This window comes from Pantoea sp. X-Soil-ISGK-355 (genome assembly GCF_059730805.1).
Genome location: NZ_AP035971.1, coordinates 56910 through 287595 on the forward strand (window position 1 = coordinate 56910; position 230686 = coordinate 287595).

A 230686-nucleotide genomic window follows, 5' to 3' on the forward strand; every position below is an offset into this window, starting at 1 on the left:
TCAGCAAAGGTGATCTGTTTTTCTGACATGATGAAACCCAGGGAGAAAGCGTTGCCCGACAACGTACGCGATTCCGTTTTGCGGTACCGCTTTTTTGCCGGATTAAGGGTGCCGGGCCGCAGCGGCCCGGCAGAGAACAGCGGTGTTACAGCACTAACTCTTCAATGGCATGGGCGACGCCATCTTCCATATTGGTTTTAGTAATGAACTGCGCGATTTTTTTAACAGAATCAATGGCATTACCCATGGCGACACCCGTACCAGCGTATTCAATCATCGCCAGGTCATTCTCCTGGTCGCCAATCGCCATCACTTCTTCCTGCTTCAGGCCGAGCTTCTCCGCCAGCATTCTGACGCCCTGACCTTTGTTCACCCGACGATCGAGGATTTCGAGGTAATACGGCGCACTCTTCAGGATGGTGTAAGTCTGATGGGCCTGTTCCGGCAGGCGGGCAATTGCCGCGTCGAGCAGTGCAGGCCGGTCGATCATCATCAGTTTCGGGAAGCGCATGGCACGATCCATCTCCTCCACAGCGCGATAGCGCACCGGAATGCCGGTCAGGCTCGCTTCATGGATGGTGTATTCGCTGATGTCTTTGTTCGGCGTGTAGAGATGAGATTTGTCGAATGCCTGGAAATGGACGCCAAGCTCACGCGCCAGGTTCTCAATGTAGAGGTAGTCGTCAAAGGTCAGCGTCACTTCCGCCACGCACTCACCATCTTCGGCCTGATGAACCAGCGCACCGTTGTTGCTGATCGCGTACTGGCCGGGTGCCTGCATATCCAGTTCCATCAGATAGCGCTGGATACCCACAAACGGTCGGCCGGTGGTCAGCACAATCGACACGCCCTGCTTACGGGCGCGATCCAGGGCGGATTTCACCCCCGGTGTGACCTCATGTTGCGGATTGAGCAGGGTGCCATCCATGTCGATAGCGATCAATTTAATAGCCATAGAGTCCTCGTAGCGTCGGGGTTTTATTCAATGCTAGCGCGATTCAGCGCACATTGACCAGTTTCATGGCAGACGGGAATGGCTGGCTGATCGCCAGCTTCAGGCGGTAAAGAGATCACGGTGGATTTTAATCACGGCTTTTCGGATTGTTGCGGGCTCCCCAGGCGCGCAGCAGGGGCGATGAATATCGTGCGGGAAAAAGAGCGCGAACATGCCGGGCAGCAGCGTAATCACCGACTCATTCAAAATCGTCTGATAAAACACGACGTCGCGCTGCCCGGCAAAATCTTCGGTAATTTTCTGGTCGGCATGGGCGCGTGCCACGCCGATATTCTCGGTGCCTGCCAGCAGATACTGAATATCGATGTAGTTAAAGTGGGACTCTGCACGACGCGCGCTGGCGGGTTCGGTCATCATCTCCTGCACCAGACAGAACATTTTGTTGTCAGGCAGGATCTCATATTTGCCGGTGTCCAGCTGGCTGAAATCGGTTCCCGCAATCCAGCTTATCGCCTGATCGATGACCGGATGAAAGGCGTGACGTTCTCTGTCCCAGTCGTGACGATCGCAAACAATCATGGTGTAACTCCCTGTAAAAATGAGTGCGCCGGAATAGCGCAAAGAGAGGCAAGAGTAAGGGAGCTGACCGGGTTAAAACGTGATCGGGGTCGCAGCATGCAGGCAGGAAGGCACCGCCTGGCGGGTTTTCCGCTCGGACGGCACAAAAAAAGGCCATCACCTGGGTGATGGCCTTTCATCTCTGATGCCGGTTAAATATCGATATTGGCGGCTTTCAGCGCATTTTCTTCAATGAAGGCGCGGCGCGGTTCAACCGCATCGCCCATCAGGGTAGTGAACAACTGATCAGCGCCAATCGCATCTTTAATGGTGACGCGCAGCATACGACGGCTGTCTGGATCCATGGTGGTTTCCCACAGCTGATCCGGGTTCATCTCGCCCAGACCTTTATAGCGCTGGACCGAGAGGCCGCGACGCGACTCTTTAATCAGCCACTCAATCGCCTGTTCGAAGCTTGCCACTGGCTGACGACGCTCGCCACGCTCGATGTAAGCATCCTCTTCCAGCAGACCACGCAGTTTGCCGCCCAGGGCGCAGATTTTGCGGTACTCAGGACCCTGAATGAAATCAGCATCCAGCGGATAGTCAGTATCCACACCGTGGGTACGGACACGCAGTACCGGCTCGAACAGGTTTGATTCGCGGTTTTCACGCACCTGTGCCAGATAGGTGCTGCCATGCGCTTCGCGTTCAGTCAGATAGCTTACCAGGCCGTTCAGCCAGGTTGTAACCTCCGCTTCATTGCTCAGGTCGCTCAGCGTGTCGTGATAAATCATCGCACGCAGCATGGCCATCGGATAACGGCGCTCCATACGCTTGATCATCTTCTGGGTGCTGTTGAAATCAGTGACCAGCGTCTCCAGCGGCTCACCGCCCAGCGCCGGGGCGCTGGCATTGGTGTGCAGCGTCGCACCATCAAGGGCGATAGCGATCTGGTATTGATCCATCGCCTCGTCATCTTTGATGTACTGCTCCTGCTTGCCTTTCTTCACTTTGTAGAGTGGCGGCTGGGCGATATAGACGTGGCCGCGCTCAATAATTTCAGGCATCTGGCGATAGAAGAAGGTCAGCAGCAGGGTACGGATGTGTGAACCATCGACGTCGGCATCGGTCATGATGATGATGCTGTGATAGCGCAGCTTGTCCGGGTTGTATTCATCGCGACCAATGCCGCAACCCAGTGCGGTGATCAGCGTGGCCACTTCCTGCGAGGCGAGCATCTTGTCGAAACGCGCTTTCTCAACGTTCAGGATTTTACCTTTCAGCGGCAGAATCGCCTGGTTTTTACGGTTACGGCCCTGTTTTGCCGAGCCGCCTGCGGAGTCACCCTCCACCAGGTAGATTTCAGAGAGCGCCGGGTCGCGCTCCTGGCAATCCGCCAGCTTGCCTGGCAGACCCGCCAGATCCAGCGCGCCTTTACGGCGGGTCATTTCACGGGCGCGGCGTGCTGCTTCACGGGCACGCGCGGCGTCGATAATTTTACCGACCACGATTTTAGCGTCAGATGGATTTTCCAGCAGGTACTCGGCCAGCAGTTCGTTCATCTGCTGCTCAACCGCCGATTTCACCTCTGACGAGACCAGCTTATCTTTGGTCTGTGAGGAGAATTTTGGATCCGGCACTTTCACCGAAACCACGGCGATCAGACCTTCACGCGCATCATCACCGGTGGCGCTGACTTTGGCTTTCTTGCTGTAACCCTCTTTATCCATGTAGGCATTCAGGGTACGCGTCATCGCTGCGCGGAAACCGGCAAGGTGCGTGCCGCCATCGCGCTGCGGAATGTTGTTGGTAAAGCAGTAAATATTTTCCTGGAAGCCGTCGTTCCACTGCAGTGCTACTTCCACGCCAATGCCATCTTTCTCGGTAGAGAAATAGAACACGGTAGGGTGAATCGGGGTTTTGTTTTTGTTGAGGTACTCAACAAACGCCTTGATGCCGCCTTCGTAATGGAAGTGATCGGTTTTGCCATCACGCTTGTCTTCCAGACGAATCGACACGCCCGAGTTCAGGAACGACAGTTCGCGCAGGCGTTTTGCCAGAATGTCATACTCGAAATCGCGCACGTTGGTAAAGGTTTCATAGCTTGGCCAGAAACGCACGCGGGTACCAGTGATATCGGTATCACCAGTGACTGCCAGCGGTGCCTCAGGTACGCCATGGACGTAAATCTGCTGATGCACTTTGCCTTCGCGACGAATGGTCAGCTCCAGCTTCTGCGACAGGGCGTTAACGACAGAGACGCCCACGCCGTGCAGGCCGCCGGAGACTTTATAGGAGTTATCGTCGAACTTACCGCCCGCATGCAGCACGGTCATGATCACTTCAGCGGCGGAAACGCCTTCTTCTTCATGAATACCGGTTGGAATGCCGCGTCCATCATCCTGCACCGAAACGGAGTTATCCGCATGGATAGTGACTACGATGTCACTACAGTGACCAGCGAGCGCTTCGTCGATTGCGTTATCCACGACCTCGAATACCATGTGATGCAGACCGGTACCATCATCGGTATCGCCGATATACATGCCCGGGCGTTTGCGTACCGCATCAAGTCCTTTCAGGACTTTAATACTTGAGGAGTCATAAGAATTCGACATCAACGTTTCTCGCTCATTTTAATCTTCAGGTTGAACCGCTATTTTACCCTGTTCCACGCGGAACATCTTGCCCTTTTCGTCGGTCATGTCGATTACATGTCCGGCAGAAATAGCGCTGACAAACACCTGAGCCTGAGTGGCTTTTAACCGGTCCGCCAGCAGGCGTCGGCGACTCTCATCCAGCTCAGAAGCAAAGTCATCAATGAGGTAAATACAGCGGCGTCCGCTCTGGCTTGTCAGGAACTCGCCCTGTGCCAGACGCAATGCACACATCAGCAGTTTTAACTGCCCGCGTGAGAGTAAATCTTCGACCGGCGTTCCTTCAGCGCGAATACGAAAATCGGCTTTATGGGGACCGCTGGCGGTATAGGTCAGTGCGCGATCGCGCTCAAAATTACGTTCCAGCAGTTCGGCGTAGTCGCTCTCTTTGTCCCAGCCACGCTGGAAGGAGAAGCGCAGCTCAAACTCCGGCAGAAACTGGGCGCAGGTGGCGGTGATCTCCGCTGAAATCGCCGCACTGTATTCCGCCCGCCACTGGCTGATCTGTTCCGCCAGCGGGACCAGTTCCTGATCCCAGGGACGAATCTGGCTGTAACGTGAAACCTGGCGCAGCGCCGCGTTTCGCTGCTTAAGCAGGCGGCGCATGTTGTTCCAGGCGATAAAGAAGCCGGGCGTATTATGGAAACAGCCCCAGTCGACATAGGCCCTGCGGTATTTGGGGCCGCCATTCAATAAACTAAAGCCTTCCGGCGTAATTAACTGCATCGGCAGCAGCTGTGCCAGCTCCGCGACCTTGTGACCATCGCTGCCGTCAATGCGCACTTTGCTGTCACCAGCCCGGTTTTTGGTCAGCCCGACGGAGATTTCCCGCTCTTTGCTTTCCAGCCGCCCGTGCAGCACAAACGCCGCCTCGTCGTGACGGATCACGCGGCCCGCCTGCAGACTGCGAAACGAACGGCCATGCCCCAGCGTATGGATCGCCTCTAAAACGCTGGTTTTCCCGCTGCCGTTGACACCGACCAGGAAATTAAAGCCGGGTGCCAGCTGCAGGTCAGCCTGCTCAATATTACGAAAATCTTTGATAAGAAGGCGGGTTAAAGCCATGAATCAGTCCAGCGTGAAGGGCAATGATCGGGATGAAATGGTTTTGCCTTGTAAAAATTCAGGTCTTACCTTTAACAATCCAGGGCGTCGACGGCGAAGCAAGTTTGCGCACGGCCAGCGCACAGGCCCTGGGAGCATACTGAAGTATGTGACCAGGGACGAGCACTGCCCGGGCGCAAAATGGCGAGTAAGTTAGCCCGGCACAGACTATAGACGCATGGGCATCACGACGTAGGCCGCTGCCGGACTCGCTACATCTTCAATCTGCACGCTCGACACCGAATCCGTCAGCAGCAGGCGGACGTTTTCGCACTTCAGCGCGTTCAGCACATCCAGCACGTAACTGACGTTGAAGCCAATTTCCAGCTCGGTGCCGTTGTAGCTGACATCCAGCATCTCTTCTGCTTCTTCCTGTTCAGGGTTATTAGCGGTGATCTTCAGCTGATTTTCGGTGATATAAAGGCGAACGCCGCGGAACTTCTCATTCGAGAGGATGGCTGCACGGGCAAACGCCTGTTTGAGCAGATCGCAGCCCGCTTCCAGCGCTTTATCAGGATTCTTTGGCAATACGCGGCGATAGTCAGGGAAACGGCCATCAACCAGCTTAGACGTGAAGATGTAGTCACCGACATGTGCGCGGATGTTGCTGCCGCCAATCTGTACCTGCAGCGGGTTCTCGCCGCCATCCAGCAGACGCAGCAGTTCAATCACGCCTTTACGCGGCACAATCACCGAATGACTCGGCAGCGCCTGACCAACCGGCATGGAGCAGACGGCCAGACGGTGACCGTCAGTGGCCACGGTGCGCAGCTCTTCGCCTTCGGTTTCAAACATCATGCCGTTGAGGTAGTAACGCACATCCTGATGCGCCATCGAGAACTGGGTCGCTTCGATCAGCCGTTTCAGGGTCGCCTGCGGCAGGGTGAATTCAACTTCACTCTGCCAGTCGTCCAGGTTCGGGAAGTCACTAGCGGGCAGGGTCGACAGCGAAAAACGGCTGCGGCCAGAGCGAACCAGCATGCGATCGCCTTCCAGCGCCAGCGTAATTTCTGCGCCATCGGGCAATCCGCGACAGATATCGAGGAATTTGCGCGCTGGCACGGTGGTGGAGCCAGGCTCATGCGCCTGCGTCAGCGCTACACGCGCGACCATCTCCATTTCCAGATCGGTACCGGTCAGTAACAGCGACCCTTCCGTTACCTGCAGCAGCAGGTTTCCAAGGATCGGCAGTGTCGGACGACCGCCCAGGGGGCCACTTACTTGCTGCAGCGGCTTCAGCAGCTGCTCACGTTCAACAATAAATTTCATAGCGTCAGGAAGATAATGTTCTGATGAGATTAGAGAAATCTTCTTTGATATCGTGGCTCTCTTCACGCAGCTGCTCGATCTTGCGGCAGGCATGAAGCACCGTTGTGTGGTCGCGACCCCCAAAAGCATCGCCAATTTCTGGCAAGCTGTGGTTCGTCAACTCTTTTGCCATCGCCATCGCCATCTGGCGCGGACGCGCTACCGAGCGCGAACGGCGCTTGGAAAGCAGATCCGCCACCTTAATCTTGTAGTACTCAGCCACGGTCTTCTGAATATTATCGATGGTGACCAGCTTTTCCTGTAGCGCCAGCAGATCGCGCAGCGCTTCGCGCACGAAGTCGATCGTGATTGCCCGGCCGGTAAAGTTGGCGTTGGCGATAACGCGATTCAGCGCGCCTTCCAGCTCACGCACGTTAGAGCGTAAACGCTTGGCAATAAAGAAGGCGACTTCACCTGGCAGACGGATGTCATTTTCATCCGCTTTTTTCATCAGGATCGCCACGCGCGTTTCCAGCTCAGGCGGCTCGATCGCCACCGTTAAACCCCAGCCGAAACGTGATTTAAGACGATCTTCCACCCCGTTGATCTCTTTTGGATAGCGATCCGAGGTCAGGATGATCTGCTGGTTGCCCTCTAATAAGGCATTAAAGGTGTGGAAGAACTCTTCCTGCGATCGCTCTTTATTCGCAAAGAACTGAATGTCATCGATCAGCAGCGCATCGACAGAACGGTAGTAGCGTTTGAACTCTTCAATCGCATTGTTCTGCAGCGCTTTAACCATATCCTGCACAAAGCGCTCGGAGTGCATGTAAACCACTTTTGCATTGGGTTTACGGGCAATGATGCCGTTGCCTACCGCGTGCAACAGGTGCGTTTTACCGAGACCCGTACCGCCATACAGAAACAGCGGGTTGTAAGCGCCGCCTGGATTATCCGCCACCTGACGTGCCGCCGCGCGCGCCAGCTGGTTGGACTTACCCTCGACGAAGTTATCGAAGTTATGACGGTTATTCACATTCGAGCGATAGGTGACGTCGGCCGGTGCCGGGACATTATCCCAGCTGGGACGCAGAATCTGCGTCGGGGCCGGACGGATATGACTCTGCACGGGCATGACGGGCGCGCTGACGCTCGCCATTACCGGCTGGCTGACCGCGGCCGCCTGCTGCTGAACCGGGCGCGTCCCCACTTCAAAACGTAGTGCAGGCACATTCGGACCACAGAATTCATTCAGCAGTGCATTGATACTATTGAGGTATTTGTCCCGGACCCAGTCGAGTACGAAGCGATTTGGAGCATACAAGGCAAGCGTATTGTCGTTTAACTCAGCCTGCAGTGGACGGATCCACATGCTGAATTCGGTGGCAGGAAGCTCATCCTGCAAACGGGCAAGACACTGTTGCCAAAGCGTAAGTGACACGGCGGACTCCACTCGTACAAATTCGATAAGAATAGTAGGCGTTACTCTAAGAAACGTTCATTTTTGACACAGACGCTAAGAAAGCGCCTGCGACCGCTATCAGCGGTTTCCCGTCCTGCAATCATTGGAGGATCGTCAGCGGAAGGGCGGATCATAGCGCAAAGCGAGGCAGAGATCTTCCCTTTCTACACAGTTTTGATCCTTTTTATCCACAGGCCTGAGACGCGCAAAGAAGTTTACGCCAGTTGCGGGAAAAACCAGCAGGGATCTGGTGGAATGCGCTAAATTTTCGGGCGACATCTCATTTTATCCCCAGGATCCGCCAGGCCGATCGCAATAAGATCCCGCGCGATCCTTGCGCTTTAGTGCGGAGCCCGTATAATTCTCCACCCGAGATTGAGCCATCAGGCGCAAAGTCGGGACTCAGCGGGCTGTAAGCGGGTTTTCAGGTACCGTTGCACGCGAAGTAAATTGACTCGGGACTGTACAATTATTACAATCCCGCCTCTTTATTAAAGACACATTGAGGCGTAGGTCGATTTACTGGCCCGAAACGCGTCACCCAGTGAAAATTTTCAAGTTTAGGTAGAAACCGCCATGAAACGCACTTTTCAACCGTCCGTACTGAAGCGCAACCGTTCACACGGTTTCCGTGCTCGTATGGCAACAAAAAATGGTCGTCAGGTTCTGGCACGTCGTCGTGCTAAAGGCCGTTCTCGTCTGACCGTTTCTAAGTAATAAAGCAAGCCCTGATGGGTAAGCTCGCATTTCCCAGGGAGTTACGTTTGTTAACTCCCACTCATTTCACTTTCGTCTTCCAGCAGCCACAACGGGCTGGCACGCCGCAAATCACTATTCTCGGCCGCCTTAACGCGCTGGGGCATCCCCGCATCGGTCTCACGGTCGCTAAAAAACATGTGAAACGCGCTCATGAACGCAACCGGATCAAGCGATTGACCCGCGAAAGCTTTCGTCTGCGTCAACATGAACTGCCGTCGATGGACTTCGTGGTGGTTGCGAAGAAGGGGGTTGCCGATCTGGATAACCGTATGCTGGCGGAAGCGTTGGAGAAATTATGGCGTCGTCACTGTCGCCTGGCGCGCGGCTCCTGATCGTCCTGATACGCGTCTATCAACGCGGTATCAGTCCATTACTGGGACCACACTGTCGGTTTCACCCGACCTGCTCTCATTACGGAATTGAGGCGTTACGCAGGTTTGGCCTGATAAAAGGCAGTTGGTTGACATTAAAACGCGTATTAAAATGCCACCCTTTGAACCCGGGTGGTGACGATCCTGTGCCGCCAAAAACCTTTGATACCAGAGAACATTAACGATGGATTCGCAACGCAATCTCTTTCTCATCGCTTTTCTGTTCGTGACCTTTATGATCTGGCAAGCCTGGCAGACGGACCACGCTCCGCAGCCACAGCAGACGCAGACCACACAGGGCACCAACAGCGTAGCGGGTGATACCGCCAGTCAGGGTGTACCGGCCAGCGGTCAGGGCCAGACGATCACCGTTAAGACTGATGTCCTGTCATTGAATATCAACACCCGAGGCGGTGATGTTGAACAGGCACAGCTGCTGACTTTCCCGGACAAACTGGGTTCAGACCAGCCGTTCCAGCTGCTTGAAACAACGCCAGCGTTCCTTTATCAGGCTCAGAGTGGTTTAACCGGTCGTAATGGCCCGGATAACCCGAACAACGGCGCGCGTCCGCTGTTCACCACCGCGCAGGATCACTTCGAGATGGCTGATGGCCAGTCCGAACTGCGTGTGCCGATGACCTATACCGCTGAAAATGGCGTGGTTTACACTAAAACCTTCATCTTTAAGCGTGGCGAATATGCCGTTAATGTCGATTATCATGTCAACAACACTACCCAGCAGCCGCTGGAAGTATCGCTGTTTGGCCAGCTGAAGCAGACAATTGATCTGCCTAAGCATCGTGATACCGGCAGCAACAACTTTGCTCTGCACACCTTCCGTGGCGCGGCCTACTCCACCAGCGAGTCGAAATATGAGAAGTATAAATTCGACACCATCGCGGATAACGAGAACCTGAACGCGACGACCAGTAATGGCTGGGTTGCGATGCTGCAGCAGTACTTTGCCACTGCATGGGTTCCGCGTACTGAAGGCACCAACACCCTTTACACCAGCAACCTGGGTAACGGCGTGGCAGCGATTGGCTATAAATCTGCACCGGTCACCATCGCCGCGGGCGCACAGCAGAATCTGGGTGCAACGCTGTGGGTCGGCCCGGAAATTCAGGACAAGATGGCCGCGATTGCGCCGCACCTTGATCTGACCGTGGATTACGGCTGGTTGTGGTTTATCTCTCAGCCGCTGTTCAAGCTGCTGAAATTTATTCACAGCTTCATCGGTAACTGGGGCTTCTCCATTATCGTGATCACCTTCATCGTGCGCGGCATCATGTACCCGCTGACTAAAGCGCAGTACACCTCGATGGCCAAGATGCGTATGCTGCAGCCGAAGATTCAGGCAATGCGTGAGCGTCTGGGTGATGACAAGCAGAAGCAGAGCCAGGAGATGATGGCGCTGTATAAAGCAGAGAAAGTGAATCCGCTGGGTGGCTGTCTGCCGCTGGTGATTCAGATGCCAATCTTCCTGGCGCTCTACTATATGCTGTCAGGCTCGGTTGAACTGCGTCATGCGCCATTCATTCTGTGGATCCATGACCTGTCAGCGCAGGACCCGTACTACATTCTGCCGATTCTGATGGGCATCACCATGTTCTTCATTCAGAAGATGTCACCGACCACCGTGACCGATCCGATGCAGCAGAAGATCATGACTTACATGCCGGTGATCTTCACCGTGTTCTTCCTGTGGTTCCCGTCAGGTCTGGTGCTGTACTACATCGTCAGCAACCTGGTGACCATTCTCCAGCAGCAGCTGATTTATCGCGGCCTGGAAAAACGTGGTCTGCATAGCCGCGACAAGAAGAAAGCGTAAGCGATCCAGCGCGGGAGCCATCCCGCCCTAAAATAGTCTATTCTCAGGCGGTCAAAGCGACCGCCTGTGTTTTTTGTAGCGAGAGAAAATTTATGAGCCACAGCGATACCATTGTTGCCCAGGCGACGCCACCCGGACGCGGCGGCGTCGGCATTCTGCGCGTCTCTGGCGCGCAGGCGGCAGAGGTTGCCCGCCAGTTGCTGGGTAAACTGCCTAAGCCCAGATATGCCGATTACCTGCCGTTTACTGATAGCGACGGCAGCGTGCTGGATCAGGGCATTGCGCTGTGGTTTCCCGGTCCTAACTCCTTTACCGGCGAAGATGTGCTGGAGCTGCAGGGTCACGGCGGCCCGGTGATCCTCGATCTGCTGCTGAAGCGCATTGTGGCGCTGCCGGGCGTGCGTATCGCTCAGCCGGGTGAGTTCTCTGAGCGTGCATTTCTGAATGACAAGCTCGATCTGGCGCAGGCCGAAGCGATTGCCGACCTGATTGATGCCAGCTCTGAGCAGGCGGCGCGTTCGGCCGTGAACTCGCTGCAGGGCGCCTTCTCCACCCGGGTCAATCATCTTGTGGAAGCACTGACTCACCTGCGCATCTATGTCGAAGCGGCTATCGACTTCCCGGATGAAGAGATCGATTTCCTCTCTGATGGCCGAATTGAAGCGCAGCTGAATACGGTGATCGGTGATCTGGATGCGGTCCGTGCCGAAGCGCGTCAGGGCAGCCTGCTGCGTGAAGGAATGAAAGTGGTGATTGCGGGCCGCCCCAATGCGGGCAAATCGAGCCTGCTGAATGCGCTGGCAGGCCGTGACGCCGCTATCGTTACGGACATTGCGGGCACCACCCGTGACGTACTGCGTGAACATATTCATATAGATGGCATGCCGCTGCATATCATCGACACCGCTGGACTGCGTGAGGCCAGTGACGAAGTCGAACGTATCGGGATTGAGCGTGCCTGGCAGGAGATTGAACAGGCTGACCGCGTGCTGTTTATGGTGGACGGCACTACCACCGATGCCACCGAAGCGGCGGCTATCTGGCCCGATTTTGTCTCCCGCCTGCCGCCGGAACTGCCGATTACCGTGGTCCGCAACAAGGCGGATGTCACCGGTGAGCCTTTAGGCCTGACAGAAGTGAACGGTCACTCACTGATTCGCCTGTCGGCACGCACCAGCGAGGGCGTCGATGCACTGCGGGATCACCTGAAGCAGAGCATGGGCTTCTCCGGCAATATGGAAGGCGGCTTCCTGGCGCGTCGTCGTCATCTGCAGGCGCTGGAGCAGGCGGCAACGCACTTACAGCAGGGAAAAGCGCAACTGCTCGGTGCCCGGGCCGGTGAGTTACTGGCGGAGGAGCTGCGTGTTGCTCAGCAGGCGTTAAGTGAGATTACCGGTGAATTCACCTCTGACGATCTGCTGGGCCGTATCTTCTCCAGCTTCTGTATCGGTAAATAGCTTTCCTGGCCTGGCGGCAGCGCTGTCAGGCCTGCGTGTCCACACGTCTCCTTCGTCATGACCCTCCTTATGCGTGCCACCGGGGCTGATTCTTGCTGATATGGCGAGCCAAAGATCGACAGATGTAAAGCGTATGGTAAGACGGTAATTTACTATTACTATATAAGTATCTAACTTTATAATACTATCAGTAGTAACTATGCGTGACGATAAATCAACTATCTGGTTTTTCCGGGAGACCCATTTCGATCGTTTCAAGAGATTTGAGCATGTAGGGGGTGAAATCGACATCTTTTCCGTCGACGAGCATTGATCTTGAACCGCAGAAAGCAGAATAGCTCTGGTTTTGTATCAGGCAGAATGACAGTTTTTTCTTTATCCCTTTCTTTTTTTCCTCCAGGGGAATATTGCGGTTTACTATCGCATAGCCACGGGCATTGACGGACCGGATATTATACAGCTCCAGAGGCTGCAGCTCGCTCAGGCTTTTGATGCCATAAACTTCAAGGGAACGCTGTGTATTTTCCCTGCCTGGGGCGTACTTTTCCTTTTTCCAAATCCCTGTTTTTTTATCAAGGTAGACTCTTTCAGGCAGGACCTGTCCCGGTCCGTATCCGTTGCTGATGATATCTACTGCATATAGACAAAGCCACGGGTTGGGACCTGATGGCGGATATTTATTATGTTCAGGTGGGTAGAATAATTTCAATGAAACAATTCCACAGCCCGTATCCGCCAGATAGTCATATCGATGTAATATTTTTTGGTAAAAAGGCAGAACACTTAATTTGTCTGGAGCGGTAATTTCCGGAAATATTTCTCCCGAGGAAAAAAACGGGATTGCCATCAGCAGCAGCAATTTTTTCATCAGCCTCTCCTTAGCTGGTCTGATTCGGGTTTTTCGTTGACCGGGTTGTTATGGCTGTCCGGGAATTTCTGCTCGGTAAGGACGGCTATCGCGCTGCCGTAGACGCAGCAGCGGCTATCAAACCCGTTCAGCCCCTGATAATGTTCGTTATCGATCTGACCCGGCAGGTTAACGGCGGCGCTGGCCCGCCAGAAGGCCGGGCTGCGGTAGTAAATCTTTCTCCCGCTCCGCCGGGGAGTGACGCTGCACCGCTCCAGCACATGTTCGGCATCCGCGTAGGGGGCCATATCCCTTGCTACCCAGTAAAATCCGGCGCTGCTGGCCGCCTCATGCAGGTCGCTGCTGACGTTATTCCGCCAGCGGATAATATTTTCCGGGACGTGGTTTTCGGTATCAGACAGGTGATTGTCGGTATAGCGAATGCCGCGGTGTAAATACAGACGACTGTATTCATTTATCAGGATGTTCCTGATATTTTCCGGGCAGGTCCGTCCCCGGAAGCTGAAATAATCTAAGTAGTTTTCAGGATTAGTCAGCTGTAGCAGGCCGCGCCCGTACCACGGGTAATACCAGATGTTGTAGCGCCGGATGACCTGATGGGTGCGCGGGTCTGTTTCCGTATAGCGGTACTCTTCCTCCATCGATCCCAGCCAGCCCGTTTCCTGAATGCCGTTTCCCAGGAAGCAGGCGATGCGCAGCGGGGTGGTTATCAGGTATTTCTGCATCGTCCTGTTTATGTGCGTACGGATAGTGTCCGGGATGCTACCATCAGCATCCCGGTAACTTATGGCCTCCCAGCGGTAATCATTCCGCCCGGCCGCTCTTAATGCGTTCCGTGGAACAAGCTGCTTCAGCTCTGATTTGCTCAGCCAGCAGCATTTGCGAAAGTGGGTAATGAAGGCCACTGGATGGAAATGCCACAGCCTGCCGGTGCCGTGTTCACCGGTCTCAAAGCACAGCGCTGAGGCATGACTTTTCAGCCGTTCATAGTCTTCTTCTGACATGGCAGGAACATCGTCAGAGCCGGTTCTGAGCCAGGCATAGCGCTGGTCAAAGGTGGCAAAATTCCACTCCAGCGGAAAATGGCAGACCAGACGGCTGCTCAGGTCACCGAAATGCCCGCAGTCCTGCAATCCGGCGATAAGGGGAGAATTACACTGACTGTTGTTGTCCGTGTCATCGTCCACCATCCGCCAACCCGTCCAGTGCGGAAAGTCGGCATCGCTGAATTTTTTGATGTCAGGGGAAGCCAGGTTAACCATGCCCGTTCCGCCGGGGAAGCTGACGGTACGCCATAACGGCGCATCAGCAGGCGTCAGGGTTTCATGTTCAGTGCTGATGACCCGCCCGAAACGGAGCAATTCGAGCCCGGCAGACGGATTCTGCGGGTACAGACGGCACGCTGTCCGATACAGGTTATATTCATACGGAATTTCATCATCAGTATCCTGTACAGCATCTGCATTCACCAGCGGATCCCCCACCGTGTCGAAACGTGCCGCCGTGGTGGTGTTCTGCCTGCGGGTTACCATCGTGCAGTCGCCTTTTTCGAAGGTCATGCTGACGAATAACGGTTCCGTGGTGGTATGAACTGAATTCAGGCGGTACGTGTCCGGTGAGGCAGCGTCAGTCACCGATTCATAAAAGTGTGTACCGGGCGACAGATAAAAATGGATATCGCCATAAAGGGTGTCGGTTCTGCCGTCACGGGTGATATCGAGTTCAGGAGTGATGCGTCCGGTCAGCTTCAGCATGTTCTCGTTGTCACAGAATACCTCAAAGTGAAAGGCATTGGTTTCGCTGACCATACCACTTTGCCCGATACGGTCCTTGCGCCAGACTTTTGCTCCGGCTCTGATTGCCGGGTCCAGCCGGTCCATGAGATGCATGTACAGGGAGTAATAAACGACACGACAGTTTTCACCGATATCGGTCTGATGCTTTAACAGCACATACCCATCATCGGTTCTGCCATCATAATTCAGCGGAAAAGTATCACGTTTGTGTGTGGAAGACGGAGACCGAAAAGAAACAACTTCCCCATCAGCAATAGCGCGGACAAACTCAATACGTTCGTAGCCTTCCTCAGTGCGGTCGGTGTGGAGGACGTGCACGCCCCCGTGCCATGATGCGTGCCGGTTGAGCGGGAAATCCCGGTTTATATCCACGGGCATCATTCTGCTGACCCATGACGGGTCATTTTCTCCGGTGTTCCGGGGGCGGACAAACGGCGGGCTGATTATCATACTGACGTCATGTCGTGTCTCAGTTTTTAAAACAGCAGGGTAACGTACTCTTTTTTACAAACGTTGAGGGTGGATAATAAAAGATCAGATCTGTCACGTTGCACTGAGGATTGTACAGATCCTAAGATGTGCGACGACTGGTTGTTGAGCTATTGAGTTGTTATCTGTGCCTTTATGATGAAGATTACTATCGCTGCCTTTTAATCCAGTTTGCTATTTTGCGGCGGCAACACGTTGTCGTATAACGGTAGACGCGCCGATCTGACGTGCGGCTATGATCGCGGTGAGTGAACCCCGCCTCATCCAGCCGTGTCGGGCCGGAAGCAAACCCACTACGTGAATACCTTCAGGCGAACTTTTTGCCTGAAAAAGGAGAGTTGCATGAGTACACCGCTCGACACTGCTGCACTGGATACCCTGTTTAATGACGCCCGCACCCACAGTTACTGGCAGGATAAGCCGGTCGATAATGCCCTGCTGGAACAGCTTTATACCTTAACGGCGCTGGGTCCGACCTCGGCGAACTGTTCGCCTGCGCGATTTGTTTTCGTGACCTCGGCGGAAGGCAAAGAGAAGCTGAAACCGGCACTCTCTTCCGGCAATCTGGAAAAAACCATGAGCGCGCCGGTCACGGTGATTGTGGCCTGGGACCGCGAGTTCTATGAGCAGCTGCCCGCGCTGTTCCCGCATGCTGATGCGCGCAGCTGGTTTACCGGCAGCCCGGAAGTGGCAAAAGAGACCGCTTTCCGTAACAGCAGCCTGCAGGCGGGCTACCTGATTCTGGCGGCTCGTTCGCTGGGTCTGGATGCCGGTCCGATGTCCGGGTTTGATCCGGCCAAAGTCAACGACGCCTTTTTCCCCGACGGTCAGTATCAGGTTAATCTGCTGATTAACCTCGGCTATGGTGACGCGTCAAAATTGCATCCGCGCCTGCCGCGACTAAGCTTTGAGCAGGCGAGCCGTTTCGCCTGATGCTGCCCGCGTCGCGAGTCGAATCGCGACGCGTAACGCTGATCCATTCCCGCTAATCTGCGCTGTATGCTCATCCTATTCCGAATTTACCCCAATCTGTGCGTTGTCAGGTGCATTAAGGTAAGAAAATTCCTACAATGCGTCTGATGATTATCTGACCATTTTCACGGAGCGACAGATGGCTGGTCATTTTGTACGCTGGACGGGCGATCCCGGCTTCCCGGCTAATGATTTACGCATTCCCCAGGTTATCACCGACACGGCACAGCAGTTTGCTGACAAACGCCGTGGACGATTTCTTGCCGCCCGTACCCTGCTGGCACAACTGATGCTGCGGGTTTATGGCATTAGTGAGCTGCCGCGCCTGCTTATCCAGGGTAACGGACGTCCCGTGTTTGCTGACAGCGATCTGCCCGATTTCAGCATCGCCTATGCGGGCAATACGGTGGGGGTGCTGCTGGCTGAAGAGGGTGGACGTGCGGGTCTGGATATGGAGATTGTGCATGCGCGGAGCCGTCAGACGCAGGAGCAGCTGATTCAGGGATTAACGTCGGGCGAAATCGCCTGGATTAATGCCCAGCAGGATGCCATGGAAGCGGTGACGCAAATCTGGACGTTACGCCAGAGCATTCTCAAGCTGACGGGAGAAGGCGATCGCGGACTGGATTCGCTGCGCCTGTTGCCGGGTGCCGGTCGGCTGCGATCGTCACTCTATCCCGAGATTCAGGTGGTATGTGATGCGGAACCCATGCTGGTCTGGTCGTGCGCGCTGTCGTCTGCGACCCAGCGGCTGTACCTGTGGGAGATGGATAACGCTTTTGAATGGCGTGCATTACGCGAAATCGAGATGGGTAAACCCAACATCGGGCCTCATGCCCTGCGGCTGACCAGTCTGCCCGGCGAGCGCAATCTGCATCCTCAAATGTAAAAAGCCGCAACCGGTGGGTTGCGGCTCTGACTGTGCTTAGTGCGCGTCGATAAAGACAATCTTCAGCACAAACAGCAGCGCAACAATTACCACGCAGGGGCTGATTTCACGCCAGCGGCCGGTGCCCAGTTTCATCACGCAGTAAGCGATAAAACCCAGCGCAATGCCTTCGGTGATGGAAAAGCTGAAGGGCATCATGGCGGCGGTGACAAACGCCGGAACGGCTTCGGTCAGATCATCCCAGCGCACGCGCGACAGGCTGGCGGTCATTAACACGCCAACGTAAATCAGCGCGCCTGCGGCGGCATAGGATGGCACCATTGCGGCCAGCGGTGACAGGAAGGTCACCAGCAGGAAAAGCAGGCCGGTTACCACGGCCATCAGACCGGTACGGCCACCAATCGCCACGCCCGAGGTGCTCTCGATATAGGCGGTCACGGAAGACGTGCCCGCCAGCGCGCCACTCACCGAACTGATGCTGTCGACATAAAGCGCCTGCTGCATCCGCGGAAAGGTGCCGGTTTCATCGGTCAGTCCCGCTTTGTCGGTAACGCCAATCAGCGTGCCGGAGGAGTCGAACAGATTGACCAGCATAAAGGAGAAGATGACGCCCGCCATGCCAATGTTAAACGCACCTTTGATATCGACCTGACCCACCACCGAAGTAATCGAAGGCGGCGCAGAAAACAGGCCGACAAACTTCACGTCGCCCAGCATCCAGCCAATAGCGGTGGTGATCACCATTGAGATCAGCACCGCCGCGTGGATATTGCGTGATGCCAGAATGGCGATAATAAAGAAGCCGAGTGCGCCCAGCAGCACGCTGTGCGAAGTCAGATTACCCACGGCCACGAGCGTATCGGGATTCGGCACGATAATACCGGCATTCTTCAGCCCCATCATGGCGATAAACAGGCCGATACCGGCAGTGATGCCAACGCGCAGGCTCAGTGGGATATTGGCAATCATCCAGTAGCGAACCCGCAGCAGGGTCAGTATCAGCAGGCCGACCGCACCCCAGAAAATCGCGCCCATACCGACCTGCCACGAATAGCCCATCGCCCCGACCACCACAAAAGCGAAGAAGGCATTCAGCCCCATTGCGGGGGCCAGCGCCACCGGCAGATTGGCAAACAGTCCCATCAGAATGCTGCCAAACGCGGCAATCAGACAGGTGGTCACAAACACCGCCTGGGTATCCATACCGGCGACGCCGAGGATCTGCGGGTTGACGAAGACGATATAGACCATCGTCAGAAAGGTGGTGATACCTGCGATCACTTCGGTGCGCACCGTGGTGCCATGTTCCTGCAGCCTGAAGATGCGCTGCAAAACGCCTTGCTTGCTCATGCCATCCATCCAGAAGAAAAAATCATCGGCGCGTATCCTGGCGATTTTACCGGGGCAATACAATGATTTTTCGCAACCGATTGCCAGTCTCGCAATCTGCGCTGAGTGCGGTAGAGTGTGGAGCACACCCCTGAATCGAAGGATAGAGTCTGATGTCAGTTGAATGCGTCTTTTTTGATTGCGATGGCACGCTGGTGGACAGTGAGTTGCTCTGCACCCAGGCCTACGTCAACACGTTTGCCCGTTACGGTCTGGCGCTGTCGCTGCAGCAGATGTTTGAAAAGTATAAGGGCGTCAAACTCTACGACATCATTCGTGACGTGGGCGACGCGCATCAGGTGTCGCTGCCGATGGAAGAGGTGGAGACAGCTTATCGCGCGGAAGTCGCGCGACTGTTCGATCAGCAACTGCAGCCAATTCCGGGTGCGAAAGCGCTAGTGGAGCAGATCAAAGTGCCGATGTGCGTGGTCTCAAACGGGACGGTAAAAAAGATGCAGCACTCGCTGGGCTTAACCGGCATGCTGCCGCTGTTTGCCGAACACCTCTATAGCGGTTATGACATTCTGCACTGGAAGCCCGATCCGGAGCTGATGTACCACGCGGCGGAACAGATGCAGGTGCCGATTGAGCGCTGCATTCTGGTGGATGACTCCGAAGCGGGCGCCCGCGCCGGTATTGCCGCCGGGATCCCGGTCTACTACTACTGTGCTGATCCGCACAATCCTGAACTGGATCATCCGCTGGTGACGCGCTTCGACGACATGGCGCAGCTGCCTGCGTTGTGGCGCGCCCGTGGCTGGGATCTGGTGTAGCGCAGGCCAGCATGACACATACCGTCTGGTTTTTAACCCTGCCTGGCGTCATGGTACTGGATCTGACCGGCCCGGCCGAAACGCTGAAGCTGGCGGGGGATCGCTTTTCGCTGCGCTACATTGGCCCGCAGCCGGAGGTGGTCTGTTCCACCGGTATGACCATTGGCGGCATCGAACCCTTGCCAGAACAGTTGCCCGCCGGGAGCCTGCTGGTGGTGCCGGGCGTCTATGACTCGCAGATCTGTTATTCCACACCCCAGGCCACAGAAGCACGCGACTGGCTGATGCGGCAGCACGCCGCGCTGCGCGCGCAGACCTTTATGCTGGTCTGCGTCTGCTCAGGTGCGTTGCTGGCAGCGCAAGCGGGCATGCTCGATGACGTGCCCTGCACCACCCATCATGATGTCATTGCCCGTCTGAAAGCGGTCGCCCCGCGCGCTCAGGTGCAGGAGAACCGGGTATTTGTCGGGCATGAGAATATCTGGACCAGCGCGGGCATCACGGCGGGGATCGACCTGGCGCTGCATCTGGTGAATCAGCTCTGCGATACGCCAACAGCGCTGGCCGTGGCGCGGGAAATGGTGGTCTGGTTCCGCCGCGCCGGTGACGACCCGCAGCTTTCACCCTGGCTGCGTTACCGCAATCACCTGCATCCGGCCATTCATCGGGCGCAGGACCTGATGATTGCGCATCCTGAGCATGGCTGGACGCTGACCGAGCTGGCCGGGCGCGCCCACGTCAGCAGCCGTCATCTGGCGCGGCTGTTTCGTCAGCATCTGGGGATCAGCGTGCGGGAATACCATGAGCAGCTGCGGGTTGGCGTGGCGCGCCAGCGTCAGCAGCAGGGTGAATCCGCTGAGAAAGCGGCGCTGGCGGCGGGATTTTCATCGGCGCGCCAGCTGCGACGCGCCCGCCAGCGGGAAACCGATCAGCTGACAAAGTGACGGGTATCGACCCGTTTCAGCGCCATCCCCAGCAGCAGACTGCCACCCAGCGTCAGTCCGAACACCCAGGGCAGATCGAGCCACGGACGCGACATATCATCGTAGTGATGCGTGCGCAGATAGTGAATGAACAGCGCATGAAAGCCGTAGATTGGCAGTGAATAGCGCGCAATCACGGTAAAACCGGGCAGCGTGCGCTGATTCAGGCTGTTTTTAAACACGATGAGCAGGCTGATCGCCGCGATAAATACCAGCGGTCCGCAGTAGAGATACCAGGTATCGTTAAACGCCCCGTTGACGATCAGCGCCTTTTTCGTCCCTAACGTAATGCCAATCACACAGGCGATAAACAGCCCGGCGGCCAGCGGGGTCAGGCCGCGCCGGGTCGTGTCCATGGTGCCGATCGCCCGTCCCAGCAGCGCATAGAGCAGGTAGTAAATGCTGTCACCGCTGACATAGAGGTTAACCGGCAGAAAATGGAACGGGCCCAGCGACTGGCTGACCGTATTCGGGTTGGCGAGTACCGCCAGCACCAGCACCAGCAGCGCTACATAGCGTGCCTGCACGGTTTTCACCTGGATCAGCGGCGACATCAGATAGATGCCAATCAGCGCAAAGAAGAACCACAGGTGATAGAACACGGGCTTCTGCAGCATCTTCAGGATCGAACGTCCTTCGCTGATCGGCGTCAGCCAGGTGATATAGGCCAGCGAGACCGCGCTGTAGAACAGCAGACAGAGCACCAGCCGGAGCATATGACGCGGCTGGGCGCTACGTTCGCCGAAAAACAGATAGCCGGAGATCATAAAGAACAGTGGAACACAGACGCGTGATGCCGAGTTCAGCAGATTCGCCACATCCCAGGTCGTGCCGGTTACCGCCATCGGCCCGGTGATATACCAGGTGGTGGTGTGAATCACGATCACCATCAGGCAGGCAACCGCGCGTAAATTATCGATCCAGTAAATCTTCTGCGACATGGCGTCCTCTTGCGCATAGCTCCGTGCGCAAAAGGGTAGTCAAATGCGACCAGAGCAACAACTGCCGCCAGCAGGATTCGGAGCCATCTGTATGCCAGCGCCCGTAATTACCGCGAAAACGCGCCGGTAGTGCCTGGGATTTACGGCTGCACATCGCGCGGTCAAAGGGTATACTGTCGGCCTCTTTTTTTAATCTAACCGAAGCGCGTGCACACTCAACATGCAAAAGTTTGATACCAAAACCTTTCAGGGGCTGATCCTGACCTTGCAGGATTACTGGGCGCGTCAGGGCTGCACCATTGTCCAACCGCTGGACATGGAAGTGGGCGCTGGCACTTCACACCCGATGACCTGCCTGCGTGCACTCGGCCCGGAGCCGATCGCCGCCGCCTACGTGCAGCCATCCCGTCGTCCTACCGATGGCCGCTACGGTGAAAACCCGAACCGTCTTCAGCACTATTACCAGTTCCAGGTCATCATCAAACCGTCACCCGACAACATTCAGGAGCTGTATCTTGGTTCGTTAAAAGAGCTGGGAATGGATCCGACGGTGCATGACATTCGCTTTGTAGAAGATAACTGGGAAAACCCGACGCTGGGCGCCTGGGGACTCGGCTGGGAAGTCTGGCTCAACGGCATGGAAGTGACGCAGTTCACCTACTTCCAGCAGGTTGGCGGCCTGGAGTGTAAGCCGGTAACCGGTGAGATCACCTACGGCCTGGAACGTCTGGCGATGTATATCCAGGGCGTCGACAGCGTTTACGATCTGGTCTGGAGCGATGGCCCGCTGGGCAAAACCACCTACGGCGACGTGTTCCATCAGAACGAAGTGGAGCAATCCACCTATAACTTCGAATACGCCGACGTCGACTTCCTCTTTACCTGCTTCGAGCAGTACGAGAAAGAGGCACAGCATCTGCTGGCGCTGGAAAAACCGCTGCCACTGCCCGCCTACGAACGCATTCTGAAAGCGGCACACAGCTTCAACCTGCTGGATGCCCGCAAAGCGATCTCGGTAACAGAGCGTCAGCGCTATATTCTGCGCATTCGTACCCTGACCAAAGCCGTGGCTGAAGCTTACTACGCCTCTCGCGAGGCAATGGGCTTCCCGATGTGCAATAACAAAAAGTAAGAGGCAGCCATGACTGAACAAACCTTCCTGGTGGAGATCGGCACCGAAGAGCTGCCACCAAAAGCCCTGCGCAGCCTGGCAGAAGCCTTTGCCGCGCAGGTCACTGCTGAACTGGATGCCGCTAACCTGAGCCACGGCGAGGTCAGCTGGTTTGCTGCGCCGCGTCGTCTGGCGCTGAAAGTCGCCAACCTGAGCGCCTCACAACCCGATCGGGAAGTAGAGAAGCGCGGACCGGCGGTCGCAGCGGCATTTGATGCTGACGGCAACGCGACCAAAGCCGCTGAAGGCTGGGCGCGTGGCAACGGCATTACTGTCGATCAGGCTGAACGCCTCGCCACCGATAAAGGCGAATGGCTGGTTTATCGCGCCCAGGTCAAAGGCGAAGCGGCCCAGGCACTGCTGCCAGCGATGATTGCGACTGCACTCAGCAAGCTGCCGGTGCCAAAACTGATGCGCTGGGGCGACAGCGATGTGCAGTTCGTTCGGCCGGTGCACACCGTGACGATGCTGCTGGGCGATGAGCTGATCCCGGGCACCATTCTGGGCATCGCGTCAGACCGGATTATTCGTGGTCACCGCTTTATGGGTGAAAGCGAAATCACGCTCGAAAGCGCCGATCACTATCCTGATGTGCTGGAAAAACGCGGCCAGGTCATTGCCGACTATCAGGTCCGCAAAGCGATGATCAAAGCCGATGCAGAAGCGGCCGCACGCCGCTTAGGCGGCAACGCCGATATCAGCGACAGCCTGCTGGAAGAGGTGACGTCGCTGGTGGAGTGGCCGGTCGTCCTGACCGCGACCTTTGAAGAGAAATTCCTCAAGGTGCCAGCGGAAGCGCTGGTCTACACCATGAAAGGCGATCAGAAGTATTTCCCGGTGTATGACAATGACGGTAACCTGATGCCGAACTTCATTTTCGTCACCAACATCGAATCCAGCGATCCGCGCCAGATTATCTCCGGCAACGAGAAAGTGGTACGTCCGCGCCTGGCCGATGCGGAGTTCTTCTTTAACACCGACCGCAAAAAACGTCTGGAAGACAATCTGCCGCGTCTGGAGACCGTCCTGTTCCAGAAAGAGCTGGGCACGCTGCGCGATAAAACCGATCGCATTCAGGCCCTGGCGGGTTGGATTGCCGGTAAAATCGGCGCCGATGTGAATCACGCTACCCGCGCGGGCCTGCTGTCGAAGTGTGACCTGATGACCAACATGGTCTTCGAGTTCACCGATACCCAGGGCGTGATGGGCATGCATTACGCGCGTCACGACGGCGAAGCCGAAGATGTGGCGGTTGCGCTGAACGAGCAGTATCAGCCGCGCTTTGCCGGTGACGATCTGCCATCCAGCCCGGTCGCCTGTGCGCTGGCGATTGCCGATAAAATGGATACGCTGGCCGGTATTTTCGGCATTGGTCAGCATCCAAAAGGCGACAAAGATCCGTTCGCACTGCGTCGTGCGGCGCTGGGCGTGCTGCGTATCATCGTTGAGAAAAACCTGCCACTCGACCTGCAGACGCTGACTGAAGAAGCAGTACGTCTGTACGGCAGCAAGCTGAGCAACGCCCGCGTGGTGGATGATGTGATCGACTTTATGCTGGGTCGCTTCCGCACCTGGTATCAGGAAGAGGGTCACAGCATTGATACGCTGCAGGCAGTTCTGGCGCGTCGTCCGACCCGTCCGGCTGACTTTGATGCACGCATGAAAGCGGTGTCGCACTTCCGTACGCTGGAGGCCGCCGCAGCACTGGCGGCGGCGAACAAGCGCGTCTCTAACATTCTGGCAAAATCGACCGAAACGCTGAATGAGAGCGTGCAGGCGTCGCTGCTGAAAGAGAACGAAGAGATCCAGCTGGCGACCTTTGTCACCGCGCTGAGCAGCAAGCTGCAGCCTTACTTCGCTGAAGGCCGCTATCAGGATGCGCTGGTCGAACTGGCCCAGCTGCGCACCGCGGTAGACAACTTCTTCGATAAAGTGATGGTGAACGCCGACGATCAGGCGGTGCGGGTCAATCGCCTGACGCTGCTGTCAAAACTGCGTGAGCTGTTCCTGCAGGTCGCGGATATCTCGCTGCTGCAGTAATCCTCTTAGCGTAGTACGAAAAAGGGACGAGCAATCGTCCCTTTTTTTATGGGATTTTTCAGGCCTGATGTCTTCAACTCATATCTGAGTGTGACCGCTATAGCGGCCATTTTTTAGGATGCAAATGAATACGCTAAAGTGCTCAAACTGCCATTGCCGGTCATCAGAAATCGGCTGTCGTGATACTCCAGCTGATAAATATTATTATATATCAAAAGGTTAATTGTTAATTTTTCTCCTGTAATACTCTAAGGTTTTTCATCAATCCGCAGGTTAAGAAACCGCCTCAAAAATAGCCCTCCCCCTTGTTTTTGTCCCTTTCTGATGGATAATTCGCCAAAATTTACACCCGGTTACAGTTAGTGAAATGGAATTTTCATGAAAAGGATTTGTTTATCGCTCTGGCATCCGCCAAAGCCTCTGCTCGCCATAGTCGCGGGCGCGCTGTTCTGCTTCTCTTTACCGCTGATGGCAGCGCCGCCAGCCAATAATCCCCGCGAAGAAGGCCAGGTGATTGATGCCCGCGAGCAACTGCGTCAGCAGACGCGCGAGCGCGTGCTGCAACAGCAGAATGCGCCGCAGGCGAATGAACATCTTCCCCGTCCTGATAGTCGTCTGCCCGGTTATCCTGCCAGTGAGCAGCCCTGCTTTACCATCAATCAGATCGCCCTGACTGGCGACGAAGCCAGCCGTTTTCAGTGGGCGCTTGATGCTGCTTCAGACGCCACCGGCCGTTGCCTGGGCGGACAGGGCATCGTGCTGGTCATTAACAAAGTGCAGAATGCAATTCTCGCCAAAGGCTATGTCACCACCCGCGTCATGGCACAGGAGCAGGATCTGACTAAAGGCGTATTAACGCTGACGCTGCAGCCTGGCCGTATCAGCCAGATCCGCTTCGAAGAACCTGTTTCCTGGCGTGGACGGCTGTGGAATACCGTTCCGGCGTCATCGGGCGATATTTTGAATCTGCGGGATATTGAGCAGGGCCTGGAGAACTTTAAGCGGGTGCCCAGCGCCAGAGCTGACATTAAAATCGTGCCGGGCGAGCAGGAAGCCACCAGCGATCTGCAGGTCAACTGGCACGAAGGCAGACCGGTACGGCTCAGTCTGGGACTGGATGACAGCGGCTCCAGAAGTACCGGGCGCTATCTCGGTTCCGCCACCCTCGCAGTGGATGCGCCCTTTGCGCAGAACGATCTGTTTTACGCCAATATTGGCAAAAATCTGTTTGAGCATGGGCCGTTCGGTAACCGCTCGCACACCCTGAATTACTTTTTCCCGATAGGCTACTGGGCCGTTTCCGCCAACTACAACGACTACACCTATCACCAGAACATCCCCAATGCCAATGAGGTGCTGCGCTACAGCGGCAAGAGCGATAATTTCCAGCTCACGGTCTCCCGATTGCTCTACCGCGATCAGTCGAACAAAACCACGCTTAATCTGCGTGGCTACCGCAAACACTCCACCAACGCCGTCAACGATATCGACATTGAGCAGCAAAAGCGGCGCACTGCGGGCTGGGAACTGGGCCTGAATCAGCATAGCTATCTGAGTAGCAGCACGCTGGACGCCAGTATCGCCTGGCGGCGCGGTACCGGGGCGTTTAATGCGCTTCCTGCACCAGAAGAGTCGCGTCATCAGGGCAGTGCGCGTACCGGCATACTGCTGGGCGACCTCGGCATCAACCATCCTTTCGCCCTGGGCGAGCAACCCTGGCGGGTCTATAGCAGCGTGCGCGGACAATGGAGTCCGAATGCGCTGACGCCGCAGGAGCGCATGGCGATTGCCGGGCGTTACACGGTACGCGGCTTTGACGGTGAACAGATGTTGTCGGGGGAAAAAGGTCTGCTGTGGCGCAACGAAATCGGCTGGAACCTTTTCTCACGCGGGCATGAGCTCTATCTGGCTGCCGATTATGGCCGGGTAAGCGGACCCGCGACGCGGGACCTGGTCGGGCATCAGCTGGCAGGCAGTGCCATCGGCGTACGCGGCTCACTCTGGGGTCGCTTCAGCTATGACCTGTTTGCGGGCGTGCCGCTCTGTAAACCCGAGGGTTTTCATACCTCAGGCGCGACGGCGGGTTTCAGCGTTAACCTGGAAATCTGACCAACAAAGCGGGTGATCACCGCTATCTGAAACAGTGACTTTCACACGGATGTGACCCATGAATAAACATTGCTATCGCATTATCTTCAGCCGCACCCATGGTGAACTCCGGGTGGTGTCAGAACTTGCCCGCAGTTGCAGCACGGAACCCGGCCAGAGCCGAGGCAACGGCGCGCCCCGGCTCTGGGTTACTTTACGCCGCACGGCGTGGCTGCTGGGACTGGCGCTGTTTGCCGGGCCAGCACTGGCGAACGGCATTGTGGCGGATGGCAACGCTACGCCAGGTCAGCGGCCGGACGTCATCGTGACTCAGAACGGGCTGCCGCAGGTCAATATTACTGCGCCCAATCAGGCAGGAATCTCACACAACCAGTATCAGCAGTTCGACGTCGCGCAGAACGGTGCCATCCTGAATAACTCCGCAGTGATGACCTCCACGCAACTGGCCGGAATGATTCAGGGCAACCCGAACCTCAAGCCCGGCGCTGCACCGGCGCGGGTGATCCTCAACGAAGTGAACAGCAACAATCCCAGCCAGCTTCGCGGTTATATGGAAGTGGCGGGCGGACGGGCGCAGGTGATCGTTGCCAACCCGGCAGGAATTGTCTGCAACGGCTGCGGCACCATCAACGCCGGACGGATGACGCTGACCACCGGCAAACCGCAGCGCAACGCCGACGGCAGCCTGGCGGGTTATCAGGTTGAACGCGGCGTGGTGCGCATTGAAGGCGGCGGACTTAATGGCGATTCCCGTCATGATACTGAATACGTAGACGTCCTGGCCCGCGCGGTGGAGATCAATGCGGGTGTCTGGGCCAAAAAAGAGCTGACGGTGGTGGCTGGGCGTAACCGCATCAGTGCCGACACACAGACGGTCATACCGCTGGCTGACGACGGCAGCGCCAGACCTGAACTGGCGATCGACATGGGTCAGATGGGCGGCATGTACAGCGGCCAGATCCGCATGATTGGCACCGAAGCAGGCGTCGGGGTGCGGAATCAGAACGCTCAGGTGCAGGCGGGTAAAACGCTGGTAGTGAGCAGCGAAGGTAAACTTGTCTGGCAATCGACGGCACAGGATGGCGTCACGCAGGCCGCAGGCGACATCAGCCTGACGGCCAGAGATAGCGTTGATTATCAGGGCAAGCTCCACAGTGGCGGTCAGCTGACGGTTCAGAGCCGTGAAGGCGGGATTACCCAGTCCGGCACCCTGGCGGCGGCTGGTGCCGTACGGCTGACGGCAGCCCGCAGCATTCAGAGCAGTGGACACCTGCTGGCAGGCAGCGACGCCAGCAGCCAGATTGTGCAGGAAGCCAGTCTGCAACTGGAGAGCCAGGAGACCATTCGCGCCAGTGGCAGCCTGTTGAGCAAAAAAGAGATCAGCGCACATGGACGCCGCGTCGATCTCAGTGGCGCTCAGGTCGCGGCCAGCCGCGCAATGCTCACGGCTCAGGAAGGTGGTGTTGCCGTGCGTCAGGCGGTGATTAATGGCACGGAGCTGGTGATCAACACGGCAGGTGATATCGAGGCGCAGCAGGTGCAGATTAGCGCCGGGCGCTGGCAGATCGACGGGCGCAGCCTGTTCAGCCAGCAGGCCGGATGGTCGCAGACCGGAAGTGGCGAAAGCCGCTTCACCCTGAGTAGTGGGCTGGATAACAGCGACGGAGCGATTGAGAGCCGGCAACTCAGCTTCCGGGCCGCCTCGCTGAATAACCAGCGTGGACGCATGGTCGCACTCGACAACGCCGCCCAAAAATGGCGGATTGACGGTCTGCTCGACAATACCGCGGGTGAGCTGGGTAACAACGGCGATCTGACGCTTGAGACAGGCAGCCTGACTAACCAGGGTGGCACCGTTAAAACCCAGACCGTGCTGGCTATTAATGCCCGCGACGCGGTTTACAACAGTCAGGGTAAGCTGCTGGCCGGTGATGCGCTGACGCTCAGCGCGGGCGGTGATCTCGATAATCACGCTGGCACCCTGAACGGCGGTCAGCTGTCGCTGACCGCACAGCATCTGAATAATGTGCAGGGCGAGATTGTCAGCCAGCGCGATCTGAGCCTGACGGCAAACGGGCTGGATAATTCAGAGGGCAAAGTGATTGCGCTGCAGGATCTGAGCCTGATGACGGCACAGGGCCTGGACAACAGCGATGGCTGGATCGAAGCGGGTCATCATCTTTCGCTCAACAGCGGCGGATTCTGGGAGAACAGCGGTGGGACGGTGCAGGGTGGTGAGCAGGTTACAGCGACGGCCGATCAACTCAATAACGCCAGCGGCCGGTTGCAGTCTGGCGGTGATCTGACGCTGACCAGTCGTGGCGATATCCTCAACCAGGGCGGCAAACTCACGGCGAAAAATGCTCTCGCGATCCAGGGCACCGCCGCGACGCTGTTTGATAACGATGGCGGGTCGCTGCAAAGCGGCGGCGATCTGCTCATGCAGGGTGGCGCACTGAACAATCGTCAGTCAGGACAGATTTTCAGCCAGCAGTCGCTGACGCTCAGTCTGGCAGGCGAATGGGACAATCAGGGCGGCACCCTGACCGGCAATGGCAGCACGCAGGCCAGCGCCGCAAATCTGTTGAATGCCGGGGGGGCGATCAATGCGCTGGACGCGCTGGATATGCAGTTCACGGGTCGTCTGGATAACAGTAATGGCCGCATCTTCAGTCGGCTAAGCCAGACGCTCCAGGCGCAGGAAATTGGCAATGCGCAGGGCTGGATGGGTAGCCAGGGGCGCTGGACTGCCACGACTGCCGGTTTCGATAACACGGCGGGCAGCGTACAAAGTCAGCAGCAGGCTGAACTTTCGGCGAACTGGCTAAGTAACGCCAGCGGCGTGTTGCAATCGGCTGCTGGCATGGCGTTACGCATTGCGCAAGATATCAACAACCTGGCCGGTAAAGTCTCTGCTCAGCAGCTGCTGACCGTTCAGGGTCAGACCGAAGGCAACCGCACCGGTAGCATTAACAATGCGGGTGGTCAGTGGCTGGCTGGTGAGGGGCTGACTATTACCGCTGCGCGTATTGATAATACCCAGGGCGGTCTGCTCTACAGTCAGCGGCAGTTAAGGCTGAACCTGGCCGGGGATCTGGATAACCGGGCGGGCAACGTGCAGAGTGGCGGCGCGCTCCAGCTTGATGCGCAGACGCTGAACAACGCGGGCGGCCACATCGACAGCCAGCAACAGCTCAGCCTGCAGCTGTCAGGACAGATGGATAACAGCGACGGTGCGGTGCGCAGCAACGGTGAACAGCAGGTTAATGCCGCGACGGTCACTAACCGTCAGGGCATCTTCAGCAGTCGTGAGGCGATTAATCTGACAACAGGGCAACTGGAGAATGCCAGCGGCACGCTGATCAGTCAGGGCGCGGGAAATTATCACCTCAATGTGCTCAACAACCAGCAGGGCAAAGTCCACAGCGGCGCGGCGCTCTCCCTTGACGCTGCGCAACTGAACAATCAGGGCGGCCAGCTGGTCGCCACTCAGGATCTCGTGCTGAAGGCCACGGCGATCGATAACAGCACACAGGGTGTGCTCAGCAGCCAGGCGGGACTCTCACTGCAGGCCGATCGTCTGAGTAACCGCGACGGCGGCCTGTTACTCGGTACGACCTTTACCGACATCGCTGCCCGTGACATCGATAACAGCAGCGGACGGCTGCAGAGCGCCGGAACGCTCATGCTGCGCGGTGTTGCACAGCTGGACAACCGGCAGGGAAGGGTGCTGGCGAATGGCGATCTCACCCTCAACGGTGATCTCTCACCGACTGATTCACCGCTGGTGCTGCTCAATCAGAGCGGACGGCTGGAGAGTGCTGGCGCATTAAACATCCATGCACACTCTTTCGATAATCAGGGCGGCACGCTGCTAGGCCTGCAAGCTCTGACGCTGACTGCACAACAGGACTACACCCGCCATGCGGGTGAAACCATCAGCAGTAACGGCACGGTGACTTTCTCGCTGAGCGGGGCGTTTACTAACCTGGTGGACTGGCTGCTGCCAGGTAATCTTGTGCTGAATGCGGCAGGCATAACCAACCCGGCGATGCTGGTGGGTAAAACCGTTCAGCTCACGACGGGTGCGCTTCTGAACAGCGGGCGGCTTGAAGCCGACAACCTGACGCTGAATGTCGACTCGCTGGATAGCCTCGCCACCGTGATAGGCGATGAGGTCACCGTGCGTGGTCGGGTTATCGATAATCACGGACAGACTGCGGTCATTGCCGCAACGCAAAGCCTGACGCTGCAGGCCAGCGAGCAGCTGAGCAACAAAGAGGGTGCATTGCTCTACAGCGGCGATCGCCTGTCATTGCACAGCGATGACCTGATCGAGAACCGGGCGAGTTTTATCGAAGCAGATGGTGATATGACGCTGGAGGCGCGGCGGCTCGACAACCTGCGCGAAGGACTGGTGATAGAGCGCGAGGCCGAGAGCAGCGACTACAGCTGGCATCGTTATAACTATTACTGGCGCTCTTATGGCGGAGAGACCAATACGGATCTCAGCACTATGGCGTCGACCACTCAGCAATTGACCTTCCAGGATGAAGCAGCGGCACAGAATAATCCTTACGGCACGCTGCTGGCGATTGACGCTGCAGGCAAACGCGCCCAGGTTCGCGTCATGAACAATCAGGGCGTGCTGACCGATCTGTGGGTTAACTATCTGGCGCTGAACCCCAATGCCGACGGCACCTATGCCATGACGTTCTATGAAACCCGTGGGTTGCGGCAAAAAAATGTGCCAACCCCTTATCAGAACACGGTATGGCGCGAAGCCAACAGTGGACGTCTTGAGCAGTGGGATCCCGAAAAGCATATCGACATCGACAATGCGCTTTTCGTCACTGATTACAACAATTTCCGTGAGCGTAGCGTAACCGGCACGGTGACGCGTGATCGGCTGGTCAGTGAAGGTATCGGCGCGCGCATTCTTGCGGGTGGCGACATGGTGCTACGCATCATCGGCGCATTACTCAATGACGCCAGCGTGATCACGGCTAACGGCAATCTGACCGTGGACGGCGGTGGCAGCATTGATAACCGGGGCTATTCGGTCAATGAGCGACGCCAGGAAGTGATTGTCGACCATTATGACCAGAATACCCATCACTGGTACCCGACCTTCAATTCTGATGAGACCACGGCCCTGGCTACCATTGATGGCATCATTACCGGCAACGGTAATGTCAGTATCAGCGGAGCGAGCATCAGTAACACCACCGTTAATCAGGCGCAGATCAGCCAGCTTGAGGCGGCGCTGCAGGCGGTGGATGCCGAACGCGCAGAGTATGAACGTAACCCGCTGGCTTTTGCCGTAGACGGCGTCGCTCACCATGACGGCGACACAGAGCTTGCGGCGGGTGACGACGGTCGCCCGCTGTTACCGGCTGAGCTGGCACTGACGGCGCTGCAACAGCTGGAGAAAGTCGCCACAACCATCCCCGATAACGGCCTGTTCAGCCAGCACACTGCGGCGGGCAGCCCGTATCTGGTGGTGACTGACGAGCGCTTCACCAGCCAGAGCAAATTTATCAGCAGCGACTATCTGCTCGAACGCGTGGGCTATGACCCGTCACAGGTGCATAAACGGCTGGGCGACGGTTTTTATGAGCAGCGCCTGGTGCGCGAGCAGGTCCTGAAACTGACCGGCAGGCCTTCCGTTAACGGCTGGGATGCAATGGAGCAGTATCAGGCGCTAATGAATAACGGCTCAAAAGTGGCGCAGGATTTCCATCTGGTGCCGGGTGTGGCGCTGACGCCGCAAGAGATTGCGGCGCTGCAGCAGGATATCGTCTGGCTGGTCAGCGAAACGGTTGATACGGCAGACGGACCTCAGACGGTGTGGGTGCCGAAAGTTTATCTGGCCCAGAACACGCTGCGCCTGACCGGCGCGGGCGCGGTGATTGGCGGCGGTAACCTGCAGCTCTCGGCGGACAGCGTGACCAATGCCGGTAATCTGTTTGCGGATAAGGCACTCGCCATCGACAGCGGGCAGTTTCAGCACCTGAGCGGCGATATTAAGGCGGGCAGCATCGATGTGCAGGCGGAAAGCCTCACGATCAGCACCGATCTGCAGAATGCCCTGCGTCAGGCGACGATGAGTGCTGGGGATATCAGCCTCAGCGGTACCGATATCCGGCTGCAGGGCGCGAAGCTCAATGCCACCGATAATCTCAGTCTGAGCGCACGCAACAACCTTGAGATCGGCACTGCAAAAAGCAGCCATAGCAGTAGCGTGAAGGTAATCTCCGGTGCGATGGGCAACCGTACCAGCGACGGCATGGAAGAGGCAGGTGAGCGCATGGCGCAGGTCAGCGGTGAGTGGCAACAGGCGCAGGGCAGTGAACTGAAAGCCGGTGGCAACCTCCTGCTCTCGGCCGGACGTGACCTGACGCTGACCGGCAGCCAGGCCAGCGCCTCCGGCTCTGCGCGGGTGGAGGCTGGCGGCGACATTCGCATCGGCGCTGAAACCACCACCAATACTACCCATCTTGAGGCAAACAGCCGGACTTCATCGGTCAGCAACAGTCGTCAGGAAGAGCGTCTGGTGCTCAGTTCCCTGAGCGGTGACCAGGGCGTGACGCTGGTGGCAGGCAATAATCTGCTGGCCGAAGGCGCGCAGGTCGACAGTACCCAGGGCAGCATTGGCGTCAGCGCGCAGAACGTTACCATTAAAGACGCACGCGCCAGCCTGGTAGCTCAGGACAGCGAAAACAAGCGCGAGGGTAATACCCGCACTCACCGTGAAGAGGAAACTGCACGTGAGAGCAGCACCGGCAGCACCTTCAGCGGGCAGCAGGGCGTGACGGTGATCGGGCGCGAGGGCGACGTCACCGTTACCGGCAGTACGCTGCACAGCGAACAGGGCGCGGTCGGGTTGCAGGCAAAACAGGACGTGGTACTGAACACCGCCACCGAACGTGAGTCGCTCTACAGTGAAGAACGCTCAGAGAATAAAGGTCTGCTGAACAAAAGCAGCGGTCACAGCGTGACGCGGGACGTCACCACGCGTGAGAACGGCAGCCTGCTGAGCGGCGAAAGCGTCACGGTCATCGCCGGACGCGACCTGACGGTGACCGGATCGGCGGTGGCTGCCGACCAGGACGTCAATCTGCGGGCCGGGCGCGACGTGGAGATTGGTGCGGCGACGGAGACCGAGAGCCATTACCAGCTGGAAGAGAAGAAAAAGAGCGGCCTGCTGAGCAGCGGCGGCATCGGCTTCACCGTCGGCAAGCAGTCGACCCGTCATGAGATTGATGAGAAGGGCACCACCCAGAGCCAGAGCGTCAGCACCGTCGGCAGCAGCCAGGGCAGCGTGAACGTCACGGCGGGCAACCGGCTGCACGTCGGCGGCGCGGACCTGGTAGCGGGTAAAGACATGAACCTGACGGGCGACAGCGTAACTATCGACCCGGGCTTTGATTCACGCAGCCGTAAGGAAACCTTCGAGCAGAAACAGAGCGGTCTGAGCATCGCCCTGTCAGGCACGGCAGGCAGCGCGCTCAACACGGCGGTGAGCAGCGCGCAGCAGGCCAGGAAGTCGGGCGACGGGCGGGTCAGCGCGCTGCAGAACACCCAGGCGGCGCTGAACGGTGTGCAGGCGGCGCAGGCGGCTCAGATGGACGGGCTGAACACTGCCGCCGCAAACGCACACAATGCCGCCGGCGACCTGAAGCCGGGGCAGGACGGCTATCAGGCGGGCTCGACCAACACCATCGGCGTCAGCGCCTCGTACGGCAGCCAGTCGTCGAAAAGCGAAACGCGGACTGAGAGCAGCCGGTCGCAGGGCAGCACGCTGACGGCGGGCCGGAATCTGGCCGTCACGGCAACCGGCAAAAACGGTACGGCGCAGAGCGGCGACATCAGCATCGCCGGCAGCCAGCTGAAGGCGGGCGGCGACCTGAGCCTGGAGGCGTCGCGGGACATCCTGCTGCAGTCGGCGCAGAACACGCAGCGCACCGACAGTCAGAACAGCAGCAAGGGCGGCAGCGTCGGGGTCGGTATCGGCGTCGGGTCAGGCGGCTACGGCATCAGCGTGTCGGCGAGCGTCAACGCGGCGAAAGGCAGCGAAAAAGGCAACGGGCTGACGCACAGCGAGACCACGCTGGACGCGGGCAACCGGCTCAGCCTGACCAGCGGGCGCGACACGACGCTCACGGGCGCGCAGGCCAGCGGTGAGAGCGTGAAGGTGGACGCGGGCCGCAACCTGACGCTGACCTCAGAGCAGGACAGCGACCGCTACGACAGCAAACAGCAGAGCGCCAGCGCGGGCGGCAGCTTTACCTTCGGCTCAATGACCGGGTCGGCGAACGTGAACGTGAGCCGGGATAAGATGCACAGCAACTGGCAGAGCGTGGCGGAGCAGACCGGGATTTTTGCGGGTCAGGGCGGCTTTGACGTGACGATGGGTGAGCACACACAGCTGAACGGTGCGGTTATTGCGAGTACGGCAGATGCCAGCCTGAATAAGCTCGACACCGGCACGCTGGGCTTTGGTGACATAGAGAACCACGCGGAATATGACGTGGAGCATCAGAGCGCGGGCATGAGCACGGGCGGCAGCGTGGGCGGTCAGTTCGCCGGGAACATGGCGAACGGCATGCTGGCGGGACTGAACGACAGCGGCAGCGCGGACTCCACCACGAAGGCAGCGGTGAGCGAAGGCACGATCGTAATCCGCGACACATCGAAGCAGAAGCAGAACGTGGCGGACCTCAGCCGCGACGTAGCGAACGCGAATCCGGGGCTGGACGTCATCTTCGACAAGGAGAAGGAGCAGAACCGGCTGAAGGCGGCGCAGCTGATAGCGGAGATAGGCAGCCAGGCGGGCGATATTGCCAGGACGCAGGGCCAGATAGCGGGCCTGAAGGCGCAGCAGGACCCTAAAGCACTGGCGGCGGCCAGGGAAGAGCTGGCAGGAAAAGGGAAGCTGAACCCGACGGCAGATGAGATAGCGAAGCAGGCTTACGACACGGCGATGAAGCCGTTCGGCACGGGTTCGGCCCTTCAGCAGGGCATCAGCGCGGTAACGGCGGCGGTGCAGGGTCTGTCGGGCGGCAACGTTGCGCAGGCCCTGAGCGGGGCGGCCGCGCCATACCTGGCAGAAAAGATACATGAGCTGACCACGGACGCGAACGGTAAGGTGAATACCGAAGCGAACCTGATGGCGCACGCGCTGCTGGGTGCGGTAACCTCCTATGCGGCGGGCAATTCAGCGCTGGCGGGCGCGTCGGGTGCGGCGATGGGCGAGTACATCGCGCAGCAGCTGTATCCGGGCATTAAACGTGAGGACCTGAGCGAAGAGCAGCGGCAGACGATCAGCGCGCTGGGTACGCTGGCGGCGGGTCTGGCTGGCGGCGTGGTAGGTGACAGCACGGCGGATGTTGTGGCGGGCGCGCAGGCGGGTAAGAACGCGGTTGAGAATAACCATCTGAGTAGCACAGAAGCCAGAGCGCTTGATAAAGAACTCTCTGACTGTAAGGCGTCCGGCGGTGACTGTCGGGCCGTGATTAAGAAATACATCGATATCAGCAACGAAAACAGTAAGGAGCTGGCGGAAGCCTGTACCGGAGGCGGTGTTGCCTGTGTGAGCTGGGAAGAACTGGTTCAGGCGGCCACTAACGTTGCGCTGGATGCTGATAAACATCAGGTAAGACTGGATGAGAAACTGAAAGATCCGGATGCGGCAGCGATAGTTAAATATCTTAATGGCTCTGATCTTAAATTCCTGAAGGATAATATCACTACAGGTGATCGGGTAATGGATGTAATAATGACCCCAACTTCCTGGCCGGTAGCAATAATGGGTGGGAAGGCTATTATTACGAATGCCGTGAATAATACTAAAGAGCAGCTTCTTGTAGTGGGTGTTGCAGGTGCAGCGAGTGCAGGTATCCAGTATGGAACAACAGGAGAAGTAAAACTATCAGACGTAATCGGATCTGTAGTCGTTGGTGGGATTACCGCCGGTAAAGGGTACAATCCGACCATGTCATGGAATGCGGCAGGCGGTTATTACCAAGCAGAAATCAGCGGGGACGATCCATTTATGGCTTCTTTGATGAGTAAGACCGGCGCATCAGTGGGATATACGGCTGGTAATATTATAAAGATACCGTTTGATAAAGTGTTTAATCCAGTCTCAAAACAATATGATTGGGTTCAGACAGGAGTGTGGACAATATCTAAGCCTGTTCCTCAAAGTGCCACTCCATCAATAGCTGCCAATGTTACCGACTCTGCGGCGTCGGGTCTTTTCAACCAATCTGCAAATAAAATCGTAGAGGAGAAGAAATGATGAAAGTGCCAACTTGGAAACTAGCTATGCTGCTTATTTATTCTTGCACTGTCGCCTCTGCTTTTATGTTTATAATTAGTCTTGTTTTTCAATGGTTGCCTGGAAGTGGAGTGTTCAATGATTTTTTCGGAAGTCATCAATTACGTATTGCTTTCAAAATGGCAGTTATTGGTTTTGTGTTGGGAGTTTTAATATGGTTATCTTATTATATTCCCTACAGGAAAAAATCACTTAATAGATAAACTATGCTTATTTATGGTTATCCTTAATATAAGTAAATCCCGGCCAGCCTGGCCGAGATTTTTGCTTTTAAGCCCTGAATCCTGCCTGATTACCGCCGCCGCACCCGAATCACACCGGGCGCAGCGGTAATATCCAGCTGTTCCGCCTCAGTCATATCAAAGCCGGTCAGCCAGTCGCCGCCGATAATCACTTCGCCGTTATCCCGCACCCAGTCCGTTCCCAGATCCGGATACAGCAGGCTGGCTTCGCAGAGTTCTTCCCACTCCACTTCATCAGTCACGGTTGTCACCGTCAGCGTGTTATCCCGCAGCACCAGCCGGATCGGTGTGTCGGTGGTAAATCCGAGTGCGGCCAGCTGACCGCCTGCGATAGTCAGTTCCGGGACGGGTTCCTGAATAAAAGTGATGTTCATACGTTCTCCTCCGTGATGCGTATAATCAGCTGGCCCTGTTCGGCGATGATGCTGACCGGCTGGCCCCGGGTAAATCCCCACTGCTCCAGCCATCGTCCCTTGATGGTGAGCTGTGGCAGCGGGTTCGGTCTGCCGCCGTTGGTGCGGTATCCGACGATGCTTTTGCGTGCTTGGGGTACAGCAGGTTCTGACGTAGAATCTGTTCCAGCCATAATTAACTCCAATCCAGTTAGTTGTGGTCAGCGGCTGAAACGGGGTGCAAACCGCTTCAGCCGCGCTAAAAAATCTTTCGTTACGTTCTTCCTTTCCTATTTTCTTCTGTTCAAATATACACCGTCTGCTGTGTAAACTCGCTGAAAGCTAAGTAATAAACTGCGAAGCATCTCTGAAAAACGGATTGTTTTTTTCGGTCTGAACTTCGTGCCTCTTTCTTCTTTTATGCCCTCTGCAACATCAGCAAATAAACTGGTTTTTCATGCTGAGAATCCATGCTAATCAGCCTTCGATTTATCTTCAAAATCACGGGCGCATCATTACTGTAACCAGTAGTAACAGGGTCTTCAGGGTTGTTAAAATGCGTCAGCCTGCTGAGCGGTGAAAGCGTCACGGTCATCGCCGGACGCGACCTGACGGTGACCGGATCGGCGGTGGCTGCCGACCAGGACGTCAACCTGCGGGCCGGGCGCGACGTGGAGATTGGCGCGGCGACCGAGACCGACAGCCATTATCAGCTGCAGGAGAACAAAAAGAGCGGCCTGCTGAGCAGCGGCGGCATCGGCTTCACCGTCGGCAAGCAGTCGACCCGTCATGAGATTGATGAGAAGGGCACCACCCAGAGCCAGAGCGTCAGCACCGTCGGCAGCAGCCAGGGCAGCGTGAACGTCACGGCGGGCAACCGGCTGCACGTCGGCGGCGCGGACCTGGTAGCGGGTAAAGACATGAACCTGACGGGCGACAGCGTAACTATCGACCCGGGCTTTGATTCACGCAGCCGTAAGGAAACCTTCGAGCAGAAACAGAGCGGTCTGAGCATCGCCCTGTCAGGCACGGCAGGCAGCGCGCTCAACACGGCGGTGAGCAGCGCGCAGCAGGCCAGGAAGTCGGGCGACGGGCGGGTCAGCGCGCTGCAGAACACCAGGCGGCGCTGAACGGTGTGCAGGCGGCGCAGGCGGCTCAGATGGACGGGCTGAACACCGCCGCGGCGGACGCGCGCAATGCCGCCACAGGCCGGAGTCCTGGCGATAAAGACTATGAGACGGGATCGACCAGCACCTTCGGCGTCAGTGCCTCGTACTGCAGCCAGTCGTCGAAAAGCGAAACGCGGACTGAGAGCAGTCAGTCGCAGGGCAGTACGCTGACGGCGGGCCGGAATCTGGCCGTCACGGCAACCGGCAAAAACGGTACGGCGCAGAGCGGCGACATCAGCATCACCGGCAGCCAGCTGAAGGCGGGCGGCGACCTGAGCCTGGCTGCGTCGCGTGACATCCTGCTGCAGTCGGCGCAGAACACCCAGCGCACCGACAGTCAGAACAGCAGCAAAGGCGGCAGCGCCGGGGTGGGCATCGGCGCAGGGTCGGGCGGCTACGGCATCAGCGTGTCGGCCAGCGTCAATGCGGCGAAGGGCAGCGAAAAGGGCAACGGGCTGACGCACAGCGAAACCACGCTGGACGCGGGCAGTCAGCTCAGCCTGACCAGCGGGCGCGACACGACGCTCACGGGCGCGCAGGCAAGCGGCAACAGCGTGAAGGTGGACGCGGGCCGCAACCTGACGCTGACCTCAGAGCAGGACAGCGACCGCTACGACAGCAGGCAGCAGAGTGCCGGCGCGGGCGGCAGCTTCACGTTCGGCTCCATGACCGGCTCAGCGAACGTGAACGTGAGCCGGGATAAAATGCACAGCACCTGGCAGAGCGTGACGGAGCAGACCGGGATTTTTGCGGGTCAGGGCGGCTTTGACGTGACGATGGGTGAGCACACACAGCTGAACGGTGCGGTTATTGCGAGTACGGCTGATGCCAGCCTGAATAAGCTCGACACCGGCACGCTGGGCTTTGGTGACATAGAGAACCACGCGGAATATGACGTGGAGCATCAGAGCGCGGGCATGAGCACCGGCGGCAGCGTGGGCGGTCAGTTCGCCGGGAACATGGCGAACGGCATGCTGGCGGGGCTGAACGACAGCGGCAGCGCGGACTCCACCACGAAGGCGGCGGTGAGTGAGGGCACCATCGTTATCCGCGATAAGGAACAGCAGACGCAGGACGTGGCGGACCTCAGCCGCGACGTGGCGAACGCGAATCCGGGGCTGGACGTCATCTTTGACAAGGAGAAGGAGCAGAACCGGCTGAAGGCGGCGCAGCTTATCGGGGAAATCGGCAGTCAGGCGGGTGATATTGCAAGGACGCAGGGCCAGATAGCGGGCATGAAAGCGCAGCAGGACCCGGCAGCGCTGGCGGCGGCCAGGGAAGAACTGGTTGGAAAAGGGAAGCTGAACCCGACGTCAGATGAGATAGCGAAGCAGGCTTACGACACAGCGATGAAGCCGTTCGGCACGGGTTCGTCGCTGCAGCAGGGCATCAGCGCAGTGACGGCGGCGGTGCAGGGCCTGTCGGGCGGGAACGTGGCGCAGGCGATAAGCGGCGCGGCGGCTCCATTCCTGGCGGAAAAGATACATGAACTGACGACGGACGCGAACGGTAAGGTTAATGTCCAGGCGAACCTGATGGCGCACGCGGTGCTGGGTGCGGTAACCTCGTACGCGGCGGGCAATACAGCGCTGGCCGGAGCCTCGGGCGCGGTGATGGGCGAGTACATCGCGCAGCAGATGTATCCGGGCGTTAAACGTGAAGACCTGTCTGAGGAGCAGCGGCAGACGATAAGCGCGCTGGGGACGCTGGCGGCGGGCCTGGCGGGCGGCGTAGTGGGTGACAGCACGGCTGATGCGGTGGCGGGGGCGCAGGCGGGTAAGAACGCGGTTGAGAATAATGCGCTGCACGCCGAAGGCGAGAAGCAGCGTCAGGATGCGAAGTGGTCGCTGCCGTATCTGGAAGCCGAAAAGAAACAGCAGGCTGAGAAGTTAATCAGTGACCTGAATGCGAAAGATAAGGCATTCGATGCAGCGTTAGACTCAGCCTGTAAAGGGCTTTCTTCAGCAGCCTGCCAGGGAATGCGGCAGGAACTGGCAGCGATGTCGAAGAGTTATGACCAGCAGCTCGACGGCCAGTATATCGGCACGATGGGCAGCGTTTATAAAGAAGGAAAAGGTCAGGTTGACGCGCTGATGTGGCAGTATGCCTCGGCGGATGCGCAAGCGGAGCGCGAAGCCAACGTTAACCGTATCGCTGAAAACTGGGGTGTGAGTAAGGAGACAGCAGACGGCCTCTATACCGCGATGGCTGGCGTTCATACCACGGCGGCGATTGGTGGCGCGGTTTATGGGATGAAGGGAAGTAGTTCGGCGCAGACAGGTAAGAATCCTGCTTATATAGAAGAGCCACCTTTCAATCCCTCAGGCACAGGCGGAGCTGCGCAACCGTGGTCGACTAAAGGTCGTATCAACTATGTTCAGCTACCGAATGAAGGTAAAATTCGTTATATACCGCCAGAGGGGTACTCTGCATCTCAACCTCTGCCAAGAGGCCCAAATAAAGGTTACATTGACAAGTTTGGGAATGAATGGGTTAAAGGCCCATCTCGTACAGCGGGCCAGGCATTTGAGTGGGATGTCCAGTTATCACGAACAGGTAAAGCTCAGTTAGGTTGGGCAACGCGAGATGGTTCTCACCTTAATATCTCCCTTGATGGAAAAGTTACGCATAAGTGAAAACTATGAAAATAGATTTTTATCAAGAAGTAGAAATTAAAGCGGATGCTAAAAATAGTAAGTACGCAAATTGCAAGGGAGTCGTTCTTGGAATAAGCGAGGAGGAGAATACTGTCTTTGGTTACTCTGTAGTAATTCATGGGAAAGAAAACACAGTGTACTTCGATAAAGATGATGTTTCACCCACTGGTATTACCTTCAGTCGAGAAGACTTTTATTGATAAAAAGCCCGGCTATAATGGGCTGACTCCATAAAGTTGGACATCCAACAAGTAGGGGTTCACTTCATTAATAGCCGGTTTGTTTTATCAGCCCCTACGCAAAATGCCCGTCATCACGCTTAAACTTCGGCGCGTCACTGGTGCTGTGCATCGCACCAGGGAACTCCGTCAGCCACTGCGCCACCTTCTTCCGGTTGATGGGCACCACGCTTAAGCCCTCGACGCAGCCCCACAGTTCGCGGATGGCGGGCCTGAAGGTGCAGAAAGATCCGGAAGCACTGGCGGCTGCGAGGGAAGAGCTGGTCAAAAAAGGGAAGCTGAACCCGACGGCAGATGAAATAGCGAAGCAGGCTTACGACACGGCGCAGAAACCGTTCGGGACCGGCGGTAAGGTGCAGCGTGCCATCAGCGCGGTGACGGCGGCGGTGCAGGGCCTGTCGGGCGGGAACGTGGCGCAGGCGATAAGCGGCGCGGCGGCTCCATTCCTGGCGGAAAAGATACACGAGCTGACGACGGACGCGAACGGTAAGGTTAATATCCAGGCGAACCTGATGGCGCACGCGGTGCTGGGTGCGGTAACCTCGTACGCGGTGGGCAATGCTGCGCTGGCCGGAGCCTCGGGCGCGGTGATGGGTGAGTACATCGCGCAGCAGATATATCCGGGCGTTAAACGTGAAGACCTGTCTGAGGAGCAGCGGCAGACGATAAGTGCGCTGGGGACGCTGGCGGCGGGTCTGGCGGGCGGCGTAGTGGGTGACAGCACGGCTGATGCGGTGGCGGGGGCTCAGGCGGGTAAAAATGCGGTTGAGAATAATCATTTGCACACCGCAGAAGCCAGGGCGCTTGATAAAGAACTCTCGGACTGTAAAACATCGGGCGGTGACTGTCAGGCCGTAATTAAGAAATATATCGATATCAGCAATAAAAACAGTAAGGAACTGGCTGAAGCCTGTACCGGAGGCGGGGTTGCCTGTGTGAGCTGGGAAGAACTGGTTCAGGCGGAAACTAACATTGCTCTGGATGCTGATAAACATCAGGTAAGGCTGGGCGATAAACTGAAAGATCGGGATGCAGCGGCGATAGTTAAATATCTTAACGAGTCTGATCTTAAATTCCTTAAGGATAATATCACTGAAACTGATAGGTTTATGAATGTGGTAATGAACCCAACTTCCTGGCCAGTAGTGATAATGGGTGCGAAGGCAATTATGACTAATGCCGTGAATAATACCAAAGAGCAGCTTATTGCAGTGGGTGTTGGTGCCGGATTAAGTGCAGGTATTCAGTACGGCACAACAGGAGAAGTAAAACTATCAGACGTAATTGGATCGGTAGTGGTTGGGGGGATTACAGCAGGTAAAGGTTATAATCCGACGGTGACATGGAATGCAGCAGGTGGTTATTACCATGCGGAAATGAGCGGTGACGATCCGTTTATGGCAGCGTTGTTGAGTAAGGCAGGTGCTTCGGCTGGTTATGCTATGGGTAATGTTCTAAAAGTACCATTTGATAAAAAACTTAACCCGGTATCAAAACAGTATGAATGGGTGCCAACAGGTGTCTGGACGATAACTAAACCAGTGCCACAAAATCCGTTACCATCAATAATAGGTAATGTTGGGGATACTGCCGTATCCGGAATGGTTCAAGATAAACTGAAAGATAGTGGAGGTAAGTAATGAGAAATAGCACTGGTTCATTACTTAACTTTTTATATTTATGCTTTTCAATGAGTGTGGTAATTTTTATTTTAACAATTTTTGGTCGTTTACTGGGAGCATGGTTGGCTTGGGATGTGAATAATGAATTTCCATTTTCATTGGCTGATATATTTATTTGCTTCAAGTTAACCTGGATGGGGCTTCCGGCAGGTTTTGTTTTTTGGTATTTTTATTATCGATAAGTTCTTGTTAATTCCAGCCAACCGGCTGGGATTTTACTTTTATCAGTCAGTTACCCTTCAGTCGCCAACCGGATGATCAACTGCCCCGGCCCGGTGATCACCTCGATCTTCTGTCCGGTCGTAAAGCCCAGCGCTTTCAGCCAGCGTCCCTTGATGGTGAGTTGAGGTAAAGGATTCGGTCTGCCGCCGTTGGGGCGATATCCGACGATGCTTTTGCGTGCTTGGGGTACAGCGGGTTCTGACGTAGAATCAGCTCTAGCCATAATTAACTCCTGTTCAGTTAGTTGTGGTCAGCGGGCTGTTGGTGTTCCACCACCTTCAGCTCGCGCTAAAAATCTCTCGTTACGTTCTTCCTTTTCTGTTTTCTCCTGTTCAAATATACACCGCCCGCTTTGTAAACTCGCTGAAAGCTAAGTAATAAACTGCGAGTCGTCTCTGAAAAACAGATTGTTTTTCCGTTTACCATTTCGTTTGCATCCTCTTCCCAATATGCTCTTCAGCATCCGTAATCGGCTATTTAGTTCTATTAGCGTGGCGATTTCCGGCATCGCATAAGAGTGAAATGGAGATGACAGAGAAAGGGATGACAGGCATGATGACACCACAAACGACACCACGCGAGAGTCAGGCTATGAGCACTATCCATTTCAGGATTGATGACGACGTTAAACGACTTGCCATGCAGGCAGCCGAGCGCCAGAAGAAGACGCTGACTGAGGTTATGCGTCAGCGAGCGGAAGAGCTGGCTGCTGAAGAGCGGCACTATCAGGACAGTAAACATGATGCATGGCTGGAAGAGCAGATAGCGGCTGCATTCAGTCGTTATGATGCCGGTGAAAGTGAATTCATCAGTAACGATGAAATGGATACTCGCATGGAAGAGCTTAAAGCGCAGGCCGCGCAGGGAAAATTGTGATAGCAGCCGTTCAATGGGAAAAACAGGCGCAGGCGGACAGGGAAACAATATTTCGTTATCTGTATCGTGAGGCTGGCCTGCTGGTAGCCAGTGCAACAGACGATAAGTTTACCCGGTTGGCCAGTCTGCTTAGCGAAAACCCGCGGGCTGGCACTAAAGTCGGAACAGAAAAACAGCTTAAACTGGTGGTGCCACGCTTACCGTTCATCATCATCTATGTAGCTGAAAAAGATGCGGTTCGCATCCTGCGTATACTGCATACATCCCAAAAAATATCGGGCCGCTATCAAAGATAGTCAGCCACTTCAGCCTGCATCAGATTGTCTGGATCATGAGCTACGGCAGAGAGAGCGGTGCGCTGAGGAGGCCGATGAAATCATCAGCCCCAGCACCGCACCTATCACGCCGCAGGCGGCGTCGTCCTTGCAAAGCTCTCGCGCTCAAACAGCGTTTCCGCCAGCTTCACCAGCGCCGGTCGTTCGACACACCAGTTCGGCACTACGCGGCGGAAATTGAGGTAGCCGATCATGCAGCCAGTGGCGATATCCGCCAGATTAAGCTGGCCGTTGTTAAGCCATTTCCCCTCTGCCGCCTTCGCTTCCAGCATATCGAGGCTGCGCTGAATCTTTTCACGATTGCGCAATAGCACCTCTTCCGACTGCAAATCCCCCGGACGCATTTGCTCGCGCACGATCACCAGCGCGGCATCGCTGACGCCATCCGCCAGCTTCTCCAGCTGACGGATGTTAAGCGATTCAAGCGGATCGGCAGGTAGCAGAGCAGGCTCCACGCCGCGCAGTTCCAGAAATTCGGCGATGATGCTGGAGTCGAACCAGATTTGCTTATCGTCAGCAACCAGCGCCGGGACTTTGCCCAGCGGATTGTAGTGCGGCACGTGGCTGTCATCGCTGTAAGGCGATGCGTTAACGAATTCAAACGTAATGCCTTTTTCCAGCATGATAATCGAAATCTTACGCACAAACGGGCTGGTGTAGCTGCCAATCAGTTTCATCGGGTTCTCCGGATTCAGTGACTATTCGCCAGGAAACATAAAGGGATTGAGACTACTGCGCGCGAAGCCTTCCTGCTCCATTCTGGCATCCAGTATCAGCGATGCCAGGTCATCGGCCACCGGTTCAATCGCCGGATCTCTCTCCTGATAAAGCATCTTCAGGTAGGTGCCGCAGTCGCCACAACTCTCCGCCTTTACCGCCGCATGCTCGCTGTCGAGCGACCAGTAGTGCAGATCACGGGACTGTTCGCACTGAGTACATTTGCTGCGTACCACATGCCACTCACTTTCGCACAGATTGCAGTGCAGATAGCGCGCGCCTTCATGACTGCCCATATGCACCACGCTGGCGACCGGCATACTGGCACAGACCGGACAGAACTGACGCTGATCGCCCATCTCAGCGCGTGCTTTGCCTGGGATCAGGGCCGCCATCTGCGCCCAGTAGAGCGAAAGCGCCGCCCAGATAAAGGGCGCTTTATCGCTGCTGACCAGCGCATAGTCGCCGGTAAACAGCGCGCTGGCCAGCGTCTCCAGCTCGGTGGCGGACGCCTTTTCCAGATTCTCCAGCACCGCCAGCGCCTGACCACTCATCTCCGGCTTCAGCTCGGCAATCAGCGAGTGCAGCAGCCGTTGCCAGTGCGCATCGCGCGGCAGAGTGTGAATGTTCAGTGGCGGCTTGCCCTCGCTGGCACCCTGCGTCAGTCGGGCATGCAGGTCGATGTGCAGCGGATGGTCATACAGCACAATCTCCTGCGCTTCAGCGATCATCGCCGCAAAGCGCAGATAATCGCCAAGTGGGTTTTTCGCCGCCAGGTCGCGCAGTCGCGCGGCACGACGGCTGTATAAATTTTTCAGCCGTGGAAAAAGTAACGGCGGAATCATCTCCGCCGTTGTCTTTTCGCTTTTCTCCAGCTGGTCCTGCGGGATTATGCGAATACTCATCAGGGGCGTTTTTCCTGTTTTATTGGCGGATTACGCTGCTCACGATACCAGCGAGGATGATGCTGTCTGGCCCATTCCGAGCTGACCCAGCCTTCCACCATCGCGGTCAGTGTGCCTTTGACCCACAATGCAGCATAAATATGCACCATAATGACGATGATCAGCGCAACCGCTGACACCGAATGCACAACCAGCGCCAGACGGATCAGCGGAATGGCAAAGGCATCAGCAAAGTAGGGTCGCCAGATCACAATGCCACTGGCAAGCAGCAATACTAAGCTGATGATAGCAGCCCAGAACACACACTTCTGACCAAAGTTATATTTACCGGTATCGCCGACCTCTTCGTTCAGCGCAATCCGGTGAATATTTCTGGCCCAGTAGAGGTCATCGCGATTGATCAGATTGTGTTTCCAGTAACGTAAAAACATCAGCATAAAAGCGGCAAACATCACCACGCCAACAAAAGGATGCAGAATACGCGCCAGTTGTGGCGTGCCAAAGATCTGCATCAGCCAGTTAAACGACGGAAAGAAAAACCCTAATCCGCTTAACGCAGCCATGACAAAGCAAATCGCGACGATCCAGTGATTGATGCGTTCAGGTGCGCGATAGCGCACCAGATGATCGGGCTTTTTCATTATTGATGCTCCTCAGGCTGATCGTCATTGTCGTCATGCTCTTCAGTGACGCGATTCGGGCCAACGCCAACATAGTGGAAGATTGAGGCGGCAAACGTGGCGGCAAAACCGACCGCTGCCAGCGGTTTCCAGATCCCCTTCCAGAAGGTCACAGTCGGGCTGATGCCCGGATTAGCAGGCAGCCCGTGATAGAGCTGAGGCTTATCAGCATGATGCAGCACATACATCACGTGGGTGCCACCCACGCCTTCCGGGTTGTAGAGGCCCGCCTGCGCAAACCCGCGTGACTTCAGCTCCGCCACGCGTTCCTCCGCCAGCGTCAGCATGTCGCTTTTACTGCCGAAATGAATGGCACCGGTCGGACAGGTCTTCACACAGGCAGGTTCCTGGCCGACACTGACGCGATCCACACACAGCGTGCATTTATAGGCGCGGTTATCTTCTTTATTGAGTCGTGGCACGTTGAACGGACAGCCTGCGATGCAGTAGCCGCAGCCAATGCACTGCTCCGACTGAAAATCGACGATGCCGTTGGCATACTGAATGATGGCGCCTGCCGACGGACAGGCTTTGAGGCAGCCGGGATCGGCGCAGTGCATGCAGCCATCTTTGCGAATCAGCCAGGCCAGCCTGCCGTTCTCTTCGACTTCCGAAAAGCGCATCACCGTCCACGATTTGGCGGTCAGATCGACAGGATTGTCATAAACCCCGATGTTGTGGCCGACTTCATCGCGGATGTCATTCCACTCGGAACAGGCGACCTGACAGCCTTTGCAGCCGATACAGGTGGTGACGTCGATAAGTTTCGCCACTTCGATCTTGTGATCGCGCGCCTGCGGCGGCGGGGTAAAACCATTGGTCGCAGAGCGACGGATAATATCTTGTGATTGATAAGCCATAGTCATCTGCCGTTACGCTTTTTCCACTTTCACTAAAAATCCCTTGTACTCCGGGGTCTGCGAGTTGGCATCGCCAACCGAAGGCGTCAGCGTATTGGCGAGGAAGCCTTTACGCGTGGTGCCTTCAAAGCCCCAGTGGCAGGGAATGCCCACGGTATCAACCGGCTTGCCGTCAATCATCAGACGCTGCAGACGACGCGTCACCACCGCTTTAGCTTTGATATAGCCGCGACGTGATGTGACCTTAACGGTGTCTCCGGCCTGAATGCCTTTCTCCTCAGCCAGCTCGGTGCCGATCTCGACAAACTGCTCCGGCTGCGCAATCGCATTCAGCAGGGCATGTTTGGTCCAGTGGCGGAACAGCTCGGTGATGGAGTAGGTGGTGGCGACGCAGGGATAGTCGGCGGCCTCGCCCAGCTGCGTGGCGTCGCTGCTGAACAGACGAACCACCGGACTGTGTCGCTGCTGCGGATGCAGGGGATTGTCGGCGAGCGGGCTTTCCATCGGTTCGTAGTGTTCCGGGAACGGGCCATCGGCCATTTTATCGAGTGCAAACAGGTGGCCGAGACCATCGGGCTGCATGATAAACGGACCGGCCTGCTTCTGCGGCGACAGCGTTACCGGGTAATCGGGTACGTCGATGCCGTGCCAGCGTGCGCCATCCCACTCAATCAGACGGCGCTGCGGATCCCAGGCTTTCCCCTGCGCATCAGCGGAGGCGCGGTTATAGAGAATGCGGCGGTTAGCGGGCCAGGCCCAGGCCCAGCCTGAGACCGCCCCCAGTCCCGACGGATCGGCGTTGTCGCGTCGGGCCATCTGGTTACCCTCCGGCGTCCAGCTGCCGCTGTAGATCCAGCAGGCGCTGGCGGTGGTGCCGTCGTTACGCAGCTCAGAGAAGCCGTTTAGCTGCTGGCCTTTTTTCAGCAGCAGCTTGCCGCTGGCGTCATAAATGTCGGCCAGTGCCTGACCGTTGTTCTCCTGCGCCACCTCTTCCGGCTCAGGATTGAATGGGTCGCGGTAGTCCCAGCGCATCGCCATCAGCGGCTCAGGGGCTACTCCACCTTCCAGGCGGTAGAGCGCGCGCAGACGCATAAACAGGTTGCCGAGGATTTTGCCGTCGTGCAGCGCTTCCGCTGGCGGCTCGGCTGCTGCCCAGTGCCACTGCAGCCAGCGCGACGAGTTCGCCACCGAACCCGACTCTTCCGCGAAGCAGGAGGAGGGCAGGCGGAACACTTCGGTCTGGATGGCCGACGGATCGACGTCGTTGAACGCGTCGTGATGCTGCCAGAAACTGGCGGTTTCCGTGCGAAGCGGATCGATCACCACCATATATTTGAGGCGGGACAGTGCCCGGACCGCTTTATTTTTGTCCGGGAAGGCGGCCAGCAGGTTGAAGCCCTGAATCAGACAGCCGTTCAGCGCGCCCTGTTCCATCATCTCCGCCTGCGCCATGCAGTCATAGGCCTTGTCCCACTTCGGCAACCAGTTGTAGCCCCACTGATTTTCCGCCGTAGCATTATCGCCGTAGAAACTCTTCATCAGGCTGACGAAAAACTTGTCGGTGTTCTGCCAGTAGTTGACCTGGTCCGGCAACGTCGCCACCGGCGTAGCCTGTTGCAGGTAAGTCGCCAGCGTGGTCATCTTCTCGGAGGGCAGTGGCAGATAGCCCGGCAGACTCTGCGCCAGCAGGCCGAGATCGGTGTAGCCCTGAACGTTGGAGTGACCGCGCAGCGCGTTAATACCGCCACCCGGCATACCAATGTTGCCCAACAGCAACTGGATCATCGCCGCCGTGCGGATAATCTGCGAACCGTTGGTGTGGTGGGTCCAGCCCAGCGCATAGAGGATGGTTGCGGTGCGATTGGGCACGCAGGTGGAGGCGAGCTGCCTGCACACCGTAATAAAGGCGTCCTGCGAAGTGCCGCACATCCGCGTCACCATTTCCGGGGTGTAACGGCTGGCGTGGGTTTTCAGCAGGTTCAGTACACAGCGTGGATGGCTGAAGCTCTCATCGCGTCGTGCATGGCCGTTTTCATCCAGCTCATAGTGCCAGCTCTGGCGATCGTACTGACGGGTTTCCGCATCGTAGCCGCTGAATAATCCGTCGCTAAAGCTGAAGCCTTCGCTGACAATCAGGGCGGCATTGGTGAAGGCGCGAACATACTCCTGCTGAATCTGATTGTGCTGCAGCAGATAGTTGATCACCCCCATCAGGAACACCACGTCGCTGCCGGCACGCAGGGGGGCATAGAAGTCAGCGACCGCCGCAGAGCGGTTAAAGCGCGGATCGACCACGATGACCTGCGCATTGTTATGGGTTTTGGCTTCAATCACCCATTTAAAGCCAACCGGATGCGCCTCGGCGGGGTTGCCGCCCATGATCATCACCACATTGGCGTTTTTGATGTCGTTCCAGTTATTGGTCATTGCACCACGACCAAAGCTCGGGGCCAGAGCCGCCACGGTCGGGCCGTGGCACAGGCGCGCCTGGTTTTCCAGCGCCAGAATACCCAGCGCGCGGGCAAACTTCTGATCGAGCAGGCCGGTTTCATTACTGGCGGCGGAGGAGCAGAGCATCGACATGGTCGGCCAGCGATTTACCGTCACGCCAGCGGCGTTGGTCGTCTGGAAATGAGCATCGCGATCCTGCTTCATCAGGCGGGCAATGCGGTCAAACGCTTCATCCCAGCTGATGCGCTGCCATTTATCGGAACCCGGTGCGCGGTACTCCGGGTATTTCAGGCGCTGTTCGCTGTGAATAAAGTCGAGCACGCCTGCGCCTTTCGGACAGAGCGATCCACGACTGACCGGATGGTCAGGGTCGCCTTCGATATGGTAAATCGAGGCACGGGCATTTTTTGCGCCATCACCCAGGCTGTAAATCAGCATGCCGCAGCCGACTGAACAGTAGGTGCAGTTATTACGTGTCTCTCTGGCGCGAATGAGTTTGAACTCTCTGATACTGGCTAAGGCTGTGGTGGGGGCAAAACCGAGTAATGCCGCGCTGGTGCCTGCCAGCCCGCCAGCACAGATTTTGAAAAAACTCCGTCTGTTAATCTGCATGTTATCGTTCTTCTTTATTGGCTCCATTGCGAAGCCTTGCAAAATAGCAGTCCTGGTTGACTGTAAGTTGACCAGGGTCAACACGTTAGTCATTAGTAATTCTTTTTCTCAATTTTGTTAAAAATCCTCGGTGGTGGATTTGCGCTGCAAGCAGATTTTCAGACGGCGCAGATAATTACTGTTGTTTTATGCTTACCGATGTTAACGCGTAAAAGAGAACTATTCGCATTATGCCCGCCAGCAGGCGTGGCTACGCCTTTCGGGGGATAAAACCGCATGAATTGCCCCGCTGTTTATTTGCGCTGTCAGGGGCTAAAAGGCAGAATCAGAGCGCGTCAGTGCTCTGCCGACCCGGGCACTGAATTACATAATTTATTAACAACAGGTCATACTTTTTGAAAGCTATCCAGCCTGACTCAGGCGAAGATTTAACAATTCAGGCCGGCGTCAGCAGGACGCAGGTGTGGCAGCGTAAAGACCTGACCGATGCACAGGATGACTGGCTGGCGGACGAAGTGCCGGTGGCGCTGGTCTATAACGGCATCTCACACGTGGTGATGATGACCACGCCAAAAGATCTGGAGGCGTTTGCGCTGGGTTTTTCGCTGTCAGAGGGCATTATCGACGCGCCGGGCGACATTTTCGGCATGGACATCGTGCCGGGCTGTGACGGCATTGAGGTTCAGATCGAGCTGTCCAGCCGTCGCTTTATGGCGCTGAAAGCGCAGCGTCGCGCGCTGGCGGGCCGGACCGGCTGCGGTGTGTGTGGCGTTGAACAGCTGGACCAGATTGGCAAGCCGCTCTCTCCGCTGCCATTTACCCAGACCTTCGCGCTGGACCAGCTGGATCGGGCGCTGGGTCAGCTGAAAGATTATCAGCCTGTCGGACAGAAAACCGGCTGCACCCATGCGGCCGCGTGGATCCAGCCCGACGGTCAGCTGGCCGGTGGCTGTGAAGATGTGGGTCGCCATGTGGCGCTGGATAAGCTGCTGGGCTATCGCAGTCAGGCAGGGTGGGGGCCGGGCGCGGTGCTGGTCTCCAGCCGCGCCAGCTATGAAATGGTGCAGAAGTCCGCCATGTGCGGCGTCGAGATCCTGTTCGCGGTTTCAGCCGCTACCCGCCTGGCGGTTGAGGTGGCTGAGCGCTGCAATCTGACGCTGGTCGGGTTCAGTAAACCTGGCCGCGCCACGGTCTACAGCCATCCTCAGCGACTGCGTTAAACGACCATCACCTCTGGCAACGTCTGCTGCAGTGCCTCAAGGGCGGCACCGTTATCGCCGCCGCTATCGGTAATCAGCATGGTGATCGTCTGCGGCGGCGCGTAAACCGTGCGGCTGACCACGCCCAGTTTGGTGTGATCGGCCAGCAGATAGCAGGCTGCAGATTGCTGCACCATCGCTCTGGCAATAGCCGCTTCGTGCGGATGAAAACTGCTGGCACCGCGATTCGCCTCAATGCCGACCGGTGACAGCAGCGCGACGTCGGCGCGATAGCGGATGATCTCACCCACGGTGATTTCGCCGCGCGTCTGGTGCGCACCCGCTATCATCATCCCGCCCAGCAAAATAATCTGATTATTCAGCGGCTGATCTTCTTCTCCGGCGCTCAGCGCCAGCGCAGCCTGCAGGCTATTGGTGACGATCGTCAGGCCGGAAAGGGCGTGGAGTTCCTCTGCCAGCAGGGTGGTGGTGGTGCCCGCATCCAGAAACAGTGTCTGTCCCGGCTGCAGCAACTGCGCAGCGGCGCGGGCGATGGCGCGCTTCTCGCGGGTCTGCGTGCTGCGGCGTTGTGTCAGCGGCGGTTCAGCCGCCGTTTCAATCGCCACCAGGCCACCGTGAACACGGCGCGCCAGACCCTGCGCTTCCAGCTCAATAATATCGCGGCGCGCGGTTTCGCGAGACACCCCCAGCTCCCTGATAATGCGCTCGGTACTGACCTGATTAAGCCGGGTCAGTAAGGCGCGGATGCGATGAAGGCGCGTTTCCTGCAGCATAGAGGTTTCCTTATAAAGCGCGAAGGGGACGGATGATACGCCAATGACGCGAAAGATGCCGTCTGAATCAGGAGCAAGCTTAGCGCGGGGATCGGCCTGCGTCATGTGTATTTTATTGCGTTTGTGTATTTTGTTGCATTTTAGATTCAGGCAGGCATGATACAGGGGTCAGCTCTTCCTCCTTCATCCTTGTCACGGGAGTCATTATGGCCACGCGTTCCACCATTATGGATACCAACAGTTTCCGCGCCGAACATGCCGATGCGCTCGACAGCGAGACGCGCAAACTGACCGATAAACGCAGCAAAGTGCTTGGCGAATCCTATCGCCTGTTCTATCGCAAACCGGTTCATCTGGTGCGGGGTGAAGGGCAATATCTGTGGGATGCGGCGGGCGATAAATATCTCGACGTCTACAACAATGTGGCGAGCATCGGCCATTGCCATCCGGCCGTGATTGAAGCGGTGACGCAGCAGATGAAAATGCTGAACACCCACACCCGTTACCTGCATGAAAATATTCTCGACTACAGCGAAGCGCTGCTGGCGACCACGCCTGCGGCGATCGATCGCGCGATGTATATGTGCACCGGCTCTGAAGCCAATGACCTTGCTATCCGCGTGGCGCGTGCTTTCAGCGGCGGTACCGGAATTATCGTCAGTAAAGAGGCCTATCACGGTACCAGCGAGCTGACCTCCGGCGCTTCTCCGGCGCTGGGCAGTGGACAGCCGCTGTCGCCTACCACGCGGCTGGTGATGCCACCGGATGCGTATCGTGTGGATGCGCCGGACCTGGGCGACTGGTTCGCTGATCAGATTCAGCAGCAGATTGATGATATGACGGCGCACGGCATTAAATTTGCCGGTTTCCTGGCGGACTCGATCTTCTCCTCCGACGGAGTTCTGCCCAATCCGCGTGGCTTCCTGAAAAAAGCGGTCGGGGTGGTGCATGCCAATGGCGGCATCTTTATTGCCGATGAAGTGCAGCCTGGCTTTGGCCGTACCGGCGACGCCTTCTGGGGCTTTGGCCGCCATGATGTGGTGCCTGATGTGATTACTACCGGCAAGCCGATGGGCAATGGCATTCCGGTGTCCGGGCTGCTGGCAAAAAGCGAGGTGCTGGCCGCCTTCAGTGACTCGATTCCCTATTTCAATACCTTTGGTGGCAATCCGGTTGCGATGGCGGCGGCGCAGGCTGTTCTGAACGTGATCACCGAAGAGGGATTACAGGAACACAGCCGCGTGGTCGGCGTGAAGCTGCTGGCGGAGTTGCGGACCCTGATGGATCGCTATGAGTGCGTGGGCGATGTGCGCGGTGCCGGGCTGTTTATCGGCTTCGAACTGGTCACCGATCGTCACAGCAAAACGCCGGACAAAACCCTGGCGCTGAACCTGATCGAGAAGCTGCGTGAACATCGTGTGCTGACCTCGGTCGCTGGCCCGTATGGGAATGTACTGAAACTGCGTCCGCCATTGGCTTTCCAGGAAAGCGACATCGACTGGCTGGCTGGTGCACTCGACAACTCCCTGCGCGAGCTGGGTCAGTAACGCGCAGGGCAGGGCAGATGCGGCGTCCGGGTGAAATGCATGCCCGCTTGCAGTCTGGCTCAGGCCTGCCGCGCGCCCTGTAGGATGGGGCAAAAAAGGGAGAGTCAGCAGCAGCATGCTGTAAAAACAACGGGTTGCTTTTGCCGGATTTCTCAAATCCTTATGGTTAATAGGGCATTGATTACCCTTTTACGCTACATGAATTTAACTATAATGATTCGACTGCTTACGCGGCACGCCCCGAATTCGTCGTGCTGCTCACACTAAATGGAGAGGAAGAACATGAGTTATTCACTGCCATCCCTGCCTTACGCATACGACGCACTGGAACCGCATTTCGACAAGCAGACGATGGAGATCCATCACACTAAACACCACCAGACCTACGTGAACAACGCGAACGCGGCGCTGGAAGGTACTGAATTTGCTAATCTGCCGGTAGAAGAGCTGATCACCAAACTGGATCAGCTGCCAGCAGACAAAAAAGGCCCACTGCGTAACAACGCAGGCGGCCACGCTAACCACAGCCTGTTCTGGAAAGGCCTGAAAACCGGCACCACGCTGCAGGGCGACCTGAAAGCGGCTATCGAGAAAGATTTTGGTAGCGTGGAAAAATTCCAGGAAGAGTTCGAGAAAGCTGCTGCCACCCGTTTCGGTTCTGGCTGGGCATGGCTGGTTAAGAAAGGCGACAAACTGGCTGTGGTTTCAACCGCAAACCAGGACAACCCACTCATGGGCGAAGCGGTTGCCGGCGTTTCTGGCTTCCCGATCATCGGTCTGGATGTGTGGGAGCACGCTTACTATCTGAAATATCAGAACAAGCGCCCTGACTACATCAAAGCGTTCTGGAACGTGGTTAACTGGGACGAAGCGGCAGCCCGCTTCGCGTCTGCTAAATAAGTTAACCAAACGTAAACGTAATGAAGATAAACCGGTGAAATCTATTTCGCCGGTTTTTTTTGTCCTTATTTTGTGCATTGCCAAAAGGAAATGAAAATCGTCAGTTATCGGTTTTAATGTTATTCCACATTAACTTTTCGTTGATATTGGCTATGTTATGTTCGGTGACATTCCTGCTTAACTCACTGTGTGTCGCTGACTATGTCAATTATAACTACTCACGAAAATACGACCGAATCCTCTGCTTCACTTTTTTTCCAGTTAATCAGTGGCAAATACATTCCGGATAAACTCTGGAACAGTAAACGTTTCCGTCTGAAATTTGTGTTAAGAACCTTGATATCGCCGCTGACCACGCTGCATTATCTGGATGCGCTGTCGCATCTGCCGCAACTTCCTTTGCTGATGAGTACCCAGGGATTGCTGCCAGCCAAGCTGCACCGGCCCTATCTGCGTTCAGGTATGAGCATTGCTGCGCGTGCGCAGGCGATTCTCGACCACTACACGCTCATGAACAATCTCGAAAATCCTATGCTGCGTCAGCTGCTGCAGAGCGCTTCAGATAATCCGCTGGCCGCGCTGACCGGAAAAAATGGTGAGGCCTTTTTACTCTCCTGCAGTTCCGGTTATTTTGATCGTGAAGGGGAAGTAACGCTGGTATTACGTTATAACGACGAGATTATTGCTTCACTTTCTTTTTCGATTCTCAACGAGAATAACCAACGCACCTTATTAATTGGCGGATTACAGGGGCCGCGAAAACATATTAATAATGAGATGATCCGCGAGGCGACCAAAGCGGCTCACGGTCTCTTCCCGAAACGCCTGTTAATGGAAGCGGTATTTATTGTGGCGAAACAGTGCGGCGTGGAAAGTATTCAGGCGGTAGGCGATGAGACGCATGTATTCCGCAGCCTGCGTTATCGCCACAGCAAAGGGGATAAGTTCTTTGCCAGCTACAGTGAATTCTGGCTGTCGCTGAGTGGTGAAGCGCGCAGGGATGGGATGTTTACGCTGCCGCTGAGTCTGCCGCGTAAAACGCTGGAGGAAATTGCCAGTAAGAAGCGGGCAGAGTATCGCCGCCGTTATGAACTGCTGGATGCGCTGGCGGAGCAGGTTTATGCCGCCGCCGGCGAACGCAAAGCCGATGTCGATCAGGCAGCTGCCTGATCGACCCGTCAGAATGCGGTTTTAGCGAAGCCCGTCATCGCTTTCAGACCCATCTCACGTCCCAGCGCGGTCATTGGATGCACCACCACCAGGCCGCGCACGCTTTTCTTCAGCGCACCCAGATTTGCCTGCTCTTTTTTGGTAATTTCGCGGCTGAAGCCCATTTTCTGCAGCTTCTGCGCTTCGGCACTCAGTTTTTCAACCCGCTGACCGCGCAGACGCTCAATCTCAATGACCAGCGCTTCTTTCTCTTTCAGCAACGCGCCCAGTTTCTCGACATCACCTGATTCCAGTAACTGCGGCTCTTTGCGGTTCAGTGCGTCCAGCTTATCGCTGAGAAGTTTGATTTCGTTCTTTTCTTGCTCTTTCATGACAACAACTCGTTGAGGAAAACAGGCCAAGGATACACCAAATCTGACGTATATTCCCGGCCAGGTTAAGACGAAAAAGGCGTCGTGATGACGCCTGACAGGATTAGCTACCGGACTTTTTAAACGCCTGCTTCATACTGATGCGGGCGATCAGCTCGGTGAGCGACAGGACCATGGTGGAACGCACCATCTGCAGATAGCGCTGCTGCTGCATGCTGCGCAGCTCAGCATCGTCGGTGTGAAACACCGGCGCAGGTGGCCAGGCGGTCACACAGTGCAGTTCACCAAACGGGCCGAGGATCTCATCGTCGGTGAAACGATAATCGCCGCTGTCGTGATTCAGCTCTTCGCGTAGTGCCAGCAGCAGTTCACCATCTTCATATTCGTGTCGGCTGATCACGCCAAGTCCGTAAATCAGCTTCAGGCGAACCGAGAGTTCGCCCAAAGGACCATCGCCCAGCAGCAGCGGTTCTACCGCATATTTCACTGCATAGTCATCTTTACGAAATACCTGCAGCACCAGCAGATTGACGGCTTCAGCCAATAGCTCAACGGCGGCGATCAGAAAGCTTCTCACCGAACGACCGGCGTTCAGGCGCTCAAGCACCCGGTTCTCAAAAGCCTGCTTCTCTTCCATTATTGCCTGCATGGGTTTAATACCGCCGTCGGGAGCAGGCGAACTGCGCCCGGCTTGCATCACTAACACGCGCGCATTATGCCATAGCGTGCCAGGCGCTCACCACAGAAGCCACCACTTCGCTATCGGCATCCAGCCCTGAAATCTCAGCCAGCGTCGTCTGTGGGCCTTTTTCGGCCAGCAGTGTGGCCAGTTCCTGCGCCTGTGGGTCCTGATCGCTGCGATAGTGCATCGCGGCGGCAATGCCCTGCACCAGGCTGGTGTGCGGTAAACCATATTCCAGCGTGCCCAGCGTCGGCTTGATCAGGCGATCGCCTGCGCTGAGTTTACGCAGCGGCTGACGGCCCACGCGCTCCACATCATCTTTCAGATACGGATTTTCAAATCGACCCAGAATCTTCCGGATGTAGGCCGCATGTTTCTCCGCATCGAAACCGTAACGCTTAATCAGCACCGCGCCGCTCTCTTCCATTGCGCCTTTCACCACGGCCCGGATTTTCTCGTCGAGGATGGCGTCACGAATGGTCTGATGACCGGCCAGCTGGCCGAGGTAGGCGGTAATGGCGTGACCGGTGTTCAGGGTAAAGAGTTTACGCTCAACAAAGGCCATCAGATTATCAGTCAGCTCCATGCCCGGAATGGTCGGCAGGTCGCCTTTAAACTGAGTTTTATCGACGATCCATTCGCTGAAGGTCTCAACGGTCACTTCCAGCGGATCGGTGCTGCCTGCTTCAGACGGGGGCACGATGCGATCGACAGCGGAATCCACAAAGCCGACATGCTGCTCCAGCCAGGCGTGATACTGCTCTGGCAATGCTTTCAGTACGTGCTGTTTCAGCTGGCTGGTGCCGCGTACCATATTTTCACAGGCGATAATATTTAACGGATGGGTGTTGCCGTTGTCGCTGCGTTTTGCCAGCCCTTTAGCCACACTGCCGGCAATACGCTCCAGAATCTGCGGACCCACCGCGGTGGTGACCAGATCGACCTCTGAAACCAGGGTCATGATCTCATCGCTGGTGCTGTTTACCGCACTGACGCCTTTAACGGTTTCCACTTTGGCCTGCTCGCCAACTACATGAACGGGATACTCATGACGCGCGTTCAGTGCATCCAGCACCGTCTGATTCACATCAGCAAAAACCAGTTCGATACCTGCATCAGCCAGTAATTTGCCGATAAAGCCGCGACCAATGTTTCCTGCTCCGAAATGTAACGCTTTCATAATTTTTGACCCATATCAAATGACGATGGGGCGGGCAAACCCGCCCCAGGAAATCGGGACGGGCATGACCGCCCCAGGGAAAATAATTGCTATAAATTACGCGATTACAGGCTTGCCTGACAGCAGATCCAGCACTTCCTGCACGCTGGTGGTGTTAGCCAGCTTCTCAATCACGCTGTCATCATCCAGCGCGTTGGTCAGGCTGGTAATCACCTGGATGTGCTCGTTGTTACGAGCGGCAATACCAATCACCAGTCGCGCCACATCGTCCGGCTCTTCGCCGAACAGGACACCTGCCGGATACTGACAGAACACCACGCCGGTTTTCAGCACGCGATCTTTCGCTTCAACCGTGCCGTGTGGCACTGCGATTGACTCACCCAGATAGGTCGGCGTCAGTTTTTCACGCGCCAGCATCGCATCAATATATTCAGGTTCAACGTAACCGCCCTTCACCAGCTGTTCGCCGGCAAAGCGAATCGCCTGCTCTTTGTTGCTGGCGGTCAGACCGAGGAAGACATTATCTGCGCCCAGTTTAAACAGGTGCGCATTGCCCTCATCGTAGCTGTCTGAGAGTGCAGTGTTCACCGTTTCACGATGCACATCGCTGCGGTTAGCCGCCACCAGACGTTCGGTCAGGGTGCTGTAGAGCGCGCTGTCGAGGAAGTTATTCAGCGAGATATGCTGCGCATGTGGCGCCTGGCGAATCGCGCGTTCAGTCAGGTCACGATGCGTAATCACGAGATCGACATCACCCGGCAGGGCGTTGATCGCGGTGTTGGTTACCGACACATTGCTCAGACCGGCATCCTGCACTTTCTTGCGCAGCACGCCCGCACCCATGGCGCTGGAACCCATACCGGCGTCACAGGCAACGATGATTTTGCGCACGTGATGCAGCTCGACGCTCATGGCATCGCTGGCGACGGCGCCGCCCGCTGTGCTCTGGCCTTTAGACTGCGCTTTCATCTCATGCATGCGCTGGGTCGCGGCTTCAATATCGTCATCTTCTTTGACTTTGCTGGTTTTCAGCAGGATAGCGGACACCACGAAGGAAACGGCGAAGGCTGCAGCAATAGCCGCGATGTTCGCGAAGTAAGCACCTTTTGGCGTCATTGCCAGCACGGCAAGGATAGAACCCGGTGAGGCAGGAGAGACCAGGCCACCGTTCAGCACGGTCAGCGTGAAGACGCCGGTCATACCGCCCAGGATAACCGCCAGCAGCAGGCGAGGGGCCATCAGCACATACGGGAAGTAGATTTCATGGATGCCGCCGAGGAAGTGGATAATTGCTGCACCGCCCGCAGACTGTTTAGCACTGCCACGGCCAAAGAACATGTAGGCCATCAGCACGCCCATACCCGGACCCGGGTTGGCTTCGATCAGGAAGAAGATCGACTTGCCCGCTTCGCTCGCCTGCTGGATGCCCAGCGGTGAGAAGATACCGTGGTTAATGGCGTTGTTCAGGAACAGGATTTTTGCCGGTTCCACGAAGATGGACGTCAGTGGCAGCAGGTTGTTCTGCACCATCAGATTCACGCCCGCGGCGAGAATGTGTGACAGGCCTTCAACCAGCGGACCAATCGCCAGGAACGCCAGCAGTGCCAGAATCATCCCGATAATACCGGCCGAGAAGTTGTTAACCAGCATCTCGAAGCCGCTTTTGATTTTGCCGTCAATCGCCCGGTCAAACGACTTAATAGCCCAGCCGCCCAGCGGACCGGCAATCATCGCACCGAGGAACATCGGCATATCCGCACCGACAATCACACCCATGGTCGTAATCGCGCCGACCACGCCACCGCGATCGCCGCCTACCAGACGCCCACCGGTAAAACCGATCAGCAGAGGCAGCAGGTAGGTGATCATCGGGCCAACCAGTTTGGCCAGCGTTTCGTTAGGGATCCAGCCAGTTGGAATAAACAGTGCAGTGATGATACCCCAGGCGATAAACGCCCCGATGTTCGGCATCACCATATTACTCAGAAAGCGACCAAAGCTCTGTACTTTGACCTTCACTGATGAGGACATAAACCCACCCCTTATTGAGACGCGCTGCAATAGGAGAGCGCGCTTGTTTTTGTTTAGCCACCCCGACTCACAGCCGGTGGTATTACTGTATGCACGCGGACTCTATCACGCGAATTTGACGCTGCGTAGCGCATGGAGCAAGTGTGATCTGTATCACGGATTAAGGGTGGTGACAGGGGTGATTTGCGTGACTGTGATCACAATTTTATCGGAGTTAAGGCCTGTTTTGCCTGGATTTTGGTCGGGCGGGCAGGTTATCTGTGAGATGAATCACACTTAGCTGCAGTGTGTTTGTTATATAAATGTGACTTAGATCACAAACTATTTTTGGTCGAAAATGCGCCAGATCACACTTCATTATCCAGTTAACAGTAAGGGTGATGAAAAGGGGAATGAGGCGGGCAGACGAATGACGCCTGCCCGTTAAAGGATTTTACTGCAGACCACCCTGGACGGCGGCCTGGGCCTGAGGAAGCGCCTGTGCATTGGCTGATAAGGTGCTCATCAGCGCGTTATATTGTGAAGCCTGATCCTGCGTCGGGAACTGCACGCCGCCATCATTGAAGCTGACACGGTTTCCCTGCGTTTGCAGGAAATCGCCAGTCTGTACGGCACCCTGGCTCAGCGCCTGGAGTTTTGGCAGCAGCGGAATCAGCTGATTGGCGGGCACCGTCACCACTTTGTTGTAGGCGGTGTCATAGACTTTTTTCAGGTCATCCGGCTGCTTCAGGGCCGCTTTGCTGCTGTCCGCCTGCATTTTTGCACTTTCAATCTGCTGGGTAACGATCACCAGTGCGCTGTTCGCCTGACGCAGGGAATCACGACGGCTCAGATAATCCTGCGGAACGCGAATGGCCGAAAGTTCATCCACCACCGGACGCATACCCTGCTCAACGGCCTTGTTCGCCTGCTGCGAGAAGCCATACATGATGGCGTAATCGCTGGCGAAGTTGCCAAAGCTCTGCTTCTGGTTCTCGCTGAGGCTGGGCAGATGTTCGCCGCTGCGCATGACGGTGTTCTGGAGGAAATCGATAAATGCTTTGCGCTGCTCGCCTTCTTTATCACCGCACGCGGTGAGTTGCAGCACAATCAGCGCGCCAGCGAGCATCATGCCGCCGCGTGCCATAAGGCGTGTAAGTCCTGAAACCATGGGTTCAACTCCTGTCGGTGATACTGTCGGATGTCCAGGTAAGAATGGCCTAAAGAATAGAACAAACCCGCGTCACGGCACAATGTGAAACAACCTGTGAAACAGATGCTTTCTGAAACACCGGTTAAAGAACGGGATTATCTGCACGTCAGAACGCACTATGATCCCTGCCATCGCTGGCTTAGGCGTGACGATTAAAGAGGCATGTAGCGGCCTGGCGTGGCCTTAAAACACCACCGCCTGACCATCTTTGCGACTCTCGCTGGCGGCGATATAGAAGCCCTGCGGATCGCGTACGATTGCCTGCGCGCCACCAAAATTGTAATTGCTCAGGGGATCTTCCAGCACCACATTATGTCCCATACGGCGCAGGGTGCTCAGGGTATTGCGATCGAGAGTGGATTCGAACACTACCTCGCGTCCCTGTACCACGCGCCAGCGCGGCGCATCAATTGCGGCCTGTGGATTCTGCCGATGCAGCATAATCCGCAGCGCCAGCTGAACGTGTCCCTGCGCCTGCATCGGGCCGCCCATCACGCCAAACGCCATCATCGGCTGGCCCTGCTGATCCCGCGCAAAGGCTGGAATGATGGTATGAAACGGCCGCTTACCGCCCGCCACAACGTTGGGATGCTCCGGGTCGAGTGAAAAGCCCGCGCCACGATTCTGCAGGCTGATGCCGGTATCGGGTACGACCACGCCGGATCCAAAGCCCATGTAATTGGACTGGATGAAAGAGACCATCATGCCGCTGGCATCCGCTGCCGCGACATACACCGTGCCGCTTTGCTGCGGTGATCCAAAGCGGAAATCTCCTGCTTTATCAGGGTCGATTAATGCTGCCCGCTGGCGGATGTACTCTTTGCTCAGCAGTAACTCAGCCGGAAATTCGAGGTGATCCTCGTCGGTGACATAACGGTCCAGATCAACCAGTGCCAGTTTCATCGCCTCAATAGAAAGATGCAGCCACTGCGGTGAATCAGGTGCATAACGATTGATCTCCCACGCTTCCAGAATGCCGAGCGCAATTAAGGTCGCAATCCCCTGACCATTCGGCGGCAGCTCCTGCACCGATCCCCCGGCAAACGGATGCGAGAGCAGGGTCACCCAGTCGGCGCGATGGTTTTTCAAATCCTCCAGCGTCAGCGCCGCGTTATGTTCACGGGCGAAGGCTGTCATCTTTTGCGCCAGTGCGCCGCGGTAAAAGCTTTCGCCCCTGGTCTCAGCGATTTCCTGCAGGGTGCGGGCCTGCGCCGGGTTGCGGAATAGCTCGCCAGCACGAGGCGGACGACCCTGCGGCGCAAAGCAGTCGCTGAAGCCAGGTTGATCCCGCAGCTTGTCATAGCCGCGCTGCCACAGCTGACCAATCAGCGGTGAAACCGGAAAGCCGTCGCGCGCATAGTTAATTGCCGGTTGCGCCAGGGTGGTCAGCGGTAAGGTGCCGAAGCGCTGCGCCAGCGTCACCCACGCCGAGACGGCCCCTGGCACAGTGACGGATTCCCAGCCGGTTTCAGGCATCGCACTAAAACTGGCAAAGCGTTCGGGATGCCACGCGGCTGGCGATCGGCCTGAGGCGTTTAAGCCATGCAGCGCGCTGCCGTCCCAGACAATGGCAAACGCATCGCTGCCGATGCCGTTTCCGGTTGGCTCCAGCACGGTTAAGGCGATGGCAGTGGCGATAGCCGCATCCACAGCGTTACCACCCTGTTGCAGCATACGTAAACCCGCCTGTGCCGCCAGCGGTTGCGAGGTTGCAACGGCATTACGACCCATCATCGGTACACGATGAGAAGGGTATCCGACGTTAAAATCTGTTTCACGCATCGCTTTTCCTTAAAGAGTTCACGAGTGAATTTTTCCGTCGTCAGTACGCGATTAATTAACAGCTGCACGTTTAGCGCGCAAAGGGCTCGCTTTTAGCCGCCAGCTGCACCGTTATGAGGCGTCAGCCGTTTCGTTAGGGTGACTGCTGATTTATCTGACGATACCGGGACGTTCAGAATAAAAGATTTCCCTGCACCGCACTGTGAGCCGCCGCGCGCCAGGATTCAGGCCTCAACCAGGACTATTCTTAATTTAATAAGAACAGTGAATATATGTGTTCAGGAAGTAAACCATTGGCGTATATTTTGCACTCACTACCTGAAGAGGTGTATTGCCTCACAGAAATGAGAATATGCCAGCAAAAAGCTTGATGGCATCCACATAAATAGCAAACACCATTTGATTTTTTGCCCACACCGAAGGCACAAAATTCAACTGCCTCAGCGGGTTAGAGGTGCTGGAACTTTTCCGGCAAACCATAGTGAAAAAAATAATTATAAATTGCGCGGCAAATAGTCAGGTCTCTATCCATACTTAGTCTCCCGGCATTTGTTGCATTGATCTGACATCTTTAAAGCAGTGCACCGCAGGCTGTGTCCCGTAATGGTTTCTCTCATAACAAAAATAAACCCTTGCGGGATCCAGCCTGAAACAGGCCCGGTTTCAGAGTCCTGACTTCAGGCTCGTACCTCTCTACTTTCACGTGCTTCATAGCGAGTTTTTAAGGAGTTCTCTATGGAATTAAAAGACCCGATGTTTGAATTGCTCAGCAGCCTTGAGCAGATTGTTTTGACACGTGATGATCGCGCCGCCGAGTTACTTATTCAGCGTCAGCAACCCGCCCAGCCAGAGCCGCAGCGTCTGCGTGAAATGACCGGCATGCAGGTTGATGAGTTTGCAAAAGTAATGGGCGTGAGCGTTTCTTCCGTGAAAAGCTGGGAAGCCCGGCGTACCCGTCCTTCCGCGACGGCGCAGAAATTGATGAAGTTATTACATGCCAATCCCTATCTGGGACGGCAGTTGCTTGAATAAACTGATATCACGAAAAGAACCCGCCGCTGGCGGGTTTTTTATTAGCGTAATTCGCTGTATTTAGCCGCCTGTCTGGCAAACCAGCTCTCCGGCACGCTATAGGGCGGCTCCCGCAACTGTGCGAGTCCGCTTTCAATAATCATTGAAGCCTGCTGCCATAACTGCGCATCTCCCTGCTTCAGCAACGCAATCTGTATTTGCTTTTCAACCAGGTAGACCCGCGCAAAGTCGGGATCAAACCGCACAATCGCGCGGGTGTTATCGATGATGTCAGCCAGTTTGATGGTTTGTGCCTCAGGACTGGCGCTGGCTGTATGGCGGAAGTGCGCCAGTTTACGGGCCGTCCGATTTTTTGCCCCAGCGGGTGCGCTGTTGGTCAGCATTTCTACCAGGCTTGCCACGCGCGTACCAAAGTGGGTTTCGATATCGCTCTGTGTGGTTGCGGTATCTTCCACGGTATCGTGCAGCCAGGCCGCCGCTAACAACGCATCGTCATGGCTGACGCTGCGCACCAGTTCCACCACCGCTGCCGGATGAACAATATAAGGCTCATCGGTATATTTGCGGCGCTGTCCGGCACTGGCATGTGCCTCGGTGGCGAAGCGACGCGCCTGTTCTTCCAGTGAATCCTGCATGCCTTTCCCCCTGACAAAAAGTTTGCTTGCAATTATCTAGCGCGCTATCTATATTATTAACCATGAACTGTGATCAAGATGACAAAAAAGTGAAAACGATGCCACTGTTGGTCGATCAGCACCTCTGCTTTGCGCTTTATTCTGCCAACCTGGCGATGAATAAAGTCTATCGTCAGTTGCTGAGCCAGCTCGACATCACCTATCCTCAATATCTGGTCATGCTGGTGTTGTGGCAGAAAGATGATGTCACGGTGTCAGAGATTGGCGAGCAGCTTTTTTTAGACTCTGCAACATTAACGCCACTTCTGAAGCGGCTGGAAAGTGCAGGCCTGATTAACCGGCAGCGAACCCGTCAGGATGAACGCCAGGTTGCGGTGACGCTGACCGACGCTGGACAGGCGTTACGGGCCAGGGCTGAAGCCATTCCTGAAGCGGTTAAGTGTGCCACAGCCTGTGATGATGACGCTCTGCTGGCGCTGAAATTACAGCTGGATGGGTTGCGAGATAACCTGAATCGATCACGATAAGTATTGCCGACGGATGCGCTGCATCCGTTGAACCTCACCGCCTGCTTACAGTTAAATAAGTAGCAGGCGATTAAATAGCGTAACGGAGAAATGTCATGTCTTTAGAACAAGTGGTTTACCGCGCCAAAGCCAAAGCAACCGGTGGTCGTGATGGTCGCGCAACCTCTTCTGACGGTGTACTGGACGTTAAACTGGGCGTGCCAAAAGAGATGGGCGGTGCAGGCGGCGAAGTGACTAACCCTGAGCAGCTATTTGCTGCAGGCTACTCTGCCTGCTTCCTGGGCGCGATGAAGTTTGTTGCAGGCCGCGACAAAATCGCAATGCCAAAAGATGCGTGGATTGAAGGTGAAGTCGGTATCGGTCCGATCCCTGACGGCTTTGGTATCGAAGCCACGCTGAACATCCATCTGCCAGAGATGGATGAAGCAGAAGCACAGAAGCTGGTTGATGCGGCGCATATCGTTTGTCCTTATTCAAACGCTACCCGCAACAATATCGACGTCACGCTGAACATCATTCGCTAAGCGTACTGCGGGCCTGACACCATCAGGCCCGCATTTTTTTACATCCTCTCTCCTGCTGTTTTCTGCGTCAGTCAGCCAACAGCTACTGTCAGCCGTGTACAAAAAATGTGCTAATCAGGTCGACAAAGATTATTTTCTGGTCTATCAAACGCGGCCATGTTTTACTGAGCCACCTTGCGTTATAGCCAGTAAATCCGTTCAGAATTTTCCTTCATCTTGTCCGGTCCGCTTATTCAGCGAACTCTGCCGGGTTTTGGCAGTCACATAAAAGATTTGGTCAAGCGCTTCACACCGGAGAAACCCCTTTTTTCATGAATTATATTAAAACCCTGACCCAGCAGAAGTTATCGCTATTGCTGGCGCTCTACCTCGGTATTTTGCTGAACTTACCGATTTTCTATCGTCGTTTTGACGGTTTTCTCAGACAATCCACGGTAACGAACTGGCTCACTGCCGTTACCGAGGTGGTTGCTATTGTGCTGCTGACGTTCTTCCTGATGCGTCTGCTGTCGCTAGGCGGAAAGTGGTTTTATCGCGTGCTGGCCACGCTGATTGTTCTGATATCTGTTGCCGCCGCCTATTACATGGCGTTTTTTAACGTCGTGATTGGCTACGGTATTGTGGCGTCGGTGATGACGACCGATACCGATCTTTCTAAAGAAGTGGTTGGCTACCATTTCATCCTGTGGATGGTGCTGGTCAGCGCGCTGCCGCTGCTGATGATCTGGCGCAACAGGCTGAGCATGACGCTGAACGAGCAGCTGCGTACGCCAGGACAGCGCCTGAAACCGACCCTGATTATGCTGCTCTGTGTAGCTCTGGTCTGGCTGCCGATCCGTTATTTCGACAAGCTGCAGAAGCATAATGAAGAGATTACTAACATCGATCTGCCGAGCTACGGCGGTGTGGTCGCCCACTCGTATCTGCCTTCTAACTGGCTGGCGGCTGTAGGTCTGTTTGCCTGGACTCGCGTGGATGAGTCGCTGCAAAGCGAGGAACTGCTGGATCCGGCGAAGAAGTTTACCTACGTTGCGCCTGCCGGCCTGGATGACACCTATGTGGTGTTTGTGATTGGCGAAACCACCCGCTGGGATCACATGGGGATGCTGGGTTATGAGCGCGACACGACGCCTAAGCTGTCGAAAGAGAAGAATCTGGTCGCGTTCCGCGGCGAGTCCTGTGATACCGCGACTAAGCTGTCGCTGCGCTGCATGTTCGTGCGCGAAGGCGGCACCATGGATAACCCTGGCCGCACGCTGAAAGAGCAGAATGTGTTTGCGGTGATGAAAGAGCTGGGCTTCACCTCTGAGCTGTTTGCGATGCAGAGCGAAGTCTGGTTCTACGACAACATCAATGCCAACAACTTTGCCTTCCGTGAGCAGATTGGTTCAGAAAAGCGTAATCAGGGTAAATCGGTAGACGACATGCTGCTGGTGCCGGAGATGAAAGCGTCACTGGATCGTTTCCCGAAAGGTAAGCATCTGGTGGTGTTGCACACCAAAGGTTCACACTATCTTTATTCACAGCGTTATCCGCGCAGCTTCGCGAAGTATCAGCCAGAGTGTATGGGCGTCGACGAGACCTGCAGTAAAGCGCAGCTGATCAACGCTTATGACAACTCAGTGCTCTATGTCGATAGCATGCTGGATAGCGTGCTGGATCAACTGCGTGATAAGAAGGCGATCGTTTTCTATGCTGCCGACCACGGTGAGTCGATCAGCGAGAATATGCATCTGCATGGCACGCCGCGTGAGATGGCCCCGCCGGAGCAGTTCCGCGTACCGATGATGGTCTGGGCGTCAGATAAGTATCTGGAAGACAGTCAGAACCGCAGTAACTTCGAACGACTGCAGGCGCAGCAACGTGTGGGCCGGACCCATCGTCACGTTGAGTTGTTCGATACCATTCTGGGCTGTCTGGGTTATACCTCGCCAGATGGCGGCATTAACCCGGCTAACAACTGGTGTCAGGCACCGGCTAAAAGTCAGGCTAAAGCGCTGTAATAGTGGCCTGAAAGGGACATGCCGGCGATTGATTTCCGGCAACCGCGTGCTTTCCAGGCGATTGACGTCAAAAGCATAAAAAGCGGTTGACGCTGATCGGGGGTAGCAGTAACATGCGCCCCCATCGGCGAGTAGCGCAGCTTGGTAGCGCAACTGGTTTGGGACCAGTGGGTCGGAGGTTCGAATCCTCTCTCGCCGACCATATTTAAGAAACCTGTCTGAAAAGACAGGTTTTTTTTCGTCTGAAGAAAAGAGGATGAGAACCTCCGAAGGAGGTTTGAGCCGAGCGTAGCGAGACAACGTTGCTTCAGCAACGGCCCGAAGGGCGCTGCTCGCAGAGCAGAGTCATCCTCTCTCGCCGACCATATTTAAGAAACCTGTCTGAAAAGACAGGTTTTTTTTCATCTGAAGAAAAGAGGATGAGAACCGACAGAGGAGGTTTGAGCCGAGCGTAGCGAGACAACGTTGCTTCAGCAACGGCCCGAAGGGCGCTGCTCGCAGAGCAGAGTCATCCTCTCTCGCCGACCATATTTAAGAAACCTGTCTGAAAAGACAGGTTTTTTTTCGTCTGTAGAAAACCACCGACAGGGACGGTTTTTCCTGAACAGTCTCGATCTGGCCGCTAAGCATTCACATTCTTACCGCTTAGCAGGCTTCAGGGAGCATACGCCTTTCGCAAAGACGCAAAAACGCCATCCCTGACAGGCTCAACGCGGGCGATTACGCACCTCATCCCTGAGGTGCGCCCGTAGCCCGGCGTTTTTGTCCATGGCCCGCGATGCTTTGCTACAGGCGTATGCTCCCTCCGCTTCACGTCTGGCAGACGCATCGGATACTCACATGTGCATTTCGGACGGCTGGGAGACCCAAAGTCAGGTGCATCTGACCGCAGCGCATAAACTCAAGGCGGAGGGAACACGGGCAGAGGAGGAAAGCGTCCCACGCCATGGACGGCGTGGGCCGAGCGTCCAGGGAGGGTTTAAGCGCCTTTCCGATCTGCCCGTGTTCCCGAAGCAGTCTCGATCTGACCGCTAAGCATTCACATTCTTACCGCTGAGTGGGCTTCAGGGAGCATACGCCTTCCGCAAAGACGCAAAACCGCCATCCCTGGCGGGCTCAGCGCGGGCGATTACGCACCTCATCCCTGAGGTGCGCCCGTAGCCGGGCCAACGCTTTGCGTTGTTCAAAAACGCTCCCGGCGTTTTTGTCCATGGCCCGCGATGCTTTGCTGCAGGCGTATGCTCCCTTCGCTTCACGTCTGTCAGACGCATCAGGTACTTACAGAAGCATCTCAGACAACTGACAGATCCAAATCAGAGTGCATCTGACCGCAGCGCATAAACTCAAGGCGGAGGGAACACGGGCAGAGGAGGAAAGCGTCCCACGCCATGGACGGCGTGGGCCGAGCGTCCAGGGAGGGTTTAAGCGCCTTTCCGATCTGCCCGTGTTCCCAAAGCAATCTCGATCTTAACGCTACTCCCGCTTGCCATCTTCGCTATCTTCCAGAAAGTTCCAGTAACCCCCATCCGCGGCGTGTTCCACTTACCAGCCCTGTTATTGTCACTTACCCGCTGGCAGGCCTTGCCATATAAGAGATGCGATCATAATTCGCGACACATTCTTCTTATGACCGAAAACGGCAACATGCTGATTTCTTATGCTTCTTTGCCAGCATATTCCGCTGGTTGAACGTCATAACGCACAATGAATCGTTCAGTTATTCAACATTTGCCGGTAAAAGTTTTAAGTTTTTTAGCGGTGAGAATCACTAGCGATAGAGCAGCAAGCCAGCACAATGCACGGAATTCAGGTCAGCTACGCTGTGCATTGTATGGCTTTTAGACAGAAACGGTTTTTATTACGGTTGCATGCTATTCCTCACACTCTGTGTAAATAAGTAACCGTTGTATTGACGTTCTTTGCAACTGTTGACAAATTGATGCGTCAATAAACGCGCAGTTACGGAATTTTCTGAATGCACAATCTGCGTCAGAAAAAACAAAAAAAACGCAGCGCGCGTTAACCACCTGTTCGGTGGTACGCCTGAACCGCATAAAAAAATCAGAGGTCGGGCAATACACACAACATCACATCACAATGGAGCAAAAGCATGATCAACTCCCTGGCTAAATCCGGGATGCTGAAGGTCGGTCTGAGCCTGATTGCTATGACTGTCGCCGCCGGTGTTCAGGCAAAAACCCTCGTTTACTGTTCTGAAGGTTCTCCGGAAGGCTTTAACCCGCAGTTGTTCACCTCGGGCACCACCTACGATGCCAGCTCACGTCAGATCTACAACCGACTGGTTGAGTTCACTATCGGCACCACCGAACTGCACGCTGCGCTGGCAGAGAAGTGGGATGTCAGTGAAGACGGTAAAACCTACACCTTCCACCTGCGTAAAGGTGTGAAGTGGCAGACCACCAAAGATTTCAAACCGACACGCGACTTCAATGCGGATGATGTCGTGTTCACCTTTGAGCGCCAGCTGGATAAAAACAACGCCTATCACGGCGTCTCTGGCGGCAGCTACGAATATTTCGAAGGCATGGACATGCCGAAGCTGATCAGCAAAATCGAAAAAGTGGACGAGAATACCGTGCGCTTTGTGCTGACGCGTCCTGAAGCGCCGTTCCTCGCCGACCTCGGCATGGACTTCGCCTCGATTCTGTCGAAAGAGTACGCAGATAACATGCTCAAAGCGGGTACCCCGCAAAACGTTGACCTGAACCCGGTCGGGACCGGTCCGTTCCAGCTGCTGCAGTACCAGAAAGATTCGCGCATCCTTTACAAAGCTAACCCGGATTACTGGGGCACCAAGCCGAAAATCGATCGCTTAGTCTTCTCCATTACCCCGGATGCGTCGGTGCGCTACGCCAAGCTGCAGAAGGGCGAATGTCAGGTGATGCCTTATCCAAACCCGGCTGACATTGCGCGTATGAAGCAGGACAAAAACATCAACCTGTATGAGCAGGCTGGCCTGAACGTCGGCTATCTGTCGTACAACGTTGAGAAAAAACCGCTGGATAACCTGAAAGTGCGTCAGGCACTGACCATGGCGGTCAACAAAAAAGCGATTATCGACGCCGTTTATCAGGGTGCAGGTCAGCCTGCTAAAAACCTGATCCCCCCAACGATGTGGGGCTATAACGACGACGTAAAAGACTACGCCTACGATCCTGAGAAAGCCAAAGCGCTGCTGAAAGAAGCGGGCATGGCAGACGGTTTCTCCATCGACCTGTGGGCGATGCCGGTTCAGCGTCCGTACAACCCGAACGCGCGCCGCATGGCTGAGATGATTCAGAGCGACTGGGCGAAGATTGGCGTCAAAGCCAAAATCGTCACCTATGAGTGGGGCGAATATCTGAAGCGCGCCAAAGCGGGCGAGCACCAGACCGTCATGATGGGCTGGACCGGTGATAATGGGGATCCGGATAACTTCCTGGCCACCCTGTTCAGCTGCTCAGCGGCCAAAGATGGCTCAAACTACTCGCGCTGGTGTGATAAATCCTTTGAGGATCAGATTCAGCCCGCGCGCGCCACCGCCGATCAGGCGAAGCGCATCGAGTACTACAAGCAGGCACAGGTTGTGATGCATGACCAGGCACCGGCGCTGATGATCGCGCACTCAACGGTATACGAACCGGTCAGCAAGAAAGTCTCCGGGTACAAAGTGGATCCGCTGGGCGGACACTACTTTGCTCAGGTAGACATTAAAGAATAATTGTCGCCTTTTCCGGGGCGGCTGCGCGTCGCCCCGGCTTTATCTCCCTGTTTTACTGGAAACGGTAGAGGCGCAGCCTGTCTGCGTCGCGGTCGGGCCTACCCGATCGTCAGATGTAAGCAATAACAACCCTCGCGGCGACGGTCGCGCGGACAAGAGAGAACCCGGATTATGCTGCAGTTCATACTCCGACGTCTGGGCCTTGTCATCCCAACGTTTATCGGTATTACATTACTCACCTTCGCGTTTGTTCACATGATCCCCGGTGATCCGGTGCTGATCATGGCCGGTGAGCGCGGTATTTCTCCTGAACGTCATGCTCAGTTAATGGCGCTGTTAGGTCTGGATCAGCCGCTGTGGAAACAGTACCTGAACTACATTAATGGCGTATTACATGGCGACCTGGGCATTTCACTGAAGAGCCGCATCCCGGTCTGGGATGAGTTTGTTCCACGCTTCAAAGCGACGCTGGAACTCGGCATCTGCGCCATGATATTTGCCGTTGCCATTGGTATCCCGGTTGGTGTGCTGGCGGCGGTAAAGCGTGGTTCGATTTTCGATCACACCGCCGTGGGCATCTCACTGACCGGCTACTCCATGCCGATCTTCTGGTGGGGCATCATGCTGATCATGCTGGTCTCGGTGCAGCTCAATCTGACACCGGTTTCCGGGCGGGTCGGCGACACCGTCTTCCTGGATGACAGCATGCCGCTGACCGGCTTTATGCTGATCGATACCTTCTTCTGGGGTGAGCCAGGCGACTTCCATGATGCGGTGATGCACATGATCCTGCCTGCCATCGTGCTCGGCACTATTCCGCTGGCGGTGATTGTGCGTATGACGCGATCGGCAATGCTCGAAGTGCTGGGTGAAGATTACATCCGTACAGCGCGTGCCAAAGGCCTGACGCGGATGCGCGTGATCGTGGTGCATGCGCTGCGAAACGCCATGCTGCCGGTGGTTACGGTCATCGGCCTGCAGGTCGGCACGTTGCTGGCCGGGGCGATTCTGACCGAAACCATCTTCTCGTGGCCGGGTCTGGGTCGCTGGCTGATTGAAGCGTTGCAGCGCCGTGACTATCCGGTGGTGCAGGGCGGTGTGCTGCTGACCGCAGTGCTGATTATTGTGGTCAACCTGCTGGTTGATCTGCTGTATGGCGTGGTTAACCCGCGCATACGTCACAAGAAATAAGGGGGCATCATGTCTGTTGTTGATCCCGGCAGCGTTACCGTTGCACCCAAGCCGATGACCCCGTTTCAGGAATTCTGGCACTACTTCAAACGTAACAAAGGCGCGGTCGTCGGTCTGGTTTACATCATCATTGTGCTGCTGTGCGCCATCTTTGCCGATGTGCTGGCCCCGCATGCCCCTGCTGAGCAGTTCCGCGATGCGCTGCTGCATCCGCCGGTCTGGCAGGAAGGCGGTAACTGGAGCTACATTCTGGGCACCGACGATGTGGGCCGCGATGTGCTATCGCGTCTGATGTACGGTGCGCGCCTGTCGCTGCTGGTGGGTTGTCTTGTAGTCGTACTGTCGCTGATTTTCGGCGTGATATTTGGCCTGCTGGCCGGTTATCTCGGTGGCGTGGTCGATGCCATCATCATGCGCGTAGTCGATATCATGCTGGCATTGCCAAGTCTGCTGCTGGCGCTGGTGCTGGTCGCCATCTTCGGTCCCTCAATCGTTAATGCCTCTATCGCGCTGACGTTTGTGGCGCTGCCGCACTATATCCGTCTGACCCGCGCCGCAGTGCTGGTGGAAGTGAACCGCGACTATGTGACCGCTTCCGGCGTGGCCGGTGCCGGTATGCTGCGCCAGATGTTTGTGAATATTCTGCCTAATTGCCTGGCACCGCTCATCGTGCAGGCGTCATTAGGTTTCTCCAACGCCATTCTTGATATGGCGGCGTTGGGCTTTCTCGGTATGGGTGCGCAACCGCCAACGCCGGAGTGGGGCACCATGCTCTCCGACGTTCTGCAGTATGCGCAAAGTGCCTGGTGGGTCGTGACCTTCCCTGGATTGGTCATTCTGCTTACCGTGCTGGCATTTAACCTGATGGGCGATGGTTTGCGTGATGCCCTCGACCCGAAACTCAAGCAGTAAAGAGGCACCGAGATGGCGTTATTAAATGTAGACAAACTGTCGGTGCATTTCGGCGACGATAAAGCACCGTTCCGCGCGGTTGACCGCATCAGTTATCAGGTTGAGCAGGGCCAGGTCGTGGGTATCGTGGGCGAGTCCGGCTCCGGTAAATCGGTAAGTTCACTGGCGATCATGGGACTGATCGACTTCCCAGGCAAAGTGATGGCGGAGAAGCTGGAGTTCAACCAGCGCGATCTGAAACGCATCTCCGAACGCGAGCGCCGCCAGTTGGTGGGCGCAGAAGTGGCGATGATTTTTCAGGACCCGATGACCAGCCTGAATCCCTGCTACACCGTGGGCTTCCAGATTATGGAAGCGATCAAGGTGCATCAGGGCGGCAATAAGCGCACCCGGCGTCAGCGGGCGATTGACCTGCTGAATCAGGTCGGGATTCCCGATCCTGCGTCACGGCTCGATGTCTATCCGCACCAGCTGTCGGGCGGCATGAGCCAGCGTGTGATGATTGCGATGGCAATCGCCTGTCGGCCTAAGCTGCTGATCGCCGATGAGCCGACCACGGCGCTCGACGTGACCATTCAGGCGCAGATCATTGAACTGCTGCTGGATCTTCAGCGGCAGGAGAACATGGCGCTGATCCTGATTACGCACGATCTGGCGTTAGTGGCAGAAGCGGCGCACCACATTATCGTGATGTATGCCGGTCAGGTCGTGGAGAGCGGTAAAGCGACCGATATCTTCAAAGCGCCGCGCCATCCTTATACGCAGGCGTTGCTGCGCGCGCTGCCGGAGTTTGCGGCCGACAAAGCGCGTCTGGCTTCACTGCCTGGCGTGGTGCCGGGCAAGTATGACCGCCCGGCTGGCTGTCTGCTTAACCCACGCTGCCCTTATGCGACTGACCTTTGTCGTCAGGAAGAACCTGAACTGCGCACCATTCCAGGACGCCAGTCCAAGTGTCACTATCCGCTGGACGATGCCGGGAGACCCACTTATGAGTCATGAAACCACGAAAGATCAGTTCCTGCTGCAGGCGATTGATCTGAAGAAGCACTACCCGGTGAAGAAGGGTCTGTTTGGTCAGGAGCGTCTGGTCAAAGCGCTGGATGGCGTCTCTTTTAATCTGGAGCGCGGCAAAACGCTGGCGGTCGTCGGCGAGTCAGGCTGTGGCAAATCCACCCTGGGACGCCTGCTGACCATGATCGAAACCCCGACTGAAGGCCAGCTTTACTGGCACGGCCAGGATCTGCTGAAACACGATCCCCAGGCGCAGAAGCTGCGTCGCCAGAAAATCCAGATCGTCTTCCAGAACCCCTATGGCTCGCTCAATCCGCGTAAGAAAGTGAGCCAGATTCTGGAAGAGCCGCTAGTGATCAATACCCAGCTCACGAAAGCGGAACGCCGCGAGAAGACGCTGGAGATGATGGCGAAAGTCGGCCTGAAAACCGAGCACTACGACCGCTATCCGCATATGTTCTCAGGCGGGCAGCGTCAGCGTATCGCGATTGCGCGTGGGCTGATGCTCGATCCGGATGTACTGATTGCCGATGAGCCGGTTTCGGCGCTCGACGTGTCGGTGCGCGCCCAGGTGCTGAACCTGATGATGGATCTGCAACAGGATATGGGCCTCTCTTACGTCTTTATCTCGCACGATCTGTCGGTGGTGGAACACATTGCCGATGAGGTGATGGTGATGTATCTCGGCCGTTGCGTAGAGAAAGGCAGCAAAGAGGCGATTTTCGCCAACCCGCGCCATCCTTATACCCAGGCTTTGCTGTCAGCGACGCCGCGTCTGAATCCTGACGACCGTCGTGAGCGCATTAAGCTGACCGGCGAGCTGCCCAGCCCGCTCAATCCGCCGCCAGGCTGCGCCTTCAATGCGCGCTGCCACCGACGTTTTGGCACCTGCGTGCAACTGCAACCGAAGCTGAAAAACTACGGTGGCCAGGAGATTGCCTGCTTCGCGGTCGATCAGGACGAGAATCAGCCGGTGGGTGTGGCAGAAAAGGTCAGCTGACGATTGGCAGCTCAGGCCGTTAATGCAGTGATGGCCCAGGGAGCATATGCTCTTCGCAAATACGCCATCCATGGCCCGCGATGCTTAGCTACAGGCGTATGCTCCCATCTCCTGAAGAGAGTTAGCCGTCTGTGGTTCTGATTTGGTAATGCAATACACCCTGAGCCAGTACAATTTCTTAAGCTGAAGGCTCCTTATTGGAGCCTTTTTTTATCTCAATTCTGCTGCAAACCGCACCGCTGGCGGACCGCCATCACGTTTCGGTTATTTCCCCTCTTTTTCCGTTATCAGATTTAATCTGTTTTTCTTCTGGCGAAATTCGCAGCGAAAAAAGATAAACAGGCTCAATCCCTTATGACAGCGATCGGTTTTTTTTGCGCCTGCGGCCGCCCGATCGTGGCTTAACATTGCGTTTATCATGTCACGTCTGGTTGTACCAGGGGTTGTCAGAGCGGCTAAGTCTTAAAAATTATTGAAACATCGCAGATTAATTTAACTTAAACATCACTTATTAATTATAGGGGTTACTTATCTTATATTGGCTTTATTTTGCTGTAAGTGAATCTTTATGATTAAACTATTTTATTGAATATGCTTTATTTGTAATCAGGTTTTTCTGACTGACATTAAAGGGATGTGTTATATTCCAGGAAAAATCCTCCCTTGTTGCAGGCCACGGCCAATGAAGAATAATTACGATGATTTGCAGCGTTTTAAAGAGAAAACGCAAACGCTCGACATCGACTTTAAAGATATGTCTGGCCAGGCGCAGGAAGCGGCGGAACACAGTAAATGGGCTTTAATTCGTCAACTGGCGAAAGAGGAGCATCAGACCTCATTGGGTGGCGGTCAGCGTATCGACCTGCCGCAGCCACAGCCGCTGCGTGGAGATGAATTTACCGCACCACCACCTGAGGCACCGGCAAGGCCTGCCACACTCAGTGCGCAACCGACGACATCCGCCCGCAGCGCAATTCTCGATAGTCTGTCAGGCAGCAACCTGCCCACGGCCCGCACCGCTGAACGTGACCCTTCAGCACTGTTTCCGCCACCGCCGCCACCGCAAAAACGGGTTGCGGCTGATCCTGTTGCTGTATCACATGCAGAGCCAGTCCGGCCCGCCATGGTGGCGGATTTAAAGCCCACCATCACGCCTGCTACACCCCATTCTGAACCGGAACGGTTTGGTGCGTTGTTCCGCTCGCGCAACAGCGAACCGTCGAATCTGCCAAAAGAAACCTTACTCAAACCGTTACTGGAGAAGATTGCGCTATGCCGTTAGTTTGTGTGTGCTCGCCGAAGGGAGGGGTGGGGAAAACCACGCTGGCGGCGAATCTGGCCTGGAGTCTGGCGCGTTCCGGTAGCAAAGTTCTGGCCATTGATTTCGATGTGCAGAATGCACTGCGTCTTCATTTTGGCGTGCCGCTGCATGATGGCCGCGGATTTGTGGCGCGATCAGAAGAGCAGGCGGACTGGAGCCAGTCGATTCTTACCACCGGCGGCAATATCTTTGTCCTGCCCTATGGCAATGTCACCGAGCCACAGCGCGAACGGTTCGAAGAGAACCTGATGAAAGATCCCCACTTTATTAAGCGTGGTCTGGATACAGTACTTAATTATCCCGGTCTGGTGATTGTCGCTGATTTTCCGCCTGGTCCGGGTCCGGCCCTTAAAGCAATGACGGCGCTGGCCGATATGCATTTAGTGGTGATGTTAGCGGATACCGCCTCTGTGTCGTTATTACCGCAGATTGAAGAGAACCGGATGACCGGGAAACCGCTCAATAATAAGCAGGGGCACTATTTTATCCTGAACCAGTGCGATAACCGCCGGAATATTAATCGCGATGTCACTGCATTTATGCAGCAGCGTCTGGGCGATAATTTACTGGGCGTGGTTCACCGTGATGAAAGTGTGGGTGAAGCCAATGCTTCGCAGCAGTCCGTATATGATTTCAGCCCTGCCTCAGCAGCGGCATTTGATATTGAACTGATCGCCAAACGGGTCAGCAGCATTCTGAATATCACCGTGGGAAATGGCGAAGTTCAGGCTCCCATCCGCACAAATCATTTTTAGTCGGCTATTGCAGGCGACTGACTTAAACAGCTCTTCTCAGGGTGAATCATGAGTAAAATCGGGTTTTACCTGCTGCTGCTGGTGCTTGCACCCGTTGCCGCGGTGATCATCATTACGCCGATGGACAGCCAGAAACAGTATATTTTTGGTCTGATCAGCATCGGCATGATGTTTTTATTGGGTTTCAGCAAGAGCCGCAAAATAACCGTGGTGATGGTGATTCTCTCTGCCCTGATGTCCAGCCGCTATATCTGGTGGCGCACCACTGAGACGCTGCACTTTAATTCCGAAATCGAGGCGATATTAGGGATTGGCTTATATCTTGCGGAGCTTTACGTCTGGCTGATCTTAATTCTTGGCTTCCTGCAAACCACCTGGCCATTAAAGCGCACCATTGAGCCGTTGCCGGACGATACCCGTCTGTGGCCGACGGTCGATATTTATGTGCCGTCTTATAATGAAAGTCTGGATGTGGTGCGCGATACCGTGCTGGCGGCGCAGTGTATCGACTACCCGCGTGACAAACTCAAAATCTATCTGCTGGATGATGGCAAGCGCAGCGAATTTGCCCGATTTGCGGCGGATGTCGGGGTAGGGTATATCACCCGCGACGACAACAAACATGCCAAAGCCGGTAACCTCAACCATGCAATGAAAATCACCAAAGGTGAGCTGATTTGCATCTTCGACTGCGACCACGTGGCGACCCGCACCTTCCTGCAGGCGACGGTGGGGCCGTTTCTGAAAGATCCGAAGCTGGCGCTGTTGCAGACGCCGCACTACTTCTATTCGCCCGATCCCTTTGAGCGTAACCTGCGCGCTGCGCGCAGCATTCCCAACGAAGGCGCGCTGTTTTATGGCCCGGTGCAGCAGGGGAACGACAACTGGAATGCTACCTTCTTCTGCGGCTCCTGTGCGGTGATCCGTCGTTCGGCGCTGGAAGAGATTGGCGGCTTTGCCGTTGAAACTGTCACCGAAGATGCACACACCGCCCTGAAAATGCAGCGCCTGGGCTGGGGCTCAGCCTTCCTGTCGATCCCGCTGGCGGCCGGTCTGGCGACCGAACGTCTGGGTCTGCATATCATCCAGCGTACCCGCTGGGCGCGCGGCATGACGCAGATTTTCCGCGTCGATAATCCGCTGTTTGGCCGTGGCCTGAACTGGCAGCAGCGTCTTTGCTACCTCAACGCCATGCTGCATTTCCAGTTTGGCCTGCCGCGCGTTGCCTTCCTGACCGCGCCACTGGCTTACCTGCTGTTTAACCTCAATATTATTCACTCATCGGCGTCGCTGATTTTTGCCTACGTGCTGCCGCATCTGGTGATGTCGCTCTACGTTAACTCACGCATGAATGGCCGTTTCCGTTACACCTTCTGGGGTGAGATTTATGAGACGGTGATGTGCTTCCATCTGGTCATTCCGACCATCCTGACGCTGCTGTCGCCGAAACATGGCAAGTTTAACGTGACCGACAAAGGCGGTGTGCTGGATCAGGGCTTCTTCGATTTCCACATCGTGCGTCCGCACGTGATTGTGGCGCTGCTGCTGGGCATCGGCATTGTCGCTGGCGTAGTGCGTGCCGTGATGCATGACTATTTTGGCGTCGACCCTTACGTTATTGCGCTCAACGTCGGCTGGGCGATTTTCAGCCTGATTATTCTGATGGCGGCGATTGCCGTGGCGCGCGAAACCAAACAGGTGCGTAAAACCATCCGCGTTGACGTACAAATCCCGGCGATTATTCACTACGCCAGCGGCATTTCATCACGCACCCAGACCAGCAACCTTTCGATGGGCGGTGCACAGCTCGATGCGCCGGATGGCCGTCATGAAACGGATGAAATTGAAGAGATTGATCTGCTGCTGAAATCCGGCGCGATCACCATCCCGGTGAGTAAGATTTCCGGCGATGACGAGAGCATTCGCCTGCGCTTTGAAGCGATGCCGCTGGCGCGTCGTCGCGAACTGGTGCGTGTCGTGCTGGCGCGTGCGGACGCCTGGATCCAGCCAGAGTATAAGCAGGACAACCCGCTGATGTCGCTGGGCACCATTATTCGTACCGTATTTGAGCTGTTCTGGCTGACCTGGAAGGGGCGCCACGATAAACGTAAAAAAGTCGACCCGGTTGCCGCGGCGGCGAAAGAGGATGGCGCGGCATGAAGATCCTGACGCACACGTTGCTGGCCAGTTCACTGACCGCCGCGTTATGGCTGACGCCCGCTGGCGCCGAAACGCCGACGGCGATCGATAACAGCAGTGCCGCGCCGGTAAACAGTCCGGCTCCGACGCCGCCTGATGCTGCTGCAACCACCCAGCCAGCTGAGGCCACTGCAACCTCGAAATCTGCTGATGCCGCCACGAGTGTGCCGGTAACCAGTACGGCTCCGGCGTTGCCTGATGCGGCTGCAACCACGCAACCTGCCAGTGCAGCAGCGAGTGTGCCGGTAACCAGTACGGCTCCGACGCCGCCTGAGGCTGCTGCAACCACTCAGCCAGCTGAGGCCACTGCAACCTTGAAATCTGCTGATGCCGCCGTCAGTGTGCCGGTAAACAGTGCGACTCCGGCGTCGCCTGATGCTGCTGTAACCACACAGTCAGCTGAGGCCACTGTCAGTACACCCGCGGAAAATCAGGCCCCGGCCAGCGGTGCGGCGTATTTGACGCCACCTGCAACGCCTGTTAATCACGCTGCCACACCGGATGCCGGTTCAGCGCAGATGACGGCCCCGGTGAGTGTGGGCGGGTCAGCAGCGCCGTTAGTGCTGTTCGCGGCCCAGCCCGCGGAATCTGTACCGGCCTCTGCGCCACAGAGTGCAGTACCTGATGCCACGCCGACATCAACAAACTCTTCTTACGCACCAGCGGGTGAGGCAACATCAGCGCCTCAAGCGTCAGCGAACGGCGGGTCTTCTTCCGTCGCGCCGGTGACGAGCAGTGGCGCCGTGACCCAGGATAGCAGCGCGCTCTCCGCGGTGCCGCTGCCACAGGGGCTGAGCAATGCCGATCCGGCGCTGGAAGCGGCCGCCAGTGCGCTGCCCTACGCGCCGGGCCAGGCGACTGCGCCGGTTGCAGAACCGCAGCCACCTATCGCGTCGGCCATCAATCAGCCGATCAGCAGCGTGATTTCAGTGGCCCAGATGGGCCAGTCACGCGGCATTACGCTGACCGGCGGTCAGTTACAGTCGGGCATCACTTTTACTCTCCCCAGCGATGAAGTGATTACCAATGCGCGACTCAGTCTGACGCTGCGCGTCTCCGCCGCGCTGGCGGCACGCAATACCTCACTGCAGCTGATGCTGAATGGTCAGCCGCTCGGCACGCTGCCGCTGGGAGCCACGGACAGCGACGTCAGTGATTATGAGCTGGATATTCCGGCGGCGATGGTGGTGTCGAACAACAACCTCAGTTTTAAAATCAACGATGCGGACAAGCTGCTGTGTGAGAAAGAGAGCGCACAGCAGTATCAGGTCACCATTCTGCCGAATACCACGCTGCACCTTGAAGGTCAGCAGCTCAATATTGGCACCCGTCTGCGCAACTTCCCGCGTCCGTTCCTGGATCCGCAGCGGATGACGGCGTCCACCATCACGATGGGCTTTGCCAGTAACGTCTCACCTGATGCGGTCAGCGCGGCTGCGCTGGTGGCTTCCTGGCTCGGCATTCAGAGTGATTATCGCGGCATCCGGTTCCCGGTGGTACGCGGCGAACTGCCGGAAAACAACGGCATCCTGTTTGGTCATCCTGGCGATCGAATCGGCACCCTGACGTTCCCGGCCAGTAATGGCCCGATGCTGCAGGTGGTGGATAACCCCAGTAATCCGGTTTACAAATTGCTGCTGGTCAGTGGTAACAATGACGATCAGCTGCGTCAGGCGGCGAACCGTCTGACGACGCAGCCTTTTACCACCGATGAGAGCCAGCTGCAGGTTCCTGTACAGACCATTGGCAACCGTAAACCTTACGATGCGCCGCGCTGGATTAACACTGACCGCCCGGTTCGCCTGAGCGAACTGCTGCGTAAAGATCAGAGCCTGACCAGCAGCGGCATCTGGCATGATGCGCTGCGGGTTAATTTCCGCGCCGCGCCTGATCTGTTCCTGTGGGATGGCGACACGGTGCCGGTCAATGTGCACTATCGCTTCCCGTCTGAAAGCTGGATTGATGAGGACAACTCGTTCCTTAACGTCATGCTCAACGGCACGTTCCTGCGCAACCTGACGGTGAACAAAGTTGGCCTGCTGGAGAACGCCTGGCATAGATTGGGCGGTGATGCGCGTCAGGAGCAGTATCAGCTGAATCTCGAGCCCTATCTGATCTATGGCGATAACCAGCTGGCGCTCTACTTCAATATTAAACCCCGCGCCGATGCGCCCTGCGGCGTGCTCCTGAATAACAACATCAAGAGCCGGATTGAAGAGGACTCGTGGATCGATCTGAGCCATACCCGCCACTTCAGCATGTTGCCGAACCTCTCTTACTTTGTGGGTGCCTCGTTCCCGTTCTCGCGGCTGGCTGACTTCGGCCAGACCACGCTGCTGCTGCCGGAAACGCCCAGCGATGCTGAGCTGTCGACGCTGCTGGATCTGACGGCGCGAGCCGGAACCGCGACCGGCGTGGCGCTGACGCAGAATCAGGTGCTGTTTGGTCTGCCCACTGGCGGCACCCATCTGGCGCGCATACAGCAGAGCGATCTGCTGGCGGTCAGCACGACAGGTAACACGGCCTTTAATCAGGCGATGCTGGCGGCGTCACCTTATGATGCCACCAGCGGCACCTTTGGAGTTAAAGAGCCCGACACGCTGGAAAAATTACGCGGCTGGCTGACCGGCGACTGGAGTCGTCAGCAGCTGGATGCCGATCGTTACTTCTCATCCAACGAAGCGTGGCGGGGCTTTCTCAGCTACCGGTCGCCATGGAATCGCGATCGGCTGGTGGTGATGACGGTGGCAACCAGCGACGATCAGCTGTTGCGACTGCACAACGATTTAAGTTCGGCGCAGATTAACGCCGCAGTGCGGGGCGACACCGCGATTATCACCGATGAAAACGGCATTCGTAGTTTTCGCGTTGGTGCACAGTTCCCAAGCGGCGAGATGCCCTGGTACATGATGGTGGTATGGTATGCCAACCAGCACTCGGGGCTTCTGGCGGTGGCAGCGATGCTGCTCTCTGCGCTGGTGGGCAGTGCGGTCTGGGTGATGCTGAAGCATCATGCCTGGCGGCGTCTGAACCCGAAGCAGGGCCATGATTCCGGCAGGAAGTAAGGACAACAATAATGAAAAAAAATCCGTTAAGTGCCGGTATTCGTAAAGCGTTGCTGCTGGGCAGCGCGCTGGCCCTGTCACCGCCGCTGCTGGCGGCAGAAAGCGCCAATCCGGCGTTGCAGGCTCTGTTCGATCAGGCCTCCTACTGGCATCAGAAAGCACATGACGACCTGGCGAAAGCCTCACTGCAAAAGGTGCTGATGGTTGAACCCGGCAACACCCAGGCGCTCTATCTGCTGGCCCTCTATTCACAGCAGGGTGGCGACACGGCTGCCGCAGCGCAGTATCGCGCCCGTCTCAGCCAGGTCTCTCCCAGCGATCCGCACCTGAGCGAGCTGGATAATGCGCGCCAGATGCAGACCATTCCGCAGGCGCAGCTTTCGCTGGCACGTCAGCAGGCGCGCAGCGGCAACATTGCGGCGGCATTACAGACCTGGCGCAACACCTTCAGTGGTAATGAGCCGCCACCGAGCGTGGCGGCGGAATATTATCTTACGATGGCGGGTGACCGTACGCTGCTGCCGCAGGCCGTTGAGGCGCTGCGGCAGTTTGCGGCTCAGCATCCGCAGGATACCGGCGCACGGCTGGCGCTGGGTAAAGCGCTGACCTGGCAGGAACCGACCCGTCGCGAAGGCATTGAGGTGCTGAGTTCGCTGGCAAGTGGTAATCAGGATGCCGATCGTTCACTGCGACAGGCGCTGCTGTGGCTCGGTCCGCAGCCGTCAGACGCGGCACTCTATCAGACCTGGCAGCAGCGTCATCCGCAGGACTCCGCCGTCATCGACTACTATCGTAAAAATGTCGGTGGCGCAGAAAAAGGGGCCGGATTCAGCGCGCTGAACAGCGGTGATGTCGGCGGTGCGCAGTCCAGCTTTGAAAAAGTGCTGGGTGCGAATCCGCAGGATGCCGATGCGTTAGCGGGGATGGGCTATGTGGCCCAGCGAGCCGGACATTATCAGGAAGCGGCAGATTATCTGCAGCGGTCTGCTCAGCAGGGCGGCGATCAGGGTTCCTTGCGCCAGCAGCAGGCCGACGATGCCCGCTTTTATGCGCAGCTGGCCAGCGCGCAGCAGGCGCTGAAAAGCGGCGACACGGCGCAGGCGCTGACCTTAAGCGAACCGCTGGCCCAGGCTGACGGCGAAAAAGGGCTGGCCGCCAGGCTGTTCCGCGCCGACGTGCTACGCCGCACCAATCAGCCTGAGCAGGCTGAGCAGATCTACCGCACCATTCTGCAAAGTGATGCGGACAACCGCAGCGCCAAAGAAGGGCTGTTCTACGTTCTGCGTCAGCAGAATCGCAGTGCCGAAGCCAGTACGCTGCTGGGGGCACTGCCGGACAACGTACGTCAGAGCGTCACGCCACGCGCCAATGAAGCCGATGCGCTGCGTCAGCAGGCGAAGCGGCAGCAGGCGGCCGGTAACAACGCCGCTGCTATCGCGACACTGCAGCAGGGCATTCAGCGCTATCCCTTCGATGGCTGGCTGCGGCTCGATTTAGCCCGACTCTATCGTCAGCAGGGCGATACGCTGCTGGCGGCCAACGTGATGCAGCCGGTGATGCGCAACGGGGCCAGCACCAGCGAGCTCTATGCCGGTGCACTTAACGCCAGCGAAAGCGGTGGCTGGCAGCAGGCCAGCGCGTTGCTGTCGCGCATTCCCGCAAACGCACAGACGGCGGCGATGCGTGAGCTGGCGCAGCGGGTGAATTTCAATCTGCAGATGAGCACCGCCGATCAATATCTGGCGCAGGGCGCGATGGCCGCCGCCACCAATACCCTGAAAGCGCTCACGGTCACGCCGCCCGCTAATCCGGTGGATGCCGGAAACCTGGCGCAGAAGCTGGCAAAAGCGGGCGATCTCACCAGCGCGGTATCAGTGGTGCGGACGAACCTGCAGCGTGGCGTACAGGGCAATGCGGGCGATTATGCCGCGCAGATGGCGGTGCTGAATCAGGCAGGCCTCGGCAGTGAGGCGCAGCGCTTCCTCAGCAACCCGGAGCTGCAGGCGCGCAGTACCCCGGCGCAGCTGGCCGGTATTCGTAACGGCTATCTGATTAACGAAGTGGATCGCCTGCGGCAGCAGCGGCAGTACGCAGTGGCCTATGACAAGCTGATAGGTGCGCTGCAGCAGGATCCGCAGAACCGCGATCTGATGTTCGCGATGGCCCGTCTCTATCAGGACGGTAAGATGAACCGGGATGCGGGAGTCGTGTATGACTACCTGATGACCCAGGATACGCCGACCCAGGATGCGCGTGTCGGGGCCATCAACGTCGCGCTGGCGCAGAACAATGTGCAGCGCGCCAGTGAACTGAGCCGCGGCCTTAACAGCACCACGCAGACTCCGGATCGCCTGCTGCTGCTGGCGCGGGTCGCTGAAGCCAATGGCGAGCATTCACAGGCGATGGCGTATCTGCGTTCGGCACGCGGGCAACTGATTGGCCTGCAGGGCGTGCAGTCTGGCAGTGTGCCGACCGTGGGCGGCCTGGCGCTGGCGGACAATCCGTTTATCAACCGCACCACCTCGCCGGTGGGACGTTCACCATCCAGCTACGGTACCGTGCTGCCGTGGCAGGCTTCACCAGTGGCGGCTACTGCGGGGGTGACCACGCAGGATGAACCGGCAGCGGGCAGTAAAACGGTTTCTCAGCAGTCACGGATTCTGCATGACATCGACACCATGATGGATTCGCTGCAGGAGAAAACCGGCACCTGGAGTCAGGGGATGGTGCAGGTACGCGGGCGCGATGGCGAGTCGGGCCTGAGCAAGCTGACGGAAGCCAAAGCGCCGCTGACCTTCTCTACCGTGCCGTTTGAACAGGCGCGTCTCGACTTTACCGCCACGCCGGTCTCACTGACGGCGGGCAGTGGCGCAGCTGATGCCTGGCGTCGTTTCGGCACCAATGCGCTGAGCCAGGGCCGCGTCGTGGCCGCAGGCGGCGCGACGGTCAATGACCTGCCCAACGCGACTACCGATTCGCAGACCGCTTCTGGCGTCGAGCTGAATCTGGCGCTGAAAGGCGACAGCTACAAAGTGGATATCGGCAGTACGCCGCTGGGCCAGGATCTCAGTACGCTGGTCGGTGGCGTGCAGTGGTCACCGAAACTGACCGACTTCCTGACGCTGATCCTGACCGGTGAGCGTCGCGCGATTACCGACAGCCTGCTCTCTTATGTCGGCGCAGAAGATAAAACCAGCGGCAAACGCTGGGGACGGGTCACGAAGAACGGCGCGAACGCCCTGTTAAGCTATGACAATGGCGATGCGGGCTTCTACGCTGGTGGCGGCGCTTACAGCTACCTTGGCGAGAATGTCGCCAGCAACAACAGCCTGCAGGCGACTGCCGGGGCCTATGTCCGTCCGTTCCACAGTGACGATCGCGAGCTGAAAGTGGGCATGAATCTGGCGTGGATGGACTTCTCAAAAAATCTCAGTTACTTCAGCTATGGGCAGGGTGGTTACTTCAGCCCGCAGAACTACGCGTCGGTCTCGTTCCCGATAGAGTTCACCCGCAAATTTGACGATTTAAAAGTCAATATCGGCGGTGCAGCCGGTTATCAGACCTACAGTCAGGATAAGAGCGCGTACTTCCCGTCGGATGCCAGCCTGCAGTCGGCGCTGGAATCTCTTGCTGCCAGCGGCAGCGTGAAAGACGCTTACTACTCTGGCGGCAGTAAAAACGGCATCGGCTATAACCTGCACGCCGGAGCGGACTACAAACTCAATAAAGATGTGACGATTGGCGGCCAGTTGGGTTATGACACCTTTGGTGACTACAACGAAAGCAGCGCCCGGCTCTATGTCCGTTACCTGTTCGGAGAGAAGTAATGAGTGAACATTCGGGGGTATCGCATCCTTATCAGCCGGGCTGGTTTGACCTGGTCAGCGTACTGATTGACGGGATGATCGCCAACGCCGGTCAGCAGGAGGCGGAAGCCTTTCTCTACAGGATGGGTGAATCGCTGGCGACCCGCTATCCTTTGCCAGAGTCGCGCACCGTGCAGGATCTGGAGCGCGAGGCCAACCTGCAACTGGCGCGGTTTAACTGGGGCTTTGTGCAGCTTCAGCCGGAAGAGAAGGCGCTGCTGATTGTGTATCACGCCTTACCGGCAGGCGACAGTCTCCCTTCTCCGGCTGACTGGCAGGCGGCGTTTGGTGCGGTCATCGCCGGACTTTTTTCAGGCTGGTTGCAGGGCCAGGGCGGCAGCAGAATGGTGCCGGTGACGCTTGAACTCAACGATGGCAGCACGCTGCACTATCGATATCAATAGGATCAGAAATGAAACGTAAGCCATTCTGGATGGGCTGGATCTGCTCTGTTTTACTGCTGGCCTGCAGCGCGCAGGCAAGTGCCAGCGGCTGGGATACCTTTAAAAGCCGTTTTCTGACCGCCGAAGGGCGGATCACGGACACCGCTAATAACAATGTCAGTCACACCGAAGGTCAGGGGTATGGCATGTTGCTGGCGGTGGCCAACAACGATCGCGCCACCTTCGATCGGCTGTGGCAGTGGACGCGCACTCAGCTGCGTAATCCGCAGACCGATCTCTTCTACTGGCGCTATGTGCCGGGCAGTGATAATCCGGTGGCTGACAAAAATAACGCCTCGGATGGCGATGTGCTGCTGGCATGGGCGCTACAGCGCGCCGCACAGAAATGGCAGGAGGAGAGCTATCAGCAGGCGTCTGACCGCATTCAGCGCGCCATCATCAAGCTGGATGTGACCAGCTTTGGCGGCCATACCGTCCTGCTGCCGGGTGCACAGGGTTTCAATAAAACCAGCTACGTGGTGCTGAATCCCTCGTACTTCCTGTTTCAGGCGTGGCGGGAGTTTGGCGAGCGCAGTCATCTGCAGGTCTGGGATAAGCTGATTAATGATGGTTTTGATCTGCTGGGTAAGCTGAGCTTTGGCAAAACCGGCCTGCCACTGGACTGGGTCGCGCTGAATGCGGATGGGTCGGTTGCGCCGGCTGTCGGCTATTCAAACCGCTTCAGCTACGATGCGATTCGCGTGCCGCTGAACATCTGGTGGTACGATCCGCACAGTCTGGCGCTGGTGCCGTTTCAGCGCGTCTGGCAGGGTTACAGCCGCATGCTGACCCCCGCCTGGTTCGATGTGCTGGCGAATGCACCAGCCCCTTATCATCTTGAGGGCGGTCTTCTGGCGGTACGTGACCTGACGCTGAATGAGACCGGCTATCTGAGCGATACGCTGGCTGCCGATCAAAACTACTTCTCTGCCAGCCTGCAACTGTTGACCTGGCAGGCGTTTCAGGAGAAGCGCTGATCAATCGCATAACGTCGGCGCTGGCCGCCATTATGCGGCTGATAACCCGGTGTGTCAGGCGCTGAGCCGCGCCTGACACATACTTCTGCTATCCGGCGGTAAGGCGTTACTGCGGATAGGGCACCCAGTCGCCGCCGTTGAGCCTGATCCAGGGCTTGCCCTGATACATCATCACCACCGCCCCGTCGTTTTCTGACACCACTGGCGTCTGCGGCAGCTTGTCGGTCAATACCGACATATTCACATTCGGCGCATTAAATACCTGCCCATCCACCACCCGCGACACAATTTCTGAGATCGCCAGCAGGCTGGTCGGTGCATCAATATTGAGAGGCTGACCCTGATGCGGGGCTTTCATGCCGACAAACTTAATCCCCACCGGCACATGCGTAATGGCAGGGCTGGGAATATCCCGCAGGCCTGACATCTGCATCTTATCACCCTGCAGTGCGGCACCATGCTCCGGTACGACCAGCACCATCACCCGACGGCCCGACTTCTCCAGCTGGGTGAGGAAGGCGTCGATTTGATCAAACAGCAGTTGAGCGCGCGGCTTCCATGGGGCGGTCTGGGTGCTGCCCAGCTCACGGGTGCCGTCGTGCAGCGGGATCAGGTTGTAGAAGGTGGCGCTGCGGGCATCGCTGCTCTTGCTGCGTTCGTCCAGCCAGCGCTGCATCAGCTGAGCATCGTTAAGCACCGGCGAGCCGTCGAATGAGGTCAGCTCCGGGGCAATGCCCGCCTGTGACATCAGCGGTGCCTGAATATCGCCGCCCTCGCGCAGTTCCTTGAGATAGTTACCGAACACACCAGTGTGATCCATCATCAGTTGCTCTTTAAAGCCCAGCTTCGCCAGATTATCGAACAGATAACAGCGTGAATCGGTGGGTTTGTAGAGTTCGCTGTGCGAAATCTGACCGCAACTGGCACGCAGCAGACGAATCCCCGCCGGTCCGCTGTAGCTGGTGGCGGAGTTATAGTTGGTCAGCATGATGTCGACGTGCTGCCACAGCGGATGATTACGCAACTGGGCGGCATCCATGTCGGACCAGGCGAGTGAACAGATGTTGATCACCAGGATGTCGAACGGCTGCGAATCGGCTGGCAGGCTGTCAGGGAAATGGGTGTAGCGCTTGCGTTCATTCTCGTAAAAACGGCTGAGCCAGGCGGTCAGGCTGGCGCTGGTGGGCGCGGCTGACTGATCAAGCCCATCCGGCACGGCAGCGGCCTGGCTGGCAGCAGCCGGTGTCTGATTCAGCACCACCGGCGGGGTCGTCGCGCGGGTCGGCAGCAGCGACATCGCCGGACCCGCAATGGTCAGCACGTTGAGCCAGATCAGCATCAGCGAAACCAGCACGGTGATGCGAACCCACTGTGAAATAAACAGATAGAGCACCAGCAGAACAAACAGGGCACCCACCATTTGCCAGTTGATAAAACGGTCAGCCAGATCGAGCAGGTAAGCACCCGAGAAGCCCGCCAGTTGATCGCCCTGGCTGAGAATGCTGCTGAGTCCCGGTAGCCAGGTGTCATGCCAGAACAGCGCGAGGCCAACAGGGATCGAGACCCAATGGCGCAGGCGATGCAGGCGAACCGACGGCAGCGGGAAAAGCAGCCAGGCAAGAAACACCAGATTACTCAGGGCGTGAAAATTGAGGTAGCCGTACCACAGCAGGGCGAATTTGACTAAAAAGTAGAAGTTCCAGCCGCCCAGTCCGCGCCAGCAGGACCACAAACGGGAAGAGTGGGCCGCAGCGGGTTGATCATTTTTCATTAATTTTTGCATCCGTTTTTGGAGATTGACGCTGCCAGTGACCTTCAGACTTCAGCGCGCGAGCAGGCAACAGCCGATTCAGCAGGCCATTCCAGCGACGCGGCAGCCACTGGTGCCAGACCGGCTTTAAAATCAGCAAAATAACAACGACCAGCAGCGCAATCTGTACCCAATCCATCAGGTTCATCGGGATTCATTCTCCGGCAGTAAAGTGATGGGCAGGGGAGCTGAGCGTTCCTGCGCTTCGTGCCGGCGCTCGACGGCGACACGTGTTGTCTCTGATACCGGCGTCAGATCCTGAATCGCCATGGGCGTCAGTTTCTTAATATTGCTGACTTCCGCAAGGATCTGATTATCCTCGAACCAGACCATTCGGTTTGCAAACAGCTCGTCATGGGGCAATGAAAATATATATTTCAATGCTTTATCAAGATCGTTATAGCGGCAGGAGGAGAGAAACAGAATGACGCGATCTTCCAGTACCGTGACCAGGTCGCCAAAGCGGCGCGGCTTACAAAGTGTCAGAATCTGCTGCGGTTTAAGCTGTGGCACCGGCCGCAACGCCACCAGCAGGCCCTTATCATTTTCCGGCAGTAAAGTATTACTGATCAACTGGCTGACTGACTGGCAGAAGGCGTCAAGCCGCAGGTAGCCTTTTTCATGCAGAGGCTGCAACGACGCGGTTAACGCTTCAAGACTGGCGGGAACACGGCGGTTAAACACCTGTCCCTGAAGACCTTCAAGTGTGGTCAGAAACCGCGACATTGGCGCGTTGGTCGGCACAATAACGTTTACCCCGCAGGCCAGCAGCAGACGTTCGTCGCTGTAACGCAGGCTGGCACCCATCTCACGCACCACAATTTTCAGGCCGTTGCCGCGTCCGCGTCGCAGGCTGTGTACAAACTTCGCCAGTTCGTTGATAAGGTCGCTTCGGGTCAGGCTGAAAATAACCGTTGCGGCATTGGCCTGTTGAGCCCGTAACCAGACCTGCTCATTATCATCAAAGAGTTGCCACTGGCGTGAAAGTGACGGTGCACCCTCAAGCACTATTTTGTCTGCAAGATAATGCTGCTCGTCATTAAGGCTCAGCGGTTCCTGATTTTCATTTAAAGTAAAGAAACGATCCGCTTCACAGCCCAGGCGTATTGCACGATCGGCCAGCAGGCGTTCTGCTGCATACCACCAGTTAATTCGATACTGCCAGCTATCCTGCTGAAAGCCCAAATGCGCCACGCCATCCAGCTGACGAAAATAACGCTGAAGATTATTACTCAGGTTTATTATAGTGGAACCGGAAGTCACGATTAAAAGCGTGAGTTTTCTTTTATGCAGCGTGTGGCGCATACCCTTTATCCACCGCGTTAATTCGGCGTCATCGAGCTTATCCCATTGCGCTGCACTGCTGTTAAATATCACCAGGCCGTTTTTACTGCCGAGCGTGCGCAGAAAATCACTTTCCAGCTGCAACAGACTCCGTTTGCTTTTGGGAAGAGAAAACAGCGGGATACGGTCAGGACCGCCGACCGGGTCGGGCGTCAGTAAATCACGCGGCGGCTGATCAGCGCTGATGAGCGTGACGGCCTGCTGATGTGAAATCACCTGTCGAATAAAAGTGCGGGCGTCATCCTGCCGTGCACAAGTGACCCAATAACAGCCAGGGGTTTGCAATGCCGTTAATTCAGGCTGAACATGCAACAGCCCTAGCGAAAAAGAATTTTTCATATTGAATTCGTTATTTTTCCAGTCCAGGCTAGCTTATTATAGACAGGCCAGGATGTAACCTGAGAAATTTAAAGATTTCTGATGGCAGGCTGGCTCACAATGTTGTGCAAATGCCGCGTTTCAGGAAATTTTTTAATGCCCTTTTTACGCGCGGCCGGTCATTCTGAATCTGACATTGTTTTATTTTTGGCGAACAGTAATGAAAAACCAGAATCTTTATAACCCTGTCGCCACTGCTGGCGAGCGTCAGGATGATATTAGCGCTTTGCGTGACGCCTTTTCTTTGCACTCTTTTCGCTATGTCGATATTGCACGTGAAGAGCGCCTGAAAGAGATCGTGTCACGCTGGCCGCTGTTAGCGGAAACGCTCCCCAGCCAGCCTGAGCAACCTGACTGATGCCGCTGATAGCGCTTCAGGGCGTGCGGGGCGGCGTTGGCACAACCTCTCTTTGTGCAGGACTCGGCTGGGCGCTCGCGACCCTCGGCGAGCGGGTCTTACTGATCGACGGCTCGCCGGTCAGTCAGCTCGGCGTGCATTTTAATCTGCCCGCTCAGCAGGAGAGTGGCTGGATGCAGGCGCTGTGCGATGATGAGGCGTGGCAGCATGCCGCGCTTCGCTATCCCAATGGACCTGATTTGCTTCCTCATGGTGTGCTTTCTCATCAGCATGCGTTGACTATTGCCCACCAGAATGAGGCGGTGGCCGCGCCGCTGCTCCAGGCATTGCCGGACCTGCAGGTGCGCTATCAGTGGATTATTTTCGATTTGCCCGCCGATCCCCTGCCGTGGCACGAAACGCTCTATCCGGAACTGGACGGTGTACTGTGCGTCACTCAGCCAGACGCGAATTGTCATTTACGCCTGAGCCAGCGTCATTTTCCAGTGCATACCCGGTTTATTATCAATCAGTTTAATGCTAACAGTCGTCTGCAGCAGGACCTCCATCAGCTCTGGATGGCTTCGCTGACAGAGCTGATACCGCTGCTAATCCACCGCGATGAGGCGCTGGCTGAATCGCTGATGATGAAGCAGCCGGTCGGTGAATATCGGCCACATGCGTTAGTCAGCGAAGAGATCATCACGCTGGCAAACTGGCTGCTGCTCAATCTGAATGGGGTGAGGTCGTGAACCCGTTGCGCTGGCTGTTGACTGCTCCCGCCTGGCAATCGCTGCACAGCGGCTATACCACCGCGCGTGGCAACGGCGCTTCACGCTTCGCCAGTGCACTCCACCTGTTCTGGTCTGTTCTGGGGGTGATGCTGCTCCGTTTCGAAAGCCCGGCCTGGCAGCGTGTTATTCAGCAGCGTCGCCGACTTTATCCGCACATCTCACCAGAGCGTCCGCGTCCGCTGGATATTTTGCGTTATCTGATTCAGACACTCTGGCTGATTGTGATCCGGCTACCGGGTGCGCGCGGGCGCGGCGGCGTTAATCGCCTGAGCGTGCTGACTGACTGGCGGCACCACGGTTATCGCTGGCTGGATAATCTTGTCGCCCGCTCGCAAACCCAGGGCATTGATACGCGTCTTGAACAGCGGCTGAAGCGCCTGTCGCCGCTGATGCGACGCAGCCTTTTCATTGTTATTGCCCTCTTTGCCTCACTGCTGGCGTTGCTCTGTATCAGCCAGCCCTTTGGTCTCATGACCCAGTTTATTTTTGTCGTACTGCTCTGGGGCCTGGCAATGCTGGTACGGCGCATACCGGGGCGTTTCCCCACGATGATGCTGATCGTACTGTCGCTGACCGTATCGTGCCGCTACCTCTGGTGGCGCTATACCTCGACGCTGAACTGGGACGATCCACTGAGCCTGATCTTTGGTCTGCTGCTGATTGCAGCAGAGACCTACGCCTGGGTGGTGCTGGTGCTGGGCTATTTCCAGACACTCTGGCCGCTTAACCGTCAGCCAGTTTCTATGCCGGCGGACCGTTCGCAGTGGCCATCGGTGGACCTGCTGGTGCCGACCTATAACGAACCACTCAGCGTTGTCAGACCGACGCTCTATGCTGCGCTGGGCATTGACTGGCCGAAAGATCGCCTGACTATCTATCTGCTCGACGACGGCAACCGACCGGAATTCCGCGAATTTGCCACCAGCATTGGCATTAACTATGTGGTGCGCCCCTCTAACGAACATGCCAAGGCGGGCAACATCAACCACGCGCTGAAAAAGTACTGCCGCAGCGACTTCGTCTCGATCTTTGACTGCGACCATGTGCCAACTCGCTCATTTTTACAGATGGCCATGGGCTGGTTTATCAAGGACCCCCGGCTGGCGATGCTGCAGACGCCGCATCACTTCTTTTCGCCCGATCCGTTTGAGCGCAATCTCGGGCGGTTTCGCCGTACGCCGAATGAGGGATCGCTGTTTTACGGGCTGGTGCAGGACGGTAATGATACCTGGGACGCCACCTTCTTCTGCGGCTCCTGCGCCATTCTGCGTCGTACCGCGCTGGAAGAGATTGGCGGTATTGCCGTAGAAACCGTGACTGAAGATGCTCATACCTCGCTGCGTCTGCATCGGCTTGGCTACACCTCAGCCTACATCCGCATTCCTCAGGCGGCCGGACTGGCAACCGAAAGCCTGTCAGCGCATATCGGACAGCGTATCCGCTGGGCACGCGGCATGGTGCAGATTTTCCGCCTGGATAATCCGCTGTTTGGTAAAGGGCTGAAGTGGGTGCAGCGGCTCTGTTATGCCAACGCCATGCTGCACTTTCTGTCCGGCATTCCAAGGCTGATCTTCCTGCTGGCGCCGCTGGCATTTTTACTCTGCCATGCCTACATCATCTACGCGCCTGCGCTGGCGATCGCGATTTATGTTTTACCTCACATGCTGCATACCAGCCTCACCAACTCGCGTATCCAGGGGCGCTGGCGTCACTCTTTCTGGAGCGAAGTCTACGAGACGGTGCTGGCCTGGTATATCGCCCGCCCGACCACCGTAGCGCTGTTCAATCCCCACAAAGGCAAGTTTAACGTTACCGCCAAAGGCGGACTGGTCGAGGAGCAGCACCTGGACTGGGTGATCACCAAGCCCTATATGCTGCTGGTGCTGCTCAATCTGGCGGGTGTGCTGATGGCGTTCTGGCGCATACAGCATGGTCCGGCAAACGAGATACTGACGGTATGCGTAAGCCTGATTTGGGTGATCTACAACATGATTATTCTCGGTGGCGCGGTAGCGGTGTCGGTTGAAGCACGACAGATCCGCGAGGCGCATCGGGTAGAGATTGCCATGCCCGCTGCCATCGCACGCGAGGATGGTCACATGCTGCCCTGTACGCTGCGTGATTACTCTGACGGCGGCGTAGGGCTGGAAATGCGCGAACCGGATGCGCTGCGGGAAAATGAAAAAGTCTGGCTGCTGCTGCGTCGTGGACAGCAGGAGTTCAGTTTTCCGTGCCAGGTCCAGCGTGTCTTTGGCCGTCGGGCAGGTGTCCGTCTGCATCAGCTGACCACCCAGCAACATATTGATTTTATCCAGTGTACCTTCGCCCGTGCCGATACCTGGGCACTGTGGCAGGACGGTTTTCCGGAGGATAAGCCGGTGCAGAGTCTGGCCGACATCATGATCCTCGGCTTTAAAGGTTATCTGCGCCTGGCGGAATATGGCCCGCCGCAGTTACGTCGGTTGTTTAACCTGCTTACCGCTGGGGTAAGCTGGCTGGCTTCGCTGTTGCCGCAAGGCATCGGACGCGTGCCCGCTTCAAAAAATCTGCATTGAGTTGATGATATGACAACAACAGGAATAAACAGGTGGGTCGCTGCACTGCTGCTGGGCTCGGCAACGCTGAACTGCGCAGTGGCGCAGGAGAGTGCGCCGATCATGGCCACAGGAGAAACGGCGGTGCAATCGTTGCCCCAGCAGCCTGCCGCGCCGCTGCGTAGCAGTCAGCTGAGCTTCGTTAAGCTGGCCCCGCAGCCGGGCAGCATGACGCTGAGCGGAACCCGCCCCAGCGGGCAGATCGAGTTCGGGGTGCGCAGTGATGAGGTGGTGACACGTGCGCTGCTTAATCTCAGCTACCGGCCGTCGCCTGCGCTGCTGCCCACGCTGTCGCAGCTGAAAGTCTATCTCAACGATGAGCTGGTGAGCCTGATCACCCTGACGCCGGAACAGCCTGGCAAACAGAATCAGGTGCAGCTGGCGATCGATCCCCGTTTTATCGCCGACTTTAACCGCGTGCGCTTTGAGCTGGTCGGTCACTACGCCAACATCTGTGAAAATCCGGCCAACAGCACCATCTGGCTCGATATCGGCAAAGAGAGCGGTCTGGATCTGACGCTACAAAAACTGCCGCTGAAAAACGACCTGTCTCATTTCCCGGAGCCCTTTCTTGATACGCGCGACACGCGGCCGCTGACCCTGCCGATGGTGTTTGCTGCCCGGCCAGACGTTAACCAGCAGCGTGCCGCTGCGATCCTGGCCTCCTGGTTCGGCAGCAAAGCGGCCTGGCGCGGACAGCATTTTCCGGTGCTCTACAATCAGTTGCCGCAACAGCAGCATGCGGTGGTGTTTGCCACCAACAATGCACGCCCGGATTTCCTGAAAAATTTGCCACCGGTGATGAAGCCGACCGTGGCGATGGTAAGCCAGCCTGACAGCCCCTATGAAAAGATGCTGCTGATCCTGGGACGCAACGACGACGATCTGCTGACGGCGGTGCAGGGGATTGCGCAGGGCGAGCTGCTGTTACGCGGCGACAGCGCGACCGTCGACCGCGTCACACTGCGGGCACCGCGTCAGCCCTATGATGCGCCAAACTGGGTACGCACCGATCGCCGCACCACTTTTGCTGAGCTGACGCAGTATGAAAACCAGCTGCAGTCTGACGGTCTGCAGCCCAACCCGATCAGTCTGACGCTGAACCTGCCGCCCGATCTCTTCCTGGTGCGCGCGCGCGGTATCGATATGGATCTGAGCTATCGCTACACCTCGCCTGTTCACCCGGATGGCTCACGACTGGCCGTTAACCTGAATAATCAGTTTATTCAGGACTACCCGCTGGTGCCGAAAAACACGGCCGGGCAGCAACTGCTGCATATTCCGCTGATTCAGGGAATGATGGACAAGAATCATGAGCTGCTGATCCCGGCGCTGCGGCTGGGCGTGGTTAACCAGCTGCGCTTTGATTTTGACTATGCCAATACCTTTATGGGGGGCACCGCCGACGGGCGTTGTGAAACCGTGACGCCGGTAGGACATCATGTGGTGGTGGACGACAATTCCAGCATCGACTTCTCTGGCTATCGCCACTACATCGAAATGCCCTCATTGCAGAGCTGGGCGAATGCTGGCTTCCCGTTCAGTCGCTACGCCGATCTGGCCCAGACGCTGGTGCTGGTCCAGTCCAACCCTGATGCACAGCAGGTGAGTACACTGCTGAATGCGCTGGGCAATATGGGCGCGCAGACCGGCTATCCGGCGCTGCGCGTGCAGCTTACCGATGACTGGAGTACGGCGAAAAAGCAGGATGCGGATCTGCTGATGATCGGCGATATTCCTAAAGATCTTCAGGATGACCGTCGGATCACGGCGCTGGTCGATGCCACCGCCAGCTGGCTGAAAACCCCGGCGCGCAAGGTTTCTCAGCCTGTTCAGCCGCTGAGTGAGGCTGAAAGAGCAGCGGAAAGTACCACAGCCATTGGTTCACGCGGCCCGCTGGCGACCGTGATCGGTTTCCAGTCGCCGTTTTACGATCAGCGCAGTGTGGTGGCACTGCTCGCCGATGGCAGTCCGCGCAGCTGGCAGCTGCTTGATGAGGCGCTGGATGACAGCGGCAAACGCCAGGCGATCTCAGGCTCCACGGCGATTATCCGTGAGTCTGGCGTCAACAGCCTGCGCGTTGGAGAGACCTACTTTGTTGGCCATCTGCCGTGGTGGGAACGTCTCTGGTCACTGCTCTCTTCACATCCCTTCTGGCTGGCACTCTGTGCGTTCTTTGTGGTGGTGCTGTTCGCGCTGATGACATGGCGTCTGATGCGAATTATTACCCGTCGTCGTTTACTGGATGAAGATGAATAACGCTCAGTTATTGCGGACAGGCATGCTGCTCGGCGCGCTAAGTGCGCTGCCGGGAATGGCCGCGTCCGCTGACGGATCGGAAGTCTCACCGGTCGACTGGCTGCTGACCCAGGTCCGTACCGGCGAGTCGACCAACAAATACGATCTGGTACAGCAATCGCTCTATCGGCTGGAGAAAATCGATCCCCATAATCCCCAGGTGCTGGCGGCACGTCTGCGGCTGGCGCTGCATCAGGGTGATATCGCCAGCGCGCAATTGCTGCTGGCTCAACTGAAAAAGGTTGCACCTGATTCGGCAGAGACACGCGAATCCGCTGTCGGCCTGGCGCTGACCTCATCCGATGGACGACAGCAACTGCAGCAGGCGCGTCTGCTTGCCACCTCGGGGCGACTGACCGAGGCGAAAAGCGCTTATGATGCGCTGTTTAACGGCGTCTTCCCCGATCCCAATACCGCCCTGGAGTACTGGCGGCTGCTGGCACGTCTTCCCGGTCAGGAGGGCGTGGCTTATCAGCAGCTTCAGGCACTGGAACAGCGCTATCCGGGCAATATCGGGGTTGAGCTACAAATTGCGCGTATGGCGTTTAATCAGCAGCAGCCAGAAAAGGCGATAGCGCAGCTGAAAAAGCTGGCAAACAGCAATGGCGGGCGTACCGCTGCCGCCGACCTCTGGCTGCAGCAGATCACCGATCAGCCCATCAGCGACAGCAGCGTGGCACAGCTTAAAGCTTATCTGGCTGTTTTCACTGAGGGCGATGCGCACCAGCAGGGCGCAGAGGCGCTCGCGAAGCAGCAGACGACGCTGGCCGATCCCGCTTATCGGGAACGAATGCGGGCGCTGGCGCTGGTTGACGCAGGCGACGTGAATAACGCGATGACGACCCTTAACCGGGCGCTGAAAGCGAATCCCGACGATGCCGAATTAATGGGCGCAATGGGACAAACTCAGGCCCGCGCAGGTCATCGTGATGCCGCCATTCTCTGGCTGGAACGCGCCATTAAAGCGGGTCAGCAGAGCACGCTGATTGGTAAATGGCAGTCACTTTTGCAGAGCAATCGCTACTGGCTGGCGATTGAGCAGGGCGATAAAGCGCTGGCACAGCACGATATTGATGCTGCCGAAAAATACTATCGCGCGGCGCAAACGTATGACAGCAGCGACAGCTATGCCCTGATTGGTCTGGGTGATGTGGCGATGGCGCGCAAAGAGACGGCGGCGGCTGAACAGTTCTGGCAGCGCGCGCGACGGCTGGATGGCACCAATATCACCGCAGTGCGTCGGCTGGCGGGGCTGTATCAGACGGTGTCGCCTGCCCGCGAGATGGAATTTATCACTACCTTGCCCGCTGCACAGCAGCGTGCACTGGCCGATACAATCCGGACGCTGCGCAGCGACAGCCTGCGCGCGGAGGCGGATGCCCTGGCGCAGCAGGCGCGCTGGTCGCAGGCCGCAGAGAAATATCGCCAGGCGCGCGAGCTGGCACCGGATGACGTCTGGCTCAGTTACCGGCTGGCGGGTGCACTGCGTAACGGCGGAGCCGGACAGCAGGCGGATGCGGTAATGCGCGCACTGTTGCAGAAGCATCCCCAAAACGCCACCGCGCTTTATGCGACCGCACTCTGGTTCTCAGGCAACGATAACAATAGTGAGGCGATGGCTTCGCTGCATCGGCTGCCCGACGCGCAGTGGAGCAGCGATATGCGCGAGCTGGCTGACCGCCTGAAGCAGGATCAGATCTTTGACCAGGCTGAGGCGCTGCGCGTCGCCGGGCAGGAGCAGGCAGCGGTGACGCTGCTTAAGCAGCAGCCGGTTTCCAGCCAGCGCGACCTGCTACTGGCCGACTGGGCGCTGGAACGCGGTGAAGCGCAGCAGGCACTGGCGGATTATCAGCAGGTGCTGTCGCGCCAGCCGGATAACGGCGATGCGGCGCTGGGACGAATCGAAGCGCTGGTTGCCCTGCAGCGCAACAGCGAAGCCCGACAGGCGCTTGAGCAACAGCCGCCGGTACAGGCCAGCGTCAATGCGGATCGCCGTGCTGCGCTGGCGTGGCAGGCGGTGGGTGAAACCACACGGGCTGTCGCGCTATTTACCGATTTGAAACAGCGTGCTGCCGCGCTGCCGCCTTCGCAGGACAAGGCGCTGGTGTTTCGTGATGCGGCACGGCTGGAGGGTGCGCAGCAGCAGCCAGAACAGGCGCTGACAGACTATCGTCAGGCGATGACGGCCAGCGGTATCGATAGCCGTGGCAATATCAGCCGCGCAACCCGCAACGATCCTCAGGATGACTGGCTGAAGCGCAGCCTGCGCAGCGACACGGCCGATCTTTACCGTCAGCAGCAGACCACGCTGACGGTGCAGCAGGACTATTCTCGCAACAGTGGTACCGGCGGCATCTCCGATTTTACGGCGCACACCACCATGCTGCAGGCGGAACATCCGTTTGCCGATGGCCGGGGCTTTGTCCGTCTTGATCGGGTGGATGTCTCCGCAGGCACCTTTACCACCCAAAACGGCAGCATCGACGCCCTGTTTGGCAGCTGTGACGACGCCAGTTCGGGCGGCTGCAGTCGCCAGACCCGCCAGCGCGATGAGGGTACGGCGCTGGCCGCTGGCTGGCATAACGCGACCTGGTCGGCTGACCTCGGTACCACGCCGCTGGGTTTTGAAGTCACTAACTGGACCGGCGGGCTGAGCTGGAAAACCGATGTGAAACAGCTCGGCGTCACACTCACTGCCTCACGCAGGCCGATAGCCAGTTCGCTGCTCTCCTATGCCGGGACGCGCGATCCTGCAGCCAACGGGGGCAAAAGCTGGGGTGGCGTGGTGGCCACGGGCGGCAGCATCGGGCTGAGTTACGATCAGGGCGGCGCGCATGGCGTCTGGGGTGATATCAGCGCGCATCAGATCACCGGTAAAAATGTTGCCGATAACAGCCGTGAGCGCCTGATGGGCGGCTATTACTACAAGCTCATCAACAGCGACAACCGCCGTGCAACCGTCGGGCTGAACAGCATGCTCTGGCACTATCAGAAGGATCTCAGTGATTACACCTTCGGCCAGGGCGGCTACTACAGTCCGCAGCAGTATCTCTCCTTTTCCGTGCCGGTGACCTGGCGGCAGCGGACAGAGAACTGGTCGTTTGATCTGGGCGGCTCCGTCTCCTGGTCACATTCGAAAACCAGTGCGCAGCAGCGTTATCCGGTTAATCCGGGCTATACCCTTGCCAGTAATCCGTCTTCTGCCAGCAGTTCCGGCGGCGGTACGGGCTATACGCTGCAGGCAGTCATTGAGCGACGGCTGACGTCGAACTGGTTTATTGGTGCGGGTGTCGATATTCAGCAGGCGAAGGATTACACCCCGAGTCATGGTCTGCTCTATGTGCGCTATGCTGCCGGCGGCTGGGAAGGCGATCTCGATATGCCGCCACAGCCGCTGATCCCTTACGCAGATTTTAAATAACACGGAACGGGAAAAAGCAGGACTTTTCAGACGGTAAAAAAGTCAGTTTTTGGGATATACTGGCGGACATTGTCCTGTCTGCTATCTGGGCTTTTTTCATCGTCGGGAGAGAATTTTTTGCGCGTAAGCCGGTCACTTACGATAAAGCAGATGGCGACAGTTTCGCTGGTTGCGGTTATCACCATCAGTATCTTTATCGTCATCCAACTGTTTCATTTTGTGCAGCAGCGCAGGATTGACTACGCCCAGCAGATGGAGAATATCGCGCACACCGTCCGCCAGCCGCTGTCGGAAGCGGTGCTGCGTGCCGATATTTCTCAGGCCGAACGCATTCTTCATTCACTGAAGCCTGCCGGTATTTTATCGCGCGCCGACGTGGTGCTGCCTAATGCGTTTCAGGCCCTGCATGCCGACTTTGAGACGGAAAAACCGGTGCCGCTTCTGGTGGCCCGCCTGTTTGAGCTGCCGGTGCAGATTACCCTGCCGCTCTATTCGGTCGAAAATACCGGGATGCCGAAGCCGCTGGCCTATCTGGTGTTGCAGGCTAATTCGACGCGCGTCTACCAGTTTATCCTCAGCACGCTCTCAACCATGATCATCACCTATCTGCTGCTGGCGCTGATCCTCTCCGTGGCGATCAGCTGGTGCATCAACCGGCTGGTGGTGCATCCGCTGCGCAATCTCTCACGCGAGCTGCAGGAGTTGCCACCGCAGTCGATTCTGACGCATAAACTGACCCTGCCGCAGAGCCATCGCGATGACGAAATCGGCATGCTGATCCGCAGCTACAACCGTAATCAGCAGGTGCTGGAGTCGATTCATGACGAGATGAGTCGGCTGACCACCCATTTTGCCGTCACCGATCTGCCTAACCGTACGCTGTTTCTTGCGCTGGTCGAACAGTTCATGTGTAACCCTGAACAGCCTCTGGGTCTGATGGTGATCCGCATTGAAACGCTGCAGGAAGCCAATGGCGTCCTGCGCGATGAGCAGCGCGATACGCTGATGCTGACGCTGGTGGAGAAAATCCGGCATACGCTGGATGACCATACCCTGCTGGCACAGACCGGTGTCAGCGACTTCGTGCTGTTAATGAAGCGCGCCAGTAATCCGTTTCGTGCGCTGCGCCTGGCGCGCAACCTGATGATTCGCCTGAATCAGCCGGTCAACCTGCATCAGCTGCAGCTGCGTCCTAACGTCAGCATCGGTCTGGCGCTGCGCGACGACAAGCCGATGAGCGCTAACGAGCTGCTTGACCGCGCGACCTCGGCGATGATGTCGGCCCGTCATCAGGGCAAAAATCAGATCCTGTTCTTTGACGCCGCGCTGACCGAGCGCGCTCAGAAGCGTCTGACACAGGAGCATGACATTCTGCAGGGGCTGCACGATGAGCAGTTCGCCCTCTACCTGCAACCCCAGGTGGATATGCGCACCGGTACGTTAACCGGCGCAGAAGCGCTGCTGCGTATGCGCCAGCCTGATGGCAGTTACGGTCTGACCGAAGAGTTTATTGCCAGTGCTGAAGAGATTGGTGTGATTAGCGCGATTGGCCGCTGGGTGTTTGAAGAGGCGTGCCGCATTCTGGCTGGCTGGCAGCGACAGGGTATTATGCTGCCGCTGAGTGTGAATATTTCCGCAGTGCAACTGCGGGATACCGGTGTAGTTTCTCATCTGCAATCCCTGCTGGCGCGCCACCGTATCGCACCAGGCACTCTGGTGCTGGAAGTGACAGAAACGGCTCAGCTTGACGATGCGGAACAGGCGATGTCGATGCTACGGATGTTGCAGCAGACCGGCGTGGCGGTGGCGCTGGATGATTTCGGTATGGGCTATTCTAACCTGAACTATCTCCATCAGCTGAAAGCGTTGCCGGTTAACAAACTGAAGATGGATCGCAGCTTTGTGGCGGCACTGCCGCATGACGACACCATGGTCCGCATCGTGGCGGCTATCGCCGAAATTATCCATCTGGAGGTGATTGCCGAAGGTGTGGAAACGGCGGAGCAGCGCGACTGGCTGCTGGCGCGCGGCATCGCTATCGGTCAGGGCTACCTCTATGCGGAAGCGCTGCCGGTGAGCCGCTTCAACCAGACCTGGATCGAAAAATCCTCACTGCCGCAATAATTGCCTGATTCATTGATTTTGCGAGAATTTTAGTTACAAAACCCCTTGCTGAAGCGTTTCAGTTCAGAATTACGATCCCAGGGTTTCCTGGGCGTTTGTCACCCTGTATTAATCACGTAAACAGAGTGTTATTTTCGGGTTACTGTCAGGCGCCACCTCTGTTGCCCGCCAGTCACAATAACGAATCCGACAACATCACCTCACGGCGTTAGTGGACACCTGTTTATGAAAACCTCACTTTTTAAAAGCCTTTATTTCCAGGTGCTGATGGCGATTGGCATCGGCGTTTTGTTAGGCCATTTTTACCCGGAGTTAGGGACCCAGATGAAGCCGCTGGGAGATGGCTTTGTTAAATTAATCAAGATGATTATCGCCCCGGTGATTTTCTGTACCGTGGTGACCGGCATCGCTGGCATGGAAAGCATGAAAGCGGTAGGGCGTACCGGCGCAGTTGCACTGCTCTATTTTGAAATTGTCAGCACCATCGCGCTGATTATCGGCCTGATCGTGGTAAACGTCGTGCAGCCAGGTGCCGGGATGAACGTTGATCCTGCCACGCTGGATGCCAAAGCCGTGGCGATGTACGCCCAGCAGGCAGAACAGCAGGGCATCGTCCCCTTCCTGCTGGATATTATTCCTAACAGCGTGATTGGCGCCTTTGCCAGCGGCAACATTCTGCAGGTATTGCTGTTCGCCATTCTGTTTGGTTTCGCCCTGCATCGCCTGGGTAACACCGGCACGCTGATTTTCAACGTGATTGAAAATTTCTCAAAAGTCATTTTCGGCATCATTAACATGATCATGCGTCTGGCACCGATAGGGGCATTTGGCGCAATGGCGTTCACCATCGGTAAGTATGGCGTGGGATCACTGGTGCAGCTCGGCCAGCTGATCATCTGCTTCTATATCACCTGTGTTCTGTTTGTGGTGATCGTGCTGGGGCTGATTGCGCGTCTGTTTGCCGGATTCAGCATCTTTAAGTTCATCGCCTATATCAAAGAAGAGCTGCTGATTGTGCTGGGGACCTCCTCTTCCGAGTCTGCACTGCCGCGCATGCTGGATAAGATGGAGAAACTGGGCTGTAAGAAATCAGTGGTCGGGCTGGTGATCCCCACCGGTTACTCCTTTAACCTCGACGGCACCTCGATTTACCTGACCATGGCGGCGGTGTTCATCGCTCAGGCGACCAATGCGCACATGGATATCTTCCATCAGATTACGCTGCTGGTGGTGCTGCTGCTCTCCTCGAAAGGCGCAGCGGGGGTAACCGGAAGCGGATTTATCGTACTGGCGGCGACGCTCTCTGCGGTAGGACATCTGCCGGTGGCGGGTCTGGCGCTGATACTCGGTATTGACCGCTTTATGTCTGAAGCCCGTGCGCTGACTAACCTGATCGGTAACGGAGTGGCGACCGTGGTGGTCGCGAAGTGGGTCGATCAGCTGGATCATAAACAGCTGGCCGACACGCTGGCAGGCCGTAATAAGGAGAATAAAGCGTCTGAATCTTCAATTTAATCATTGAATTTCACTTAAATCCCCACAAATGCCCGCTGTCGCTTGCCCTGACAGCGGGCATTTGCATAATGAACCCCACTTGTTTTTTTTGACGTTTTTCACTTCGTTGCGCGACATCCTGAGCTTCCTGTGGTCAAACACTCTGTTGTTGGATAACAGCGCGAATCGGCGTCAGCCGGTTCGTTAATAACAGCGGCAATATGCGCCAGTGATAATGATATTTGAATTATTTGAGTAGGGGTTCACATGCAGGGCACCAGAATTCGGCTTTTGGTTGGTGGATTAGTGCTGGCAGGCAGCTTTGGTCTCCAGGCCGAAACGCTGCAACCGGATCCGGCCTGGCAGGAAGGCAAGCTGGATAATGGATTTAACTGGCAGTTACTGGCCACACCGCAACGGCCCAGCGACCGCATTGAACTGCGTCTGGTGGTGAATACCGGTTCGCTGGTGGAGAGTGCGCAACAGACCGGCTTCAGTCATCTGCTGCCACGCCTGGCGATGGTGCATAACACTGCACTCGATAATCATCAGCAGCGTGCGCTATGGCAACAGGCGATGGATCCTCAGCATCCGCTGCCGCCCGTCATCATCTCCTATGATTCCACCCAATATAATCTGAGCCTGCCGAATAACCGCCCTGAGCTGCTGAAAGAAGCGCTGAACTGGCTGGCGGCCACGGCGGGCAATATGGCGATCACTGAAGAGGTGGTTAACACCGCGCTGGCCGCCTCCGATCCGGTGGCGACCTGGCCGAAAGATCCGCAGGATGTCTGGTGGCGCTACCGCCTGAAAGGCTCCGCGCTGCTGGCGCACGATCCCGCTACACAACCCCGTGCGCCGGTGGATTTAACCCAGCTCAGCGATTTTTATCATCAGTGGTACACCCCGGACGCGATGACGCTCTATGTGGTAGGCAACGTCGACAGCCGTAACCTCTCTGAACAGATCAACAAAACCTTTTCGGCGTTAACCGGCAAACGTGAAACCCCTGCGCCACTGCCGACGCTGTCACCGCTGCCACATGAGCCGGTGAATCTGGTCAGCAGCAACATGACGCAGGATCGTCTGTCGCTGGTGTGGGATACGCCATGGCAACCGATTCGTGACTCCCAGAATCTGCAGCGTTACTGGCAGAGCGACCTGGCCCGTGAAGCGCTGTTCTGGCACGTTCAGCGTGCACTCAGCGACAGTAAGGCGCAGGGCATCCAGGTCGGATTCGACTGCCGGGTGCTCTATCAGCGGGCGCAGTGTTCCATCAACATGGATGGGCGCAATGACAATCTGGCGCAGAATATGAATCTGGTGGCACGTGAGCTGGCGAACGTGCGTGATAAAGGCATACCGCAGGAGGAGTTTGATGCGCTGATGGCGCAGAAGCTGCTGGAGCTGAACAAGCTGTTTACCACTTATGCCCGCACCGATACGGATGTGCTGATGAGCCAGCGCCTGCGCTCGCAGCAGAACGCCGTGGTCGATATCGCGCCAGAGCAGTATCAGAAGCTGCGTCAGACTTTCCTGGCCGGCCTGACCCGCGAACAGCTGAACCAGGAGCTGCGTCAGCAGCTGACGCAGGAGCTGATGATGGTTCTGATTCAGCCGGAAGGCGAAGCGGAAACCAACGTGAAGAGCCTGCAAAACAGCTGGGACAAAGTGATGTCACCGCCAGCGGCACCGGCGACCAGCAATGAAGCCAGTCCGCCGGATAGCAACGTCAAAGACGTTCCGCCCGCCGCGTAACGTCAGGTTTTTGCCCTGAGCCACTCGGTCACTAACATCGGCCAGCTGGCGAGGGGCAAATCTGCCACGCCACGGATACCAAATCCGTGCCCGCCTTTCTGATAGAAATGCACCTCTGCCGGAACCTTATGCTCACGCAGCGCGCCGAAAAACGCCATGCTGTGATTCACTGAGACATCGTCATCGTCGGCGGCGTGGATTAACAGCGTCGGCGGCACCAGCGGATGAACCCGGGTTTCCATTGAATAGGCTTCAATCGTTTTCTGATCGGGCCATGCACCCAGCAGGCGGGTTCTGGCACCTTCGTGGGCGATGCCGTCACGCATACTGATCAGGGGATAGACCAGTACCATCGCATCCGGACGCGGCGAGAAGTTTTCAGCGCCATCCTGCACTGGATAGAGTTTCTCTGCGAAACGCGTTCCCAGGCTGGCCGCCACGTGGCCACCCGACGAAAAGCCCATCATCACAATGTATTTACCGTTCAGGCCGCGCTGTGCCCGATCACGCAGGACGCGAACCGCACGCTGCGCATCGGCCAGCGGCGCATCGGGACCTTCGTGATGCCCGTCGTAGGGCAGGCGATAGGTCATGACCGCCAGGGTGTAGCCCATTGAAGTAAAGAAGGTTGCCAGCGCGCTGCCTTCACGATCGATCATGACACGCTGATAGCCACCGCCCGGTGCGACCAGCAGGGTAATGCCATTGGATTCGACCGGATGCCAGATCGCCATCTCCGGGCAACGCACGCCGGTAGCGGCGCGATCGTAAGGCTCATACTCTTTTGCCATATCGACAATCTGCGGCTCGGCGCGCGAGTCGCTGGCGCCTGGTGCATCACCGTGTGGCCAGATATTAATAATTTCTGTGTGCATAAATAGATCCTGATGCGGGGAATATTTTAATTGTTTTGTTCGCGGCCGGAGAGAACAGCGTCCTGCTGTCTTTTGATTAAAAGATGGTCTTTTTTCAGGCGGTCGTCCATCCGAAAAGGGCGAATCTGACCAGATTAGGACTATGCCTGGAGAGCGATTTGTTTGCGTAACTGATTAATATTAATCAATAAATTATAAGAGAGATTAAAGAGGATTGCCGAAGAGTGTCCGTTATTAACCACTAATTTTCAGCTTAAGGTAAATAACTGGCACGGGCCACTTTGTTAGACGCAATTTACCGGATATCACGCTGTTTGCTGTTAAGGCGACATAATGCTTTTCGTGCCAGAGTGATCCCCGTCTCAATGCTGAGATTAATGTGCCAGTCTCATTTGGGAATGGTCAGCATTATTTACCACGCGGCAGTTTCCTGTTGGTTGATGCGGTTTAACATAACATCCTCCGTCTGTTCACAACGGTAAGAGGCATGTCATGCTTGATACCAATCTCTCTACCAGACAAACCTTTGGTCGCCTGTGGCCGATGATTTCTCCCTTCAGACTGGGGCTATTGGTCGCGGGTGTTGCCCTGATCGTCAACGCCGCCATAGACCCGTTTATGCTGACGTTACTGAAGACGCTGCTGGACGATGTCATTGGCCAGAAAAATCCCGGCATTCTGGTCTGGATGCCGCTGGTGATTATCGGGCTGATCCTGATCCGCGGTGTCAGCGGCTATCTCTCCAGTTACTGTATCTCGTGGGTGTCAGGCAAAGTGGTGATGGCCCTGCGTTGTCGCCTGTTCAGCCATATGATGGGCATGCCGGTGGCATTTTTTGATCAGCAATCAACCGGTACGCTGCTCTCCCGTATCAGCTACGATTGTGAGCAGGTCGCCTCTTCCTCTTCTGGTTCACTGGTGACGGTAGTGCGTGAAGGGGCCTCTATTCTTGGCCTGTTTGTGATGATGTTTTACTACAGCTGGCAACTTTCGCTGATCCTTCTGGTGCTGGCACCTATTGTGTCGCTGGCAATTCGTATCGTCTCCAGGCGCTTTCGCCGCATCAGCAAAAATATGCAGAACACCATGGGGCAGGTGACTTCTCATGCCGAGCAGATGCTGAAAGGGCATAAAGAGGTGCTGATGTTTGGCGGCCAGCAGGTTGAGTCCGACCGCTTCGGACAGGTCAGCAACAACATGCGTCGCCAGGGAATGAAAATGGTCTCGGCGACCTCACTCTCCGATCCGATTATTCAGCTGCTCGCCTCCTCGGCACTCGCCTTTGTGCTCTATGCGGCCAGTTTCCCCTCGGTGATGGCCACGCTGACCGCAGGCTCTATCAGTGCGGTTTTTTCCGCCATGCTGATGCTGATGCGTCCGTTAAAGTCGCTGACCAACGTCAATGCCCAGTTCCAGCGCGGCATGGCGGCCTGTCAGACGCTGTTTGCGATTCTGGATATGGAACAGGAGAAAGATGAAGGGACACGCGTGGTTAAGCGCGCCACCGGCAACATTGAATTTCGGGATGTTACCTTTACCTATCCGGTCGCGGAAACACCGGCGCTGCAGCAGATCAATCTGACCATTCCTGCCGGTAAAACCGTGGCGCTGGTCGGCCGTTCCGGTTCAGGGAAATCGACCCTTGCCAGCCTGCTGACGCGCTTTTACGACATCGACAGCGGCGAAATTTTGCTGGATGGCCATGACCTGCGTGATTACACCCTGGCCTCGCTGCGCGAGCAGGTGGCGCTGGTCTCTCAGCATGTTCACCTGTTCAATGACACGGTTGCCAACAATATTGCCTATGCCCGTACCGATGTCTTCAGCCGCGAGGAAATAGAAAAGGCGGCAGAGATGGCCCATGCCATGGAATTCGTTAATAAAATGGATAACGGACTGGATACGGTGATTGGAGAAAACGGCGTGCTGCTGTCGGGTGGACAGCGGCAGCGCATCGCCATTGCCCGCGCCCTGTTGCGAGACAGCCCGATTCTGATCCTCGACGAAGCGACCTCAGCTCTGGACACCGAGTCTGAACGCGCGATTCAGTCTGCGCTGGAGACGCTGCAGCAGAACCGGACCACGCTGATCATCGCTCACCGTCTCTCGACCATTGAAAAGGCTGATGAAATTCTGCTGGTAGATGAGGGGAAAATTGTGGAGCGCGGCTCGCATCAGCAGTTGCTGCAACAGAACGGCGCATATGCGCGGCTCTATCAGATGCAGTTCAGTCAGCCGCTTTGTGCGTAAGAGTTGTTTGTGCCAAATCACTGCCTGAAAGGCAAATCAGAGTGAATCCAGCAGCAATAAATCAGCTCAACGTGCAGGGAACCGGGTCAGAAGAGGAAAGCGTCCCGCGCAAGACAAAAACGCCGGGAGCGTTTTTGAACAACGCAACGCGTTGGCCCATTTACGGGCGCACCTCAGGGATGAGGTGCGTACTAAAAACGCCGGGAGCGTTTTTGAACAACGCAACGCGTTGGCCCGGCAACGGGCGCACCTCAGGGATGAGGTGCGTAATCGCGCGGACCGAACGTGTCAGGGATGACATTTTTTGCGTCTTTCCGATCTGACCCGGTTTCCTGTGCAGGCTCCTTCTCACCGCGACTCAGCCAGACATAACCAGCAGCGCAAAAAAATGCGCCCAAGGGCGCATTTTCCGTCATCTATATTCGCAGATAGATCTTCACGACGCTAACTGCTACAGCATCACTCTGGCATCGCCGCTGCCGGAATAATCGCACCGCGATGCTGAATCACGGTGCTGGCGGTCAGGTGTCCGCGCTGCGCGGCGGCCTCTGCAGAAGCGCCCGTCAGACGGCGCGCCAGATACCCGGCACTGAATGAATCGCCAGCGGCCGTCGTATCGATTACTCTCTCTTTCGCCAGACGTACCGCAGGCACCTCAATCAGCGGCGCATCGCCGATAGCGACCAGACATGACTCTGCACCCCGCTTAATGACGATTTCGCTGGCACCGGCCTGACGGGTACGCGAAATAACGTCATCGAGCGGCTGCTCGCCCCACAGCAGATGTTCATCATCCAGCGTCAGGAAAGCGATATCGGTACAGTTCAGCATGGCGCGATATGCAGCCTGCGCGCTGGCGCGGTCGGCCCATAAACGCGGGCGGTAGTTGTTATCGAAAATCACCCTGCCGCCATTCGCCTGGCAGCGGGCCAGCAGCGCCATCAGCTTCTCACGACTTGCCGGCGGCAGAATCGCCAGACTGATGCCGCTGAGGTAGAGATAATCGTAGTGCGACAGCTGTTCGGCTATCTCTGCGGATTGCGGGCTGTCGAGCCAGTAACGCGCGGCAGCATCGCTGCGCCAGTACCAGAACGTACGCTCGCCGTCGGCATCGGTTTCAATCACATACAGGCCCGGCATCTTATTATCGAGGCGCTGAATCAGGTCCGTATTCACCTTCTCCTGCTGCCAGGCTGCGATCATCTGATCGCTGAACGAATCCGTCCCCAGCGCGGTAACATAATCGACCCGCAACTGCGGCTCATCAACCTGGCGGGCGAGATACACCGCCGTGTTAAGGGTATCGCCGCCAAAGCCTCGCTTAATGTTCTCACCCTTTTCGGACAGCTCAATCATGCATTCGCCGATGATGGCAATTTTCTTCTGCGTCATGGTTTCAGACCTGTAGTGAAATATCGCCTTAGTCTCGCGTCTGGTATGGCAGACGTCAATGGTTTTAAAACGGTGTTTTAATTTAACTTAAGGCGCAGAAAAGCCGCGATCCGGGCGATAAGAGCGGCTAATTTCGGCCTGTTTTACCGATTATGCTAACGAAACGGCTGGTAAACTCTCCGTTTTCATACGGCCGCCCCATTCATCTCATTATCACAGGCATTTACGATAATCGCTTGAGTCTCCCGTTTTGGGGACGTATTACCAACCAGGAAAATAGCATGGTGATGGAGAATATTAGCCAATGGCTGCCGTCTTCAACCGACCTTAATCTCCACACGGAAACGCCGCTCTTCTGGCAACAATGTCATCGACGCTATCGGTTTCAGCCGATTTATCGGGTAACAGGTCGGTTACTGGCGATTGAACTGCTGACCGCCGTTTATCATCCCATGGCGCCGGAAAGGAATCTCTCGCCTGAAGCCTGGTTTGCCGGACTCGATATCGCTCAGCGCCTGAACGTAGTGTATGAGCAGCTCGAGCTCCTCGCAGAATGGACTGCATTTTTCGAACACAATGATGTGGTCGCCTCGGTCAACATAGACGGTCCCTCACTGCTGGCCATTCAGCACCGACCCGCTATTCGTCGCCTCATTGCCAGCCTGCCATGGATACGCTTTGAACTCACCGAGCACCAGGCGCTGCCGCAGGAGGAGAAAGTAGCGAAAATACCTGAACTGGGGCCGCTGTGGCTGGATGACTTCGGTTCGGGTATGGCGAATTTCTCGGCGCTGACCGAACTGAAATATGATTACATCAAGCTGTCGCGCGACCTTTTTACTATGCTGGGCACCACCAATGAAGGGCGCAGCCTGTTTTCGATGCTGCTGGCGCTGATCAATCGCTACTGCAACGGCGTCATTGTTGAAGGCGTGGAGACGGAAGCGCAGTGGCAGCAGGTTAAAGCATCCCCCGCTATCGCGGCCCAGGGCTACTACTTTTCGCGACCTGTCCCATTTTCTGAACTGAATCATCTCACTATCCAGCTTCCCTGATGCCGTTGCTCGCCGTCTCGACTATCTTTAACGCAGACCGTGAATGTGCAAGGAGAAAGCGTAATGTCGCGTACCGGGAAAATAGTCAGCTGGGTAGCAGGAATTCTGGTGTTATTAATCGTGGTGATTATCGTCGTCATCGCCACCTTTGACTGGAATCGCCTGAAACCCACCATCAATCAGAAAGTCTCTACCGAATTAAATCGCCCCTTTGCGATACGGGGAGATTTGGGTATCGACTGGGCGAGAAATCGCGACGAGGCAGGCTGGCGGCGCTGGGTGCCATGGCCGCAGGTGCATGCGGAAGATATTATGCTGGGCAATCCGCCAGATATTTCTGACGTCACCATGGTGCATCTGCAACGTGTGGATGCCACGCTGTCACCGCTGTCGTTGCTGCATAAGGAGCTGTTCATTCCATGGATTAAGCTGCAGCGGCCCGATGCCCGACTGATCCAGACTGCAGATAAAAAGAACAACTGGACCTTTACGCTGGCCGAAAGCGACAAAGATGAGAAGAATGCCGCGCCATCGGCCTGGTCCTTCCGTCTGGATAATATTCTGTTCGATCAGGGCCAGATTCGTTATCGCGATGCCGTTAACCGTGCAGATGTGACGGTGCAGGTCAATCCGCTAGGCAAACCGGTGCCTTACGCGCAGATCGCCGGCGGCAACGACCAGCAGAAGGGCGCGGGCAACTTTGTCTTTGGCTGGAAGGCCAGTGGCACCTACAACAACGAGAATCTCAGTGGCGACGGCAAAATCGGCGGCATGCTGTCGCTGCGCAGCCAGAACACCCCGTTCCCGATTCAGGCCGATGTGCGCAATGGCTCCACGCGCGTGCAGGTTACCGGTGGTCTGCAGGATCCAATGAACCTCGGCGGGCTGAATGTGCGACTGCGCTTCTCGGGCGATACGCTGGCGAATCTCTACGGCCTGACCGGCGTCCTGTTGCCTGACACACCGCCTTATGAAACTGACGGCCATCTGATTGCTAAATTCAATGGCGAAAAAGGTGCGGTCTACCGTTATGAGAAATTCAACGGACACATTGGCGACAGCGATATTCATGGCTCCCTGATTTACACGCAGGGCAAACCCCGTCCAACGTTGACCGGTGAACTGACCTCGGAGCAACTGCGCATGGCCGATCTGGGGCCGCTGATTGGCGTAGACTCTGGCAAAGGCAGTGAAAAAACCGCGCAGGCCAAAGCCCGTCGCGGTGAGAAATCGAATCAACCCGCCGACCGCGTGCTGCCGCACGATAAATTTGAGACCAAAAACTGGGACGTGATGGATGCCGATGTGAAGTTCAGCGGCAAACGAATCGAACACAGTAATTCACTGCCGTTAAGCGATCTCTACACCCACTTACAGCTGAAAAGCGGCGATCTGCTGCTGGATCCGCTGCGCTTTGGTGTGGCAGGTGGCAGTCTCAACAGCACCATCCGACTGGAGGGCGATCGCTCGCCGATGCGTGGTCGGGTTGACCTTCATGTACGTAAGCTGCAGCTGCGTCAGCTCTTCCCGACGGTGGACGCAATGAAGAACAGCCGTGGTCAGCTCAATGGCGATGCCAGCTTTACCGGCACCGGTAACTCAGTGGCCGATCTGCTGGCGACCAGCAATGGTCAGCTTAAGCTGCTGATGAATGATGGGCTGATCAGTCGCAGCCTGATGGAGATTGCCGGACTCAACGTCGGTAACTACGTGGTGGGCAAGCTGTTTGGCGATGACCAGGTGCGTATCAACTGCGCCGCGACCGATCTCAGACTGCAGAATGGTGTGGCGACCCCGAACCTGTTTGTATTTGATACCGAGAACGCGATTATCAATGTGTCAGGCAACGCCAACTTCGCCAGTGAGAGACTGGATCTGTCGGTGAATCCGGAGAGTAAGGGCATCCGCATCGTGACGCTGCGCTCCCCGCTCTACGTGCGCGGTACCTTTAAAAATCCTGATGCAGGCGTGAAAGCAGGGCCATTGCTGGCCCGCGGTGCCGCTGCTGTGGCACTGGGTGCGGTCGTCGGCCCGGCAGCGGCGCTGCTGGCCATGATCTCGCCAAGCGATAACGAAGACAATCAGTGCAGCACCGTCCTGCAGCAGATGAAGCAGAAGAAGTAACTAGTTGCGGTAGAGCACTTTGATAATGTGATAACCAAAGCCGGTCTTTACCGGCCCGTAAGGCGTCAGCAGCGGGCAGGTAAAGACCGCTTTATCAAAGGCCGGCACCATCTGTCCCTGACGGAACTCGCCCAGATCGCCCCCCTTCCGGCCGGAAGGACAGGTAGAGTGCTTCTTTGCCAGCTCCTGAAAATTGCCGCCTTTCGCCAGTTTCGCCAGAATCTCTTTTGCCAGCGCCTCCTCTTTGACCAGGATGTGTAAAGCCGCCGCGGTTTTCGCCATGTTGGTATCTCGCTTGTGTATAATTGCCGCCCAGTATAAACCCCTTTCTTTTGATTCAATCAGGCGATTTCTTTTATGCGTTTAAACCCCAGCCAACAACGTGCCGTCGAATTTGTTACCGGTCCCTGTCTGGTGCTGGCGGGCGCGGGATCAGGCAAAACCCGCGTGATTACCAACAAAATCGCCCATCTGATTCGTGAATGCGGCTATCAGGCGCGCCATATCGCCGCAGTAACCTTTACCAATAAAGCCTCGCGCGAAATGAAAGAGCGTGTGGCACAGACGCTGGGCCGCAAAGAGGCGCGTGGCCTGCTGATCTCGACTTTCCATACGCTGGGACTGGAGATCATCAAGCGCGAGACGGCGGCGCTGGGCATGAAGTCCAACTTCTCACTGTTCGACGATCAGGATCAGCTCGCCCTGCTAAAAGAGCTGACCAAAGAGTGGCTGGAAGAGGATAAGACGCTGCTACAGCAGCTCATCTCCACCATTTCGAACTGGAAAAATGATCTGATCGATCCGCAGGGCGCCGCCGCGCTGGCGCGCTCGCAGCAGGATAATATCTTTGCCCACTGCTATGCCCTCTACAGCCAGCATCTGAAGGCGTGCAACGTACTGGATTTTGATGACCTGATCCTGCTGCCGACGCTGCTGCTGCAGCGTAATCAGGAAGTGCGCGAGCGCTGGCAGCAGCGTATCCGCTATCTGCTGGTGGATGAGTATCAGGACACCAACACCAGCCAGTATGAACTGGTTAAGCTGCTGGTTGGCGCACGCGCGCGCTTCACAGTAGTCGGCGATGATGACCAGTCGATCTACTCCTGGCGCGGCGCACGGCCGCAGAATCTGGTGCTGCTGAATCAGGATTTCCCGGCGCTGGAGGTGGTGAAGCTGGAGCAGAACTATCGTTCTTCGCAGCGCATACTGAAAGCGGCAAATATCCTGATTGCCAATAATCCGCACGTCTTTGAAAAGCGCCTCTTTTCGGAGCTGGGGCAGGGTAGCGAGTTGAAAGTGCTTACCGCCAACAGCGAAGAGCATGAGGCGGAGCGGGTCACTGGCGAACTGATCGCGCATCACTTTATCAACAAAACGCAGTACAAAGATTACGCGATTCTCTATCGTGGTAACCATCAGTCACGGACCTTTGAAAAGTTTCTGATGCAGAACCGCATCCCTTATCGCATCTCTGGCGGCACCTCCTTCTTCTCACGTCCTGAGATCAAAGATCTGCTCGCCTATCTGCGTGTGCTGACCAATCCCGAGGATGACAGCGCGTTTCTGCGGATCGTCAATACGCCGCGCCGCGAGATTGGCCCGGCGACGCTGCAGAAGCTCGGTGAGTGGGCCAACCTGCGGAGCAAGAGTCTGTTTAACGCCAGCTTTGATGTCGGTCTGGGGCAGACGCTGAGCGGCCGTGGTCTGGAGCATCTGCAGCGCTTCACCCACTGGCTGAATGAGATTATCCAGCTGAGCGAACGTGAGCCGGTGAATGCCGTCCGCGATTTGATTCGCGGCATCGACTACGAAAGCTGGCTATTCGAAACCTCCGGCAGCCCGAAAGCCGCCGAAATGCGGATGAAAAACGTCAATACGCTGTTTCAGTGGATGACTGAAATGCTGGAAGGCAGCGATATTGATGAGCCGATGACGCTGGCGCAGGTGGTAACGCGCTTTACCCTGCGCGACATGATGGAGCGCGGTGAAAGTGATGAAGAGCTTGATCAGGTGCAATTGATGACGCTGCATGCCTCTAAAGGTCTGGAGTTCCCCTATGTATTCCTGGTGGGCATGGAAGAGGGACTGCTGCCGCATCAGAGCAGTATCGATGAGAACAACATCGAAGAGGAGCGTCGCCTGGCTTACGTGGGGATCACGCGGGCGCAGAAAGAACTGACTTTCACCCTGTGTCGCGAGCGCCGGCAGTATGGCGAGTTAATCCGGCCTGAACCAAGTCGTTTCCTGCTGGAGTTGCCCCAGGACGATCTGCAATGGGAGACCGAGCGCAAAGTGGTCAGTGCGGAAGAGCGGATGAAAACCGGGCAGAGTCGGGTCGCCGGGTTGAGAGCGATGCTCGATAAGGCGAAGAAGAGTTAAACCTCGCAGGAGGCGAAGGAGATTCGCCTCACGCGGGTGCCATTACGACAGGGTTAACAACCAGTGGACGTAAGACTGATAGTGGCTTTCCTGCTCCAGCAGTTCGCTGCGCAGCGGATGCGCCTCCAGCCAGCCTGCGGGCAGGGTCAGATGCAGGGCATCATCGTCTGCCAGTAACCGCACTGCAGGCAGAGTGTCGTCGCGACGGCGGGTGGAGAAAATAATCGCCAGCCGCAGCAGACGGCACATCCGTTCCGCCAGGCGCGGCGGCAGCGCGTTTTGCTGAGTCAGCAATGCCAGATCGATGCTGCCGCTCTGATTTTGCAGTAAACAGGCCAGCAGCTTCTTCTGTGCCGGTGTGAAGCCGGGAAGGTCGAGGTGACGCACCAGATACGCCGCGTGCTGCGGCGCATGACGGAAGTCGACGCTCAGGCCAATTTCGTGGATCGCGCAGGCGCTGAGCAGCAGCTCACGACAGCGCTGATCCAGCTTCCACGGCGTGGAAACCTGACCGAAAAAGCTCTCTGCCAGCTGACGCACGCGGTCTGCCTGTTCGACATCGATGCTGAAACGGCGCTGAACGTTGTGCAGCGTGCGGGTACGGATATCGCGGTCAATCGGCAGATGCAGCATGCCGTAAACCAGTCCTTCCCGCAGTGCACCACCTGCCAGCGTCATGCTATCAATGCTGAGCGCCTGGAAGATAGCGATCAGAATCGACAGGCCGCTGGGGAACACCAGTGCCCGTTCCAGCGTCAGTCCTTCAATTTCCAGCTCTTCCAGTTTGCCGCACTGTATAGCGCGCTGCTTCAGCTGCTGCAGTTTATTCAGCGTGATGCGCTCATCCATACCCTGCGCCACCATAATCTCCTGCAGCGCCTGAACCGTGCCGGATGCCCCGACACAGGCCTGCCAGCCCTGCGCACGCAGTTGCGCGGCAATCGGCTGGATCATCTCACGGGCCGCCTGTTCAGCCTGGTCGAAGTTCTCTTTTGCCAGATGACGATCGCTGAAGAAGCGCTCCAGCCACGTCACACAGCCCATCGACAGGCTGAACAGCACTGATGCGTGTGAACCGTCGCCGGTAGCCAGTTCGGTACTGCCGCCGCCGATATCGACCACTAAGCGCTGGTCGGAACCGCCGGTAGTGTGGGCCACGCCCTGATAAATCAGGCGCGCCTCTTCTTCACCGCTGATGACGTTGATGGTACAGCCGAGAATCTGTTGGGCGGTGTTGAGGAAGGTCTGCGCATTGGCAGCCAGACGCAGCGTGGCGGTCGCCACCACGCGAATCTGATCGGGGGGAATATCCTGCAATTGTTCAGAGAAGAGTCTGAGGCATTGCCAGCCACGCGACATCGCATCGGCTGACAACAGGTTATTTTTATCCAGACCGGCAGCAAGGCGAACCTTGCGCTTAATTTTTGCGACGGTCTGAATACTGCCAGAAACTTCGCGCACCACCAACATATGAAAGCTGTTAGACCCTAAATCGATCGCTGCATAAAGTGACGACGCGCTGAGCATGGTGGCCTAACCTGAACGTTTGCGGTTATTGTTGCGTGGAGCACCGCGACGATTGGCGTTATTCCCTCCGCGACGCTGGCCATTGCCGGTACGGCTGCGTTGCAGACGTTTAGGCGGCGGTAAATCGGTTAACAACGCCTCGCTGCTGTACTTGCTGACAGGAATGCTGTGGCCAATGTACTCTTCAATTGAAGGCAGGTTCAGCGCGTACTCTTCACAGGCCAGGCTGATAGAGTGTCCGCTGGCGCCTGCACGACCGGTACGGCCAATACGGTGAACGTAATCTTCACAGTCATCTGGCAGATCGTAGTTAAAGACGTGCGTCACAGCCGGAATGTGCAGACCGCGAGCGGCCACATCGGTGGCGACCAGAATATCCACATCACCTTTGGTGAAGTCATCCAGAATGCGCAGGCGTTTCTTCTGAGCCACGTCGCCGGTCAGCAGACCAACACGGTGTCCATCGGCAGCCAGGTGGCCCCAGATATCTTCACAGCGGTGCTTGGTATTGGCGAAGATAATGGCGCGATCGGGCCACTCTTCTTCCAGCAGGGTCTGCAGCAGGCGCATTTTCTCTTCGTTAGACGGATAGAAAAGCTCTTCCTGAATGCGATGGCCGGTTTTTTGTTCCGGTTCCACTTCCACATATTCAGCACTGTTCATGTGCTCAAACGCCAGTTCACGGACGCGATAAGAGAGCGTCGCCGAGAACAGCATACTCAGACGCTGCGTAGCAGGCGGCATGCGACGGAACAGCCAGCGGATATCTTTAATAAAGCCGAGGTCGAACATGCGATCGGCTTCGTCCAGTACCATGACCTGAATGGCACCGAGGTTGACATGATTCTGCTTCGCGTAATCGATCAGGCGGCCGGTGGTTGCCACCAGAATATCAACGCCCTGTTCCAGCACTTTCAGCTGTTTGTCATAACCGTCTCCGCCATAGGCGAGACCCAGTTTCAGGCCGGTTGAGGCGGTAAGGGGTTCGGCATCCGCATGAATCTGCACAGCAAGTTCACGCGTCGGCGCAAGAATTAAAGCCCGTGGCTGGTTAACCTGACGACCTTCCGCCGCAGGATGTGAGAGAAGATGATGAAACGTTGACGTCAGAAACGCCATCGTTTTGCCGGTACCGGTTTGCGCCTGGCCTGCAACATCACGCCCTGAAAGCGTAAAAGGCAGAGCTAACGCCTGAATCGGCGTGCAGTATTGAAAGCCTTTACTATCAAGGGCTTCCACCACTTTTGGGTGCAGGGCGAAGTCGGAAAACTTCTGTTCAGTTAAGTGTGTTTTGCTCATAGTGTGGTAGAATATCAGCTTACTATCGCTTTACGAAAGCGTATCCGATGAAATAAAGTCAACCAACATTGGTATATATTACGCCAATTCGCCAGGCATAATCTTTGGAGTAAAATATGAGCAGCGATAAAATCGTTCATCTGACTGATGACAGTTTCGACACCGACGTGCTGAAAGCCGACGGCGTTACACTGGTAGATTTCTGGGCTGAATGGTGTGGTCCTTGCAAAATGATCGCGCCCATCCTTGATGAAGTTGCAGAAGAGTATGATGGCAAGCTGACCATCGCTAAGCTGAATATTGATGATAACCCAGGCACGGCGCCGAAATATGGCATTCGTGGTATCCCGACGCTGCTGCTGTTTAAAAATGGCGAAGTCGCCGCGACCAAAGTGGGCGCGCTGTCTAAAGGCCAGCTGAAAGAGTTCCTGAACGCCAACCTGGCGTAATTCAGGGCTGAACGTCTGGCAGTGGTGAATTTATCTCCTGCTGCTGGACGTTCGCTTTCGGGCGTGCTAAGTTACCAATACTGCATTACGAACTTACCTTGTAGTTTGCATCTAAAAGTTTTCCCTTGTTGAACCCTGTCGCCCTGTACCTTATAAAGATAGAACGGTTCAGCAATCTTACGGTTAGCTCCAACTCTGGCATCACATTCGGACATCTGCCTGCATACCGATCGCCATTTCATACGATGATCGTCGGGAAGAGCCGAAAAGAGCCATTAACGGCATGGATTAATTGCCATACCACTCACGACAAACATTCCGAGTATTACCCCGAGTTTAAGAACCCATCACTATGAATCTTACCGAATTAAAGAATACGCCGGTTGCTGAGCTGATTACTCTCGGCGAAAATATGGGGCTGGAAAATCAGGCTCGCATGCGTAAGCAGGACATTATCTTTTCAATCCTGAAGCAGCACGCGAAAAGCGGCGAAGACATCTTTGGTGATGGCGTGCTGGAGATTCTTCAGGATGGATTTGGATTCCTCCGTTCCGGAGACAGCTCCTACCTCGCCGGCCCTGATGATATCTACGTTTCCCCCAGCCAAATCCGCCGCTTTAACCTCCGCACTGGTGACACCATCTCTGGCAAAATCCGTCCACCAAAAGAAGGTGAACGTTATTTTGCGCTGCTGAAAGTTAACGAAGTTAACTACGATAAGCCGGAAAACGCGCGTAATAAGATTCTGTTCGAAAACCTCACGCCGCTGCACGCAAATAAACGTCTGCGTATGGAGCGGGGTAATGGCTCAACGGAAGATTTAACCGCTCGCGTACTCGATCTGGCATCGCCGATTGGTCGTGGTCAGCGTGGTCTGATCGTGGCGCCGCCGAAAGCCGGTAAAACCATGCTGCTGCAGAACATTGCGCAGAGTCTGGCGTACAACTACCCGGATTGCGTGCTGATGGTGCTGCTGATTGACGAGCGCCCGGAAGAAGTGACCGAGATGCAGCGTCTGGTGAAAGGCGAAGTTATTGCCTCAACCTTCGATGAGCCCGCTTCGCGCCACGTTCAGGTTGCTGAAATGGTGATCGAGAAGGCCAAGCGTCTGGTTGAGCATAAAAAAGATGTCATCATCCTGCTCGACTCCATCACACGTCTGGCGCGTGCCTACAACACCGTGGTGCCTGCTTCAGGTAAAGTCCTGACTGGTGGTGTGGATGCCAATGCCCTGCATCGTCCAAAGCGTTTCTTTGGTGCTGCACGTAATGTGGAAGAGGGCGGAAGCCTGACCATCATCGCGACCGCGCTGGTTGATACCGGTTCTAAGATGGATGAAGTCATTTACGAAGAGTTTAAAGGTACCGGTAACATGGAACTGCATCTCGCTCGTAAAATTGCTGAAAAACGCGTCTTCCCGGCGATTGATTACAACCGTTCTGGTACGCGTAAAGAAGAGCTTCTCACCTCTCAGGAAGAGCTGCAGAAGATGTGGATCCTGCGTAAAATTATTCACCCAATGGGCGAAATCGATGCAATGGAATTCCTCATCAACAAGCTGGCGATGACCAAAACCAATGATGAATTCTTCGATATGATGAAGCGTTCATAATCTGATACTGCCAGGCCGGACCACAGATTCGGCTTTTTTAGTTCAAATGCGCAGAAAATCGACCTTACGCCACGTCCCGACGTGGCGTTTTTCATTTGTGAGCTATAGGATTGAACACTGACAGGAGCATTTATAATGACTGTGGTAGTGATGGCGAATTTATGACCGTTCGTCTGTCTCTTTATGCAGAATTCGGAATCCGACACAGCACCAGGCGCGCTTTTTCGCGTATTGTGGTGCGGGATGTTAGCTGAGAGCGTTTAACGTGAATTTACTCACTATGAGTACTGAGCTTGGTTTAATTTTTCTCTTTTCCCTGGCTTTCCTCTTTTTTGCTCGAAAAGCAGCTAAAAAAATTGGTTTGGTTGATAAGCCTAACTCACGTAAGCGCCATCATGGCGCGATTCCGTTGGTGGGCGGCATTTCCGTGTTTGCAGGTATCTGCTTTACGTTTGCCATTACTAATTACTATCTGCCACACGCGCTGCTCTATCTTGGCTGCGCCGGTATTCTGGTGCTGGTTGGTGCACTGGATGACCGCTTCGATATCAGCGTCAAATTCCGCGCGGTCGTGCAGGCCATTGTCGCCCTGGTAATGATGTTTGGCGCAAAGCTCTATCTGCTCAGCCTGGGCTTTATCGTCGGTCCGTTCGAGCTTATCGTGGGCCCCTTCGGCTATGTGCTGACGCTGTTTGCCGTCTGGGCTGCGATCAACGCCTTTAATATGGTAGACGGGATCGATGGCCTGCTGGGCGGACTCTCCTCGGTCACCTTTGCCGCAATGGGGATTATCCTCTACTTCGACGGCCAGACGAGCCTGGCGATGTGGTGTTTTGCGATGATTGCCGCCACGCTGCCCTATATTTTGCTTAACCTCGGCTTCCTGGGGCGTCGCTTCAAAGTCTTTATGGGCGATGCCGGCAGCACCATGATCGGCTTCACCATTATCTGGATTCTGCTGGAAACAACGCAGGGTCTGAGCCATCCCATTACACCCGTTACCGCACTTTGGCTGATAGCCATTCCGCTGATGGATATGGTGGCGATTATGTATCGTCGCCTGCGCAAAGGCATGAGCCCGTTCTCGGCTGATCGTCAGCACATCCACCATCTGATTATGCGTGCCGGTTTTACCTCGCGTCAGGCCTTTGTCCTGATTACCGTTGCGGCGGCCATCCTCGCCGGTATCGGTGTACTGGGTGAATATCTGGCGTTTATCCCGGAGTGGGTGATGCTGCTGCTGTTCCTGGGCGCTTTTATGGTTTATGGCTACTGCCTGAAACATGCGTGGCGCGTGGCGCGACGCGTCCGGCGTATCAAGCGTCGTCTGAGTCATCATCGCGAAGCAAAAAATAAATGAACCCGATGCTGAAAAAGGATACCTCTGCCATGCCTGCTGACGTTGTGGACAACGAACTGGATATTCGCGGCCTGAGCTGCCGTTTATGGCGTGGTAAACGCTGGATTGTCGGGCTGGCACTGCTGTTTGCTCTGATCGCCTGGCTGGCTACGCTGCTGCTGAAACAGGTCTGGAGCACCACGGCGATCACCGATCGCCCGACGGTGAACATGCTGGGCTCTTACTATGCACAGCAGCAGTTCCTGACCAATCTGGATGTGCGCAACAATGCCCTGACGCTGGCTGCGCCGTCACCGACGGTCATGGATCAGGTTTATCAGGAGTTCACCATGCAGCTTGCCTCCTGGGATACGCGTCGGGAGTTCTGGCAGCAAACGGATTACTACAGGAACCGTAAAACCGGCAATGCGCATAACGATGCCGCGCTGCTCGACGATTTAATTGGCAACATCCTGTTCACGCCCGCTGACGCGGCACATAACCTGCCCGATAACGTCAAACTTAAAGCGGAAACCGCGGGCGACGCCAACAATCTGCTGCGTCAGTACATCGCCTATGCGAGTGAGCGCGCCGCTCGTCACCTGAATGATGAGTTAAAAGGTGCCTGGCGGGCGCGTACCGACCAGTTGCAGGCGCAGGTGAAACGTCAGGAAGATGTGGCTAACGCTGTATTCCAGCGCCAGCAGCATCGGCTGGAACAGGCGCTGAAAGTTGCGAGCCAGCAGGGTATCAACGAGAAACAGACGCGCGAAGCGGGTGAGAATCTGGCAGACAGCGACCTGTTCCTGCTGGGCCAGCCCGTTTTACAGGGACAGCTCGATACCCTGCGCGCCACCGGTCCGGGGTTTGATATCAGCTATGATCAGAACAGAGCAATGCTGACCACGCTGCAGACCGGGCCAAAACTGAATAGCCAGTTCCAGACCTACCGTTATCTGCGTACGCCGGAAGAGCCGGTATCACGGGACAGTCCGCGACGTCTGTTCATGATGATTATGTGGGGTGCCGTTGGGGCATTAACAGGCGCGGGTGTGGCGCTGGCACGTCGTCCGCGTCTGATGTCAGACACGCATGATTGAGAGAAACAGTGTGAAAGTTCTGACCGTATTTGGTACTCGTCCGGAAGCGATTAAAATGGCGCCGCTGGTGCAGGCGCTGTCGCAGGATCCCGCTTTTGAATCGCGACTGTGCGTGACCGCACAGCATCGCGAAATGCTCGATCAGGTGCTGCGTCTGTTCAAGCTGGAACCGGACTATGATCTCAATATTATGCGTCCTGAACAGGGACTGACCGAGATCACCTGCCGCATTTTAGAAGGCATGAAAACCGTCCTGCTCGACTTTAAACCGGATATCGTGCTGGTGCATGGTGACACCACCACGACGCTGGCGGCGAGCCTGGCGGCTTTTTATCAGCAAATCCCCGTCGGGCATGTGGAGGCGGGTCTGCGTACCGGCGATCTCGCCTCGCCGTGGCCTGAAGAGGGTAACCGTAAGCTCACCGGCCATCTTGCCCGCCTGCACTTCACGCCCACCACCCGCTCGCGTCAGAACCTGTTGCGGGAGAATCTGCCCGATGCGCGCATCGTCGTCACCGGTAATACGGTCATTGATGCGCTGCTGTGGGTGCGCGATCGGGTGCTGGACGACAGCAATCTGAACGCACAGCTGGCGGCGCGCTATCCGTTTCTCGACCCGGATAAGAAACTGGTGCTGGTTACCGGACATCGGCGTGAGAGCTTTGGCGGCGGTTTTGAACGTATCTGCAGCGCGCTGGCGCAGGTTGCCCGCCAGCATCCCGAGGCGCAGATTGTCTATCCGGTACATCTCAATCCCAATGTCAGCGAGCCGGTTAACCGGATACTCAGCGGCATTGAGAATATCATTCTGATTGAACCGCAGGAGTACCTGCCTTTTGTCTGGCTGATGAACCGCGCCTGGCTGATCCTTACCGATTCCGGCGGCATTCAGGAGGAAGCGCCTTCACTGGGCAAGCCGGTGTTGGTGATGCGCGACACCACCGAGCGCCCTGAAGCCGTCGATGCCGGTACCGTCAAACTGGTCGGGACGGATATTGCCAGAATCGTGGCCAGCGTCAGCGAATTGCTGAGCGACGACGAGGCCTGGCAGGCGATGAGCCATGCCCATAATCCGTATGGCGATGGCAAAGCCTGTGGTCGTATTTTACAAGCCTTAAAAGATAACCGAGCCGAATTATGAGTTTTGAAACCATCTCTGTGATTGGACTGGGATACATTGGGCTGCCGACGGCAGCCGTTTTTGCCTCAAAGGGAAAAAAAGTGGTGGGCGTGGATATCAATGCGCGCGCCGTAGAAACCATCAATCGTGGCGCGATCCACATTGTGGAACCCGATTTAGATCAGGTGGTGCATGCGGCTGTTGCGCGTGGCGACCTGCGTGCCACCACCCAGCCTGAAGCCGCTGACGCTTTTCTGATCGCCGTACCGACGCCATTCAAAGATGATCATCAGCCCGACCTGCGCTTTGTAAAAGCTGCGGCGGAGTCGATTGCACCGGTTCTGAAAAAGGGCGATCTGGTGATTCTGGAGTCGACCTCGCCGGTGGGCAGCACCGAACAGATGGCCGACTGGCTGGCTGCGGCACGTCCCGACCTGCGCTTTCCGCAGCACGGTGAGACGCCCGATATTTTTGTCGCCTACTGCCCGGAGCGCGTACTGCCGGGTCAGGTGATGGTTGAGCTGATTAACAACGACCGGGTGATTGGCGGCATGACCCCCGCCTGTTCTGTCCGCGCCAGCGAGCTTTATCGGCTATTTTTAAAAGGTGAATGCGTTGAAACTAACGCCCGTACCGCCGAGATGTGCAAGCTGACCGAAAACAGCTTCCGTGACGTGAATATCGCCTTTGCCAATGAGCTGTCGCTGATTTGTGCCGATCAGGGCATTAACGTCTGGGAGCTGATTGCGCTGGCGAATCGCCATCCGCGCGTCAACATTCTGCAGCCTGGTCCGGGCGTCGGCGGTCACTGTATCGCCGTCGATCCCTGGTTTATCGTGGCGCAGAATCCCGAATTAGCCCGCCTGATCCGCACCGCGCGCGAGGTGAATGATGCCAAGCCGCAGTGGGTGCTGGACCAGGTGAAAACCGCGCTGGCGGACTGCCTGACGCAGACCGGCAAGCGCGCCAGTGATATCACCATTGCCTGCTTTGGCCTGGCCTTTAAACCCAATATCGACGACCTGCGCGAAAGCCCGGCGGTGGGCGTGGCACAGAAGATTGCCGAATGGCACAGCGGCACCACCTGGATAGTTGAACCGCACATTGAGCAGCTTGCAGATTCTCTGGCTGACAAAGCAGAGCTGGTTTCCAGCGCGCAGGCGCTGGACCAGGCCGATATTTTGGTGATGCTGGTCGATCACCGCGCCTTCCGCACCATTGATGCCGCCGACGTTCAGCAGAACTGGATTGTCGACACCAAAGGTGTCTGGCGATGAAGCGTTTTCTGATCACGGGCGGTGCCGGTTTTATCGGCTCGGCTCTGGTGCGCTTTATCCTTTAAACGGCTTATCTGTGTGGCCGCCTGGCGTAACAACTGGCTCAGTGATGACCAGCTGCGTGCTGCCGGTGAAGCGCTGACAAAAACCGGCTACGGCCAATACCTGCTGGATTTATTACATGTCCGTCCACGTCAGTATTAATCCCCTTAGCTGGGAAAGTGCATTCTTCGGTGTTGAGACCGTGCGGCTGGAGCCGGAAGGTGACATTCCGCTGGAGCAGGCGCTGCATCATCCCTGTGCGCTGATGCAGATGAAAGTGGCTGCCAGCGAGACGGCGTTGATTGATACGCTGCAGCAGCATCAGTTCCAGCTGGCAGAAGGCGAGGCGGACCTGACGCTGGCGATTAAAGAGACAGAACGGCAGGCGGGGATTCGCATTGCGCGCGAAGCACAGATTCCGCAACTGCGTGATGCAGCGTCACAGCTTTTCAGCCAGAGCCGTTTTCGCGCGGCCTGGTACGCACCGGACGCCAGCGGCCGTTTTTATGCGCAGTGGATTGAGAATGCGGTGCGTGGGACGTTTGACGATCAGTGTCTGGTGGCCAGTGATGCCACCGGTCAGCTGCAGGGATTTGTTTCGCTGCGCGCGGTGGATGGCGATGCTCGCATTGGCCTGCTGGGCGTAATGCCTGACGCGCAGGGTCAGGGGCTGGGTCAGCGACTGCTACTGGCGGCGGCTGACTGGGCGCGGGTAAGGCAGTTGGCTCAGCTTCGGGTGGCTACCCAGCTCAGTAATCTCACGGCGATGCGCCTCTATTTACGCAGCGGTGCCCGACTCGACAGCACCGCCTACTGGTTTTACAGGAAAGGTCATGATTCCATTTAATGCGCCCCCGATTGTGGGCACAGAAATTGAGTATATGCAGTCGGCGATGAACAGCGGCAAGCTGTGCGGCGACGGCGGCTTCACCCGTCGTTGTCAGCAGTGGATGGAGCAGCGTTTTGGCAGCAAAAAAGTGCTGCTGACTCCCTCCTGTACCGCTTCGCTGGAGATGGCAGCGCTGTTAATCGATCTGCAGCCCGGCGATGAGGTGATCATGCCGAGCTATACCTTTGTCTCAACCGCCAACGCCTTTGTGCTGCGCGGCGCGCGCATCGTGTTTGTCGATGTGCGCCCGGACACCATGAACATCGATGAAACGCTGATCGAAGCCGCCATCACTGAAAAAACCCGCGCCATTGTGCCGGTGCATTACGCAGGCGTAGCCTGTGAAATGGACACCATCATGGCGCTGGCGGCTAAGCATAAGCTGTTTGTGATTGAAGATGCGGCGCAGGGCGTGATGTCACGCTACAAAGGCCGTGCGCTGGGCACCATCGGTCATATTGGCTGCTTCAGTTTCCACGAAACCAAGAATTATACTGCCGGTGGTGAAGGGGGCGCGACGCTGATCAACGACGCCAGCCTGGTCGAGCGCGCCGAGATCGTGCGGGAAAAAGGCACCAACCGCAGCCAGTTCTTCCGGGGTCAGGTCGATAAATATACCTGGCGCGATATGGGGTCGAGCTACCTGATGGCCGACTTGCAGGCCGCCTATCTCTGGGCGCAGCTGGAAGCCGCTGAACGCATCAACCAGCAGCGGTTACGCATCTGGCAGCGTTATTATGACGCACTCCAGCCGCTGGCGGCTCAGGGCCGCATCAGTCTGCCAGTGATCCCCGCCAGCTGCGAACACAATGCGCACATGTTCTACATCAAACTGCGCGATCAGGACGATCGCCAGGCGCTGATCAACTGGATGAAAGAAGCAGAGATACTGACAGTGTTCCACTATATTCCGCTGCACAGTTCACCTGCCGGTGAGCGTTTCTCGCAATTTGTCGGTGACGATCGCTTCACCACGCTGGAAAGTGAACGTCTGCTGCGCCTGCCGCTGTTTTATAACCTGTCGGATAATAATCAGAGCACGGTTATCAGCTCGCTGCTGAGCTTCTTTTCCTGATGTCATTAGCCAGAGCCTCAGTGTGGACCGCATCGTCCACGCTGGTAAAAATTGTGTCTGGTCTGCTGGTGGTCAAACTGCTGGCAGTCAGCTTCGGCCCCGAAGGTGTTGGCCAGGCAGGTAACTTCCGGCAGTTGATCACCGTGCTGGGTGTGCTGGCGGGCGCGGGCATCTTCAACGGCGTCACCACCTATGTGGCGCAGTATCAGCAGCAGCCCGGACCACTCCGGGCGATGGTGGGCACGGCATCGGCTATGGTGCTGGGCTTTTCCGGCGTGCTGGCGCTGCTGTTTCTGCTGGCGGCAGCCCCCATCAGCACCGCGCTGTTTGGTCATGACCGCTATCAGGGCGTCATCCGCGTCGTCGCCTTTCTTCAGCTCGGCATCGCCTGGGCCAACTTTACCCTGGCGCTGCTGAAGGGCTATCGTGACGCGCGTGGGAATGCGCTGGCGCTGATTCTCGGCAGCCTGACTGGCGTGGCGGGCTATCTGCTCTGCTGGTGGCTGGGCGGTTATCAGGGCGCATTGATCGGCCTGGCGCTGGTGCCAGCTTTGCTGCTGCTGCCTGCGCTACTGATGCTGAAACGCCGTGCGCCGCTACCGCTGAGCTGGCTGCGGCCACAATGGCATCCTGAGCTGGCGCGTAATCTGGCAAAATATACCCTGATGGCGCTGATCACGGCGGTGACCTTACCGGTTGCCTGGGTAATGATGCGTAACCTGCTGGCAGAGCAGGAGGGCTGGGCGCAGGTCGGGTTGTGGCAGGGTGTGACCAGCATTTCCGATGCCTATCTGCAGTTTATCACCGCGACGTTTAGCGTCTGGCTGCTGCCGACGCTTGCGCGGCTCGACAACAAACGCGACATCGCACGTGAGATTGGCCGTGCACTGCGCTTTGTCCTGCCCGCCGTGGCGGTTGCCAGCTTCGCCGTCTGGGTACTGCGTGACTTCGCCATCAGCCTGCTGTTCTCTCAGGCTTTTCGCGGGATGCGCGATCTTTTTGTGTGGCAGCTGTGCGGCGATGTTTTTAAAGTCGGTGCCTATGTTTTCGGATATCTGGTTATCGCCAAAGCCTCGCTGCGCTTTTATGTTCTGACTGAGATTAGCCAGTTTCTGTTGCTGACCCTGTTCTCACGCTGGCTGATCCCGTTACATGGCGCGACGGGTGCGGCGCAGGCCTATATGTTTACCTATATGGCTTACTTTGCCCTGTGTTGTGGCGCTTTTATTGTTTACTGCCGGAAAAAATGACTTTAATTCACGTTTTGGGATCGGACATTCCCCACCACAATCTTACGGTGCTGCGCTTTTTCAATGACGTTCTCAGCGTTGAGCAGCCTGCGGCTTTCCCACGCCATTTTATGGTGGTGACGCAGCAGCCAGAGAGCCTGTCTCCGTTCAGTGCGTTACAGATTGAGTGCTTTACCAGCAAGAAAGTGCTGGCGCAGGCGGTTTTGCAGCGGGCCAGGAATCGTCAGCAGCGTTTTTTCTGCCACGGTCAGTTTAACCCGTGGATCTGGCTGGCATTACTCAGCGGTAAGCTGCGCCGTTCTCAGCTGTTCTGGCACGTCTGGGGCGCCGACCTCTATGAAGATTCGCGCAGCCTGAAGTTTCGCCTGTTCTATCTGGTCCGCCGGATAGCACAGGGACGTGTTGCGCAGGTTTTTGCGACCCGAGGCGACCTGCATCACTATCAGCAGCGCCATCGCCGCGTTCCCGGTTCACTGCTCTATTTCCCGACCAGAATGCCGGATGCTGCCGTTGAGTCTGCGCCGTCAGAGCCGTTTACGCTGCTGCTGGGCAATTCGGGCGATCCGAGTAACCGACATATTGAAGGCTTAAAGGCGATTCACGCGCAGTTTGGCGAGCAGGTGCGCATCGAGGTGCCGCTGGGCTATCCGCCGGGCAATGAGGCGTACATCAGCCAGATTCAGGCCGCAGCAAAGACGCTGTTTCCTGACGGTCAGGTGAATCTGCTGCGTGAAAATCTGGCATTTGATGATTACTTAGCGCTGCTGGCGCGCTGCCATGTCGGCTATTTTATGTTTGAACGTCAGCAGGGGGTGGGAACACTTTGCCTGCTGATCCAGGCCAACGTGCCGTTTGTTCTGACCCGCAAAAACCCATTCTGGCGTGATGTGGCTGAGCAGCAGCTTCCGGTACTCTTCAGCGAAGATACGCTGTCGCCTGCGGTGATCGCCGAGGCACGCCGGCAGCTGATGCGCTGTGATAAACAGGCTATCGGCTTCTTTGCGCCAGGTTATCTCGCAGGCTGGCGAGCCGCGTTACAGCTCAGCGAAGGGGAGTTGTCATGAGTCTTATGCAGTTTGGCGGCCTGCTGGTGGTCTATCTGCTGTCGCTGGTTTTTATTCTGACGCTGACCTGGCGGGAGTTTAAGCGCGTCCGTTTTAACTTCCATCTGTTCTTTACGCTGCTGTTTCTGCTGACCTTTTACTTTGGCTTCCCGCTGACCTCCGTGCTGGTGTTTCGCTTTAACGTGGACGTGATGCCGGTTGAGAATCTGCTGGAGGCGCTGCTGTCGGCCACAGCGTTTTACGCCATTTATTACGTCAGCTATAAAGTGCGGCTGAAACCGGCCAGCGCGCCTCCGGCTAAGCCCTGGCTGCAGATGAATCGGGTTGAAACCCACCTGACCTGTGTGATTCTGGCGCTGGTCGCGCTGGGTACCGTGACGGTGTTCTTCATTCACAACGGTTTTCTGCTGTTCCGCCTGACCGCTTATAACCAGATTTTCTCCAGCGAAGTATCGGGCGTGGCGCTTAAGCGCTTCTTCTATTTCTTTATTCCGGCGATGCTGATCCCCTACTTTTTACGGCCGACCCGCCGCAACTGGCTGCTGTTTTTGGTCGTGACGGTGGCCTTTGGTTTACTGACGTATGCACTGGTGGGCGGAACACGCGCCAATATCATTATTGCGTTTGCCCTGTTCCTGTTTATCGGCATTACCCGTGGCTGGATCACTCTGTGGATGCTGGCAACGGCGGGTGTGATGGCAATTGGGGGGATGTTCTGGCTGGCGCTGCGCCGCTATAACCTCGACGTGATGGGCGATGAAGCGTTCTATACCTTCCTGTATCTGACGCGTGATACCTTCTCGCCGTGGGAGAATCTTGCCCGGCTGCTGGATAACTACGACAAAATTGAGTTTCAGGGGCTGGCACCACTGTGGCGTGATTTCTACGTGTTTATTCCGACCTGGCTCTGGCCCGATCGCCCGCTGGCGGTGTTGAACAGTGCCAACTACTTCACCTGGGAAGTGCTGAACAACCATTCTGGCCTGGCGATTTCACCCACGCTGATTGGCTCTCTGGTCGTGATGGGCGGCGTCTGGGCGATTCCGATCGGTGCGGTAGTGGTAGGGATGATTATTAAAGCCTTTGATGCGATCTATCAGCGTGGCTGCCTTGAGGCCAACCGGTACACCGGCGCCATCCTGCAAAGCTTCTGTTTTGGCGCGGTGTTTAACATGATCGTACTGGCACGCGAGGGCCTCGATGCGTTCGGCTCACGTGTGGTGTTTTTCTGCCTCATTTTTGCTGCCTGTCTGGGCATGGCTAAATTACTTTTCTGGTTACTGGATCGCGCAGGTTTAATTCGCGACCGCAGCAGGCGGGTGTTGCACAGCCCGCTTTGATTAACCTCTGGGATTAACGGAAGATATGACAACGTTAAATGAGACGCCGCAGTACCGTATTCGCGGCGTTGATTTGTATGGCTTCGAAAACATGCCGTCGGCGGTGAATTTTCTGATGCCGCCGCAGAGCGTTCGCAGCGGTATTTTAGTGGCGATTAATGCAGAGAAGATCCTGACCGCTGAGCGGGATGAGGGATTACGCACGCTGTTAGCGCAAGCGGAATATGCGTATGCCGATGGCATCAGCATTGTGCGTTCGATTCGTAAAAAATATCCGCAGGCGTCGGTGCAGCGCATTGCGGGGGCAGATTTATGGGAAGCGCTGATGGAACGCGCCGGGCGGGAAGGGACGCCGGTGTTTCTTATCGGCGGTCGTCAGCAGGTGCTGGATGAAACCTGCGATAAGCTACGTCGTCAGTGGAATGTGAATATTGTTGGCGCGCAGGATGGCTATTTTGCGCCAGCCGATCAGGATGCGCTGTTTGCCCGGATTGCGGCCAGCGGCGCGAAGCTGGTGACCGTCGCGCTGGGATCGCCACGTCAGGAGTTGCTGATGCTGGCGTGCCGTGCGTACTGGCCTGATGCCCTTTATATGGGCGTGGGTGGAACGTACGATGTTTTCACCGGTCATGTGAAGCGCGCCCCTGAGATCTGGCAGCGACTGGGGCTGGAGTGGCTCTATCGTCTGATTCGGCAGCCGAGCCGCCTGCGCAGGCAATTAAAACTGCTTAAATATTTGCGCTATCACTGGCGCGGCGATCTCTGATATTGCTGATAAATGCCGCATTTTCAGGCATCACGAGAGTGGAAATGTACTATTTGTCGACGAAATGCACAAAGCGTAATCAAACGCGTCTTTTTATTTAAAAAGCACTAGACACGATGGGCGCTTATCTCTAGTATGCACATCCGCAACGGCGCTACGCGCCCGTAGCTCAGCTGGATAGAGCGCTGCCCTCCGGAGGCAGAGGTCTCAGGTTCGAATCCTGTCGGGCGCGCCATATCGTTTGTGCGCATGAGCTTCGGTGGTTGATTTACCGCGGTTGGCAGTAGAGATTTAAATGCTGCAGGCTTTAAACCTGTAACATTAAGAATAGTGGTGGCTATAGCTCAGTTGGTAGAGCCCTGGATTGTGATTCCAGTTGTCGTGGGTTCGAGTCCCATTAGCCACCCCAGATTTTGCTGGGAAACGCGAAGGTGGCGGAATTGGTAGACGCGCTAGCTTCAGGTGTTAGTGTCCTAACGGACGTGAGGGTTCAAGTCCCTCTCTTCGCACCAGGCAAAACAGTTAAAAAAATCGGCGAGTAGCGCAGCTTGGTAGCGCAACTGGTTTGGGACCAGTGGGTCGGAGGTTCGAATCCTCTCTCGCCGACCATTTTTAGAAACCTGTCTGAAAAGACAGGTTTTTTTTCGTCTGTAGGAAAGAGGATGAGGACCGACAGAGGAGGTTTGAGCCGAGCGTAGCGAGACAACGTTGCTTCAGCAACGGCCCGCAGGGCGCTGCTCGCAGAGCAGAGTAATCCTCTCTCGCCGGCCATATTTAGAAACCTGTCTGAAAAGACAGGTTTTTTTTCGTCTGTAAAAAAGTGGATTTGAATTTCTGCTACGCACCTCATCCCTGAGGTGCGCCCGTAAACGGGCCAACGCTTTGCGTTGTTCAGAAACGCTCCCGGCGTTTTATCCGGGCGGTGGGACGCTTTCCTCCTCTGACCGTGTTCCCTGCGCGTTGGGCTTCTTCATTGCTGTAAACCCTCTGAAGCTTATGAAGTACTTAATACGTCTGCCATACGTGAAGCGAAGGGAGCATATGCCTGTAGCAAAGCATTGCGGGCCAGGGATGGGCCGCGCTGAGCCTGCCATGGATGGCGTCTTTTGCGTCTTTGCGAAAGGCGTATGCTCCCTGAAGTCCGCACAGCGGTGAGCGCGAGCCTGCGGAGGGAACACGGTCATATCGGAAAGTCGCTAATGCCATCCATGGCCGCCCGACCCACGCGATTACGCACCTCATCCCTGAGGTGCGCCCGTAAACGGGCCAACGCTTTGCATTGTTCAGAAACGCTCCCGGCGTTTTATCCGGGCGGTGGGACGCTTTCCTCCTCTGACCGTGTTCCCTGCGCGTTGGGCTTCTTCATTGCTGTAAACCCTCTGAAGCTTATGAAGTACTTAATACGTCTGCCATACGTGAAGCGAAGGGAGCATACGCCTGTAGCAAAGCATCGCGGGCCAGGGATGGGCCGCGCTGAGCCTGCCATGGATGGCGTCTTTTGCGTCTTTGCGAAAGGCGTATGCTCCCTGAAGCCCGCACAGCGGTGAGCGCGAGCCTGCGAAGGGAACACGGTCAGATCGGAAAGTCGCTAATGCCATCCATGGCCGCCCGACCCACGCGATTACGCACCTCATTCATGAGGTGCGCCCGTATCCGGGCCAACGCTTTGCATTGTTCAGAAACGCTCCCGGCGTTTTATCCGGGCGGTGGGACGCTTCCCTCCTCTGGCCGTGTTCCCTGCGCGTTGAGCATATTCATTGCTGTCAGAGTTACTCTGCTTTGATTCCACTAGCAATATAAGCAGGAACAATAGCGTCGTGAATTGCCGACAGATAAGTCATTGTTATTGTTAATTTCTAAGAGAGAATGACCTGGTTGTCTCTATTCAGAGACAGAGAAATTTATGGCTGTCGCTTCATCCCGACACATCCTGCCGTACCTCGCTCAGGAAAGGCTTAGCCAACTTCTTAAGATATTGATTGATATAAAATTTAAAAATAAATCTTAACCTGGCACGGCTTGTGCAACACTTTTGCTGTAGATGCTCATTCCACCTCTTATGTCTGCTGATGCTACATAAACCTGGGAATGATGCAGAGCCAATTTTAGGTACCTGTTGTCTGCCTGCCTGTATCGCGTAAGCCTTACAGGGTTAACAGACACCACGTTGAGTCAGGTACCTCCCGGTTGTCTTACCGACCTGATTTTGCACCTGCCCCTGGCAGGTGTTTTTTTTTGCCTGCGCAATGCGACTGGCAGATTGCAGGCACAAAAAAGCCGGGCGAGCCCGGCTTTAACCTGTCTGACAACCGCATCAGACGTTGGGATTATTCTTCAGCGTCAGCAACAATCCTTCACGACGCATCTTTGCGGCCTCTTCCGGACGATGCAGACGATCATAGACATCTGCCAGCCATGCATAATCAAACGCATCCGGACGCTGCGCCAGCGCCTGCTGCAGCGCGTCTGCTGCCTGCTGCCATTCGCCATGACGCATCAGCAACTGTCCCAGCGTACTGTGCAGCAACGGCGTTGCGCCATGCTGTTTAATCTGCTGGCGTAATGCCTTTTCCAGCGCTTCCGGATTACCGCTTTTGATGCGAGGCATCAATAGCACCAACCGATCGTCATAATGACGCTTGAGGCCCTCCAGCACGATCGACTGTGCGGTGTCGTGATCGTTGCACTCAATCAGATGATCCGCCATTGCCACCTGCAGGGTCGTATCCTGACGGGTTTTGCGGCTCAGCGTGCCCCACCAGCGCTTCAGGCCATCGCTGCCCTGGTCGGCCATTGCCTGATTCATCAGACCCAGCCAGGCCTGCTGCTGTAACGCATCACGATGCAGGTCATCACCGACCTGCGCTTTCTGCATAGCAGGCAGAATATCCAGCAATGCACTCCAGGCGCCCGTACGGACGTACGCCTGTTCGGCCAGGCGCAGCACTTCAGGGTGACGCGGTGCCACTTCCAGCAGGCGATCAATGCTGTGACGAGCCGCATGATCTTCGTTACGGGCCAGCTGAATACGAGCACGGGCAATTTCCACCGGAATGGTATTGCTTTCAGACAGCTCAGCAGCACGTTCAAGATGCTGATTGGCACGAATTTCATCGCCACGCTGCTGGGCGGCTTCCGCGGCCAGCAGGTAGTTCGCTACCGGTACGTCGGCGTGATCGGCATCTTTAGACAGTAATTTTTCTACCTGGCGGTGATCGCCTTCTGCCAGCTTCATCAGCGCAGACTGGGTATGACGCTGCGCGCGACGGCGTTTGCGTCCGGTAAACCAGCCGCGGGTACGCGCCCCGGTGTGCAGCACACGGCGCAGCAGCCATTCCACCGCCAGAATCACCAGCAGGCTGATGATAAGGATAATCACCAGGCCGGTAACGCTGGTTTCGATATTCCAGTTATCGGTCTGAATCAGCACGTAGCCCTGATGACCGGCAATCATCGGTCCCAGCACCACGCCCGCTATCAGCAGGATAAAGAGGATAAATACCTTAAGCATGCTTAGCCTCCCTGCTGATTAGCAGCAGCAGACGGTTGCGCCAACAGGTTCCGCACGCGGGTCTGCATAAGCTGTTCCAGCAACGGCTGACTTTCCAGGTTATCCGGCAGATCCATATTGATGTTCTGCTGGCTCAGCTCATCCAGTTGGGCAAGGAAGGCTTTGGTGGCAGCATCATTAGTGTCATACCAGGCGCGAACCCAGGCGGACACGGTATCGATAGATTGTTTATAAATCTCATCCTGATGACGTGGTACGGCCTGCGCAGCAATCAGCAGACGCGAGCGGATATTCTCACGCAGGTAAACATCCTGATTCGGGGCCAGCAGCGGCTGTGCGGTATTATCGCGGCGGCGGATAGTAATAAAGTCATCCATAAAGTTATGCCAGCTTTTCACCAGATTCTGACGCCATTCACGTACCGAACCTGAGAGTTCGCCGCCGTCACTGTCCATCGGCGTATCATCGCTGTCATTATCGGCCAGACGCAGATTATCAACGTTATTCGACAGTTGATTCAGCTTGAGGATCACGCCGTCGTAGTCGACCTGCGTAACAGAAGAGAGGTTACTGATATCCTGAGTCAGGGCGCGACGCACATTCATGACGCTGGGATCGTTCATGTCAGCCAGACTGGCATCGGCGCTTTTCAGCAATGCAGCTGCGGTAGTGACATCCTGATCGCTCCAGAGTTTGCGGCCAGCCAGTTTCACCAGATAGTCCGCCTGTGCCAGCAGCCAGCTACGCACGTCGTTGCCAGAAATCACGGCCACTTTTTCACGCAGCGTTTCCAGCGCTTTTGCTGACGCAGCCTGCTGTTGCTGTGCCGTCTGCAGGGCAGTTTCAGCGCCACTCAGTTGCTGTGTCAGCTGCTGTTTATCGCTGCTGGCCTGCTGCTGCAATGCGCTTAACTGGTCGCTCAGCTTCTGATTGGTTTGTGCCTGTAAATCAGCCTGATGTTTCCCGTTAAGGTATAAACCTGCACCCATCGCCAGCGCGATGACAATCGCAACTGCACCCAACACCATGCCACCCTTTTTCGCATTACGCGGTGGTGTGCTGTTGCTGGAAGGAGAGCGGTCAACCGCTGGGGTGGTTTCTTCAACCATGGCGGAGGAGTCTTTTTGTTCCGTCATATGTGGCACATCCCATTGTTAAAGTTCAGCGTAACGCGCGCAGCAGCGCATCGTTATCGGCACCATCGGCTACCTGAATATCCTGCCAACCCAATCCTGCGGCCAGGGTAGCCAAACGTTCACTGACGACTATCAGTCGGCAGTTGAGCAGCCATTCCTCGCGATCAACCGCGGGGAACAGCGAAAAAAGCTGTTGTAACATTTCACCACTGGTCACCACCAGCACAGAGACGCCGCGATCGCGCCAGCGGCGGCCTTCAACCGGTCCGTCATAATGCTTCTGGCAGCGCTGGTAGCAGGCAGCAAACGTTACCTCAGCACCTCGCCGGGTTAATGTTTCTGCCAGCAATTCGCGTCCGGGATCGCCACGCAGGATCAGCGCACGTTTACCGGCAACCTGCTGAAGCGTGTTTATCTGGATCAATTCCTCACTGGTTTCATGCGCATGAGGCCAGGTCACCTGCTGTCCGCTGACGGTGTGAAACGCCAGCGCGGTGCTGCGACCAATTGCATAATAGTCCAGCTCCATGGGCCATGCTTTGATCGCGTGCTGTGCGTAGTGAATCACCTGCTGAGAAAGAATAAAGACGAGATCACCGGCACGAAGTCCGGCGAGCCTGTGAGGCAGGGAATCGAGATCAGCGCCTGGCGCAAACTCGATCAACGGCAGGCTCCACGCCTGTTTGCCAAGGGCATGCAGGCGTGACACCAGCTCTGCCGCTGCGGGTTCCGGGCGCGTCACCAGGATGGTCATGCCGGCGGCTGCCCCTGATAGACCTCTTTCAGGATTTCACGCGCGCCGCCGTTCAGCAGTTCATCGGCAAGTGAGATGCCCATCTCTTCAGCCTGAGCGCGGGGACCACGGCGTTCGCCGCTGACCATCACCCGGCCATCCGGTGCACCGACCATGCCGCGCAGCCAGAGCTTATCGCCTTCCAGCACCGCGAAACTGCCAATGGGGACCTGGCAGCCACCCTCTAAGCGGGTATTCATGGCGCGTTCCGCTCTGACACAGACTTCGGTGTCATCGTGGTTCAGTGCCCGTAACAGGTCAATCAGGACGCTATCATCCAGACGGCATTCAATGCCGACTGCACCCTGACCCACGGCGGGCAGGGAGACTTCGGCAGGCATTGCCTGGCGAATGCGATCTTCCAGCCCCAGACGCTTCAGTCCGGCGACGGCAAGAATAATCGCGTCATACTCGCCGGCATCGAGCTTGCCGAGTCGGGTACCCACATTGCCGCGCAGCGAGCGGATCACCAGATCCGGACGGCGCGCGCTAATCTGGCACTGACGACGCAGGCTGGAGGTACCTACAACGGCACCCTGTGGCAGCGCATCAATGGAGTCATAGTGATGAGAAACGAACGCATCACGCGGATCGTCGCGCTCGCAGATGGTTACCAGGCCCAGACCTTCAGGAAAACTGACCGGCACATCCTTCATAGAGTGCACTGCCATGTCGGCACGGCCATCCTGCATTGCCAGCTCAAGCTCTTTGACAAACAGCCCTTTACCACCGACTTTTGCCAGCGGCGTATCAAGGATAATGTCACCTTTGGTGACCATAGGCACCAGCTCAACGCGCAGTCCCGGATGGGCACTCATGAGTCGTTGCTGTACATAATGTGCCTGCCATAATGCGAGCGGGCTTTGTCTTGTAGCAATTCTGAAAATTTTGTCTAACATGCTGTTAACCATTTTTATCGTTCACTGAATATCCTATCATCTCTGGGTGAATACTGTCAGTTTCAACGGATTGAAAACGGCCTGTGCGCGGTTTCAGGCCCGGTTTATCAAGCCATAGCGTGGCAACCAGTGCCGAAAAGGCGGGAAGCTGGTAAGAACGTGCTAAACTGTTAAGTAGCGCAACTTTCTTTACGGTCAATCTGCCGAGTGATAGATTGATCACGTTTCCAGCAATTATCTGCCCACTTTTTTACTTTTATAAGCGGCAGAGCGTGGAAACAGGGTGCTTAAACACTGGGACAATCAGGCGAAACGTCTTGTACCTCTACATTGAGACACTGAAACAGAGACTGGATGCAATTAACCAGCTGCGCGTTGATCGTGCGCTGGCTGCCATGGGACCCGCTTTCCAGCGCGTCTACAGTCTGCTGCCAACCTTATTACATTATCAACATCCGCAGATGCCGGGTTACCTTGAAGGTAGCGTTCCACATGGCATCAGCTTCTACACGCCTGATGAAAATCAGCGACAGCTGCTGGCCGATCTCACCGGCGACAGCGACCTGCGCCATGCCGATGCGCCGAAAGGCGAAATGCCGATCACTGCGATCTACTCTATGGGCAGTACCTCCTCGGTCGGGCAGAACAGCGTCTCGGATCTCGATATCTGGGTGTGTCATCAATCCTGGCTTGATAATGAAGAGCGGCTGAATCTGCAGCGTAAATGTACGCTGCTGCAGAAGTGGTGTGTCTCGATGGGCGTGGAAGTGAGTTTCTTCCTGATTGACGAGAACCGCTTCCGTCATAACGAAAGCGGCAGCCTGGGCGGTGAAGACTGCGGCTCCACACAACACATTTTACTGCTGGATGAGTTTTACCGTACCGCGGTTCGTATGGCGGGCAAACGCCTCCTGTGGAATATGGTGCCGGGCGAAGAAGAACACCATTACGATGACTACGTGATGTCGCTGTACGCCAAAGGCGTGCTGACCCCCAATGAGTGGCTCGATCTGGGCGGCCTCGGCACGCTGTCGGCGGAAGAGTATTTCGGTGCCAGCCTGTGGCAGCTCTATAAAAGTATCGACTCGCCTTATAAAGCCGTACTGAAAACGCTGCTGCTGGAAGCCTACAGCTGGGAATACCCGAACACACAACTGCTGGCAATGGATATCAAACAGCGCCTGCACGACGGCGAAATCATCTGCTTTGGCCTCGATCCTTACTGCATGATGCTTGAGCGCGTGACGCACTACCTGACCAGCGTGGACGATCAGCCGCGCCTTGATCTGGTGCGTCGCTGCTTCTATCTCAAAGTATGTGAAAAGCTCAGCACCGAAGATCATCAGCAACGCACTGGCTGGCGTCGCGAGATTTTATCGCAGCTGGTTAAAGAGTGGGGCTGGAACGAAGAGAAGATCGCCATTCTGGACAACCGTGCCGGGTGGAAAATTGAGCGGGTGCGCGAAGCCCATAACGAATTACTGGATGCGATGATGCAGAGTTATCGCAACCTGATCCGCTTTGCCCGTCGCAACAACTTAAGCGTCAGCGCCAGTCCGCAGGATATCGGTGTATTGACCCGTAAACTGTATGCCGCGTTTGAAGCGCTGCCGGGCAAAGTGACGCTGGTGAATCCACAGATTTCGCCCGATCTCTCTGAACCGAATCTGACCTTTATTCATGTGCCGCCTGGCCGCGCCAACCGTTCCGGCTGGTATCTTTATAACCAGGCACCGGACATGGATTCGATCATCAGCCATCAGCCGCTGGAATATAACCGCTACCTGAACAAGCTGGTGGCCTGGGCGTGGTTCAATGGTCTGCTGACCCGTAAAACCCGGCTGCATATTAAAGGCAATGAGATTTGCGACCTGGCGCGCCTGCAGGAGCTGGTTAACGATGTTTCCAGCCACTTCCCGCTGCGTCTGCCTTCGCCGACGCCAAAAGCGCTCTACAGCCCGTGCGAAATCCGGCACCTCGCGATTATTGTTAACCTTGAGCACGATCCGACGGCGGCCTTCCGCAATCAGGTGGTGCACTTCGACTTCCGCAAGCTGGATGTCTTTAGCTTTGGTCAGCAGCAGCAGTGCCTGATTGGCAGCATCGATCTGCTCTATCGCAACTCCTGGAATGAAGTGCGCACGCTGCACTTTAGCGGTGAACAGGCGATGATCGAAGGGCTGAAAACCATTCTCGGCAAGATGCATCAGGATGCCGCACCCCCGGATACGGTGGAAGTGTTCTGCTACAGCCAGCATCTGCGCGGTCTGATTCGCACGCGCGTGCAACAGCTGGTCTCTGAATGCATTGAGCTGCGCCTCTCCAGCACACGTCAGGAGCCGGGCCGCTTCAAAGCGCTGCGCATGGCAGGCGAGACCTGGGGACTGTTCTTTGAACGCATGAGTGTCTCGGTGCAGAAGCTGGAAAACGCCGTGGAATTTTATGGCGCGATCTCCAACAACAAGCTGCATGGGTTGTCGATCAAAGTCGAAACGAATCAGACGCCGCTGCCACCGGTAGTGAACGGCTATGCCAGCGAAGGCATCATTCAGTTCTTCTTTGAAAACACCACGGATGAGCGCGGCTTCAACATCTATATCCTTGATGAGACCAATCGGGTTGAGGTCTATCATCACTGTGAAGGCAGCAAAGAGGAGCTGGTGCGCGACGTCAGCCGCTTCTACTCCTCATCGCACGATCGCTTCACCTATGGGTCGAGCTTTATCAACTTCAACCTGCCGCAGTTCTACCAGATTGTGAACACCGGTGATCGATTCCAGGTGATTCCATTCCGGAGTCAGACGCTGACGCAGCTCTGTACGACGCAGCCTGACAACGACAACAGCGACTATCAACCGCGCTATCAGGTGCATTGATGCTGACGGGCTGCCTGCGCTCTGCAGGTGGCCGCTATCTTCCTGGCCTGTCACCCGGTTCACGCTATTTGCGGGGATTTCCTGTTGCTTTTCCACCTTCAACTGCGATGATAAGCATCCAGGTAAAGGACATAAAGAGCATAAAGAATGAAGAAAGTAATAAGCCTGTTGGCCATGACACTGGCAGTAATCAGCCTTGCAGGTTGTGGTCTGAAAGGACCGCTCTACTTCCCGCCGAAGGACCAGCCGAAGAAACAACAAGCCCCAACCGACCGCCAGAAAGCGGATGCCTCTAAAGCCGATGTCGGCGGGCTGGTGACCGGCAATTCAGGCGTAAAAGCGAACTAATCTGATGGCTTATCCGGCGGAGCAAAAAATGCAGTTCTCCAAAATGCACGGTCTCGGCAACGATTTTATGGTTGTGGATGCAGTGACACAAAACGTCTTCTTCTCGCCGGAATTGATCCGCCGGCTGGCCGATCGTCATCTGGGGATCGGTTTTGATCAGCTGCTGATTGTTGAACCGCCTTACGATCCCGATCTCGATTTTCATTATCGAATTTTCAACGCTGACGGCAGTGAAGTGGCGCAGTGCGGCAACGGTGCACGCTGTTTTGCCCGCTTTGTTCAGCTGAAAGGGCTGACCAACAAAAGCGACATCCGGGTCAGTACCCAGAATGGCCGCATGGTGTTAACCGTGACGCCTGACGATCACGTGCGCGTGAACATGGGTGAGCCCAACTTTGAGCCTCAGCAGGTGCCGTTCCGCGCCAATAAAGCCGAGAATCTCTATCTGCTGCGCGTGGCCGAACAGACGGTGATGCTGGGTGCAGTGTCGATGGGGAATCCCCACTGCGTCATTCAGGTGGAAAGCGTTAAAACCGCGCAGGTTGAACTGCTGGGCCCGATTCTCGAGAGCCACGAGCGTTTCCCGGATCGCGTCAATGTCGGTTTTATGGAGATCATTAATCCCGAACATATCCGGCTGCGCGTCTACGAACGTGGAGCGGGTGAAACGCAGGCGTGCGGCAGCGGCGCCTGTGCTGCCGTTGCATGCGGCATTCAGCAGGGCATTCTGGCACCGAAAGTGCGTGTCGATCTGCCTGGCGGGACGCTGCATATCTCCTGGAAAGGTGCCGGTCAGCCGCTCTACATGACCGGGCCTGCGACACACGTCTACGATGGGTTTATTCATCTATGAAAAATATCGAAGAGCAGGCTGACAGTTCGGTTCTGCTGGACGATCAGGCCGTCAGTGATTATCTGCGGCAGAATCCCGATTTCTTTATCCGTAATGCCCGCGAAGTTGAACAGATGGCGGTACCGCATCCGGTGCGCGGCAGCGTGTCACTGGTCGAGTGGCACATGGCGCGGCAACGCAACCACATCCAGCGGCTGGAAGAAGAGATCACCCTGCTGATGGAGCAGGCCAGCGCTAACCATGAGCTGTTTGATCGTCTGCTGTCGCTGGAAAGTCATCTGGCCGCGGCAGATTCGCTGCAGGATATGCTCAACCGTCTGCATCGCTGGGCGCGAGAGTTAGGCCTGGCGGGCGCCAATGTGCGGCTGTTCAGTGATAAATGGCTGCTGGGCGCGCCCTCCGATTTCTTCCAACTGAGCCTGTCGCGTCAGGCGTTTGAACCGCTGCGTATTCAGCGCTTCGGCAACCAGCATCATTATCTCGGTAATATCAATGGGCCGGAACTGCTGCTGCTGCTGCCGCAGGCCAAAGCAATTGGCTCGGTTGCGATGTCGCTGATGGGCGAAGAGGGCGATCTCGGCGTGCTGGTATTCAGCAGCCGTGACAGCCAGCACTATCAGTCGGGCATGGGAACGCTGCTGTTACAGCATCTTTCACAGATGATGCCTGGCCTGCTTTCCCGTTGGGTAGAGCGCGCATGAGCAGCGCGCTGCAGGAGGCGGTCGACGGATTTCTGCGCTACCTGAAAGTGGAGCGCCAGCTGAGTCCGTTAACCCAGAGCAGCTATGCGCGCCAGCTGACCGCGCTGGTTGCAATTGCTGATGAGATGAAACTCGGCAGCTGGGCGCAACTGGAACCTGCGCAGGTGCGCAGCATGGCGGCGCGCAGTCGTCGCGCCGGACTCTCTGCCAGCAGCCTCGCGTTGCGTCTCTCCGCCCTGCGCAGTTTTCTCGACTGGCAGGTGAGCCAGGGGTTGCTCTCCGCTAATCCGGCCAAAGGGGTGATGACGCCACGTAAAGCGCGCCATCTGCCTAAGAATATTGATGTGGATGAAGTGAACCAACTGCTGGAGATCGACCTTAACGATCCGCTGGCGGTGCGCGACCGCGCAATGCTGGAAGTGATGTATGGCGGCGGGCTGCGTCTCTCCGAGCTGGTGAATATGGATTGCCGCCACGTCGACCTCGATTCCGGCGAAGTGTGGGTCGTGGGTAAGGGCAGTAAAGAGCGCCGGGTGCCGATTGGCCGCACGGCGGTCACCTGGATCCAGCACTGGCTGCCGCTGCGTGAAACCTTTGGCGGCCAGGATGATGCACTGTTTCTGTCGACGCGAGGCAACCGCATCTCGCCCCGCAACGTGCAGAAACGCTTTGCCGAATGGGGCATCAGACAGGGTGTGGCGAGCCATATCCATCCGCATAAGCTGCGACACTCTTTTGCCACGCATCTGCTGGAGTCCAGCGGCGACCTGCGTGCCGTGCAGGAGTTACTGGGTCATGCGAACCTCTCGACTACCCAGATCTACACCCATCTCGACTTCCAGCATCTGGCTTCGGTGTATGACGCTGCGCATCCCCGCGCCAAACGAGGAAAGAACGAATGAAGTTTTATCGTCCGCTGTCGGCCATAAAAGCCATGACCTTCGATCTTGATGACACGCTCTACGATAACTATCCAGTAATCCGTCGCACCACGCTGGAGTCTCACGCTGCTTTGCAGGCTTTTCATCCGGCGCTGCGTGACTTCACGCCGCAGGATTATCAGCAGTTGCGCGATCAACTGCTGCAGCGCGAGCCTGAGATCTATCATGACGTTTCAGAGTGGCGACGCCGTTCGGTAGAGCTGACGATGCTGAATATCGGCCTCTCTGCTGCGGAAGCGACCGCGGGCGCGGCAGAGGTCATGGCGGTGTTCCATCAGTGGCGGAGTCAGGTCGAGATGCCGGACGAGACGCATCAAACGCTGAAGGCGCTGGCGGAAAAAATCCCGCTGGTGGCGGTAACCAATGGCAACGCCAGCCCGGAAAAAATGGGCATCGCTGAATATTTCCGCTTCACGTTGCGGGCCGGACCTGACGGGCGCGCTAAGCCGTGGCAGGATATGTATCAGCTTGCCGCGCAACGCCTTGATATTGCGCCACAACACATTCTGCATGTGGGCGACGACCTGACTACCGATGTCGCCGGCTCACTGCGCTGCGGCATGCAGGCCTGCTGGGTTAACCTGCGGCAGGGCAACCTGATGCATATCCCGGATGCGCGCCTGTTGCCGCATGTCGAAATTTCGCGGTTGGCATCACTCACCTCACTGCTATAATGGCTGTAAATTTATCCAGTCGTCTCCCTTTTTTCTGCCAGGCCGCTGTGCTTTATCCGGCGTCCGTGGCGCAGCCTGACTGGCCGCGACAATGCCTTACGGCAGGCGCAGTAAACAGCGCGGCGACGGCGTTTTTCTCTGGTAAACGGTGCTTATGGACGTTTCTGAACTGCTCGACGGTTTGAATGACAATCAGCGCGCGGCCGTTGCGGCTCCGCGCAGTAACCTGCTGGTGCTGGCAGGCGCGGGCAGTGGTAAAACGCGGGTGCTGGTGCATCGCATTGCCTGGCTGATGTCAGTCGAGAACTGCTCACCTTATTCAATCATGGCGGTGACCTTTACCAACAAAGCGGCAGCAGAGATGCGTCACCGTATCGAACATCTGATCGGCACCAGTCAGGGCGGGATGTGGATCGGGACTTTCCACGGTCTGGCGCATCGCTTACTGCGTGCCCACCATCTTGACGCCGGTCTGCCGCAGGATTTTCAGATCCTCGACAGTGAAGACCAGCTGCGTCTGCTCAAGCGCCTGATCAAATCGATGAACCTTGATGACAAGCAGTGGCCTGCGCGCCAGGGCATGTGGTACATCAACGGCAAAAAAGATGAAGGCCTGCGGCCAAAGCACATTGAAAGTTATGGCAATCCGATTGAGCAGACCTGGCTGCGCATTTATCAGGCTTATCAGGAAGCCTGTGACCGCGCCGGTTTGGTCGACTTCGCCGAGCTGCTGCTGCGCGCCCATGAGCTCTGGCTCAACAAGCCGCATATCCTGAATCACTACCGCGAACGCTTTACCAACGTGCTGGTGGATGAGTTTCAGGATACCAACAACATTCAGTATGCCTGGATTCGGATGCTGGCGGGTGACAGCGGCCGTGTGATCATCGTGGGGGATGATGATCAGTCGATCTACGGCTGGCGCGGTGCGCAGGTTGAGAATATTCAGCGCTTTCTGCAGGATTTTCCTGGCGCGGAAACGATCCGTCTGGAGCAGAACTATCGCTCAACCAATAATATCCTGAAAGCGGCCAACGCCCTGATCGCCAACAACAATGGCCGTCTGGGTAAAGAGCTCTGGACCGAAGGCAGCGATGGCGAACCGATCTCTATCTACTGCGCTTTTAATGAGCTGGATGAAGCACGCTTCGTGGTCAACCGCATCAAGGTCTGGATGGAGAACGGCGGTGCGCTCAACGACTGCGCCATTCTCTATCGCAGCAACGCCCAGTCGCGTGTGCTGGAAGAGGCGCTGCTGCAGAGCAGCATGCCGTACCGTATTTATGGCGGCATGCGCTTCTTTGAACGCCAGGAGATCAAAGATGCGCTCTCCTATCTGCGTCTGATGGCGAACCGCAATGACGACGCCGCCTTTGAGCGCGTGGTGAATACCCCGACGCGCGGCGTGGGCGATCGCACGCTCGACGTGGTGCGTCAGACGGCGCGTGAACGTCAGATGACGCTGTGGCAGGCTACGCGCGAACTGCTACAAAGTCGCGCACTGGCTGGCCGCGCCGCGTCTGCACTGCAACGCTTCTGTGAGCTGGTCGATTCACTGGCTACCGAAACTGCCGAATTACCGCTGCATGTTCAGACCGACCGGGTTATCAAAGACTCTGGCCTGTGGCTGATGTATGAGCAGGAAAAAGGCGAAAAGGGTCAGGCGCGTATCGAAAACCTTGAGGAGCTGGTGACGGCAACCCGTCAGTTCAGCTATCAGGATGAAGATGAAGATCTGATGCCGCTGCAGGCCTTCTTATCCCACGCGGCGCTGGAAGCGGGCGAAGGTCAGGCAGATAAATGGCAGGATGCGGTTCAGCTGATGACGTTGCACTCAGCAAAAGGGCTGGAGTTCAGCCAGGTCTTTATCGTCGGCATGGAAGAGGGCATGTTCCCAAGCCAGATGTCGCTGGATGAAGGCGGGCGGCTGGAAGAGGAGCGTCGTCTGGCGTATGTCGGTGTGACCCGCGCGATGCTCAAGCTGACGCTGACCTACGCTGAAACCCGCCGACTCTATGGTAAGGAAGTGTATCACCGGCCTTCCCGTTTTATCGGCGAACTGCCCGAGACCTGCATCGAAGAAGTGCGTCTGCGCGCCAGCGTCAGCCGTCCGGTCAACCATCAGCGTATGGGTGCCCCGGTGACCAAAAATGACAGTGGATTCGCGCTGGGCCAGCGTGTTCATCACGCAAAATTTGGCGAAGGCACCATCATTAATCTGGAAGGCAGCGGTGAGCACAGTCGCCTGCAGGTGGCGTTTCAGGGTCAGGGAATCAAGTGGCTGGTGGCGGCTTACGCGAAGCTGGAAACGCTTTAGCACGCGGTTGACGGCTTTTTCGTCTCAGCGTAACATGCGCCCACTATTATCATGAGAGGACAATGCCTTGGACACGCCCAGTCGATGCTGGCTCAATGACCTGAATATCAGGCATAACATCTAAGGCTACCTCTTTACGCGGGTAGCCTTAGCGGTTATCAGCGACCTCCCTTTTTGATTCCGTCGCGCGAGTCAGCACTGATTTATCTTTGAAACTCTGTTTCCGTGTTCAGGCTGCCTGTTCCCTTTAAAGGAACGGCGGACCGCTTTGTCCCATTTAGTCTGCAATGGGGAGTATTGCTATGCTGAGCGCATTTAAACTGGATCACAGCCGCCTGACGCGACTGGAGCTGGAAGACGAAACCGACAAACTGACCAACTCTGTCTGGGTCGATCTGATCGAGCCGGAAGAGGGCGAGCGTGACCGGGTGCAAACGGAGCTGGGCCAGAGCCTGGCAACACGGCCAGAGCTGGAAGATATCGAGGCCTCGGCACGCTTCTTCGAAGATGAAGATGGTCTGCATATCCACTCCTTCTTCTTCTATGAAGATGCTGACGATCATGCCGGTAACTCCACCGTGGCGTTCACCATTCGTGAAGGCCGACTCTACACGCTGCGCGAACGTGAACTGCCCGCTTTCCGCCTCTATCGTATGCGCGCCCGTAACCAGACCCTGATCGATGGCAATGCCTTTGAGCTGCTGCTCGACCTGTTTGAAACCAAAATCGAACAGCTGGCGGATGAAATCGAGAACATCTATAGCGCACTGGAGAAACTGAGCCGGGTGATCATGGAAGGTCAGCAGGGCGAAGAGTACGATCAGGCGCTGTCGCGGCTCGCCGAACTGGAAGATATCGGCTGGAAGGTGCGTCTCTGTCTGATGGATACCCAGCGCGCCCTGAATTTCCTGGTGCGTAAAGCGCGTCTTCCGGGTAATCAGCTGGAGCAGGCGCGGGAAATTCTGCGCGATATCGAATCGCTGCTGCCGCATAACGAATCGCTGTTCCAGAAGGTCAACTTCCTGATGCAGGCGGCCATGGGCTTTATCAACATTGAGCAGAACCGCATCATCAAGATCTTCTCAGTGGTTTCCGTGGTGTTTCTGCCGCCGACGCTGGTGGCCTCCAGCTATGGGATGAACTTTGAGTTTATGCCGGAACTGAAGTGGAGCTTTGGTTATCCGGCCGCGATCGGCCTGATGATTCTGGCCGGACTGGCGCCTTATCTCTATTTCAAACGTAAAAACTGGCTTTAAAATAAGAACGGGCCATCTGAGATGGCCCGTTCTGCTGGCTCCTGTCCCCATTTCTGCGTAATCTTACCCTCCTGTTTTTACAAATTATTAACTTTTTATGGACGCTTTTTCGTTGCGCGCGCAGTGGACGCTACTGCTGCTGATCTCGGTACTACTGGGCGCGGTGCTGCATTATTTTCATGTACCCGCCGCGCTGCTACTGGGACCGATGATTGTAGGTGTGGTGATGGGCCTGTCAGGAGCCACACTGCGAATTGATAAACGATTCTTCCTGCTTGCTCAGGCGGTGCTGGGTTGCATGATTGCGCAGAGCCTGTCGCCTTCGATTCTGACACCGCTGGTTCAGGAGTGGCCAATCGTGCTGGCGGTGCTGCTGCTGACGCTGGCCGCCAGCGGCCTGTCGGGTTTTCTGCTGGTTCGCTTCAGTCATCTGCCTGGCCCGACCGGCGCATGGGGCTCGTCACCGGGCGGTGCTTCGGCAATGGTAGCAATGGCGGGGGACTTTGGCGCTGACGTGAGACTGGTGGCGTTTATGCAGTATCTGCGGGTACTGTTTGTCGCCTCGGCGGCCGCGCTGGTCGCGCGCATCGGGCTGGGCGATGAAGCGCACAGCGTTTCGCTGCTCTGGTTTCCCGTGCTGAATTATGGCTTTGCGATTACGCTGATGGTGATGCTGGCCGGCGCGTGGCTGGGGACACGACTGCGCATTCCTTCTGGCGCGCTGCTGCTGCCCGCGCTGGCGGGGGCGGTACTGAACAGCAGCCATATCGCAGTGTTACAGGTGCCGGAGTGGCTACTGGCCGTGGCCTATGCGCTGATTGGCTGGAGCGTGGGATTGCGTTTCACTCGCCCGATCTTTCTGCTGGCACTGCGCACGCTGCCGCAGATGCTGGCCTCAATCTTCGGGCTGATGCTGTTGTGTGGCGGGCTGGCGTGGATATTGACGCGCATGCTGGATATCGATCTGATGACGGCCTATCTCGCCACCAGTCCAGGCGGGCTGGACACAGTGGCGATTATTGCTGCGGGAACCCAGGTCAACATGGCATTTGTGATGGCGATGCAGACGTTGCGTCTCTTTACCATCCTGTTGACCGGCCCGGCTTTAGCGCGCTTTATTTCACGCTATGCGCGCGCGGGAACGGAATGAAAACGCTACCGCATCGCAGACAAACACCAGCAGCGCCAGCCAGATAAAGCCGAAGGTTACCATCTTGTCTGGCGTGATGGTTTCACCGTAAAACACCACCGCCAGCACAAACATCAGCGTCGGGCCGAGATACTGAAAGAAACCGACCGTAGAGAGGCGCAGCCGGCTGCAGGCCGCCGCAAACAGCATCAGTGGAATGGTGGTCACAATGCCCGCTGCGATCAGCTTCAGGTTGAGACTCAGCGGGTTCGCCGATAAATGACTGGTGGCGCTGTCGGCAAAGCCAAACAGATAAATGGCTGCCAGCGGAAACAGCCACAGGGTCTCAATCAGCATGCCGCTCTGTGCATCGACCTGGATCTTTTTGCGCATCAGACCATAAACGGCAAAGCTCAGGGCCAGCCCCAGCGCGATAACTGGCAACGATCCAAACTGCCACAGCTGCACCAGCACGCCGACGGTGGCCAGCAGCACGGCGAGCCATTGCAGGCGGCGAAACCGTTCGCGCAAAAACAGCATGCCGAAGACCACGTTGATCAGCGGGTTAATAAAGTAGCCCAGGCTGGCTTCCAGCATATGCTGATTGTTGACTGCCCAGATAAACAGCAGCCAGTTGCCGCCGATAGTCACGGCCGTCAGCGCCAGCAGCAACACTTTTTTAGGCTGACGCAGCACGCCTCGCACGCCGGGCCAGCTTCGGCTCAGGGTAATCAGCAACACCATAAAAAGTGCCGACCAGATTACCCGGTGCGTCATGATTTCTGTGGCGGGAACCTGTTTGACCAGCTTGAAATAGGCGGGCGCAATGCCCCAGATAAAGTAGGCGCCCAGTGCAAAGCCAATGCCCTGGCGGGTTTGTTGCGTATCCATATGCGATCCATTCAGTGGCATAGTTAGCCGATAAGATAGGTGGCGGTAGCCGTGGCGATGTAATCGCCCTGTTGATTATGCAGTTCCACGCGTGCCACGGCGACTTTGTTACCGGCACGCAGCAGGCTGCTGGTGGCGGTGAAGCGTTCGCCGCGTCCGGGACGCAGATAGTCAACGCGCATATCGATGGTGCCCATACGTGACAAACGCTGGCGCAGATCCGCTTCGCTGATGCTCTCCTGACGGGTTAACGCATTGTTGACGCAGACCATCCCCGCTGCCACATCGAGTACCGACGCAATAACACCACCATGCAGAATCTGCTGCGCCTGGTTGCCCACCAGCATGGTTTTGTTATTGAAGCTGATCTCTGCGTAGTCTGCGTCAAGGCGCATCAGCTCCAGGCCTAACGCCTGATTAAATGGCATGTGATAAACAAAAATTTCGCCGACCAGCTGGCGAGCGTCCTGCGGTGTCAGCACGGGTGATGACATGATGATGTGTCCTGAAAAAATCGGGCCAGAGGGGCGCGGAACATGAATGAGTTGTGTATTCTATGCCGCCTGCGAGGGTGTTTCCAGTTTAAGAAAACAGCACTCATGCTCGCTGCCATTTGCGTGTAGAATGGCCTGCTTTTTACAACACCCTTTCAGTTATTCTGATACGCAGCTGTTCACCGGAGAATTTTATGCGTAAGCATCGCGCCTTGCTGGCGGCAATGTTGATATTTCCTGCGCTGGCGCAGGCGGATGAAGCCCGGATTAAAGAGGTTCATGACGCGCCACAGGTTCAGGGCAGCATTATTGCTAACCTGCTGGAGAAGCATGATAACCCGTTTGTTCTCTATCCTTACGAGAACAACTATCTGCTCTACACCTATACCAGCGACCTCAATAAAGAGGCGATCTCCTCCTATAACTGGGGTGAAAACGCTCGCAAAGATGAAGTGAAATTCCAGCTCAGCCTGGCGTTTCCGCTGTGGCGCGGTATTCTGGGCGACAACTCGGTGCTGGCAGCCTCTTACACCCAGCGTTCCTGGTGGCAGCTGTCAAATAGTGCTGAGTCATCACCTTTCCGTGAGACCAACTATGAGCCGCAGATTTTTCTGGGCTGGGCGACCGACTACTCGCTGGGTGGCTGGACGCTGCGTGATGTCGAACTGGGTCTGAATCACCAATCTAATGGACGAAGTGACCCGACTTCACGCAGCTGGAACCGTGTCTATGCGCGTCTGATGGCGGAGAACGGTAACTTCCTGGCGGAAATCAAACCCTGGTATCGTATCCCTGAAGGGGCGAGCAGCGATGATAATCCCGACATCACCAAATATATGGGTTACTACCGCACCCGGCTGGGCTATAAGTTCGGCGACAGTATCTTCAGCGTAGAGGGCAACTATAACTGGAACAGCGGTTATGGCGGCGCGACAATGGGCTGGAGCTACCCTATCAGTGAACACGTCCGCTTCTATACTCAGGTGTTTAGCGGCTACGGTGAATCACTGATCGATTACAACCATCGCCAGACACGTCTGGGTGTGGGTGTAACGCTTAACGACTTGTTCTAATCCCTAACGTAAGACAGGAATCGCGTGGCAACCTCGGCAGTTCTTAATCAGGAAACGCTGGCGCAGCAGGTATTGCAGGACACCTTCGGCTACCAGCAGTTTCGTCCCGGTCAGCAGACGATCATTAATCAGGCGCTGAGCGGGCGCGACTGTCTGGTGGTGATGCCCACTGGCGGCGGTAAATCGCTCTGTTATCAGATTCCGGCGCTGGTGCGCGAAGGGCTGACACTGGTGGTGTCGCCGCTGATCTCACTGATGAAAGATCAGGTCGATCAGTTGCTGGCGAACGGCGTGGCGGCAGCCTATCTCAACTCCACCATGACGCGCGAGCAGCAGCAGACGGTGATGGCTGACTGTCGTACCGGCCGGGTTAAGCTGCTCTACATCGCCCCTGAACGCCTGATGATGGATAACTTCCTGGACAGTCTGGCGCACTGGCAACCGGCGATGCTGGCGGTGGATGAGGCGCACTGTATTTCACAGTGGGGCCACGATTTCCGTCCGGAATATGGTGCACTCGGGAAGATGCGTCAGCGCTTCCCGGAATTACCGGTCATGGCATTGACGGCGACGGCGGACGAAACCACCCGCAACGACATCGTTAATCTGCTGCACATGCAGGATCCGCTGATTCAGATCAGCAGCTTTGACCGCCCCAATATTCGCTACACGCTGGTGGAAAAATTCAAACCCACCGATCAGCTGCTGCGCTACGTTCAGGATCAGCGCGGCAAATGCGGCATTATCTACTGCAACAGTCGGGCTAAGGTGGAAGACACCGCCGCGCGACTGCAAAGCCGTGGATTCAGCGTCGGGGCGTATCATGCCGGAATCGACAGCGAACAGCGTGCCCGCGTGCAGGAAGCGTTCCAGCGTGACGATCTGCAAATCGTAGTGGCAACTGTGGCTTTTGGCATGGGCATCAACAAGCCCAACGTCCGTTTTGTGGTCCACTTTGATATTCCGCGCAACATCGAATCCTATTATCAGGAAACCGGACGAGCCGGACGTGATGGTCTGCCCGCCGAAGCGATGATGCTTTACGACCCGGCCGATATGGCCTGGCTGCGTAAATGCCTGGAAGAAAAAGTGCCCGGGCCGCTGCAGGATATTGAGCGCCACAAGCTCAACGCGATGGGCGCGTTTGCTGAAGCGCAGACCTGCCGCCGCCTGGTGCTGCTGAATTACTTTGGCGAGGGTCGCCAGCAGCCGTGTGACAACTGCGATATCTGCCTTGATCCGCCAAAACGGTATGACGGCCTGGTTGAAGCGCAAAAAGCGCTTTCCGGCATCTATCGCGTGGGCCAGCGGTTCGGCATGGGCTATATCGTTGAGGTGCTACGCGGGTCCAACAACCAGCGTATCCGTGAGCAGGGCCATGACAAGCTGCCGGTCTATGGACTGGGCAAAGATCAGAGCCACGAACACTGGGTCAGCGTGTTACGTCAGTTAATCCATCTGGGGCTGGTAACGCAGAACATCGCTATGCATTCGGCTTTGCAACTGACCGAAGCAGCACGACCGGTCCTGCGCGGTGAAGTGCCACTGATGCTGGCGGTGCCGCGTTTAATTACCGCGAAAACAAAGAGCAGCGGTCCGGCGAAGTTTCACGGTGGTAACTACGATCGCAAACTGTTCGCCAAACTGCGTAAGCTGCGAAAAGCAATCGCCGATGAAGAGAATATTCCGCCTTACGTGGTGTTCAATGACGCCACACTGATAGAGATGGCAGAACAGATGCCGGTCAGCGCGTCCGAGATGCTTAGCGTTAACGGCGTGGGTCACCGCAAACTGGAGCGCTTTGGCAAACCCTTCCTGGTGATGATCAAAGAGCATCTTGATGATGAAGAGTAAAGGACACTAATCATGCTGATGTTATTCGCAACCGTGGCGCTGGTACATCTGGTGGCGCTGATGAGCCCCGGCCCCGACTTCTTTTTTGTCTCACAGACCGCCGCCAGCCGATCGCGCAAGGAGGCGATGATGGGTGTGCTGGGCATTACCCTGGGTATTGTGGTCTGGGCAGGCGTGGCGCTGATGGGCCTGCATCTGATCCTGGAAAAAATGGCGTGGCTGCATCAGATTATTATGGTTGGCGGTGGCCTCTATCTGCTCTGGATGGGCTGGCAACTGATGCGCTCGGCGCGTCAGCGTCATAGGCAGCCGCAGCAGGATGAGCCGGTGGTAGAGCTGCCGAAACGCGGCATGAGCTTTCTCAAGGGCCTGCTGACCAACCTGTCGAATCCTAAAGCGATTATCTACTTCGGCAGCGTCTTCTCGCTATTTGTGGGTGATGATGTCGGCTCAGCAGAGCGCTGGGGTCTGTTCCTGCTGATTGTCGGTGAAACCTTTGCCTGGTTTACCCTGGTGGCGGCTATCTTTGCGCTGCCATGGATCCGCGCGAAGTATCAGCGGCTGGCGAAGTGGGTGGATGGTATGGCTGGCGTGCTGTTCGCCGGTTTTGGTATCCACCTGATTATTTCGCGTTAAGCCCTTATGCCGGAGGGCGCGCTGCGCATCCGGCAGTCATTTCACCTCCTGCCGCTCCCTCTCAATCTGCACCCGATGATGCCTCTCTGTTGCAACTGCAGATAAATAGTCACCATTCGTTAATTAATGAAACCATCACCTCCGGTATGGTCGTACCAACGGACTATTTTTTCATGGAGATGATGATGCGAGTAAAATCCCTGTTGCTGTTTTTCATCACCGCCTGTATCAGCGCCTGCGCCTCGCCTGATGCTGCCCATTACCGTGCCCCTGATCCGGCGAAAGTAGAGAGTGTCCCGGCTATTCTGGCGCAGATACCTCCGGCGTCAGAGCAGCCGCAGGGCGAGAGGATTAGCCAGATTTCCGCCGCGTTTCTCGGTACGCCCTACCAGGCCGATACGCTGATCGGATCGCCCGATACGCCGGAAGCGCTGGTGATCAATTTCAACGGTGTGGATTGCTTTACACTGCTTGATTACGTCCAGGCGCTAAGCCGCAGCCACGACCGCGCCAGCTTTGAGGCCAGCCTGATTCGGACCCGCTACGCTGGCGGTGAGGTCAGCTACCTGCAGCGTCGCCACTTTTTTACCGACTGGTCTGCCGTTAGCCCACGCAATGCCGATGACGTAACCGGCACCCTTAGTCCGAATGCGGTAACGGTAGTGAAGCAACTGAATCGTCAGGCCAGCGGAAAAGAAAGGCTGCCCGGTCTGGGTGTGATTCCTCGCCGCATTACCTATATTCCGGCCCGGGCAATCACACCAAAGGTGCTGAAGCAGATCCAGACTGGCGATTACATTGGGGTTTACACGCCCGCTCAGGGGCTGGATGTCTCGCATGCCGGGATTGCCGTCCGGCATGATGGGAAATGGTGGTTCAGGAACGCTTCATCACTGGCCGCTAATCGCAAAGTTGTCGATGTGCCGTTCAGGGAATATATGCAGTCGAAGTCGGGCATCATTGTATTACGTGCGGTGCCGCTGACTGCGCCTTAATGGTGCCCGGGAAGAAGGGGTTAAACAGGGAGTGTTCGCGCCGACCTCAGTGTGTCGGCGCGAAAAGTGTTAAGCGATTTTTCTGGCGCTGGCCAGCAGTGCGCCCACCGCCATAAACAGTCCACCAAAAATGCGGTTCATTAACTTCATCTGCTTTGGCCCTTTAATCCAGCCAGCAATGTGTGTGGCCAGCGTTGCGTAGCCAATCATTACGATGATATCGACCACCACCGTGGTCACACCCAGCACCAGATACTGCATAAACAGCGGCTGATGTGGCTGGATAAACTGCGGGAACAGGGCAGCCAGAAAGACGATGCTTTTCGGGTTGGTCAGGTTAACCAGCACGGCGCGTTTGAACAGGCGACGACGCGGCATCGCTTTGGCGACCGCATCAAGATCGATGCCACCTGCTGAGCGCCACTGCTGAATACCCAGCCAGACCAGATAGGCCGCACCGGCCCACTTCAGGATTTCAAACGCCAGCAGCGACTGAGAAAACAGCGCACCCAGTCCGATGCCGACCAGCACGATGTGCAGCGCCAGGCCAACCTGCAAACCCGTGATCGAGGCTACTGTGCCGCGATAGCCATGGCTGATACCGGTACTCATGGTATTGATTGCGCCGGAACCGGGCGACAGGCTGAGAATTGTGGTGGTAAGCAGGTAGGTCAGCCACCATTCGATGGTCATGGGTCAGGCTCTCTTTAGTCGCGGATTTGTGACACAATACGCCAGAAATAAGCGCGGCGCTATGGCATGCGCAGGGCATTCAGGACTCTGTATCCGGTCATCAGGAGGGCGAATGAATCAACACAAAGCCAGTTGGCTGCGACGAGAAAAAGCCTTTGCTGCCTTCGCCACCGGGCCGCTGCTCGATTTCTGGCACAGTCGTGAGGAGCTAGAGTTTACCGGCGTGGGTAATCTGACACTGCGCTATGTCCGCTTCACATCGCCGCAACATAAGCGTGTGATCCTGATTGTGCCGGGACGCATCGAGAGTTACATAAAATATCCTGAGCTGGCGTACGATCTTTTTCACTGCGGATTTGATGTGGTGATCCTCGATCATCGCGGTCAGGGGCGTTCCGATCGCCTGCTGGAAGATTCACACCGTGGTCACGTGGCGGAATTTACGCATTACGTGGACGATCTTGAAACGCTCTATCTGAAAGAGATTGTCAGCGGTCACTACCAGCAGCGCTATGCGCTGGCTCACTCAATGGGTGGCGCAATCTTAACGCTGTTTCTGGCGCGTCAGCCGCAGGCATTTCATGCAGTGGCGCTGGTGGCACCCATGTTTGGCATCGCCTTACCGCTGCCCTCTTTTCTGGCCCATCGGATCCTGGACTGGGCGGAGAAACGTCCAGCCTTACGCGATGGCTATGCGCTCGGCACCGGACGCTGGCGCGCGCATCCGTTTGGCATTAACCGGCTGACCCATAGCGCCGAGCGTTACCGGCGTAACCTGCGTTTTTATGCGGACGATCCGGCGATTCGTGTGGGTGGGCCGACCTACCATTGGGTACGTGAAGGCATCCATGCGGGGCGCAACATCATCAGTCAGGTTGATAAGATTACGACGCCGCTGCTGTTGTTACAGGCCAGCGATGATCGGGTGGTCGACAATCGTTCGCAGGACCTGTTTTGTGCCGCGATGGCTGCTGCGGGTCATCCGTGTGAAGGTAATAAACCACGGGTGATCGACGGCGCGCGTCACGAGATCCTGTTTGAAAAAGATGAGATGCGTGCCGAAGCACTCAATGCAGTGGTCGACTTTTTTTCATCGCATCACTGACGTTATTTATCCGACCGGTAAAAACCGGCAGAACCAGATACCCGAGGTTTTCATGTATCACATCGTTGCATCCGATCTGGATGGCACGCTGCTTTCTCCCGAACATCGCCTGACCCCTTTTGCACGTGAAACGCTGCAGCAGCTGGTCGCTAAGGATATTCACTTTGTCTTCGCCACCGGTCGTCATCATATCGATGTCGGACAGATGCGCGACAGCCTGGCGATTCCGGCCTATATGATTACCTCAAACGGTGCGCGCGTGCACAATGCAGAGGGCGAGCTGGTGTTCAGTCATAATCTGGATGAGGATATCGCCAGCGACCTGTTTGGCCTGCAATATCATCACAGCGATATTCTGACCCACGTTTACCGCGACGATGAGTGGTTTGTCAGCCGTTCAAGTCCGGCTGAGCAGGACTATTTCCGCGAGTCCGTGTTCAACTATCAGGTCTACGAGCCAGGTCTGCTGCCAACCAGCAACATCAGCAAGGTCTTTTTCACCTGCGAAAACCCTGAGCATCTGATCCCCATGGAGCAGGCAATTGAAGCGCGCTGGGGCGATCGGGTTAACGTCAGTTTCTCGCTGCCAACCTGTCTGGAAGTCATGGCGGGCGGCGTGTCGAAAGGCCATGCGCTGGAAGCGGTTGCGAAAACGCTGGGCCATTCACTGGAAAGCTGCATTGCCTTCGGCGACGGTATGAATGATGTGGAGATGCTGAGCATGGCAGGTAAGGGCTATATCATGCAGAACGCCCATCAACGGTTGAAAGATACGCTGCCGGAGCTGGATGTGATCGGTTCAAATGCTGATGATGCGGTGCCGCAGACGTTGCGCACGCTCTATCTGGCTTAAGCCGTTAGCGTAAAAAGGGCCGGTATCCGGCCCTTTTTTATTGCCGTCAGGCAGGGGTCTTTTTGTGATTGTGTTCGCTGACCATGGTCAGTAACAGCAGAATAACCGCCAGCACACAGCCCGCAATCATCACCATGAAGCCGCCATCCCAGCCGAAGTAATCGACGGTATAACCGACAATGGCGCTGGCCGCGACCGAACCGCCGAGGTAGCCGAACAGGCCGGTGAAGCCCGCCGCTGTCCCCGCCGCTTTTTTCGGTGCCAGTTCCAGCGCATGCAGACCAATCAGCATCACCGGACCGTAGATCAGGAAGCCAATCACGATCATGCAGGCCATGTCGACGCCAGGATTGCCCGCGGGGTTGAGCCAGTAGATCACGGTCGCGATGGTCACCAGCGTCATAAAGAACACCCCGGTCGCACCGCGATTACCGCGAAACACTTTGTCCGACATCCAGCCACACAGCAGCGTTCCCGGAATCCCCGCATATTCATAGAGGAAGTAGGCCCACGACGACTTATCCAGCGTGAAGTGTTTGACTTCGCGCAGATAGGTTGGTGACCAGTCGAGGATGCCGTAGCGCAGCAGATAGACAAACACGTTGGCCAGCGCGATGTACCACAGCAGCTTGTTCGGCAGCACATACTTCATGAAGATCTGTTTTGCCGTCAGCTCCTCTTCGTGACTGGCATCGTAGTCGGGCGGATAGTCGTTTTTGTACTCTTCAATCGGTGGCAGACCACAGGATTGCGGCGTGTCGCGCATTAGCGCAAAGGCCAGAATCGCAATGGCAATCGCGCCAAACGCGGGCATGTAAAGTGCCGCTTTCCAGTCGTTGAACCACGCCATACCGAGCAGGAACAGCAGAGGCGGAATACCGCCGCCCACGTTATGCGCACAGTTCCAGACCGAGACAATCCTTCCTCGCTCCTTCTGCGACCACCAGTGAACCATGGTTCGTCCACACGGAGGCCAGCCCATGCCCTGGAACCAGCCGCAGATAAACAGCAGCACAAACATCACCATGATGCTGGAGGTCGCCCAGGGGACGAATCCCATGATCAGCATCACAGCTGCGGCCAGAATCAGGCCTGCCGGTAAGAAGACGCGCGGGTTTGAGCGGTCAGAGACCGATCCCATGATGAATTTTGAAAAGCCGTAGGCAATGGAGATGCCGGACAGGGCAAAACCGAGATCGCCACGTGAAAAACCCTGCTCCACCAGATAGGGCATGGCGAGTGCGAAGTTTTTTCTGACCAGATAGTAGGCGGCGTAACCAAAGAAGATCCCGATGAAAATTTGCCAGCGCAGACGACGGTAGAGCGGATCAACGTGATCCTCCGCCACCTGAGGCTGACGTGGTGCAGGTTTAAAAATGCTCAGCATCAGTGAGGCCCTCCAGGGCACATTATGGTTTTTAACTCCCGGCAGGTTGGAGCAGGAAAGTGCAGAACAAAATGGATGCATAATGTTCCATTTCGCGCAAAGAATAGTGTTAGTTGCGCAACGTTACTGTGATGAATGACACATTTGTTACAGTTTTATTACAATGAGGAGCGGAAGCGATCATCTGATGGATCATTTCGCGCATTTTATGTGGCTGAAAACCTATTCTTTCGACTTTTATGTCAGGAAGTGTAAGCAGGCTGTCCGGGAGGCTTTTTAATTGCCTGGTTTATAATCAGATGTCAACCAGATTTCACAGCCTGACGGCGGCACATTGTTTACACTGACGGCCTGTTAATTTCGGGGTCGTCGCCGTGTTTTTATTGATTATTACCACCATTCTGTGGGCATTTTCGTTCAGCCTGATTGGCGAATATCTCGCTGGCCAGGTGGATAGCTGGTTCTCTGTGCTGATGCGGCTGGCGCTGGCTGCGCTGGTGTTTTTGCCTTTCCTGCGCTGGCGTGGTCATCGCCTTTCAACGCTGCTGCTTTATATGCTGGTGGGGATGCTGCAACTGGGGGTGATGTATCTGCTGAGCTTCGAAGCCTATCTCTACCTTAGCGTGTCAGAATTCCTGCTGTTTACGGTGATGACGCCGCTTTATGTGACGCTGATTTACGATCTGATCAGCCGTCGTCCACTGCGCATCGGCTATATCTTTAGTGCGCTGCTGGCGGTGGCTGGCGCGGCCATTATTCGCTATGACAAAGTCAGCGATCATTTCTGGTTCGGTCTGCTGTTAGTGCAACTGGCAAACATCTGCTTCGCGGCTGGCATGGTGGGCTATAAACGTCTGCAGGAGACCCGTCCGATGCCGCAGCACACGGCCTTCTCCTGGTTCTACCTGGGGGCGGTGTTGATTGCGGTGATCGCCTGGTGTGCCTGGGGCAATCCGCAGAAATTGCCGACCACCTCATTGCAGTGGGGCATTCTGGTCTGGCTGGGCGTTGCGGCTTCCGGTCTCGGCTATTTTATGTGGAACTACGGTGCGACGCAGGTTGATGCCGGTACGCTGGGCATTATGAATAACATGCACGTGCCTGCCGGGCTGCTGGTGAATCTGGCTATCTGGCAGGAAAAACCGCACTGGCCGAGCTTTATTGCGGGCGCGCTGGTGATTCTTGCCTCGCTGTGGGTGCATAAGCGCTGGGTGGTGGGGCGCGGTGACCTGTCATAAACAGGCCTGTTGCATGGGTGCGGCCTCCCGGGCTGGCGCGTCCGATCGCGAAGGAATCTCACATCCCTGTGGATCGGCCGGGCCATTCCTGGCCCGGACGCTTCGCTCTTCAGACGCGCCAGCCCTGGAGACTTAACAGCATCATCGCAGTAGAACCAGGGGCTCAGAGCGAATATGAAGGAGGGGATGGGTCGCTGAAACGTAGAGCATTCGCGATGGAGCTGGCGTATGCGATCGCGAAGGAATCTTACAGGATGGTTCAGAAATGCCCCCGGCGCTTTTTCCCCCTGCGACGAACGCTCCACCGATGACCCGCTTTCACTCCCCAGAGCTGGCCTGGTGTTGCTGATTAAAAAGCCATGAAGAAGCTTGAGGGAAGAGGTGGCGCAACTGAGGAGCAAAGCGTCCGAGCCAGGGATGGCGAGGGCGTGCTGCATGGATGCAGGCTTTCTTTGCGATCAGATGCGCCACTTCTGACCACGCAGGTACCCGAAGCGATCAGCCACAGACGTTAAGCAGGCTTCTCACTCTTAGGGCGCTGAATCATCGCCAGCCCTTTCAGGAAGTTACGCAGAATCTGATCGCCGCATTCGCGGTAGTTCTTATGATCAGGTTTGCGGAAAATCGCACCAATCTCAGCCTGTGAAACGGTAAAATTCACGCGCTTCAGTACATCAGGAATGTCGGTGGTTTTCAGATCAAAAGCGATACGCAGCTTTCTCATGAAGATGTTATTGGTCATCTTGCGCTCAATCGACGGCGCGGGCGCATCTTCACTTTTGCCGCGACGGTAGAAGATCAGGCCATTCAGAAAATAACCCATCAGCACATCGGGGCAGGGACGGAACGCAGCATCGTCATCTTTTTTCAGCCACGCCTGAATATCCGCCAGCGGCACGTCACATTGTGCCAGCGCAAAAATCTCCACCATTTTGGCATCGCTCAGGTTGAGCATGTAGCGCACGCTGCGCAGAATATCATTGTTAGTCATGGTGAGATCTTCTCATGGTCAGTCGACAGGCTGCGCATTATAGGGGATTTTGCCCGCGTTCGCGCAGGTTTGTGTCCGTCGGATTACCGCTGTAACACGGCACCAGGCCGCGCGGCGTCACGCACAAACGGCAGATGCTCACAGGCGTGCTGTCGGGCAAAGCGGATAAAGGCTTCCAGCACCGGCTGACGCTGTTCTCCTTCGCGTACGGCTGCATAAAGACGGCTCCAAAGTCCATCACCTAGTGTGCGCGTGACGACCAGACCCTGCTTCTCAAAACTCTCTACCACCCAGTGCGGCAGTGCGGCAATCCCCATCCGTGCCGACACCATCTGAATCATCAGCAGGGTATTATCCACACTTTTCAGGGCCGGGCTGACGCCAGCGGGCTGCAGGAAGTGACGCCAGATATCCAGACGCTGACGCTGCACCGGATAGATCATCAGCACTTCATCGGCTAAATCTTCCGGCGAAATCTGCTCAACCTGGGCCAGCGGGTGATCCGTCGCCAGTACCAGCCGTACTTCATAATCAAACATCGGTGAGTAGAACAGGCCCGAGCGCGCCAGAATGTCGGAGGTCAGCACCACATCCAGCTCACCCTGCTGCAGAGCAGGCTGCGGATCAAAGGTCACGCCCGATTTAAAATCCATCACCACCTGCGGCCAGCTCTGACGGAATTTATCCAGCGCCGGGGTCAGCCACTGAATGCAGCTGTGACACTCAATCGCCACCCGCAGCGTGGTCTGATGCGGCTCATGGCAGGCCTGCAACGCCTGCTGAATCTGCGGCAGCACCTGCTCTGCCAGCTGCAGCAGAATATCGCCCTGCGGCGTAAAGCGCAGTGGCTGACTTTTACGGACGAACAGGCGGAATCCCAGCCGCTGCTCCAGATCGCTGAACTGGTGAGACAACGCCGACTGCGTCTGATGAAGCTGGGCTGCCGCCGCCGCCAGCGATCCCGTATTGCGCAGAGCCTGAAGCGTCCGCAGGTGCTTGAGTTCGATCATGAGAGTCCTTCACATCGAAAATGAACATATTGCGCTTGAGCAACATACAGTACCCGCAGAGTATAGCAGTGTAAACATCTGGACGGCTAAACATCTTTGGCTGCCCATTTAAGCCAAAGTGAAAGATTATCTGGAGAACAGCACATGACTATCCTCAACCATACCCTCGGCTTTCCCCGAATTGGCCTGCGCCGTGAACTGAAAAAAGCACTGGAGCGTTACTGGGCAGGCGACAGCACGCAGCAGGCCTTACTGGAGACGGGCCGCGAGCTGCGTGCGCGACACTGGCAACAACAGAAAGAGGCGGGCGTCGATCTGCTGCCGGTCGGCGATTTTGCCTGGTATGATCATGTGCTGACTACCAGCCTGCTGCTGGGCAACATACCCACGCGTCATCAGAACAAAGAGGGGACCGTTGATCTCGACACGCTGTTTCGTCTGGGGCGCGGTCGTGCGCCGACTGGCGAGCCTGCGGCGGCGGCAGAAATGACGAAATGGTTTAACACCAACTATCACTACATGGTGCCGGAATTTACTCAGGACCAGACCTTTAAACTTACCTGGACTCAGCTGCTGGATGAGGTGGATGAGGCGCTGGCGCTGGGCCACAACATCAAACCGGTGCTGCTGGGACCGGTGACGTATCTGTGGCTGGGTAAAGTTAAAGGTGAGCCCTTTGAACGTCTGTCGCTGCTGGAAAGGATTCTGCCGGTTTACCAGCAGGTGCTGGCAGAACTGGCGAAGCGCGGGATCGAATGGGTACAGATTGATGAACCCGCCCTGGCACTGGAGCTGCCGCAGACGTGGCGCGAAGCCTTCCAGCCGACGTATGACGCGCTGCAGGGTAACAGTAAGCTGCTGCTGACCACCTATTTTGACAGTATCGGACAGAACATTGATGTGATTCGTGCGCTGCCGGTGCAGGGCCTGCATATCGATCTGGTTCATGGCCGCGATGATATTGAGCAGCTGAATCAGCAACTGCCCGCCAGCTGGCTGCTGTCGCTTGGCGTGATCAACGGACGTAACGTCTGGCGTGCCGATCTGAGCCGCTGGTTCAGTCGCCTGCAACCGCTGACCAGAGCGCGTGAACAGGTGTGGATTGGCTCCTCCTGCTCGCTGCTGCACAGTCCGATCGATCTCGGCGTCGAGACCCGGCTGGATGATGAAGTCAAAAGCTGGTTCGCCTTTGCGCTGCAAAAATGTGCAGAGCTCTCGCTGCTGAGTCAGGCACTCAACACGAATGATCCCGCCTCGCTGGAGGCCTGGAGCGCACCGGTGCGCGCCCGTGCTTATTCACGCCGTGTGCATAATGCCGCGGTAGGCCAGCGTCTTCAGGCCATTACGCCACAGCACAGTGAACGTCTGAGCGCCTACCCGGTGCGGGCACTTCTGCAGCGTCAGCGTTTCAATCTGCCCGCCTGGCCCACCACGACGATCGGTTCTTTTCCACAGACCACTGAAATTCGCGGCCTGCGCCTCGATTTTAAGCAGGGCCGTCTCGACAGTAATCATTACCGCACCGGCATCGCGGAGCATATTAAACAGGCGATCATCGAACAGGAGCGGCTGGGACTGGATGTGCTGGTTCACGGTGAAGCAGAACGTAACGACATGGTTGAGTACTTCGGCGAGCATCTGGAGGGATTTGTCTTTACCCAGAATGGCTGGGTACAGAGTTACGGTTCCCGCTGTGTGAAACCGCCTGTGATCATCGGCGATGTCAGTCGCCCAGAGGCGATTACCGTCGAGTGGGCCCGATATGCTCAGTCGCTGACTGACAAGCCGGTAAAAGGAATGCTGACCGGCCCGGTGACGATTCTCTGCTGGTCATTCCCGCGTGAAGATGTGCCACGGGAAACTATCGCAAAGCAGATCGCGCTGGCGCTGCGTGACGAAGTGGAAGACCTGGAGAAAGCAGGCATTGGTATTATTCAGATCGATGAGCCTGCACTGCGTGAAGGTCTGCCACTGCATCAGTCTGAGTGGGCAGACTATCTGAACTGGGCAGTGGAGGCGTTCCGGCTGAATGCGGCGGTGGCGCGGGATGAAACCCAGATTCATACGCATATGTGTTACTGCGAGTTCAACGACATCATGGACGCCATCGCTGCACTGGATGCTGATGTGATCACGATTGAAACCTCACGGTCTGACATGGACTTACTGGAGTCGTTCGAACACTTCGACTACCCGAATGAAATCGGCCCCGGCGTCTATGACATTCACTCGCCTAATGTCCCCAGCGTGGCGTGGATAGAGGCGCTGTTGCTGAAGGCGGCGAAACGGATTCCGGAAGCGCGTCTATGGGTAAACCCGGACTGCGGTCTGAAAACGCGTGGCTGGACGGAAACACGTCAGGCGCTGGCCAATATGGTGACGGCGGCAAAGAAATTGCGTGGTGAGACGGCGTAGGAATGGGACCGGATGGCAATAAACAGGGGCGCCGAAGCGCCCCTGTTTATTTATTTTGATGCCACGCCATACTGCCTGAACCAGGCCAGCATCCGCTGCCAGCCATCATTGGCTGATTCAGCATGATAGCTTGCACGATAGTCAGCATTAAAGGCATGGCCCGCTTCGGGATAGACGATGATCTCGGCGGTTGCATTGGCGGCATGGAGTGCCTGACGCATCTGCTCGACGCTCTCCAGCGGGATACCCTCATCCTGGCCACCATACAAACCTAATACTGGCGCATTCAGGTCGATCGCAATATCAATAGGATGCTTCTGCTGCTTCAGCGTGCGCTCGCCGGTCAGTCGCCCATACCAGGCAACCGCGGCGCGTAGCTGTGGGTTATGCGCGGCGTAGAGCCAGCTGATGCGGCCACCCCAGCAAAAACCGGTGATGCCCATGCGACGGATATCGCCGCCGTTGCGTGCCGCCCAGTTAGCGGCATGATCGAGATCGGCCAGCACCTGGGTGTCAGGCACTTTGCTGACCAGCTCGCTGAACAGCGTCGGGATATCGTTATACTCAGTCGGGTCGCCTTCGCGGAAATAGAGCTCAGGCGCAATCGCCAGATAGCCTTCCAGCGCCAGACGGCGGCAGATGTCCCGGATGTGCTCATGGACACCAAAGATCTCCTGCACCACCAGCACCACAGGCAATGGGCCTTCCGCTGAGTGCGGTTTTGCAAAAAATGCCGGCATGTTTTCGCCCTGGCTGGGCACTGAGGTTTCACCTGAGTGAATGGCCGGGCTTTCGGTAATAATGGTGGTAGAGGCGGTGGGCTGCACGGCAGGGGCAAAGCCGCCCGTCGCCGGTTTTTGTGCCATATTGTCACTGGGTTTCATTATTCTCTCCGTGCAAGCATTTACGCAATCACGTAACTATAGCCTGGCCGTAAAGCGTCTGCGTCCAGGTGTCGGTTAACACAATCAACAGCGAATAAAATCATCCACCTCTTTAACATTGCGCCGACCCTGACACAGCCTCGCTGAGGGCTATCCGGATGAATAAGACGTAATTATGTGATTAAAATCACATTTTATATTCCGGGAAATGTAACTTTCATTTTCTTAAGTGAATTTTGTCACATATTTATCGGGCGTGCTGGCGTAGAGTGGCGCGCTACCTTCCCTTAACAGGAGTCTGAAAATGACACAGTCTGACGTTTTCCATCTTGGCCTGACAAAAGCCGATCTGCAGGGCGCGACCCTGGCGATTGTGCCGGGTGACCCGGAGCGTGTGAAGAAAATTGCCGGACTGATGGAAGATGCCACGCATCTCGCCTCACACCGTGAATTTACCTCCTGGCTGGCTAAACTTGATGGCAAGCCGGTCATTGTCTGCTCAACGGGCATCGGCGGTCCTTCTACATCGATTGCGGTCGAAGAGCTGGCGCAGCTTGGCGTGCGTACCTTCCTGCGAGTCGGTACCACAGGTGCTATCCAGCCACACATTAACGTCGGCGATGTGCTGGTGACCACCGCGTCCGTTCGCCTGGACGGAGCAAGCCTGCATTTTGCCCCGATGGAATTCCCGGCTGTCGCTGACTTCGCCTGCACCACCGCACTGGTTGCCGCCGCTGAAGCCTGTGGCGCGAAAGCCCACATTGGCATCACCGCCTCTTCTGACACCTTCTATCCGGGCCAGGAGCGCTACGACACTGTTTCAGGCCGTGTCGTCAGTCGTTTCAAAGGATCGATGAAAGAGTGGCAGGAGATGGGCGTGCTTAACTATGAGATGGAATCTGCAACGCTGTTAACCATGTGCGCCAGCCAGGGTCTGCGGGCCGGAATGGTCGCGGGCGTGATTGTGAACCGTACTCAGAAAGAGATTCCGGATGCGGTCACCATGAAGCAGACAGAAAGTGACGCAGTGAAGATTGTGGTCGAAGCGGCGCGTCGTTTATTATAATGACCGCGTCGGGCAACAGGTTTTTTGTCCAGACTCAAAACCTGTTGCCGGTAGTTAACGGCGCGTAACATCAGTGAAACCTGAGAGTGTTTATGCGCAATACGATTCCTGTCCGACGTCCTGTCCCTGGCGCTAATCCTGCGGCAATCAATGCCCGTCTGGAACGCAGCGCCGAACGTTTTCGCGCCGCCATGCAGCAGGGTAACCACGCGCTGGCTGCTCAGTGCTGCGAAGAAGTCCTGCGCTCCATGCCCAATCAGATGCAGGTGCTGAGCGACTACGCGCTCTGCCTGCTGCGTCTGGGTCAGTACAATAAATCGTACAAAATCTACCAGAAGATTTATCAGTCACCGCCCGCTGTGCAGGCTACCGCCTCTGAAACCTGGCTGGATGGCTTAACCGAAGTGTGCGGCTGGCTGGGTAAAAAGGAAGAGGTGGCACGTTTTGGTCTGACATCGCTAATGCGCTCTGATGCGCGTTTCAGTCAGGGACAGCGTGCCGCGTTTCCTGCTCCGCAACCTGAGCCTGTCGATCTCAGCCAGCCACATCAGAATGTCATCGCCTTCTGCCTGTATGGCGATCAGCCGCGCTACTGTGAAACCTTAATCAAAAACGTTGAAGTGGCGCCTGAACTCTATCCCGGCTGGGTCTGCCGCATCTATCTCGATGACAGCGTGCCGCAGCATGTCTGGCAGCGCCTTGACCAGCCGCACGTCCAGCTGATCGATATGTCCCACGAGAAAACCCTGTTTCCGACCCTGTGGCGTTTTCTGGTGCTCGACGATCCTGACGTGAAGCGTTTTATCGTGCGCGATGCCGACTCGCTGCTTTCAGAGCGCGAAGCGGCGGCGGTTAACGCCTGGCTGGCATCGCCTTACTGGTTCCACCATATGCGTGACTACTTCTCCCATACCGAACTGCTGCTGGCAGGGATGTGGGGCGGCTGTCACGGTGTTTTCCGGAATGTGGAGCAGGCGATGCGTGATTTCATTGCACAGTATCAGGGCAGCCAGCGCTTCACCGATCAATATTTCCTCAAAGTGGCGTTATGGCCCACAGTGCGTGAAAGCCTCCTGAGCCATGATGAACTGTTCAACTTTCATCAGGCCCAGGCGTGGCCTGATCATGCGCCCGTGCGCTGGCAGACGCCGCATTTCCACGTAGGCAGCAATGCCGGCTTTGCCAGTATGACCGGTAAATCCAGCGCTCCTGAAGGGAGCAGACAGCGCGTCGCGATCACTTCTGGCGAGACAACCTGGCATTATCTGGCGCAGGTCAAAAACGGCGAGTGGCTTTTGCCGATGCCATTCTTCCTGATTGATGAGTGGCAGGCTGGAAAGCTGACGGTAGCGGCCCTGTAAGGCGCTGAATGCCGGTAAATTTATCTGGACATTCATACAGTGCGACTCTACCTTTTTCCTCAGCAGCCTGAGTCGCGGGGAAATCATGGATCAGCACATCATTATCAGCGCCTGTCTGGCGCTTGCCGGGTTGGGGATTGGCTGGATGCTGGCACAGTTACGTGCCGGCCATCAGGTCGCCAGTTTTCAGACCGAGCGCCGTCTGCAGGAAGAGGCGCAACAGCGCCAGCAGCAGCAGATCGAACAGCTTCAGCAGCAGACGCAGCAGCGTGAGCAGGAACTGCGTCAGCTTCATGGCGCGCTGAGCGGGGCCAATGAGCGCCTGCAACAGCTCGATTACTGGCGCAATGAAAGCGAACAGCTTAATCGTGAACTGCGCAATCAGCTGGAGGTTAACAGCGCACAGGAAGCGGAGCTGCGCGAAGTGACCATCCGCCTTGAAGAGACACGTTTCGCGGCTGAAGAGAAACAGCGCCTGCTGACCAACAGCGAACAACGCCTCAGCGCCCAGTTTGAAAACCTCGCCAACCGTATTTTCGAAAACAGCGGCCGTCGTGTCGATGAACAGAACCGTCAGAGTCTGGACGGGCTGATTGGCCCGCTGCGTGAACAGCTGGATGGCTTTCGCCGTCAGGTGCATGAAAGCTTTGGGGCAGAAGCGCGTGAACGGCACACCCTGACTCATGAAATCCGGCAGTTACAGCAGCTGAATGCGCAGATGGCACAGGAGGCGCTTAACCTGACCAAAGCGCTCAAGGGCGACAATAAAATCCAGGGTAACTGGGGTGAAGTGGTGCTGAGCCGTGTACTGGAGGCCTCCGGGCTGCGTGAAGGCTACGAATATGAAACTCAGGTCAGCATCCAGTCAGAACAGCAGGGCCGGATGCAACCGGATGTCATTGTGCGTCTGCCGCAGGGCAAAGATGTCGTGGTGGACGCCAAAATGACGCTGGTGGCCTATGAACGCTACTTCAATGCGGATGATGAGATCGAACGTGAGCAGGCGATCCAGGAGCATGTCAGCGCCATGCGGGCGCACATTCGCCTGCTGGGACGAAAAGATTATCAACAATTGCCCGGTTTACGGTCGCTGGATTATGTGTTGATGTTCATTCCGGTCGAGCCGGCCTTTTTGCTGGCGATTGACCGCCAGCCTGAGCTGATTGGCGAGGCGCTGCAGCAGAACATTATGCTGGTCAGTCCCACCACGCTGCTGGTGGCGCTGCGTACTATTAACAATCTCTGGCGCTATGAGCATCAGAGCCGTAATGCGCAGCGTATTGCTGACCGGGCTACGCGCCTCTATGACAAGATGCGACTGTTTGTCGATGACATGAGCGGCATTGGTCACAGCCTGGATAAGGCGCAGAACAGCTATCGCGAGGCGATGAAAAAGCTGGCAGAAGGGCGCGGCAACCTGATTGCGCAGACGGAAGGATTTCGTGCGCTGGGCGTTGAGATCAAACGACCCATTAATCCTCAGCTGGCCGAACGGGCCATGCCGGAAAACCGGGCCGCTGACGATGCAGATGACGACAGGGATGCGGATGAGAGTGAGAGGCGTGTGAGGCGCCTCCACGAATAGTATGGGCGCAGCGTGCCTGACTTCCGTGACTCTGATACACTTCGGGAAGTATTGTTTGTGGAGCAGGTAAAACCGATGGCAGATGAATCACAGCAGGAAACTACCCATTTTGGCTTTCAGACGGTCGCCAAAAGCGAAAAAGCTGACAAAGTCGCGGATGTATTTCACTCCGTAGCAGCAAAATATGACCTGATGAACGATTTGATGTCGTTTGGCGTCCATCGTATCTGGAAGCGTTTTACCATTGACAGCAGCGGCGTACGTCGCGGTCAGCGCGTGTTAGATCTGGCGGGGGGTACCGGCGATCTCACCGCCAAATTCTCTCGCCTGGTGGGCGAAACCGGTCAGGTTGTCCTGGCGGATATCAACAGCTCCATGCTGAAGATGGGCCGCGAGAAACTGCGCAATCAGGGCGTGGTGGGCAACGTAAGTTACGTCCAGGCCAACGCAGAAGCTCTGCCTTTCCCTGATAACTATTTCGACTGCATCACTATCTCCTTTGGTCTGCGCAACGTTACGGAAAAAGAGAAGGCGCTGGCCTCCATGTTCCGTGTCCTTAAGCCGGGCGGACGCCTGCTGGTGCTGGAGTTCTCTAAGCCTGTTCTGGATCCGCTGAGCAAAGCGTATGACGCCTACTCGTTCCACATTCTGCCGCGCATCGGACAGCTGGTGGCGCAGGATGCAGAGAGCTATCGCTATCTGGCCGAATCAATCCGCATGCATCCCGATCAGGAGACCCTGAAAGCGATGATGAACGATGTCGGTTTTGAAAATACCACTTACTCCAATATGACCGGCGGCATTGTTGCGTTGCATCGTGGATTTAAGTTCTGAGTGAGATGGTAATGAACCTGACGCCCTTGATTACCGCAGGACTGGAAACGGCGCTGAACCGTATTCTCTATCGCGATCGTGGCCTGAAAGCGGCGCGGCAACGCCTGAATGGCAAAGTGCTGACGCTGCGCCTGAGTGAGTTTTCGCATCCGCTGGTGCTGGTTTTCAGTGAGCAGCGACTGGACGTACTCGCGGACTGGCAGGATCGCAGTGACTGCACGGTGATTACTTCGCTGAAAATGCTGCCAAAGCTGCGCGATCGCCAGCAGCTGACGCCGCTCATCCGCAGCGGTGAGCTGCAGGTTGAAGGTGACCTGCAGGTGGTGCAGCAGTTCTCTGCGCTAATGGATCTGGCTGAGCTGGATCCGGCAGAATATCTGGCTCCCTGGGTCGGTGATATCGCCGCTCAGGGTATCAGTCAGCGCTCACAACAGGCATTTCGCTTTTTCAAAGGTGAAGTGCAGCGTCGCCAGGATTATCTCGGACAGGCCATTACCGAAGAGTGGCGTGTTGCGCCTGGCTCGCTGGAGTTAGCCTGGTTTTCTGAGGAGGTCGACGCGATGGAACGTTCGCTTGAGGCGCTTGATGCGCGTCTGGCGCAGCTGGAGGCAAAATGAGTTTTGGAGAGATCCGCCGTTTATATCTGATCATGAAGGTCTTTCTGACCTATGGCCTTGATGAACTGATTCCTCAGACACGCCTCACTTTCCTGTTTCGCCTGTGGCGTCGTTCGGTTTTCTGGATCCCGAATCTGCATCAGCAGGAACTGATCGGTGCACGTATGCGCATGGCGATGGAGCAACTTGGGCCGGTCTGGATCAAGTTTGGCCAGATGCTGTCGACGCGTCGTGATCTTTTCCCGCCGCTGATCGCCGATCAACTGGCGATCCTGCAGGACCGCGTTGCGCCGTTCGATGGCGTCAAAGCCAAAGCGCAGATTGAAGCCTCAATGGGCGCGCCGATTGAAACCTGGTTTGATGATTTTGATATCAAGCCACTGGCATCGGCATCCATTGCGCAGGTACACACCGCCACGCTGAAATCGACCGGTAAGAAAGTGGTCATCAAGGTGATTCGCCCCGATATTTTGCCGGTGATCCGAGCGGACATGAAGCTGATCTATCGGCTGGCACGCTGGGTTCCGCGTCTGCTGCCGGATGGCCGTCGTCTGCGTCCGGTCGAGGTGGTGCGCGATTATGAGAAAACCCTGCTTGATGAACTGAATCTGTTACGCGAAGCCGCTAACGCTATTCAGCTGCGCCGGAACTTTGAAGATAGCCGCATGCTCTATGTGCCGGAAGTCTATTCAGATTACTGTAGCGAAACCATGATGGTGATGGAGCGCATCTACGGCATTCCGATTTCAGACGTTGCCACACTGGAGCGTCATGGCGTGAACATGAAGCTGCTGGCAGAGCGTGGTGTGCAGGTCTTCTTCACCCAGGTCTTCCGCGACAGCTTCTTCCATGCGGATATGCATCCGGGCAACATTTTTGTCAGCTATGAGCATCCTGAAGACCCGCAATATATCGGTATCGACTGCGGTATCGTGGGGTCGCTGAACAAAGAAGATAAGCGTTATCTGGCGGAAAACTTCATCGCTTTCTTCAACCGTGACTACCGTAAGGTCGCAGAGTTGCACGTTGACTCAGGCTGGGTGCCGCCCGATACCAATGTTGAAGATTTCGAGTTTGCGATCCGTACGGTTTGTGAACCGATTTTTGAAAAACCGCTGGCTGAGATCTCCTTCGGCCATGTGCTGCTGAACCTGTTTAACACCGCACGTCGCTTTAATATGGAAGTGCAGCCGCAACTGGTATTACTGCAAAAAACTCTGCTCTATGTGGAAGGTATTGGTCGTCAGCTCTATCCGCAGCTCGACCTGTGGAAGACAGCTAAGCCGTTCCTGGAAGAGTGGATTAAGGATCAGGTCGGTTTGCCCGCTATTATTCGTGCGGTCAAAGAAAAAGCGCCATTCTGGGCTGAAAAGTTACCTGAGTTGCCAGAACTCTTTTACGACAGCATGCGCCAGCACAAACTCTTACGGCACAGCGTCGATAAGTTAGTGGGCGACATGAATGCGCAACGCGTCCGTCACCATCAGGCGCGATACCTGTTTGGTGTCGGTGCAACGTTGCTGTTAAGTGGAACGGCGGTGCTGCTCACCCGACCGGACTGGGACTTCTTCCCGGCGGTACTGATGGCAGCGGGAATCGTCTCCTGGTTAATCGGCTGGCGTAAGACAAACTGATTGTCACGTCTGTTTAAAAAAAGGTAATGTCGCTGGCTAAAGCCCGGTTAAAAAGGGCACTCTGTCCTGCATTACCTTATCGTTTTCACAGAATATTAGAGGCTATCTCATGGGCGGTATCAGTATCTGGCAATTGTTAATCATTGCCGTGATTGTTGTTCTTCTGTTCGGTACCAACAAATTACGTAATCTGGGTTCAGATTTAGGTTCTTCGATTCGTGGCTTCAAAAAAGCCATGAGTGATGAGGATGACAAAAAGGATCAACCGAAAGAGCAGGACGCTGACTTCGCGGCCAAAACACTGGCGGACAAACAGCAAACTTCGGCTAACAAAGAAGACGCCAAGAACGACAAGCAGGTGTAAACCGTGTTCGATATTGGTTTTAGTGAACTGGTATTGGTGTTCGTTATCGGGCTGATTGTTCTCGGCCCGCAACGTTTACCGGTCGCGGTGAAAACCGTGGTCGGCTGGATCAGGGCGATTCGCTCGCTGGCAGCCAATGTACAACATGAACTGGCGCAGGAGCTCAAGCTGCAGGAATTGCAGGAGAGCCTGAAAAAGGTGGAAGAAGCGGGCCGCGGCACGCTCTCCCCTGAGCTGAAAGAGTCGATGGAAGAGCTGCGTAAAACGGCGGATTCAATGAAGCGCTCGGTCAGCCAGAGCATCGACATTGAAAAAGAAGAAGACGAGGCGAACACCATCCATTCGGCTCAGCACAGGCCCGCGCCTCATGCGGCTTCTGCTGCAGTGCCGGCATCTGAGCCTGCTGTCGCTGAGTCTTCGGTGACGCCTGCATCAGCAGCGCATCAGGCCAGTGCCGCGGCACAGAGTCCGTCATCAGCATCAGGCCCGGCGGTGCAACCTTCCGCTGCACCTGCTGCAGTCGCCACGTCTCCGGCACAGGTTTCGTCAGCAGTTTCATCAGCTCCGGCTGTGCAATCCTCTGCCGCGCCCGCCACCGCGGCGAGTGCACCGGCACAGGCACCCGCAGGTGATGCCGCCAGACCGACTGATGCTGCGCGTCATTCCGTACCCTCCTCTTCTGCAAGTGATGAACGATAATGGCCGTTGAAGATACCCAACCGCTCATCAGCCATCTGATTGAGCTGCGTAAGCGCCTGCTGAATTGCATCATCGCCGTACTGGCGATCTTCCTGATGCTGGTTTACTTCGCCAACGACATCTACCAGCTGGTCGCCGCACCGCTGATCAGTCAGATGCCGGTCGGGTCCAGCATGATCGCGACCGATGTGGCCTCACCGTTTTTCACCCCGATTAAGCTGACCATTATTGTATCGGTGTTTCTCGCGGTGCCGGTGATCCTTTATCAGGTCTGGGCCTTTGTCGCCCCTGCGCTCTACCGGCATGAGCGCAGGCTGGTAATGCCGCTGCTCTTTTCCAGCACCTTCCTGTTCTACTTCGGCGTAGCCTTTGCCTATTTCGTGGTCTTCCCGCTGGCATTTGGTTTTTTCACCAAGACCGCACCGATTGGCGTCACCGTCGCAACGGATATCTCTAAGTACCTCGATTTTGTCATGACGCTGTTTATGGCATTTGGCGTGGCGTTTGAAGTGCCGGTAGCGATTGTGTTGCTGTGCTGGACCGGGATCACCAGTCCGGAAGAGTTGAAGAAGAAACGCCCCTATATTCTGGTGGGCGCCTTCGTGGTCGGGATGTTGCTCACACCGCCGGATGTTTTTTCCCAAACTTTGCTCGCTATTCCGATGTACTGCCTGTTTGAAGTCGGCGTATTCTTTTCCCGGTACTACGTGGGTAAAGGCCGACGCTTACAGGATGAGGAAGAGAACACTGACGCCTGATGCTGACAGCCTTACCCGCACTGGCGGGAAGCGTTCACTCCAAACCGCCCTGATGGGCGGTTTTTGTTTATAAACAGTGGGAAATATTATGTTTGATATCGGTGTAAACCTGACCAGCACGCAATTCGCCTCCGACCGGCAAAAGGTGGTTAAACGCGCGCGTGATGCGGGCGTCACCGGCATGCTTATTACCGGCACTAACGCGCTGGAGAGCCAGCAGGCTCAGCGACTGGCTGAAGCTCAACCCGGCTTCTGCTGGTCTACTGCAGGCGTTCACCCTCACCATGCCAGCGAATGGTCCTCGGAAATCGCCAGCACCCTGCGTCGCCTGGCTGAAAAACCGGAAGTGGTGGCTATTGGTGAGTGCGGACTTGATTTCAACCGCAACCTGTCGGCTCATGGGCAGCAGGAGTATGCGTTTGACGCGCAGCTGGCGCTGGCGGCAGAACTCAATATGCCGGTGTTTTTGCACTGCCGTGAAGCCCATGCGCGTTTCACGGCGGTACTTGAACCCTGGTTGCCAAAACTGCCGGGTGCAGTCATCCACTGCTTTACCGGCACGCGTGACGAGCTGGAAGCCTGTCTGGCAATGGGATTATCGGTGGGGATTACGGGCTGGGTTTGCGATGAACGTCGTGGTCTGGAACTGCGCGAGTTGCTGCCACTGATCCCGGCTGACCGCCTGCTGCTGGAAACCGATGCGCCTTATCTGCTGCCGCGCGACATGCGCCCGCGTCCGACCTCACGCCGGAACGAACCCTGCTTTTTACCGCATATTGTGCATCAGGTGGCGACATGGCGCGGCGAGAATACCGAAGAGCTGGCGACCCGCATCGATCAGAATGCGCGGGCGTTATTCAGACTGGCTTAAATCTTACGGAACTGCTTATTGTCGACGCTGCGCATTACCTGCTTGTTCAGCAGATTGAGTAACAGAATCGAGCGCGTTTCACCATCCGGCTCGGCAAAAATGGCGCGCAGCCCTTCAAACGTCCCTTCGGTGATGACAACTTCATCGCCGCTTTGCGGTGTCTCAGGGTCAAGCAGGATTTGCGGAACATCGGTTTCCAGCGCTTCGATCACCGCTGACGGCACGGTTGCGGGGGTGGTGCCGAAGCGTACAAAGTGACTGACACCGCGTGTGCTGCTAATCGTCGTGGTGTGAATCGCTTCCGGATCGAATTCGATAAACAGATAATTTGGAAACAGTGGCTCACTCACCGTGGTGCGTTTGCCGCGCACGATCTTTTCCAGAGCGATCATTGGACTGAGGCAATGCACTTCCTGCCGCTCCAGATGCTCCTTCGCGCGCAATAGCTGACCACGTTTGCAATAGAGTAAGTACCAGGATTCCATAACTGCTCCCATTGAATGGACGCTAAGAATAGCAAACCTGCTGCCAGAGTTATAGCGCAGGGGCAGGGTAAAGCGCCCCGCAGCGAAAATAAACTGAGACTTTTCTTAACATGCCGGATAGCAGTAAAAGCATTGATGGGTAATTGACGTCTGCTATTGCTCTGTATCAGACTCGATGACTATCACATCTGCATAAGGATCCTCTGATGGAACTCTTTCTGTTGAGCAATGGCAAGCTGGCGGATGATGCGGCGCTGCTGGGCTATGCGCAGCCACAGCTGCACGCCATGATCGCCCGACGCGCTATCCGAGCGGCGGTACTGATCCCCTACGCAATTATTCGTGGCGACCAGCAGCAGCGTGCTGCCGAGCTCAGTGCTTCTCTTGGAATTCAGGTGGAGCGAGTTCAGGCATTTGCTTCGCCAGCTGACGCGATTGCCCAGGCAGATCTGATTTTGGTCAGCGGTGGCAACACATGGTTTCTGAATCAGATGCTGCATGAACAGGGTCTGATCGGAGTGATTCAGCGCGCGGTGCGGGAGCGGCAGGTACCCTATGTCGGCTGGAGCGCAGGCTGCAACGTGGCAACGCCCTCAATCCGTACCACTAACGATATGCCGGTGCGCAGCAGCGTGGTGTTGCCTGCCCTGGGCCTCTTCCCGGTGCAGATCAATCCCCACTATCTGGATGCCAGCGTCAGCGGCCATATGGGCGAAACCCGCGATGAACGCCTGGCGGAGTTCTGTGCAGTTAACCCTGCCGAGTCGGTCATTGCACTGCGTGAAGGCAGTTTTCTGCACCTGCATGACAACCAGCTGCGTTATCACAGCGTGCGTAACGAAGATTTTAAACTGTTTCACCACGGCGAGCCGATTCAGGGGTATCACGATGCCCGTGCGTTACAACCGCTGGTTCCCTTTCAGTGCGTATGAGGCCGCCATATAAACCTCAGCATCTCCATGTAATCAGACCTATAATGGCCGACTCACTCTGGCCGGAAAGCTAAAGCCGCATGAAATATCACGATTTAAGAGACTTTCTCGCGCTGCTCGAACAGCGCGGTGAGTTAAAGCGCATTACCCAGTCGATCGATCCTGAACTGGAAATGACCGAAATTGCCGACCGCACCCTGCGTGCCGGTGGTCCCGCTCTGCTGTTTGAAAACCCGAAAGGGTACGACATGCCGGTGCTGTGCAATCTGTTCGGCACACCAAAGCGCGTGGCCATGGGCATGGGCCAGGAGGAGGTCAGCGCACTGCGCGAAGTGGGTAAACTGCTGGCCTTCCTGAAAGAGCCGGAGCCGCCAAAAGGCTTCCGCGATCTGTTCGATAAGATGCCGCAGTTTAAGCAGGTCCTGAACATGCCGACCAAACGTCTGCGCAATGCACCCTGTCAGGAAGAGGTGTTCAGCGGCGATGAAGTCGATCTGACCCGCATTCCGGTGATGAAGTGCTGGCCTGGCGATGCGGCACCGCTGATTACCTGGGGACTGACCGTGACGCGCGGCCCGCATAAAGAGCGGCAGAATCTGGGCATTTATCGACAGCAGGTGATCGGCAAAAACCGTCTGATTATGCGCTGGCTATCGCACCGTGGTGGCGCGCTCGATTATCTGGAGTGGAAGAAAGCGCACCCGGGTGAGCGTTTTCCGGTCTCGGTGGCGCTGGGTGCCGATCCCGCCACTATTCTCGGTGCCGTCACGCCGGTGCCTGACACGCTGTCAGAATATGCGTTTGCCGGGTTGCTGCGCGGCAATAAAACCGAAGTGGTGAAGTGCCTGTCGAACGATCTCGAAGTGCCGGCCAGTGCTGAAATCGTGCTGGAAGGGTATATCGAAGCGGGCGATATGGCACCAGAAGGACCTTACGGCGATCACACCGGCTACTACAATGAAGTAGATAGCTTCCCGGTGTTTACCGTGACACATATTACGCAGCGTCATAAGCCTATCTATCACTCCACCTACACCGGCCGTCCGCCGGATGAGCCTGCGGTGTTGGGTGTGGCGCTGAATGAAGTGCTGGTGCCAATCCTGGTGAAGCAGTTTCCGGAGATCGTGGACTTCTATCTGCCACCGGAAGGTTGCTCATACCGGCTGGCGGTCGTAACGATTAAAAAGCAGTACGCCGGGCACGCCAAACGTGTCATGTTTGGCGTGTGGTCGTTTTTACGGCAGTTCATGTACACCAAATTTGTTATTGTGTGTGACGATGATGTTAATGCGCGTGACTGGAACGACGTGATCTGGGCCATTACCACGCGTATGGATCCGGCCCGTGATACGGTATTAGTGGAAAATACCCCGATCGATTATCTCGATTTCGCCTCGCCCGTTTCCGGGCTGGGGTCGAAAATGGGGATGGATGCGACCAATAAGTGGCCAGGTGAAACGCAGCGCGAATGGGGTACCCCCATCGTTAAAGATCCGGCGGTCACCGCGCGCATTGATGCTATCTGGGATGAGCTAGGTATTTTTGATCAGCCGCCACAGCGTTGATGGCGAGCACAACCATAAAGACGACCCGACAGAGGGAACGCATGACAACGTTAAGCTGTAAAGTAACTTCAGTTGAGGCGATTACCGACACGGTCTATCGCGTTCGCCTGATCCCTGAAGCGGAATTCAGTTTTCGCGCGGGACAGTATCTGATGGTAGTGATGGATGAGCGCGACAAGCGTCCGTTCTCACTGGCCTCAACGCCGATGGAAAAAGATATCATCGAGCTGCATATCGGCGCGTCCGATCTGAACCTCTATGCCATGGCCGTTATGGATCGCATCCGTAACGATCGCCAGATCACCGTTGATATGCCGCACGGCGATGCCTGGCTGCGCGAAGAGAGCACTAAACCGCTGATCCTGATTGCAGGCGGTACCGGTTTCTCCTATGCCCGTTCCATTCTGCTCACCGCGCTGGCGGAACAGCCAGAGCGCGACATCGCCATTTACTGGGGCGGACGTGAGCTTAAGCACCTGTACGATATGGATGAGCTGGATGCGCTGGCCGTCAAGCATCCGAACCTGAAAGTGATCCCGGTGGTCGAGCAGCCCGAAGCGGGCTGGCAGGGTCGTTCTGGTACGGTACTGACCGCAGTGATGCAGGACTTCAGCACGCTGAGCGAGCATGAGATTTATATCGCCGGACGTTTTGAGATGGCGAAGATTGCCCGCGATCGTTTCTGTGCCGAGCGTGGTGCAGTGGAATCACAGATGTATGGCGATGCGTTTGCCTTTATCTGATAGCTGGTAGCAGACAGAAAAAACCCGCCGATCAACGGCGGGTAAATCTGACAAAGTAAGACTCAACGTATTACAGACGCTCGAATACGGTTGCGATCCCCTGGCCCAGTCCGATGCACATGGTGGCAAGGCCAAAACGGGCATCGCGGCGTTCCATGATGTTCAGTAATGTGGTGCTGATGCGTGCGCCGGAACAGCCCAGCGGATGGCCCAACGCAATCGCGCCGCCATTCAGATTAACCTTCTCATCCATCTGCTCCAGCAAACCTAAGTCCTTGATGCAGGGCAGGGTCTGTGCGGCAAAGGCTTCGTTCAGCTCAAACACGTCGATATCACTGACGCTCAGTCCCGCCCGTTTTAATGCCAGTTTGCTGGCCGGTACCGGTCCGTAGCCCATGATCGACGGATCACAGCCGACCACTGCCATGCTGCGGATACGTGCGCGTGGCGTCAGCCCCAGTTCACGGGCGCGTGATTCACTCATAATCAGCATGGCGGCCGCGCCATCTGACAGGGCCGACGACGTACCCGCTGTGACGGTGCCATTCACAGGATCGAAGGCCGGTTTGAGCGCCGCCAGACCTTCGGCGCTGGTCTCCTCGCGGATCACCTCATCGCAATCATAGCGCTTAAGAATGCCATCGCTGTCGTGACCCCAGGTGGCGACAATCTCCGTTGCGAAGTCCCCACGTCGGGTGGCCTGCCATGCGCGCTGGTGCGAACGCAGGGCAAACGCATCCTGCTGCTCACGGCTGATATGATGCATACGCGCCAGCATCTCGGCGGTTAAGCCCATCATACCCGCAGCTTTAGCGACGGTGCGGCCCAGGCCAGGATGAAAGTCCACGCCGTGATTCATCGGCACGTGTCCCATATGCTCCACACCGCCAATCAGGCAGCACTGCGCATCGCCGACCATAATGGCGCGGGCCGCATCGTGCAGCGCCTGCATTGACGAACCACACAGCCGGTTAACGGTGGTGGCCGGCACAGAGTGCGGGATTTCGGCCAGCAGCGCGGCGTTACGCGCGATATTAAATCCCTGTTCCAGCGTCTGCTGTACGCAGCCCCAGACAATGTCGTCGAGGGATGTCGGGTTCACCGCCGGGTTACGGCTCAGAATTTCGCGCATCAGGTGCGCAGAGAGATCTTCAGCGCGCACGTTCCGAAAGGCGCCGCCTTTTGAACGTCCCATTGGCGTGCGCACCGCATCAACAATCACCACATTTTCCATCTTCTTGCCCTCAGGCGCTTTTCAGCGCGGCTTCATCAATCGGTTTGGCGGCGGGATACCAGCTTTCATGCTGATGGGCTTTCTGCACCAACAGCGCAGGCAGGGCATACAGGCCACCAAGTGCGCTGTAGCGCCGGGCCTGATCGACCACATTGCTGTTGCCCAGGGTATCAAGGTAGCGGAAAGCGCCGCCACGGAACGGCGGGAAGCCGAGACCATAGACCAGCGCCATATCCGCTTCTGCTGGCGAGGCGATAATCTTCTCTTCCAGGCAGCGCACGACTTCATTCAGCATCGGCAGCATCATACGGTTCAGGATCTCTTCATCACTGAAGGCCCGCGCGGGCTGACAGACCTGTTGTAGCAGCGTATCTACCTCCGCATCCGGCACTTTCTTCAGCTTGCCCTTTTTATCCTCTTCCCAGCGCCAGAAGCCTTTGCCATTTTTCTGACCAAAACGACCGGCATCAAACAGCAGGTCTATCGCATCGCGATAGTCATGCTTCATACGATCCGGGAAACCATCGGCCATCACGCTTTGTGCGTGGTGCGCGGTATCGATGCCCACCACATCCAGCAGCCATGACGGCCCCATCGGCCAGCCGAACTGTTTTTCCATCACTTTATCAATCTGACGGAAATCAGCGCCGTCGCGCAGCAGCAGGCTGAAAGCCGCGAAGTAGGGGAACAGCACACGATTGACAAAGAAGCCGGGGCAGTCATTCACCACGATGGGTGTTTTGCCCATTTTGCTGGCCCATGCCACGACTTTACTCAGTGTTGCTTCACTGGTTTTCTCGCCACGAATCACTTCAACCAGCGGCATACGCGGCACCGGATTGAAGAAGTGCATGCCACAGAAATTTTCCGGGCGTTGCAGCGCCTGTGCCAGCTGGGTGATAGGAATGGTTGAGGTATTGGAGGCCAGAATCGCATCCTGACGCAGATGCTGTTCGGTTTCCGCCAGCACTTTGGCCTTGATCTGCGGGTTCTCTACTACGGCTTCCACCACCACATCGGCCTGGTCAAAACCGGCGTAATCCAGGGTGGGCTGAATAGTGGCGATCACACTGGCGAGTTTACTGCCGTCGATTTTGCCGCGCTCCAGCAGCTTATTGAGCAGCTTGCTAGCTTCGTTCATCCCCAGGGTTAACGCCTGGGGGTTAATGTCTTTCATTCTTACCGGCACGCCTTTCCAGGCCGACTGATAGCTGATGCCGCCACCCATGATGCCCGCGCCCAGTACGGCTGCCTGAGCCGGTGCGCCGCTTTCGCTGCCGCGTTTTTTCGCCAGGCTTTTAACGTACTGGTCGTTGAGAAAGATGCCGACCAGGGCGCGGGCTTCATCAGACTGCGCCAGGGGCACAAACGCCGCCGTTTCAAGTTTCAGCGCATCATCACGACCCAGGCTGGCCGCCGCTTCAATTGTTTTTACGGCCATTAGCGGAGCGGGATAGTGTTTACCTGCGGTCTGCAGCACCATCGCTTTCGCAATCGTGAAGCTCATCGCCGCTTCAATCGGGCTGAGTTTCAGCGGTGCCAGTTTCGGTGCACGGCGTGCGCGCCAGCTGTCATCTGCGGCAGCGGCCTTAAGCATGGTGATCCCCGCCTCGCGCAGTTTCTCACGCGCCACGACCGCATCGACCAGCCCGAGTTTCAGGGCGGCATTGCCATCGATATCTTTGCCCGCCGCAATAATTTCCAGCGCGCTGTCCGCACCCAGCAGGCGCGGTAGTCGCACGCTGCCGCCAAATCCGGGCATGATGCCGAGTTTTGTTTCCGGCAGGCCAATGCGGGCATCCGCAGTGGCGATACGCAGATCGGTTGCCAGTACGCATTCGCATCCGCCGCCCAGCGCATAGCCGTCAATGGCGGCCAGAGTCGGCACCGGTAAATCTTCCAGACGGTTGAAGATGCTGTTGGCGTAGCTCAGCCACTGACTCAGTTTTTCGGTGGGTGCATCAAACAGAGAAAGAAACTCGGTGATATCCGCGCCCACAATAAAAGCAGGTTTAGCGGAGCTCAGCAGCAGGCCGCGCAGTTCTGGCTGCTGTTCCAGTACCGCAATCGCCTCGCCCAGACTGGCGACCGTTTGCGTATCGAGCTTATTGACCGAGCCTGTAGCGTCAAAAACCAGCTCGGCGATGCCATCGTCCAGCCAGTGAAGAGTAAGGTTAGCGCCTTGGTAGAGCATGTGCGTCTCCTGAAACCGCGAAAGGTGATCTGGTCATACCAGATGATCGTGAGTGTGGGAGCGATGTTAATTAATTGCAAACGGCTCTTTGCTTATTTGCTAACAAGATCACAGCAGTGCTGACATCGGCATCTGCGCAAGGGGTATGCTAAACTTGCGGCCATTTCGCGACACTGGAGAGACGTCAATGGATTCACTGAAGACCTTGTATCACGCGCATATCGCCACGTTGCAACAACGGGCGCAGCAGGTGCTGGCACGCAACAAACTGGATGCGATGCTGATCCATTCCGGTGAGTTATTGACGGTGTTTCTGGATGATCACACCTATCCGTTCAAGGTGAATCCACAGTTCAAGGCCTGGGTGCCGGTGACGCAGGTGCCTAACTGCTGGCTGTGGATTGACGGGGTGAACAAACCGAAACTGTGGTTCTACTCTCCGGTGGATTACTGGCATAACGTCGAACCGCTGCCGGATAGTTTCTGGACCGCGGATGTTGAGGTCATTGGCCTGAAAAATGCTGATGAGATTGCGCAACTGCTGCCCGCACAGCGCGATAACGTCGCTTATATCGGCCCGGTCAACGCGCGCGCGGCTCAGCTCGGTATCGCCTCTGGCAATATCAATCCCAAAGCGGTGATCGACTTTCTGCATTTCCATCGCAGCATCAAAACCGATTATGAACTCGCCTGTCTGCGTCAGGCACAGAAGCTGGCAGTGGCTGGCCATCGCGCAGCGAAAGAGGCGTTCGCAGCGGGCTTAAGCGAGTTCGATATCAATCAGGCGTATCTGACCGCAACCGGTCATCGCGACACCGATGTGCCTTACGGCAATATCATCGCGCTGAATGAACACGCTGCCGTGTTGCACTATACCCGGCTGGATCATCAGCCACCGGCGAAACGCCACAGCTTTTTGATTGATGCCGGTGCTGAGTATCTTGGCTATGCCGCCGATTTGACCCGCAGCTATGCGGCGCAGAGTGGTTCGCTCTATGCCAGAATGATTGAGGCAATGAACGCGGAAGAGCTGGCGCTGATCGCTACGCTGAAAGCGGGCGTGCGCTACACCGATTATCATCTTCAGATGCACCAGCGTATTGCGAAGATGTTGCTGAAGTTTGAGCTGGTGCAGGGGATCAGCGAAGAAGCGCTGGTGGCTGAAGATCTGACCGGTCCGTTTATGCCTCATGGCCTGGGGCATCCGCTGGGTCTGCAGGTGCATGACGTGGCTGGCTTTATGCAGGATGATCAGGGCACGCATCTGGCCGCGCCTGCGCAATATCCTTATCTTCGCTGCACCCGAGTGCTGCAACCGGGCATGGTCTTAACCATCGAGCCGGGCTTCTATATTATTGACTCATTACTGGCGCCGCTGCGTGCAGGCCGTTTTAGTCAGTACTTTAACTGGCAGGCCATTGATGCGCTTCGGCCTTATGGCGGGATTCGTATCGAAGACAACGTGGTGATCCATGCGCATCGCGTTGAGAACATGACCCGCGATCTGCACCTGGCCTGATGGAGGCCTTTGATATTCCCGCTGTGCCCCTGAGCAGCAGTGAGGAGACGATCAAAAAGAGTCGCTTCATTACGCTACTGGCGCACACCGAGGGTGCAGAAGCGGCGCGCGCGTTTGTCCAGCAGGTTAAAAGCGAGCATCCCACTGCCCGGCATCACTGCTGGGCGTGGGTCGCGGGTGCGCCGAATGATTCTCAGCAGCTTGGCTTCTCTGATGATGGTGAACCTTCGGGCACGGCCGGCAAACCGATGCTGGCGCAGCTGATGGGCGCAGATATTGGCGAGATTACCGCCGTGGTGGTGCGTTATTATGGCGGCATCATGCTGGGAACCGGCGGCTTAGTGAAAGCCTATGGCGGTGGGGTCCAGCAGGGGCTTAAGCTGCTGCCACGGCAGCGCAAAGTGCCGATGAAGCTGTTCACACTGCAGTGTGACTATTCACAGCTCAGCGACATAGAACGGCTGGTTCAGCGTTTCGACGGTAAGGTGACCGACAGTCAGTTTCAGGATCGCATTGCATTGACGCTGGCTGTCCCTTATGGACAGATCGACGGATTCAAACAAAATCTGTCAGACTTTAGTCGGGGCGCGTTATCGCTGATCCCGCTCACACCCTGATATTCATCTCTATTATTTAAAGGAACGGCTGAATGCACTTTCGCGCCATTACCCGCATAGTCGGTCTGCTGGTGATCCTCTTTTCAGTGACGATGATTTTGCCCGGCCTGGTCGCATTGATTTATCGCGATGGCGCGGGGCGGGCATTTAGCCAGACCTTTATGATGGCGCTGGTGATCGGCTCGCTGCTGTGGTGGCCGAATCGCAAAAAGAAAACCGAACTCAAACCGCGGGAAGGGTTTCTGATTGTCGTCCTGTTCTGGACGGTGCTGGGCAGCGTAGGGGCGATGCCCTTTATCTTTGCCGAGCAGCCGCATCTTTCGGTAACGGATGCGTTTTTTGAATCTTTCTCTGGCCTGACAACGACCGGTGCCACCACACTAGTGGGACTGGACTCGCTGCCCAAGGCGATCCTCTTCTATCGGCAGATGCTGCAGTGGCTGGGCGGTATGGGGATCATCGTGTTAGCGGTGGCGATACTGCCGATTCTCGGCGTCGGGGGTATGCAGCTCTATCGCGCTGAGATGCCGGGTCCGCTAAAAGATAACAAGATGCGGCCACGTATCGCCGAGACGGCCAAAACACTCTGGCTGATCTACGTCCTGCTGACGGTGGCCTGTGCACTGGCGCTGTGGCTGGCGGGCATGCCCGCGTTTGATGCTATCGGTCACAGCTTCTCAACCATCGCCATTGGCGGCTTCTCTACCCATGACGCCAGCATCGGCTATTTCCATAGTGGCACTATCAATACCATCGTGGCAGTGTTTCTGCTGATCTCAGGCTGTAACTATGGCCTGCACTTTGCCATGTTAAGCGGACGTAATTTACGCGTGTACTGGCGCGACCCGGAATTCCGCATGTTTATTGGCGTTCAGCTGACGCTGGTATTGATCTGCACACTGGTGCTCTGGTTCCACAATGTCTATGAAAGTGGCTGGCAGACGCTGAATCAGGCCTTCTTCCAGGTCGTTTCCATGGCGACAACGGCGGGATTCACGACCGACAGCATCGCACGCTGGCCATTGTTCCTGCCGGTACTGCTGTTGTGCTCCGCCTTTATTGGCGGCTGTGCCGGTTCAACCGGCGGTGGCCTGAAGGTGATTCGCATCCTGCTGTTGTGCAAGCAGGGTAACCGTGAGCTTAAACGTCTGGTTCATCCCAATGCGGTCTATACCATCAAGCTGGGCAATCGGGCGCTACCGGAACGTATCCTTGAAGCCGTCTGGGGATTCTTCTCGGCTTATGCACTGGTGTTCCTGGTCAGCATGCTGGCGATCATCGCCACCGGCGTCGATGACTTCTCGGCTTTTGCTGCCGTTGCCGCGACGCTCAACAACCTCGGGCCGGGCCTGGGGGTAGTGGCTGATAACTTCACTTCAATGAATGACGTGGCAAAATGGATTCTTATTTCTACCATGTTGTTCGGGCGTCTCGAGGTATTTACCTTGCTGGTGCTGTTCACGCCTACTTTCTGGCGTGAATAATTAATAAGGATGCTGACATGAAAGCGCTGATTCTCTATTCCACTCGCGACGGACAAACAAAGAAGATTGCCTCTTCTATTGCTGAGGTGATCCGTCAGCAGCAGCCATGTGATGTATTGGACATCCAGGATGCCACTCTGCCTGACTGGGCACAGTATGATCGCGTGCTGATTGGTGCCTCGATCCGCTACGGCCATTTCCAGCCAGTCGTCGATAAGTTCGTAAAGCTTCACCTTCAGGCGTTGCAGCAGCGTACCAGCGGTTTCTTTTCGGTGAACCTGACGGCGCGTAAACCTGAAAAGCGTTTGCCTGAAACCAACGCCTATACGCAGAAGTTCCTGGCTAACTCTCCGTGGCAGCCCGATTGCTGTGCCGTGTTCGCAGGCGCACTTTATTATCCCCGCTATCGCTGGTTCGATCGCGTCATGATTCAGCTGATTATGCGTATGACCGGTGGTGAGACAGATTCAACGAAAGAAGTGGAATACACGGACTGGCAGCAGGTACGCACTTTTGCCAATGATTTTGCACAGTTACCAGGCAAATCGTAGCGAAATAGCGCGATTTGATGAAAATTACTGCGAACGATAATCTTTTCGCAATAAACACTTGTCAGCCCGCGCGAACTCCCTATAATGCGCCTCCATCGACACGGAACACCGGCAACGGGATGACGGGTTGAGAGGCACAGGAGACTGCGCCGCCGGAGAAAAACTTCTGAGAAAGAGGTTGACTCTGCAGGAGGAAAGCGTAATATACGCCACCTCGCGACAGGACGCTAACGCACTGTTCGCACTGCTCTTTAACAATTTATCAGACAATCTGTGTGGGCACTCGCAGGATTGATATCAGCGTCTTTGGACGCACAAAAATATCAAAGCCTCACGAGTGAACACATAATGAAATTCATTATGACGTTTTACAGATGAGCACCGCTTAACTTGTTTAAGCAAATCAAACTTAAATTGAAGAGTTTGATCATGGCTCAGATTGAACGCTGGCGGCAGGCCTAACACATGCAAGTCGGACGGTAGCACAGAGAGCTTGCTCTCGGGTGACGAGTGGCGGACGGGTGAGTAATGTCTGGGGATCTGCCCGATAGAGGGGGATAACCACTGGAAACGGTGGCTAATACCGCATAACGTCGCAAGACCAAAGAGGGGGACCTTCGGGCCTCTCACTATCGGATGAACCCAGATGGGATTAGCTAGTAGGCGGGGTAATGGCCCACCTAGGCGACGATCCCTAGCTGGTCTGAGAGGATGACCAGCCACACTGGAACTGAGACACGGTCCAGACTCCTACGGGAGGCAGCAGTGGGGAATATTGCACAATGGGCGCAAGCCTGATGCAGCCATGCCGCGTGTATGAAGAAGGCCTTCGGGTTGTAAAGTACTTTCAGCGGGGAGGAAGGCGGTGCGGTTAATAACCGCGCCGATTGACGTTACCCGCAGAAGAAGCACCGGCTAACTCCGTGCCAGCAGCCGCGGTAATACGGAGGGTGCAAGCGTTAATCGGAATTACTGGGCGTAAAGCGCACGCAGGCGGTCTGTTAAGTCAGATGTGAAATCCCCGGGCTTAACCTGGGAACTGCATTTGAAACTGGCAGGCTTGAGTCTTGTAGAGGGGGGTAGAATTCCAGGTGTAGCGGTGAAATGCGTAGAGATCTGGAGGAATACCGGTGGCGAAGGCGGCCCCCTGGACAAAGACTGACGCTCAGGTGCGAAAGCGTGGGGAGCAAACAGGATTAGATACCCTGGTAGTCCACGCCGTAAACGATGTCGACTTGGAGGTTGTTCCCTTGAGGAGTGGCTTCCGGAGCTAACGCGTTAAGTCGACCGCCTGGGGAGTACGGCCGCAAGGTTAAAACTCAAATGAATTGACGGGGGCCCGCACAAGCGGTGGAGCATGTGGTTTAATTCGATGCAACGCGAAGAACCTTACCTACTCTTGACATCCACGGAATTCGGCAGAGATGCCTTAGTGCCTTCGGGAACCGTGAGACAGGTGCTGCATGGCTGTCGTCAGCTCGTGTTGTGAAATGTTGGGTTAAGTCCCGCAACGAGCGCAACCCTTATCCTTTGTTGCCAGCGATTCGGTCGGGAACTCAAAGGAGACTGCCGGTGATAAACCGGAGGAAGGTGGGGATGACGTCAAGTCATCATGGCCCTTACGAGTAGGGCTACACACGTGCTACAATGGCGCATACAAAGAGAAGCGACCTCGCGAGAGCAAGCGGACCTCACAAAGTGCGTCGTAGTCCGGATCGGAGTCTGCAACTCGACTCCGTGAAGTCGGAATCGCTAGTAATCGTGGATCAGAATGCCACGGTGAATACGTTCCCGGGCCTTGTACACACCGCCCGTCACACCATGGGAGTGGGTTGCAAAAGAAGTAGGTAGCTTAACCTTCGGGAGGGCGCTTACCACTTTGTGATTCATGACTGGGGTGAAGTCGTAACAAGGTAACCGTAGGGGAACCTGCGGTTGGATCACCTCCTTACCTGAAGATACCTTCCGGCGCAGTGTCCACACAGATTGTCTGATAAAAAAGTAATGAGCAGGACGGCTGCGAAGTCGTGACACTATCGTGTCCCCTTCGTCTAGCGGTTAGGACTCCGCCCTTTCACGGCGGCAACAGGGGTTCGAATCCCCTAGGGGACGCCACCTGCTTGGTGACAGGTGAAAGATGTTGCCCACATATCTTAAAGATGACTTACGAGTCATGTTTAAGATATTGCTCTTTAACAATCCGGAACAAGCTGAAAATTGAAACGACGTGTCGCTTTCATTCTCCGTAATAAGAATGAAAAATGCGGCACGTTCGAGTCTCTCAAATGCTTGCAGTCTGCAGCGTTGCAAAACGCCTGTGGGTTGTGAGGTTAAGCGACTAAGCGTACACGGTGGATGCCCAGGCAGTCAGAGGCGATGAAGGACGTGCTAATCTGCGTAAAGCGACGGTAAGGTGATATGAACCGCTACAGCCGTCGATGTCCGAATGGGGAAACCCGGTGCACTCTGTGCATCATTGCAGCATGAATACATAGTGCTGCAAGGCGAACCGGGGGAACTGAAACATCTAAGTACCCCGAGGAAAAGAAATCAACCGAGATTCCCCCAGTAGCGGCGAGCGAACGGGGAGCAGCCCAGAGCCTGAATCAGCATGTGTGTTAGTGGAAGCGTCTGGAAAGTCGCAGGGTACAGGGTGATACTCCCGTACACAAAAGCACACGTGCTGTGAGCTCGATGAGTAAGGCGGGACACGTGGTATCCTGTCTGAATATGGGGGGACCATCCTCCAAGGCTAAATACTCCTGACTGACCGATAGTGAACCAGTACCGTGAGGGAAAGGCGAAAAGAACCCCGGCGAGGGGAGTGAAACAGAACCTGAAACCGTGTACGTACAAGCAGTGGGAGCCTTCTTTACGGGGGTGACTGCGTACCTTTTGTATAATGGGTCAGCGACTTATATTCTGTAGCAAGGTTAACCGTATAGGGGAGCCGCAGGGAAACCGAGTCTTAACTGGGCGTTAAGTTGCAGGGTATAGACCCGAAACCCGGTGATCTAGCCATGGGCAGGTTGAAGGTTGGGTAACACTAACTGGAGGACCGAACCGACTAATGTTGAAAAATTAGCGGATGACCTGTGGCTGGGGGTGAAAGGCCAATCAAACCGGGAGATAGCTGGTTCTCCCCGAAAGCTATTTAGGTAGCGCCTCGTGAACTCATCTCCGGGGGTAGAGCACTGTTTCGGCTAGGGGGCCATCCCGGCTTACCAACCCGATGCAAACTGCGAATACCGGAGAATGTTATCACGGGAGACACACGGCGGGTGCTAACGTCCGTCGTGAAGAGGGAAACAACCCAGACCGCCAGCTAAGGTCCCAAAGTCATGGTTAAGTGGGAAACGATGTGGGAAGGCACAGACAGCCAGGATGTTGGCTTAGAAGCAGCCATCATTTAAAGAAAGCGTAATAGCTCACTGGTCGAGTCGGCCTGCGCGGAAGATGTAACGGGGCTAAACCATGCACCGAAGCTGCGGCAGCGACACTATGTGTTGTTGGGTAGGGGAGCGTTCTGTAAGCCGTCGAAGGTGTGCTGTGAGGCATGCTGGAGGTATCAGAAGTGCGAATGCTGACATAAGTAACGATAAAGCGGGTGAAAAGCCCGCTCGCCGGAAGACCAAGGGTTCCTGTTCAACGTTAATCGGAGCAGGGTGAGTCGACCCCTAAGGCGAGGCCGAAAGGCGTAGTCGATGGGAAACAGGTTAATATTCCTGTACTCGGTGTTACTGCGAAGGGGGGACGGAGAAGGCTATATCAGCCGGGCGACGGTTGTCCCGGTTTAAGCGTGTAGGCGGAGGGTCCAGGTAAATCCGGTCCCTTATCAACGCTGAGGCGTGACGACGAGGCACTACGGTGCTGAAGTGATAAATGCCCAGCTTCCAGGAAAAGCCTCTAAGCATCAGGTAACACAGAATCGTACCCCAAACCGACACAGGTGGTCAGGTAGAGAATACCAAGGCGCTTGAGAGAACTCGGGTGAAGGAACTAGGCAAAATGGTGCCGTAACTTCGGGAGAAGGCACGCTGGCGCGTAGGTGGAGGGACTTGCTCCCCGAGCCGAAGCCAGTCGAAGATACCAGCTGGCTGCAACTGTTTATTAAAAACACAGCACTGTGCAAACACGAAAGTGGACGTATACGGTGTGACGCCTGCCCGGTGCCGGAAGGTTAATTGATGGGGTTATCCGCAAGGAGAAGCTCTTGATCGAAGCCCCGGTAAACGGCGGCCGTAACTATAACGGTCCTAAGGTAGCGAAATTCCTTGTCGGGTAAGTTCCGACCTGCACGAATGGCGTAATGATGGCCAGGCTGTCTCCACCCGAGACTCAGTGAAATTGAACTCGCTGTGAAGATGCAGTGTACCCGCGGCAAGACGGAAAGACCCCGTGAACCTTTACTACAGCTTGACACTGAACATTGAGCCTTGATGTGTAGGATAGGTGGGAGGCTTTGAAGCGCGGACGCCAGTCTGCGTGGAGCCAACCTTGAAATACCACCCTTTAATGTTTGATGTTCTAACGTAGGCCCGTTATCCGGGCTGCGGACAGTGTCTGGTGGGTAGTTTGACTGGGGCGGTCTCCTCCTAAAGAGTAACGGAGGAGCACGAAGGTCAGCTAATCACGGTCGGACATCGTGAGGTTAGTGCAATGGCATAAGCTGGCTTGACTGCGAGAGTGACGGCTCGAGCAGGTGCGAAAGCAGGTCATAGTGATCCGGTGGTTCTGAATGGAAGGGCCATCGCTCAACGGATAAAAGGTACTCCGGGGATAACAGGCTGATACCGCCCAAGAGTTCATATCGACGGCGGTGTTTGGCACCTCGATGTCGGCTCATCACATCCTGGGGCTGAAGTAGGTCCCAAGGGTACGGCTGTTCGCCGTTTAAAGTGGTACGCGAGCTGGGTTTAGAACGTCGTGAGACAGTTCGGTCCCTATCTGCCGTGGGCGCTGGAGAATTGAGGGGGGTTGCTCCTAGTACGAGAGGACCGGAGTGAACGCACCACTGGTGTTCGGGTTGTCATGCCAATGGCACTGCCCGGTAGCTAAGTGCGGAAAAGATAAGTGCTGAAAGCATCTAAGCACGAAACTTGCCCCGAGATGAGTTCTCCCTGACTCCTTGAGAGTCCTGAAGGGACGTTGAAGACTACGACGTTGATAGGCCGGGTGTGTAAGCGCAGCGATGCGTTGAGCTAACCGGTACTAATGACCCGTGAGGCTTAACCTTACAACGCCAGAGGCGTTTTTGAGAGACACGATTTTCAGCCCTGTTCCGGGTATATCTGCGCGGCCTTACGGGCGGCGCGGAGACAGAATTTGCCTGGCGGCTTTAGCGCGGTGGTCCCACCTGACCCCATGCCGAACTCAGAAGTGAAACGCCGTAGCGCCGATGGTAGTGTGGGGTCTCCCCATGCGAGAGTAGGGAACTGCCAGGCATTATATAAGTGAAGAAGCCCCGCACGCGAGTGCGGGGCTTTTTTACGTCTGCAGATCGTGAAAAACCGCACCATAATCTCCGAAAACAGCCTGAGAACCCCTCTCTGATACGGTAAACTACGGCCAGATAACTCAGTAAAGGCCGTCAAATGTCCAGCCAGCATCCTTCCTTAAAAGCCGACAATACGCTTGGGCTTGAAGTACACACACAAAAACGCATCGTCGCAGAGACGCCAGCCGCCATTCTGGCCGCATGGCAGGATAGCCAGCGTAATCAAACACCTTTCCTTGTGCTCGGTGAAGGCAGTAATGTCCTCTTCCTGGAGGATTTTGCCGGTACCGTAGTGCTGAATCGCATCAAAGGCATCAAAATTCAGGATGAATTTGAGTGCTGGAAGTTGCATGTCGGGGCAGGTGAGAACTGGCATCAGCTGGTTAAGAGTACGCTGGAAAAAGGGATTACCGGCCTGGAAAACCTGGCGTTGATCCCTGGGATGACCGGCTCGGCACCGATTCAGAACATTGGCGCCTATGGTGTGGAATTAAAAGATGTCTGCGAATATGTGGATGTACTTAACCTGCACAGTGGTGAGACAGAACGTCTCAATCGTGAAGCCTGTGAATTTGGCTATCGTGACAGCATTTTTAAACATCGCTACCAGTCAGGCTATGTCATCGTCGCGGTCGGGATAATATTGCCTAAGCAATGGCAGCCCGTATTAACCTATGGCGACCTGAAAACGCTTAACCCGGTGACAGCCAATGCCTGGGATGTCTATCACGCGGTATGCCAGATGCGGCAGAGCAAATTACCGGATCCGAAAGTCACCGGTAATGTCGGCAGCTTCTTTAAAAACCCGGTCGTCACCGAGGCGCAGCGTAGCTCTCTGCTGACCCATTTCCCTGCGATGCCACACTATCTGATGCCAGATGGTGAAACCAAGCTGGCCGCAGGGTGGCTTATCGATCAGTGTCAGCTGAAGGGGTATCGCATCGGCGGTGCCGCCGTTCACCAGCAACAGGCTCTGGTACTGATTAACGCTGACCATGCCACACCTGAGGATATCGTTGCGCTGGCAAAAACTGTGCGCGCCCGGGTAGGTGAAAAATTTGATGTCTGGCTTGAGCCCGAAGTCCGCTTTATTCAGGCGCAAGGTGAATGCAATGCTGTCGGGGTGATCGTATGAAAGACCACAGTGTCCCGCTCAAACTGGTCGATATTTTATCTGATGGTGAGTTTCATTCTGGCGAGCAGCTGGGCGACACACTGGGCATGAGTCGTGCCGCCATCAATAAGCACATCCAGACACTAAAAAGCTGGGGTCTTGACGTCTATACCGTGACAGGGAAAGGCTATAGCCTCTCTGCCCCAATACAGCTGCTGGATGAGCAGGCAATTCTGTCACAGGTGAAGCAGGGTCATGTCTCGGTTATACCGGTGATTGATTCCACAAATCAGTATCTGCTGGAACGCATGCATGACATGCCGTCTGGCACCGCCTGCATAGCAGAATACCAGCAGGCAGGTCGTGGCCGTCGTGGTCGTCAATGGTTCTCTCCTTTTGGTGCCAACCTCTACATGTCCATGTACTGGCGTCTTGAGCAGGGTCCGGCTGCGGCGATGGGTCTTAGTCTGGTCATCGGCATTGTTATGGCTGAAACATTACGTTCACTCGGTGCCGATGATGTCCGGGTAAAGTGGCCCAATGACATTTACCTCAACGATCGGAAACTGGCAGGTATTCTGGTCGAACTGACCGGCAAAACCGGTGATGCTGCGCAGATCGTTATGGGGGCGGGCATCAACCTGGCGATGCGGACAGCGGATGCTTCACAGATTAATCAGGGCTGGATTAATCTGCAGGAGGCCGGAGTAAGCGTGAACCGCAATGAGCTGGCAGCCCGTCTGATCAACAGCCTGCGCGAGGCCCTGCCGCTGTTTGAGCAGGAGGGATTAACTGCCTTTATCTCGCGCTGGGCGGCACTGGACAATTTTATTAACCGGCACGTTAAGCTGCTCATCGGCGAACGTGAAGTGCATGGTATTGCACGGGGCGTCGACAGCCAGGGTGGTTTATTACTGGAGCAGGATGGCGAAATAAAAGCCTGGGTGGGTGGGGAAATATCACTGCGTCCTGTCTGATTAAAAAAGCCTGCACTGATGCAGGCTTTTTTATGACCGCGGTTATTTACGCAGGCGAACCTTGTCGACCGCATGATCGCCACTTTTGGTCATGATCAGGCTGGCCCTTTCACGCGTCGGCAGGATATTTTCCTGCAGATTGAGCCAGTTAATCTCTTTCCATAGATTACCCGCTATCTCAACCGCTTCTGCCTCTGAGAGCTGGGCGTAATGGTGGAAGTAGGAGTCTGGATCGGTAAAGGCACCCTGACGGAATTTCAGGAATCGATTGATATACCAGCTTTGCAGAAGGTCTTCCTCTGCATCTACATAGATAGAGAAGTCAACGAAGTCCGAAACAAAGACGTGATGGGGGTCATGGGGATAGTCCATGCCGCTCTGTAATACGTTCAGACCTTCCAGAATAAGAATATCTGGCTGCTGTATCACTTTATCGCCGTCAGGGATGACATCATAAATCAGGTGCGAATAGACCGGGGCGGTCACCTGACTGGCTCCGGATTTTAAGTCGGAAACGAAATTGACCAGCCGGTGCATATCATAAGATTGCGGGAAGCCTTTTTTCTTCATTAAGCCACGCTCTTTCAGCACGGCATTAGGGTGAAGGAAGCCATCCGTCGTGATCAATTCCACTTTACGATGTTCAGGCCAGCGGCTGAGCAACGCCTGCAGTACACGCGCAGTCGTACTCTTACCGACCGCGACGCTCCCCGCAATACTAATGATATAGGGGATTTTCTGGCTATTTGTGCCCAGAAATTGCTCCAGTACCGCCTGCCGACGAACGTTAGAGCTGATATAGAAATTAAGCAGACGCGAAAGGGGCAGATAAATTTCTGCGACTTCCTCCAGCGAAAGATCTTCGTTGATGCCCTTGAGCTGCGCGATCTCTTCCTCTGACAGCGTCATCGGCACAGAATCACGTAATGCAGCCCACTGCTCACGAGTGAACTCCAGATAAGGCGTTGTCAGGGGGGGTGTTTTATTCATAAGCATGCATCTGACCGCAAATTCATTACTATCAACCGCGTGTTAGCCGATAAGCAGGACAGTACGGGTGAAGTGAGTCACGAATCGCTGGTTTATCAGTGAGAACAATGGGCTGGAGGGTATCACCAGTATGGCTTTCAACAGAAGTAAAAAGATAGAGGCGATCTCGCTTTCGTCGGCATACCCACAAAACGTTACGATAGTCGCTGTTTTCACCGATCCGGGGTTGTTTATTATCTTACCGCGCCTCACAGCCACTGGGTGGCGTTAATCCCCTTATCCGACTAAAGGCCTGGCTTGAGGGCGTAAACGCGGGAGAGGAGGACACAGAAGGGCGGGGAAAGACAAAACCCGATGCCGGACGACATCCCCGGCAAAACCGTCTGCCCTTCTGAGACCGTTCGTAACGGTGGTGCCAAAAAAGCGGTTTATTTGGTCGCAAAGCGGCTCCATTTTCTGCTGAAGCGCGACAGTGAACAAAAAAATGATGCAGAGTGGTTCAAAAAAGCATCACTCAGTGCGTAAAGGCAAAATAAAGGCGTGGGCCGTGGATCATTTATCTGCCCGAAAGAGCGCTTTCGCACGGAGTGAAGCGTCGGTCAGAACTGGCTGAGCCGGTAAAAACAGGGCCGGATTGCACAAGTATTCTGCAAAAAATCGCGAAAATGCGACGATTTGCACAAATAGTAAGCGATAGAAAAAAATATGCGATTTTTTAGTTGCATCCGACGCCCGACCTTCCTAGAATGCGCACCACTTGATGCCGGCTTAGCTCAGTTGGTAGAGCAACTGACTTGTAATCAGTAGGTCACCAGTTCGATTCCGGTAGCCGGCACCAATCAAGTAGGTGGGATTCCCGAGCGGCCAAAGGGAGCAGACTGTAAATCTGCCGTCACAGACTTCGAAGGTTCGAATCCTTCTCCCACCACCATCTCAGCCTCACGGTTGAGTACAGATAGACAACCTGTTTATCTGTCAGGTGAGTCATTTATCACCCTGAATTCAGACTGAGCGTTAGCGAAGTCAAAGCCGGTCAGCTTCGCTGGCAGGCAGTAGATAACAGAGAGTCATTCTCTGTTTTCTGCAAGCTACAGAAAGAACAGGTAGCCGAGTTCCAGGATGCGGGCATCGTATAATGGCTATTACCTCAGCCTTCCAAGCTGATGATGCGGGTTCGATTCCCGCTGCCCGCTCCAGATGTGCTGATATGGCTCAGTTGGTAGAGCGCACCCTTGGTAAGGGTGAGGTCCCCAGTTCGACTCTGGGTATCAGCACCACTTCCTTTAATCTCCCTCCTGATTTTCTCTGTAACTTCCTTGCAGTCAGGCATTGCCTGGTTAATGTGATGATATCATTGATATATCCGTGTCTTAGAGGGACTAGCGATGGCTAAAGAGCAATTTCAACGTAACAAACTGCACGTAAACGTGGGCACCATCGGTCACGTTGACCACGGTAAAACCACCCTGACTGCAGCTATCACTACCGTACTGGCTAAAACCAACGGCGGCCAGGCGCGTGCATTCGACCAGATCGACAGCACCCCTGAAGAAAAAGCCCGCGGTATTACCATCAACACCGCACACGTTGAGTATGAGACTGCTTCACGTCACTACGCTCACGTTGACTGCCCAGGTCACGCCGACTATGTGAAAAACATGATCACCGGTGCTGCGCAGATGGACGGCGCGATCCTGGTTGTTGCTGCGACTGATGGCCCGATGCCACAGACCCGTGAGCACATCCTGCTGGGTCGTCAGGTTGGCGTTCCTTACATCATCGTGTTCCTGAACAAGTGTGACATGGTTGATGATGAAGAGCTGCTGGAACTGGTAGAGATGGAAGTCCGTGACCTGCTGTCACAGTACGACTTCCCAGGCGATGACACCCCAATCGTTCGTGGTTCTGCGCTGAAAGCGCTGGAAGGCGTTCCTGAGTGGGAAGCAAAAATCGTTGAGCTGGCTGAACACCTGGACAACTACATCCCGGATCCAGTCCGTGCGATCGACATGCCGTTCCTGCTGCCAATCGAAGACGTCTTCTCAATCTCTGGCCGTGGTACTGTTGTTACCGGTCGTGTTGAGCGCGGCATCGTTAAAGTCGGCGACGAAGTTGAAATCGTAGGTATCAAAGATACTGCGAAATCAACCTGTACCGGTGTTGAGATGTTCCGTAAGCTGCTGGACCAGGGTCAGGCAGGCGAAAACTGTGGTGTTCTGCTGCGCGGTATCAAGCGTGAAGACATCCAGCGTGGTCAGGTTCTGGCTAAGCCAGGCTCAATCAAGCCACACACCCAGTTCGAGTCAGAAGTTTACGTTCTGTCTAAAGACGAAGGTGGTCGCCATACTCCGTTCTTCAAAGGCTATCGTCCACAGTTCTACTTCCGTACAACTGACGTAACCGGCTCAGTAGAGCTGCCAGAAGGCGTTGAAATGGTCATGCCAGGCGACAACATCAAAATGGTTGTTACCCTGATCCACCCAATCGCAATGGACGAAGGTCTGCGCTTCGCAATCCGCGAAGGTGGCCGTACCGTTGGCGCGGGTGTTGTTGCTAAAGTTATCGCATAATTACCGATAACGTTTGACGCAATGCACACGGAAAGGGCATCATTTGATGCCCTTTTTGCACGCTGTTTCATAGAACCTGGCTCATCAGTGATTTTTTCGATCATAATCATTGCTGAGACAGGCTCTGTTATGCGGCGTTGGATACCGAGTTACGCCTCAAAAGCTCATTCGGTTTGGACGCCTCGCACTGCGGGGCAGAATAGTTTCTGAATTATTGTGGCAGGTTGGTTTATGAGTGCGAATACCGAAGCTCAAGGGAGCGGGCGTGGCCTGGAAGCGGTAAAGTGGGTAGGTGTTGTATTACTGCTGCTTGCAGCGATTGTAGGTAACTACCTCTATCGTGATGTGTCACTGCCACTGCGCGCGTTAGCCGTAGTTGTACTGATTGCAGCGGCTGGCGGCATTGCGCTTTTAACGACCAAAGGCAAAGCAACCGTGGCTTTTGCTCGTGAAGCAAGAACAGAAATGCGTAAGGTTATCTGGCCAACCCGCCAGGAGACGCTGCACACCACGTTAATCGTTGCCGCGGTTACTGCCGTGATGTCACTGATTTTGTGGGGGCTGGATGGTATTCTGGTCCGTCTGGTATCGTTTATCACTGGCCTGAGGTTCTGAGATGTCTGAAGCTCCAAAGAAACGCTGGTACGTCGTACAGGCGTTTTCCGGTTTTGAAGGCCGCGTAGCCCAATCGCTGCGCGAGCATATCAAATTGCACAACATGGAAGAGCTGTTTGGTGAAGTCATGGTCCCGACTGAAGAAGTCGTTGAAATCCGTGGTGGCCAGCGTCGTAAGAGCGAGCGCAAGTTTTTCCCGGGATACGTACTGGTTCAGATGGTGATGAATGACGCCAGCTGGCATTTAGTACGCAGCGTCCCGCGCGTGATGGGTTTCATCGGCGGTACCTCTGACCGTCCTGCACCTATCAGCGATAAAGAAGTTGATGCGATCATGAATCGTCTGCAGCAGGTCGGCGACAAGCCTCGTCCTAAAACGCTGTTTGAACCGGGTGAAATGGTTCGTGTTAATGACGGTCCGTTCGCTGACTTTAACGGTGTGGTTGAAGATGTGGATTACGAAAAGAGCCGCCTGACGGTATCCGTATCCATCTTTGGTCGTGCAACACCAGTTGAGCTCGACTTCGGTCAGGTGGAGAAAGGTTAACCTCTTTCCGCTCACAAATTAGCTGTTGCAGCAGGCGCGAAATTTAACTACAATTTCGCGCCTTTTGTTTTTATGCGCTGGCAACAGCGTATAAATCGTTATCACGGGGAGCCTTTACAGGCGCTATAACCCAATTGAGGAAATATCATGGCTAAGAAAGTCCAAGCCTACGTCAAGCTGCAGGTTGCAGCTGGTATGGCGAACCCAAGTCCACCGGTTGGTCCAGCTCTGGGTCAGCAGGGTGTTAACATCATGGAATTCTGTAAAGCGTTCAACGCTAAGACCGAATCTCTGGAAAAAGGTCTGCCGACTCCTGTTGTTATCACCGTATACAGCGACCGTTCTTTCACCTTCATTACCAAAACGCCTCCGGCTGCCGTACTGCTGAAAAAAGCAGCGGGCATCAAGTCAGGTTCTGGTAAGCCGAACAAAGATAAAGTCGGTAAAGTGACTCGTGCTCAGGTACGTGAAATCGCAGAAACCAAAGCTGCGGACATGACTGGTTCTGACGTTGAAGCGATGACTCGCTCAATCGAAGGTACTGCTCGTTCCATGGGCCTGGTAGTAGAGGACTAAGAAATGGCTAAGCTGACCAAGCGCATGACCGTAATTCGCGACAAAGTTGACGCGACCAAGCAGTATGACATTGCTGAAGCTGTTGCTCTGCTGAAAGAACTGGCAACTGCCAAGTTCGTTGAAAGCGTTGACGTTGCTGTCAACCTCGGCATCGATGCACGTAAATCTGATCAGAACGTTCGCGGCGCGACCGTTCTGCCACACGGTACTGGTCGTTCAGTACGTGTTGCTGTCTTCGCCCAGGGCGCTAACGCTGAAGCTGCTAAAGCAGCTGGCGCAGAGCTGGTAGGCATGGAAGACCTGGCTGATCAGATCAAGAAAGGCGAAATGAATTTTGACGTTGTTATTGCTTCTCCGGATGCAATGCGCGTTGTTGGCCAGCTGGGCCAGATTCTGGGTCCACGTGGCCTGATGCCAAACCCGAAAGTGGGTACTGTAACGCCTAACGTTGCTGAAGCGGTTAAGAACGCTAAAGCAGGTCAGGTTCGTTATCGTAACGACAAAAACGGCATCATCCACACTACCATCGGTAAAGTGGACTTTGACGCTGACAAACTGAAAGAAAACCTGGAATCTCTGCTGGTTGCGCTGAAAAAAGCTAAACCATCACAGGCTAAAGGCGTGTATATCAAGAAAGTCAGCCTTTCAACCACCATGGGCGCCGGCGTTGCCGTTGACCAGGCTGGTCTGAACGCAACAGCAAACTAATTGCTGCTTGAAACGGGCGAAAAATTCACCTAGAATCTTACGCCCGTTGTTCTGTTATTAGCAGAACAGGACACCAGAGAGCCAGAACCGACTGTTGCGTTTATCGCCATTCCCTCTGACTCTGCTGCGTCGCACAGAATTTAGGTTGGAGCCAGGCCTTATCCTGGCCTCCGTCCAAGACCGCAGGCGCTGTTTATCTCCGGGTATTCCGCTTAATCCCCTGCGTAGACGGTGACAGAACCAAAAGAATTTTTTCTTAGCTGGATTCTGCTCACCGTGTTCGAGCGCTTATTACCCCTCGGGGTGAGTAAGTGAAGTGAGTTCCGGGGAAATCCTTTCCCGGTCAAATCCAGGAGCAAAAGCTAATGGCATTAAATCTTCAAGACAAACAAGCGATTGTTGCTGAAGTCAGCGAAGTAGCCAAAGGTGCGCTTTCAGCGGTTGTTGCGGATTCCCGTGGCGTTACCGTTGATAAAATGACCGAACTGCGTAAAGCAGGCCGTGAAGCTGGCGTTTACATGCGTGTTGTTCGTAACACCCTGCTGCGCCGCGTCGTTGAAGGTACTCAGTTTGAGTGCCTGAAAGACACGTTTGTTGGTCCGACCCTGATTGCATATTCTATGGAACACCCGGGCGCTGCTGCTCGTCTGTTCAAAGATTTCGCGAAAGCGAATGCAAAATTTGAGGTCAAAGCTGCAGCCTTTGAAGGTGAGCTGATCACGGCGGCCAATATTGACCGTCTGGCAACGCTGCCGACCTACGAAGAAGCACTGGCACGTCTGATGTCGACCATGAAAGAAGCCGCTGCTGGCAAACTGGTCCGCACTCTGGCTGCTGTACGCGATGCAAAAGAAGCGGCTTAAGGCCTTATTCTTTTCTTCGTAACTGCTTACGTATAAACTTTTTCTGATTCTTAGGAACAATTGTCATGTCTATCACTAAAGACCAAATTCTGGAAGCTGTTGCAGCGATGTCCGTAATGGAAGTTGTTGAGCTGGTTTCTGCTATGGAAGAAAAATTCGGCGTTTCTGCTGCTGCTGCTGTAGCTGTTGCTGCGGGCCCGGCTGAAGCTGTTGAAGAAAAAACTGAATTCGACGTTGTACTGAAAGCTGTTGGCGCGAACAAAGTAGCAGTCATCAAAGCTGTACGTACTGCAACTGGTCTGGGCCTGAAAGAAGCCAAAGACCTGGTTGAAGCAACTGGCGTAATCAAAGAAGGCATCAGCAAAGATGACGCAGCTGCACTTGAAGCTGCTCTGAAAGAAGCTGGCGCTGAAGTTGAAGTTAAGTAAGACAGCCTTCGGGTTGCAGTCTGAGTAGTTTCAGGCTGATGGCTGGTGACTTTTTGGTCACCAGCCTTTTTGCGCTACAGGGTCTCAATGGGGTTTCACACTGTTTGTCCATTGTTGCTCTTCAATATCTTTCTCTATCGACGACTTAATATACCGCTTTCCTGTGCGGGTTCCCTGCCTTCTCAAAAGCGATGAAATGATTTAAGCGTGATAGAAAGAGGTATTGCACTGCTGCTGCGCAGCCAGTGAATCAAACAAAATCGTGTTGCATGAACTGTCCTGTCAGGACGGACAGCGTGGGTCGACTTGTCAGCTAGCTGAGGAACCCTATGGTTTACTCCTATACCGAGAAAAAACGTATTCGTAAGGATTTTGGTAAACGTCCGCAAGTACTGGACATACCTTATCTCCTTTCCATCCAGCTCGACTCGTTCCAGAAGTTTATCGAGCAAGATCCAGAAGGTCAGTACGGACTGGAAGCTGCATTCCGCTCTGTATTCCCTATTGCGAGCTACAGCGGCAACTCTGAGTTGCAGTATGTCAGCTACCGCCTGGGTGAACCTGTCTTTGACGTGAAAGAGTGTCAGATCCGTGGCGTGACCTATTCGGCACCGCTGCGCGTGAAACTGCGTCTGGTGATCTATGAGCGCGAAGCGCCAGAAGGCACCGTAAAAGACATTAAAGAACAAGAAGTCTACATGGGCGAAATCCCGCTCATGACCGACAACGGTACCTTTGTTATCAATGGTACCGAGCGCGTTATCGTTTCTCAGCTGCACCGTAGTCCCGGCGTGTTCTTTGATAGCGATAAGGGTAAAACCCACTCATCGGGTAAAGTGCTGTACAACGCACGTATCATCCCTTACCGCGGTTCATGGCTCGACTTTGAGTTTGACCCGAAAGATAACCTGTTTGTCCGTATTGACCGTCGTCGTAAGCTGCCGGCCACAATCATCCTGCGCGCGTTACAGTTCACTACACCTCAGATCCTCGATATTTTCTTCGAGAAAGTCGTGTTTGAAATCCGTGACAACAAGCTGCAGATGGAGCTGGTGCCTGAGCGCCTGCGCGGTGAAACCGCTACCTTCGATATCGAAGCGAACGGCACCGTCTACGTCGAAAAAGGTCGCCGCATTACTGCGCGCCATATTCGTCAGCTGGAAAAAGATGGCATTCAGCACATCGAAGTCCCGGTTGAATATATCGCGGGCAAAGTGGTCGCTAAAGATTACATCGATGAGAGCACCGGTGAGCTGATTGTTGCAGCGAACATGGAACTGTCGCTGGATCTGCTGGCTAAACTGAGCCAGTCCGGTCACAAGCGCATCGAAACGCTGTTCACCAACGATCTGGACCATGGTCCATATATGTCCGAGACCCTGCGTGTCGACCCAACCAGCGATCGCCTGAGCGCACTGGTTGAGATCTACCGCATGATGCGTCCTGGTGAGCCGCCAACACGCGAAGCTGCAGAGAACCTGTTTGAGAACCTGTTCTTCTCAGAAGATCGTTACGATCTTTCTGCGGTCGGTCGTATGAAGTTCAACCGCTCATTGCTGCGTGATGAAATCGAAGGTTCAGGCATCCTGAGCAAAGATGACATCATCGAAGTCATGAAGAAGCTGATCGACATCCGTAACGGTAAAGGCGAAGTGGACGATATCGACCACCTCGGTAACCGTCGTATTCGTTCAGTGGGTGAAATGGCTGAGAACCAGTTCCGTGTCGGTCTGGTACGTGTTGAGCGTGCGGTTAAAGAGCGTCTGTCTCTGGGCGACCTTGATACGCTGATGCCACAGGACATGATCAACGCGAAGCCGATTTCGGCTGCCGTGAAAGAGTTCTTTGGTTCAAGCCAGCTTTCTCAGTTTATGGATCAGAACAACCCGCTGTCAGAGATTACGCATAAACGTCGTATCTCTGCTCTCGGCCCGGGTGGTTTGACGCGTGAGCGTGCCGGTTTCGAAGTGCGTGACGTACACCCAACGCACTACGGTCGTGTCTGCCCAATCGAAACCCCTGAAGGTCCGAACATCGGTCTGATCAACTCCTTGTCTGTCTATGCACAGACCAATGAGTACGGTTTCCTTGAGACACCTTATCGCCGCGTTATTGACGGTCTGGTTTCTGACGAGATTCACTACCTCTCTGCTATCGAAGAGGGTAACTACGTTATCGCTCAGGCGAACGCCCCTCTGGATGACAACGGCGCATTTGTTGATGACCTGGTCACCTGCCGTAGCAAAGGCGAATCAAGTCTGTTCAGCCGCGATCAGGTTGACTACATGGACGTTTCCACCCAGCAGGTGGTTTCTGTCGGTGCATCCCTGATCCCGTTCCTGGAACACGATGACGCCAACCGCGCCCTGATGGGTGCGAACATGCAACGTCAGGCCGTTCCGACTCTGCGTGCTGATAAGCCGCTGGTTGGTACCGGTATGGAACGTGCTGTTGCCGTTGACTCCGGTGTAACAGCCGTGGCGAAACGTGGCGGTACCGTACAGTACGTTGACGCATCACGTATCGTTATCAAAGTTAACGAAGACGAAATGCATGCTGGCGAAGCCGGTATCGATATTTACAACCTGACCAAATATACCCGTTCTAACCAGAACACCTGCATCAACCAGATGCCATGTGTTTCTCTGGGTGAGCCGGTTGAGCGCGGCGACGTGCTGGCAGATGGCCCGTCCACCGATCTGGGTGAACTGGCACTGGGCCAGAACATGCGCGTAGCGTTCATGCCGTGGAACGGCTACAACTTCGAAGACTCCATCCTGGTCTCCGAGCGCGTGGTTCAGGAAGATCGCTTTACGACTATCCACATTCAGGAACTGGCTTGCGTGTCGCGTGACACCAAACTGGGGCCGGAAGAGATCACTGCTGATATCCCGAACGTGGGTGAAGCTGCACTCTCTAAACTGGATGAGTCAGGCATCGTCTACATCGGTGCTGAAGTGACCGGCGGCGACATTCTGGTTGGTAAGGTAACACCGAAAGGCGAAACCCAGCTGACGCCAGAAGAAAAACTGCTGCGCGCTATCTTCGGTGAGAAAGCCTCTGACGTGAAAGATTCGTCACTGCGCGTGCCGAATGGCGTGTCAGGTACCGTGATCGACGTTCAGGTCTTTACCCGCGATGGCGTGGAAAAAGACAAACGTGCGCTTGAAATCGAAGAGATGCAGCTGAAGCAGGCCAAAAAAGACCTGTCTGAAGAACTGCAGATTCTGGAAGCGGGCCTGTTCAGCCGTATCCAGAACGTACTGATTTCAGGTGGCGTTGAAGCAGACAAACTGGACAAGCTGCCGCGCGAGCGCTGGCTGGAACTGGGTCTGACTGACGAAGCCAAGCAAAACCAGCTGGAGCAGCTGGCAGAGCAGTACGACGAACTGAAGCACGAGTTTGAGAAAAAACTCGAAGGTAAGCGTCGTAAAATCACCCAGGGCGATGATCTGGCACCAGGCGTGCTGAAAATCGTTAAGGTTTATCTGGCTGTTAAGCGTCAGATTCAGCCGGGTGACAAAATGGCAGGCCGTCACGGTAACAAAGGTGTTATCTCCAAGATCAACCCGATCGAAGATATGCCTTACGATGAAAACGGTACGCCGGTTGACATCGTTCTGAACCCGCTGGGCGTACCATCGCGTATGAACATCGGTCAGATTCTGGAAACGCACCTGGGTATGGCAGCGAAAGGTATCGGCGAGAAAATTAACGCCATGCTGAAGAAGCAGGAAGAAGTCGCGAAGCTGCGCGAATTCATCCAGCGCGCCTATGACCTGGGTACCGATCTGCGTCAGCGAGTTGATCTGAACACCTTCTCCGATGACGAAGTACTGCGTCTGGCTGAGAACCTGAAGAAAGGTATGCCAATCGCCACGCCGGTGTTTGATGGTGCGAAAGAGAGCGAGATCAAAGAGCTGCTGCAGCTCGGCGGCCTGCCTTCTTCCGGTCAGATTACCCTGTTTGACGGCCGTACCGGTGAGCAGTTCGAACGTCAGGTAACCGTTGGCTACATGTACATGCTGAAACTTAACCACCTGGTTGATGACAAGATGCATGCACGTTCTACCGGTTCCTACAGCCTGGTTACTCAGCAGCCGCTGGGTGGTAAGGCGCAGTTCGGTGGTCAGCGCTTTGGTGAGATGGAAGTATGGGCACTGGAAGCATACGGTGCCGCGTATACCCTGCAGGAAATGCTTACCGTTAAGTCTGATGACGTCAACGGCCGTACCAAGATGTATAAAAACATCGTTGACGGTAACCATCAGATGGAACCGGGCATGCCGGAATCCTTCAACGTACTGTTGAAAGAGATTCGCTCGCTGGGTATCAACATCGAGCTGGAAGACGAGTAACCCCTTTTCATGCGGCTTACCGCCGCCTGAAAGCGCAGGGTTTAAAGCGCTCGCAATTGTACTGGTTACGGGGCGTTCAATTTCGGTTGGACGCCCCCTGAGTCTCACTCCGACGGGAGCTAATCCGTGAAAGACTTACTTAAGTTTCTGAAAGCGCAAACTAAGACCGAAGAGTTTGATGCGATCAAAATTGCGCTGGCTTCGCCAGACATGATCCGTTCCTGGTCTTTTGGTGAAGTGAAAAAGCCAGAAACCATTAACTACCGTACTTTTAAGCCAGAGCGCGATGGTCTGTTCTGTGCCCGTATCTTCGGGCCGGTAAAGGACTATGAGTGCCTGTGTGGCAAGTACAAGCGCCTCAAACACCGTGGTGTGATTTGTGAGAAGTGCGGCGTTGAAGTGACCCAGACTAAAGTACGCCGTGAGCGTATGGGCCACATCGAACTGGCGTCGCCGACTGCGCACATCTGGTTCCTGAAGTCACTGCCATCGCGTATCGGCTTACTGCTGGATATGCCACTGCGTGACATCGAGCGCGTGCTCTACTTTGAATCTTACGTGGTAATCGAAGGTGGCATGACCAACCTCGAGAAGCGTCAGATCCTGACTGAAGAGCAGTACCTTGACGCTCTGGAAGAGTTCGGTGACGAGTTCGACGCCAAAATGGGCGCCGAAGCAATCCAGGCCCTGTTGAAAAACATGGATCTGGAGCAGGAGTGCGAGCAGCTGCGTGAAGAGCTGAACGAAACTAACTCCGAAACCAAACGTAAAAAACTGACTAAACGCATCAAGCTGCTGGAAGCGTTCGTCCAGTCTGGCAACAAGCCAGAGTGGATGATCCTGACCGTGCTGCCTGTTCTGCCACCGGACCTGCGTCCGCTGGTACCGCTGGATGGTGGTCGTTTCGCCACGTCGGATCTGAACGATCTGTATCGTCGCGTGATCAACCGTAACAACCGTCTGAAGCGCCTGCTGGATCTGGCTGCGCCAGATATCATCGTGCGCAACGAAAAGCGTATGTTGCAGGAAGCGGTCGATGCACTGCTGGACAACGGTCGTCGCGGTCGTGCGATCACCGGTTCCAACAAGCGTCCGCTGAAATCGCTGGCTGACATGATCAAAGGTAAGCAGGGTCGTTTCCGTCAGAACCTGCTGGGTAAACGTGTCGACTATTCTGGTCGTTCGGTCATCACCGTTGGTCCATACCTGCGTCTGCATCAGTGCGGTCTGCCGAAGAAAATGGCACTCGAACTGTTTAAACCGTTCATTTACGGCAAGCTGGAACTGCGTGGCCTGGCCACCACCATCAAAGCCGCGAAGAAAATGGTTGAGCGCGAAGAAGCCGTTGTCTGGGATATCCTCGACGAAGTGATCCGTGAGCACCCGGTTCTGCTGAACCGTGCGCCTACGCTGCACCGTCTGGGTATTCAGGCCTTTGAACCGGTTCTGATCGAAGGTAAAGCGATCCAGCTGCACCCGCTGGTTTGTGCGGCTTATAACGCCGACTTCGATGGTGACCAGATGGCTGTTCACGTACCGCTGACGCTGGAAGCCCAGCTGGAAGCGCGTGCGCTGATGATGTCGACCAACAACATCCTGTCACCTGCGAACGGCGAGCCAATCATCGTTCCTTCTCAGGACGTTGTACTGGGTCTGTATTACATGACCCGTGACTGTGTTAACGCCAAAGGCGAAGGCATGGTGCTGACTGGCCCGAAAGAAGCTGAGCGTATTTATCGCGCCGGCCTCGCCTCTCTGCATGCTCGCGTTAAGGTGCGTATCACCGAACACGAGAAGAATGAGCAGGATGAGTGGGTTGCTAAAACCAGCATCATCGATACTACGATTGGCCGTGCCATCCTGTGGATGATCGTGCCAAAAGGTCTGCCTTTCTCCATCGTTAACCAGGCGCTGGGCAAAAAAGCTATCTCCAAAATGCTTAACACCTGTTACCGCATTCTGGGCCTGAAGCCGACCGTTATCTTTGCTGACCAGACCATGTACACCGGTTTCGCTTACGCTGCCCGTTCAGGCGCGTCAGTCGGTATCGACGACATGGTTATTCCAGAGAAGAAAGTGGAAATCATCACCGAAGCGGAAGCAGAAGTGGCTGAGATCCAGGAGCAGTTCCAGTCTGGTCTGGTAACCGCAGGCGAACGTTATAACAAAGTCATCGATATCTGGGCCGCAGCCAACGAACGTGTTGCCAAGGCGATGATGGAAAACCTCTCTACCGAAGTCGTGATTAACCGCGACGGCGAAGAAGAGCGTCAGGTTTCCTTTAACAGCATCTTTATGATGGCTGACTCCGGTGCGCGTGGTTCTGCTGCACAGATTCGTCAGCTGGCCGGTATGCGTGGTCTGATGGCGAAGCCAGATGGCTCCATCATCGAAACACCAATCACGGCGAACTTCCGTGAAGGGTTGAACGTACTCCAGTACTTCATCTCAACCCACGGTGCACGTAAAGGCCTGGCGGATACCGCACTGAAAACAGCGAACTCCGGTTATCTGACGCGTCGTCTGGTTGACGTTGCCCAGGATCTGGTGGTTACCGAAGATGACTGTGGTACACACGAAGGCATCATGATGACGCCTGTCATTGAAGGTGGCGACGTTAAAGAGCCACTGCGTGAACGTGTACTGGGTCGTGTGACTGCTGAAGACGTTCTGAAGCCGGGTACTGCTGATATTCTGGTCCCACGCAACACGCTGCTCGATGAGCACTGGTGTGACGTGCTGGAACTGAACTCAGTCGACAGCCTTAAAGTCCGCTCGGTGGTAGGTTGTGAAACCGACTTTGGTGTGTGCGCGCATTGCTACGGTCGCGACCTGGCACGTGGTCACATCATCAACAAAGGTGAAGCGATTGGTGTTATCGCGGCACAGTCCATCGGTGAGCCAGGTACACAGCTGACGATGCGTACGTTCCACATCGGTGGTGCGGCATCACGTGCGGCTGCTGAATCCAGCATTCAGGTGAAGAACAAAGGTACCATCAAGCTGACCAACGCCAAGTCGGTAACGAACTCGGCAGGCAAGCTGGTGATCACCTCGCGTAACGTTGAACTGAAAATGATCGACGAATTTGGTCGTACCAAAGAGAGCTATAAAGTTCCTTACGGTTCTACCATGGCGAAAGGTGATGGTGAGCAGGTTGCAGCGGGCGAAACCGTCGCAAACTGGGATCCGCATACCATGCCAGTTATCACCGAAGTGGGCGGTTTCATTCGCTTCACGGATATGGTTGATGGCCAGACGATTACCCGTCAGACAGATGATTTAACCGGTCTGTCTTCACTGGTGGTTCTGGACAGTGCTGAACGTACTGCAGGCGGTAAAGATCTGCGTCCTGCGCTGAAAATTGTTGATGCCAACGGCAACGACGTTCTGATCCCGGGCACCGACATGCCGGCTCAGTACTTCCTGCCAGGTAAAGCGATTGTTCAGCTGGAAGATGGCGTTAAGATCAGTGCCGGTGACACGTTAGCGCGTGTTCCACAGGAATCTGGCGGTACCAAGGATATTACCGGTGGTCTGCCACGCGTTGCTGATCTGTTCGAAGCGCGTCGTCCGAAAGAGCCAGCTATTCTGGCGGAGATCAGCGGCATCATCTCCTTCGGTAAAGAGACCAAAGGTAAGCGTCGTCTGGTCATTACTCCGCTGGATGGTAGCGAGCCGTACGAAGAGATGATTCCGAAATGGCGTCAGCTGAACGTGTTCGAAGGTGAACGTGTTGAGCGCGGTGACGTAGTTTCCGATGGCCCAGAGTCTCCACATGACATCCTGCGCTTGCGTGGCGTGCATGCGGTGACCCGTTACATCACTAACGAAGTGCAGGAAGTTTACCGTCTGCAGGGCGTTAAGATTAACGATAAGCACATCGAAGTCATCGTTCGTCAGATGCTGCGTAAAGCAACCATCGTGAGCGCAGGAAGTGCAGACTTCCTGGAAGGTGAGCAGGCTGAATTCTCTCGCATCAAGATCTCTAACCGTGATCTGGAAGCGAACGGAAAAGTCGGCGCAACCTTCATGCGTGACCTGCTGGGTATTACCAAAGCGTCACTGGCAACCGAATCGTTCATCTCTGCAGCCTCGTTCCAGGAGACCACACGTGTCCTGACCGAAGCAGCAGTAGCAGGCAAGCGCGATGAACTGCGCGGCCTGAAAGAGAACGTCATCGTGGGTCGTCTGATCCCAGCCGGTACCGGTTATGCGTACCATCAGGATCGTATGCGCCGCAAAGCGGCAGGTGAAGTTCCGGTTGCACCGCAGGTGACTGCGGATGAAGCCTCAGCCAGCCTGGCTGAACTGTTGAACGCCGGTCTCGGCGGCAACAAAGACGATTAATCGTCCTTTGCCTGATAAAAACCCTGCCTCGGCAGGGTTTTTTTTTGTCTCAGATTCAGCCATTCCAGTCACTGCGGCTGATACCAATATCTTTCAGCTGACTGTCGCTTAACTTCGACAGGATGAGGCGTGTCTCACGCCGCAGCTGCCAGCGTTTGTAACTGCGCCACAGATAACGAACCAGGTGGTAAGGCGTGCCTGTAAACGGTTTAGCTGCGCGATTCTCGTCATATCCCATGATAGTGCCCTCAGTGAAGTGTCTGAGGACCATTTTCAGTGGATCGCTCTGTATGATACAGACGCAAAAATCACTTTTATTTAACATACAGATTGCCGTCAGTACGATCTGAATGGTAAAAAAGAGTCGGAACTGTACTGGTTACTGCTCAGCCTCTGAGCCTGTGGAGATACAATGACCCGCTATGAACATCTGGCTACGCTGCTGGCTCAGCGTATCGAACAAGGCTTATATCGCAGCGGTGAGCGCCTGCCTTCAGTACGCAGTCTGAGTACGGAGCATGGCGTCAGTATCAGTACCGTGCAGCAGGCTTATCATCTGCTGGAAGAGAAGCAGATGATTACGCCGCAGTCGCGCTCCGGCTATTTTGTGGCGTCACGCAAAGCAACGCCGCCGATCCCGGCGCTGACCCGCCCCGCACAGCGGCCGGTTGAGGTGACACAGTGGGATGCGGTGCTGGAGCTGATTAACAGCCGTCTGGAAGATGATGTTTTGCAGCTGGGCAGCGGCATGCCCGATCTGACCCAGCCGACGCTTAAGCCACTGTGGAAAGCTTTCAGCCGCCAGGCGCAGAAGCAGGACATGGCGCTGCTGAATTATGACAGTCTATATGGTGTGCTCGCTTTGCGGCAACAGGTTGCACGGCTGGCGATAGACAGCGGCTGCCAGCTCACCGCCGATGACATTGTCATTACTACCGGCTGTCATGAAGCATTATCGGTCGCCGTACGTGCAGTCTGCGAGCCGGGGGATATCATTGCCGTTGAATCACCGTCGTTTCACGGCATTATGCAAACTCTGCGCGGCTTTGGCATTCGTGCCATCGAGATCCCAACCGATGCAGTCACCGGCATCAGTCTGGAAGCGCTGGAGCTGGCCTTTGATCAATGGCCGATTAAAGCGGTTGTTGTTGTGCCGAACTGCAATAATCCGCTGGGATTTATCATGTCTGAGCCGCGTAAGCGGGCTTTGCTGGTGCTGGCGCAGCGGTTTGACGCGGCAGTGATTGAAGATGATGTCTATGGTGAGTTAGCCTGGGAATATCCGCGTCCGCCTACCATCAAATCGCTGGATCTCGATGGCCGGGTGTTGCTGTGCAGCTCCTTTTCGAAAACGCTGGCGCCAGGTTTACGCGTTGGCTGGGTTGCACCAGGCCGCTATCGTGACCGCGTGCTGCACATGAAATATATTGTCACCGGCTCCACCGCCACACAGCCTCAGCATGCGGTCTCCGAGTTTATCCGTCAGGGCCATTATCAGCCTCATCTGCGCCGGATGCGGCAACTCTATCATCGTAACTATGAAACTTTTAGCTGCTGGGTACGCCACTACTTTCCCTGCGGCATCTGCGTTTCCCGTCCTCAGGGCGGTTTTCTGATGTGGATAGAACTTCCCGAAGCGTTTGATGCGGTTCGTCTTAACCGGGAACTGCGCGAGTCAAAAATTCAGATTGCTGTGGGTTCACTGTTTTCAGCGTCGGGGAAATACCGTAACTGTCTGCGCTTAAACTACGGGCTGCCGATCAACGAGCAGACTGAACAGGCACTGGCGCGGGTGGGTGCGGCCGTCGAGCGCGCCATGCTCTCGTGCCAGCATGAGACCCAGGCTTCAGCCTCCACGCTCGCATAGCGAAGAGAAGAAGCAGGGCCGGCAAGAGGAGGGATCCGGCCCTGGTCAGATAACCTTAACCTGACGGATGCCACGTTAAAGTTTTGGATCACAGCACGCCAGCGGCAACATGCACCTTTGCGCGGCACTTTCCCGGAATAATGCTGGCTTTACCGATTTTGCAGCCGCTATGCGCGACAGGTTCCATAAATGCTTAGTCGCCTGGTCCTGCCAGCGCCAGAAGGGTGCGCGTTGCGGCACGCCAGTCATCTGCCTGAGTAATCGCACTCACCACAGCAATACTGCCTACGCCGGTGGCCAGCACCTCGGGTGCCCGCGCAATCGAGATACCACCAATCGCCACGGTGGGAATATGCGTCAGCCGTGTCAGATGCCGTTTCAGCTGCTCAATGCCCTGCGGCGAAGAAGGCATCTCTTTGGTCTGCGTCGGGAAAATATGCCCAAGTGCGATGTAAGAGGGCTGGATTGCCAGAGCGCGATCCAGTTCCGCATCGTCATGGGTGGAGAGCCCCAGACGCAATCCTGCCTGATGAATGCGAGCAAGATCGGCGACATCGAGATCCTCCTGACCCAGATGTACGCCATAAGCCTGATGTTTAATCGCCAGCTGCCAGTAGTCATTGATAAACAGGCGGGCGTCGTAGCGTTTACCTAACGCAATCGCCTGAGCAATGGCGGGTTCGGCGACCTCATCAGGCCGATCTTTGATGCGCAACTGCATCGTGCGAACGCCCGTTTCAAGCAGGCGTTCGATCCACTCGGGGCTATCAACCACCGGATAAAGTCCCAGGCGCGGGACGGTAGCGGGAAATGCGGGCATCGTTACTCCTCCTTAATGGCATCGGCGGGGTGATAGAGCTCACCGCCGCGGCTGCGGAAACGATCTGACACCTGCGCCATGCCCACTTCAACCGGCTCGGCACGGGCATCCTGGCGTGTCGCAAACTCGCGCACCTCCTGGGAAATTTTCATCGAGCAGAATTTAGGGCCGCACATTGAGCAGAAATGGGCCACTTTGCCTGACTCCTGCGGCAGGGTTTCATCATGCATTGCCCGCGCCGTATGGGGATCCAGCGCAAGGTTAAACTGATCTTCCCAGCGGAATTCAAAGCGTGCTTTAGACATGGCGTTATCACGGATCTGCGCTCCAGGGTGGCCTTTCGCCAGATCGGCAGCATGCGCTGCGATTTTGTAGGTGATCAATCCCTGCTTCACGTCCTCTTTGTTCGGCAGACCCAGATGCTCTTTGGGCGTGACGTAGCACAGCATGGCACAACCAAACCAGCCAATCATGGCGGCACCGATACCCGAGGTGAAATGGTCGTAGCCGGGCGCGATATCAGTGGTCAGCGGCCCAAGCGTGTAGAAGGGAGCTTCATTGCACAGATCGAGCTGTTCAGTCATATTACGGCGGATCATATGCATCGGCACATGTCCCGGACCTTCAATCATCACCTGAACGTCATACTCCCAGGCAATACGCGTCAGTTCGCCCAGGGTACGCAGTTCGGCAAACTGCGCCTCATCGTTGGCATCCTGAATGGAACCCGGACGCAGACCATCGCCCAGCGACAGGGAGACATCGTAAGCGGCGCAGATTTCACAAATCTCGCGGAAGTGCTCATACAGGAAGCTCTCCTGATGGTGGGACAGGCACCATTTCGCCATGATCGAGCCACCCCGCGAGACAATTCCCGTGAGGCGTTTCGCCGTCATCGGGACATAACGCAGCAGTACGCCCGCGTGAATAGTGAAGTAATCGACGCCCTGTTCCGCCTGCTCCAGCAGCGTGTCCCGGAATATTTCCCAGTTCAGCGCCTCGGCCACGCCATTCACTTTTTCCAGCGCCTGATAGATCGGCACGGTCCCGATGGGCACCGGGCTGTTTCGCAAAATCCATTCTCGCGTTTCATGAATATAGCGACCGGTAGAGAGATCCATCACCGTGTCGGCACCCCAGCGGGTCGACCACACCAGCTTTTCTACTTCTTCCTCGATAGAAGAGGTGACTGCCGAGTTACCGATGTTGGCATTGACCTTGACGAGGAAGTTACGGCCAATGATCATCGGCTCCGATTCAGGATGATTGATATTGGCAGGGATAATGGCGCGTCCGTCAGCGACCTCCTGACGGACAAACTCGGGTGTGATATCGGCGGGCAGATGCGCGCCAAAACTGTGCCCCGGATGCTGTTGCAGCAGCACCTCACTGCGGATTCGCTCACGGCCCATGTTTTCCCGCAGGGCGATGAACTCCATCTCCGGGGTAATCATGCCCTGACGGGCATAGTGCAGTTGCGTGACACGGCGGCCTGCACGGGCGCGTCGCGGTGTTGGCAGGTGATCGAAGCGCAGATGATCCAGCCCCTCGTCAGCCAGTCGCTGCTGGGTATAGCCCGAGCTGTTCTGCTCAAGAAGCTCACTGTCGTCGCGTTCAGCAATCCAGCGTGCGCGCAGCTTTTCCAGACCGCGATGCACATCAATCTGTGCCGCGGGATCGCCATACGCACCTGCCGTATCATAGACCGGCACCGCTTCATTTTGCTCATAGAGAGGCTGTTCTTTGTTGCCGCCGATATGGGTCGGGCTTAGGGTGATTTCACGCATCGGCACGCGAATATCTTCCCGGCTACCGGTAATCCAGACGCGACGGGACTGAGGAAAAGCACTGCCGCTTTGCAGGGAATCGATAAATTCCTGCGCCTGGGTACGCTGTTCACGACGGGACATTTTTGGGTCAGACATAGCAATCTTCCTGTTAAGGGGGAACGATGCTTGTCCGGAGTTCGGAAGGAGTAACCGTATAGACAGCACAGGCATGCTGGCATACAGAGAAGTTTTACTCTTGTTCCCTACGCAGGTTCTAACCTGGTCAGGTTCCGCGGATCCCGAATTAACGGTCTCAGCCCAACTGGGCACTCCGACAAGAAGCGGTTTTTTCGCGGGTGTCTGATAACAGACTCGGGCGTAAAAACCTCACATTTCAAAGCTAAAATAAAAAAGGTTCTTTGGAGAGCGCTCCTCAGAACCTGTTCAGCATAAAAGGGCTACAGGATAATCTCAAGCCCTTTGCCATTGTTAACCACTAAGCCGGACGCGCGATTTGGCTGTCATTCGCCACTGGTGGCGTAGCAAGCTGGTTATCCCAGGCCAGCTGAATCAGCTTATCTTCCAGCGTAAAGCGTGATTCCAGCACTTCACCCACTTCGGAGAGAGCCTGCTGGAAGGTCATGCAGTTTTCATCATCAATGGCCTGCTGCAGGTGACCGTCATACAGCTGCATCAGACGCTCAGTGTTTGCCTCCAGCGGAGGGTAGATCTGCGCGGCGGCGATCATCGGGCTGTCGCCACTCATTTCACTGATCACGCGCTCATAGATACTGAAGTGACCGGCAGAAAGATAGTCGACCAGGCCGTGACAGAAGTTGTCGAGTGCCTGCTCATCAAGACGCGTCAGCGCCTCTTTTTTAGGTTTAAGACCGACCAGGTGATAATAGGTCACCAGTAGCTGGCGACGCGCTTCAAGCCACGAATCGACCAGTTCATTACTGCCACCTACGCGTTCAGCCAGGACGTCTAACTGGTTAAGCATATCTAACTCCATGTGAGTTATAGTTGTTTATCTACACACTTAACATCAGGGCTTCAGCGTGCGAGTTGACGCTAAGGATGACGAAATAAATGCAATGCGAAATCTCAAGCGTAGACGCTGGATGGTGGATTGTCAGCCATGAACAAAAACTTTGGTTGCCACAAGGTGATTTACCCCACGGAAACGCCGAAAAATTCGGTTTAACTGGCAGTAAGGCCCGGACCATTGGTGAATGGCAGGGCGAAAAAGTCTGGCTGATTTGTGAGCCGCGTTCCTCCGATATGTTCTCCGTGCGACAGCTGATCGATCAGGATGTGGCGCTGTTTCAGCTGGTGGGTCGCGGTGTACAGCTGGCGGAGTTCTACCGCTCTCATCGCTGGTGCGGCTATTGCGGACATGAGATGCACCACAGCAAACATGAATTTGCCTGTCTCTGCAGTCATTGCCGTGAGCGTTACTATCCGCAGATCGCGCCCTGCATCATTGTGGCTATCCGTCGCGGCGATGAAATCCTGCTGGCGAATCATGCCCGCCATCGCAACAAGGTCTACACCGTGCTGGCCGGTTTTGTGGAGGTCGGCGAGACGCTGGAGCAGGCCGTTGCCCGGGAAGTGATGGAAGAGAGCAATATCCGCGTCAAAAACGTCCGTTACGTGACCTCCCAGCCGTGGCCCTTCCCGCAATCGCTGATGACGGCGTTCATGGCGGAGTATGACAGCGGCGATCTGCAACATGACGGTAAAGAGCTGCTGGATGCCGCCTGGTTCCGTTTTGATGCGCTGCCTTTGCTGCCACCGCCAGGCACGGTAGCGCGCCGCCTGATTGAAGATACCGTCGCCCTGTGCCGCGCCGAAGCGTGAAAGTGCTACACTACACGCCTGTTATTGAGAGAGTGTTGAGATGAGTGAACTGAAGAACGATCGTTATTTGCGTGCCCTGTTACGTCAGCCGGTTGATGTCACGCCGGTATGGATGATGCGACAAGCCGGGCGCTATTTGCCGGAGTACAAAGCGACACGCGCCCAGGCGGGTGATTTCATGTCGCTGTGTAAAAACGCCGAGCTGGCCTGTGAAGTGACCCTGCAGCCGCTGCGCCGTTATCCGCTGGATGCCGCCATCCTCTTCAGTGACATCCTGACCATTCCGGATGCGATGGGACTGGGTCTCTACTTTGAAACCGGCGAAGGCCCGCGTTTCTCTAATCCTGTGACCTGCCGCGCTGACGTTGAGCGTTTGCCGGTGCCCGATCCTGAAATGGAGCTGGGCTATGTGATGAATGCGGTCCGCACCATCCGTAAAAACCTGAATGGCGATCTGCCGCTGATTGGCTTCTCAGGCAGTCCGTGGACGCTGGCCACCTACATGGTGGAAGGCGGCAGCAGTAAGGCCTTTACTAAAATTAAGAAGATGATGTATGCCGATCCGGCGACGCTGCACGCGATGCTGGATAAGCTGGCCGACAGCGTCATCCTCTATCTCAACGCTCAGATCCGCGCCGGAGCGCAGTCCGTCATGGTCTTTGATACCTGGGGCGGCGTGCTGACCGGTCGTGACTATCGCGAATTCTCCCTGCACTACATGCACAAGATTGTCGATGGCCTGCTGCGTGAAAACGACGGCCGCCGCGTGCCGGTGACGCTCTTTACCAAAGGCGGCGGACAGTGGCTGGAAGCGATGGCTGCCACCGGTTGTGATGCGCTGGGTCTCGACTGGACCACCGATATTGATGATGCACGCCGCCGCGTAGGCGACAAAGTTGCGCTGCAGGGCAACATGGATCCCTCTATGCTCTATGCGGCACCTGAACGTATCGAGCAGGAGGTGGCCGGTATTCTGGAGCGTTTTGGCTCAGGCACTGGTCATGTCTTTAATCTGGGGCATGGCATTCATCAGGACGTTCCGCCCGAAAATGCCGGTGTCTTTGTTGATGCTGTGCATCGTTTATCGCGTCCCTGGCATCAGGAGTAATTATGGACATTGCCGCACTTCGCGCTGAGCAGTTACAACGCGCCGCTGACGTGGTGCGTGAAGATGACTTTGACGTTCTGCCGCCCCGCTTTATTGGCGGGGCAGACGTTGGGTTTGAGCAGGACGGCACCGTCACGCGGGCGGCGATGGTGATACTGGAATATCCCTCGTTAAAACTGGTGGAGCATCGCATCGCGCGCGTTGAGACCACCATGCCCTATATTCCGGGCTTTCTCTCCTTCCGTGAATATCCGGCGCTGATGGCTGCCTGGCAGATGCTGGAGCAAAAGCCTGATCTGTTGTTCGTGGATGGACACGGTATTTCGCATCCAAGACGGCTGGGCGTCGCATCGCATTTTGGCCTGCTGGTCGATGTGCCCACTATTGGTGTTGCGAAAAGTCGTCTCTGCGGGCGTTTTGACGATCTGGATGCGCAGCCTGGCAGCCGTCAGCCGCTGATCGACAAAGGTGAGCAGATAGGCTGGGTATGGCGCAGCAAGCTGCGTTGTAATCCGCTGTTTGTCGCCACCGGTCATCGTGTCAGCCTGGATACGGCGCTGCAGTGGGTCGAAAACTGTACGCGCGGTTACCGGTTGCCGGAACCTACCCGCTGGGCCGATGCGGTTGCCTCTAACCGAACCGCTTTCCAGCGCTGGCAAAACGCGCTTTAACACTGTTTGTGCTGCGGTTTTGCAGTTACACTGCGGCCAGAGAAACGAATAAGAGCCACCTTTATGTTACAGAACCCCGTTCATCTGCGTCTGGCGAAGCTGGAAAGCTGGCAGCACCTGACTTTTATGGCCTGCCTGTGCGAACGCATGTATCCCAACTATCGCGCATTCTGCGAGCAGACTGAATTTGCCGATCCGGCACTCTATCGCCGGATTCTTGATCTGATCTGGGAAAACCTGACGGTCAAAGATGCGAAGATTAACTTCGACAGCCAGCTGGAAAAACTCGAAGCCGCCATTCCTGATGGCGATGCATTTGAGGTTTACGGCGTTTATCCGGCTATCGATGCCTGTGTGGCATTAAGCGAAGTCGTTCATGCGCAGCTGAGCGGCGAAACGCTTGAGCATGCTATTGAAGTCAGCGAGACCTCAATTACCACCGTCGCTATGCTGGAGATGACCCAGGCTGGACGCGAAATGACCGATGAAGAGCTGCGTGAAAACCCGGCTATCATCGATGAGTGGGACCTCCAGTGGGAGATTTTCCGTCTGCTGGCGGAGTGTGAAGAGCGCGACCTTGAATTGATTAAAGGTCTGCGATCTGACCTGCGTGAAGCGGGAATTAGTAACATCGGTATAAATTTCCAGCAGTAAGGCGATAAAACGTGACTTCAGGCCCGAATTAGCGCGCCTGAAGGCTTCACATTGGCCCCCTGTCTGGTCTACATTTGGGGGGCTGAAAATTGTGGCTATCGGTGCGTGCAGGCAGAAGAGTGCCAGAATATGGCTTTTCCCTCGCACTCGTTGCTTAGCAAGCGATAAATACACTTTAAGGATAACTTATGAACAAGACTCAACTGATTGATGTGATCGCAGAAAAAGCTGACCTGTCTAAAACCCAGGCAAAGGCAGCGCTGGAATCGACTCTGGCTGCGATCACTGAGTCTCTGAAAGATGGTGATGCTGTACAACTGGTTGGTTTTGGTACTTTTAAAGTGAACCACCGCGCTGAGCGTACCGGTCGTAACCCGCAGACTGGCAAAGAGATTAAAATCGCTGCAGCAAACGTACCGGCATTCGTGTCTGGTAAAGCGCTGAAAGACGCCGTTAAGTAAGACGTCGCACTGCGGTTAAGCTTTAAAACAGGGGGCGTTTCGCCCCTTTTGTTTTTAAGAGGCCAGCCATCATGATTCCGCTGTTACCGCGTTTATCTGTTCTGTTTCTCTCTCTGTTTCTTTTCGGCTGCAGCTCGACTCCGGATATACCTCCCTTTTCTGCCAGTGGCTATCTTGCCGATCGTGGTGTTGTTCGTATCTGGCGCAAAAATAGCGACCATCAGTCAGTTCATATCCGCACCCTCTATACGCCGTTCAGTGGCGGTGAAGGTGAAGTGACTGACTATGTCTGGCTGGAAGAGTCATTGATCAGCATTCAGCGCCAGGTGAAGGGCAAACAACCTGACGATGTAACCCTGCGCTTCGACCAGGCGGGTGGTCTCAACTTTATGCAGCGCCAGCTTGCAGGCCGGCGTGAAGCGGTCAGCCCGGATGCGGTTGAACTCTATAAGTTTGATGCCGAGCGCATGCGTAACCTCAGCGATGCGCTGTTAAGCGGTCAGGTGTTCCTGAAACAGGGACACTGGCTGGGAAACAATGTGCTGGAGAATTGTGAAGGCCAGCAGGTCAGACCCGCTTTTGATGCTGACGAGGTGCAGATGCTGACACAGCAGCAGCGTAGCGCATCGGCACCGCTGATGGTGTCATGGCTTGAAGCACCTGAAGGAATTCAGTTGTTGCGGGTCAGTCAGAAGGATGACTGCTCACAGCAGCCGACAGAAGACGATATGTGAAGTGAAAAGGGGGCACCAGGTGCCCCCTTCGCTTATTTGCGGTTAATAGCGCGGTAGCCGATATCGCGGCGACAGAAACTGCCCTGCCATGAAATTGGCTTTGTCAGCTCGTAAGCCCGCTTTTGTGCCGCAGCGACATCGTCACCCAGCGCAGTGACGCACAGCACGCGGCCACCGTTCGTCAGTACCCGATCCTCTTCCAGACGTGTTCCGGCGTGGAATACCTTGCCGTCGGCAACCTCTTCCAGTGGCAGCCCATGAATCTGATCGCCCTGAGCGTAATTACCCGGATAACCGCCTGCCGCCAGTACCACACCCAGCGCAGGACGGGGATCCCATTGTGACTTTTTCTGATCCAGCTTACCGTCACAGGCAGCCAGGCAAAGATCGACCAGATCCGACTGAAGGCGCAGCATGATCGGCTGCGTTTCCGGATCGCCGAAGCGGCAGTTAAATTCGATTACTTTCGGCTGCCCGGTGTGGTCGATCATCAGACCGGCATAGAGGAAACCGGTGTAGACGTTGCCTTCTGCGGCCATGCCACGCACGGTTGGCCAGATAACCTGATCCATCACGCGCTGGTGGATCTCATCGGTGACAACCGGAGCCGGTGAGTAGGCCCCCATACCACCGGTGTTCGGACCAGTGTCGCCATCGCCGACGCGTTTGTGATCCTGGCTGGTGGCCATCGGCAGTACATGCTCGCCGTCTACCATCACGATGAAGCTGGCTTCTTCGCCATCCAGAAACTCTTCAATCACAATGCGGTGTCCGGCATCGCCAAACGCGTTACCGGCCAGCATATCCTGAACCGCATCCTCAGCTTCCTGCAGCGTCATTGCGACAATCACGCCTTTACCTGCGGCCAGGCCGTCGGCTTTAATAACGATGGGCGCACCTTTCTCACGCAAATATGCGAGAGCAGGCTCAACGTCGGTAAAGTTCTGATACGCCGCGCTGGGGATTTGGTGACGTGCCAGAAAATCTTTGGTGAAGGCTTTAGAGCCTTCCAGCTGTGCCGCGGCCTGCGTCGGACCAAAGATAGCCAGCCCTGCCTTACGGAAGGCATCCACGACGCCAATCACCAGCGGCGCTTCCGGCCCGACAATCGTCAGATCGATCTTTTCACGCTGGGCAAATTCAAGCAGGGCAGGGACATCTGTCGCACTGATCGCGACGTTCTGCAGCGCAGGCTCTAATGCGGTGCCCGCATTACCTGGCGCGACAAATACGGTTTCCGCCAGTGGCGACTGGGCCGCTTTCCAGGCCAGAGCATGTTCACGTCCGCCATTGCCGATTACTAAAATTTTCATCTGTTACTCTCCAGAACGATTAATGGCGGAAGTGACGCATGTCGGTGAAGATCATCGCAATGTCATGCTCATCGGCTGCCGCAATCACTTCTTCATCGCGGATGGAGCCACCTGGCTGGATAACGCAGCTCACGCCTGCCGCGGCGGCGGCATCAATACCATCGCGGAACGGGAAGAAGGCATCTGACGCCATGGCTGAGCCTTTCACTTCCAGACCTTCATCGGCTGCTTTAATACCCGCAATTTTAGCGGAGTAGACGCGGCTCATCTGACCCGCGCCAATGCCGATAGTCATGTTGTCGCGTGCATACACAATGGCATTGGACTTAACGAACTTCGCGACTTTCCAGCAGAACAGCGCATCACGCAGCTCCTGTTCTGTTGGCTGGCGCTTGCTGACTACACGCAGCTGGCTGGCGTCCACCATGCCGAGATCACGATCCTGGACCAGCAGGCCGCCATTGACGCGTTTAAAATCCAGCGCGGCAGTGCGGTTTTGCCACTGGCCGCAGATCAGGACACGAACATTCTGTTTCGCAGCGGTAATTTTTAGCGCGGCTTCGGAAACGGCAGGCGCGATGATCACCTCAACAAACTGGCGGCTGATAATCGCCTGTGCCGTCGCTTCATCCAGCTCGCGGTTAAAGGCAATGATGCCGCCGAACGCGGAGGTCGGGTCGGTCTGGTAAGCACGCTCATAGGCTGCCAGCAGATTGTCACCGGTCGCGACACCACAGGGGTTAGCATGCTTAACAATGACGCAGGCGGGTTCACTGAACTCTTTAACGCATTCCAGTGCCGCATCCGTGTCAGCAATATTGTTATAGGAGAGCGCTTTGCCCTGAACCTGCTGCGCGGTCGCTACTGACGCTTCAGTAATGTTCTCTTCTATATAGAAGGCAGCATCCTGATGGCTGTTCTCGCCGTAACGCATATCCTGCTTCTTAATGAAGTTCAGATTCAGGGTACGCGGGAAACGGCCAGCGGGCTGATTGCGTTCACCGTGATAGGCCGGCACCAGGGTACCGAAGTAGTTAGCGATCATGCTGTCATAGGCGGCGGTATGTTCGAAGGCTTTGATGGCCAGATCGAAACGGGTCTCAAGCGTCAGCGCGTTCTCATGCGCATCCATTTCAGCAATGATGGCGTCGTAGTCACCGCTGCTGACCACAATGGCGACATCTTTATGGTTCTTGGCAGCAGAGCGCACCATGGTCGGGCCACCGATGTCGATGTTTTCCACCGCCTCTTCCAGTGAACATCCTTCACGGGCGACCGTCTGTGCAAAGGGATAGAGGTTAACGACCACCATGTCGATTGGGCTGATGTCGTGCTGCGCCATGATGGCATCATCCTGGCCGCGACGACCCAGAATGCCGCCATGCACTTTCGGATGCAGGGTTTTGACGCGTCCATCCATCATTTCCGGGAAACCGGTGTAGTCAGAGACTTCAGTAACAGCCAGACCCGCATCCGCCAGAAGGCGAGCGGTTCCACCTGTGGAGAGCAGTTCGACACCGCGACTTGAGAGCGACTGAGCAAATTCGAGGATACCGGCTTTGTCAGAGACACTGAGCAATGCGCGGCGTACAGGACGAGGTTGTTGCATGGTGGTTTATCCCTTGGCTTTGTTTCGCGTATATAAGAGCGTTACGTCAGGCTTTACAGCGGTTTTCTCTTCTATATAAGAAGAAAAGATCAAAAACCTCAGGTAACGCCCCGAAAAGGGGTGTCCGGAATATTGCCCGGCATTGTAGCGAAAACGTTTGCGTGATGCTCGCCTAAATTCATTCAGCCTGCTCTGTGTGGATAACATTGTGCGTAACTGCGTATAACAGCGGCTTTTGCTGTGGAATGCAGCGAACGCTCTTTTTTATGCAATTTATGGGTTGCGACTCTCCGGCAACTCCCTATAATGCGCATCCATCAACACGGCACACCGGAAACGGGAAACGGGTTGAAGGTTCAGGAGACTGACCCGCCGGAGAAAAACTTCTGAGAAAGAGGTTGACTCTGCAGGAGGAAAGCGTAATATACGCCACCTCGCGACAGGACGCTAACGCACTGTTCGCACTGCTCTTTAACAATTTATCAGACAATCTGTGTGGGCACTCGCAGGATTGATATCAGCGTCTCCGGACGCACAAAAATATCAAAGCCTCACGAGTGAACACATAATGAAATTCATTATGACGTTTTACAGATGAGCATCGCTGCACTTGTTGCAGCAAATCAAACTTAAATTGAAGAGTTTGATCATGGCTCAGATTGAACGCTGGCGGCAGGCCTAACACATGCAAGTCGGACGGTAGCACAGAGAGCTTGCTCTCGGGTGACGAGTGGCGGACGGGTGAGTAATGTCTGGGGATCTGCCCGATAGAGGGGGATAACCACTGGAAACGGTGGCTAATACCGCATAACGTCGCAAGACCAAAGAGGGGGACCTTCGGGCCTCTCACTATCGGATGAACCCAGATGGGATTAGCTAGTAGGCGGGGTAATGGCCCACCTAGGCGACGATCCCTAGCTGGTCTGAGAGGATGACCAGCCACACTGGAACTGAGACACGGTCCAGACTCCTACGGGAGGCAGCAGTGGGGAATATTGCACAATGGGCGCAAGCCTGATGCAGCCATGCCGCGTGTATGAAGAAGGCCTTCGGGTTGTAAAGTACTTTCAGCGGGGAGGAAGGCGGTGCGGTTAATAACCGCGCCGATTGACGTTACCCGCAGAAGAAGCACCGGCTAACTCCGTGCCAGCAGCCGCGGTAATACGGAGGGTGCAAGCGTTAATCGGAATTACTGGGCGTAAAGCGCACGCAGGCGGTCTGTTAAGTCAGATGTGAAATCCCCGGGCTTAACCTGGGAACTGCATTTGAAACTGGCAGGCTTGAGTCTTGTAGAGGGGGGTAGAATTCCAGGTGTAGCGGTGAAATGCGTAGAGATCTGGAGGAATACCGGTGGCGAAGGCGGCCCCCTGGACAAAGACTGACGCTCAGGTGCGAAAGCGTGGGGAGCAAACAGGATTAGATACCCTGGTAGTCCACGCCGTAAACGATGTCGACTTGGAGGTTGTTCCCTTGAGGAGTGGCTTCCGGAGCTAACGCGTTAAGTCGACCGCCTGGGGAGTACGGCCGCAAGGTTAAAACTCAAATGAATTGACGGGGGCCCGCACAAGCGGTGGAGCATGTGGTTTAATTCGATGCAACGCGAAGAACCTTACCTACTCTTGACATCCACGGAATTCGGCAGAGATGCCTTAGTGCCTTCGGGAACCGTGAGACAGGTGCTGCATGGCTGTCGTCAGCTCGTGTTGTGAAATGTTGGGTTAAGTCCCGCAACGAGCGCAACCCTTATCCTTTGTTGCCAGCGATTCGGTCGGGAACTCAAAGGAGACTGCCGGTGATAAACCGGAGGAAGGTGGGGATGACGTCAAGTCATCATGGCCCTTACGAGTAGGGCTACACACGTGCTACAATGGCGCATACAAAGAGAAGCGACCTCGCGAGAGCAAGCGGACCTCACAAAGTGCGTCGTAGTCCGGATCGGAGTCTGCAACTCGACTCCGTGAAGTCGGAATCGCTAGTAATCGTGGATCAGAATGCCACGGTGAATACGTTCCCGGGCCTTGTACACACCGCCCGTCACACCATGGGAGTGGGTTGCAAAAGAAGTAGGTAGCTTAACCTTCGGGAGGGCGCTTACCACTTTGTGATTCATGACTGGGGTGAAGTCGTAACAAGGTAACCGTAGGGGAACCTGCGGTTGGATCACCTCCTTACCTGAAGATACCTTCCGGCGCAGTGTCCACACAGATTGTCTGATAAAAAAGTAATGAGCAGGACGGCTGCGAAGTCGTGACACTATCGTGTCCCCTTCGTCTAGCGGTTAGGACTCCGCCCTTTCACGGCGGCAACAGGGGTTCGAATCCCCTAGGGGACGCCACCTGCTTGGTGACAGGTGAAAGATGTCTCCATACAGTATCTCAAAGCCGTTCTGGCTGCGTAAGCAGCCGGGTCGCGTTTGAGATATTTGCTCTTTAACAATCCGGAACAAGCTGAAAATTGAAACGACGTGTCGCTTTCATTCTCCGTAACAAGAATGAAAAACGCGGCACGTTCGAGTCTCTCAAATGCTTGCAGTCTGCAGCGTTGCAAAACGCCTGTGGGTTGTGAGGTTAAGCGACTAAGCGTACACGGTGGATGCCCAGGCAGTCAGAGGCGATGAAGGACGTGCTAATCTGCGTAAAGCGACGGTAAGGTGATATGAACCGCTACAGCCGTCGATGTCCGAATGGGGAAACCCGGTGCACTCTGTGCATCATTGCAGCATGAATACATAGTGCTGCAAGGCGAACCGGGGGAACTGAAACATCTAAGTACCCCGAGGAAAAGAAATCAACCGAGATTCCCCCAGTAGCGGCGAGCGAACGGGGAGCAGCCCAGAGCCTGAATCAGCATGTGTGTTAGTGGAAGCGTCTGGAAAGTCGCAGGGTACAGGGTGATACTCCCGTACACAAAAGCACACGCGCTGTGAGCTCGATGAGTAAGGCGGGACACGTGGTATCCTGTCTGAATATGGGGGGACCATCCTCCAAGGCTAAATACTCCTGACTGACCGATAGTGAACCAGTACCGTGAGGGAAAGGCGAAAAGAACCCCGGCGAGGGGAGTGAAACAGAACCTGAAACCGTGTACGTACAAGCAGTGGGAGCCCTCTTTACGGGGGTGACTGCGTACCTTTTGTATAATGGGTCAGCGACTTATATTCTGTAGCAAGGTTAACCGTATAGGGGAGCCGCAGGGAAACCGAGTCTTAACTGGGCGTTAAGTTGCAGGGTATAGACCCGAAACCCGGTGATCTAGCCATGGGCAGGTTGAAGGTTGGGTAACACTAACTGGAGGACCGAACCGACTAATGTTGAAAAATTAGCGGATGACCTGTGGCTGGGGGTGAAAGGCCAATCAAACCGGGAGATAGCTGGTTCTCCCCGAAAGCTATTTAGGTAGCGCCTCGTGAACTCATCTCCGGGGGTAGAGCACTGTTTCGGCTAGGGGGCCATCCCGGCTTACCAACCCGATGCAAACTGCGAATACCGGAGAATGTTATCACGGGAGACACACGGCGGGTGCTAACGTCCGTCGTGAAGAGGGAAACAACCCAGACCGCCAGCTAAGGTCCCAAAGTCATGGTTAAGTGGGAAACGATGTGGGAAGGCACAGACAGCCAGGATGTTGGCTTAGAAGCAGCCATCATTTAAAGAAAGCGTAATAGCTCACTGGTCGAGTCGGCCTGCGCGGAAGATGTAACGGGGCTAAACCATGCACCGAAGCTGCGGCAGCGACACTATGTGTTGTTGGGTAGGGGAGCGTTCTGTAAGCCGTCGAAGGTGTGCTGTGAGGCATGCTGGAGGTATCAGAAGTGCGAATGCTGACATAAGTAACGATAAAGCGGGTGAAAAGCCCGCTCGCCGGAAGACCAAGGGTTCCTGTTCAACGTTAATCGGAGCAGGGTGAGTCGACCCCTAAGGCGAGGCCGAAAGGCGTAGTCGATGGGAAACAGGTTAATATTCCTGTACTCGGTGTTACTGCGAAGGGGGGACGGAGAAGGCTATATCAGCCGGGCGACGGTTGTCCCGGTTTAAGCGTGTAGGCGGAGGGTCCAGGTAAATCCGGTCCCTTATCAACGCTGAGGCGTGACGACGAGGCACTACGGTGCTGAAGTGATAAATGCCCAGCTTCCAGGAAAAGCCTCTAAGCATCAGGTAACACAGAATCGTACCCCAAACCGACACAGGTGGTCAGGTAGAGAATACCAAGGCGCTTGAGAGAACTCGGGTGAAGGAACTAGGCAAAATGGTGCCGTAACTTCGGGAGAAGGCACGCTGGCGCGTAGGTGGAGGGACTTGCTCCCCGAGCCGAAGCCAGTCGAAGATACCAGCTGGCTGCAACTGTTTATTAAAAACACAGCACTGTGCAAACACGAAAGTGGACGTATACGGTGTGACGCCTGCCCGGTGCCGGAAGGTTAATTGATGGGGTTATCCGCAAGGAGAAGCTCTTGATCGAAGCCCCGGTAAACGGCGGCCGTAACTATAACGGTCCTAAGGTAGCGAAATTCCTTGTCGGGTAAGTTCCGACCTGCACGAATGGCGTAATGATGGCCAGGCTGTCTCCACCCGAGACTCAGTGAAATTGAACTCGCTGTGAAGATGCAGTGTACCCGCGGCAAGACGGAAAGACCCCGTGAACCTTTACTACAGCTTGACACTGAACATTGAGCCTTGATGTGTAGGATAGGTGGGAGGCTTTGAAGCGCGGACGCCAGTCTGCGTGGAGCCAACCTTGAAATACCACCCTTTAATGTTTGATGTTCTAACGTGGGCCCGTTATCCGGGCTGCGGACAGTGTCTGGTGGGTAGTTTGACTGGGGCGGTCTCCTCCTAAAGAGTAACGGAGGAGCACGAAGGTCAGCTAATCACGGTCGGACATCGTGAGGTTAGTGCAATGGCATAAGCTGGCTTGACTGCGAGAGTGACGGCTCGAGCAGGTGCGAAAGCAGGTCATAGTGATCCGGTGGTTCTGAATGGAAGGGCCATCGCTCAACGGATAAAAGGTACTCCGGGGATAACAGGCTGATACCGCCCAAGAGTTCATATCGACGGCGGTGTTTGGCACCTCGATGTCGGCTCATCACATCCTGGGGCTGAAGTAGGTCCCAAGGGTACGGCTGTTCGCCGTTTAAAGTGGTACGCGAGCTGGGTTTAGAACGTCGTGAGACAGTTCGGTCCCTATCTGCCGTGGGCGCTGGAGAATTGAGGGGGGTTGCTCCTAGTACGAGAGGACCGGAGTGAACGCACCACTGGTGTTCGGGTTGTCATGCCAATGGCACTGCCCGGTAGCTAAGTGCGGAAAAGATAAGTGCTGAAAGCATCTAAGCACGAAACTTGCCCC

173 protein-coding genes, 11 tRNA genes, 5 rRNA genes, 3 other RNA genes, 3 pseudogenes and 1 riboswitch (2 of these 196 only partly in view) are annotated in these 230686 nt (G+C 56.0%); of the genes and pseudogenes, 138 read left to right on the forward strand and 57 right to left on the reverse strand.

Going from position 1 to position 230686, the window contains the following annotated elements; all coding sequences use genetic code 11:
- From AC6I8J_RS00265 to dnaA, 7 genes are all read right to left on the reverse strand, one after another.
- Positions 1–29: the 5' end (the start) of a YidR family protein gene (locus AC6I8J_RS00265; RefSeq protein WP_161733232.1), read on the reverse strand. Its footprint begins 1237 nt before the window's first position; the window shows 29 of its 1266 coding nt (coding positions 1–29); the start codon lies at positions 27–29; its stop codon lies off the left edge, out of view.
- Positions 30–145: 116 nt separating this feature from the next.
- Positions 146–955 carry a sugar-phosphatase gene (gene yidA, locus AC6I8J_RS00270; RefSeq protein ID WP_497824982.1) on the reverse strand — a complete coding sequence of 270 codons (810 nt, stop codon included), beginning with the start codon at positions 953–955 and terminating at the stop codon, positions 146–148.
- Between the two features lie 99 nt (positions 956–1054).
- Positions 1055–1534 carry a NanQ anomerase/TabA/YiaL family protein gene (locus AC6I8J_RS00275; protein ID WP_161733228.1) on the reverse strand — a complete coding sequence of 160 codons (480 nt, stop codon included), beginning with the start codon at positions 1532–1534 and terminating at the stop codon, positions 1055–1057.
- 191 nt (positions 1535–1725) lie between these two features.
- The gene (gyrB, locus tag AC6I8J_RS00280; RefSeq protein WP_161733226.1) at positions 1726–4134 is read right to left on the reverse strand and encodes a DNA topoisomerase (ATP-hydrolyzing) subunit B; all 2409 of its coding nucleotides are present in this window, start codon (positions 4132–4134) and stop codon (positions 1726–1728) included.
- Between the two features lie 18 nt (positions 4135–4152).
- Entirely contained in the window at positions 4153–5238 is a 1086-nt protein-coding gene (gene recF / locus AC6I8J_RS00285) for a DNA replication/repair protein RecF (protein WP_161733224.1), read from the reverse strand.
- A 207-nt stretch (positions 5239–5445) separates the two neighbouring features.
- Complete coding sequence (gene dnaN, locus AC6I8J_RS00290) at positions 5446–6546, reverse strand: DNA polymerase III subunit beta (protein ID WP_161733222.1); 1101 nt, start codon at positions 6544–6546, stop codon at positions 5446–5448.
- Between the two features lie 4 nt (positions 6547–6550).
- Positions 6551–7966, reverse strand: coding sequence for a chromosomal replication initiator protein DnaA (gene dnaA / locus AC6I8J_RS00295; protein WP_161733220.1), 1416 nt, complete (start codon positions 7964–7966; stop codon positions 6551–6553).
- Between the two features lie 597 nt (positions 7967–8563).
- On the opposite strand from dnaA, the gene rpmH reads away from it, so the two are divergent.
- From rpmH to mnmE, 5 genes are all read left to right on the forward strand, one after another.
- A complete protein-coding gene (rpmH, locus tag AC6I8J_RS00300) occupies positions 8564–8704 on the forward strand; it encodes a 50S ribosomal protein L34 (protein ID WP_003849659.1) in 141 nt (46 codons plus the stop codon).
- 14 nt (positions 8705–8718) lie between these two features.
- Complete coding sequence (gene rnpA, locus AC6I8J_RS00305; RefSeq protein WP_008926396.1) at positions 8719–9078, forward strand: ribonuclease P protein component; 360 nt, start codon at positions 8719–8721, stop codon at positions 9076–9078.
- Positions 9042–9299: a membrane protein insertion efficiency factor YidD gene (yidD, locus tag AC6I8J_RS00310; protein WP_008926397.1), complete on the forward strand. Its 258-nt coding sequence runs from the start codon at positions 9042–9044 to the stop codon at positions 9297–9299. The genes rnpA and yidD overlap by 37 nt, the downstream gene beginning before the upstream one ends.
- Before the next feature lie 2 nt (positions 9300–9301).
- Complete coding sequence (gene yidC / locus AC6I8J_RS00315; RefSeq protein ID WP_013359606.1) at positions 9302–10948, forward strand: membrane protein insertase YidC; 1647 nt, start codon at positions 9302–9304, stop codon at positions 10946–10948.
- 92 nt (positions 10949–11040) lie between these two features.
- Positions 11041–12405 carry a tRNA uridine-5-carboxymethylaminomethyl(34) synthesis GTPase MnmE gene (gene mnmE, locus AC6I8J_RS00320; RefSeq protein WP_161733218.1) on the forward strand — a complete coding sequence of 455 codons (1365 nt, stop codon included), beginning with the start codon at positions 11041–11043 and terminating at the stop codon, positions 12403–12405.
- Between the two features lie 214 nt (positions 12406–12619).
- Here the strand turns inward: mnmE and AC6I8J_RS00325 are convergent, their stop codons facing one another.
- Both AC6I8J_RS00325 and AC6I8J_RS00330 read right to left on the reverse strand, forming a co-directional pair.
- Entirely contained in the window at positions 12620–13273 is a 654-nt protein-coding gene (locus tag AC6I8J_RS00325; protein WP_222924786.1) for a hypothetical protein, read from the reverse strand.
- Positions 13273–15519 carry a M23 family metallopeptidase gene (locus tag AC6I8J_RS00330; protein ID WP_497824983.1) on the reverse strand — a complete coding sequence of 749 codons (2247 nt, stop codon included), beginning with the start codon at positions 15517–15519 and terminating at the stop codon, positions 13273–13275. The genes AC6I8J_RS00325 and AC6I8J_RS00330 overlap by 1 nt, the downstream gene beginning before the upstream one ends.
- A gap of 381 nt (positions 15520–15900) precedes the next feature.
- Here AC6I8J_RS00330 and AC6I8J_RS00335 point away from each other — a divergent pair, with 381 nt between their 5' ends.
- Together AC6I8J_RS00335 and AC6I8J_RS00340 are read left to right on the forward strand one after the other, a co-directional pair.
- Entirely contained in the window at positions 15901–16491 is a 591-nt protein-coding gene (locus AC6I8J_RS00335) for a malonic semialdehyde reductase (RefSeq protein WP_161733216.1), read from the forward strand.
- A gap of 178 nt (positions 16492–16669) precedes the next feature.
- On the forward strand, positions 16670–17419 hold the full coding sequence (locus AC6I8J_RS00340) for a 4'-phosphopantetheinyl transferase family protein (RefSeq protein WP_161733210.1): 750 nt from the start codon (positions 16670–16672) through the stop codon (positions 17417–17419).
- Positions 17420–17455: 36 nt separating this feature from the next.
- Here AC6I8J_RS00340 and AC6I8J_RS00345 read toward each other — a convergent pair whose 3' ends face one another.
- On the reverse strand, positions 17456–18769 hold the full coding sequence (locus AC6I8J_RS00345) for an NCS2 family permease (protein ID WP_161733208.1): 1314 nt from the start codon (positions 18767–18769) through the stop codon (positions 17456–17458).
- A gap of 152 nt (positions 18770–18921) precedes the next feature.
- On the opposite strand from AC6I8J_RS00345, the gene yieH reads away from it, so the two are divergent.
- Both yieH and AC6I8J_RS00355 read left to right on the forward strand, forming a co-directional pair.
- On the forward strand, positions 18922–19581 hold the full coding sequence (gene yieH, locus AC6I8J_RS00350; RefSeq protein ID WP_161733206.1) for a 6-phosphogluconate phosphatase: 660 nt from the start codon (positions 18922–18924) through the stop codon (positions 19579–19581).
- Positions 19582–19592: 11 nt separating this feature from the next.
- Positions 19593–20525: a GlxA family transcriptional regulator gene (locus AC6I8J_RS00355; RefSeq protein ID WP_161733204.1), complete on the forward strand. Its 933-nt coding sequence runs from the start codon at positions 19593–19595 to the stop codon at positions 20523–20525.
- Here AC6I8J_RS00355 and AC6I8J_RS00360 read toward each other — a convergent pair.
- Positions 20510–21505: an acyltransferase gene (locus AC6I8J_RS00360; protein WP_161733202.1), complete on the reverse strand. Its 996-nt coding sequence runs from the start codon at positions 21503–21505 to the stop codon at positions 20510–20512. The genes AC6I8J_RS00355 and AC6I8J_RS00360 overlap by 16 nt on opposite strands.
- A 220-nt stretch (positions 21506–21725) precedes the next feature.
- On the opposite strand from AC6I8J_RS00360, the gene glyQ reads away from it, so the two are divergent.
- The 5 genes from glyQ to AC6I8J_RS00385 all read left to right on the forward strand — a co-directional run bounded on the left by glyQ (position 21726) and on the right by AC6I8J_RS00385 (position 37373).
- The gene (gene glyQ, locus AC6I8J_RS00365) at positions 21726–22637 is read left to right on the forward strand and encodes a glycine--tRNA ligase subunit alpha (protein WP_003849680.1); all 912 of its coding nucleotides are present in this window, start codon (positions 21726–21728) and stop codon (positions 22635–22637) included.
- 9 nt (positions 22638–22646) lie between these two features.
- On the forward strand, positions 22647–24716 hold the full coding sequence (gene glyS / locus AC6I8J_RS00370; protein ID WP_253420612.1) for a glycine--tRNA ligase subunit beta: 2070 nt from the start codon (positions 22647–22649) through the stop codon (positions 24714–24716).
- A gap of 378 nt (positions 24717–25094) precedes the next feature.
- Positions 25095–26825 (forward strand): ShlB/FhaC/HecB family hemolysin secretion/activation protein, encoded by a 1731-nt coding sequence (locus AC6I8J_RS00375; RefSeq protein WP_497824984.1) that lies wholly within the window; start codon positions 25095–25097, stop codon positions 26823–26825.
- A 58-nt stretch (positions 26826–26883) separates the two neighbouring features.
- Positions 26884–37131 (forward strand): hemagglutinin repeat-containing protein, encoded by a 10248-nt coding sequence (locus AC6I8J_RS00380; protein WP_497824985.1) that lies wholly within the window; start codon positions 26884–26886, stop codon positions 37129–37131.
- Positions 37128–37373: a hypothetical protein gene (locus AC6I8J_RS00385; RefSeq protein WP_161737010.1), complete on the forward strand. Its 246-nt coding sequence runs from the start codon at positions 37128–37130 to the stop codon at positions 37371–37373. The genes AC6I8J_RS00380 and AC6I8J_RS00385 overlap by 4 nt, the downstream gene beginning before the upstream one ends.
- Before the next feature lie 89 nt (positions 37374–37462).
- Here AC6I8J_RS00385 and AC6I8J_RS00390 read toward each other — a convergent pair whose 3' ends face one another.
- Entirely contained in the window at positions 37463–37786 is a 324-nt protein-coding gene (locus AC6I8J_RS00390; RefSeq protein ID WP_161737009.1) for a SymE family type I addiction module toxin, read from the reverse strand.
- Entirely contained in the window at positions 37783–37998 is a 216-nt protein-coding gene (locus AC6I8J_RS00395) for a SymE family type I addiction module toxin (protein ID WP_161737008.1), read from the reverse strand. The genes AC6I8J_RS00390 and AC6I8J_RS00395 overlap by 4 nt, the downstream gene beginning before the upstream one ends.
- 369 nt (positions 37999–38367) lie before the next feature.
- On the opposite strand from AC6I8J_RS00395, the pseudogene AC6I8J_RS00400 reads away from it, so the two are divergent.
- The 3 genes and pseudogenes from AC6I8J_RS00400 to AC6I8J_RS00410 form a co-directional block, all read left to right on the forward strand.
- Positions 38368–40778 (forward strand): annotated as a pseudogene (locus tag AC6I8J_RS00400) (hemagglutinin repeat-containing protein); the annotation flags it as partial.
- Between the two features lie 87 nt (positions 40779–40865).
- Complete coding sequence (locus AC6I8J_RS00405; protein ID WP_497825626.1) at positions 40866–41609, forward strand: polymorphic toxin type 17 domain-containing protein; 744 nt, start codon at positions 40866–40868, stop codon at positions 41607–41609.
- Positions 41610–41614: 5 nt separating this feature from the next.
- A complete protein-coding gene (locus AC6I8J_RS00410) occupies positions 41615–41830 on the forward strand; it encodes a hypothetical protein (protein ID WP_440829950.1) in 216 nt (71 codons plus the stop codon).
- Between the two features lie 94 nt (positions 41831–41924).
- On the opposite strand, the pseudogene AC6I8J_RS00415 reads toward AC6I8J_RS00410, so the two are convergent.
- Positions 41925–42071: pseudogene (locus AC6I8J_RS00415) on the reverse strand (SymE family type I addiction module toxin); the annotation flags it as partial.
- A 1-nt stretch (position 42072) separates the two neighbouring features.
- Between AC6I8J_RS00415 and AC6I8J_RS00420 the strand changes: the two are divergent.
- Positions 42073–43509 carry a VENN motif pre-toxin domain-containing protein gene (locus AC6I8J_RS00420; RefSeq protein WP_497824986.1) on the forward strand — a complete coding sequence of 479 codons (1437 nt, stop codon included), beginning with the start codon at positions 42073–42075 and terminating at the stop codon, positions 43507–43509.
- Positions 43509–43733 carry a hypothetical protein gene (locus tag AC6I8J_RS00425; RefSeq protein WP_480343678.1) on the forward strand — a complete coding sequence of 75 codons (225 nt, stop codon included), beginning with the start codon at positions 43509–43511 and terminating at the stop codon, positions 43731–43733. Before AC6I8J_RS00420 ends, AC6I8J_RS00425 begins: the two co-directional genes overlap by 1 nt.
- Before the next feature lie 50 nt (positions 43734–43783).
- On the opposite strand, the gene AC6I8J_RS00430 is transcribed toward AC6I8J_RS00425, so the two are convergent.
- The gene (locus AC6I8J_RS00430; protein WP_480343677.1) at positions 43784–43996 is read right to left on the reverse strand and encodes a SymE family type I addiction module toxin; all 213 of its coding nucleotides are present in this window, start codon (positions 43994–43996) and stop codon (positions 43784–43786) included.
- A gap of 368 nt (positions 43997–44364) precedes the next feature.
- On the opposite strand from AC6I8J_RS00430, the gene AC6I8J_RS00435 reads away from it, so the two are divergent.
- Complete coding sequence (locus tag AC6I8J_RS00435; RefSeq protein WP_033784384.1) at positions 44365–44649, forward strand: damage-inducible protein J; 285 nt, start codon at positions 44365–44367, stop codon at positions 44647–44649.
- Positions 44646–44945: a type II toxin-antitoxin system RelE/ParE family toxin gene (locus tag AC6I8J_RS00440; protein WP_161734159.1), complete on the forward strand. Its 300-nt coding sequence runs from the start codon at positions 44646–44648 to the stop codon at positions 44943–44945. Before AC6I8J_RS00435 ends, AC6I8J_RS00440 begins: the two co-directional genes overlap by 4 nt.
- 104 nt (positions 44946–45049) lie before the next feature.
- On the opposite strand, the gene AC6I8J_RS00445 is transcribed toward AC6I8J_RS00440, so the two are convergent.
- The 5 genes from AC6I8J_RS00445 to fdnG are packed head-to-tail and all read right to left on the reverse strand — an operon-like array spanning position 45050 to position 51209.
- Positions 45050–45661, reverse strand: a complete 612-nt coding sequence (locus tag AC6I8J_RS00445) for a glutathione S-transferase (RefSeq protein WP_222924779.1) — start codon at positions 45659–45661, stop codon at positions 45050–45052.
- Between the two features lie 21 nt (positions 45662–45682).
- Positions 45683–46606, reverse strand: a complete 924-nt coding sequence (gene fdhE, locus AC6I8J_RS00450) for a formate dehydrogenase accessory protein FdhE (protein WP_222924778.1) — start codon at positions 46604–46606, stop codon at positions 45683–45685.
- Positions 46606–47247: a formate dehydrogenase cytochrome b556 subunit gene (fdoI, locus tag AC6I8J_RS00455; protein WP_150013375.1), complete on the reverse strand. Its 642-nt coding sequence runs from the start codon at positions 47245–47247 to the stop codon at positions 46606–46608. The genes fdhE and fdoI overlap by 1 nt, the downstream gene beginning before the upstream one ends.
- Positions 47247–48146 (reverse strand): formate dehydrogenase subunit beta, encoded by a 900-nt coding sequence (fdxH, locus tag AC6I8J_RS00460; RefSeq protein ID WP_161734165.1) that lies wholly within the window; start codon positions 48144–48146, stop codon positions 47247–47249. Before fdxH ends, fdoI begins: the two co-directional genes overlap by 1 nt.
- A gap of 12 nt (positions 48147–48158) precedes the next feature.
- Positions 48159–51209, reverse strand: a complete 3051-nt coding sequence (fdnG, locus tag AC6I8J_RS00465) for a formate dehydrogenase-N subunit alpha (protein ID WP_161734167.1) — start codon at positions 51207–51209, stop codon at positions 48159–48161.
- A gap of 395 nt (positions 51210–51604) precedes the next feature.
- On the opposite strand from fdnG, the gene fdhD reads away from it, so the two are divergent.
- Positions 51605–52429 carry a formate dehydrogenase accessory sulfurtransferase FdhD gene (gene fdhD, locus AC6I8J_RS00470; protein ID WP_497824987.1) on the forward strand — a complete coding sequence of 275 codons (825 nt, stop codon included), beginning with the start codon at positions 51605–51607 and terminating at the stop codon, positions 52427–52429.
- Here fdhD and AC6I8J_RS00475 read toward each other — a convergent pair.
- Positions 52426–53202: a DeoR/GlpR family DNA-binding transcription regulator gene (locus tag AC6I8J_RS00475; protein WP_497824988.1), complete on the reverse strand. Its 777-nt coding sequence runs from the start codon at positions 53200–53202 to the stop codon at positions 52426–52428. The two genes, fdhD and AC6I8J_RS00475, sit on opposite strands and share 4 nt — an antisense overlap.
- Positions 53203–53408: 206 nt before the next feature.
- On the opposite strand from AC6I8J_RS00475, the gene AC6I8J_RS00480 reads away from it, so the two are divergent.
- The 3 genes from AC6I8J_RS00480 to AC6I8J_RS00490 all read left to right on the forward strand — a co-directional run bounded on the left by AC6I8J_RS00480 (position 53409) and on the right by AC6I8J_RS00490 (position 56819).
- Positions 53409–54749, forward strand: coding sequence for an aspartate aminotransferase family protein (locus tag AC6I8J_RS00480; RefSeq protein WP_497824989.1), 1341 nt, complete (start codon positions 53409–53411; stop codon positions 54747–54749).
- Positions 54750–55031: 282 nt separating this feature from the next.
- Positions 55032–55649 (forward strand): superoxide dismutase [Mn], encoded by a 618-nt coding sequence (gene sodA / locus AC6I8J_RS00485; RefSeq protein WP_135910493.1) that lies wholly within the window; start codon positions 55032–55034, stop codon positions 55647–55649.
- A 201-nt stretch (positions 55650–55850) separates the two neighbouring features.
- Entirely contained in the window at positions 55851–56819 is a 969-nt protein-coding gene (locus tag AC6I8J_RS00490) for a VirK/YbjX family protein (RefSeq protein ID WP_161734175.1), read from the forward strand.
- Between the two features lie 8 nt (positions 56820–56827).
- On the opposite strand, the gene AC6I8J_RS00495 is transcribed toward AC6I8J_RS00490, so the two are convergent.
- The 6 genes from AC6I8J_RS00495 to AC6I8J_RS00520 form a co-directional block, all read right to left on the reverse strand.
- Entirely contained in the window at positions 56828–57190 is a 363-nt protein-coding gene (locus AC6I8J_RS00495) for a YibL family ribosome-associated protein (RefSeq protein WP_013359626.1), read from the reverse strand.
- Positions 57191–57293: 103 nt separating this feature from the next.
- A complete protein-coding gene (gene mtlR, locus AC6I8J_RS00500) occupies positions 57294–57887 on the reverse strand; it encodes a mannitol operon repressor MtlR (RefSeq protein WP_202604956.1) in 594 nt (197 codons plus the stop codon).
- 16 nt (positions 57888–57903) lie between these two features.
- Positions 57904–59052: a mannitol-1-phosphate 5-dehydrogenase gene (gene mtlD, locus AC6I8J_RS00505; protein ID WP_497824990.1), complete on the reverse strand. Its 1149-nt coding sequence runs from the start codon at positions 59050–59052 to the stop codon at positions 57904–57906.
- A 96-nt stretch (positions 59053–59148) separates the two neighbouring features.
- Entirely contained in the window at positions 59149–61083 is a 1935-nt protein-coding gene (locus AC6I8J_RS00510) for a PTS mannitol transporter subunit IICBA (protein ID WP_033734707.1), read from the reverse strand.
- Between the two features lie 433 nt (positions 61084–61516).
- On the reverse strand, positions 61517–62233 hold the full coding sequence (locus AC6I8J_RS00515) for a DUF3053 domain-containing protein (RefSeq protein WP_161734180.1): 717 nt from the start codon (positions 62231–62233) through the stop codon (positions 61517–61519).
- A gap of 225 nt (positions 62234–62458) precedes the next feature.
- Positions 62459–64057 carry a gamma-glutamyltransferase family protein gene (locus AC6I8J_RS00520; RefSeq protein ID WP_222924774.1) on the reverse strand — a complete coding sequence of 533 codons (1599 nt, stop codon included), beginning with the start codon at positions 64055–64057 and terminating at the stop codon, positions 62459–62461.
- A gap of 735 nt (positions 64058–64792) precedes the next feature.
- On the opposite strand from AC6I8J_RS00520, the gene AC6I8J_RS00525 reads away from it, so the two are divergent.
- On the forward strand, positions 64793–65089 hold the full coding sequence (locus tag AC6I8J_RS00525; RefSeq protein WP_010257438.1) for an HTH-type transcriptional regulator: 297 nt from the start codon (positions 64793–64795) through the stop codon (positions 65087–65089).
- A gap of 41 nt (positions 65090–65130) precedes the next feature.
- On the opposite strand, the gene AC6I8J_RS00530 is transcribed toward AC6I8J_RS00525, so the two are convergent.
- Positions 65131–65724 (reverse strand): HD domain-containing protein, encoded by a 594-nt coding sequence (locus AC6I8J_RS00530; RefSeq protein WP_161734184.1) that lies wholly within the window; start codon positions 65722–65724, stop codon positions 65131–65133.
- 62 nt (positions 65725–65786) lie between these two features.
- Here AC6I8J_RS00530 and AC6I8J_RS00535 point away from each other — a divergent pair, with 62 nt between their 5' ends.
- The 18 genes from AC6I8J_RS00535 to AC6I8J_RS00620 all read left to right on the forward strand — a co-directional run bounded on the left by AC6I8J_RS00535 (position 65787) and on the right by AC6I8J_RS00620 (position 89239).
- The gene (locus tag AC6I8J_RS00535) at positions 65787–66251 is read left to right on the forward strand and encodes a MarR family winged helix-turn-helix transcriptional regulator (RefSeq protein WP_161734186.1); all 465 of its coding nucleotides are present in this window, start codon (positions 65787–65789) and stop codon (positions 66249–66251) included.
- A gap of 95 nt (positions 66252–66346) precedes the next feature.
- Entirely contained in the window at positions 66347–66775 is a 429-nt protein-coding gene (locus tag AC6I8J_RS00540) for an organic hydroperoxide resistance protein (protein ID WP_013359635.1), read from the forward strand.
- Positions 66776–67086: 311 nt separating this feature from the next.
- Positions 67087–68778, forward strand: coding sequence for a kdo(2)-lipid A phosphoethanolamine 7''-transferase (eptB, locus tag AC6I8J_RS00545; protein WP_285086819.1), 1692 nt, complete (start codon positions 67087–67089; stop codon positions 68776–68778).
- 125 nt (positions 68779–68903) lie between these two features.
- Positions 68904–68980, forward strand: a tRNA-Pro gene (locus AC6I8J_RS00550).
- A 33-nt stretch (positions 68981–69013) separates the two neighbouring features.
- A non-coding RNA gene (locus tag AC6I8J_RS00555) (RtT sRNA) lies at positions 69014–69143 on the forward strand.
- Positions 69144–69176: 33 nt separating this feature from the next.
- A non-coding RNA gene (locus tag AC6I8J_RS00560) (RtT sRNA) lies at positions 69177–69306 on the forward strand.
- Between the two features lie 1582 nt (positions 69307–70888).
- Positions 70889–72499 (forward strand): dipeptide ABC transporter periplasmic-binding protein DppA, encoded by a 1611-nt coding sequence (gene dppA / locus AC6I8J_RS00565; RefSeq protein ID WP_033734771.1) that lies wholly within the window; start codon positions 70889–70891, stop codon positions 72497–72499.
- Positions 72500–72670: 171 nt separating this feature from the next.
- Positions 72671–73690 carry a dipeptide ABC transporter permease DppB gene (gene dppB / locus AC6I8J_RS00570; protein WP_013359638.1) on the forward strand — a complete coding sequence of 340 codons (1020 nt, stop codon included), beginning with the start codon at positions 72671–72673 and terminating at the stop codon, positions 73688–73690.
- A 9-nt stretch (positions 73691–73699) separates the two neighbouring features.
- On the forward strand, positions 73700–74602 hold the full coding sequence (dppC, locus tag AC6I8J_RS00575; RefSeq protein ID WP_013359639.1) for a dipeptide ABC transporter permease DppC: 903 nt from the start codon (positions 73700–73702) through the stop codon (positions 74600–74602).
- Between the two features lie 12 nt (positions 74603–74614).
- Positions 74615–75601, forward strand: coding sequence for a dipeptide ABC transporter ATP-binding protein (gene dppD / locus AC6I8J_RS00580; RefSeq protein WP_033784396.1), 987 nt, complete (start codon positions 74615–74617; stop codon positions 75599–75601).
- Positions 75591–76613, forward strand: coding sequence for a dipeptide ABC transporter ATP-binding subunit DppF (gene dppF, locus AC6I8J_RS00585; protein ID WP_013359641.1), 1023 nt, complete (start codon positions 75591–75593; stop codon positions 76611–76613). Before dppD ends, dppF begins: the two co-directional genes overlap by 11 nt.
- A gap of 682 nt (positions 76614–77295) precedes the next feature.
- Positions 77296–77895 (forward strand): cellulose biosynthesis protein BcsO, encoded by a 600-nt coding sequence (gene bcsO / locus AC6I8J_RS00590; RefSeq protein WP_161734191.1) that lies wholly within the window; start codon positions 77296–77298, stop codon positions 77893–77895.
- Positions 77886–78689 carry a cellulose biosynthesis protein BcsQ gene (gene bcsQ / locus AC6I8J_RS00595; RefSeq protein WP_161734193.1) on the forward strand — a complete coding sequence of 268 codons (804 nt, stop codon included), beginning with the start codon at positions 77886–77888 and terminating at the stop codon, positions 78687–78689. Before bcsO ends, bcsQ (AC6I8J_RS00595) begins: the two co-directional genes overlap by 10 nt.
- Positions 78690–78737: 48 nt before the next feature.
- A complete protein-coding gene (bcsA, locus tag AC6I8J_RS00600) occupies positions 78738–80849 on the forward strand; it encodes a UDP-forming cellulose synthase catalytic subunit (protein ID WP_161734195.1) in 2112 nt (703 codons plus the stop codon).
- Positions 80846–83953, forward strand: a complete 3108-nt coding sequence (gene bcsB / locus AC6I8J_RS00605) for a cellulose biosynthesis cyclic di-GMP-binding regulatory protein BcsB (protein ID WP_497824991.1) — start codon at positions 80846–80848, stop codon at positions 83951–83953. Before bcsA (AC6I8J_RS00600) ends, bcsB (AC6I8J_RS00605) begins: the two co-directional genes overlap by 4 nt.
- 11 nt (positions 83954–83964) lie before the next feature.
- Positions 83965–87780 (forward strand): cellulose biosynthesis protein BcsC, encoded by a 3816-nt coding sequence (locus AC6I8J_RS00610; protein ID WP_497824992.1) that lies wholly within the window; start codon positions 83965–83967, stop codon positions 87778–87780.
- Entirely contained in the window at positions 87780–88223 is a 444-nt protein-coding gene (gene bcsD / locus AC6I8J_RS00615; RefSeq protein ID WP_161734202.1) for a cellulose biosynthesis protein BcsD, read from the forward strand. The genes AC6I8J_RS00610 and bcsD overlap by 1 nt, the downstream gene beginning before the upstream one ends.
- Before the next feature lie 8 nt (positions 88224–88231).
- Complete coding sequence (locus tag AC6I8J_RS00620) at positions 88232–89239, forward strand: family 8 glycosyl hydrolase (RefSeq protein ID WP_161734204.1); 1008 nt, start codon at positions 88232–88234, stop codon at positions 89237–89239.
- Positions 89240–89345: 106 nt separating this feature from the next.
- On the opposite strand, the gene bcsG is transcribed toward AC6I8J_RS00620, so the two are convergent.
- Genes bcsG through bcsE form a run of 3 tightly spaced genes read right to left on the reverse strand, consistent with a single transcriptional unit; the run spans position 89346 to position 92732 of the window.
- Entirely contained in the window at positions 89346–91010 is a 1665-nt protein-coding gene (gene bcsG, locus AC6I8J_RS00625; protein WP_161734206.1) for a cellulose biosynthesis protein BcsG, read from the reverse strand.
- Positions 91000–91197, reverse strand: coding sequence for a cellulose biosynthesis protein BcsF (gene bcsF / locus AC6I8J_RS00630; RefSeq protein ID WP_098051885.1), 198 nt, complete (start codon positions 91195–91197; stop codon positions 91000–91002). Before bcsF ends, bcsG begins: the two co-directional genes overlap by 11 nt.
- Entirely contained in the window at positions 91194–92732 is a 1539-nt protein-coding gene (gene bcsE, locus AC6I8J_RS00635; protein WP_497824993.1) for a cellulose biosynthesis protein BcsE, read from the reverse strand. Before bcsE ends, bcsF begins: the two co-directional genes overlap by 4 nt.
- A gap of 199 nt (positions 92733–92931) precedes the next feature.
- Between bcsE and bcsR the strand changes: the two genes are divergently transcribed.
- The 8 genes from bcsR (at position 92932) to AC6I8J_RS00675 (ending at position 107591) form a co-directional block, all read left to right on the forward strand.
- On the forward strand, positions 92932–93129 hold the full coding sequence (bcsR, locus tag AC6I8J_RS00640) for a cellulose biosynthesis protein BcsR (protein ID WP_161734210.1): 198 nt from the start codon (positions 92932–92934) through the stop codon (positions 93127–93129).
- Positions 93129–93860: a cellulose biosynthesis protein BcsQ gene (bcsQ, locus tag AC6I8J_RS00645; protein ID WP_161734212.1), complete on the forward strand. Its 732-nt coding sequence runs from the start codon at positions 93129–93131 to the stop codon at positions 93858–93860. The genes bcsR and bcsQ (AC6I8J_RS00645) overlap by 1 nt, the downstream gene beginning before the upstream one ends.
- On the forward strand, positions 93857–96457 hold the full coding sequence (gene bcsA / locus AC6I8J_RS00650) for a UDP-forming cellulose synthase catalytic subunit (protein ID WP_497824994.1): 2601 nt from the start codon (positions 93857–93859) through the stop codon (positions 96455–96457). The genes bcsQ (AC6I8J_RS00645) and bcsA (AC6I8J_RS00650) overlap by 4 nt, the downstream gene beginning before the upstream one ends.
- A gap of 9 nt (positions 96458–96466) precedes the next feature.
- Positions 96467–98755 (forward strand): cellulose biosynthesis cyclic di-GMP-binding regulatory protein BcsB, encoded by a 2289-nt coding sequence (gene bcsB, locus AC6I8J_RS00655; RefSeq protein ID WP_497824995.1) that lies wholly within the window; start codon positions 96467–96469, stop codon positions 98753–98755.
- Positions 98748–102215 carry a cellulose synthase complex outer membrane protein BcsC gene (bcsC, locus tag AC6I8J_RS00660; protein ID WP_497824996.1) on the forward strand — a complete coding sequence of 1156 codons (3468 nt, stop codon included), beginning with the start codon at positions 98748–98750 and terminating at the stop codon, positions 102213–102215. The genes bcsB (AC6I8J_RS00655) and bcsC overlap by 8 nt, the downstream gene beginning before the upstream one ends.
- Before the next feature lie 117 nt (positions 102216–102332).
- Complete coding sequence (gene hmsP / locus AC6I8J_RS00665) at positions 102333–104339, forward strand: biofilm formation regulator HmsP (protein WP_253420647.1); 2007 nt, start codon at positions 102333–102335, stop codon at positions 104337–104339.
- A 225-nt stretch (positions 104340–104564) separates the two neighbouring features.
- Positions 104565–105854, forward strand: a complete 1290-nt coding sequence (locus AC6I8J_RS00670) for a dicarboxylate/amino acid:cation symporter (protein ID WP_161733858.1) — start codon at positions 104565–104567, stop codon at positions 105852–105854.
- Between the two features lie 246 nt (positions 105855–106100).
- A complete protein-coding gene (locus tag AC6I8J_RS00675) occupies positions 106101–107591 on the forward strand; it encodes a M16 family metallopeptidase (protein WP_161733860.1) in 1491 nt (496 codons plus the stop codon).
- A gap of 2 nt (positions 107592–107593) precedes the next feature.
- Here AC6I8J_RS00675 and AC6I8J_RS00680 read toward each other — a convergent pair whose 3' ends face one another.
- Positions 107594–108466 carry an alpha/beta hydrolase gene (locus AC6I8J_RS00680; RefSeq protein ID WP_497824997.1) on the reverse strand — a complete coding sequence of 291 codons (873 nt, stop codon included), beginning with the start codon at positions 108464–108466 and terminating at the stop codon, positions 107594–107596.
- A 492-nt stretch (positions 108467–108958) separates the two neighbouring features.
- On the opposite strand from AC6I8J_RS00680, the gene msbA reads away from it, so the two are divergent.
- Entirely contained in the window at positions 108959–110716 is a 1758-nt protein-coding gene (msbA, locus tag AC6I8J_RS00685) for a lipid A ABC transporter ATP-binding protein/permease MsbA (RefSeq protein WP_497824998.1), read from the forward strand.
- A 459-nt stretch (positions 110717–111175) separates the two neighbouring features.
- Here msbA and kdgK read toward each other — a convergent pair whose 3' ends face one another.
- A complete protein-coding gene (kdgK, locus tag AC6I8J_RS00690) occupies positions 111176–112108 on the reverse strand; it encodes a 2-dehydro-3-deoxygluconokinase (RefSeq protein ID WP_222924763.1) in 933 nt (310 codons plus the stop codon).
- A 281-nt stretch (positions 112109–112389) separates the two neighbouring features.
- On the opposite strand from kdgK, the gene pdeH reads away from it, so the two are divergent.
- On the forward strand, positions 112390–113163 hold the full coding sequence (pdeH, locus tag AC6I8J_RS00695; protein WP_161733867.1) for a cyclic-guanylate-specific phosphodiesterase: 774 nt from the start codon (positions 112390–112392) through the stop codon (positions 113161–113163).
- Positions 113164–113226: 63 nt separating this feature from the next.
- Entirely contained in the window at positions 113227–115287 is a 2061-nt protein-coding gene (locus tag AC6I8J_RS00700) for an AsmA family protein (protein ID WP_161733869.1), read from the forward strand.
- On the opposite strand, the gene ppiC is transcribed toward AC6I8J_RS00700, so the two are convergent.
- Positions 115288–115569: a peptidylprolyl isomerase PpiC gene (gene ppiC, locus AC6I8J_RS00705; RefSeq protein ID WP_008926423.1), complete on the reverse strand. Its 282-nt coding sequence runs from the start codon at positions 115567–115569 to the stop codon at positions 115288–115290.
- A gap of 75 nt (positions 115570–115644) precedes the next feature.
- Between ppiC and rep the strand changes: the two genes are divergently transcribed.
- Complete coding sequence (gene rep, locus AC6I8J_RS00710; protein ID WP_161733871.1) at positions 115645–117666, forward strand: DNA helicase Rep; 2022 nt, start codon at positions 115645–115647, stop codon at positions 117664–117666.
- Between the two features lie 42 nt (positions 117667–117708).
- Here the strand turns inward: rep and gppA are convergent, their stop codons facing one another.
- Together gppA and rhlB are read right to left on the reverse strand one after the other, a co-directional pair.
- Positions 117709–119193 (reverse strand): guanosine-5'-triphosphate,3'-diphosphate diphosphatase, encoded by a 1485-nt coding sequence (gppA, locus tag AC6I8J_RS00715; protein WP_161733873.1) that lies wholly within the window; start codon positions 119191–119193, stop codon positions 117709–117711.
- 6 nt (positions 119194–119199) lie between these two features.
- Positions 119200–120492, reverse strand: coding sequence for an ATP-dependent RNA helicase RhlB (gene rhlB, locus AC6I8J_RS00720; protein WP_150013289.1), 1293 nt, complete (start codon positions 120490–120492; stop codon positions 119200–119202).
- A 116-nt stretch (positions 120493–120608) separates the two neighbouring features.
- Here rhlB and trxA point away from each other — a divergent pair, with 116 nt between their 5' ends.
- From trxA to AC6I8J_RS00810, 18 genes and pseudogenes are all read left to right on the forward strand, one after another.
- The gene (gene trxA / locus AC6I8J_RS00725) at positions 120609–120941 is read left to right on the forward strand and encodes a thioredoxin TrxA (RefSeq protein WP_003851963.1); all 333 of its coding nucleotides are present in this window, start codon (positions 120609–120611) and stop codon (positions 120939–120941) included.
- Positions 120942–121293: 352 nt separating this feature from the next.
- On the forward strand, positions 121294–122553 hold the full coding sequence (gene rho / locus AC6I8J_RS00730; RefSeq protein ID WP_003851960.1) for a transcription termination factor Rho: 1260 nt from the start codon (positions 121294–121296) through the stop codon (positions 122551–122553).
- Between the two features lie 280 nt (positions 122554–122833).
- The gene (gene wecA, locus AC6I8J_RS00735; protein WP_161733875.1) at positions 122834–123913 is read left to right on the forward strand and encodes a UDP-N-acetylglucosamine--undecaprenyl-phosphate N-acetylglucosaminephosphotransferase; all 1080 of its coding nucleotides are present in this window, start codon (positions 122834–122836) and stop codon (positions 123911–123913) included.
- Positions 123914–123918: 5 nt separating this feature from the next.
- Positions 123919–124992 carry an ECA polysaccharide chain length modulation protein gene (gene wzzE / locus AC6I8J_RS00740; RefSeq protein WP_256497782.1) on the forward strand — a complete coding sequence of 358 codons (1074 nt, stop codon included), beginning with the start codon at positions 123919–123921 and terminating at the stop codon, positions 124990–124992.
- A gap of 10 nt (positions 124993–125002) precedes the next feature.
- On the forward strand, positions 125003–126133 hold the full coding sequence (wecB, locus tag AC6I8J_RS00745) for a non-hydrolyzing UDP-N-acetylglucosamine 2-epimerase (RefSeq protein ID WP_161733877.1): 1131 nt from the start codon (positions 125003–125005) through the stop codon (positions 126131–126133).
- Positions 126130–127389, forward strand: a complete 1260-nt coding sequence (gene wecC / locus AC6I8J_RS00750) for a UDP-N-acetyl-D-mannosamine dehydrogenase (protein ID WP_497824999.1) — start codon at positions 126130–126132, stop codon at positions 127387–127389. The genes wecB and wecC overlap by 4 nt, the downstream gene beginning before the upstream one ends.
- Before the next feature lie 84 nt (positions 127390–127473).
- Positions 127474–127593: pseudogene (locus tag AC6I8J_RS00755) on the forward strand (glucose-1-phosphate thymidylyltransferase 2 RmlA2); the annotation flags it as partial.
- Positions 127571–128278, forward strand: a complete 708-nt coding sequence (gene rffC, locus AC6I8J_RS00760; protein ID WP_222924758.1) for a dTDP-4-amino-4,6-dideoxy-D-galactose acyltransferase — start codon at positions 127571–127573, stop codon at positions 128276–128278. The pseudogene AC6I8J_RS00755 and the gene rffC, both read left to right, overlap by 23 nt.
- Positions 128265–129395, forward strand: coding sequence for a dTDP-4-amino-4,6-dideoxygalactose transaminase (gene rffA / locus AC6I8J_RS00765; RefSeq protein ID WP_033784417.1), 1131 nt, complete (start codon positions 128265–128267; stop codon positions 129393–129395). The genes rffC and rffA overlap by 14 nt, the downstream gene beginning before the upstream one ends.
- Positions 129395–130645, forward strand: coding sequence for a lipid III flippase WzxE (gene wzxE / locus AC6I8J_RS00770; RefSeq protein ID WP_161733884.1), 1251 nt, complete (start codon positions 129395–129397; stop codon positions 130643–130645). The genes rffA and wzxE overlap by 1 nt, the downstream gene beginning before the upstream one ends.
- On the forward strand, positions 130642–131709 hold the full coding sequence (gene wecF / locus AC6I8J_RS00775) for a TDP-N-acetylfucosamine:lipid II N-acetylfucosaminyltransferase (RefSeq protein WP_497825000.1): 1068 nt from the start codon (positions 130642–130644) through the stop codon (positions 131707–131709). The genes wzxE and wecF overlap by 4 nt, the downstream gene beginning before the upstream one ends.
- Positions 131706–133049 carry an ECA oligosaccharide polymerase gene (gene wzyE / locus AC6I8J_RS00780; protein ID WP_161733888.1) on the forward strand — a complete coding sequence of 448 codons (1344 nt, stop codon included), beginning with the start codon at positions 131706–131708 and terminating at the stop codon, positions 133047–133049. The genes wecF and wzyE overlap by 4 nt, the downstream gene beginning before the upstream one ends.
- A 25-nt stretch (positions 133050–133074) precedes the next feature.
- The gene (gene wecG / locus AC6I8J_RS00785) at positions 133075–133815 is read left to right on the forward strand and encodes a lipopolysaccharide N-acetylmannosaminouronosyltransferase (protein WP_440829996.1); all 741 of its coding nucleotides are present in this window, start codon (positions 133075–133077) and stop codon (positions 133813–133815) included.
- 158 nt (positions 133816–133973) lie between these two features.
- Positions 133974–134050: transfer RNA gene (locus AC6I8J_RS00790), tRNA-Arg, on the forward strand.
- A gap of 98 nt (positions 134051–134148) precedes the next feature.
- Positions 134149–134224: transfer RNA gene (locus AC6I8J_RS00795), tRNA-His, on the forward strand.
- 16 nt (positions 134225–134240) lie between these two features.
- Positions 134241–134327 (forward strand) — tRNA-Leu (locus AC6I8J_RS00800).
- Between the two features lie 20 nt (positions 134328–134347).
- Positions 134348–134424: transfer RNA gene (locus tag AC6I8J_RS00805), tRNA-Pro, on the forward strand.
- A 32-nt stretch (positions 134425–134456) separates the two neighbouring features.
- Positions 134457–134586, forward strand: a non-coding RNA gene (locus AC6I8J_RS00810) — RtT sRNA.
- A gap of 1543 nt (positions 134587–136129) precedes the next feature.
- Here the strand turns inward: AC6I8J_RS00810 and hemY are convergent.
- From hemY to hemC, 4 genes are read right to left on the reverse strand one after another with little or no spacing between them, the layout of a single operon-like run.
- Entirely contained in the window at positions 136130–137326 is a 1197-nt protein-coding gene (gene hemY, locus AC6I8J_RS00815; protein WP_161733892.1) for a protoheme IX biogenesis protein HemY, read from the reverse strand.
- Between the two features lie 2 nt (positions 137327–137328).
- The gene (gene hemX / locus AC6I8J_RS00820; RefSeq protein ID WP_253420672.1) at positions 137329–138462 is read right to left on the reverse strand and encodes a uroporphyrinogen-III C-methyltransferase; all 1134 of its coding nucleotides are present in this window, start codon (positions 138460–138462) and stop codon (positions 137329–137331) included.
- Between the two features lie 25 nt (positions 138463–138487).
- On the reverse strand, positions 138488–139216 hold the full coding sequence (hemD, locus tag AC6I8J_RS00825) for a uroporphyrinogen-III synthase (RefSeq protein WP_497825001.1): 729 nt from the start codon (positions 139214–139216) through the stop codon (positions 138488–138490).
- Positions 139213–140154 carry a hydroxymethylbilane synthase gene (hemC, locus tag AC6I8J_RS00830; RefSeq protein ID WP_161733897.1) on the reverse strand — a complete coding sequence of 314 codons (942 nt, stop codon included), beginning with the start codon at positions 140152–140154 and terminating at the stop codon, positions 139213–139215. The genes hemD and hemC overlap by 4 nt, the downstream gene beginning before the upstream one ends.
- Before the next feature lie 317 nt (positions 140155–140471).
- Here hemC and AC6I8J_RS00835 point away from each other — a divergent pair, with 317 nt between their 5' ends.
- The 9 genes from AC6I8J_RS00835 (at position 140472) to AC6I8J_RS00875 (ending at position 151270) form a co-directional block, all read left to right on the forward strand.
- Positions 140472–143030, forward strand: coding sequence for a class I adenylate cyclase (locus AC6I8J_RS00835; protein WP_161733899.1), 2559 nt, complete (start codon positions 140472–140474; stop codon positions 143028–143030).
- 147 nt (positions 143031–143177) lie between these two features.
- Positions 143178–143378 carry an LPS translocon maturation chaperone LptM gene (gene lptM / locus AC6I8J_RS00840; protein ID WP_010257328.1) on the forward strand — a complete coding sequence of 67 codons (201 nt, stop codon included), beginning with the start codon at positions 143178–143180 and terminating at the stop codon, positions 143376–143378.
- 28 nt (positions 143379–143406) lie between these two features.
- The gene (gene dapF, locus AC6I8J_RS00845) at positions 143407–144231 is read left to right on the forward strand and encodes a diaminopimelate epimerase (protein ID WP_033734938.1); all 825 of its coding nucleotides are present in this window, start codon (positions 143407–143409) and stop codon (positions 144229–144231) included.
- Positions 144228–144932 carry a DUF484 domain-containing protein gene (locus AC6I8J_RS00850; RefSeq protein WP_013359688.1) on the forward strand — a complete coding sequence of 235 codons (705 nt, stop codon included), beginning with the start codon at positions 144228–144230 and terminating at the stop codon, positions 144930–144932. Before dapF ends, AC6I8J_RS00850 begins: the two co-directional genes overlap by 4 nt.
- Complete coding sequence (gene xerC / locus AC6I8J_RS00855) at positions 144929–145834, forward strand: tyrosine recombinase XerC (RefSeq protein ID WP_161733901.1); 906 nt, start codon at positions 144929–144931, stop codon at positions 145832–145834. Before AC6I8J_RS00850 ends, xerC begins: the two co-directional genes overlap by 4 nt.
- Positions 145831–146547 (forward strand): 5-amino-6-(5-phospho-D-ribitylamino)uracil phosphatase YigB, encoded by a 717-nt coding sequence (yigB, locus tag AC6I8J_RS00860; RefSeq protein WP_497825002.1) that lies wholly within the window; start codon positions 145831–145833, stop codon positions 146545–146547. Before xerC ends, yigB begins: the two co-directional genes overlap by 4 nt.
- A gap of 154 nt (positions 146548–146701) precedes the next feature.
- Positions 146702–148864, forward strand: coding sequence for a DNA helicase II (uvrD, locus tag AC6I8J_RS00865; protein ID WP_033734817.1), 2163 nt, complete (start codon positions 146702–146704; stop codon positions 148862–148864).
- 302 nt (positions 148865–149166) lie between these two features.
- Positions 149167–150120 carry a magnesium/cobalt transporter CorA gene (gene corA / locus AC6I8J_RS00870; RefSeq protein WP_161733905.1) on the forward strand — a complete coding sequence of 318 codons (954 nt, stop codon included), beginning with the start codon at positions 149167–149169 and terminating at the stop codon, positions 150118–150120.
- A 97-nt stretch (positions 150121–150217) separates the two neighbouring features.
- The gene (locus tag AC6I8J_RS00875; RefSeq protein ID WP_161733907.1) at positions 150218–151270 is read left to right on the forward strand and encodes an AbrB family transcriptional regulator; all 1053 of its coding nucleotides are present in this window, start codon (positions 150218–150220) and stop codon (positions 151268–151270) included.
- Here AC6I8J_RS00875 and rarD read toward each other — a convergent pair.
- Together rarD and AC6I8J_RS00885 are read right to left on the reverse strand one after the other, a co-directional pair.
- Entirely contained in the window at positions 151241–152140 is a 900-nt protein-coding gene (gene rarD, locus AC6I8J_RS00880; RefSeq protein ID WP_222924753.1) for an EamA family transporter RarD, read from the reverse strand. The two genes, AC6I8J_RS00875 and rarD, sit on opposite strands and share 30 nt — an antisense overlap.
- A 23-nt stretch (positions 152141–152163) precedes the next feature.
- Entirely contained in the window at positions 152164–152634 is a 471-nt protein-coding gene (locus tag AC6I8J_RS00885; protein WP_497825003.1) for a thioesterase family protein, read from the reverse strand.
- Positions 152635–152828: 194 nt separating this feature from the next.
- On the opposite strand from AC6I8J_RS00885, the gene pldA reads away from it, so the two are divergent.
- From pldA to AC6I8J_RS00905, 4 genes are all read left to right on the forward strand, one after another.
- Positions 152829–153707 (forward strand): phospholipase A, encoded by an 879-nt coding sequence (pldA, locus tag AC6I8J_RS00890; RefSeq protein WP_061061281.1) that lies wholly within the window; start codon positions 152829–152831, stop codon positions 153705–153707.
- A gap of 24 nt (positions 153708–153731) precedes the next feature.
- On the forward strand, positions 153732–155561 hold the full coding sequence (gene recQ, locus AC6I8J_RS00895; RefSeq protein WP_161733911.1) for an ATP-dependent DNA helicase RecQ: 1830 nt from the start codon (positions 153732–153734) through the stop codon (positions 155559–155561).
- 12 nt (positions 155562–155573) lie between these two features.
- Entirely contained in the window at positions 155574–156197 is a 624-nt protein-coding gene (gene rhtC, locus AC6I8J_RS00900) for a threonine export protein RhtC (RefSeq protein WP_150013235.1), read from the forward strand.
- A 185-nt stretch (positions 156198–156382) separates the two neighbouring features.
- Complete coding sequence (locus tag AC6I8J_RS00905; RefSeq protein WP_161733959.1) at positions 156383–157192, forward strand: DUF1460 domain-containing protein; 810 nt, start codon at positions 156383–156385, stop codon at positions 157190–157192.
- A 69-nt stretch (positions 157193–157261) separates the two neighbouring features.
- Here AC6I8J_RS00905 and rhtB read toward each other — a convergent pair whose 3' ends face one another.
- Positions 157262–157885: a homoserine/homoserine lactone efflux protein gene (rhtB, locus tag AC6I8J_RS00910; protein WP_161733913.1), complete on the reverse strand. Its 624-nt coding sequence runs from the start codon at positions 157883–157885 to the stop codon at positions 157262–157264.
- A 112-nt stretch (positions 157886–157997) separates the two neighbouring features.
- Here rhtB and pldB point away from each other — a divergent pair, with 112 nt between their 5' ends.
- Positions 157998–158990, forward strand: coding sequence for a lysophospholipase L2 (pldB, locus tag AC6I8J_RS00915; RefSeq protein WP_161733915.1), 993 nt, complete (start codon positions 157998–158000; stop codon positions 158988–158990).
- A gap of 52 nt (positions 158991–159042) precedes the next feature.
- Positions 159043–159843, forward strand: a complete 801-nt coding sequence (yigL, locus tag AC6I8J_RS00920; protein WP_033784698.1) for a sugar/pyridoxal phosphate phosphatase YigL — start codon at positions 159043–159045, stop codon at positions 159841–159843.
- Between the two features lie 46 nt (positions 159844–159889).
- On the opposite strand, the gene glpT is transcribed toward yigL, so the two are convergent.
- Positions 159890–161230, reverse strand: coding sequence for a glycerol-3-phosphate transporter (gene glpT, locus AC6I8J_RS00925; RefSeq protein WP_161733917.1), 1341 nt, complete (start codon positions 161228–161230; stop codon positions 159890–159892).
- Positions 161231–161604: 374 nt separating this feature from the next.
- On the opposite strand from glpT, the gene AC6I8J_RS00930 reads away from it, so the two are divergent.
- On the forward strand, positions 161605–162468 hold the full coding sequence (locus AC6I8J_RS00930; RefSeq protein WP_222924749.1) for a carboxylate/amino acid/amine transporter: 864 nt from the start codon (positions 161605–161607) through the stop codon (positions 162466–162468).
- Between the two features lie 511 nt (positions 162469–162979).
- Here the strand turns inward: AC6I8J_RS00930 and AC6I8J_RS00935 are convergent.
- Positions 162980–163459, reverse strand: coding sequence for a YehS family protein (locus AC6I8J_RS00935; protein WP_010257278.1), 480 nt, complete (start codon positions 163457–163459; stop codon positions 162980–162982).
- Between the two features lie 83 nt (positions 163460–163542).
- Positions 163543–164469 (reverse strand): HTH-type transcriptional regulator MetR, encoded by a 927-nt coding sequence (gene metR / locus AC6I8J_RS00940; protein WP_161733921.1) that lies wholly within the window; start codon positions 164467–164469, stop codon positions 163543–163545.
- Between the two features lie 144 nt (positions 164470–164613).
- Between metR and metE the strand changes: the two genes are divergently transcribed.
- The gene (metE, locus tag AC6I8J_RS00945; RefSeq protein WP_253420685.1) at positions 164614–166884 is read left to right on the forward strand and encodes a 5-methyltetrahydropteroyltriglutamate--homocysteine S-methyltransferase; all 2271 of its coding nucleotides are present in this window, start codon (positions 164614–164616) and stop codon (positions 166882–166884) included.
- Positions 166885–166934: 50 nt separating this feature from the next.
- On the opposite strand, the gene AC6I8J_RS00950 is transcribed toward metE, so the two are convergent.
- Positions 166935–167768: a dienelactone hydrolase family protein gene (locus tag AC6I8J_RS00950; protein ID WP_161733925.1), complete on the reverse strand. Its 834-nt coding sequence runs from the start codon at positions 167766–167768 to the stop codon at positions 166935–166937.
- Positions 167769–168072: 304 nt separating this feature from the next.
- Here AC6I8J_RS00950 and udp point away from each other — a divergent pair, with 304 nt between their 5' ends.
- The 10 genes from udp (at position 168073) to tatD (ending at position 177557) form a co-directional block, all read left to right on the forward strand.
- The gene (gene udp / locus AC6I8J_RS00955) at positions 168073–168834 is read left to right on the forward strand and encodes a uridine phosphorylase (protein ID WP_497825004.1); all 762 of its coding nucleotides are present in this window, start codon (positions 168073–168075) and stop codon (positions 168832–168834) included.
- 92 nt (positions 168835–168926) lie between these two features.
- On the forward strand, positions 168927–170195 hold the full coding sequence (locus AC6I8J_RS00960; protein ID WP_260060179.1) for a tetratricopeptide repeat protein: 1269 nt from the start codon (positions 168927–168929) through the stop codon (positions 170193–170195).
- 85 nt (positions 170196–170280) lie between these two features.
- Positions 170281–171780 (forward strand): DNA recombination protein RmuC, encoded by a 1500-nt coding sequence (gene rmuC, locus AC6I8J_RS00965; protein ID WP_222924745.1) that lies wholly within the window; start codon positions 170281–170283, stop codon positions 171778–171780.
- Between the two features lie 75 nt (positions 171781–171855).
- Entirely contained in the window at positions 171856–172614 is a 759-nt protein-coding gene (gene ubiE / locus AC6I8J_RS00970; protein ID WP_008926452.1) for a bifunctional demethylmenaquinone methyltransferase/2-methoxy-6-polyprenyl-1,4-benzoquinol methylase UbiE, read from the forward strand.
- Between the two features lie 11 nt (positions 172615–172625).
- Entirely contained in the window at positions 172626–173231 is a 606-nt protein-coding gene (gene ubiJ / locus AC6I8J_RS00975) for a ubiquinone biosynthesis protein UbiJ (protein ID WP_497825005.1), read from the forward strand.
- The gene (ubiB, locus tag AC6I8J_RS00980) at positions 173228–174865 is read left to right on the forward strand and encodes a ubiquinone biosynthesis regulatory protein kinase UbiB (RefSeq protein WP_150013210.1); all 1638 of its coding nucleotides are present in this window, start codon (positions 173228–173230) and stop codon (positions 174863–174865) included. Before ubiJ ends, ubiB begins: the two co-directional genes overlap by 4 nt.
- A 109-nt stretch (positions 174866–174974) precedes the next feature.
- Positions 174975–175229 (forward strand): Sec-independent protein translocase subunit TatA, encoded by a 255-nt coding sequence (gene tatA / locus AC6I8J_RS00985; protein WP_150013208.1) that lies wholly within the window; start codon positions 174975–174977, stop codon positions 175227–175229.
- Positions 175230–175232: 3 nt separating this feature from the next.
- Positions 175233–175928 (forward strand): Sec-independent protein translocase protein TatB, encoded by a 696-nt coding sequence (gene tatB, locus AC6I8J_RS00990; RefSeq protein WP_161733935.1) that lies wholly within the window; start codon positions 175233–175235, stop codon positions 175926–175928.
- Positions 175928–176686: a Sec-independent protein translocase subunit TatC gene (gene tatC, locus AC6I8J_RS00995; protein ID WP_161733937.1), complete on the forward strand. Its 759-nt coding sequence runs from the start codon at positions 175928–175930 to the stop codon at positions 176684–176686. Before tatB ends, tatC begins: the two co-directional genes overlap by 1 nt.
- An 88-nt stretch (positions 176687–176774) precedes the next feature.
- Complete coding sequence (gene tatD, locus AC6I8J_RS01000) at positions 176775–177557, forward strand: 3'-5' ssDNA/RNA exonuclease TatD (RefSeq protein ID WP_497825006.1); 783 nt, start codon at positions 176775–176777, stop codon at positions 177555–177557.
- Here tatD and rfaH read toward each other — a convergent pair.
- The gene (gene rfaH, locus AC6I8J_RS01005; protein WP_033734838.1) at positions 177554–178042 is read right to left on the reverse strand and encodes a transcription/translation regulatory transformer protein RfaH; all 489 of its coding nucleotides are present in this window, start codon (positions 178040–178042) and stop codon (positions 177554–177556) included. The genes tatD and rfaH overlap by 4 nt on opposite strands.
- Positions 178043–178248: 206 nt before the next feature.
- Between rfaH and pepE the strand changes: the two genes are divergently transcribed.
- From pepE to fre, 3 genes are all read left to right on the forward strand, one after another.
- Positions 178249–178974 (forward strand): dipeptidase PepE, encoded by a 726-nt coding sequence (pepE, locus tag AC6I8J_RS01010; RefSeq protein WP_260060182.1) that lies wholly within the window; start codon positions 178249–178251, stop codon positions 178972–178974.
- Positions 178975–179054: 80 nt separating this feature from the next.
- On the forward strand, positions 179055–180539 hold the full coding sequence (gene ubiD / locus AC6I8J_RS01015; protein WP_161733943.1) for a 4-hydroxy-3-polyprenylbenzoate decarboxylase: 1485 nt from the start codon (positions 179055–179057) through the stop codon (positions 180537–180539).
- Positions 180540–180580: 41 nt separating this feature from the next.
- Positions 180581–181282, forward strand: a complete 702-nt coding sequence (gene fre / locus AC6I8J_RS01020; RefSeq protein WP_008926461.1) for an NAD(P)H-flavin reductase — start codon at positions 180581–180583, stop codon at positions 181280–181282.
- A 70-nt stretch (positions 181283–181352) separates the two neighbouring features.
- On the opposite strand, the gene fadA is transcribed toward fre, so the two are convergent.
- Together fadA and fadB are read right to left on the reverse strand one after the other, a co-directional pair.
- Positions 181353–182516: an acetyl-CoA C-acyltransferase FadA gene (fadA, locus tag AC6I8J_RS01025; protein ID WP_161733945.1), complete on the reverse strand. Its 1164-nt coding sequence runs from the start codon at positions 182514–182516 to the stop codon at positions 181353–181355.
- Between the two features lie 10 nt (positions 182517–182526).
- Positions 182527–184710 (reverse strand): fatty acid oxidation complex subunit alpha FadB, encoded by a 2184-nt coding sequence (gene fadB, locus AC6I8J_RS01030; RefSeq protein ID WP_497825007.1) that lies wholly within the window; start codon positions 184708–184710, stop codon positions 182527–182529.
- Positions 184711–184897: 187 nt separating this feature from the next.
- Between fadB and pepQ the strand changes: the two genes are divergently transcribed.
- The 10 genes from pepQ to birA all read left to right on the forward strand — a co-directional run bounded on the left by pepQ (position 184898) and on the right by birA (position 196469).
- On the forward strand, positions 184898–186229 hold the full coding sequence (pepQ, locus tag AC6I8J_RS01035; protein WP_161733949.1) for a Xaa-Pro dipeptidase: 1332 nt from the start codon (positions 184898–184900) through the stop codon (positions 186227–186229).
- Complete coding sequence (locus tag AC6I8J_RS01040; protein WP_161733951.1) at positions 186229–186846, forward strand: IMPACT family protein; 618 nt, start codon at positions 186229–186231, stop codon at positions 186844–186846. The genes pepQ and AC6I8J_RS01040 overlap by 1 nt, the downstream gene beginning before the upstream one ends.
- A 32-nt stretch (positions 186847–186878) precedes the next feature.
- A complete protein-coding gene (gene trkH / locus AC6I8J_RS01045) occupies positions 186879–188330 on the forward strand; it encodes a Trk system potassium transporter TrkH (RefSeq protein WP_161733953.1) in 1452 nt (483 codons plus the stop codon).
- A gap of 17 nt (positions 188331–188347) precedes the next feature.
- Positions 188348–188881 carry a menaquinone-dependent protoporphyrinogen IX dehydrogenase gene (hemG, locus tag AC6I8J_RS01050; RefSeq protein ID WP_253420707.1) on the forward strand — a complete coding sequence of 178 codons (534 nt, stop codon included), beginning with the start codon at positions 188348–188350 and terminating at the stop codon, positions 188879–188881.
- Between the two features lie 411 nt (positions 188882–189292).
- Positions 189293–190832, forward strand: a 16S ribosomal RNA gene (locus AC6I8J_RS01055).
- Between the two features lie 89 nt (positions 190833–190921).
- Positions 190922–190996 (forward strand) — tRNA-Glu (locus AC6I8J_RS01060).
- Between the two features lie 213 nt (positions 190997–191209).
- Positions 191210–194117, forward strand: a 23S ribosomal RNA gene (locus AC6I8J_RS01065).
- Between the two features lie 92 nt (positions 194118–194209).
- Positions 194210–194325, forward strand: a 5S ribosomal RNA gene (gene rrf / locus AC6I8J_RS01070).
- Together the 16S, 23S and 5S rRNA genes with 1 tRNA gene alongside form the textbook arrangement of a ribosomal RNA operon.
- Before the next feature lie 150 nt (positions 194326–194475).
- On the forward strand, positions 194476–195513 hold the full coding sequence (gene murB, locus AC6I8J_RS01075) for a UDP-N-acetylmuramate dehydrogenase (RefSeq protein ID WP_161736984.1): 1038 nt from the start codon (positions 194476–194478) through the stop codon (positions 195511–195513).
- Positions 195510–196469, forward strand: coding sequence for a bifunctional biotin--[acetyl-CoA-carboxylase] ligase/biotin operon repressor BirA (birA, locus tag AC6I8J_RS01080; protein ID WP_161736985.1), 960 nt, complete (start codon positions 195510–195512; stop codon positions 196467–196469). Before murB ends, birA begins: the two co-directional genes overlap by 4 nt.
- A gap of 42 nt (positions 196470–196511) precedes the next feature.
- On the opposite strand, the gene coaA is transcribed toward birA, so the two are convergent.
- Positions 196512–197459 (reverse strand): type I pantothenate kinase, encoded by a 948-nt coding sequence (gene coaA / locus AC6I8J_RS01085; RefSeq protein WP_161736986.1) that lies wholly within the window; start codon positions 197457–197459, stop codon positions 196512–196514.
- Positions 197460–197813: 354 nt separating this feature from the next.
- Between coaA and AC6I8J_RS01090 the strand changes: the two genes are divergently transcribed.
- From AC6I8J_RS01090 to rpoC, 14 genes are all read left to right on the forward strand, one after another.
- Positions 197814–197984 (forward strand): hypothetical protein, encoded by a 171-nt coding sequence (locus AC6I8J_RS01090; RefSeq protein ID WP_161736987.1) that lies wholly within the window; start codon positions 197814–197816, stop codon positions 197982–197984.
- Positions 197985–198221: 237 nt separating this feature from the next.
- Positions 198222–198297, forward strand: a tRNA-Thr gene (locus AC6I8J_RS01095).
- Between the two features lie 8 nt (positions 198298–198305).
- Positions 198306–198390, forward strand: a tRNA-Tyr gene (locus AC6I8J_RS01100).
- Between the two features lie 190 nt (positions 198391–198580).
- Positions 198581–198655: transfer RNA gene (locus AC6I8J_RS01105), tRNA-Gly, on the forward strand.
- Between the two features lie 5 nt (positions 198656–198660).
- Positions 198661–198736 (forward strand) — tRNA-Thr (locus AC6I8J_RS01110).
- 108 nt (positions 198737–198844) lie between these two features.
- The gene (gene tuf, locus AC6I8J_RS01115; RefSeq protein WP_222924737.1) at positions 198845–200029 is read left to right on the forward strand and encodes an elongation factor Tu; all 1185 of its coding nucleotides are present in this window, start codon (positions 198845–198847) and stop codon (positions 200027–200029) included.
- Between the two features lie 231 nt (positions 200030–200260).
- Positions 200261–200644: a preprotein translocase subunit SecE gene (secE, locus tag AC6I8J_RS01120; RefSeq protein WP_013359731.1), complete on the forward strand. Its 384-nt coding sequence runs from the start codon at positions 200261–200263 to the stop codon at positions 200642–200644.
- A gap of 1 nt (position 200645) precedes the next feature.
- Positions 200646–201191, forward strand: a complete 546-nt coding sequence (gene nusG / locus AC6I8J_RS01125; protein ID WP_013359732.1) for a transcription termination/antitermination protein NusG — start codon at positions 200646–200648, stop codon at positions 201189–201191.
- A gap of 147 nt (positions 201192–201338) precedes the next feature.
- Positions 201339–201767, forward strand: a complete 429-nt coding sequence (rplK, locus tag AC6I8J_RS01130) for a 50S ribosomal protein L11 (protein ID WP_006121495.1) — start codon at positions 201339–201341, stop codon at positions 201765–201767.
- Positions 201768–201770: 3 nt separating this feature from the next.
- Positions 201771–202475: a 50S ribosomal protein L1 gene (gene rplA / locus AC6I8J_RS01135; RefSeq protein ID WP_010261038.1), complete on the forward strand. Its 705-nt coding sequence runs from the start codon at positions 201771–201773 to the stop codon at positions 202473–202475.
- A gap of 365 nt (positions 202476–202840) precedes the next feature.
- A complete protein-coding gene (gene rplJ / locus AC6I8J_RS01140; protein WP_003848098.1) occupies positions 202841–203338 on the forward strand; it encodes a 50S ribosomal protein L10 in 498 nt (165 codons plus the stop codon).
- A gap of 65 nt (positions 203339–203403) precedes the next feature.
- On the forward strand, positions 203404–203766 hold the full coding sequence (rplL, locus tag AC6I8J_RS01145; protein ID WP_009092660.1) for a 50S ribosomal protein L7/L12: 363 nt from the start codon (positions 203404–203406) through the stop codon (positions 203764–203766).
- A 329-nt stretch (positions 203767–204095) separates the two neighbouring features.
- Entirely contained in the window at positions 204096–208124 is a 4029-nt protein-coding gene (gene rpoB / locus AC6I8J_RS01150) for a DNA-directed RNA polymerase subunit beta (protein WP_013359733.1), read from the forward strand.
- A 126-nt stretch (positions 208125–208250) separates the two neighbouring features.
- Positions 208251–212474: a DNA-directed RNA polymerase subunit beta' gene (gene rpoC / locus AC6I8J_RS01155; RefSeq protein WP_013359734.1), complete on the forward strand. Its 4224-nt coding sequence runs from the start codon at positions 208251–208253 to the stop codon at positions 212472–212474.
- 55 nt (positions 212475–212529) lie between these two features.
- On the opposite strand, the gene AC6I8J_RS01160 is transcribed toward rpoC, so the two are convergent.
- Complete coding sequence (locus AC6I8J_RS01160; protein WP_033734941.1) at positions 212530–212712, reverse strand: DUF1127 domain-containing protein; 183 nt, start codon at positions 212710–212712, stop codon at positions 212530–212532.
- 174 nt (positions 212713–212886) lie between these two features.
- Between AC6I8J_RS01160 and AC6I8J_RS01165 the strand changes: the two genes are divergently transcribed.
- A complete protein-coding gene (locus tag AC6I8J_RS01165) occupies positions 212887–214341 on the forward strand; it encodes an aminotransferase-like domain-containing protein (protein WP_440830011.1) in 1455 nt (484 codons plus the stop codon).
- 193 nt (positions 214342–214534) lie between these two features.
- On the opposite strand, the gene thiE is transcribed toward AC6I8J_RS01165, so the two are convergent.
- The 3 genes from thiE to rsd all read right to left on the reverse strand — a co-directional run bounded on the left by thiE (position 214535) and on the right by rsd (position 217933).
- Positions 214535–215161: a thiamine phosphate synthase gene (thiE, locus tag AC6I8J_RS01170; RefSeq protein WP_161736283.1), complete on the reverse strand. Its 627-nt coding sequence runs from the start codon at positions 215159–215161 to the stop codon at positions 214535–214537.
- A gap of 2 nt (positions 215162–215163) precedes the next feature.
- Complete coding sequence (gene thiC / locus AC6I8J_RS01175) at positions 215164–217086, reverse strand: phosphomethylpyrimidine synthase ThiC (protein ID WP_497825008.1); 1923 nt, start codon at positions 217084–217086, stop codon at positions 215164–215166.
- A gap of 87 nt (positions 217087–217173) precedes the next feature.
- Positions 217174–217274, reverse strand: a riboswitch (TPP riboswitch).
- Positions 217275–217426: 152 nt separating this feature from the next.
- Positions 217427–217933, reverse strand: coding sequence for a sigma D regulator (rsd, locus tag AC6I8J_RS01180; RefSeq protein ID WP_161736285.1), 507 nt, complete (start codon positions 217931–217933; stop codon positions 217427–217429).
- A gap of 89 nt (positions 217934–218022) precedes the next feature.
- Here rsd and nudC point away from each other — a divergent pair, with 89 nt between their 5' ends.
- From nudC to AC6I8J_RS01210, 6 genes are all read left to right on the forward strand, one after another.
- Positions 218023–218793 (forward strand): NAD(+) diphosphatase, encoded by a 771-nt coding sequence (gene nudC, locus AC6I8J_RS01185; RefSeq protein WP_161736286.1) that lies wholly within the window; start codon positions 218023–218025, stop codon positions 218791–218793.
- Positions 218794–218833: 40 nt separating this feature from the next.
- Complete coding sequence (hemE, locus tag AC6I8J_RS01190) at positions 218834–219901, forward strand: uroporphyrinogen decarboxylase (RefSeq protein WP_013359742.1); 1068 nt, start codon at positions 218834–218836, stop codon at positions 219899–219901.
- 2 nt (positions 219902–219903) lie between these two features.
- Positions 219904–220572, forward strand: coding sequence for a deoxyribonuclease V (gene nfi / locus AC6I8J_RS01195; protein ID WP_161736287.1), 669 nt, complete (start codon positions 219904–219906; stop codon positions 220570–220572).
- Positions 220573–220635: 63 nt separating this feature from the next.
- A complete protein-coding gene (locus AC6I8J_RS01200; protein ID WP_013359744.1) occupies positions 220636–221226 on the forward strand; it encodes a YjaG family protein in 591 nt (196 codons plus the stop codon).
- Positions 221227–221414: 188 nt separating this feature from the next.
- A complete protein-coding gene (hupA, locus tag AC6I8J_RS01205; RefSeq protein WP_003850136.1) occupies positions 221415–221687 on the forward strand; it encodes a nucleoid-associated protein HU-alpha in 273 nt (90 codons plus the stop codon).
- Between the two features lie 71 nt (positions 221688–221758).
- A complete protein-coding gene (locus AC6I8J_RS01210) occupies positions 221759–222421 on the forward strand; it encodes a DUF1481 domain-containing protein (protein WP_161736288.1) in 663 nt (220 codons plus the stop codon).
- A gap of 32 nt (positions 222422–222453) precedes the next feature.
- Here AC6I8J_RS01210 and purD read toward each other — a convergent pair whose 3' ends face one another.
- Positions 222454–223734, reverse strand: coding sequence for a phosphoribosylamine--glycine ligase (gene purD / locus AC6I8J_RS01215; RefSeq protein ID WP_161736289.1), 1281 nt, complete (start codon positions 223732–223734; stop codon positions 222454–222456).
- A gap of 19 nt (positions 223735–223753) precedes the next feature.
- Positions 223754–225343 (reverse strand): bifunctional phosphoribosylaminoimidazolecarboxamide formyltransferase/IMP cyclohydrolase, encoded by a 1590-nt coding sequence (purH, locus tag AC6I8J_RS01220; RefSeq protein WP_222924733.1) that lies wholly within the window; start codon positions 225341–225343, stop codon positions 223754–223756.
- 631 nt (positions 225344–225974) lie between these two features.
- Between purH and AC6I8J_RS01225 the strand changes: the two genes are divergently transcribed.
- The 3 genes from AC6I8J_RS01225 to AC6I8J_RS01235 form a co-directional block, all read left to right on the forward strand.
- Positions 225975–227514 (forward strand): 16S ribosomal RNA (locus AC6I8J_RS01225).
- Between the two features lie 89 nt (positions 227515–227603).
- A tRNA-Glu gene (locus AC6I8J_RS01230) sits at positions 227604–227678 on the forward strand.
- A 230-nt stretch (positions 227679–227908) separates the two neighbouring features.
- Positions 227909–230686: ribosomal RNA gene (locus AC6I8J_RS01235) — 23S ribosomal RNA — on the forward strand; it runs 130 nt beyond the window's last position.

Excerpts from the sequence above, each read along its gene's own strand:
- yidA (WP_497824982.1), bottom strand. The coding sequence starts at position 955 with ATGGCTATTAAATTGATCGCTATCGACATGGATGGCACCCTGCTCAAT.
- AC6I8J_RS00275 (WP_161733228.1), bottom strand. The coding sequence starts at position 1,534 with ATGATTGTTTGCGATCGTCACGACTGGGACAGAGAACGTCACGCCTTT.
- gyrB (WP_161733226.1), bottom strand. The coding sequence starts at position 4,134 with ATGTCGAATTCTTATGACTCCTCAAGTATTAAAGTCCTGAAAGGACTT.
- recF (WP_161733224.1), bottom strand. The coding sequence starts at position 5,238 with ATGGCTTTAACCCGCCTTCTTATCAAAGATTTTCGTAATATTGAGCAG.
- dnaN (WP_161733222.1), bottom strand. The coding sequence starts at position 6,546 with ATGAAATTTATTGTTGAACGTGAGCAGCTGCTGAAGCCGCTGCAGCAA.
- rpmH (WP_003849659.1), top strand. The coding sequence starts at position 8,564 with ATGAAACGCACTTTTCAACCGTCCGTACTGAAGCGCAACCGTTCACAC.
- rnpA (WP_008926396.1), top strand. The coding sequence starts at position 8,719 with ATGGGTAAGCTCGCATTTCCCAGGGAGTTACGTTTGTTAACTCCCACT.
- yidD (WP_008926397.1), top strand. The coding sequence starts at position 9,042 with ATGGCGTCGTCACTGTCGCCTGGCGCGCGGCTCCTGATCGTCCTGATA.
- yidC (WP_013359606.1), top strand. The coding sequence starts at position 9,302 with ATGGATTCGCAACGCAATCTCTTTCTCATCGCTTTTCTGTTCGTGACC.
- mnmE (WP_161733218.1), top strand. The coding sequence starts at position 11,041 with ATGAGCCACAGCGATACCATTGTTGCCCAGGCGACGCCACCCGGACGC.
- AC6I8J_RS00325 (WP_222924786.1), bottom strand. The coding sequence starts at position 13,273 with ATGAAAAAATTGCTGCTGCTGATGGCAATCCCGTTTTTTTCCTCGGGA.
- AC6I8J_RS00330 (WP_497824983.1), bottom strand. The coding sequence starts at position 15,519 with ATGATAATCAGCCCGCCGTTTGTCCGCCCCCGGAACACCGGAGAAAAT.
- AC6I8J_RS00335 (WP_161733216.1), top strand. The coding sequence starts at position 15,901 with ATGAGTACACCGCTCGACACTGCTGCACTGGATACCCTGTTTAATGAC.
- AC6I8J_RS00340 (WP_161733210.1), top strand. The coding sequence starts at position 16,670 with ATGGCTGGTCATTTTGTACGCTGGACGGGCGATCCCGGCTTCCCGGCT.
- AC6I8J_RS00345 (WP_161733208.1), bottom strand. The coding sequence starts at position 18,769 with ATGAGCAAGCAAGGCGTTTTGCAGCGCATCTTCAGGCTGCAGGAACAT.
- yieH (WP_161733206.1), top strand. The coding sequence starts at position 18,922 with ATGTCAGTTGAATGCGTCTTTTTTGATTGCGATGGCACGCTGGTGGAC.
- AC6I8J_RS00355 (WP_161733204.1), top strand. The coding sequence starts at position 19,593 with ATGACACATACCGTCTGGTTTTTAACCCTGCCTGGCGTCATGGTACTG.
- AC6I8J_RS00360 (WP_161733202.1), bottom strand. The coding sequence starts at position 21,505 with ATGTCGCAGAAGATTTACTGGATCGATAATTTACGCGCGGTTGCCTGC.
- glyQ (WP_003849680.1), top strand. The coding sequence starts at position 21,726 with ATGCAAAAGTTTGATACCAAAACCTTTCAGGGGCTGATCCTGACCTTG.
- glyS (WP_253420612.1), top strand. The coding sequence starts at position 22,647 with ATGACTGAACAAACCTTCCTGGTGGAGATCGGCACCGAAGAGCTGCCA.
- AC6I8J_RS00375 (WP_497824984.1), top strand. The coding sequence starts at position 25,095 with ATGAAAAGGATTTGTTTATCGCTCTGGCATCCGCCAAAGCCTCTGCTC.
- AC6I8J_RS00380 (WP_497824985.1), top strand. The coding sequence starts at position 26,884 with ATGAATAAACATTGCTATCGCATTATCTTCAGCCGCACCCATGGTGAA.
- AC6I8J_RS00385 (WP_161737010.1), top strand. The coding sequence starts at position 37,128 with ATGATGAAAGTGCCAACTTGGAAACTAGCTATGCTGCTTATTTATTCT.
- AC6I8J_RS00390 (WP_161737009.1), bottom strand. The coding sequence starts at position 37,786 with ATGAACATCACTTTTATTCAGGAACCCGTCCCGGAACTGACTATCGCA.
- AC6I8J_RS00395 (WP_161737008.1), bottom strand. The coding sequence starts at position 37,998 with ATGGCTGGAACAGATTCTACGTCAGAACCTGCTGTACCCCAAGCACGC.
- AC6I8J_RS00410 (WP_440829950.1), top strand. The coding sequence starts at position 41,615 with ATGAAAATAGATTTTTATCAAGAAGTAGAAATTAAAGCGGATGCTAAA.
- AC6I8J_RS00420 (WP_497824986.1), top strand. The coding sequence starts at position 42,073 with ATGGCGGGCCTGAAGGTGCAGAAAGATCCGGAAGCACTGGCGGCTGCG.
- AC6I8J_RS00425 (WP_480343678.1), top strand. The coding sequence starts at position 43,509 with ATGAGAAATAGCACTGGTTCATTACTTAACTTTTTATATTTATGCTTT.
- AC6I8J_RS00430 (WP_480343677.1), bottom strand. The coding sequence starts at position 43,996 with ATGGCTAGAGCTGATTCTACGTCAGAACCCGCTGTACCCCAAGCACGC.
- AC6I8J_RS00435 (WP_033784384.1), top strand. The coding sequence starts at position 44,365 with ATGAGCACTATCCATTTCAGGATTGATGACGACGTTAAACGACTTGCC.
- AC6I8J_RS00445 (WP_222924779.1), bottom strand. The coding sequence starts at position 45,661 with ATGAAACTGATTGGCAGCTACACCAGCCCGTTTGTGCGTAAGATTTCG.
- fdhE (WP_222924778.1), bottom strand. The coding sequence starts at position 46,606 with ATGAGTATTCGCATAATCCCGCAGGACCAGCTGGAGAAAAGCGAAAAG.
- fdoI (WP_150013375.1), bottom strand. The coding sequence starts at position 47,247 with ATGAAAAAGCCCGATCATCTGGTGCGCTATCGCGCACCTGAACGCATC.
- fdxH (WP_161734165.1), bottom strand. The coding sequence starts at position 48,146 with ATGGCTTATCAATCACAAGATATTATCCGTCGCTCTGCGACCAATGGT.
- fdnG (WP_161734167.1), bottom strand. The coding sequence starts at position 51,209 with ATGCAGATTAACAGACGGAGTTTTTTCAAAATCTGTGCTGGCGGGCTG.
- AC6I8J_RS00475 (WP_497824988.1), bottom strand. The coding sequence starts at position 53,202 with ATGCTGCAGGAAACGCGCCTTCATCGCATCCGCGCCTTACTGACCCGG.
- AC6I8J_RS00480 (WP_497824989.1), top strand. The coding sequence starts at position 53,409 with ATGGCCACGCGTTCCACCATTATGGATACCAACAGTTTCCGCGCCGAA.
- sodA (WP_135910493.1), top strand. The coding sequence starts at position 55,032 with ATGAGTTATTCACTGCCATCCCTGCCTTACGCATACGACGCACTGGAA.
- AC6I8J_RS00490 (WP_161734175.1), top strand. The coding sequence starts at position 55,851 with ATGTCAATTATAACTACTCACGAAAATACGACCGAATCCTCTGCTTCA.
- AC6I8J_RS00495 (WP_013359626.1), bottom strand. The coding sequence starts at position 57,190 with ATGAAAGAGCAAGAAAAGAACGAAATCAAACTTCTCAGCGATAAGCTG.
- mtlR (WP_202604956.1), bottom strand. The coding sequence starts at position 57,887 with ATGCAAGCCGGGCGCAGTTCGCCTGCTCCCGACGGCGGTATTAAACCC.
- mtlD (WP_497824990.1), bottom strand. The coding sequence starts at position 59,052 with ATGAAAGCGTTACATTTCGGAGCAGGAAACATTGGTCGCGGCTTTATC.
- AC6I8J_RS00510 (WP_033734707.1), bottom strand. The coding sequence starts at position 61,083 with ATGTCCTCATCAGTGAAGGTCAAAGTACAGAGCTTTGGTCGCTTTCTG.
- AC6I8J_RS00515 (WP_161734180.1), bottom strand. The coding sequence starts at position 62,233 with ATGGTTTCAGGACTTACACGCCTTATGGCACGCGGCGGCATGATGCTC.
- AC6I8J_RS00520 (WP_222924774.1), bottom strand. The coding sequence starts at position 64,057 with ATGCGTGAAACAGATTTTAACGTCGGATACCCTTCTCATCGTGTACCG.
- AC6I8J_RS00525 (WP_010257438.1), top strand. The coding sequence starts at position 64,793 with ATGGAATTAAAAGACCCGATGTTTGAATTGCTCAGCAGCCTTGAGCAG.
- AC6I8J_RS00530 (WP_161734184.1), bottom strand. The coding sequence starts at position 65,724 with ATGCAGGATTCACTGGAAGAACAGGCGCGTCGCTTCGCCACCGAGGCA.
- AC6I8J_RS00535 (WP_161734186.1), top strand. The coding sequence starts at position 65,787 with ATGAACTGTGATCAAGATGACAAAAAAGTGAAAACGATGCCACTGTTG.
- AC6I8J_RS00540 (WP_013359635.1), top strand. The coding sequence starts at position 66,347 with ATGTCTTTAGAACAAGTGGTTTACCGCGCCAAAGCCAAAGCAACCGGT.
- eptB (WP_285086819.1), top strand. The coding sequence starts at position 67,087 with ATGAATTATATTAAAACCCTGACCCAGCAGAAGTTATCGCTATTGCTG.
- dppA (WP_033734771.1), top strand. The coding sequence starts at position 70,889 with ATGATCAACTCCCTGGCTAAATCCGGGATGCTGAAGGTCGGTCTGAGC.
- dppB (WP_013359638.1), top strand. The coding sequence starts at position 72,671 with ATGCTGCAGTTCATACTCCGACGTCTGGGCCTTGTCATCCCAACGTTT.
- dppC (WP_013359639.1), top strand. The coding sequence starts at position 73,700 with ATGTCTGTTGTTGATCCCGGCAGCGTTACCGTTGCACCCAAGCCGATG.
- dppD (WP_033784396.1), top strand. The coding sequence starts at position 74,615 with ATGGCGTTATTAAATGTAGACAAACTGTCGGTGCATTTCGGCGACGAT.
- dppF (WP_013359641.1), top strand. The coding sequence starts at position 75,591 with ATGAGTCATGAAACCACGAAAGATCAGTTCCTGCTGCAGGCGATTGAT.
- bcsO (WP_161734191.1), top strand. The coding sequence starts at position 77,296 with ATGAAGAATAATTACGATGATTTGCAGCGTTTTAAAGAGAAAACGCAA.
- bcsQ (WP_161734193.1), top strand. The coding sequence starts at position 77,886 with ATGCCGTTAGTTTGTGTGTGCTCGCCGAAGGGAGGGGTGGGGAAAACC.
- bcsA (WP_161734195.1), top strand. The coding sequence starts at position 78,738 with ATGAGTAAAATCGGGTTTTACCTGCTGCTGCTGGTGCTTGCACCCGTT.
- bcsB (WP_497824991.1), top strand. The coding sequence starts at position 80,846 with ATGAAGATCCTGACGCACACGTTGCTGGCCAGTTCACTGACCGCCGCG.
- AC6I8J_RS00610 (WP_497824992.1), top strand. The coding sequence starts at position 83,965 with ATGAAAAAAAATCCGTTAAGTGCCGGTATTCGTAAAGCGTTGCTGCTG.
- bcsD (WP_161734202.1), top strand. The coding sequence starts at position 87,780 with ATGAGTGAACATTCGGGGGTATCGCATCCTTATCAGCCGGGCTGGTTT.
- AC6I8J_RS00620 (WP_161734204.1), top strand. The coding sequence starts at position 88,232 with ATGAAACGTAAGCCATTCTGGATGGGCTGGATCTGCTCTGTTTTACTG.
- bcsG (WP_161734206.1), bottom strand. The coding sequence starts at position 91,010 with ATGAAAAATGATCAACCCGCTGCGGCCCACTCTTCCCGTTTGTGGTCC.
- bcsF (WP_098051885.1), bottom strand. The coding sequence starts at position 91,197 with ATGAACCTGATGGATTGGGTACAGATTGCGCTGCTGGTCGTTGTTATT.
- bcsE (WP_497824993.1), bottom strand. The coding sequence starts at position 92,732 with ATGAAAAATTCTTTTTCGCTAGGGCTGTTGCATGTTCAGCCTGAATTA.
- bcsR (WP_161734210.1), top strand. The coding sequence starts at position 92,932 with ATGAAAAACCAGAATCTTTATAACCCTGTCGCCACTGCTGGCGAGCGT.
- bcsQ (WP_161734212.1), top strand. The coding sequence starts at position 93,129 with ATGCCGCTGATAGCGCTTCAGGGCGTGCGGGGCGGCGTTGGCACAACC.
- bcsB (WP_497824995.1), top strand. The coding sequence starts at position 96,467 with ATGACAACAACAGGAATAAACAGGTGGGTCGCTGCACTGCTGCTGGGC.
- bcsC (WP_497824996.1), top strand. The coding sequence starts at position 98,748 with ATGAATAACGCTCAGTTATTGCGGACAGGCATGCTGCTCGGCGCGCTA.
- AC6I8J_RS00670 (WP_161733858.1), top strand. The coding sequence starts at position 104,565 with ATGAAAACCTCACTTTTTAAAAGCCTTTATTTCCAGGTGCTGATGGCG.
- AC6I8J_RS00675 (WP_161733860.1), top strand. The coding sequence starts at position 106,101 with ATGCAGGGCACCAGAATTCGGCTTTTGGTTGGTGGATTAGTGCTGGCA.
- AC6I8J_RS00680 (WP_497824997.1), bottom strand. The coding sequence starts at position 108,466 with ATGCACACAGAAATTATTAATATCTGGCCACACGGTGATGCACCAGGC.
- msbA (WP_497824998.1), top strand. The coding sequence starts at position 108,959 with ATGCTTGATACCAATCTCTCTACCAGACAAACCTTTGGTCGCCTGTGG.
- kdgK (WP_222924763.1), bottom strand. The coding sequence starts at position 112,108 with ATGACGCAGAAGAAAATTGCCATCATCGGCGAATGCATGATTGAGCTG.
- pdeH (WP_161733867.1), top strand. The coding sequence starts at position 112,390 with ATGGTGATGGAGAATATTAGCCAATGGCTGCCGTCTTCAACCGACCTT.
- AC6I8J_RS00700 (WP_161733869.1), top strand. The coding sequence starts at position 113,227 with ATGTCGCGTACCGGGAAAATAGTCAGCTGGGTAGCAGGAATTCTGGTG.
- ppiC (WP_008926423.1), bottom strand. The coding sequence starts at position 115,569 with ATGGCGAAAACCGCGGCGGCTTTACACATCCTGGTCAAAGAGGAGGCG.
- rep (WP_161733871.1), top strand. The coding sequence starts at position 115,645 with ATGCGTTTAAACCCCAGCCAACAACGTGCCGTCGAATTTGTTACCGGT.
- gppA (WP_161733873.1), bottom strand. The coding sequence starts at position 119,193 with ATGCTCAGCGCGTCGTCACTTTATGCAGCGATCGATTTAGGGTCTAAC.
- rhlB (WP_150013289.1), bottom strand. The coding sequence starts at position 120,492 with ATGAGCAAAACACACTTAACTGAACAGAAGTTTTCCGACTTCGCCCTG.
- trxA (WP_003851963.1), top strand. The coding sequence starts at position 120,609 with ATGAGCAGCGATAAAATCGTTCATCTGACTGATGACAGTTTCGACACC.
- rho (WP_003851960.1), top strand. The coding sequence starts at position 121,294 with ATGAATCTTACCGAATTAAAGAATACGCCGGTTGCTGAGCTGATTACT.
- wecA (WP_161733875.1), top strand. The coding sequence starts at position 122,834 with ATGAGTACTGAGCTTGGTTTAATTTTTCTCTTTTCCCTGGCTTTCCTC.
- wzzE (WP_256497782.1), top strand. The coding sequence starts at position 123,919 with ATGCTGAAAAAGGATACCTCTGCCATGCCTGCTGACGTTGTGGACAAC.
- wecC (WP_497824999.1), top strand. The coding sequence starts at position 126,130 with ATGAGTTTTGAAACCATCTCTGTGATTGGACTGGGATACATTGGGCTG.
- rffC (WP_222924758.1), top strand. The coding sequence starts at position 127,571 with ATGTCCGTCCACGTCAGTATTAATCCCCTTAGCTGGGAAAGTGCATTC.
- rffA (WP_033784417.1), top strand. The coding sequence starts at position 128,265 with ATGATTCCATTTAATGCGCCCCCGATTGTGGGCACAGAAATTGAGTAT.
- wzxE (WP_161733884.1), top strand. The coding sequence starts at position 129,395 with ATGTCATTAGCCAGAGCCTCAGTGTGGACCGCATCGTCCACGCTGGTA.
- wecF (WP_497825000.1), top strand. The coding sequence starts at position 130,642 with ATGACTTTAATTCACGTTTTGGGATCGGACATTCCCCACCACAATCTT.
- wzyE (WP_161733888.1), top strand. The coding sequence starts at position 131,706 with ATGAGTCTTATGCAGTTTGGCGGCCTGCTGGTGGTCTATCTGCTGTCG.
- wecG (WP_440829996.1), top strand. The coding sequence starts at position 133,075 with ATGACAACGTTAAATGAGACGCCGCAGTACCGTATTCGCGGCGTTGAT.
- hemY (WP_161733892.1), bottom strand. The coding sequence starts at position 137,326 with ATGCTTAAGGTATTTATCCTCTTTATCCTGCTGATAGCGGGCGTGGTG.
- hemX (WP_253420672.1), bottom strand. The coding sequence starts at position 138,462 with ATGACGGAACAAAAAGACTCCTCCGCCATGGTTGAAGAAACCACCCCA.
- hemD (WP_497825001.1), bottom strand. The coding sequence starts at position 139,216 with ATGACCATCCTGGTGACGCGCCCGGAACCCGCAGCGGCAGAGCTGGTG.
- hemC (WP_161733897.1), bottom strand. The coding sequence starts at position 140,154 with ATGTTAGACAAAATTTTCAGAATTGCTACAAGACAAAGCCCGCTCGCA.
- lptM (WP_010257328.1), top strand. The coding sequence starts at position 143,178 with ATGAAGAAAGTAATAAGCCTGTTGGCCATGACACTGGCAGTAATCAGC.
- dapF (WP_033734938.1), top strand. The coding sequence starts at position 143,407 with ATGCAGTTCTCCAAAATGCACGGTCTCGGCAACGATTTTATGGTTGTG.
- AC6I8J_RS00850 (WP_013359688.1), top strand. The coding sequence starts at position 144,228 with ATGAAAAATATCGAAGAGCAGGCTGACAGTTCGGTTCTGCTGGACGAT.
- xerC (WP_161733901.1), top strand. The coding sequence starts at position 144,929 with ATGAGCAGCGCGCTGCAGGAGGCGGTCGACGGATTTCTGCGCTACCTG.
- yigB (WP_497825002.1), top strand. The coding sequence starts at position 145,831 with ATGAAGTTTTATCGTCCGCTGTCGGCCATAAAAGCCATGACCTTCGAT.
- uvrD (WP_033734817.1), top strand. The coding sequence starts at position 146,702 with ATGGACGTTTCTGAACTGCTCGACGGTTTGAATGACAATCAGCGCGCG.
- corA (WP_161733905.1), top strand. The coding sequence starts at position 149,167 with ATGCTGAGCGCATTTAAACTGGATCACAGCCGCCTGACGCGACTGGAG.
- AC6I8J_RS00875 (WP_161733907.1), top strand. The coding sequence starts at position 150,218 with ATGGACGCTTTTTCGTTGCGCGCGCAGTGGACGCTACTGCTGCTGATC.
- rarD (WP_222924753.1), bottom strand. The coding sequence starts at position 152,140 with ATGGATACGCAACAAACCCGCCAGGGCATTGGCTTTGCACTGGGCGCC.
- AC6I8J_RS00885 (WP_497825003.1), bottom strand. The coding sequence starts at position 152,634 with ATGTCATCACCCGTGCTGACACCGCAGGACGCTCGCCAGCTGGTCGGC.
- pldA (WP_061061281.1), top strand. The coding sequence starts at position 152,829 with ATGCGTAAGCATCGCGCCTTGCTGGCGGCAATGTTGATATTTCCTGCG.
- rhtC (WP_150013235.1), top strand. The coding sequence starts at position 155,574 with ATGCTGATGTTATTCGCAACCGTGGCGCTGGTACATCTGGTGGCGCTG.
- AC6I8J_RS00905 (WP_161733959.1), top strand. The coding sequence starts at position 156,383 with ATGCGAGTAAAATCCCTGTTGCTGTTTTTCATCACCGCCTGTATCAGC.
- rhtB (WP_161733913.1), bottom strand. The coding sequence starts at position 157,885 with ATGACCATCGAATGGTGGCTGACCTACCTGCTTACCACCACAATTCTC.
- pldB (WP_161733915.1), top strand. The coding sequence starts at position 157,998 with ATGAATCAACACAAAGCCAGTTGGCTGCGACGAGAAAAAGCCTTTGCT.
- yigL (WP_033784698.1), top strand. The coding sequence starts at position 159,043 with ATGTATCACATCGTTGCATCCGATCTGGATGGCACGCTGCTTTCTCCC.
- glpT (WP_161733917.1), bottom strand. The coding sequence starts at position 161,230 with ATGCTGAGCATTTTTAAACCTGCACCACGTCAGCCTCAGGTGGCGGAG.
- AC6I8J_RS00935 (WP_010257278.1), bottom strand. The coding sequence starts at position 163,459 with ATGACTAACAATGATATTCTGCGCAGCGTGCGCTACATGCTCAACCTG.
- metR (WP_161733921.1), bottom strand. The coding sequence starts at position 164,469 with ATGATCGAACTCAAGCACCTGCGGACGCTTCAGGCTCTGCGCAATACG.
- metE (WP_253420685.1), top strand. The coding sequence starts at position 164,614 with ATGACTATCCTCAACCATACCCTCGGCTTTCCCCGAATTGGCCTGCGC.
- AC6I8J_RS00950 (WP_161733925.1), bottom strand. The coding sequence starts at position 167,768 with ATGAAACCCAGTGACAATATGGCACAAAAACCGGCGACGGGCGGCTTT.
- udp (WP_497825004.1), top strand. The coding sequence starts at position 168,073 with ATGACACAGTCTGACGTTTTCCATCTTGGCCTGACAAAAGCCGATCTG.
- AC6I8J_RS00960 (WP_260060179.1), top strand. The coding sequence starts at position 168,927 with ATGCGCAATACGATTCCTGTCCGACGTCCTGTCCCTGGCGCTAATCCT.
- rmuC (WP_222924745.1), top strand. The coding sequence starts at position 170,281 with ATGGATCAGCACATCATTATCAGCGCCTGTCTGGCGCTTGCCGGGTTG.
- ubiE (WP_008926452.1), top strand. The coding sequence starts at position 171,856 with ATGGCAGATGAATCACAGCAGGAAACTACCCATTTTGGCTTTCAGACG.
- ubiJ (WP_497825005.1), top strand. The coding sequence starts at position 172,626 with ATGAACCTGACGCCCTTGATTACCGCAGGACTGGAAACGGCGCTGAAC.
- ubiB (WP_150013210.1), top strand. The coding sequence starts at position 173,228 with ATGAGTTTTGGAGAGATCCGCCGTTTATATCTGATCATGAAGGTCTTT.
- tatA (WP_150013208.1), top strand. The coding sequence starts at position 174,975 with ATGGGCGGTATCAGTATCTGGCAATTGTTAATCATTGCCGTGATTGTT.
- tatC (WP_161733937.1), top strand. The coding sequence starts at position 175,928 with ATGGCCGTTGAAGATACCCAACCGCTCATCAGCCATCTGATTGAGCTG.
- tatD (WP_497825006.1), top strand. The coding sequence starts at position 176,775 with ATGTTTGATATCGGTGTAAACCTGACCAGCACGCAATTCGCCTCCGAC.
- rfaH (WP_033734838.1), bottom strand. The coding sequence starts at position 178,042 with ATGGAATCCTGGTACTTACTCTATTGCAAACGTGGTCAGCTATTGCGC.
- pepE (WP_260060182.1), top strand. The coding sequence starts at position 178,249 with ATGGAACTCTTTCTGTTGAGCAATGGCAAGCTGGCGGATGATGCGGCG.
- ubiD (WP_161733943.1), top strand. The coding sequence starts at position 179,055 with ATGAAATATCACGATTTAAGAGACTTTCTCGCGCTGCTCGAACAGCGC.
- fre (WP_008926461.1), top strand. The coding sequence starts at position 180,581 with ATGACAACGTTAAGCTGTAAAGTAACTTCAGTTGAGGCGATTACCGAC.
- fadA (WP_161733945.1), bottom strand. The coding sequence starts at position 182,516 with ATGGAAAATGTGGTGATTGTTGATGCGGTGCGCACGCCAATGGGACGT.
- fadB (WP_497825007.1), bottom strand. The coding sequence starts at position 184,710 with ATGCTCTACCAAGGCGCTAACCTTACTCTTCACTGGCTGGACGATGGC.
- pepQ (WP_161733949.1), top strand. The coding sequence starts at position 184,898 with ATGGATTCACTGAAGACCTTGTATCACGCGCATATCGCCACGTTGCAA.
- AC6I8J_RS01040 (WP_161733951.1), top strand. The coding sequence starts at position 186,229 with ATGGAGGCCTTTGATATTCCCGCTGTGCCCCTGAGCAGCAGTGAGGAG.
- trkH (WP_161733953.1), top strand. The coding sequence starts at position 186,879 with ATGCACTTTCGCGCCATTACCCGCATAGTCGGTCTGCTGGTGATCCTC.
- hemG (WP_253420707.1), top strand. The coding sequence starts at position 188,348 with ATGAAAGCGCTGATTCTCTATTCCACTCGCGACGGACAAACAAAGAAG.
- murB (WP_161736984.1), top strand. The coding sequence starts at position 194,476 with ATGTCCAGCCAGCATCCTTCCTTAAAAGCCGACAATACGCTTGGGCTT.
- birA (WP_161736985.1), top strand. The coding sequence starts at position 195,510 with ATGAAAGACCACAGTGTCCCGCTCAAACTGGTCGATATTTTATCTGAT.
- coaA (WP_161736986.1), bottom strand. The coding sequence starts at position 197,459 with ATGAATAAAACACCCCCCCTGACAACGCCTTATCTGGAGTTCACTCGT.
- AC6I8J_RS01090 (WP_161736987.1), top strand. The coding sequence starts at position 197,814 with ATGCCGGACGACATCCCCGGCAAAACCGTCTGCCCTTCTGAGACCGTT.
- tuf (WP_222924737.1), top strand. The coding sequence starts at position 198,845 with ATGGCTAAAGAGCAATTTCAACGTAACAAACTGCACGTAAACGTGGGC.
- secE (WP_013359731.1), top strand. The coding sequence starts at position 200,261 with ATGAGTGCGAATACCGAAGCTCAAGGGAGCGGGCGTGGCCTGGAAGCG.
- nusG (WP_013359732.1), top strand. The coding sequence starts at position 200,646 with ATGTCTGAAGCTCCAAAGAAACGCTGGTACGTCGTACAGGCGTTTTCC.
- rplK (WP_006121495.1), top strand. The coding sequence starts at position 201,339 with ATGGCTAAGAAAGTCCAAGCCTACGTCAAGCTGCAGGTTGCAGCTGGT.
- rplA (WP_010261038.1), top strand. The coding sequence starts at position 201,771 with ATGGCTAAGCTGACCAAGCGCATGACCGTAATTCGCGACAAAGTTGAC.
- rplJ (WP_003848098.1), top strand. The coding sequence starts at position 202,841 with ATGGCATTAAATCTTCAAGACAAACAAGCGATTGTTGCTGAAGTCAGC.
- rplL (WP_009092660.1), top strand. The coding sequence starts at position 203,404 with ATGTCTATCACTAAAGACCAAATTCTGGAAGCTGTTGCAGCGATGTCC.
- rpoB (WP_013359733.1), top strand. The coding sequence starts at position 204,096 with ATGGTTTACTCCTATACCGAGAAAAAACGTATTCGTAAGGATTTTGGT.
- AC6I8J_RS01160 (WP_033734941.1), bottom strand. The coding sequence starts at position 212,712 with ATGGGATATGACGAGAATCGCGCAGCTAAACCGTTTACAGGCACGCCT.
- AC6I8J_RS01165 (WP_440830011.1), top strand. The coding sequence starts at position 212,887 with ATGACCCGCTATGAACATCTGGCTACGCTGCTGGCTCAGCGTATCGAA.
- thiE (WP_161736283.1), bottom strand. The coding sequence starts at position 215,161 with ATGCCCGCATTTCCCGCTACCGTCCCGCGCCTGGGACTTTATCCGGTG.
- thiC (WP_497825008.1), bottom strand. The coding sequence starts at position 217,086 with ATGTCTGACCCAAAAATGTCCCGTCGTGAACAGCGTACCCAGGCGCAG.
- rsd (WP_161736285.1), bottom strand. The coding sequence starts at position 217,933 with ATGCTTAACCAGTTAGACGTCCTGGCTGAACGCGTAGGTGGCAGTAAT.
- nudC (WP_161736286.1), top strand. The coding sequence starts at position 218,023 with ATGCAATGCGAAATCTCAAGCGTAGACGCTGGATGGTGGATTGTCAGC.
- hemE (WP_013359742.1), top strand. The coding sequence starts at position 218,834 with ATGAGTGAACTGAAGAACGATCGTTATTTGCGTGCCCTGTTACGTCAG.
- nfi (WP_161736287.1), top strand. The coding sequence starts at position 219,904 with ATGGACATTGCCGCACTTCGCGCTGAGCAGTTACAACGCGCCGCTGAC.
- AC6I8J_RS01200 (WP_013359744.1), top strand. The coding sequence starts at position 220,636 with ATGTTACAGAACCCCGTTCATCTGCGTCTGGCGAAGCTGGAAAGCTGG.
- hupA (WP_003850136.1), top strand. The coding sequence starts at position 221,415 with ATGAACAAGACTCAACTGATTGATGTGATCGCAGAAAAAGCTGACCTG.
- AC6I8J_RS01210 (WP_161736288.1), top strand. The coding sequence starts at position 221,759 with ATGATTCCGCTGTTACCGCGTTTATCTGTTCTGTTTCTCTCTCTGTTT.
- purD (WP_161736289.1), bottom strand. The coding sequence starts at position 223,734 with ATGAAAATTTTAGTAATCGGCAATGGCGGACGTGAACATGCTCTGGCC.
- purH (WP_222924733.1), bottom strand. The coding sequence starts at position 225,343 with ATGCAACAACCTCGTCCTGTACGCCGCGCATTGCTCAGTGTCTCTGAC.